At 67.1% G+C, this 229,745-nt stretch carries 195 protein-coding genes, 1 tRNA gene, 2 pseudogenes and 1 riboswitch (2 of these 199 running past the window's edge); of the genes and pseudogenes, 77 read left to right on the top strand and 121 right to left on the bottom strand.

Translation table 11 applies throughout. The annotated features are described in order from the left end of the window. Both CFB81_RS18800 and CFB81_RS18795 read left to right on the top strand, forming a co-directional pair. Positions 1-933, top strand: the 3' portion of a protein-coding gene (locus CFB81_RS18800; RefSeq protein ID WP_069618532.1) for a hemolysin family protein. The gene continues 411 nt to the left of window position 1, outside the view; the window shows 933 of its 1,344 coding nt (coding positions 412-1,344); the start codon falls outside the window, past its left edge; its stop codon occupies positions 931-933. 22 nt (positions 934-955) lie between these two features. Next, positions 956-1,540: a thiamine phosphate synthase gene (locus tag CFB81_RS18795; protein WP_089436151.1), complete on the top strand. Its 585-nt coding sequence runs from the start codon at positions 956-958 to the stop codon at positions 1,538-1,540. Positions 1,541-1,609: 69 nt separating this feature from the next. On the opposite strand, the gene CFB81_RS18790 is transcribed toward CFB81_RS18795, so the two are convergent. Beyond that, the gene (locus tag CFB81_RS18790; protein ID WP_089437059.1) at positions 1,610-3,262 is read right to left on the bottom strand and encodes a DUF3459 domain-containing protein; all 1,653 of its coding nucleotides are present in this window, start codon (positions 3,260-3,262) and stop codon (positions 1,610-1,612) included. Positions 3,263-3,578: 316 nt separating this feature from the next. Between CFB81_RS18790 and CFB81_RS18785 the strand changes: the two genes are divergently transcribed. Next, a complete protein-coding gene (locus CFB81_RS18785; RefSeq protein ID WP_089436150.1) occupies positions 3,579-4,286 on the top strand; it encodes a class I SAM-dependent methyltransferase in 708 nt (235 codons plus the stop codon). A 96-nt stretch (positions 4,287-4,382) separates the two neighbouring features. Further along, positions 4,383-5,051 (top strand): glutathione S-transferase, encoded by a 669-nt coding sequence (locus CFB81_RS18780; RefSeq protein WP_069618534.1) that lies wholly within the window; start codon positions 4,383-4,385, stop codon positions 5,049-5,051. Positions 5,052-5,057: 6 nt separating this feature from the next. Here CFB81_RS18780 and CFB81_RS18775 read toward each other — a convergent pair whose 3' ends face one another. Next, positions 5,058-5,711 carry a DUF1345 domain-containing protein gene (locus CFB81_RS18775; protein ID WP_069618535.1) on the bottom strand — a complete coding sequence of 218 codons (654 nt, stop codon included), beginning with the start codon at positions 5,709-5,711 and terminating at the stop codon, positions 5,058-5,060. Positions 5,712-5,856: 145 nt separating this feature from the next. On the opposite strand from CFB81_RS18775, the gene CFB81_RS18770 reads away from it, so the two are divergent. Next, entirely contained in the window at positions 5,857-6,588 is a 732-nt protein-coding gene (locus tag CFB81_RS18770) for a metallophosphoesterase (RefSeq protein WP_089436149.1), read from the top strand. A gap of 34 nt (positions 6,589-6,622) precedes the next feature. On the opposite strand, the gene CFB81_RS18765 is transcribed toward CFB81_RS18770, so the two are convergent. Then, positions 6,623-7,324, bottom strand: coding sequence for an RES family NAD+ phosphorylase (locus tag CFB81_RS18765; protein WP_069618537.1), 702 nt, complete (start codon positions 7,322-7,324; stop codon positions 6,623-6,625). After that, positions 7,321-7,740 carry an MbcA/ParS/Xre antitoxin family protein gene (locus CFB81_RS18760; protein ID WP_069618538.1) on the bottom strand — a complete coding sequence of 140 codons (420 nt, stop codon included), beginning with the start codon at positions 7,738-7,740 and terminating at the stop codon, positions 7,321-7,323. The genes CFB81_RS18765 and CFB81_RS18760 overlap by 4 nt, the downstream gene beginning before the upstream one ends. Before the next feature lie 234 nt (positions 7,741-7,974). Here CFB81_RS18760 and CFB81_RS18755 point away from each other — a divergent pair, with 234 nt between their 5' ends. Next, the gene (locus tag CFB81_RS18755; RefSeq protein ID WP_069618539.1) at positions 7,975-8,757 is read left to right on the top strand and encodes an ABC transporter substrate-binding protein; all 783 of its coding nucleotides are present in this window, start codon (positions 7,975-7,977) and stop codon (positions 8,755-8,757) included. A gap of 217 nt (positions 8,758-8,974) precedes the next feature. Here CFB81_RS18755 and CFB81_RS18750 read toward each other — a convergent pair whose 3' ends face one another. Further along, a complete protein-coding gene (locus tag CFB81_RS18750; protein WP_084044237.1) occupies positions 8,975-9,223 on the bottom strand; it encodes a hypothetical protein in 249 nt (82 codons plus the stop codon). Positions 9,224-9,820: 597 nt separating this feature from the next. Between CFB81_RS18750 and CFB81_RS18740 the strand changes: the two genes are divergently transcribed. Next, entirely contained in the window at positions 9,821-10,207 is a 387-nt protein-coding gene (locus CFB81_RS18740; RefSeq protein ID WP_089436148.1) for a GtrA family protein, read from the top strand. Positions 10,208-10,235: 28 nt separating this feature from the next. Here the strand turns inward: CFB81_RS18740 and CFB81_RS18735 are convergent, their stop codons facing one another. Next, entirely contained in the window at positions 10,236-11,726 is a 1,491-nt protein-coding gene (locus CFB81_RS18735; RefSeq protein ID WP_069618541.1) for a sigma-54 dependent transcriptional regulator, read from the bottom strand. Positions 11,727-12,169: 443 nt separating this feature from the next. Beyond that, complete coding sequence (locus CFB81_RS18730; RefSeq protein ID WP_089437058.1) at positions 12,170-13,087, bottom strand: metal-dependent hydrolase; 918 nt, start codon at positions 13,085-13,087, stop codon at positions 12,170-12,172. Between the two features lie 593 nt (positions 13,088-13,680). Here CFB81_RS18730 and CFB81_RS18725 point away from each other — a divergent pair. The 3 genes from CFB81_RS18725 to CFB81_RS36180 all read left to right on the top strand — a co-directional run bounded on the left by CFB81_RS18725 (position 13,681) and on the right by CFB81_RS36180 (position 15,080). Then, positions 13,681-14,022 carry an FKBP-type peptidyl-prolyl cis-trans isomerase gene (locus CFB81_RS18725; protein ID WP_006479474.1) on the top strand — a complete coding sequence of 114 codons (342 nt, stop codon included), beginning with the start codon at positions 13,681-13,683 and terminating at the stop codon, positions 14,020-14,022. Positions 14,023-14,048: 26 nt separating this feature from the next. Beyond that, a complete protein-coding gene (locus CFB81_RS18720) occupies positions 14,049-14,822 on the top strand; it encodes an AraC family transcriptional regulator (RefSeq protein ID WP_089436147.1) in 774 nt (257 codons plus the stop codon). A gap of 93 nt (positions 14,823-14,915) precedes the next feature. After that, complete coding sequence (locus tag CFB81_RS36180) at positions 14,916-15,080, top strand: hypothetical protein (protein WP_179235980.1); 165 nt, start codon at positions 14,916-14,918, stop codon at positions 15,078-15,080. A gap of 128 nt (positions 15,081-15,208) precedes the next feature. On the opposite strand, the gene CFB81_RS18715 is transcribed toward CFB81_RS36180, so the two are convergent. After that, positions 15,209-15,679 (bottom strand): helix-turn-helix domain-containing protein, encoded by a 471-nt coding sequence (locus CFB81_RS18715; protein WP_179236006.1) that lies wholly within the window; start codon positions 15,677-15,679, stop codon positions 15,209-15,211. Between the two features lie 153 nt (positions 15,680-15,832). Between CFB81_RS18715 and CFB81_RS18710 the strand changes: the two genes are divergently transcribed. Next, positions 15,833-17,068, top strand: coding sequence for an MFS transporter (locus CFB81_RS18710; RefSeq protein WP_089436145.1), 1,236 nt, complete (start codon positions 15,833-15,835; stop codon positions 17,066-17,068). Between the two features lie 130 nt (positions 17,069-17,198). Here CFB81_RS18710 and CFB81_RS18705 read toward each other — a convergent pair whose 3' ends face one another. From CFB81_RS18705 to CFB81_RS18660, 10 genes are all read right to left on the bottom strand, one after another. After that, positions 17,199-18,365 carry a glycosyltransferase family 4 protein gene (locus CFB81_RS18705; protein ID WP_089436144.1) on the bottom strand — a complete coding sequence of 389 codons (1,167 nt, stop codon included), beginning with the start codon at positions 18,363-18,365 and terminating at the stop codon, positions 17,199-17,201. Beyond that, complete coding sequence (locus tag CFB81_RS18700; RefSeq protein WP_069618546.1) at positions 18,365-19,549, bottom strand: glycosyltransferase family 4 protein; 1,185 nt, start codon at positions 19,547-19,549, stop codon at positions 18,365-18,367. The genes CFB81_RS18705 and CFB81_RS18700 overlap by 1 nt, the downstream gene beginning before the upstream one ends. After that, the gene (locus CFB81_RS18695; RefSeq protein WP_089436143.1) at positions 19,546-21,012 is read right to left on the bottom strand and encodes a glucose-6-phosphate isomerase; all 1,467 of its coding nucleotides are present in this window, start codon (positions 21,010-21,012) and stop codon (positions 19,546-19,548) included. The genes CFB81_RS18700 and CFB81_RS18695 overlap by 4 nt, the downstream gene beginning before the upstream one ends. 10 nt (positions 21,013-21,022) lie before the next feature. Beyond that, entirely contained in the window at positions 21,023-22,168 is a 1,146-nt protein-coding gene (locus CFB81_RS18690; RefSeq protein WP_089436142.1) for a glycosyltransferase family 4 protein, read from the bottom strand. A gap of 43 nt (positions 22,169-22,211) precedes the next feature. After that, a complete protein-coding gene (locus tag CFB81_RS18685) occupies positions 22,212-23,171 on the bottom strand; it encodes a glycosyltransferase family 2 protein (RefSeq protein WP_089436141.1) in 960 nt (319 codons plus the stop codon). 62 nt (positions 23,172-23,233) lie between these two features. Further along, complete coding sequence (locus CFB81_RS18680) at positions 23,234-25,459, bottom strand: polysaccharide biosynthesis tyrosine autokinase (RefSeq protein ID WP_069618550.1); 2,226 nt, start codon at positions 25,457-25,459, stop codon at positions 23,234-23,236. A 50-nt stretch (positions 25,460-25,509) separates the two neighbouring features. Then, positions 25,510-26,688, bottom strand: a complete 1,179-nt coding sequence (locus tag CFB81_RS18675) for a polysaccharide biosynthesis/export family protein (RefSeq protein WP_069618551.1) — start codon at positions 26,686-26,688, stop codon at positions 25,510-25,512. Next, positions 26,682-27,125, bottom strand: a complete 444-nt coding sequence (locus tag CFB81_RS18670; RefSeq protein WP_006482944.1) for a low molecular weight protein-tyrosine-phosphatase — start codon at positions 27,123-27,125, stop codon at positions 26,682-26,684. Before CFB81_RS18670 ends, CFB81_RS18675 begins: the two co-directional genes overlap by 7 nt. Positions 27,126-27,155: 30 nt before the next feature. Beyond that, positions 27,156-28,571, bottom strand: a complete 1,416-nt coding sequence (locus tag CFB81_RS18665) for a UDP-glucose/GDP-mannose dehydrogenase family protein (protein ID WP_089436140.1) — start codon at positions 28,569-28,571, stop codon at positions 27,156-27,158. A 74-nt stretch (positions 28,572-28,645) separates the two neighbouring features. Further along, a complete protein-coding gene (locus CFB81_RS18660) occupies positions 28,646-30,019 on the bottom strand; it encodes an undecaprenyl-phosphate glucose phosphotransferase (RefSeq protein ID WP_089437057.1) in 1,374 nt (457 codons plus the stop codon). A gap of 431 nt (positions 30,020-30,450) precedes the next feature. On the opposite strand from CFB81_RS18660, the gene CFB81_RS18655 reads away from it, so the two are divergent. After that, positions 30,451-32,007: a mannose-1-phosphate guanylyltransferase/mannose-6-phosphate isomerase gene (locus CFB81_RS18655; protein WP_089436139.1), complete on the top strand. Its 1,557-nt coding sequence runs from the start codon at positions 30,451-30,453 to the stop codon at positions 32,005-32,007. A gap of 163 nt (positions 32,008-32,170) precedes the next feature. Here the strand turns inward: CFB81_RS18655 and CFB81_RS18650 are convergent, their stop codons facing one another. Beyond that, positions 32,171-33,112: a transposase gene (locus CFB81_RS18650; protein WP_069618554.1), complete on the bottom strand. Its 942-nt coding sequence runs from the start codon at positions 33,110-33,112 to the stop codon at positions 32,171-32,173. A gap of 727 nt (positions 33,113-33,839) precedes the next feature. After that, positions 33,840-34,421, bottom strand: coding sequence for a DUF3501 family protein (locus CFB81_RS18645; RefSeq protein ID WP_089436138.1), 582 nt, complete (start codon positions 34,419-34,421; stop codon positions 33,840-33,842). 154 nt (positions 34,422-34,575) lie between these two features. Here CFB81_RS18645 and CFB81_RS18640 point away from each other — a divergent pair. Beyond that, positions 34,576-34,779: pseudogene (locus CFB81_RS18640) on the top strand (zinc ribbon domain-containing protein); the annotation flags it as partial. A gap of 46 nt (positions 34,780-34,825) precedes the next feature. Here the strand turns inward: CFB81_RS18640 and CFB81_RS18635 are convergent. From CFB81_RS18635 to CFB81_RS18600, 8 genes are all read right to left on the bottom strand, one after another. Further along, the gene (locus CFB81_RS18635) at positions 34,826-36,163 is read right to left on the bottom strand and encodes a heterodisulfide reductase-related iron-sulfur binding cluster (protein WP_089437056.1); all 1,338 of its coding nucleotides are present in this window, start codon (positions 36,161-36,163) and stop codon (positions 34,826-34,828) included. Between the two features lie 121 nt (positions 36,164-36,284). Next, positions 36,285-36,707 (bottom strand): rubrerythrin family protein, encoded by a 423-nt coding sequence (locus CFB81_RS18630; RefSeq protein WP_006497294.1) that lies wholly within the window; start codon positions 36,705-36,707, stop codon positions 36,285-36,287. Between the two features lie 337 nt (positions 36,708-37,044). After that, the gene (locus tag CFB81_RS18625) at positions 37,045-39,849 is read right to left on the bottom strand and encodes a filamentous hemagglutinin N-terminal domain-containing protein (RefSeq protein WP_089436137.1); all 2,805 of its coding nucleotides are present in this window, start codon (positions 39,847-39,849) and stop codon (positions 37,045-37,047) included. Positions 39,850-39,999: 150 nt separating this feature from the next. Further along, a complete protein-coding gene (locus CFB81_RS18620; RefSeq protein ID WP_089436136.1) occupies positions 40,000-41,700 on the bottom strand; it encodes a ShlB/FhaC/HecB family hemolysin secretion/activation protein in 1,701 nt (566 codons plus the stop codon). 440 nt (positions 41,701-42,140) lie between these two features. Then, positions 42,141-43,409: an RNA polymerase sigma factor gene (locus CFB81_RS18615; RefSeq protein ID WP_089436135.1), complete on the bottom strand. Its 1,269-nt coding sequence runs from the start codon at positions 43,407-43,409 to the stop codon at positions 42,141-42,143. Further along, on the bottom strand, positions 43,406-43,822 hold the full coding sequence (locus CFB81_RS18610) for a VOC family protein (RefSeq protein WP_069618560.1): 417 nt from the start codon (positions 43,820-43,822) through the stop codon (positions 43,406-43,408). Before CFB81_RS18610 ends, CFB81_RS18615 begins: the two co-directional genes overlap by 4 nt. Before the next feature lie 26 nt (positions 43,823-43,848). Further along, entirely contained in the window at positions 43,849-44,268 is a 420-nt protein-coding gene (locus CFB81_RS18605; protein WP_069618561.1) for a YciI family protein, read from the bottom strand. Between the two features lie 125 nt (positions 44,269-44,393). Beyond that, complete coding sequence (locus CFB81_RS18600) at positions 44,394-44,747, bottom strand: YciI family protein (protein ID WP_069618562.1); 354 nt, start codon at positions 44,745-44,747, stop codon at positions 44,394-44,396. A gap of 206 nt (positions 44,748-44,953) precedes the next feature. Between CFB81_RS18600 and CFB81_RS18595 the strand changes: the two genes are divergently transcribed. From CFB81_RS18595 to CFB81_RS18580, 4 genes are all read left to right on the top strand, one after another. After that, positions 44,954-46,825 carry an ExeM/NucH family extracellular endonuclease gene (locus CFB81_RS18595; RefSeq protein ID WP_089436134.1) on the top strand — a complete coding sequence of 624 codons (1,872 nt, stop codon included), beginning with the start codon at positions 44,954-44,956 and terminating at the stop codon, positions 46,823-46,825. Between the two features lie 285 nt (positions 46,826-47,110). After that, entirely contained in the window at positions 47,111-47,497 is a 387-nt protein-coding gene (locus CFB81_RS18590; RefSeq protein ID WP_069618563.1) for a YqjD family protein, read from the top strand. Between the two features lie 64 nt (positions 47,498-47,561). Continuing rightward, positions 47,562-48,146 (top strand): YSC84-related protein, encoded by a 585-nt coding sequence (locus tag CFB81_RS18585; RefSeq protein WP_069618564.1) that lies wholly within the window; start codon positions 47,562-47,564, stop codon positions 48,144-48,146. 232 nt (positions 48,147-48,378) lie between these two features. Beyond that, positions 48,379-49,431 (top strand): AI-2E family transporter, encoded by a 1,053-nt coding sequence (locus CFB81_RS18580; protein WP_050017367.1) that lies wholly within the window; start codon positions 48,379-48,381, stop codon positions 49,429-49,431. A 46-nt stretch (positions 49,432-49,477) separates the two neighbouring features. Here the strand turns inward: CFB81_RS18580 and CFB81_RS18575 are convergent, their stop codons facing one another. Beyond that, a complete protein-coding gene (locus CFB81_RS18575; RefSeq protein ID WP_256976332.1) occupies positions 49,478-49,909 on the bottom strand; it encodes a thioesterase in 432 nt (143 codons plus the stop codon). On the opposite strand from CFB81_RS18575, the gene CFB81_RS36610 reads away from it, so the two are divergent. Continuing rightward, on the top strand, positions 49,869-50,087 hold the full coding sequence (locus tag CFB81_RS36610) for a hypothetical protein (protein WP_256121993.1): 219 nt from the start codon (positions 49,869-49,871) through the stop codon (positions 50,085-50,087). The genes CFB81_RS18575 and CFB81_RS36610 overlap by 41 nt on opposite strands. 112 nt (positions 50,088-50,199) lie before the next feature. Here CFB81_RS36610 and CFB81_RS18570 read toward each other — a convergent pair whose 3' ends face one another. The 5 genes from CFB81_RS18570 to CFB81_RS18550 form a co-directional block, all read right to left on the bottom strand. Then, positions 50,200-51,216, bottom strand: coding sequence for an NADP-dependent oxidoreductase (locus tag CFB81_RS18570; protein ID WP_089437055.1), 1,017 nt, complete (start codon positions 51,214-51,216; stop codon positions 50,200-50,202). A gap of 37 nt (positions 51,217-51,253) precedes the next feature. Then, the gene (locus CFB81_RS18565; RefSeq protein ID WP_069618567.1) at positions 51,254-52,042 is read right to left on the bottom strand and encodes an SDR family oxidoreductase; all 789 of its coding nucleotides are present in this window, start codon (positions 52,040-52,042) and stop codon (positions 51,254-51,256) included. Positions 52,043-52,495: 453 nt separating this feature from the next. Beyond that, a complete protein-coding gene (locus CFB81_RS18560) occupies positions 52,496-53,086 on the bottom strand; it encodes a phosphatase PAP2 family protein (protein WP_089436132.1) in 591 nt (196 codons plus the stop codon). A gap of 80 nt (positions 53,087-53,166) precedes the next feature. Then, positions 53,167-54,483: an Nramp family divalent metal transporter gene (locus tag CFB81_RS18555; protein ID WP_089436131.1), complete on the bottom strand. Its 1,317-nt coding sequence runs from the start codon at positions 54,481-54,483 to the stop codon at positions 53,167-53,169. Further along, positions 54,432-55,496: a helix-turn-helix domain-containing protein gene (locus CFB81_RS18550; RefSeq protein WP_089436130.1), complete on the bottom strand. Its 1,065-nt coding sequence runs from the start codon at positions 55,494-55,496 to the stop codon at positions 54,432-54,434. Before CFB81_RS18550 ends, CFB81_RS18555 begins: the two co-directional genes overlap by 52 nt. A 547-nt stretch (positions 55,497-56,043) precedes the next feature. On the opposite strand from CFB81_RS18550, the gene CFB81_RS18545 reads away from it, so the two are divergent. Next, positions 56,044-56,445: an OsmC family protein gene (locus CFB81_RS18545; RefSeq protein ID WP_069618571.1), complete on the top strand. Its 402-nt coding sequence runs from the start codon at positions 56,044-56,046 to the stop codon at positions 56,443-56,445. A 96-nt stretch (positions 56,446-56,541) separates the two neighbouring features. Here CFB81_RS18545 and CFB81_RS18540 read toward each other — a convergent pair whose 3' ends face one another. Beyond that, positions 56,542-57,423, bottom strand: coding sequence for a Dyp-type peroxidase (locus tag CFB81_RS18540; RefSeq protein WP_069618572.1), 882 nt, complete (start codon positions 57,421-57,423; stop codon positions 56,542-56,544). Positions 57,424-57,911: 488 nt separating this feature from the next. On the opposite strand from CFB81_RS18540, the gene CFB81_RS18530 reads away from it, so the two are divergent. Together CFB81_RS18530 and CFB81_RS18525 are read left to right on the top strand one after the other, a co-directional pair. Continuing rightward, complete coding sequence (locus CFB81_RS18530; protein ID WP_089436129.1) at positions 57,912-59,774, top strand: ABC transporter ATP-binding protein; 1,863 nt, start codon at positions 57,912-57,914, stop codon at positions 59,772-59,774. A gap of 211 nt (positions 59,775-59,985) precedes the next feature. After that, positions 59,986-60,699, top strand: a complete 714-nt coding sequence (locus CFB81_RS18525; protein WP_089436128.1) for a riboflavin synthase subunit alpha — start codon at positions 59,986-59,988, stop codon at positions 60,697-60,699. A 16-nt stretch (positions 60,700-60,715) separates the two neighbouring features. Here CFB81_RS18525 and CFB81_RS18520 read toward each other — a convergent pair whose 3' ends face one another. The 5 genes from CFB81_RS18520 to CFB81_RS18500 all read right to left on the bottom strand — a co-directional run bounded on the left by CFB81_RS18520 (position 60,716) and on the right by CFB81_RS18500 (position 66,912). After that, positions 60,716-61,300 carry a hypothetical protein gene (locus CFB81_RS18520; RefSeq protein ID WP_089436127.1) on the bottom strand — a complete coding sequence of 195 codons (585 nt, stop codon included), beginning with the start codon at positions 61,298-61,300 and terminating at the stop codon, positions 60,716-60,718. A 76-nt stretch (positions 61,301-61,376) separates the two neighbouring features. After that, complete coding sequence (locus CFB81_RS18515; RefSeq protein ID WP_089436126.1) at positions 61,377-62,618, bottom strand: voltage-gated chloride channel family protein; 1,242 nt, start codon at positions 62,616-62,618, stop codon at positions 61,377-61,379. A gap of 79 nt (positions 62,619-62,697) precedes the next feature. Next, a riboswitch (Fluoride riboswitch) is annotated at positions 62,698-62,801 on the bottom strand. Positions 62,802-62,879: 78 nt separating this feature from the next. Beyond that, positions 62,880-63,899, bottom strand: a complete 1,020-nt coding sequence (locus CFB81_RS18510; protein WP_069618576.1) for a chemotaxis response regulator protein-glutamate methylesterase — start codon at positions 63,897-63,899, stop codon at positions 62,880-62,882. Then, a complete protein-coding gene (locus tag CFB81_RS18505; RefSeq protein WP_069618577.1) occupies positions 63,896-66,211 on the bottom strand; it encodes a hybrid sensor histidine kinase/response regulator in 2,316 nt (771 codons plus the stop codon). The genes CFB81_RS18510 and CFB81_RS18505 overlap by 4 nt, the downstream gene beginning before the upstream one ends. Further along, positions 66,208-66,912 carry a chemotaxis protein CheW gene (locus CFB81_RS18500; protein WP_069618578.1) on the bottom strand — a complete coding sequence of 235 codons (705 nt, stop codon included), beginning with the start codon at positions 66,910-66,912 and terminating at the stop codon, positions 66,208-66,210. Before CFB81_RS18500 ends, CFB81_RS18505 begins: the two co-directional genes overlap by 4 nt. Positions 66,913-67,004: 92 nt before the next feature. Between CFB81_RS18500 and CFB81_RS18495 the strand changes: the two genes are divergently transcribed. Next, positions 67,005-68,057 (top strand): RNA-guided endonuclease TnpB family protein, encoded by a 1,053-nt coding sequence (locus CFB81_RS18495; protein ID WP_089436125.1) that lies wholly within the window; start codon positions 67,005-67,007, stop codon positions 68,055-68,057. 64 nt (positions 68,058-68,121) lie between these two features. Here the strand turns inward: CFB81_RS18495 and CFB81_RS18490 are convergent, their stop codons facing one another. The 7 genes from CFB81_RS18490 to CFB81_RS18455 form a co-directional block, all read right to left on the bottom strand. Beyond that, on the bottom strand, positions 68,122-69,534 hold the full coding sequence (locus CFB81_RS18490) for a protein-glutamate O-methyltransferase CheR (RefSeq protein ID WP_069618580.1): 1,413 nt from the start codon (positions 69,532-69,534) through the stop codon (positions 68,122-68,124). Beyond that, positions 69,531-70,043 carry a chemotaxis protein CheW gene (locus tag CFB81_RS18485; RefSeq protein WP_089436124.1) on the bottom strand — a complete coding sequence of 171 codons (513 nt, stop codon included), beginning with the start codon at positions 70,041-70,043 and terminating at the stop codon, positions 69,531-69,533. The genes CFB81_RS18490 and CFB81_RS18485 overlap by 4 nt, the downstream gene beginning before the upstream one ends. Then, on the bottom strand, positions 70,040-71,716 hold the full coding sequence (locus CFB81_RS18480; protein WP_069618582.1) for a methyl-accepting chemotaxis protein: 1,677 nt from the start codon (positions 71,714-71,716) through the stop codon (positions 70,040-70,042). The genes CFB81_RS18485 and CFB81_RS18480 overlap by 4 nt, the downstream gene beginning before the upstream one ends. Before the next feature lie 124 nt (positions 71,717-71,840). Next, positions 71,841-72,974, bottom strand: a complete 1,134-nt coding sequence (locus CFB81_RS18470) for a hybrid sensor histidine kinase/response regulator (RefSeq protein ID WP_089436123.1) — start codon at positions 72,972-72,974, stop codon at positions 71,841-71,843. A 472-nt stretch (positions 72,975-73,446) separates the two neighbouring features. After that, positions 73,447-75,030: a Na+/H+ antiporter gene (locus CFB81_RS18465; RefSeq protein ID WP_069618584.1), complete on the bottom strand. Its 1,584-nt coding sequence runs from the start codon at positions 75,028-75,030 to the stop codon at positions 73,447-73,449. A gap of 232 nt (positions 75,031-75,262) precedes the next feature. Further along, the gene (locus tag CFB81_RS18460) at positions 75,263-76,696 is read right to left on the bottom strand and encodes an aldehyde dehydrogenase family protein (protein ID WP_069618585.1); all 1,434 of its coding nucleotides are present in this window, start codon (positions 76,694-76,696) and stop codon (positions 75,263-75,265) included. A 29-nt stretch (positions 76,697-76,725) separates the two neighbouring features. Beyond that, on the bottom strand, positions 76,726-78,366 hold the full coding sequence (locus CFB81_RS18455; protein ID WP_089436122.1) for an acetolactate synthase large subunit: 1,641 nt from the start codon (positions 78,364-78,366) through the stop codon (positions 76,726-76,728). Positions 78,367-78,743: 377 nt separating this feature from the next. Here CFB81_RS18455 and CFB81_RS18445 point away from each other — a divergent pair, with 377 nt between their 5' ends. After that, positions 78,744-79,082 carry a type II toxin-antitoxin system RelE/ParE family toxin gene (locus CFB81_RS18445; RefSeq protein WP_089436120.1) on the top strand — a complete coding sequence of 113 codons (339 nt, stop codon included), beginning with the start codon at positions 78,744-78,746 and terminating at the stop codon, positions 79,080-79,082. 3 nt (positions 79,083-79,085) lie between these two features. Further along, entirely contained in the window at positions 79,086-79,385 is a 300-nt protein-coding gene (locus CFB81_RS18440; RefSeq protein ID WP_050017389.1) for an addiction module antidote protein, read from the top strand. 48 nt (positions 79,386-79,433) lie between these two features. On the opposite strand, the gene CFB81_RS18435 is transcribed toward CFB81_RS18440, so the two are convergent. The 5 genes from CFB81_RS18435 to andAc all read right to left on the bottom strand — a co-directional run bounded on the left by CFB81_RS18435 (position 79,434) and on the right by andAc (position 84,157). Continuing rightward, the gene (locus tag CFB81_RS18435; RefSeq protein WP_089436119.1) at positions 79,434-80,720 is read right to left on the bottom strand and encodes a DUF445 domain-containing protein; all 1,287 of its coding nucleotides are present in this window, start codon (positions 80,718-80,720) and stop codon (positions 79,434-79,436) included. A 111-nt stretch (positions 80,721-80,831) separates the two neighbouring features. Beyond that, entirely contained in the window at positions 80,832-82,052 is a 1,221-nt protein-coding gene (gene andAa, locus CFB81_RS18430) for an anthranilate 1,2-dioxygenase system ferredoxin--NAD(+) reductase (protein WP_089436118.1), read from the bottom strand. Further along, positions 82,042-82,368, bottom strand: a complete 327-nt coding sequence (andAb, locus tag CFB81_RS18425) for an anthranilate 1,2-dioxygenase ferredoxin subunit AndAb (protein WP_039344765.1) — start codon at positions 82,366-82,368, stop codon at positions 82,042-82,044. Before andAb ends, andAa begins: the two co-directional genes overlap by 11 nt. Before the next feature lie 26 nt (positions 82,369-82,394). Continuing rightward, complete coding sequence (gene andAd / locus CFB81_RS18420) at positions 82,395-82,871, bottom strand: anthranilate 1,2-dioxygenase small subunit AndAd (protein ID WP_006479528.1); 477 nt, start codon at positions 82,869-82,871, stop codon at positions 82,395-82,397. Positions 82,872-82,885: 14 nt separating this feature from the next. Further along, positions 82,886-84,157 (bottom strand): anthranilate 1,2-dioxygenase large subunit AndAc, encoded by a 1,272-nt coding sequence (gene andAc / locus CFB81_RS18415; RefSeq protein ID WP_089436117.1) that lies wholly within the window; start codon positions 84,155-84,157, stop codon positions 82,886-82,888. 213 nt (positions 84,158-84,370) lie between these two features. Between andAc and andR the strand changes: the two genes are divergently transcribed. Next, complete coding sequence (gene andR, locus CFB81_RS18410; RefSeq protein ID WP_069618591.1) at positions 84,371-85,330, top strand: anthranilate 1,2-dioxygenase regulatory protein AndR; 960 nt, start codon at positions 84,371-84,373, stop codon at positions 85,328-85,330. 195 nt (positions 85,331-85,525) lie between these two features. Here the strand turns inward: andR and CFB81_RS18405 are convergent, their stop codons facing one another. The 3 genes from CFB81_RS18405 to CFB81_RS18395 form a co-directional block, all read right to left on the bottom strand. After that, positions 85,526-85,804 carry a hypothetical protein gene (locus tag CFB81_RS18405; RefSeq protein ID WP_069618592.1) on the bottom strand — a complete coding sequence of 93 codons (279 nt, stop codon included), beginning with the start codon at positions 85,802-85,804 and terminating at the stop codon, positions 85,526-85,528. A 127-nt stretch (positions 85,805-85,931) separates the two neighbouring features. Beyond that, positions 85,932-87,611: a methyl-accepting chemotaxis protein gene (locus tag CFB81_RS18400; protein ID WP_089437054.1), complete on the bottom strand. Its 1,680-nt coding sequence runs from the start codon at positions 87,609-87,611 to the stop codon at positions 85,932-85,934. 344 nt (positions 87,612-87,955) lie between these two features. Beyond that, complete coding sequence (locus CFB81_RS18395) at positions 87,956-88,846, bottom strand: LysR family transcriptional regulator (protein WP_089436116.1); 891 nt, start codon at positions 88,844-88,846, stop codon at positions 87,956-87,958. Between the two features lie 91 nt (positions 88,847-88,937). Between CFB81_RS18395 and CFB81_RS18390 the strand changes: the two genes are divergently transcribed. From CFB81_RS18390 to catC, 3 genes are read left to right on the top strand one after another with little or no spacing between them, the layout of a single operon-like run. Further along, on the top strand, positions 88,938-90,071 hold the full coding sequence (locus CFB81_RS18390) for a muconate/chloromuconate family cycloisomerase (protein WP_089436115.1): 1,134 nt from the start codon (positions 88,938-88,940) through the stop codon (positions 90,069-90,071). A gap of 32 nt (positions 90,072-90,103) precedes the next feature. Continuing rightward, positions 90,104-91,006, top strand: coding sequence for a catechol 1,2-dioxygenase (gene catA, locus CFB81_RS18385; RefSeq protein ID WP_089436114.1), 903 nt, complete (start codon positions 90,104-90,106; stop codon positions 91,004-91,006). 43 nt (positions 91,007-91,049) lie between these two features. After that, entirely contained in the window at positions 91,050-91,340 is a 291-nt protein-coding gene (gene catC / locus CFB81_RS18380) for a muconolactone Delta-isomerase (protein ID WP_050017398.1), read from the top strand. 105 nt (positions 91,341-91,445) lie between these two features. On the opposite strand, the gene CFB81_RS18375 is transcribed toward catC, so the two are convergent. Together CFB81_RS18375 and CFB81_RS18370 are read right to left on the bottom strand one after the other, a co-directional pair. Beyond that, a complete protein-coding gene (locus CFB81_RS18375; protein WP_089436113.1) occupies positions 91,446-92,630 on the bottom strand; it encodes a hypothetical protein in 1,185 nt (394 codons plus the stop codon). Positions 92,631-92,782: 152 nt separating this feature from the next. Then, a complete protein-coding gene (locus CFB81_RS18370; RefSeq protein WP_089436112.1) occupies positions 92,783-93,568 on the bottom strand; it encodes an NAD(P)H-dependent oxidoreductase in 786 nt (261 codons plus the stop codon). Between the two features lie 85 nt (positions 93,569-93,653). Between CFB81_RS18370 and CFB81_RS18365 the strand changes: the two genes are divergently transcribed. Together CFB81_RS18365 and CFB81_RS18360 are read left to right on the top strand one after the other, a co-directional pair. Beyond that, positions 93,654-94,547, top strand: coding sequence for a LysR family transcriptional regulator (locus CFB81_RS18365; protein ID WP_069618598.1), 894 nt, complete (start codon positions 93,654-93,656; stop codon positions 94,545-94,547). Positions 94,548-94,712: 165 nt separating this feature from the next. Next, positions 94,713-95,117: a DUF2471 family protein gene (locus CFB81_RS18360; protein WP_089436111.1), complete on the top strand. Its 405-nt coding sequence runs from the start codon at positions 94,713-94,715 to the stop codon at positions 95,115-95,117. 212 nt (positions 95,118-95,329) lie between these two features. On the opposite strand, the gene CFB81_RS18355 is transcribed toward CFB81_RS18360, so the two are convergent. Next, entirely contained in the window at positions 95,330-97,363 is a 2,034-nt protein-coding gene (locus tag CFB81_RS18355) for an NADPH-dependent 2,4-dienoyl-CoA reductase (RefSeq protein WP_089436110.1), read from the bottom strand. Between the two features lie 75 nt (positions 97,364-97,438). Here CFB81_RS18355 and CFB81_RS18350 point away from each other — a divergent pair, with 75 nt between their 5' ends. The 3 genes from CFB81_RS18350 to CFB81_RS18345 all read left to right on the top strand — a co-directional run bounded on the left by CFB81_RS18350 (position 97,439) and on the right by CFB81_RS18345 (position 99,747). Then, positions 97,439-98,521, top strand: coding sequence for an AraC family transcriptional regulator (locus CFB81_RS18350; RefSeq protein WP_089436109.1), 1,083 nt, complete (start codon positions 97,439-97,441; stop codon positions 98,519-98,521). Positions 98,522-98,602: 81 nt separating this feature from the next. Continuing rightward, positions 98,603-99,148: a hypothetical protein gene (locus CFB81_RS36175; protein ID WP_069618602.1), complete on the top strand. Its 546-nt coding sequence runs from the start codon at positions 98,603-98,605 to the stop codon at positions 99,146-99,148. Next, positions 99,145-99,747 carry a hypothetical protein gene (locus CFB81_RS18345; protein WP_179236004.1) on the top strand — a complete coding sequence of 201 codons (603 nt, stop codon included), beginning with the start codon at positions 99,145-99,147 and terminating at the stop codon, positions 99,745-99,747. Before CFB81_RS36175 ends, CFB81_RS18345 begins: the two co-directional genes overlap by 4 nt. Positions 99,748-99,771: 24 nt before the next feature. Here the strand turns inward: CFB81_RS18345 and CFB81_RS18340 are convergent, their stop codons facing one another. The 3 genes from CFB81_RS18340 to CFB81_RS18330 all read right to left on the bottom strand — a co-directional run bounded on the left by CFB81_RS18340 (position 99,772) and on the right by CFB81_RS18330 (position 102,100). Continuing rightward, positions 99,772-100,221, bottom strand: coding sequence for an aconitase X swivel domain-containing protein (locus CFB81_RS18340; protein WP_089436107.1), 450 nt, complete (start codon positions 100,219-100,221; stop codon positions 99,772-99,774). Next, complete coding sequence (locus tag CFB81_RS18335; protein ID WP_089436106.1) at positions 100,214-101,461, bottom strand: aconitase X; 1,248 nt, start codon at positions 101,459-101,461, stop codon at positions 100,214-100,216. Before CFB81_RS18335 ends, CFB81_RS18340 begins: the two co-directional genes overlap by 8 nt. A gap of 210 nt (positions 101,462-101,671) precedes the next feature. After that, the gene (locus CFB81_RS18330; RefSeq protein WP_069618606.1) at positions 101,672-102,100 is read right to left on the bottom strand and encodes a MarR family winged helix-turn-helix transcriptional regulator; all 429 of its coding nucleotides are present in this window, start codon (positions 102,098-102,100) and stop codon (positions 101,672-101,674) included. Positions 102,101-102,189: 89 nt separating this feature from the next. On the opposite strand from CFB81_RS18330, the gene CFB81_RS18325 reads away from it, so the two are divergent. The 7 genes from CFB81_RS18325 (at position 102,190) to CFB81_RS18295 (ending at position 112,429) form a co-directional block, all read left to right on the top strand. Further along, on the top strand, positions 102,190-103,110 hold the full coding sequence (locus CFB81_RS18325; protein WP_089436105.1) for a LysR family transcriptional regulator: 921 nt from the start codon (positions 102,190-102,192) through the stop codon (positions 103,108-103,110). Positions 103,111-103,214: 104 nt separating this feature from the next. Beyond that, the gene (locus tag CFB81_RS18320) at positions 103,215-103,646 is read left to right on the top strand and encodes a MarR family winged helix-turn-helix transcriptional regulator (protein WP_089436104.1); all 432 of its coding nucleotides are present in this window, start codon (positions 103,215-103,217) and stop codon (positions 103,644-103,646) included. Between the two features lie 64 nt (positions 103,647-103,710). Further along, positions 103,711-104,805 carry an HlyD family secretion protein gene (locus CFB81_RS18315; RefSeq protein WP_089436103.1) on the top strand — a complete coding sequence of 365 codons (1,095 nt, stop codon included), beginning with the start codon at positions 103,711-103,713 and terminating at the stop codon, positions 104,803-104,805. Positions 104,806-104,818: 13 nt separating this feature from the next. Then, entirely contained in the window at positions 104,819-106,393 is a 1,575-nt protein-coding gene (locus CFB81_RS18310; protein WP_069618609.1) for a DHA2 family efflux MFS transporter permease subunit, read from the top strand. 18 nt (positions 106,394-106,411) lie between these two features. Continuing rightward, positions 106,412-107,854 (top strand): efflux transporter outer membrane subunit, encoded by a 1,443-nt coding sequence (locus tag CFB81_RS18305; protein WP_089436102.1) that lies wholly within the window; start codon positions 106,412-106,414, stop codon positions 107,852-107,854. Between the two features lie 357 nt (positions 107,855-108,211). Next, complete coding sequence (locus tag CFB81_RS18300) at positions 108,212-109,531, top strand: EAL and HDOD domain-containing protein (protein WP_256976254.1); 1,320 nt, start codon at positions 108,212-108,214, stop codon at positions 109,529-109,531. Positions 109,532-109,915: 384 nt separating this feature from the next. After that, complete coding sequence (locus CFB81_RS18295; protein WP_089436100.1) at positions 109,916-112,429, top strand: EAL domain-containing protein; 2,514 nt, start codon at positions 109,916-109,918, stop codon at positions 112,427-112,429. Between the two features lie 47 nt (positions 112,430-112,476). Here CFB81_RS18295 and CFB81_RS18290 read toward each other — a convergent pair whose 3' ends face one another. Next, positions 112,477-112,887 (bottom strand): TIGR02594 family protein, encoded by a 411-nt coding sequence (locus CFB81_RS18290; RefSeq protein ID WP_089436099.1) that lies wholly within the window; start codon positions 112,885-112,887, stop codon positions 112,477-112,479. 194 nt (positions 112,888-113,081) lie between these two features. On the opposite strand from CFB81_RS18290, the gene CFB81_RS18285 reads away from it, so the two are divergent. The 3 genes from CFB81_RS18285 (at position 113,082) to CFB81_RS18275 (ending at position 116,704) form a co-directional block, all read left to right on the top strand. Further along, a complete protein-coding gene (locus CFB81_RS18285) occupies positions 113,082-113,993 on the top strand; it encodes a LysR substrate-binding domain-containing protein (protein ID WP_089436098.1) in 912 nt (303 codons plus the stop codon). 139 nt (positions 113,994-114,132) lie between these two features. Then, positions 114,133-115,449, top strand: a complete 1,317-nt coding sequence (locus CFB81_RS18280) for an MFS transporter (RefSeq protein ID WP_089436097.1) — start codon at positions 114,133-114,135, stop codon at positions 115,447-115,449. 13 nt (positions 115,450-115,462) lie between these two features. Then, positions 115,463-116,704, top strand: coding sequence for an amidohydrolase family protein (locus CFB81_RS18275; protein WP_089436096.1), 1,242 nt, complete (start codon positions 115,463-115,465; stop codon positions 116,702-116,704). Positions 116,705-116,904: 200 nt separating this feature from the next. Here the strand turns inward: CFB81_RS18275 and CFB81_RS18270 are convergent, their stop codons facing one another. Then, the gene (locus CFB81_RS18270; protein ID WP_089437053.1) at positions 116,905-117,201 is read right to left on the bottom strand and encodes a hypothetical protein; all 297 of its coding nucleotides are present in this window, start codon (positions 117,199-117,201) and stop codon (positions 116,905-116,907) included. A gap of 457 nt (positions 117,202-117,658) precedes the next feature. Between CFB81_RS18270 and CFB81_RS18265 the strand changes: the two genes are divergently transcribed. Next, positions 117,659-119,524, top strand: coding sequence for an ATP-binding protein (locus tag CFB81_RS18265; protein ID WP_089436095.1), 1,866 nt, complete (start codon positions 117,659-117,661; stop codon positions 119,522-119,524). Positions 119,525-119,967: 443 nt separating this feature from the next. On the opposite strand, the gene CFB81_RS35575 is transcribed toward CFB81_RS18265, so the two are convergent. From CFB81_RS35575 to CFB81_RS18240, 6 genes are all read right to left on the bottom strand, one after another. Further along, positions 119,968-120,246, bottom strand: a complete 279-nt coding sequence (locus CFB81_RS35575; RefSeq protein ID WP_143328612.1) for a hypothetical protein — start codon at positions 120,244-120,246, stop codon at positions 119,968-119,970. A gap of 1,133 nt (positions 120,247-121,379) precedes the next feature. After that, positions 121,380-123,242 (bottom strand): methyl-accepting chemotaxis protein, encoded by a 1,863-nt coding sequence (locus CFB81_RS18260; RefSeq protein WP_089436094.1) that lies wholly within the window; start codon positions 123,240-123,242, stop codon positions 121,380-121,382. Between the two features lie 172 nt (positions 123,243-123,414). Continuing rightward, positions 123,415-124,086, bottom strand: coding sequence for an OmpA family protein (locus CFB81_RS18255; protein ID WP_089436093.1), 672 nt, complete (start codon positions 124,084-124,086; stop codon positions 123,415-123,417). Between the two features lie 74 nt (positions 124,087-124,160). After that, entirely contained in the window at positions 124,161-124,925 is a 765-nt protein-coding gene (locus CFB81_RS18250; protein WP_089436092.1) for a flagellar motor protein, read from the bottom strand. A 12-nt stretch (positions 124,926-124,937) separates the two neighbouring features. Then, positions 124,938-126,185, bottom strand: a complete 1,248-nt coding sequence (locus CFB81_RS18245) for a Crp/Fnr family transcriptional regulator (protein ID WP_089436091.1) — start codon at positions 126,183-126,185, stop codon at positions 124,938-124,940. 238 nt (positions 126,186-126,423) lie between these two features. Then, complete coding sequence (locus CFB81_RS18240; protein ID WP_069618621.1) at positions 126,424-127,086, bottom strand: glutathione S-transferase family protein; 663 nt, start codon at positions 127,084-127,086, stop codon at positions 126,424-126,426. Positions 127,087-127,370: 284 nt separating this feature from the next. Here CFB81_RS18240 and CFB81_RS18235 point away from each other — a divergent pair, with 284 nt between their 5' ends. After that, positions 127,371-128,735 carry a polyhydroxyalkanoate depolymerase gene (locus CFB81_RS18235; protein WP_089436090.1) on the top strand — a complete coding sequence of 455 codons (1,365 nt, stop codon included), beginning with the start codon at positions 127,371-127,373 and terminating at the stop codon, positions 128,733-128,735. Between the two features lie 365 nt (positions 128,736-129,100). Here the strand turns inward: CFB81_RS18235 and CFB81_RS18230 are convergent, their stop codons facing one another. From CFB81_RS18230 to CFB81_RS18215, 4 genes are all read right to left on the bottom strand, one after another. Further along, positions 129,101-129,535 carry a cupin domain-containing protein gene (locus CFB81_RS18230; RefSeq protein WP_069618623.1) on the bottom strand — a complete coding sequence of 145 codons (435 nt, stop codon included), beginning with the start codon at positions 129,533-129,535 and terminating at the stop codon, positions 129,101-129,103. A gap of 80 nt (positions 129,536-129,615) precedes the next feature. Next, positions 129,616-130,383: an ABC transporter ATP-binding protein gene (locus CFB81_RS18225; protein ID WP_089436089.1), complete on the bottom strand. Its 768-nt coding sequence runs from the start codon at positions 130,381-130,383 to the stop codon at positions 129,616-129,618. 33 nt (positions 130,384-130,416) lie between these two features. Then, positions 130,417-131,130 (bottom strand): ABC transporter permease, encoded by a 714-nt coding sequence (locus CFB81_RS18220; RefSeq protein ID WP_089436088.1) that lies wholly within the window; start codon positions 131,128-131,130, stop codon positions 130,417-130,419. Beyond that, positions 131,127-131,816, bottom strand: a complete 690-nt coding sequence (locus tag CFB81_RS18215; protein ID WP_089436087.1) for an ABC transporter permease — start codon at positions 131,814-131,816, stop codon at positions 131,127-131,129. Before CFB81_RS18215 ends, CFB81_RS18220 begins: the two co-directional genes overlap by 4 nt. Before the next feature lie 739 nt (positions 131,817-132,555). Between CFB81_RS18215 and CFB81_RS18205 the strand changes: the two genes are divergently transcribed. From CFB81_RS18205 to hutC, 3 genes are all read left to right on the top strand, one after another. After that, positions 132,556-132,870: a hypothetical protein gene (locus tag CFB81_RS18205; RefSeq protein WP_089436086.1), complete on the top strand. Its 315-nt coding sequence runs from the start codon at positions 132,556-132,558 to the stop codon at positions 132,868-132,870. Positions 132,871-133,001: 131 nt separating this feature from the next. After that, positions 133,002-134,129, top strand: a complete 1,128-nt coding sequence (locus CFB81_RS18200) for a porin (RefSeq protein WP_089436085.1) — start codon at positions 133,002-133,004, stop codon at positions 134,127-134,129. A 180-nt stretch (positions 134,130-134,309) separates the two neighbouring features. Beyond that, a complete protein-coding gene (hutC, locus tag CFB81_RS18195) occupies positions 134,310-135,005 on the top strand; it encodes a histidine utilization repressor (RefSeq protein ID WP_069618629.1) in 696 nt (231 codons plus the stop codon). Positions 135,006-135,020: 15 nt separating this feature from the next. Here the strand turns inward: hutC and CFB81_RS18190 are convergent, their stop codons facing one another. Beyond that, entirely contained in the window at positions 135,021-136,262 is a 1,242-nt protein-coding gene (locus CFB81_RS18190) for a glycosyltransferase (RefSeq protein WP_089436084.1), read from the bottom strand. Positions 136,263-136,356: 94 nt separating this feature from the next. Between CFB81_RS18190 and CFB81_RS18185 the strand changes: the two genes are divergently transcribed. Together CFB81_RS18185 and CFB81_RS18180 are read left to right on the top strand one after the other, a co-directional pair. Beyond that, positions 136,357-136,977 carry a TetR/AcrR family transcriptional regulator gene (locus tag CFB81_RS18185; RefSeq protein ID WP_089436083.1) on the top strand — a complete coding sequence of 207 codons (621 nt, stop codon included), beginning with the start codon at positions 136,357-136,359 and terminating at the stop codon, positions 136,975-136,977. Between the two features lie 250 nt (positions 136,978-137,227). Then, positions 137,228-137,581 carry a hypothetical protein gene (locus CFB81_RS18180; protein ID WP_089436082.1) on the top strand — a complete coding sequence of 118 codons (354 nt, stop codon included), beginning with the start codon at positions 137,228-137,230 and terminating at the stop codon, positions 137,579-137,581. 40 nt (positions 137,582-137,621) lie between these two features. Here CFB81_RS18180 and CFB81_RS18175 read toward each other — a convergent pair whose 3' ends face one another. The 5 genes from CFB81_RS18175 to CFB81_RS36170 form a co-directional block, all read right to left on the bottom strand. After that, positions 137,622-138,419 (bottom strand): alpha/beta fold hydrolase, encoded by a 798-nt coding sequence (locus CFB81_RS18175; RefSeq protein WP_089436081.1) that lies wholly within the window; start codon positions 138,417-138,419, stop codon positions 137,622-137,624. Positions 138,420-138,528: 109 nt separating this feature from the next. Further along, complete coding sequence (locus CFB81_RS18170) at positions 138,529-139,446, bottom strand: LysR family transcriptional regulator (RefSeq protein ID WP_069618633.1); 918 nt, start codon at positions 139,444-139,446, stop codon at positions 138,529-138,531. 264 nt (positions 139,447-139,710) lie between these two features. Beyond that, positions 139,711-139,956, bottom strand: coding sequence for a DUF3717 domain-containing protein (locus CFB81_RS18165; RefSeq protein WP_069618634.1), 246 nt, complete (start codon positions 139,954-139,956; stop codon positions 139,711-139,713). A 264-nt stretch (positions 139,957-140,220) separates the two neighbouring features. Further along, complete coding sequence (locus CFB81_RS18160) at positions 140,221-141,756, bottom strand: amino acid permease (protein WP_089436080.1); 1,536 nt, start codon at positions 141,754-141,756, stop codon at positions 140,221-140,223. Positions 141,757-142,159: 403 nt separating this feature from the next. Then, positions 142,160-142,402, bottom strand: a complete 243-nt coding sequence (locus CFB81_RS36170; protein ID WP_176730198.1) for a hypothetical protein — start codon at positions 142,400-142,402, stop codon at positions 142,160-142,162. On the opposite strand from CFB81_RS36170, the gene CFB81_RS18155 reads away from it, so the two are divergent. From CFB81_RS18155 to argG, 3 genes are all read left to right on the top strand, one after another. Continuing rightward, positions 142,341-143,873 carry a diguanylate cyclase gene (locus tag CFB81_RS18155; protein ID WP_069618636.1) on the top strand — a complete coding sequence of 511 codons (1,533 nt, stop codon included), beginning with the start codon at positions 142,341-142,343 and terminating at the stop codon, positions 143,871-143,873. The two genes, CFB81_RS36170 and CFB81_RS18155, sit on opposite strands and share 62 nt — an antisense overlap. A 187-nt stretch (positions 143,874-144,060) precedes the next feature. Next, positions 144,061-145,131 carry an FUSC family protein gene (locus CFB81_RS18150; RefSeq protein WP_089436079.1) on the top strand — a complete coding sequence of 357 codons (1,071 nt, stop codon included), beginning with the start codon at positions 144,061-144,063 and terminating at the stop codon, positions 145,129-145,131. A gap of 319 nt (positions 145,132-145,450) precedes the next feature. Next, entirely contained in the window at positions 145,451-146,788 is a 1,338-nt protein-coding gene (argG, locus tag CFB81_RS18145) for an argininosuccinate synthase (protein WP_050018060.1), read from the top strand. 127 nt (positions 146,789-146,915) lie between these two features. On the opposite strand, the gene CFB81_RS18140 is transcribed toward argG, so the two are convergent. The 8 genes and pseudogenes from CFB81_RS18140 to CFB81_RS18110 all read right to left on the bottom strand — a co-directional run bounded on the left by CFB81_RS18140 (position 146,916) and on the right by CFB81_RS18110 (position 167,694). After that, complete coding sequence (locus CFB81_RS18140) at positions 146,916-147,734, bottom strand: hypothetical protein (protein ID WP_089436078.1); 819 nt, start codon at positions 147,732-147,734, stop codon at positions 146,916-146,918. A 90-nt stretch (positions 147,735-147,824) separates the two neighbouring features. Continuing rightward, a complete protein-coding gene (locus CFB81_RS18135) occupies positions 147,825-148,757 on the bottom strand; it encodes a hypothetical protein (protein ID WP_089436077.1) in 933 nt (310 codons plus the stop codon). A 721-nt stretch (positions 148,758-149,478) separates the two neighbouring features. Then, positions 149,479-150,109 (bottom strand): annotated as a pseudogene (locus CFB81_RS18130) (transposase); the annotation flags it as partial. Between the two features lie 325 nt (positions 150,110-150,434). Further along, positions 150,435-150,818: a hypothetical protein gene (locus tag CFB81_RS35560; protein WP_143328611.1), complete on the bottom strand. Its 384-nt coding sequence runs from the start codon at positions 150,816-150,818 to the stop codon at positions 150,435-150,437. After that, positions 150,815-162,643 (bottom strand): filamentous hemagglutinin N-terminal domain-containing protein, encoded by an 11,829-nt coding sequence (locus CFB81_RS18125; protein ID WP_256976331.1) that lies wholly within the window; start codon positions 162,641-162,643, stop codon positions 150,815-150,817. Before CFB81_RS18125 ends, CFB81_RS35560 begins: the two co-directional genes overlap by 4 nt. Before the next feature lie 154 nt (positions 162,644-162,797). Beyond that, a complete protein-coding gene (locus CFB81_RS18120) occupies positions 162,798-163,718 on the bottom strand; it encodes a peptidyl-prolyl cis-trans isomerase (protein WP_069618676.1) in 921 nt (306 codons plus the stop codon). Between the two features lie 11 nt (positions 163,719-163,729). Next, positions 163,730-165,556: a ShlB/FhaC/HecB family hemolysin secretion/activation protein gene (locus CFB81_RS18115; RefSeq protein ID WP_089436076.1), complete on the bottom strand. Its 1,827-nt coding sequence runs from the start codon at positions 165,554-165,556 to the stop codon at positions 163,730-163,732. Beyond that, positions 165,556-167,694, bottom strand: a complete 2,139-nt coding sequence (locus tag CFB81_RS18110; RefSeq protein WP_256976249.1) for a filamentous hemagglutinin N-terminal domain-containing protein — start codon at positions 167,692-167,694, stop codon at positions 165,556-165,558. The genes CFB81_RS18115 and CFB81_RS18110 overlap by 1 nt, the downstream gene beginning before the upstream one ends. A 245-nt stretch (positions 167,695-167,939) precedes the next feature. On the opposite strand from CFB81_RS18110, the gene CFB81_RS18105 reads away from it, so the two are divergent. Continuing rightward, positions 167,940-168,455: a shikimate kinase gene (locus CFB81_RS18105; RefSeq protein WP_089436075.1), complete on the top strand. Its 516-nt coding sequence runs from the start codon at positions 167,940-167,942 to the stop codon at positions 168,453-168,455. A gap of 78 nt (positions 168,456-168,533) precedes the next feature. On the opposite strand, the gene CFB81_RS18100 is transcribed toward CFB81_RS18105, so the two are convergent. Further along, positions 168,534-169,844 (bottom strand): MFS transporter, encoded by a 1,311-nt coding sequence (locus CFB81_RS18100; RefSeq protein WP_089436074.1) that lies wholly within the window; start codon positions 169,842-169,844, stop codon positions 168,534-168,536. A 169-nt stretch (positions 169,845-170,013) separates the two neighbouring features. After that, complete coding sequence (locus CFB81_RS18095) at positions 170,014-171,096, bottom strand: tartrate dehydrogenase (RefSeq protein WP_089436073.1); 1,083 nt, start codon at positions 171,094-171,096, stop codon at positions 170,014-170,016. Between the two features lie 108 nt (positions 171,097-171,204). Here CFB81_RS18095 and CFB81_RS18090 point away from each other — a divergent pair, with 108 nt between their 5' ends. Further along, a complete protein-coding gene (locus CFB81_RS18090; RefSeq protein WP_089436072.1) occupies positions 171,205-172,125 on the top strand; it encodes a LysR substrate-binding domain-containing protein in 921 nt (306 codons plus the stop codon). Between the two features lie 226 nt (positions 172,126-172,351). Here CFB81_RS18090 and CFB81_RS18085 read toward each other — a convergent pair whose 3' ends face one another. The 3 genes from CFB81_RS18085 to CFB81_RS18075 all read right to left on the bottom strand — a co-directional run bounded on the left by CFB81_RS18085 (position 172,352) and on the right by CFB81_RS18075 (position 174,806). Beyond that, positions 172,352-173,356 (bottom strand): LysR family transcriptional regulator, encoded by a 1,005-nt coding sequence (locus tag CFB81_RS18085; RefSeq protein ID WP_089436071.1) that lies wholly within the window; start codon positions 173,354-173,356, stop codon positions 172,352-172,354. Positions 173,357-173,465: 109 nt separating this feature from the next. Further along, positions 173,466-173,885 (bottom strand): ATP--cob(I)alamin adenosyltransferase, encoded by a 420-nt coding sequence (locus CFB81_RS18080; RefSeq protein ID WP_069617269.1) that lies wholly within the window; start codon positions 173,883-173,885, stop codon positions 173,466-173,468. 120 nt (positions 173,886-174,005) lie between these two features. Next, positions 174,006-174,806, bottom strand: coding sequence for a helix-turn-helix domain-containing protein (locus CFB81_RS18075; RefSeq protein WP_069617268.1), 801 nt, complete (start codon positions 174,804-174,806; stop codon positions 174,006-174,008). A gap of 166 nt (positions 174,807-174,972) precedes the next feature. On the opposite strand from CFB81_RS18075, the gene CFB81_RS18070 reads away from it, so the two are divergent. Further along, the gene (locus tag CFB81_RS18070; RefSeq protein ID WP_069617267.1) at positions 174,973-175,599 is read left to right on the top strand and encodes a LysE family translocator; all 627 of its coding nucleotides are present in this window, start codon (positions 174,973-174,975) and stop codon (positions 175,597-175,599) included. A 13-nt stretch (positions 175,600-175,612) separates the two neighbouring features. After that, positions 175,613-176,365 (top strand): bifunctional 2-polyprenyl-6-hydroxyphenol methylase/3-demethylubiquinol 3-O-methyltransferase UbiG, encoded by a 753-nt coding sequence (locus CFB81_RS18065; protein WP_089436070.1) that lies wholly within the window; start codon positions 175,613-175,615, stop codon positions 176,363-176,365. A gap of 36 nt (positions 176,366-176,401) precedes the next feature. Here the strand turns inward: CFB81_RS18065 and rtcR are convergent, their stop codons facing one another. Further along, positions 176,402-178,018: an RNA repair transcriptional activator RtcR gene (gene rtcR, locus CFB81_RS18060; RefSeq protein ID WP_089436069.1), complete on the bottom strand. Its 1,617-nt coding sequence runs from the start codon at positions 178,016-178,018 to the stop codon at positions 176,402-176,404. 338 nt (positions 178,019-178,356) lie between these two features. Between rtcR and CFB81_RS18055 the strand changes: the two genes are divergently transcribed. The 4 genes from CFB81_RS18055 (at position 178,357) to CFB81_RS18040 (ending at position 182,523) form a co-directional block, all read left to right on the top strand. Beyond that, positions 178,357-178,429: transfer RNA gene (locus CFB81_RS18055), tRNA-Phe, on the top strand. Positions 178,430-178,687: 258 nt separating this feature from the next. Further along, entirely contained in the window at positions 178,688-179,827 is a 1,140-nt protein-coding gene (locus tag CFB81_RS18050; protein ID WP_089436068.1) for a slipin family protein, read from the top strand. 60 nt (positions 179,828-179,887) lie between these two features. Then, on the top strand, positions 179,888-181,111 hold the full coding sequence (locus CFB81_RS18045) for an RtcB family protein (RefSeq protein WP_069617270.1): 1,224 nt from the start codon (positions 179,888-179,890) through the stop codon (positions 181,109-181,111). A gap of 260 nt (positions 181,112-181,371) precedes the next feature. Beyond that, positions 181,372-182,523: a DUF1176 domain-containing protein gene (locus CFB81_RS18040; RefSeq protein ID WP_179236002.1), complete on the top strand. Its 1,152-nt coding sequence runs from the start codon at positions 181,372-181,374 to the stop codon at positions 182,521-182,523. A gap of 9 nt (positions 182,524-182,532) precedes the next feature. Here CFB81_RS18040 and CFB81_RS18035 read toward each other — a convergent pair whose 3' ends face one another. Continuing rightward, the gene (locus CFB81_RS18035) at positions 182,533-183,204 is read right to left on the bottom strand and encodes an O-methyltransferase (RefSeq protein WP_089436066.1); all 672 of its coding nucleotides are present in this window, start codon (positions 183,202-183,204) and stop codon (positions 182,533-182,535) included. 150 nt (positions 183,205-183,354) lie between these two features. Here CFB81_RS18035 and CFB81_RS18030 point away from each other — a divergent pair, with 150 nt between their 5' ends. Beyond that, positions 183,355-184,650: an O-acetylhomoserine aminocarboxypropyltransferase/cysteine synthase family protein gene (locus tag CFB81_RS18030; protein WP_069617262.1), complete on the top strand. Its 1,296-nt coding sequence runs from the start codon at positions 183,355-183,357 to the stop codon at positions 184,648-184,650. A gap of 201 nt (positions 184,651-184,851) precedes the next feature. Here CFB81_RS18030 and CFB81_RS18025 read toward each other — a convergent pair whose 3' ends face one another. Together CFB81_RS18025 and CFB81_RS36605 are read right to left on the bottom strand one after the other, a co-directional pair. Beyond that, entirely contained in the window at positions 184,852-185,355 is a 504-nt protein-coding gene (locus CFB81_RS18025; RefSeq protein WP_089436065.1) for a hypothetical protein, read from the bottom strand. Between the two features lie 405 nt (positions 185,356-185,760). Further along, positions 185,761-186,093: a hypothetical protein gene (locus tag CFB81_RS36605; protein WP_256976242.1), complete on the bottom strand. Its 333-nt coding sequence runs from the start codon at positions 186,091-186,093 to the stop codon at positions 185,761-185,763. 206 nt (positions 186,094-186,299) lie between these two features. Between CFB81_RS36605 and CFB81_RS18015 the strand changes: the two genes are divergently transcribed. Next, positions 186,300-186,587 carry a DUF4148 domain-containing protein gene (locus CFB81_RS18015; RefSeq protein ID WP_089436064.1) on the top strand — a complete coding sequence of 96 codons (288 nt, stop codon included), beginning with the start codon at positions 186,300-186,302 and terminating at the stop codon, positions 186,585-186,587. Positions 186,588-186,666: 79 nt separating this feature from the next. On the opposite strand, the gene CFB81_RS18010 is transcribed toward CFB81_RS18015, so the two are convergent. From CFB81_RS18010 to CFB81_RS17955, 12 genes are all read right to left on the bottom strand, one after another. Next, positions 186,667-188,091, bottom strand: a complete 1,425-nt coding sequence (locus CFB81_RS18010) for a heavy metal sensor histidine kinase (RefSeq protein ID WP_089436063.1) — start codon at positions 188,089-188,091, stop codon at positions 186,667-186,669. Beyond that, positions 188,088-188,771: a heavy metal response regulator transcription factor IrlR gene (irlR, locus tag CFB81_RS18005; RefSeq protein ID WP_006490455.1), complete on the bottom strand. Its 684-nt coding sequence runs from the start codon at positions 188,769-188,771 to the stop codon at positions 188,088-188,090. Before irlR ends, CFB81_RS18010 begins: the two co-directional genes overlap by 4 nt. Then, positions 188,771-191,983, bottom strand: coding sequence for an efflux RND transporter permease subunit (locus CFB81_RS18000; protein WP_089436062.1), 3,213 nt, complete (start codon positions 191,981-191,983; stop codon positions 188,771-188,773). Before CFB81_RS18000 ends, irlR begins: the two co-directional genes overlap by 1 nt. Beyond that, the gene (locus CFB81_RS36160; RefSeq protein WP_179236000.1) at positions 191,976-192,119 is read right to left on the bottom strand and encodes a hypothetical protein; all 144 of its coding nucleotides are present in this window, start codon (positions 192,117-192,119) and stop codon (positions 191,976-191,978) included. The genes CFB81_RS18000 and CFB81_RS36160 overlap by 8 nt, the downstream gene beginning before the upstream one ends. After that, positions 192,112-193,581, bottom strand: coding sequence for an efflux RND transporter periplasmic adaptor subunit (locus CFB81_RS17995; protein WP_089436061.1), 1,470 nt, complete (start codon positions 193,579-193,581; stop codon positions 192,112-192,114). Before CFB81_RS17995 ends, CFB81_RS36160 begins: the two co-directional genes overlap by 8 nt. 25 nt (positions 193,582-193,606) lie before the next feature. Continuing rightward, positions 193,607-194,908: a TolC family protein gene (locus CFB81_RS17990; RefSeq protein ID WP_089436060.1), complete on the bottom strand. Its 1,302-nt coding sequence runs from the start codon at positions 194,906-194,908 to the stop codon at positions 193,607-193,609. 242 nt (positions 194,909-195,150) lie between these two features. Beyond that, complete coding sequence (locus CFB81_RS17985; protein ID WP_089436059.1) at positions 195,151-196,341, bottom strand: phosphotransferase enzyme family protein; 1,191 nt, start codon at positions 196,339-196,341, stop codon at positions 195,151-195,153. A gap of 32 nt (positions 196,342-196,373) precedes the next feature. Beyond that, complete coding sequence (gene pnuC / locus CFB81_RS17980) at positions 196,374-197,006, bottom strand: nicotinamide riboside transporter PnuC (RefSeq protein WP_069617254.1); 633 nt, start codon at positions 197,004-197,006, stop codon at positions 196,374-196,376. A gap of 59 nt (positions 197,007-197,065) precedes the next feature. After that, positions 197,066-199,297 (bottom strand): TonB-dependent siderophore receptor, encoded by a 2,232-nt coding sequence (locus tag CFB81_RS17975; protein ID WP_089436058.1) that lies wholly within the window; start codon positions 199,295-199,297, stop codon positions 197,066-197,068. A gap of 618 nt (positions 199,298-199,915) precedes the next feature. Further along, entirely contained in the window at positions 199,916-200,119 is a 204-nt protein-coding gene (locus CFB81_RS17965) for a DUF2970 domain-containing protein (RefSeq protein WP_050014477.1), read from the bottom strand. 120 nt (positions 200,120-200,239) lie between these two features. Beyond that, entirely contained in the window at positions 200,240-202,303 is a 2,064-nt protein-coding gene (locus CFB81_RS17960; RefSeq protein WP_089436057.1) for a pyridoxamine 5'-phosphate oxidase family protein, read from the bottom strand. A 35-nt stretch (positions 202,304-202,338) separates the two neighbouring features. Then, positions 202,339-202,983 (bottom strand): glutathione S-transferase family protein, encoded by a 645-nt coding sequence (locus CFB81_RS17955; protein ID WP_023475046.1) that lies wholly within the window; start codon positions 202,981-202,983, stop codon positions 202,339-202,341. Positions 202,984-203,109: 126 nt separating this feature from the next. Here CFB81_RS17955 and CFB81_RS17950 point away from each other — a divergent pair, with 126 nt between their 5' ends. After that, complete coding sequence (locus tag CFB81_RS17950; protein ID WP_069617251.1) at positions 203,110-204,051, top strand: LysR family transcriptional regulator; 942 nt, start codon at positions 203,110-203,112, stop codon at positions 204,049-204,051. Positions 204,052-204,082: 31 nt separating this feature from the next. Here the strand turns inward: CFB81_RS17950 and CFB81_RS17945 are convergent, their stop codons facing one another. The 3 genes from CFB81_RS17945 to CFB81_RS17935 form a co-directional block, all read right to left on the bottom strand. Next, positions 204,083-204,412 carry a type II toxin-antitoxin system RelE/ParE family toxin gene (locus CFB81_RS17945; RefSeq protein WP_089436056.1) on the bottom strand — a complete coding sequence of 110 codons (330 nt, stop codon included), beginning with the start codon at positions 204,410-204,412 and terminating at the stop codon, positions 204,083-204,085. Continuing rightward, entirely contained in the window at positions 204,409-204,681 is a 273-nt protein-coding gene (locus tag CFB81_RS17940; RefSeq protein WP_069617249.1) for a type II toxin-antitoxin system Phd/YefM family antitoxin, read from the bottom strand. Before CFB81_RS17940 ends, CFB81_RS17945 begins: the two co-directional genes overlap by 4 nt. A gap of 93 nt (positions 204,682-204,774) precedes the next feature. Beyond that, positions 204,775-205,434, bottom strand: coding sequence for a TetR/AcrR family transcriptional regulator (locus tag CFB81_RS17935; RefSeq protein WP_089436055.1), 660 nt, complete (start codon positions 205,432-205,434; stop codon positions 204,775-204,777). 88 nt (positions 205,435-205,522) lie between these two features. Between CFB81_RS17935 and CFB81_RS17930 the strand changes: the two genes are divergently transcribed. Genes CFB81_RS17930 through CFB81_RS17920 form a run of 3 tightly spaced genes read left to right on the top strand, consistent with a single transcriptional unit; the run spans position 205,523 to position 208,999 of the window. Beyond that, positions 205,523-206,425, top strand: coding sequence for an SDR family oxidoreductase (locus CFB81_RS17930; RefSeq protein ID WP_089436054.1), 903 nt, complete (start codon positions 205,523-205,525; stop codon positions 206,423-206,425). After that, on the top strand, positions 206,422-208,008 hold the full coding sequence (locus CFB81_RS17925) for an NAD(P)/FAD-dependent oxidoreductase (RefSeq protein ID WP_089436053.1): 1,587 nt from the start codon (positions 206,422-206,424) through the stop codon (positions 208,006-208,008). Before CFB81_RS17930 ends, CFB81_RS17925 begins: the two co-directional genes overlap by 4 nt. Positions 208,009-208,015: 7 nt before the next feature. Continuing rightward, positions 208,016-208,999, top strand: a complete 984-nt coding sequence (locus CFB81_RS17920; protein WP_089436052.1) for an alpha/beta fold hydrolase — start codon at positions 208,016-208,018, stop codon at positions 208,997-208,999. 56 nt (positions 209,000-209,055) lie between these two features. On the opposite strand, the gene CFB81_RS17915 is transcribed toward CFB81_RS17920, so the two are convergent. Continuing rightward, complete coding sequence (locus CFB81_RS17915; RefSeq protein WP_089436051.1) at positions 209,056-209,454, bottom strand: carboxymuconolactone decarboxylase family protein; 399 nt, start codon at positions 209,452-209,454, stop codon at positions 209,056-209,058. 362 nt (positions 209,455-209,816) lie between these two features. Between CFB81_RS17915 and CFB81_RS17910 the strand changes: the two genes are divergently transcribed. Then, on the top strand, positions 209,817-211,835 hold the full coding sequence (locus CFB81_RS17910) for a collagen-like triple helix repeat-containing protein (protein WP_089436050.1): 2,019 nt from the start codon (positions 209,817-209,819) through the stop codon (positions 211,833-211,835). Between the two features lie 127 nt (positions 211,836-211,962). After that, positions 211,963-213,246, top strand: a complete 1,284-nt coding sequence (locus tag CFB81_RS17905) for an isoprenylcysteine carboxylmethyltransferase family protein (protein ID WP_089436049.1) — start codon at positions 211,963-211,965, stop codon at positions 213,244-213,246. A gap of 61 nt (positions 213,247-213,307) precedes the next feature. On the opposite strand, the gene cml is transcribed toward CFB81_RS17905, so the two are convergent. Beyond that, a complete protein-coding gene (gene cml / locus CFB81_RS17900; protein ID WP_089436048.1) occupies positions 213,308-214,507 on the bottom strand; it encodes a CmlA/FloR family chloramphenicol efflux MFS transporter in 1,200 nt (399 codons plus the stop codon). A gap of 689 nt (positions 214,508-215,196) precedes the next feature. On the opposite strand from cml, the gene CFB81_RS17895 reads away from it, so the two are divergent. Both CFB81_RS17895 and CFB81_RS17890 read left to right on the top strand, forming a co-directional pair. Continuing rightward, on the top strand, positions 215,197-215,883 hold the full coding sequence (locus CFB81_RS17895) for a histone acetyltransferase (RefSeq protein WP_179235998.1): 687 nt from the start codon (positions 215,197-215,199) through the stop codon (positions 215,881-215,883). A 54-nt stretch (positions 215,884-215,937) separates the two neighbouring features. Next, complete coding sequence (locus CFB81_RS17890; RefSeq protein WP_089436046.1) at positions 215,938-216,510, top strand: NADPH-dependent FMN reductase; 573 nt, start codon at positions 215,938-215,940, stop codon at positions 216,508-216,510. Positions 216,511-216,543: 33 nt separating this feature from the next. Here CFB81_RS17890 and CFB81_RS17885 read toward each other — a convergent pair whose 3' ends face one another. The 5 genes from CFB81_RS17885 to CFB81_RS17865 form a co-directional block, all read right to left on the bottom strand. Further along, positions 216,544-217,170 carry a DUF2894 domain-containing protein gene (locus CFB81_RS17885; RefSeq protein ID WP_089436045.1) on the bottom strand — a complete coding sequence of 209 codons (627 nt, stop codon included), beginning with the start codon at positions 217,168-217,170 and terminating at the stop codon, positions 216,544-216,546. Next, a complete protein-coding gene (locus CFB81_RS17880; RefSeq protein WP_069621492.1) occupies positions 217,167-217,811 on the bottom strand; it encodes an OmpA family protein in 645 nt (214 codons plus the stop codon). The genes CFB81_RS17885 and CFB81_RS17880 overlap by 4 nt, the downstream gene beginning before the upstream one ends. Before the next feature lie 3 nt (positions 217,812-217,814). Continuing rightward, a complete protein-coding gene (locus CFB81_RS17875) occupies positions 217,815-220,622 on the bottom strand; it encodes a DUF802 domain-containing protein (RefSeq protein WP_089436044.1) in 2,808 nt (935 codons plus the stop codon). A 10-nt stretch (positions 220,623-220,632) separates the two neighbouring features. After that, positions 220,633-221,421, bottom strand: a complete 789-nt coding sequence (locus CFB81_RS17870) for a DUF3348 domain-containing protein (protein WP_089436043.1) — start codon at positions 221,419-221,421, stop codon at positions 220,633-220,635. A gap of 418 nt (positions 221,422-221,839) precedes the next feature. Further along, the gene (locus CFB81_RS17865; protein WP_027805824.1) at positions 221,840-222,478 is read right to left on the bottom strand and encodes a LysE family translocator; all 639 of its coding nucleotides are present in this window, start codon (positions 222,476-222,478) and stop codon (positions 221,840-221,842) included. A 114-nt stretch (positions 222,479-222,592) separates the two neighbouring features. On the opposite strand from CFB81_RS17865, the gene CFB81_RS36600 reads away from it, so the two are divergent. The 3 genes from CFB81_RS36600 to CFB81_RS17850 all read left to right on the top strand — a co-directional run bounded on the left by CFB81_RS36600 (position 222,593) and on the right by CFB81_RS17850 (position 224,974). Further along, the gene (locus CFB81_RS36600; protein WP_256976240.1) at positions 222,593-222,787 is read left to right on the top strand and encodes a hypothetical protein; all 195 of its coding nucleotides are present in this window, start codon (positions 222,593-222,595) and stop codon (positions 222,785-222,787) included. Between the two features lie 47 nt (positions 222,788-222,834). Continuing rightward, entirely contained in the window at positions 222,835-223,413 is a 579-nt protein-coding gene (locus CFB81_RS17855) for a hypothetical protein (protein WP_089436042.1), read from the top strand. A gap of 181 nt (positions 223,414-223,594) precedes the next feature. Next, entirely contained in the window at positions 223,595-224,974 is a 1,380-nt protein-coding gene (locus CFB81_RS17850) for an FAD-containing oxidoreductase (protein WP_069618850.1), read from the top strand. Positions 224,975-225,033: 59 nt separating this feature from the next. Here the strand turns inward: CFB81_RS17850 and CFB81_RS17845 are convergent, their stop codons facing one another. Next, positions 225,034-225,927 (bottom strand): SDR family oxidoreductase, encoded by an 894-nt coding sequence (locus CFB81_RS17845; RefSeq protein ID WP_089437050.1) that lies wholly within the window; start codon positions 225,925-225,927, stop codon positions 225,034-225,036. 95 nt (positions 225,928-226,022) lie between these two features. On the opposite strand from CFB81_RS17845, the gene CFB81_RS17840 reads away from it, so the two are divergent. Continuing rightward, positions 226,023-226,880 (top strand): helix-turn-helix transcriptional regulator, encoded by an 858-nt coding sequence (locus CFB81_RS17840; RefSeq protein ID WP_089436041.1) that lies wholly within the window; start codon positions 226,023-226,025, stop codon positions 226,878-226,880. A 166-nt stretch (positions 226,881-227,046) separates the two neighbouring features. Here the strand turns inward: CFB81_RS17840 and CFB81_RS17835 are convergent, their stop codons facing one another. Continuing rightward, positions 227,047-227,430 carry a hypothetical protein gene (locus CFB81_RS17835; RefSeq protein ID WP_089436040.1) on the bottom strand — a complete coding sequence of 128 codons (384 nt, stop codon included), beginning with the start codon at positions 227,428-227,430 and terminating at the stop codon, positions 227,047-227,049. A gap of 235 nt (positions 227,431-227,665) precedes the next feature. On the opposite strand from CFB81_RS17835, the gene CFB81_RS17830 reads away from it, so the two are divergent. Both CFB81_RS17830 and CFB81_RS17825 read left to right on the top strand, forming a co-directional pair. Beyond that, the gene (locus CFB81_RS17830) at positions 227,666-228,187 is read left to right on the top strand and encodes a GNAT family N-acetyltransferase (protein ID WP_069618854.1); all 522 of its coding nucleotides are present in this window, start codon (positions 227,666-227,668) and stop codon (positions 228,185-228,187) included. A gap of 161 nt (positions 228,188-228,348) precedes the next feature. Then, the gene (locus CFB81_RS17825) at positions 228,349-229,296 is read left to right on the top strand and encodes a GlxA family transcriptional regulator (RefSeq protein ID WP_089436039.1); all 948 of its coding nucleotides are present in this window, start codon (positions 228,349-228,351) and stop codon (positions 229,294-229,296) included. A gap of 104 nt (positions 229,297-229,400) precedes the next feature. Here CFB81_RS17825 and CFB81_RS17820 read toward each other — a convergent pair whose 3' ends face one another. Then, positions 229,401-229,745, bottom strand: the 3' portion of a protein-coding gene (locus CFB81_RS17820) for an SgcJ/EcaC family oxidoreductase (protein ID WP_069618856.1). It continues 129 nt past the right edge of the window; the window shows 345 of its 474 coding nt (coding positions 130-474); its start codon lies beyond the right edge, outside the window; it ends in the stop codon at positions 229,401-229,403.

The raw sequence follows: 229,745 nt of genomic DNA, 5'->3' as shown, positions 1-229,745 counted from the left end.
CTGTGGGTCGCGCTGCCGCTCTACGCGTTCTACTGGGCGATGTATCCGGCGATCTGGGTGCTCAACACCAGCGCGAACGCGGTGCTGCGGCTCGCGGGGCTGTCGGCCGACCACGGCGGCGATGCGCACTATTCGACCGACGAGCTGAAGCTGATCCTGCGCAGCCGCCGCAGCGCGGCCGGCAATGCGGCCCAGCCGGCCCGCGGCACATACAGCAACGACGAGTGGAACACGCTCGCGCATTCGCTCGATTTTTCGTCGATGACCGTGTCGGACCTGATGCGGCCGGCCCATGAAATGATCGGCCTGCGGCGCGACCTGCCGCTGCCCGACAACATGGAGATCGTCGCGCGGCACCGCTTCAGCCGCTATCCGCTGTTCGAGGATGCGTCGCGCGAACAGGTAAGCGGGCTGATCCACCTGAAGGACCTGCTGCTCGCGCGTCACGCGGGCGCCGCGCTCGCGGATCTGTCCGACTACGTGCGCCCGGTCCAGTACGTGAAGCCCGACACGCCGGCGCTGGAGCTGTTCCGCCGCTTCCGCAAGGGCGCGCCGCACTTCGCGCTGGTCGGCAACAAGGGCGAGAAACCGATCGGCTTCCTGACGCTCGACAACCTGCTCGGCGCGCTGGTCGGCCAGATCCACGACGAGTTCCGCCAGGGAGACGCCGACTGGAGCCGCCTCGACGACGGCACGCTGATGGGCAAGGGCAGCCTGCCCGTCGTGTCGCTCGAGCAGGCGCTCGGCATCGACATCGACGAAGGCCGCGCGGAATCGGTCGGCGGCCTCGTGATCCAGGCATTGAGCGACCTGCCGACCGAAGGGCAGCGCGTGTCGTTCGACCGCTTCGACGTCGTCGTGAAGAAGATGAACGGGCCGCGCATCGTGCTCGTGCGCGTCTATCCGAAGATCGCGAAAGAGGCCGACGAATGACGGCGGCGGGTTGCATCGCGCGATGAACGCGCCGCTGCCGCGCTGCTGCGTGATCACGCCGGAGCCGGCATCCGCATCGGCGGCCGATCGGGCCGCGTTCCTCGATCGGCTGTCGACCGTGCTCGCGCGCGGTGAAGCGCTCGTGCAACTGCGCGTGAAATCGTTCGACGCGGCCGCGTTCGCGTCGCTGGCCGCCGCGGCGCTCGCGCGCTGCAACGCGGCCGGCGCGCATCTGATGCTGAACGGCCCGATCGATGCAGCCGGCGTGATGCGGCTCGACGGCGCCGGCTGGCATCTCGACGGCCCCGCGTTGCGCGCGGTCGCGCAGCGGCCGCTGCCGGCCGGCCGGTGGGTGTCCGCCGCGTGCCACTCGGAAGACGACCTGCTGATGGCCGCGCGCGCCGGCGCGGATTTCGTCACGCTGTCGCCGGTGCTGCCGACGCTCAGCCACCCCGGCGCGCCGACGCTCGGCTGGGCGCGATTCGACGCGCTGGCCGCGCAGGCCGCGATGCCCGTGTTCGCGCTCGGCGGCATGACGCGCGCGCACCTCGACGACGCGCGCCGTCACGGCGCGTACGGGATCGCGGGCATTCGCGGGTTCTGGTAATTCGGTATGTTCCGGCCGCGCGGCCGTGCGCGACCGATGGCCGCCACGCCGCTTCACGCGTTCATCGGCTCATGCGTTCAGGTTCGCACGCCTGCCGCGCCATGAACCGTCGTCGAGGCGACGCACGTCGTGCGTCAGCGCGTAGCGATTGACGTCGCCCGTCAGCCACGCGACGAGCGAATACGGCGGCAACTCCCCTTCATCGACCCGGTCGCGCGCGCGTGCCGGCGTCTCGAACACCACCCGCCCGACCGGTGCATCGAACGGCAGCGCATCGGGCGACAGGTTCAACGCGATCGTCAACGTCTCGTCGTCGGCGAGCCGCCATGATGCGCACAGCGCGTCGGCATCGCCGTCGCCGTCCGCCTTCAGCGCATGGGCTTCCTGCGGCCGGCAATCGGTCAGCCTGGGCGCGATCAGCTTCGCGCGCACCGCGAGCGCCGACTGTACGAAATGCGCACGGTCGATGTCGCGCGCGGTTTCGTCGAAGACCAGCGGGATCTGCGGCGTGAGCAGCGACAGCGCGAGCGCGGCCAGACCGGCCGCCTGCCCGTGATCGCCCGGGCCGCTGTCGCGCCATGCGCCGTCCGACAGCACGAGCGACGTCAGCGACAGCCCGCTGTCGGCGGCCATCCCGTCCGCCGATGCGGCCGGCTGATACGCCGCGCCAGCCGCGGTCAGCGCGCGGGCGAGCGTGTGAATCGACTGGTGCGTGGAAATGCCTTCATGAGCCGACGTGTCGCGCCCGGTGAGCCGGTGCAGCGCGCGTTCGCCGCAACCGTTCCACTGCGCATCGAAATGGGTATCGGCGAGATGCGCCGGATGCCGCTCGCTGCCGAGCACGAGGTGGATCAGCCGGTCGGCCGGCACGGCGGCGCGCACGCGATCCGCGATCTCGCGCAGCCACGACACGCCGATCCGGTCGGCTTCGCGCAGGCGCAGCCCGTCGCAGCGGTATTCGTCGATCCAGTACAGCGCGTTGTCGCAGAAGAAATCGCAGACTTCCGGATGATCGAGCGCGAGCGGCGCGGCCTGCAGCGGATCGTCGCGCGTATGGAAAAACGGCCCCGCGTAGTGGCGCAGCGCGTCGGTGCCGCTGCCGAAGCGCGCGTAGTCGAGCTCCAGCAGCACCGCGAGACCGTAGCCGTGCGCAGCGTCGATCAGTGCCTTCAGCGCGTCGGGGCCGCCTTCGGCCGCAAGCGGCGCGAACGGCAGGCTGTCGTGCGGCGACGCGAGCAGTTCCAGCGCGGTCACGCCGAGACGCGCCAGCTGCGGCAGGCGACGGCGCACGGCGTCGAAGCCGCCCACCGCGTGCGGGCGGATCGCGTAGAGCGCGATGTCTTCCCACGCGCGCCCGTGCCAGAACGTATTGCGCCACGTGAACGCGCGCGGATCGACGACCTCGCTCGGACCGTCGAGCCCGTCGGGCTGCGAGCGCGAGGCGGGATCGGGAATCGACACGGTATCGTCGAGACGATAGCGGTAACGCGCGCCCGCGCCGCAGTCGACGAAAACCTCGAACCAGTTCGGGCCGGCGCTCGTCATCGGCACGAGCGTCGGGCCGTAGCCGGTATCGAGTTCGAGCTCGACGTGGGCGCTGCCGGGCGCCCACACGCGGAAATGCGTGCGCGGCGTCGTGCACAGCGCGCCGCAGGGCTGCGCGCCAAACGGCAAACAATGGATGTAGTGCTGCGCGTACGGATCGTGCGGACAATCGGACATCATGCGCTCCTCGTGCGTACCGAGCGGCATGGCCGCGCCGATGGCGCAGCGCATCGGGGCCCGGCATGCGAAGGCCAGGCGGGGGGAGAGCACCGAGTATGCGCCGGATTCGCGACGTCGATGCATCGTGGTCAGACATTTTTAAATGCGAATCGACCCTTGGAAAATCGCGCGGGAAACCGGCCGGCACGCGCCCGCGAGTCGGGTAGTCGGCATACCGGAATGATTGCTCGTCTTGTTGCGCCGGCCGCGCGCACATACGCTCTGCGTCCTGTTCGCGGACATGTCGTCCGCCCCAACAACCCGAGGACCTGCCATGTCGCTTCCCGCCAGCGCCGCGAAATTCGATCCGTCACGCGCACACGACTACGCCGAGCAATCGCGCATCGCGCTCGCCGGCTACGATGCGTGCCACGAACTCACCGCATGCATGCTCGCGTCGGCGATCGGTGCGGCCGATGCGCGGATGCTCGTCGCCGGCGCGGGCGGCACGGGACAGGAAATCTGCGTCGCGGCCGCGCTCGAACCGGGCTGGCAGTTCACGGCCGTCGACCCGTCCGCGCCGATGCTCGCGCTCGCCCGCGCGAACGTCGAAGCCGCGGGCTTCGGCGCGCGTACGACATTCGTCGAGGACGGCGTCGACGCGTTGCCCGACGTGCCCGCGTTCGACGGCGCGACGCTGATCGGCGTGCTGCATCACGTGCCGGGCGACGACGCGAAAGCCGCGCTGCTGCACGCGATCGCGCGACGCCTGAAGCCCGGCGCGCCGCTCGTGCTCGCCGGCAACCATCGCCGCTACGCGGACCACCCGCGCCTGCTCGACGCGTGGCAGCAGCGCTGGCGCATGAAGGGCGCCACCCCCGACGCCGTGCGCGCGCAACTGGCGAAGATCCTGCAGGGCGCCGATCCGCCCGCGTCCGAGGAAGCCGTGTTCGCGCTGCTTCGCGACGCGGGCTTCGATGCGCCGCTGCGTTTTTTCGCGAGCCTGTTCTGGGGCGCGTGGATCGCGGTGCGGCGCGCATGACGGTCGATGCGGCCCGCGACGGCGCGCGTCACACGATTCGCGTACGCGGCGCATGGGCTCGGTATGATGGCGTTCCCGCCCCCTTCCGGCCTCGACATGCTGACCGTCCATCACCTGAACAACTCGCGTTCGCAGCGCGTGCTCTGGCTGCTCGAAGAACTGGATGTGCCGTACGAGATCGTGCGCTACGAGCGCGATCCGAAGACGATGCTCGCGCCGGCCGAATTGCGCGCGATCCATCCGCTCGGCAAGTCGCCCGTCGTGACCGACGACGGCCGCACCTTCGCCGAATCGGGCGCGATCATCGAGTACCTGGTCGAACGCTACGGCGACGGGCGCCTCGCGCCGCCGCCCGGCTCGCCCGAGCGGCACGACTACACATACTGGCTGCACTACGCGGAAGGGTCGGCGATGCCGCCGCTGCTGCTCAAGCTCGTCGCGCTGCGGATCGCGCATGCGCCGATGCCGTTCTTCGCACGGCCGATCGCACGCAAGATCGCCACGACGCTGCAGTCGGGATTCGTCGATCCGCAGATCGACCTGCATCTCGGCCATGTCGACGGCACGCTGGCGCGCAGCGGCTGGTTCGTCGGCGACGGCTTCAGCGCGGCCGACATCCAGATGAGCTTTCCACTCGAAGCCGCGACCGCGCGCGGCGGCGGCAGCCGGTATCCCGCGATCGCGCGCTTTCTCGACACGATCCATGCGCGGCCGGCCTACCGGCGCGCGCTGGAGCGCGGCGGCCGGTACGACCTGCTCAAATAACCGGCGTCAGCTCAGCAGCCCCGCCGCGACGTTGATCGACAAGCCGAGCACGGCCATGTTGAAGTAGAACGACAGGATCGATTGCGCGAGCACCGAGCGCCGCGCGGTGCGGTTCGCGAGCGACACGTCGGCCGTCTGCGACGCGACGGCGATCGTGAATGCGAAATACAGGAAATCCCAGTAGTCGGGCTCCGGATGCTGGTCCGGGAAACGCAGCGCGCGATCGCCGCTCGGCGAGCCGTAATAGAGCCGCGCGTAGTGCAGCGTGAAGATCGTCGGGATCAGGAACCACGCGCCGAACAGCGTCGCGCCCGTGATCGCGTAGTGGCTGAGTCCCGCGCGAAAGCCGACGCTCTTGGCGGTCGCGAGTTCGATCGCGATCGCGGCCACGCTCGCGATGGTCGCGAGGCACACGACGGTCAGCACGGTCGTCGCGTTTTCGTCCTCGCGAATCGCGACTTCGCGCACCTTGTAATGATGCGCGGTGACCATGCGCACCCACATCAACGCCAGATACAGCCAGACCGCGCAATCCCAGCCGATCAGCGCACGCGCGGTGGCGCGCAGCGGAAACGGCAGCAGCACCGCGCACAGCACGCCGGCGACGAACGCCGCGACCATGCGCGGCCGGTTGCGTAATACCTGCGGATAAAGCGTCATCGTGTGATTCCGAAAGCAGATGGAAAGGGTTCGGCCGGGTGCGCGGCAGCGCCGCCGCGCCGGCGTGAAACGCGCCCCGATTATCCTCATTCCATCGTCAGATGGCGATGGGTGCGAGCGCCCGAGGAGCGCCTAAGATAAGGGGATGACCGCCACCGCCTTGCTCTGCCGCCATCCCGCGAACACGGCCGGCCGCGACTTCGTCGTCGGCGACCTGCACGGCTGCGTCGACGTGCTGCGCGCGCTGCTGCACGACGTCCGCTTCGATCCGGCCCGCGACCGGCTGTTCTCGGTCGGCGATCTCGTCGACCGCGGCCCGGCCTCCGACACCGCGCTCGACCTGCTCGACCGACCATGGTGCCACGTCGTGCGCGGCAATCACGAGGAAGTGCTGAGCCTCGTCGCGCGCGGCAAGCTGCCGCCCGACGCGTGGCGCGGGATCGGCGGCGACTGGGGCGCCGACCTGCCGCCGGAACGGCTGCGCGCGCATGCGGCGCGCGTCGACGCACTGCCGCTCGTGCGCGTGATCGGCGACGGCGCAACGCGCTTCAACGTGCTGCACGCGGAATTCTTCGGCTCGGACGCGGATCTCGATGCCGGCAGCTATCCGCACGACGTGCGCGAGCGGCTGATCTGGGGCCGCGATCTCGTCCAGGGGCTCGCCGATCCGGCGGTGCAGGCCGGGCTGTCGCTGACCTGCACCGGACACACGCCGGTGCGTGAGCCGCAGCGGATCGGCGCGCAATGGTTCATCGACACGGGTGCGTTCGCGCCGGCCGGGCGGCTGACGCTCGCCGAGCCGCGCACCGGCCGCACCTGGTCGATGACGCAGGCCGAAGCGCGCGAGCGCCACGCGGGCGACTGGCCGCTGCCCTGATGCGCCGGCCGGCGCTTCGTCCCGCACGCGAACGCTAGCCGACCTGATTCAGTTCGAACACCGCATCGACGGCCGAGCCGTTCCAGTTGTATTCGAGATAGGCCGCATGCTGGCAGTCGCGCAGCAGCGTCGTGCGGAACGCGGCGAGACACTCGCCGCGCGGATCGCGCACCGACGGATAGACGATCCCCGCGCCGCCGGCATGGCGCACCGCGCGGCCGAACGCCTGCCCCGCGCCGTAGTCGACCGGATCCAGCAACGCGGGGTCGCGCTGCGGCCACGTGCGCACGTCGACGACGTCGCCGTGCGCGAACACGGTATAGAGCCGCATCTGCTGGCGCATCGGCGGCTCCTTCGTCGCGGCGAGGAACAGCCCGCTGTGATAGCGCGTTTCGGCGATCGCCGTGTCGCGCGAGCGCGTGCAGTAGAACACGCCGTAGCTGCCGTCCGAAAAGCGGCTGCCCAGCGGATTCAGGTGCGTGAACGCGGCCATGATCGGCCCCCAGCCCTGCCCGTAGCGGCGCTCGGCCGGCGGCACGAGATCGAGCGTGCCGACTTCGTTGCGGATGCGGTCGTTGGTCAGCGATTCGAGCGCGTAGAGCGCGTCGAAATCGTCCGCCGATGCAACGCGGTCGAACAGGTTGATGGCCGGAAAACGGGTGGGAATCACGCGATAGGCTGGCGCCCAGTCGACGGTGGTTGTGGGCCACCGGGTGACTTCGATCGGTGTCGTCACGCCCAGCCACCCCGCATTGCGTCGAGATATTGCCGGACGGCCACCAGATCGCCGACGTTGCCGGCCAGCATCCGGTCGAGCGCGCGCTTGCCGCCGAACGGCGCCGCATCGTTGGGCCGCTTGACCCACGCATCGGCCGCGGCCGGTTGCGGCAGCAGGATCTGCAGCGCCTTGTAGATGCCGAGCAGCAGCGATAGCCGCTCGAGCGTATCGCGCGGCAGGCGTGCCGATTCCGGCGCGGCCTTCCACTTGAAGAACGTCGAGCGGCCAGGCGACCCGAGCAGCACGATCTGCTCGTCGATCGTCAGTTCCCAGTCGCGCGCAATGTTGAAAAACGCACGCAGGCCGGCCGCGGACATCTGCGCGACCGAAGCGTGCGGCACGGCGGAATGCGAATCGTACGCGGGCTGTGACATGATCGTTAGTCTCTAAATGAATTTACTAACAAGGTTAGTCCATTATCGTATTTTTGCAAGGGTCGCACCCATCGATCGTCACTCCGATCCGCCAGATCGATATTTTTTGTCCATTCTGGACTCTTATTTTATTTTCTGCGTTAATGGCCGTGCGGACACCGCGTCACGGCGCGGGTCGCGTCCGTGGAGACCCTGTCGCACGGAAACCGGATGCCCCACGCCAAGGAACGCACCATGAAGAGACTGATTGCCGCCGTTTCGATCGCCCTGCTCGCGGTATCCGCAGGCCCCGCCGTCGCGAAGGACTGGACCACGATCCGCTTCGGCACCGACGCCAGCTACGCGCCGTTCGAGTCGAAGGCGCCGGACGGCAAGCTCGTCGGCTTCGACATCGACCTCGGCAACGAGATCTGCGCGCGCCTGAAAGCGAAATGCGTGTGGCTCGAGAACGATTTCGACGGGATGATTCCTGCATTGAAAGCGAAGAAGTTCGACGCGGTGCTGTCGTCGATGTCGATCACGCCGCAGCGCGCGCAGCAGATCGCCTTCACGACGAAGATCTACAACCAGCCGACGCGGCTCGTGGTGAAGAAGGGCTCGTCGCTGCTGCCGACCGCCGAATCGCTGAAGGGCAAATCGATCGGCGTCGAGCAGGGCACGACGCAGGAGACGTATGCGAAGGCGTACTGGGGCAAGCAAGGCGCGAACGTCGTGTCGTACCAGAACCAGGACGGCGTGTATGCCGACCTGATCGCCGGGCGCCTCGACGCGGCGCTCCAGGATGAAGTGCAGGCCGCGATCGGGTTCCTGAAATCGCCGCGCGGCGCGAACTACACGTTCGTCGGGCCCGAGCTCGTCGACGAAAAAGTGCTCGGCATCGGCGCCGGCATCGGCCTGCGTCAGCAGGACACCGACCTGAAGGCGAAGATCGATCGCGCGATCGCCGACATGGTCAAGGACGGCACCTACAAGCGACTCGCGTCGAAGTACTTCGACTTCGACATCTACGGCGGTTGAAAAACGGCGTCGCGCGCGTACGGGTACTGCTCCCGTCGCGCGCGTCCGACCGCCCCTCCCCTTCAACCGGATGGCAACGGCGGCGCGTGGTTCGCCGTTGCATCGAATGCCTGTCTTCCCGCATCGCGCGCAGCACGATGCGTCGACCATCGTTCGGATAACGGATCAATCGTTCGCGGAACAGATAGTCATGCGAACGGACCGCGTGCCGCTCGGGTCAATAGGCGAAGATCGGACGTCGCGGTATCGGCGCCCGCGTGCACATGCCCATGCGGATCGGATTCGCGTGCAGGAAAGTGCCGACCCGGCGCGGATGACCGGCAACCAGCCGGATCCGCCTCGCACCGGGCGCGGAGAGATGGCCTGTCGAGGCATGCCGGTCTGCCGCAAGCGCGACGTTCGAGCGGCGATGTCCCGAATCACTGCGATCGCGGCCCGCGGACCGCGGCGTGTGATGATCGATCATTTTTCTACCCCGTTTGCTGTCTGATGTTTGTTCCGGCAACCGGACGATGCCGATGCCCCGGCGATCGGGCGACGACGTTCCCTGCTCGCCGTGACGCGGCCGCTGCACCGCGCACGGCCGCCGCATCCCCGCGGACTGCATCCTGGCCGGCAGCGGCGGCTGTCGCCGCCCGACCGGACGGATCTCGCGCCGTCGACTCTCGCATGCCCTTCTTCGCAAGGACCGGGCCAGCGCTGCGCGAGCCCGGCCGGACAAGGCGGTGACCGGACCGGCTGGCGGCCGGAACGGGCGTGGAATGCCGGAAGTTACGAAACTGAAACATCGGCGCCGCGGCACGCGCCGGCCGCGCAACGGCGGGGCCTTGCGGAATAAGGCTGAACAATGGAGCGCGGAATTTTTACCGGCGGCGGGCTGGCCGATCGGCCCGGTTCGCCGCGGAAATTCGCGTGGCGGCCAACGCGAAATGTTTCATGCGCTTTACATGCCGGCGGCGGCAACGCGCACCGCAGGTCGCTGCCGGACGCTGGACGCTACGACCGATCGCATGGCTATACTGCGACACCGCTCCACGCGACTTCACGCAAACGCCCGCCCACGATGATCCGTACCTTCCATGCCGCCGAGCGCGCGAGACTGATCCGCTTCGGCGTGTCGGGCCTGGGCTCGACCGCGCTGCATGCGCTGATCGCCGCCGCGATGTTCGCGCTGTTCGACGCAACGCCCGTCGTCGCGAACGCGACCGCGTTCGTCTGTTCGACCGCGTTCTCGTATCTCGCCAACACGCTGTGGAGTTTTGCGTCGACGGTGACATGGGGCAACTTCGTGCGCTTTCTCGCGGTCGCGATGGCCGGCCTCGCCGCGACGATGCTGCTGGCGCGCGGCACCGACGCGCTCGGGCTCGCCCGTGCATGGAGCATCGTCGCGGTCGTGCTGTGCGTGCCGCCCGTCACGTTCGTGCTGCACCGGCTGTGGACCTATCGGTGAGCCGCGCCACACGCATCGCACACGCCGCTCATCCGACCCGCTGATGCTCCGCGTCGCCCGACGGCGCGCCGTCGTGCCCGCCACTGTCGCCGTTTCCGCCGTTGCCGCCGGTGTTGTCGTGATCGTTCAGCCCGTGCTCGATCATCATCCGGTAGAGCGTCACGCGTGAAATGCCGAGTTCGGCGGCGGCCTTGTTGATCCGGTGGTCGTTGCGCAGCAGCGCGTTCTCGATCGCGGTGCGCTCGGCCAGCGAGCGCGCCTGCTCGAGCGTCACCGGTTCGGTTTCCCCGGGCGTGTCGAGCCCGAGATCGTGCGGCGTCAGCAGCCGGCTCTCGGCCATCACGATCGCGCGCCGCACGCGGTTGATCAGCTCCCGCACGTTGCCGGGCCATTCGTAGCGCCGCATCGCGTCGAGCGCGGCCGACGTGAAGCCGCTGATCTTGCGGCCGCTGTCGGCCTTGAATTTCTGCAGCACGTAGTGCGCGAGGATGTCGATGTCCTTGCCGCGTGCGCGCAGCGGCGGCTCGTGGATGCGCAGCACGCACAGCCGGTGATAGAGATCCGCGCGGAAGCGCCCGGCCTCGACCGCGCCGTCGAGATCGACGTGCGTGGCCGAGATGATCCGAACGTCGACCGGGATCGATTCCTGCCCGCCGAGCCGCTCGATCTTGCCTTCCTGCAGGAAGCGCAGCAGGCTCGCCTGGCTTTCGACCGGCATGTCGCCGATCTCGTCGAGAAACAGCGTGCCGCCGTTCGCCGATTCGATCCGGCCCGCGCGCCGCTGGTTCGCGCCGGTGAACGCGCCGCGTTCATAGCCGAACAGCTCCGACTGCAGCAGGTGATGCGGGATCGCGCCGCAATTGATCGCGACGAACGGCCCCTTGCCGCGGCCGGAGCGCTCGTGAATCGCGAGCGCCGTCAGTTCCTTGCCGGTGCCCGATTCGCCCGAGATGAACACGCTCGCATCGGTCTTCGCGACCTTGCGGATCGTGCTGAACAGCTGCTGCATCGCCTCGCAGTTGCCGATCATCCCGTGTTCGCCGATCGACGCCGCATAGGCGGCGCCGTCGACGCGATCGAGCGCGGCCATCCCGCGCGCATGGCCGAGCACGTGCGAAATCCACTCGTACGGCAGCGGCAGCGTCACGTAATCGAAACAATAGCTGCGGATCAGTTCGCGCACGGCGGGGCCGATCGTGATGCCGGCCTGCGCGATGGAAATCCAGCCGATCGCCGGCTGGCTCAGGCACATCTTCAGCGCGGGATAGTCGCGCGACGTGAACCCGGTGAAATCGACCAGACCGGCGGCCACGCTCACGCCGGAGGTCATGTTCTGCGCGGCGCCGGCCGTCTTCGCGACCGCGATCTCCCAGCCGAGCCCGCGCAGTTGTGCGAGCAACGGCTCGTCGGGCGTGCGCATGATCACGAACAGCTTGCGTCCGGCCTCGGGAGCGGTGACGGACATGTCCGTCATCTCGGGCGCCGCCTGCCCGTTTGCGTCGGGTGACCTTGCAACCATCGTTGTTCCCCGCTTGGCGTTGGTATCGCGCGCCGGCTCACCGCCGCGTACGACGGACACGATCGAACCGACATATTGGCCGTATTTCCGTCCGAATAAAATCCCCCTGCGCATGAATCGCGCCGGAGGTAGACGTTGTCATGAACGGTATATCGATACGGCCGGCCTGCGGCTAGATGGGTGTTATCCCGGAGGCGGGCACGGCGCGCGACCGGAACGGACCGCCGCCGCGCGCGCACAGCCGCGCCGGTGCTGGCGCGCGGCGATTGCGTGCGACGCGGCGCACGCCGATCGGCGCGCCGGCGCATGCGCGTGCAACCGGTCGGCCGGGCAGGCGGGCGCCCGCGCAACCGGTTCCGGTTGATTTGCGTCAATCGTCGGAAGCAGTCAGATGATGCACGCACGCAACATGCGCGGCGCCCGCCGTACGGCGGGCGGCCGGGTCAGCGGCCCGATGCGAGCGGCGCCGGCGCGCTCGCGCGGCCGCGGCCGGTCGGCGTGCCGCCGTGCTGGCCATAGCTGGCGGCCAGCGCATCGACCCGCGCGAGATGGTGGCGATTGTCGTGATCCCACGGGTGGAAGCCCGGCCGGAAAAAGCTCAGCCATTCGCCGGCGATGCGCGGGAACAGCCCGCGGCGCGGCCCGTACAGGAACGCGATCACGCGCAGCAGGCCGCGCACGTGATGGCCGGCGCCGCGATCGCGCCACAGCAGCGTCACATGGATCAGGAACACGGTCGGCCAGAACGTCAGCGTCGTCAGCAGATACACGCCGATGCGGACCAGGTAACGGCGCAGCCCCGGCTTCATCGCGGCATTCCACACGTCGAACGACACGGCCTTGTGCTCGGTTTCCTCCAGCGCGTGCCACAGCCACATCTGCCGGTAGCCTTCGACCGAACCGGCCAGGCGCGTCGGGTCGCCCAGCAGCCAGTCGGCGAGCATCGCCGTGTAGTGCTCGGCCGCCACCGTGTGCGCGAGCTGCACCGAATGCGGCAGCTTACGCTTCATGTAGCCGAGCACCGTCCACACGCGCTTGTCGAGCTTGCGCGCGGGCAGCCGGTTCGCCTGCATCAGCTCGTTGTATTCGACGTGCTCGCGCGTGTGCATCGCCTCCTGGCCGATGAAGCCGAGCACCTGCTGCTTCAGCACCGGATCGTCGATCCGGTCGCGGTAATTGCGCACCGAATCCATGAAGAAGCGCTCGCCGGCCGGAAACAGCAGCGACAGCGCGTTGAAGAAATGGGTCACGTGCGCCCCGAGGCCATGCCAGTCCTTCGCGCGTTCGACCGGCAGGTCGAAGCGCAGATCGCGACGCACCGGCATGATCCCGGCTGCGGTGGCGGAAGCGGCTGACTTCATGTTCATCGTTCTCCTGGTGCGGAGCCGCCCGGCGCATCGTCCGACGCGGCCGGCGCAAGCCCGGGCGGCACAACGCGCGCCGCCAAATCATGACATCGACAGATGTAAAGATAGGCCGCACGCGCCGGCGCACGCAAGCCGCGCGGTAGATGCGCGCTTCCAAACAGGGCACGGTCGGAAAGGTGGGAAAAACGGCGCTCGAACGGCGCCTGGGCCCGGTGCGATTCGAACGCGCGGACGCGCGGGCGAGCGAGATGCCAGGCCCGATGCGGCGCGCCGCTATCGGGCCGCAAGCCCCGTGTGGCGGCCATTTCGCCGCCTCTGGCGCCGGTCGTGCAACCCGCGGCAACGCGTGCCGGTCGCATCGATTCATACGCGCAGCACACTGCCGTGGTGCAACCTCGGCGCCGCGACGCGCGAAAAATTCAAACGCGCGTTCCAATGGCGTTTCGGGCGATCCCGCGCGCGGCGCTCCGCCGCGCCTGGCGACACGCTTGCCGACACGCGCACGGCGGCGCGAGATCCGCACGTGCCGGCCCGCTGCGCGCTCGCCTACAATAGCGGTTTTACGTCACGCTCTTTCAGGAGAAATCATGTCCGTCATCACGACCGAATCGGGCCTCAAGTACGAAGACCTGACCGAAGGTACCGGCGCGGAAGCGCAAGCCGGCAAGACCGTCAGCGTCCACTACACGGGCTGGCTGACCGACGGTCAGAAATTCGATTCGAGCAAGGATCGTAACGACCCGTTCGCGTTCGTGCTGGGCGGCGGCATGGTCATCAAGGGGTGGGACGAAGGCGTGCAGGGCATGAAAGTCGGCGGCGTGCGTCGCCTGACGATCCCGCCGCAACTCGGCTACGGCCCGCGCGGCGCAGGCGGCGTGATTCCGCCGAACGCGACGCTCGTGTTCGAAGTCGAACTGCTCGACGTCTGAGCTCGCATCCGGCCGTTTTCTTCCCGATGGAACGCATCGCCTCCCCCGCCATCGCGCTGCGCCGCTACGCCACGTGCGAAGCGTCGGATGTGCACGACTTTCACCAGGTCGTGCTCGGCGTCGATGGCGCGATGGTGATGGCGGTGGGCGGAATCGGCCGACGCATCGACCGGCACGCGGCCTGGCTGATTCCGGCCGGCGCGCGCCACGACTATGCGGGCCTCGGCGACAATCGCCAGCTCGTGATCGACCTGCCCGCCGCGTCGCTCGCGGTACCGCAGCGGCTGTTCGACCATGCGCGCGCCGTGTCGATCGACCCGACGCTCACGTCGCTCGTCGCGCAAGTCGCGGCGGCGGCCGTGCAACACGATGCGCCGGCCGGCGACGCACGGCAGGCCGCCGCGCACCGTTTCCAGTGGCAGGCCGCCGCGCGCCTGTGCGACGCGCTGCTCGACGATGCAGGCATCGCCGCGCCCGCGTCGGGCCTCGATTTCGCGCGCATCGACCGCTGGCTGCGCGCGCGGCTCGCCGAGCCGCTGCGCATCGCCGATCTCGCCGCGCACTGCGGCTACGGGATGCGCCGGTTTCATCAACTGTTCGTCGACGCGTTCGGCGAAACGCCGCATCGCTACCTGCAGCGGCTGCGGCTCGACGCCGCGGTCGTGCTGCTCGCCGACGGCCGGCATTCGCTCGTCGACATCGCGGGCAGCGTCGGCTTCGCCGATCAAAGCACGTTCACGCATGCGTTCACGAAGCGCTTCGGCGTCGCGCCGGGGCGCTGGCGCGGCGAACGGCACTGAACGCATCGGCCTCGCCGAATACGTAACGACGCACGTAGCAGGCAGCACGCGTCGGCATGCGTATCGACGCTTCACGTCCCGCTGAAACATCGCGTGTCCGTCGCCGCCTACGATGGGCGCATGGATGCGACGCCACCGTCCCCTGCTTTCCCGCCTGCGCCCACGCGCGTCGTCGCCACCGTCGGCATCGGGTTCGTCGTCACGCAACTCGACGCGACGATCGTCAATATCGCGCGCGCATTTCGCCGCCGACCTTGAATCAGGTCGTCACGCCAACGACAGGACGTCTTCCTGAAGCGACTCGCGTAGCCGGCCGGGCCAGGCCGGGCCGCGCCCGTGCTTCCGCGCCGAATGCCATCCGACAGTACAACCCTCGCACATGACGCTCACCGCCGTGCCGCGCCGGCCTCGTCGTCGATCTTCCTGACGACTGTATCGGCCGCCTTCAAAGGCCGGCCGTCGTCGTGCCGCAGCGCGAGCTTGCGGATCGCGCGCCCGGTGCCGCGGTCGACCAGCACCGAATGCGGCTCGCCGCGCGCGAACAGGTTGGCCTCGCCCCACTGCCGCAGCATCACGATGACCGGAAACAGCCCCTCGCCCTTTTTGGTCAGCACGTACTCCTGATACGCGGTGCCGTCGGACGCCGGCACGACGTCGAACACGCCGGCGTCCACCAGCCGCTTCAGCCGGTCGGACAGGATGTTGCTCGCGACGCCGAGACTCGCGCGGAAATCGCCGAAGCGGCGCACGCCGTCGAACGCATCGCGCACGATCAGCAACGCCCAGCGATCGCCGACGATATCGGTCGCACGCGCCACCGGGCACGGCGAATCCGCAAGACTTTTCTGCCTGGCCATCTTCCTCTCCGCAATCGCGCCGGCCGCCTTCGCGGGCATGCCGGCCATCCGTGCACGGGCCTTCGGCCCGCCACCCAACAAGTTGCATTTTAAAACCACTTTCCCTACACTCCAAACAAGTTTCAAATTGCAACTACATTGCGTGAGGCAACCATGGAGTCGTCCTGCCGTTCCGGCACCGTTGCATCGAACGCGCGAACCGATGCGGTCCATCCGGCCGATGGCGGCCGCCTGTCGTCGGCGCGTGTCGCGCTGCTCGCCGTCTGCTGCGCGGCGAGCGTCGCGAACGTCTACTACGCGCAGCCGCTGCTCGATTCGATCGCACGGGATTTCGGCGTGTCGCAGGCCGCCGTCGGCGGCGTCATCACCGCGACGCAGCTCGGCTGCGCGCTCGCGCTGCTGTTCGTCGTGCCGCTCGGCGACCTGCTGAACCGCAAGCGCCTGATCGCCGTGCAGCTTCTGCTGCTGGCCGCGGCCTGCATCGGCGTGGCCGCCGCGTCGACACGCGTCGCGCTGGTGGCGGGAATGGCCGCGGTCGGATTGCTCGGCACCGCGATGACCCAAGGGCTGATCGCGTGCTCGGCCGCCCTCGCTGGGGCGGGCGAACGCGGGCGCGTCGTGGGCGCCGCGCAGGGCGGCGTCGTGGTCGGATTGCTCGCCGCGCGCTCGGTCGCGGGAGTCATCACCGACATCGCCGGGTGGCGGGCCGTCTATCTCGTATCGGGTGCGCTCGCGATCGCGATGCTGGTCGCGCTGTCGCGGCTGCTGCCCGACATGCGCGAGCCGCGCGAACGCATCGGTTACGCGGCGCTGCTGCGCTCGATGGTGTCGCTGCTGCGCGAAGAACGCGTGCTGCGCGTGCGCGGCGCGATCGCGCTGCTGATGTTCGCGGCGTTCAGCATCTTCTGGAGCGCGCTCGTGCTGCCGCTGAGCGCGCCGCCGCACGCGATGTCGCACACGCAGATCGGCGCGTTCGGCCTCGTCGGCGCGCTGGGCGCGGCGGCGGCCGCCCGCGCGGGCCGGCTCGCGGATCGCGGGCGCGGCGAAACGACGACCGGCGCCGCACTCGCGCTGCTCGCGTGCGCGTGGCTGCCGCTCGCATTCGGCAATACGTCGATTGCGCTGCTGATCGTCGGCATCGTGCTGCTCGACGTCGGCGGACAGGCCGTGCACGTCGTCAACCAGAGCATGATTCTCGGCGCGCGGCCCGACGCGCAGGCGCGTCTCGTCGGCTGCTACATGCTGTTCTATTCCGTTGGCAGCGGGCTCGGTGCGATCGCGGCGACGATGATGTATGCGCACGCCGGCTGGACGGGCGTCTGCGTGCTCGGTGCAGGGGTGAGCGTGGCCGCGCTCGGCGTATGGGTTGCGACGCTGCGGCGCGCTTGATGCGTGCCGGTCGGGCGGACGGAACGGGAAAAGCCGGCACGCCCCAGGCGGGCGGCCGGCACGCGAACCGGCCACGCACGCGCGCCGGTCGGGCTTTCGATCTGGCGCGCCGGGTGCGCGCCGCGGGCGTTCAGCCGGCCGCCTGAATCGCCTCTTCGTAGACGCCGGCCACGCGTCGCGCGATCACCGCGTTGTCGAAATGATCGCGCGCATAGCGCTTGCACGCGGCCTCGTCGGGCAGCGCGATCGCGCCCGACAGCACACCGCCAAGCCCTTCGGCGATCGCGTCCGCGCCCGTCGACGGCAGCACGAGATCGTTCGACAGCCCCGCGACCGCCTCCGGCAGCCCGCCGACCGGCGTGACCAGCACCGGCGTGCCGGATGCCAGCGATTCGACGGTGATCAGCCCGAAGCCCTCGAGCGCGACCGTCGGCACGACGCTGACCGTCGCCGCGCGGTACAGCGCCGCGAGATGATGGTCGGGCACGAAGCCGAGCAGCTTCACGTTGTCCTGCAGCCCGGCTTCGTCGATGCGCTGCTGCAGTTCCTCGCCGATCTTGCCCTTGCCGGCGATCAGCAGCAGCACGTCCGGGTGACGGCGCTTGACGAGGCCGATCGCGTCGATCAGGTCCTCGAGCCCCATGCGCCGTACGAGCCGGCGCACGGCCAGCACGATCGGCCGGTCCTGCGGCAGTTGCAGCTTGTGCCGCGCCTCGGCCGGCGTGAGCGGCGTGTCGAACTGCGCGGTATCGACGCAGCCGGGAATCACGCGCACGCGGGACGGATCGATCCCGTAGCGGTGCGTCAGGATCTGGCCGAATGCCTGCGACAGCACGATCAGCCGCGACGAGCGCGTATAGACGGCCTGTTCGAGATAGCGCTTCGCGCGCTGCCCGAGCGACGCGGCGCCCTCGACCTGGCTTTCGTCGGCCCACGGCCCCTGGAAGTGCGACACCTGCGGAATCCCGCGCGTCACGTCGAGGCCGGGGAACGTGTACAGCGCGAAGTGCGACGAAATCACGTCCGGCCGCGCGCTGCGGATCTCTTCGCGCAGCGCGCGCCGCGCGGCGAGCATCCGGCGCGCGAGCGGCTGCGATGCCGGCCCGAAGCCCTGGATCGCGCCGCCCGTGTCGTCGGCGACCTTCGGCGAGCCGGCGACGAGCCCGCGCACCTCGACGCCCGCGCCGGGCAGCGCGCCGACGAGCGAGTAGTACATCCGGTCGAGGCCGCCCGCGCGTTCGGGGAACCAGTGCATGCCGATCTGCAACGATTTGATCGGCCGGGAGGATTGGGACATCACGGTTGCTCCTGCGTGATTGCATGCTCGACCCGCTCGAACGCGGACGGCTGCGTGGGTTGGCCGATGCGCCGGTAAAGCGCGACGTACTGGGCGCCCATGTGCGCCCAGCCGAAACGGGTCATCAGTTCGCGGGCCGCGTCGCCCATCGCGCGACAGGTGTCGCGCGACGCCGCGAGCGCGCCGATCGCCTGCGCGAGCGCGGCCGGATCGTCCGGATCCTCCAGCACGATCCCGCATTCGCGCGTGATGATTTCCGCGCCGCCCGCCGTGCGCGCGGTGACGACCGGCAGCCCGGCCGCCATCGCCTCCAGCAGCGACAGGCTCATCGCTTCGTAGCGCGACGGAAAGACGTACGCGTCGACCGAGCGCATCAGCGTCGGCATGTTCTTCACGAGCCCGAGGAAATGCACGCGCGAATCGATGCCGAGCGCACGCGCCTCTTCCGGATACGGGCTGCCGGGCAAGTAGCCGGCCACCGCCAGATGCACGTTCGCGGGCAGCTTCGTCAGCGCCTTCAGCACGGTGCCGAGGTTCTTGCGCGGCGTGCGCAGGTCGCCGACGAACAGCAGCAGGAACGCGTCGTCCGGCAGCTTGAACGCCGCACGGTCGGCCTGCGCGCCCGCGAACGCGCTGCCGTCGACGCCGTTGTAGATCACGCTGATCTTGCGGCTGTCGATGCCGAGCCCGGCGATCTCGTCGGCCACCTTCTGCGACACGGCGGTGATCGCGCGCGAACGCTTGTACGCCCAGCGCTCGAGCACGGTATTCACACGCGTATAGACGTACTGGTAGGCCGACCACAGCCCCTTGGTGGGCCCGAACGGATAGTACGGACTCTTGAACCAGCCGCCGTGCACGAAGTGCGCGGTATTCACGTCGGCCTTGATCCACGAGATGAAGCCGTTCACGTGAAGCACGTCGTATTCGCTACGATGCGCGCGCAGCCACGCCGCGCTTTTCAGCGCGAACACCTGCTGCTTGACGAGATTCGACGGCCAGAAGCCGCCGACCTTCACCGGCACCCAGCGCACGCGCGGATCGGCCAGCAGCTCGGGCGCGACATGCGACGCGACCAGCGTGACCTCGTAGTGTTCGGCCAGCGCCGCGCGCGCGATTTCGTAATTGACGCGGCCCTGCCCGTCGTTATGTCGCACGACGTGCGTGACGATCGCGATTCTCAATGGTCGCCTCCCCGTGAACGCGCGGCGGCCAGCAGGCGTTGCGCCTTCTGCCAGTGCGCCGCGGCAAGTATCGAAAAAATGGCTGTGAACATCAGCAGGCCGCCGGTGCCGATCAGCGAGTTCGTGAACACGAGCATCGCGAAGGTCGACAGGCACAGGCTCAGGCACGCGCCGACGAACTTGTCCTGGCGCAGCTTGAACGCCGCGCGCAGCGTGCGGCCGAACAGCATCACGACGCCGGCGAGATACAGCAGCGTGCCGGGCCAGCCGAGCACGAACGGCACGTTCATCACGCCGCTGTCGAAGCTGCCGTACTTGCCGAGCTCGCCGCTATCGCTCGACAGCTTCGTGGACGCGCCGGTCGCGCCCATCCCTTCGCCGGCGACGTCGGTGAACGCCGTCTGCGCGAAGGTCGCGTAGAACTTGTTGCGGTCGTCGTAGCTGCGGTCGTCCTTCAGGTTCGTGATCGACTGCAGGCGCGCGCCGAGCCGGTCGGCCACCGGCCCCACGGTCAGCAGCGGCACGCACAGCCCGACCAGCACGACGCCGCTGATCAGGATCCGCATCCGCACGCGGTTGCTCGATTGCACGAGCTGGATCGCGAGCGCGATCACCCAGCCGCCCCAGGTCGAGCGCACGAGGCACAGCGCGAACGACACGAAACCGGCTGCCCCCGCGAACCAGCGGATCTTCTGCGGCGCGACCAGCACGAACACCAGCGCGCCCATCATCGCGAACGCGAACGGCCCCGACGAATTCATCGTGCTGAACACGCGCACGCCGTACGGCACCGGCTCGCCCTGCGAGCCCATCTGCGAGCCGACCATCCACAACACGTCCCACTGCGGCATCACGAAGTACTGCACGACGCCGTACACGCCCATCACGAGCATGCCCCACATGAAGGTGGACAGCAGCACGTCGCGATACTCCGGATAGTTGCGCGCGTTCACCATGATGTGAAAGCCGATCAGGATCGGGTACAGCCAGTTCGCGAGGTCGTAGGTCGCGGCCATCACGCCGCTCGACACGATCCCGACCAGGTACGCATACACGAGCCCGAACAGGATCAGCAGCACCGGAATCCCGCGCCGCTGCGCGAGCACGCGGTAATGCCGGATGAGCCCCAGGCCGGCGATCATCGTCACCGCGAGCGGCGCGACCTGGATCAGGCTCGTCGGCGTGAACGCGCCCTTCGACCAGTCGGCCAGACGCCGCACTTCCGGGCTCAGGAACCACACCCACCACATGAAGCCGATATAGCGCGCCGGGCTCTTGAAATACAGCCAGATGCCGACCCCGATGGCCAGCACCGGGAACGCGAGCGTCAGCACCTTGCCCTGGTGGATCGCGATCAGCGCGGCGGTCAACGTCCACAGCCCGGCCTGCCCGGCCCAGTGCCTCCGCTCGGCGAACCAGCTGCGGGCGCGCGACGGCGCGCGTTCGGCGGCAATCGTACTCATCGATGCGCGCTCACTGCGACGAAGGGTGCGAATCGGCGAGCGGCATCGCGACGCCGGCCGCCGCGGGCGTGCGGCGCCGGCGCAGCATGTCGCGCGTGATCCGCACGTGCTGCTCGGCGAACGCCTGCGTGGTCAGGTCGCGCTCGCGCAGGCACGCGGCGGCCGCCCGCGCGCAGTCGAGCGCCGCCGCCGGATCGGCGACGAAGCGGTCGGCGGCCTGGCGCATCGCCTGCGCGTCGAACGCCGGCACATACGCGGCCGTATCGTGCGGGAAGTAGTCGCTCAGGCCGCCCACGTCGGACACGATCATCGGCTTGCCGACGGCCGCCGCCTCGAGCATCACGGTGATGCCCGACGCATGGAAATTCGGCCGCAGCGGCACGACGATCACGTCGGCCCACGCGTATAGCTCGTGCTGCTTCGCGAGCCCCGACGCCGCGCCGATCTTCACGTTCGGCGCGTGCCATTCGCGCGGCACGCGGCGGCGCGTCGCGAGCCGCACGTCGTAGCGTTCGTCGCCGCCGAACGCGGCGAGGAACGTGCGCCAGTCGCGGTCGCGGTCGTTGCCGATCGCGGCGATCCGCAGCGGCCGGTTCGGCTGCCACTGCCGCGGCTCGACCGGCGGGAAATCCTGCGTATTCAGCCCGTAATAGACGAACTCGGCTTCGCGCCCCAGGTAGCGGCGGCACAGGTCGGCGTTGTCGCGGGCGAGCGTGGTCAGCACGTCGGCGCGCGCGAGCAGCTTGCGGTACAGCCAGCGGCGCGGGCCGCCGAAGCTGCCCCACTTGTCGAACAGCCACACGCTCTGCGCGAGCAGCAGCGGGCGCTTGCCCTGCGCGCCGGCGAGCTTGAGGATCAGCGCGGCGGCCAGATACTCCTGCTCGGTGTGCGTCCAGATCACGTCGCTCGCGAGCAGCGCCGCGCGGTTGCGCCACGCATGCACGACGTCGAAGCCGAGCGCCGCCTTCAGCGCGCGGCGCGCGACGCTCACGACGCGGTTCTCGCGGACGTCCTGCGAATAGGTCAGCCGGAATTCGTCGGATTCGGCGTGGTGATAGCCGTACAGGCAGCCGATGTCGTCGCCTTTCCGGTAGGTACGCGGATCGGCGCCGTAGAACAAATGGACGTGAACGTTCGTTGCAGCCTTCGTGGTCATGCGAGCCCTCCGGGCATGGCCGCGCGCGAGGCGCGCGGGCCGTTCAAGACGTCACCGGCGGCATCGCCGCACGATGGGGGGCAAGGTTGGTGCGACGCGCATCGCGCGCGCCGCGGCGCACCGCGCGCCAGTGCGCGAGCACGCGGGCGCGCCGCGCGGTCGGCAGCGCGAGCAGCACGTGCGCGAAGCCCGGATAGACGCGCGTGCCGACCAGCGCCCACCACCACCACGCGATCTCGCGCCGCAGCGGCGGCAGATGCTCGCGCAGCGTCAGTTGCAGGTTGTACGCGCCGTTGCTGATCGCGTTCAGCGACGCCGCATCGCGCCGGTCGTCGTCGAAGCGCTCGGCCGGGAAATGGTCGACGGCGATCGCCGGGTCGTACAGCAGCGTCCAGCCCGCGCGCTGCACTTCCATGCTGAACGCCATGTCGTTGTGCACCTGCGCGCCCGCGCCGCGCAGCCGCGTGTCGAAGCGCAGCCGTTCGATCGCCGCGCGGCGGTAGCTCATGTTCGCGCCTTTCAGCATGTCGACTGCACGCGCGCCGCCGACGCCGAGGTGATGATTGCCGATGATCTTGCCCGACAGCGTGAGCTGACCGACCAGCTCGCGCGATTCGTCGAGCAGGCGGCCCTTCTCGTGCACCCAGTCGCGGCCGCCGACCGCGCCCACGCGCGGGTCGGACAGGAACGCGGCTTCGATGCGCGCGAGCCAGTCGGGATGCGGCGCCGCATCGTCGTCGGTGATCGCGACGATGTCGCCGTTCACCGAGTCGAGCCCCTTGTTCAGCGCGGCGACCTGCCCCGCCACCTCCACCGGCACGATGCGCAGCGGCAGCGCGCCGCCGACCGCCGGATCGGCGAGCCGTTCGTGCGTGGCGTCGTCCTCCGGGCGCGCGACGACGATCACCTCGTCGGGCAGCCGCTGCTGCCGCTGCAGCGCCAGCAGGCAGCGCGCGAGGTCGGCGGGACGCCGATAGGTCGGAACGAGCACGGAAATTTTCATCAAGGATTCTCCAGTCGGCCGGGCAGGCGCCGCTCGCGCCGGCCCGGTGTCGTGAAATGCGATCAAGCGCTCAGGTATTCGTGCACGGCCGCATAGCCGCGGCCGTAGCCGCGCGCCTTCGGCGGCACGCCGTTGAAGATTCCGCCTTCCAGGTCGACCCCCGCGGTGCGCAGACGCTTGATCGCATCGGCGATCTCGCCTTCGGTATGCATGCCCGAGCGCAGCACGAGGAACGTCGAGCCGGCCATGCGGCCGATGATGGTCGCGTCGGTCACCGCCAGCACCGGCGGCGAATCGATCAGCACGACGTCGTAGCGCTTGCCGAGCCCCTCGAGGTATTGCGGCAGGCGCGTCGACATCAGCAGCTCCGACGGGTTCGGCGGACGCGTGCCGGCCGCGATGAACGACAGGCCCTGCACCGGCGTCTCGCGGACCGCTTCCTCGAGCGGCGCCTGGTCGCTCAGCAGCTCGGACAGGCCCGGCTGCACGGTCAGCCCGAAGTAGCGGTCGAGCATCCCGCGACGCATGTCGGCGTCGATCAGCAGCACGCGCTTGCCCGAATGCGCGAGCAGCACCGCGAGGTTGACCGTCAAAAAGCTCTTGCCGATGCCCGGCGTCGGCCCGGTCAGCACGATCACGCGGTTCTTCGCGTCCATCATCGCGAACTGCATCGCGGTGCGCAGGCTGCGCATGCTTTCGACGCTCAGGTCCTTCGGGCGCAGGCTCGCGAGGATCGGCCGCGCACGGCTGCCGCCCTTCTCCGCGGCCGCGTCGAGCTTCACCTGCTCGGCGCTTTGCGGCACCAGCCCGTACAGCGGCAGGTTGAACGTGCGTTCGATGCGGTCCGGATCCTCGATGCCCTGGAACAGGTTGCGACGCAGGAACACGACGCCCGTGCCGAGGATCAGCCCGAGGAACACGGCGGCCGACAGGATCAGCACCTTCTTCGGCTTGACCGGCGCGCCGGGACGCAGCGCCGAATCGATGAGGTGGATGTTGCCGCCCGTGCCGGCCTTCTGCACCGACAGCTCCTGCACGCGGTTCAGCAGCAGCACGTAGATGTCCTCGGCGACCTTCGCATCGCGCTGCAGCTGGACGGCCTTCACCTCGGTCGCCGGCAGGCTGCGGAAGCGGTTGCTGAACTTGTCCTTCTCGCCCTGCAGCTCCGCGAGCTGCTGCTTCGCGGCGATCACCATCGGGTGCGAATCGGTGAAGCGCTGCGCGAGCGACGCGAGCTGCAGGCGCTGCGCGGCGATCTGCTGTTCGTACTGCACGCTGCCCTGGAGGTAGACCTTCGCCTCGTCGCTCGCGTTGATCGAGCCCGACGTGCGCTGGTATTGCGTGAGCGCGGCTTCCGCGCGTTCGAGGTCGGCCTTCAGGCGCGGCTCCTCGCCCTTCAGGAAGTCGAGCATCTTGGTCGCCTCCGCCTGCTTCGCGACCACGTGCTGGTTCAGGTACGACTGCGCGAGCGCGTTCGCGATCGCGGCGGTCTGGTCCGGGTCCTTGCCTTCCAGCGAAATCTGCACGACGCCCGTCTGCTTGCCCTGCTCGCTCACCTGGATGCCGGCCTGGAAGCCGCTGATCGCGTCGAGATCGTTGTAGCGCACGACCGTGAATTGCGTGCCGGGGCGCGCGACGAGCTTCCGCACGAGCAGCGTCACGCCGCCGCCCTGCGCCGATTCGCCGACGCGGCCGGCCAGCAGCCGCGTGCCGTTCTCGTCGACCAGCGAATAGGTGCCGTTCGGACCGGCCGTCAGCGTCAGCTTCTTGCCTTCGAGCGCCGGCACGACGCTGATCGAATCGACGTCGGCGAGTTCGCCGCCCCACGCGTACGACTTCAGGCCGAGCCACGGCCGCGACGGCTCGCCGGGCGTCGCGAGGCGCGCGGCGAGGCTGCCGAGCACCGGCAGCGTCTTCGGCGCGACCGAGAAGTTCAGCTTGAACTGTTCGACGACCGGCGTGACGACGCCGCGGCTCTTGATGATCTCGATTTCCGCATCGGTCGGCGCCTGCTGCGGGCCGCTGTTGATCGACGCGCCCGTCTGCGTCTGCGTGAGCGCCTGCGACGTGTTGTCGTTGCCCTCGACCCGCACGTGCACGTCCGCCTGGTAGACCGGCTTCGCGATGAAGCAGTAGAGGCCGGCGAGCGCGACGACCGTCACCGCGATGCCGAGCAGCAGCCAGATGTCGTCCATGATGACCTGGAGCAACTGGCCGAGAACGACGTCCTCTTCCTCGGTCTTCGCGGTCAGGTCCGCGTAGGAGTGTTTCGCTTGCGTGTTCACCATTCGTTCCCGCTTGAGTGGTGCCGGGGGGCGGACGCCGCCCCGGCGGGCTATCAGCGCGTGATTTGCCGCATGTAGAAGATCGTCTGGATCGTCGGCAGCACCTGCTGCAGCACACGGTTGAACTGCACCGAGCCGGCCGTGCTGACGTAGACGACGTCGAGCGGCTGAAGCGGGAAGCGACTCGACAGCATCAGCGCATCGGGCTGCGTCATGTCGAGACGGAACACTTCAGGCTTCGTCGGGTTGTCGCGCATCCCGCGCATCACGTAGATCTTGCGCGGGTTCGCGTCGGTGTCGAGAATCCCGCCGCCCGCGGTCAGCGCGTCGGCGATGGTCAGCCTGCCCTTGAGCATCGGCACCGTGACCGGCGTCTTGACCTCGCCCATGATGAACACGCGGCTGTCGCTGCGATCCGGCACGTTGACGATGTCGCCCGGCTGCAGCATCACGTTTTGCTTCACCTCGCCGCGATCGAGCACGCCGTTCGCGTCGAGCGTGTACAGCTTGCCGTCGCGCGTCAGGCGCACGCGCTGCAGGTCGGCCTCGGCGGTCGAGCCGCCGGAGCGCGAGATCGCGTCGACGAGCGTGAGCGGCACGTCGCTCACCGCGAGCGGGCCCGGCTGCTTCACCTCGCCCGTCACCTGCACCTTCTGGCTGCGGAACGACAGCACGCGCACGTCGAGCTGCGGATTCTTCACGTAGCGCGCAAGGCTGGACGCCATCTCGTCGCGGATCTGCCCGACCGTCTTGCCCGCCACGCGAATCCGGCCGACGAACGGGAAGAAGATCGTGCCGTCGGCGGCGACCGTCTGGCCGTACGGATCGGCCTGGCCCGGCAGCGCGGTCGTATACGGCTGCTGCAACGCGCCCGCGACCGATTGCGTCGTGTTGCCGCCGCTCGAGAACGACTGGCCCTGCGGCGTCGTCAGCTCCGGGTGGTCCCAAACGGTGACGCCGAGGATGTCCTGCGGGCCGACGCGATACGTGTACTGCGACGGATCGGTATAGCGCCCGGGCGGCAGCGGATGATCGACCTGCGCTTTCTGCAGCTGGTCCATCACCACTTTGGCGTCGATGTAATGAACCGGATAGGTTTCGGCCGCTTCCTGCCGGCCTTCGTCCTTCAAGTTCGACGAGTCGAGGTAGTTGCCGGGCGCGGTTGCACAGGCTGACAGGAAAGTCGTCAGCGCGACGGCAAGCGCCACCGGGCGCATCGGGCGTTTCAGCATAGTTTCTGTAGCCATCCTTGAACCAGACGTTCGATCAGTGAGTAGCTCTCGCGGTAGTCGGCCTCGGGGCCGCCGTGCGGGTCCGCGATCTCGGCCCCCTCCCACTTGCCGAGCAGGTGAACCTTGCCGCGCGCGAACGGATCGACCGCTTCGACGGCCGCGATCTGCCGGCGCTCGCTGACGAGAATCAGGTCGGCGTCGCGCACGATCCGGCGCGACAGCCGCCGCGAGCGATGAGTCGTCGCATCGACGCCCCGCTCGGCCAGCAGTTGCCGCATCACCGGATCGATGCCGTCGCCGTCGTTCGCGTGGACGCCGGCCGAATGGAACGTCGGGCGCGGGCCGCCGCGCGACGCGGCGTGCGACTTGAACAGCATTTCCGCCGCCGGGCTGCGGCAGACGTTCGCGTGGCAGACGATCAGGATGTTCCGGAACATGGCGTCTCGTAACGAGTGACGAAAAACGGGTTACGCGCTGGCGCGCGCGGCGCCCGGCACGCGCGCGGCGACGGCCTGGCGCGAGCCCGGCCGGCCGATCGGGTGGTACTCGATGCCCTGCTCGCTCATCGTCTCCGGCTCGTACAGGTTGCGGCCGTCGAAGATCACGGGCGCCTTCCACAGCCGGCCGAGCGCGACGAAGTCGGGGCTCTTGAACGCCTTCCATTCGGTGACGATCACGAGCGCGTCGGCGTCGCGCGCGGCCTGCGCCTCGTCGTCGACGAAGGAGAGGCGCTCGAGCCAGCTCGGGTGATCGGCGAGATCGAGCGCGATCACGCGGCGCGCTTCCTGCTGCGCGACCGGGTCGTAGGCGGCGACGCGCGCGCCGCGCGACAGCAGTTCGGCGATCAGCTCGCGGCTCGGCGCCTCGCGCATGTCGTCGGTGTTCGGCTTGAACGCGAGGCCCCACAGCGCGAACGTGCGGCCGCTCAGGTCCTCGCCGAAACGCGCGACGATCTTGTCGGCGAGCACGCGCTTTTGCGTCGCGTTGACCGACGACACGGCCTTCAGGATCTGCAGCGACTGGCCGTGCTCGTCGGCCGTGCGGATCAGCGCCTCGACGTCCTTCGGGAAGCACGAGCCGCCGTAGCCGCAGCCGGCGTACAGGAAGTGGTAGCCGATGCGCGGATCGGAGCCGATCCCGCGGCGCACGGCCTCGATGTCCGCGCCGAAGCGGTCGGCGAGGTTCGCCAGTTCGTTCATGAACGAGATGCGCGTCGCGAGCATCGCGTTCGCCGCGTATTTCGTGAACTCGGCCGAGCGCACGTCCATGTACAGCGTGCGCTCGTGATTGCGGTTGAACGGCGCATAGAGCTTCTTCATCAGCTCGCGCGCGCGCTCGCCCGGCACGTCGTCGTCGCAGCCGATCACGATGCGGTCCGGCCGCGTGAAATCGTCGACGGCCGCGCCTTCCTTCAGGAATTCCGGATTCGACACGACCGAGAACATCGGGGCGTCGCCGCCGCGCTTCGCGAGCTCCTCGGCCACGGCCGCGCGCACGCGCTCGGCCGTGCCGACCGGCACCGTCGACTTGTCGACGATCACCTTGAAGCCGGTCATGTATCGGCCGATGTTGCGCGCCGCCGCGAGCACGTACTGCAGGTCGGCCGAGCCGTCCTCGTCGGGCGGCGTGCCGACCGCGATGAACTGCACGTCGCCGTGCGCGACCGCGGCCTCGATGTCGGTCGAGAAGCGCAGGCGGCCGGCCGAGCGGTTGCGCGCGATGACTTCCTTCAGGCCCGGCTCGTGGATCGGCACGCCGCCGTCGTTCAGGATGTCGATCTTTGCCTGGTCGACGTCGAGACAGAACACGTCGTGCCCGATGTCGGCGAGACAGGCGCCGGTGACAAGCCCTACGTAACCGCTGCCGATGATAGTCAGATTCATGATGTGTCGGACCCCTTGACCAATGATTCGAAATTCGGAAAACCGGAATGCCTGCGCGACGCAGCGCGTCGGTGTCAGTACGCGTTGCTGCCGGTGAAGCCTTTCCACAGCGTCAGCACGACGATCTTGATGTCGAGCCAGAACGACCAGTTCTGCATGTAGTACAGGTCGAGCTTCACGCGGCCCATCATCTTCTCGATCTGGTCGGTCTCGCCGCGATAGCCGTTGATCTGCGCCCACCCGGTGATGCCGGGCTTGATCCGGTAGCGGAACATGTAGCCCTTGACCAGATCCTTGTAGATGTCGTCGTGCGCGAGCGCATGCGGGCGCGGGCCCACCACCGACATCTCGCCCTTCAGCACGTTGATGAACTGCGGCAGCTCGTCCAGGCTCGTGCGGCGCAGGAACCGGCCGACCGGCGTCACGCGCGAGTCGTTCTTGGTGGCCTGCGTGACCTGCCCGGCCGCTTCCTGGTGCACCTTCATCGAGCGAAACTTGTAGATCTCGAACTCGTGCCCGTCGATGCCCTTGCGCTTCTGCCGAAAGAACACCGGCCCGCGCGAGGTCAGCTTGATCAGCGCCGCGATCAGCACCATCACCGGCGCGAGCGCGGTGAGCGCCGCCAGCGCGAACAGCCGGTCGAACACGAACTTCGGCAGGATCCGCACGTCGGTGATCGGCGACGCCGCGAGGTTGATCGCCGGCACGCCGAGCACCTCGACCACTTCCTGGTTGAAGAACGACAGCGTGCGCACGTCCGGGATGAAGCGAATGTTCACGAAGTCGTGGCGGAACACCGTCACGATCTGGTGAATCCGGCGCTCCTCCGTGATCGGCAGCGTGAGCCACAGCTCGCTGATCGCGCGGCTGCGCACCAGCCACACGAGCGATTCGAACTGCCGCTCGATGCGCACGTCGTCGAGCGCGACTTCGCCCGGCGCCTCGCTTTCGTCGTACACGCACACCGGGTTGAAGCCGGCTTCCGGCCGCGCCCGCATCTGCGCGATCAGCCGCCGCGCCGCCGGCGTGCCGCCGACGATCGCGACCGCCTTCAGGTTGTAGCCGCCGCGGCGCAACTGGCGCAGCACGACGTGCACGCAGGTCTTCGAACCGGCGAGCAGCGCCATCGTCACGAGCGCCCAGTAACCGAGCCACAGCCGCGACAGGTCGCCCGACTGATGAAAACTGAAACTCATCAGGATGCCCGCGAGCTCGACCGCGAGCCACGCGAACGCCACGCGCATCACCAGCCCGACGAGACGCTTGCCGCGCCACGACTGGTAGATGCCGACGGCCGGAAAGAACACGACGACCAGCAGGCAGTCGAACAGCACCGTCGTGCGCTGCAGGTCGCTGAGCCCGATGCTGCCGTCGTGCAACGCGGCCGCGATCAGCGCGCCCGTCACGACCATCGCGATATCGATGACTCTCGCCAGCACGCTCAACATGTCTGTTTCCTCTTCTTTGAACAGGCGTTTGCCGAACAGCGCCTTGCGCGACCCGTGCCGCACATTCGATTCAAACGTTGCATGACGCTATTGAAGCGACAAGAAAATTCCGCCTCAAGCGCACAAGTATTTCGAAAAATAATCGGAAATTCTTGCCGCGATCTTTTTTAATTAAATCGGCAGGTTTTCCCGAATCGGGCCCGAACGAGGATTTTTTCTGAATCTTTACGCTTTCCGCTCACCCTTTGCAGGCGGGCATGACAGGCGCACGACCGGAATTATTTTTTATTTTTTTATTTGCGGCCGGTGCTACCGCGGAAAATTCTCCCGGATGACGGCGCGGCGGATATCCGGTATTGGGTCCGGTTTTATTGTCGATTTACTTCATGCTACAACGACAGGCACTGACTTCAACCGTGGAGAGTGTCATCATGAATGCTCCGGCAGTGGTCGCCGAAACGCGCCATTCTTCTTCCGCCGCACCCGATGCCGGTATGCCCGCAGCCGGTATGCCCGCCGTCGGCACCCGCCTCGCCGTGCAGCCCGTGATTCTCGCCGGCGGTTCCGGCACGCGCCTGTGGCCGATGTCGCGCGAGCGTTTTCCGAAACAGCTGATCGGCCTGCTCGGCGATCATTCGCTGCTACAGTCCACCGCACTGCGCCTCGACGGCCTGACGGCCGAGCACCCGCTGAACGACGACGTGCTGATCGTGTGCGGCGAGGATCACCGCTTCACCACCGCCGAACAGCTGCGCCTGACGGCCAAGCACGCGACCATCATGCTCGAGCCGCTCGGCCGCGACACCGCGCCCGCGCTGACGCTCGCCGCGTTGCGGCTCGTCGCCGGCGGCAACGACGCCGTGATGACCGTGATGCCCGCCGACCATGCGGTCGCGGACGTGCCGCGCTTTCACGCGGCCGTCGCGGCCGGCGTGCACTGCGCGGCACAAGGCAAGATCGCGACGATGGGCATCGTGCCGACGCACGCGGAAACCGGCTACGGCTACATCCGCGTCGGCGCGCCGCTCGGCGACGCCGGAACGGGCGCCCTCGACGTCCGCCGCCTCGACCGTTTCGTCGAGAAGCCACACCTCGAACTCGCGCAGCAGTACGTCGCGTCGGGCGAATACTGGTGGAACAGCGGGATCTTCATCGTGCGCGCGTCGGTCTGGCTGAAGGCGATCCGGCAACTCGAACCCGAGATCTACGCGGCCTGCGAACAGGCCGTCGCACAGGGCAAGGAAGACGGCGATTTCTTCCGCGTCGATCGCGATGCATTCGCCGCGTCGCCGTCGAACTCGATCGACTACGCGGTGATGGAGCCGCTCGCGAGCCTGCCGCAACTGTGCGAAAGCGTCGTCGTGCCGCTCGACGCGGGCTGGTCGGACGTCGGCTCGTGGGACGCGATCTGGCAGATCTCGCCGAAGGACGACGCCGGCAACGTCGGCCGCGGCCACGTGCTGTTCGAAGGCGCGGACTCGACGTTCGCGCATTCGGAAAGCCGGCTCGTCGCCTGCGTCGGCACGCAGAACCTGGTCGTCGTCGAAACGCCCGACGCCGTGCTCGTCGCGGATAAATCGCGCGTGCAGGACGTGAAGAAGATCGTCGGGCACATCAAGGCGCGACAGGGCACCGAAGCGACCGATCACCGCAAGGTGCATCGTCCGTGGGGCCACTACGACTCGGTCGACACGGGCGAGCGCTTCCAGGTGAAACGCATCGTCGTGAAGCCGGGCGCGCAACTGTCGCTGCAGATGCACCACCACCGCGCCGAACACTGGATCGTCGTGCGCGGCACCGCGCGCATCACGCGCGGCGACGAAACGTTCCTGCTGTCCGAAAACGAATCGACGTACATTCCGCTCGGCGTCTCGCACCGCCTCGAAAACCCGGGCAAGATGCCGCTCGAACTGATCGAAGTGCAATCGGGCGCGTATCTCGGCGAGGACGACATCGTCCGCTTCGACGATACCTACGGCCGGCAGTAACGCGCATGCAACAAAGGGCGCCGCTTCGACGGCGGCGCCCGGGCAAGGGTCTGTTCACGCTAACAACGGGCTTGCGAACGTGCCCTAGGCAGACATGGAGACACGGGACTTCCGCGCGGGCGTCGTGGCACACGACGGCCCGCGCGTGACACGGCAACGGCGATCAGCCCACGCGATACGCGTATTCGCGACGCTCCGCCTGCACGGGATCGTTGCGGCTTTCCGACAACGCGCCCGCGCGACGCTCGGCGATGAAGCGCTTGATGTCCGATTCCGCGCGCGCCAGCGCCGACAAGCCGGCCAGCACTTCGCCCTGCGGCTCGCGCGCCGGGGCGTCGCTCGCACCGTGGCGATCGATCCACTGGCGCGCCCAGTCGAGCGCGTACTGCTCGGCTTCCTCGGCGTCGGTGAAGCGCGGGCCGATCAGGCCCGAGCGTTCGACCCGACGGTCGTCCTGCGAGATCTCGGCCCACGCGCGATACATCAGGTTCTGCACGGGCTGCGCGATGCCGCTGATCGTATAGCCGCGATACTCGTCGACCTGCGGCTCGGCCGCGGCGAAGCTCGCCGCCGACGCGCGCGCATGGCGCAACTCCGTGCCCGGCGCGCCGGGCACGGTAAACGACACGTCGGCGCGGCCGGTCACCTGGTCCTCCGCCATCGCGCTCAGCGACGCACCCTCGTCCCGCCAAACGTTTGCCTGCGCAACCGGCAATTGCCACGACTCGGGGTTCTGCCAGAATACGCCGCGCAGACGGTCGTTGTCGGGCGCGGGCTCCGCGCGGCGAGCCGGCACGACGGCCTCCGGCGGCGGCGGAATATACGCGAACGTGCGCCCGCTGAACTGGGTCAGCACGTCGATCATCTTCAGCAGCGTGCCGTTCGCGAGCCACTCCTCGTAGCGACGACGGCACGTCGGCCCGGACGGATAGCGACCGGGCAGCTTGGACCAGGCTTCCCCGGTCGTCAGGATCCAGAGCACCGCGTTCGCGACGACGCGCGGTTCGGCACGTGGACGCCCACGACGGTTCAGCCTGATGGGTTCATCGGCGATCAGCGCTGAAAGGCGAAACCACTCTTCATCGTTAAGCTCATCGAAGAACATAGTCGATCTCTCCACGCAGCCAGGCCGGGGCTGCGATTGGCGGCGCCGTCACGACACATCGCGTCGCGGGGCGGCCAGGTTGCACATTATGGTTATCCGGCGTTGTGCATACCGGGCGACACCGCACTTTCACGGTGCCGCGATTCCCGGCAATGGCGCACAAATCGCGGTCTCACTCCAATGTGGGAATTTTTGTGCACGAAGCATACCATCCTTAGGGTTTATCTCAATATGACAATGACTTAATGTTACGCACTGAAACAACCTGCCATCGGCGAGCAATCCATTTACGCTTGAATTTTTTTGCGGGATCTTTATGCCGATGGCTGCAAAGGCCCGGCTGACGGGGCTCCGCAGCGTCTGAGGAATGCGCTGCACCGGTGGTTACAGGCTGGTCCGACCCTTGCCGGCAAGCTCTTCCGGAATGGCTTCCGGAAATCGGTAAATCATGGAAAATTTCGTAACGAGCCATTCGCAAATCGGTAAATCATTCAATTTGAGCTAAATCAAATTATCTCGATGCACAATCTTTTTATTGTTTCGCTGCGAGGAATGAAAATACGCTGACGTAGCGCGCCCACTCTGTCCCCGCATGCAAATCCGTCACGCTTGTTACATTTTCGCGGAGACCGGCAAGCGACCGCGCCGCAGGCCGTCGGGCGCTGCTGTTCCGGGTCGGAACGGAAAGCCCGAAGCCGGCGTACGCGGCTCCGCGACGACGGCGGCGCTAGCGCAGATCGCCGACCAGCGACGCGGTCACGTCCGCGTCGATGCGCTGCGCCGGCATCGTGTAGGCCGGGTGATCGCAGCCGATCGACAGCGCCGCCCCGCCCTTGAGCGCCGCGCGCATCGGCGCGTCGAACTCGAAGCGGACGAAGTGCACGGCCGACGTCTTCTCCGCGTTGTCGCGCTCGAGATCCTCGTCGGCGATCGCGTAGACGCTCGCGTGCCCGTCAACCCGCAGGTACACGCGATCCTCGACACCGATCAGCCGCGCGAGCGCCGCGCGCCGTTCGATCTCGTGCTCGTACTCGATCTGCATCGTCGCCTTCAGGTTGGTGCCGTCGGGCACCAGCGGCAGATACGCGTCGAGTTCCCCTTCGATGCCGGCTTCGTCGAAGATCTTCTCGATGTGCAGCATCTCGTGGATCTGGTAGCGGATCGTCGTCTCGTCCTCGAACAGGAACCGCAGGTGGTTGCCGAGCGCCACCGCGCGGCGGCGCTTGTACGCGACGAGCCGCGCGTGTTCGGCCTTGCGGATCTTCGCGTACGCTTCGAGCGTCAGCAGGGAGTCGCGGGTCAGCGTCATCAGTTGCTCCGAGAAACCCCGTCCTTCAGGACGGGGAGGAAAGGGGTGCTGTTGACAGGCAGCTTCTTCCACGGGGTAGGATCACCTGCATGATTCTTGTCTACCGCTACCGCGTGAAGTCGCTCAACGGACTGCTCAACAAGCAGAGCCGTGAGTCGACGAAAGCGGTTCGACCCAGTCCTGTTCGGCGTGCGGGTCGAAAGACAGCACGACGCGGCCGAAAGGTATCGCGGGACTGAGAATAAGAGAGTGGACCTGCAGTGACTGTGGTGTCGAGCATGATCGAGATACCAATGCTGCGTTGAACATTCTCCGATGCGGACGTGCATCGCCAGGTGTGGGAATCCTCTCCCTTTAGGGAGAGGAGAACGTCAAGGATGTCCTCGTGGATGCGCGACCGCGGCTCAGATGCCGTACGCGCGCCGCAGCAGCGTCAGCGGATGCGCGAGCGGCGCCGGCGGCAGCCCGTTCTCGTCGATGCCCTGCACGATGTGATGGCCGGCGAGCGCGCAGTCGGACGACACGACGTCCGGCCGCGGCTCGGCCATCGCCTTGAACACCGGCGCGCCGATCCGCATCGCGTCCGCATGAAATTCCTTCTTCACGCCGAACGTGCCCGCGTGGCCCGAACAACGCTCGACGACGGTCACGCGCGTATCGGGCACGAGCGACAGCGCATCGGCCGTCTTGCGGCCGATGTTCTGCACGCGTGCATGGCACGGCACGTGATACGACACGCTGCCGAGACCGGTCTTGAAATCGGTCTTCAGCAGGCCGTCGCGATGCCGCGCGATCACGTATTCGAACGGATCCCAGAACGCGTCGGCCACCGCGCGCACGGCTGCGTCGGCGGGGAACATCAGCGGCAACTCGCTCTTGTACATCAGCACGCAACTCGGGATCGCGCCGATCAGCGCATAGCCTTCGCGTGCGTAACGTTCGAGCACCGGGATGTTCACCGCCTGCTTCGCGGCGACGCCGTCGAGATTGCCTTGCTCCAGCAGCGGCATCCCGCAGCACGCTTCGCGCGTGACGAGTTCGTACGGGATGTCGTTGTGCGCGAGGATCGCGAGCAGGTCGTGGCCGATCCCCGGCTCGTTGAAATTCACGTAGCACGTCGCGTAGATCGCGACCTTGCCGGGCGTGCGTTCGCCGTCGCGCACGGGCGGGTTCGCCGAGCGCTCGGCTGCGCGCCGGAACGTGCGCGGCGCGAACTCCGGCAGCCACGCGTTGCGATCGACGCCGAGCGCCGCTTCGAGCGCGTGGCGCGCGGGCGGCGTGCGGTTCACCGCGTTGACCGCCTGCGTGACGACCGGAATGCCGGCGAAATGGCCGAGCGCATCGGTATTCGACAGCACCTTGTCGCGCAGCGTCGCTTCGCCGCGCTTGTAGCGCGCGGCCTTGCCGCGCAGCATCAGGTGCGGGAAGTCGACGTTCCATGCATGCGGCGGCACGTACGGGCATTTCGTCATGTAGCAGAGGTCGCACAGATAGCACTGGTCGACGACCTTGCCGAACGCTTCCTTCGGCACTTCGTCGATGTCGCCCGTCGGCGTGTCGTCGACCAGGTCGAACAGCGCCGGAAACGCGCCGCACAGCGACACGCAGCGTCGGCAGCCGGCGCAGATGTCGAATACGCGGGTCATTTCCGCGTCGATCTCGGCCTGGTCGTAGAACGCTTCGGACTGCCAGTCGAGCGGATGCCGGGTCGGAGCTTCGAGACTGCCTTCCTTGTGGGGCATGAGGCGCTCCCGCATGGCGCGCATGTGCGCAAGCGCACCGCCCGCGCGACGCAGGCGGCGATGAACGAACAGCTGCCGCGTGCCGGTCGCGCGGCGATGCCGTGCGGCCTGCGGCGGCCCGTCAGTCGACGAGACTGTCCAGCGCCTTCGTGTAGCGGTTCGCGTGGCTGCGCTCGGCCTTCGCGAGCGTCTCGAACCAGTTCGCGATTTCGTCGAAACCTTCGTCGCGCGCGGTCTTCGCCATGCCCGGATACATGTCGGTGTATTCGTGCGTTTCGCCGGCGATCGCCGATTCGAGATTCAGCCGCGACGAACCGAACGGCAAGCCCGTCGCCGGATCGCCGACGGCTTCCAGGTATTCGAGATGGCCGTGCGCATGGCCGGTTTCGCCTTCGGCGGTCGAGCGGAACAGCGCGGCGACGTCGTTCTGCCCCTCGACATCGGCCTTCGAAGCGAAATACAGATAGCGCCGATTCGCCTGCGATTCGCCCGCGAATGCGGCCTTCAGGTTCTCTTCGGTCTTGCTGCCCTTGAGTTGAGCCATGTGCGCCTCCGTTCGAGTCGGCGCGGCCGCGTGCGACGCCGGGCCGATCAGGTATGTGGGGAACGAAGCACACGCCGGACGCGCACGCTTCGTGCCTTTTAATCTAGGCGCTGGCGTTCGCATCCCCCAATAGGCTTTTTCAATCCGGCCGATAGCGGCCGCCCGCTGCCGGGCGATCGTTCGTGCAAGCGTGCGGGCGACACGACTTCCATCACGGACCGCGGCCGATATCCGGGCCATGACGAAGCGCGCCGTGGCGATGCGAGTGAAGGACCGGGCATCGCCAACGACGCGACGCCCGGCTTGCCCGACTCGGTACGAGCCGTGCGATCGAGGTTTATCGGACCTTGTCGGCCGGCAACGGACGCGCCATGTAGCTGACGACACGCCCAGGCCCCGACATGCGCCCGAAGCCGGTCACGCCGCCGTAGCTGCTGGTGATGCCGGACAACCCGTTGTACAGGCTGCCCATCACGAGGACGGAATCGTCGCCGTGCAGCGTGCCGTCATTGGTCGTATTGCCCATGATCCGCACGTTGCCGGCGTCGATCGTACCGCGGTTGGTCACGTTGCCCATCGCGGACAGCGATTTCTCCGCGTGCAGCGAGCCGGTGTTGACCAGGTTGCTCATCACCTGAATGTTGCGACCGCCGACCGTACCGCTGTTGGTCAGCGATCCCATGAGCTTCAGGGACTCGGCGCTCCCCAGCGTCCCTTCGTTGACGACGTTGCCCATGACCCGAACGTCGCGCCCGTCGACGGCGCTGTCGGCGCCGTTGTTGGCCAGACGGCCAGCGATGTCGAGCGCGCCGTCGCTGTGCAGCGTGCCGGCATTGGTTGCGTTGCCGCTGATCGAGACGCTGCGTCCCTGTACGGAACCGTCGTTGTCGAGATCCCCAGCGACGCTGACAGTGCCGCCGCGAACCGTACCGCTGTTGTCGAGCCCGTTCATCAGCCGCAACGCGCCCGCTTGCAGGTGTCCGGTCGACTCGATCCGCGTCTTGCCGGTAGACGAGATCGAGACGCCACCGGCCGATGCGTCCACCGTACCGGCGATCCTGACGCCGGTTTTCGCCGACGCGCCGACCAGCGCCATCGTGTCCGCCTGCAGGCTGCCCGACGCGGACACGTCGAGCGCCACGTCCGGCGCGTTGCCGCTCGCCGGCCCGGAAAACGTCCGCGGCACCGTCTGCTCGAGCGCCGCCGTCCCTTGATGGGCGATCGCGAACAGCTGCTTCGCGCGTACCGCCGCATCGACCTTCACGCCGCGCGCCACGAGATCGAGCTGATTCGCGCTGCTCGCGTCGAGCCCGTCGCCTTCGATCGTGAGGCGGCCGTCCTCGGTCCGAAATTGCTTGACGCGACCGTACCTGTCGAATTCCGTCGTACCCGCGACAAGCGATACGCGGCTCGCGTTGATGAAGCTCGCGCCGTTCACGCTGATCCCGTTCGGGTTCGCGACGATCACGCGCGCCTTTTGCCCCGCGACTTCCGTCGTGCCTGCGAGCACCGACGCGTTGCCGCCCGTCACCTGGTTCAGGATCACCTGCGCCGACCGGCCGCCGAGCCGCGCGTTACCGTCGATATCGCCGGCCAGTCGCGTGTGCGTGCGCTTCGTGCTGTTGTTCAACACAAGGCCGTTCGGACCGACGTTGTATTCGAGGAACCGGTTCGACGAAATGCCGGCGGCGTCCGGTGCATTGATGTCGACGATCGGCGTGCCGTTCGGCGCGGCGCCAAGCACGGGGCGATCGGCTGCGTTCGGGTCGACGACGAGTTTCGGGTTCGTTTCAACGACTGGCGGTTCCGGGTCGACCGGCGGCTTCGTTTCCGCGACCGGCGGCTCCGGGTCGACCGGCGGCTTCGTTTCCGCGACAGGCGGCTCAGGGTCGACCGGCGGCTTCGTTTCCGCGACCGGCGGCTCCGGATCGACTGGCGGCTTCGTTTCCGCGACCGGCGGCTCCGGATCGACTGGCGGCTTCGTTTCCGCGACCGGCGGCTCCGGATCGACTGGCGGCTTCGTTTCCGCGACCGGCGGCTCCGGATCGACTGGCGGCTTCGTTTCGGCGACCGGCGGCTCCGGATCGACTGGCGGCTTCGTTTCGGCGACCGGCGGCTCCGGCTTGACCGGCGGCTTCGTCGCCTCGTCGTCGTCCGTCCAGTTCCCGCCGATCTGCAGGCCGGACGGCACCGACAGACGCTTCGCGCGCAGCGACCCGCCATTCGAGATCCGGACCTTGCCATCCGACAGCAGCGAGATCGAGCCCGTCACCGCCTCGAGCTTGCCCGAGATATTGATGCCGACGCCCGCCGACGTGCCACGCATGACGATCGAATCCTCGCCATGCACGCTGCCGAGTTTCGACACGTCGATCGCGACACGCGGCAATTCTCCACTCGTCGCAGCATCGAACGACATCGCCTGCGGATTCTCGATGGCGGCCGTCCCTTGCTGGGCGACCGCGACCAGCTTCTTCGCGTGCAGCGCGGCGTTCACCTTCAGGGTGCGCGCCACGAGATCGAGCTGATCCATATTGCGCGCATCGAGCCCGTCGCCGTCGATCGTGATGCGGCCGTTCTCGGTCCGGAATTGCTTGACGTTGCCGATCTCGTCGAATTCCGTCGTGCCCGCGACGAGCGACACGCGGCTCGCGTTGATGAAGCTCGCGCCGTTCACGCTGATCCCGTTCGGGTTCGCGACGATCACGCGCGCCTTCTGCCCCGCGACTTCCGTCGTGCCTGCGAGCACCGACGCGTTGCCGCCCGTCACCTGGTTCAGGATCACCTGCGCCGACCGGCCGCCGAGCCGCGCGTTGCCGTCGATGTCGCCGGCCAGTTGCGTGTGCGTGCGGCCCACGCTGTTGTTCAGCACCAGGCCCGTCGAACCGACGTTGTATTCGGTGAAGCGGTTGGTCGAAATGCCGGCGGCGTCCGGTGCGTTGATGTCGACGATCGGCGTGCCGTTCGGTGCGGTGCCGAGGCCGGGGCGATTGGCCCCGCTCGGATCCACGACGAGCCCGGGCTGCGCGAACGCGGGCTGTGTCGCGAGGATCGGCATTGCAAGCGTGAGCGCCGCGGCAAGCGCGGTGCGCACGGATGGCACGGCCGCACGCCGGCGATGATGGTCGAGTTGATGTTTCATGGTCTTCTCGTTTTTCTGAAGATGAATGACAGGCATGGCTCAGGCCACGCCGGATCGGGCCGGTCCGTCGATCGGCCGATGAACGGGCAAACGTGCTTACATGGCGGTTCCCTCCGTGGCATATGGCGAACGCGGGTGCGCCCGCACCGATCAGAAACGGCTCGTAAGCGACATGAGGAACATGGGTTGCGCGGTTCGCAGCGCGCCCGGCTTGTGAAGCGGCATGCCGAGCGCGACGTCATAGCCGAGCATCCGGTAGCCGCCGCGCACGCCGAGCGCGGCGCCGATCAGCATGCGGCCTCCCCGGCCCGCGCCCTCGTCCGCGCCTTCGCCGACGATCTGGCCGGCATCGAGCGCGGCATAGACCTCGTGCATGCCGAACAACGGCGTCGCCAGCTCGTTGCGCCATAACCAGCCTGAGGCTCCAGCGAGCGTCTGGTTGCCGTCGAACCCACGCACCGTGTAGCGGCCGCCGATCTGCAGGTACTCCGTGGACGGCAGCACGCCGGGCGTGTACTGGAACTGGACGAACCCGCGATAACCGAACGGCCGCGCGCCGATCCGGAACGGAGCATCGGCGCCGAACGCCGCGGTAAACACGCGATAGCGGCCGTCCCACGAGTCCCGACCGTTGATATGGCCGGGGAAAGGACTCAACCCGGCGAGACTTGCGCGCATGCTGATGCTCGCGTCGATGGTCGCGCGCGCGAGCTTCTCGCGATGCGCCGCGCTCACCTCATAGCTGACGATGTCATGGCGCATCACGTCGATACCGATCGGCCCCAACCACGAACGGTCCTCGCGTCGAGCAAGCCGGAAACCGAGCGTGGTCTTGCCGTGACCGGAGCGATACGGCACGTAGCCGATGCCGGCCTCGTAGCGGCGGGTCCGCTGGCCGAACGGCGGCACGACAAGGCCGGGCACATCGTTCAACAGCGCCTGCCGGCTCGTCCACTCGCTGATGCCGAGCGAGAACGACGCATAGCCGATCGGCACGTTCCATGCGGCGCTTTTCGCCTGCGAGCCGATCGCCTTGTTGCCCAGCGATGCGTCCGTGTTGTAGGTGAGGATCAACTGATCGTAGAGCCGCAGCGGCGAATCGATCGCGACGATCGCGCCGAGCTGGTTGCGACCGGTCGCATCGAGCCCGCCGTTGTCGGCCGTCGCGATGAAGCGAAAGCGGCGCGTATCGTCCGGAGGCCGGACGACGATGTCGGTATCGCCAAGCGACGCGCCGGGAACCAGATCGAACGCGGTGGCTGCCTGACCGGGCAGACGACGTATGTTCTCGAGCGCCTGATCGAGATCGCGCACGTTCAGCAACGCGTGCGCGCCGCGCGCAAACGCGATGCGCACCCAGCCGATCCGGCCGCGCTCGTCGCTTATCGCGCCGATGCGGCCGGGAAGCACCTCGATGATCAAGCGTCCCGTCGACAGATCCTGCGACGGAATGCTGACGAGCGACGTGACGTATCCGCGTGCGACGAGACGGCGGCCGATCCGTTCGCGCAGCAGACCCAAGCCTTTTTCACCGATGCAGGCGTGCTCGAACGGGACGGCGTCGCGCAGCCACGGGAATGCGTCGGCGCCGCGCCATTCGATCGTGTGAATGTCGAAACACGGCGTTTCTTCGGGCAATGGCAGCGCGTCGGATTCACGCGGCGGCTTCGCGGACAGCACGTCCGGCCGGTCGAGCATCTGCTGCCGGATCTCGTCGAGCTGTTGGGCCTGATGGCGCTGCGCATTGAGCGGCTGCGCGCCGGACTCGGGGGTCTGGGCAGCCGCGGCAACAGCGAATGCCACCAGGTTCGCGGCGCACAGCGCGCGGCTCGCAATGCGTCGCGGCCGCATGACCAGATCCGGGAAATGACCGATGCGACCGAATCGTATCGGGCCGCGCCCGGTCTCGCATGATGCGCAAGACTGGCGCATGCGGGCGCGTCGCGACTCCGTGGGCTCCATTCGCCCATACTTCTTTTTGTTAACTATCCTTAACACTCGGACCCCGCCCATCGCGCGACATGTCAATCAAGCGCGGATTATGCGAAGCCTTGCATTTAAGTTTCAATTAAAATTATCATCTTGAAATATAATTCGTACACGTATTATTATTTTTTAGCGTCTAATTAGGACATCGCTTAAATCTGCCGACATATCGCGGATCCCGCCGAGAGGCGCCGACTCGTGCGCACCGGCCGGTCATGCCGCATTCGGCGTGTCGTCACCGCACCGCTTCCGGCCGGGCTCGCGAGCATTTCCCGCCGACGCGCCGCGACGGCGCGCGATCCACTTCACGCATCCGTCGCACGCTTGAGCAGCAATTCCCTTTCGCGCGCGTTGCGGGTCAGTTCCGCCGCGCGCCGGAACTCGAGCTTCGCTTCGTCGGTGCGGCCCAGCTTCGCGAGCAGATCGCCGCGCACGCTCGGCAGCCAGTGATAGCGCGCGAGCGCCGGATCGTCGCGCAGCCCGTCGACGAGTTCGAGCGCCGCAGCCGGCCCGAACGCCATTCCCACGGCCACCGCGCGATTCAGTTCGACGACCGGCGACGGCGCGACTTCGGCGAGCGCGTCATACAGCGCGACGATCTGCGCCCAGTCCGTGTCCGCCGCCCGCCGCGCACGCGCATGGCACGCGGCGAGCGCGGCCTGCAGCGCATACGGCCCGCGCACGCCACCGAGCTTCGTCGCCCGTTCCAGTGCCGCGAGGCCGCGCCGGATCAGCAGCGGATCCCAGCGGCTGCGGTCCTGGTCGAGCAGCAGCACGGGCCGGCCCTGCGCATCGACGCGCGCATGCATGCGCGACGCCTGTAGCTCCATCAGCGCGACGAGCCCGAGCACCTCGCTTTCATCCGGCGCGAGCCCGGCCAGCACGCGGCCGAGCCGCAACGCCTCGTCGCATAGCGCCGGACGCATCCAGTCGTCGCCCGCCGTCGCCGCATGGCCTTCGTTGAACACGAGGTAGATCACTTCGAGCACCGACGCGAGCCGCGCGGGCCGCGCATCGGCAGCCGGCACTTCGAACGGCACGTGCGCGGCCGAGAGCGTGCGCTTCGCGCGCACGATCCGCTGCGCGATCGTCGGCTCGGGCGTCAGGAACGCGCGCGCGATCTCGCCCGTCGTCAGCCCGCCGAGCAGCCGCAGCGTCAGCGCGACGCGTGCGTCGGTCGACAGCACCGGGTGGCATGACGTGAAGATCAGCCGCAGCAGGTCGTCGCCGATGTCGTCGTCGCGCGCGTCGGCGAGCGCGTCCGCGATGTCGGGGACGACATGCGCTTCGAGCGCGTCCATCTCGTGGCCGAGCTGGTCGCGCTTCGCCGCATGCAGCGACTCCTGCCGGACCCGGTCGAGCGCACGACGCTTCACGGCCGTCATCAGCCACGCGGCCGGGTTGTCGGGCACGCCGTCGACGGGCCAGTGCTCGAGCGCCGCGACGAGCGTGTCCTGCGCCAGCTCCTCGGCCACGCCGACGTCGCGCACCACGCGCGCGGCGCGCGCGATGATCTTCGGCGCCTCGATTCGCCAGACCGCTTCGATCGCACGATGCGTCGCCTCATGCGTCACGACGCCTGCCCCTGGGCGGACGCCTCCAGCGGCATGGCCATCAGTTCCCACGTGTGGCCGTCCGGATCGGTGAACCCGTGGCCGTACATGTTCGGGTACTCGCGCGGCGCCTGCGGCGCAGCCCCGCCGGCGGCCAGCGCCTTCGCGACGAGCGTGTCGACTTCGGCGCGGCTGTCGCACGACAGGCACGACAGCACCTGGATGTGCGTCGCCGGATCGATGATCGTCTTGTCGGTGAAGGTCTGGAAAAACGGCCGCACGAGCAGCATCGCGAAGATCGTGTCGCTGATCTTGATGCAGGCGGCCTGCTCGTTGGTATAGGCCGGCACGACCTCGAAGCCGAGCGCCTGGTAGAACGTCTTCGCGCGCGGCAGGTCGGCTACCGGCAGGTTGATGAAAACCATCTTGTGCATGACGGGTGCTCCCGGTGAGGTTGGATTCAGGCGTGGCTGCGGCCGACGTGGAGATCGCGGAACCGCTCGACCGCATCGCTCGGCGTGAGGTCGTCGAGCTCGAACAGCGGCCGCACCTCGATCTCGCAATCGAGTTCGGCGCCGAACGGCGCGGGGAACCGGCGGGTCCATTCGAGCGCCTCGTCGCGCGAGCGCACCTGGATCAGCGTGTAGCCGGCGATCAGTTCCTTCGTTTCGGCGAACGGGCCGTCGACCACCGTGCCCTTGCCGCCCGTGTAGCGCACGCGCCAGCCGTGGGCGCTCGGCCTCAGGCCGTTGGCGTCGAGCAGCACGCCGGCCTTCGCCAGTTCCTCGTGATAGACCGTCATCGCCTCGACCAGCCGGTTGTCCGGCAACGCGTCGGATTCGCTGACGGCGTTCGCCCGGATCATGATCATGAATCGCATCGTTCACTCCTTGTCGTCGGTGGAAAGCGGCGCCCGTTCCGCGGCGCCTTACCCGGACGACGGGCGGAAGACGGCCGGATCGACACGCGCCACGACAAATCAGGGTAAATACCGAGTCGCGGCACTCACAGGAAACACGGGCCGACCGCGCGTACCTCGACCGTGCACCATTGCGCGGCCGGGCACTGGCGCGCGATCTCGATCGCTTCCTCGCGCGTGTCGACGTCGACGAGGAAGAAGCCGCCGACCATCTCCTTCGCCTCCGCGAACGGGCCGTCGAGCAGCCGGGTCTCGCCGTCGCGCACCTGCACGCGCGTGCCGCGCTCGGACCGCTCCAGCGACTCGACGCCGCGCAGCACGCCGCGCGCCTTCAACGACTCGGCGAATTCGACCATCCGCGCATAAAGCGCCTGGCCTTCGTCGAGCGTGCGCTCGGCGCGCTGTTCGACCGGTTCGACAATCAACAGCATGTAAGACATGGATTTCTCCTGTGGGAACGGGGTGCGGCGACATGCAGCGGACGAGCGGCACACGACGCCCGGTGCGAAAGCGTAACAGCCGCGGGGCGGCTTGCCGCATCGTTGGCCAACCGGCAATGGCCGAACGGCCATTTCGCCCGCAGCCTGACATTTTGCCTTCAAGATGCGGTCCCGAACTGTCGGATTCTCATCCTGTGGATCGCCCCATGTCACGCCCGCTCCCCCTGCTTGCCGTCGCGCTGTTCGTCGTGGTGTCCGTCGTGCTGTCCGTGGCCTTCTGCGCCCGGCGGACCACCGCCGCGCTGCCGGTCAGCAGCGGCTGCGGCGGCGCAGCCACGGCGATTGCCGAGATCCGCCGCGCCGGCGGTCGGTCGCCGCTCGCCGGGCAAACGACGTCGATCGAGGCGGTCGTCACCGCGGCGTTCGGCGGCGCCGACGGCCTGGGCGGCTTCTTCGTCCAGCAGGCCGACGCACAGCGGCAACGCCGGCCGGGCGTTTCGGAAGGCCTGTTCGTCTACGCACCGGACGCGCGCGCCGAACCCGGCGATCTCGTGCGTCTGACCGGCAAGGTCGACGAGAAATACGGCCGGACGCAGCTCACGCTGTCGGGCCGCGTGGCCGTCTGCGCACGCGGGCAGACGGTCACGCCGGCCGCGCTCACGCTGCCGGTCGCGTCGCCCGCCGTCCTCGCCGCGCACGAAGCCATGCGCGTACGCCTGCCGCAAACGCTGACGGTCAGCGATACCCACGAACTCGGCCGCTACGGCAGCATCGTGCTGAGCAACGGCCGGCTGCGCGTGCCGACCCAGGTCGCGCCGCCGGCCGACGCTGCCGCCCAGGCAACGGCCAACGCATTGAATCGCATCGTGCTCGACGACGGTTCGAACCGCCGCGACCCGGCGACTGCCCGCTATCCGCCGCCCGCGCTGAGCGCCGCCAACACGCTGCGCGCGGGCTACACGGTACGCGGCGTCGAAGGCGTGCTCGAGTTGCGCTACGGCACATGGCGGCTGCAACCGGTGGCCGGCACGGCGCCCGTATTCGATGCCGCCGCGAACCCGCGTACCGCGGCGCCGGCCCGGCATCCCGATGCCGACGTACGCATCGTGTCGTTCAACGTCTTCAACTATTTCAACGGCGACGGCCAGGGTGGCGGATTCGACGCGCCGGCCAACCGCGGCGCGAAAACGGCCGCCGCGTTCGCGCGGCAGGAAGCGAAGATCGTCGCGGCGTTGCGCGCGCTGCGCGCCGACGTGATCGGGCTGATGGAAATCGCGAACAACGGCCACGGCGACGCGAGCGCCATCCGTCGGCTCGCCGCGCAACTCGGCGACGGCTGGCGCGCGGTCGATCCCGGCACCGCGCGGCTGGGCCGCGACGCGATTGCGGTCGCGCTGCTGTACGACAGCCGCACGGTCGAGCCGGTCGGGCGCGCCGCCACCGTCTCGCTCGGCGGCCGGCATCGCCCGCCGCTCGCGCAGACGTTCCGGCGCATCGGCGGCACGCGTGCGCTCACGGTCGCGGTCAATCACCTGAAGTCGAAGAACTGCCCGCATGCGAGCGGCGCCGATCTCGACCAGTCGGACGGCCAGGGCTGCTGGAATGCGGCGCGCACGCGGGCGGCCGCGCGCGTCGCCGACTGGCTCGCCACGTCGCCGACGGGCGTCGCGGCCGCCGGCGTGCTGCTGATCGGCGATCTCAACAGTTATGCGAAGGAAGACCCGGTCCGCACGCTCGAAGCGCGCGGCTACGCGAATCTGGTTGCGCGCTTCGTCGGCGATGCTGCGTACAGCTACGTATTTCGCGGCGAAGCCGGCAATCTCGACCATGCGCTCGCCACGCCGCCGCTCGCCGCGCGCGTGAAAGCCGTGCGGTTCTGGCACATCAATGCGGACGAACCGCTCGCGCTGCAACCCGTGCCCGATTACAAAACGCGCACGCGACGGTCGGCTTATTACGCGCCGGACGCCTACCGCTCGTCGGACCACGATCCCGTCGTCATCGACGTCGCGCTGAACGACACCGGCCCACAGCCGGCATTAGGCACGAATCGTGCGCCTCGATCGAGCGTCGAGTAGTGCATTTGCATCAACGCTCAACCTGCAACGGCACTATTTACCTGATGCCCGTGGGGGCGCCATATTTACCGGACCTTCACTGCGACCCGCTGCTCGACACGCTGTATCGCCCCGACGCGCGAAATTTTTTCAACCGCTGCGCCGCCCCGCGCGACGGGGTTTCCCGGCGATCCGGCTGACGAATTGAAAATTTGTCTCGAAACTCAATCGGATCAAGTGAATCACATTAGTTGCAGCGATTCGTCTTATCTTCAAATTGCCTGGAATCAAAGGAGGATAAACACCATGGCGCTTACCGACTCGATCGAACACAAGCTGGACCGCGGGCTGTCCGATATCCGTCGCACCGGCCGGCGCGTGGGCCGCACGACGCGCGCGGCCGCCCGCGATCTGCATGCCGACGTGACCGACGATCTGCGCGGGCTGGTCGACGAACTGGAAGATCTGCTGAAAAACGATGGCGATGGCGATATCGCCGCGCTGCGCAAGCGCGTGCAATCCCGGCTCGACGAAGCGCGCGGCGCGCTCGACTACGCATCGGGCAGCGCGGCCGCCCGGCTGCGCGAATCGGCCGAACGCGTGTCGCAGGCCGTGCACGACAACCCGTGGCAAACCGCCGGCGTCGTCGCGGGCCTTGCGTTCGTTGCGGGCCTGCTCCTTTCCCGCCGTTGAACGGGGCGGCGTGCACCGCCGCCCGCCTCGCCCGTCATCCATCAGACAACGAAGGAGAAACGCCATGCAGAAATCCCTCGCCATGAAAGCCGCCGCTGCCGTGATGCTCGGCAGCCTCGCCCTTGCCGGCTGCACGACCACGTCCGGCAAACCCGATAGCCCCGCGGCCAGCGCGTCGAAGCGCGAGTCGATCGACGCCAGCGTGAACGCGACGCTGTCGCGCCTGTATTCGACGGTGCCCGGCTCGCGCGACCTGGTCTCGAAAGCGCGCGGCGTCCTCGTGTTCCCGAACGTGCTGCAGGCCGGCTTCATCGTCGGCGCCCAGTCCGGCAACGGCGCGCTGCGCGTCGGCGGCAGCACCGTCGGCTACTACAACACGTCGTCGCTGTCGGTCGGCCTGCAGGCCGGCGCGCAGTCGAAGGCGGTCGTGTTCCTGTTCATGACGCAGGATGCGCTCGACTCGTTCCGCAAGTCGGACGGCTGGTCGGCCGGCGCAGACGCGTCGGTCGCGGTCGTGAAGGTCGGCGCGAACGGCGCGGTCGACTCCAACACGGCTACCGCACCGGTGGAAGTGCTGGTCCTGACCAATGCAGGCCTGATGGGCGACCTGTCGGTGAACGGCACGAAGGTCACCAAGCTCAACATCTGACGATGCGGCACGCGGCCTCCCGCCGCGTTCGCTTCCCGGCAGCGCCGCGGCCCCGGCCGCGGCGTTTTCGCATGTGCATCACGCAGCGGCTATGATGGCGGCACCTTTGCGGGCATACTCCGCATGGGCCGCCCGGCGGCGCGTCGCGCCGCGAACCCGACGTTCGCGAACCGATCGCGCGCGGGGCAACGAGATTCAATCAAACCACGCATCAATCTGCGCGAATGCACCCATGGATAGCGGACACGATCACCAAAAATTCTTCTACTTCCTGCTGTTCGCGGTCACCGTCGGACTCTGCTGGATCCTCGCGCCGTTCTCCGGCGCCGTTTTCTGGGGCACCATTCTCGCGATCCTGTTCCAGCCCGTGCAGCGCTGGCTGGCCGCACGCTTCGGCAAGCGGCGCAATCTGGCCGCGCTCGTCACGATGTCGCTGATCATCCTGATCGTGATCCTGCCGCTTGTGTTCGTCACGGCCACGCTCGTGCAGGAAATCGCGTACGTGTACCAGGAGCTCAAGGATGCCCAGCCGAACTATTCGCAGTATTTCCACGACATCATTCACGCGCTGCCGACGTCGATCCAGAACCTGCTGCAGAAATACGGGCTGACCAACATCCCGGGCATCCAGAAGAAGCTGACCGACGGCGCCGCGCAGATCAGCCAGTTCGCGGCCACCCAGGCGCTCAGCATCGGCCAGAACACGTTCCAGTTCGTCGTGAGCTTCGGCGTGATGCTGTACATGGTGTTCTTCCTGCTGCGCGACGGCGGCGAGATCGGCCGCCGCGTGCGCCGCGCGCTGCCGCTCGACGAAGAGCACAAGAACCTGCTGCTCGCGAAATTCACGACGGTCGTGCGCGCGACCGTGAAGGGCAACATCGCGGTCGCGCTCGTCCAGGGCGCGCTCGGCGGCCTGATCTTCTGGATCCTCGGGATCGAGGGCGTCGTGCTGTGGGGCGCGCTGATGGCGTTCCTGTCGCTGTTGCCCGCGATCGGCGCGAGCCTCGTGTGGGTGCCCGCCGCGCTCTACTTCCTGATGATCGGCGCGGTATGGAAGTGCGTGATCCTCGTCGCGTTCTGCGTCGGCGTGATCGGCCTCGTCGACAACCTGCTGCGCCCGATCCTCGTCGGCAAGGACACGAAGATGCCCGACTGGGTCGTGCTGATCTCGACGCTCGGCGGGATGGCGCTGTTCGGCATCAACGGCTTCGTGATCGGGCCGCTCGTCGCCGCGCTGTTCATGGCGAGCTGGGACATCTACGCGCGCGCCGAACAGGGCGAATGACGCGCGTCCGGCGGCCGGCGATCCGCACGCGGGCGGACATCGCCGGTCAAGGATGACGGATATGGATCACGACGGGCGCCACGGCGCCCGTTGCTTCATCCGCCGCAACCGTCATCACGCCGCCATACGGGCCGACGCGATGAACACGGCCCGGCGCCAGCGGCACGCTGCGATCGTCGCGCGCGTCGTGCCACGTGGCGCGCACCGCCGCGCCGCCATCCGCCGCGAGCGGCGCGCCGTCCGGCCCGACCAGCATCACCAGCGCACCGGGTAGGCGCCGCCCATGCGCATCGAACCGGAGCGTGGCCGCTGCCCCGCCGTGATCCGCGTTCCGCGCGTCGACCTGCACACCCGCCGGGGCATCGAGCGTCACGTCATAGAGATCGACGAGCGCGCCGGTGAATCGCACGACACCGTCCGCCGCGGGCTGTCCGGCCATGTTCGTGTTCGACATTGCGATCGACGTCGCAGTCGACATCGCGAGCGCGACACCGAGCCCGAACATCCTCTTCCGCACGACTCCCGCACTCACTACCGTCGCCGATGCCAACCGCTTCGCGTTGTCGCGCATGTTCCCTCTCCTCTGCCGCGTCACCAGAAAAAACAGGCGGCGTGACGCGTCGGTCACGCCGCCTGTGTACTGGCAATCACTGTAGAGAGAGCGGCCCGGACAATATATGGGACAAGTCCTAAACTGCAGCCGGATTAATCGAACTCAGCGCGATCGATATGCGCCCGCGCCCCGATCCGACAGGCGAGACACGCCCGTCACGCTTCCGGATCGACGCGCAGCACGAGCTTGCCGCGATGGTCGCCGTCGAACAGGCGATTCAGCACGTCGGGCGCGTTTTCGAGACCGTCGGCCACGGTTTCCTCGGCCTTGAGCCGACCGTCGCGCAGCCAGCCGGAAAGCGTCTGCACGGCTTCGCGGCTCTTGCGGTAGTCGAGGATCAGGAAGCCGCGCATCGTCAGCCGCTTCGAGATCAGCACGCCGACGTCGTCGGCCGCGCGGCCGCTGTTGTAGTTCGAGATCACGCCGCACAGCGCGACCCGCCCGCCGATCACCATCCGCGACAGCACCGCGCGCATCACCTCGCCGCCGACATTCTCGAAGTTCACGTGCACGCCGTCCGGCGTCGCTGCCTTCAGTTGCTGGCGGAAATCGTCGGCCTTGTAGTCGACGGCCGCGTCGAAGCCGAGCGTCTCGGTCAGGTAGCGGCACTTGTCCGCGCCGCCCGCGATGCCGACCACCCGTGCGCCGTGGATCTTGCCGATCTGCCCGGCAATCGAGCCGACCGAGCCGGCCGCCGCCGACACGACGAGCGTTTCGCCCGGCTGCACCGGCGCGATGTCGGTCAGCCCGTAGTACGCGGTCAACCCGCTCATCCCGCATGCGCCGAGCAGCGTCGGCAGCGGCAGGCCCGACTGCGCGGGCAGCTTCACGAACTGCGCGGCCTGCTCGGCCGGCACGACCGCGTAGTCCTGCCAGCCGACGAGCCCCTGCACGAGATCGCCTTCCGCGAACCCCGCATGGCGCGACGCGATCACGCGGCCGATCCCGAGCGCGCGCATCACCTCGCCGATCGCGACGGGCGGCAGGTACTGCGGCACGTCGCTCATCCACACGCGGTTGGTCGGGTCCATCGACAGATACAGCACGCGTACGAGCACGTCGCCGTCGGCGAGCGCCGGCACCGGCGTCTCGACGAGCGAAAAATGTTCGCGGCCGACCCGCCCTTCCGGGCGCGTCTTCAGCAGCAGCTGACGGTTCACGGGTGTCGACATGCTGTTCTCCTCCAATCGTTGTGGTTCGGGATGCGCGTCAGACCGCGCACATGCCGCCGTCGATCACGAGTTCGGCGGCGGTCACGAAGCGGCTCTCGTCGGACGCGAGATACACGGCCGCATGCGCGACGTCGTCCGGCTCGCCGAGCCGGCGCAGCGGAATGCCGCGCGCGAGCTTGCGCGTCGCGTCGCGTTCGCCGAGCGACTGGAACAGCGGCTCGACGATCCCCGTACGGATGAACGCCGGGTGAATCGAATTGCAGCGCACGTCGATCTCGCGGCGCGCGCAGTCGATCGCGACCGACTTCGTCAGCGACGCGACCGCCGCCTTCGACGCGTTGTACGCGGTGAAATCCGGTTCGACCTTGAACGCGGCGACCGACGAAATGTTGATGATCGATGCGGGATGGCTCTCGGCCAGATACGACAGCGCATGCTTGCAGCCGAGCACGATGCTCTCGACGTTGATCGCCATCACACGCCGCCATTCATCCAGCTCGATTTGCGCGGGCGAGCCGATCGAGCCGACACCCGCGTTGTTGACGAGCACCGACAGCCCGCCCATCGCATCGGTCGCCTGCGCGAGCAGCGTCTGCCAGCGCGCTTCGTCGCGCACGTCCTGGGTCGCGGCGAACGCGACCGGCGTCGCGCGGCCCGCGTTGAGTTCCTGCGCGAACGCGTCGAGCACCGCCGCTTCGGCGATATCGGTCACGAACACGCGCGCGCCCTGCTCGACCATCCGGCGCGCGATCGCGCGGCCGAGGCCGCCCGCGGCGCCCGTGATGTATGCGCACTTGCCGGCGAGGCGCGGAGAAACGATTGTCATGTGTCTGCTCCTGTCTTGAATCGTCGTCGCGGAACGCTGCCGCGACGGGGTGTGCGTGCTTTCCGGGCCTTCAGGGCCGCTGCCGGCCGACGTGCGCCGGTGGCCGGTGCGCCGACATGACGACGCGCCGCACGGTTTCCGCGAGTATATCGAGACGAACGCGACGCACGCGTGCCCGGCCGGGCAGACTGTCCGCGGTTGAACGACAGCCAGCGTACGCGAATGCAGCCGATCGTTGAAGTGAATGTTCGTTATGCCCGGTCATAGACATCGAACGGGCTGGCGAGCAAGTCGATTTTCGGGATGCCGGGTGTTGCGTTCCGCACAACCGGGGAAAGCAATCGGGGAGATGAACCGGCGTGGCATCGTGCGACCCGCCGGAAAACCCGGGAAAACGCCGGACGAACGCCGGCAACAGGAAGGCGGCGCCACAGCGCCCGCCATCTGCACCGGTCAGACCCGGTCGCCCGACGGCGCACGCATGAACGCGCAAAACTGCGGCGAATGCGTGTCGATCATCTGCTGGAACGGCGCGCGGTGCCCGTACGCGATGCCCGACACCAGCAGCAGGCAGGCCGCCGCGACGCGCGGCGAGAACGCGCGCTGCCGCGCGCCGTCGTAGCCGCGCAGGAACACCAGCGCAACCAGCGCGCCGAGCATCCAGCCGGCGACGACTTCCGGCACGGTATGCGAATGATCGAACACGCGCGCGACGGCCGTGATCGCGCCGACGGCCAGCCCGGCCGCGATGCCCGGCGCCCTGCCCGGCCGGAACGCCTGCCACAGCATCGACAGCGCGACCGTCCACACCGACGTCGACAGCATCGTATGGCCGCTGATCACGCGGAAATCGAATTGCGGAAGCTCGATCCCGCATCCGGCATACAGGATCTTCGTCGCGCCGACGACGCCCATGCCGGCGGCCAGCAGCACGCCCCAGCGGGCGGCGAGGCGCCAGTCGATCAGCACGAGCCATGCCGCGCAGGTCAGCGCGATCGGCAAGGTCAGCGCGGCATCGCCGATATTGCTGATTTCACTCCACATAATGGACTTCGGGGTCGATCCAAAGGCGGCAGTTTACCGCATGCGCGCCGCACGCCTGTGTCAGCCTGTGACAGGCTGTATCAGCCCGCGACACCGGTAATCAACAGCAGGTTCGTGCCGGTGATCACGGCGAACAGCGCCCAGGCGACCACCTGCATCCCGCGGCCGATCGCGTGTTCGCCCATCGTGTGGCGGTCGCTGACCGAGCGGATCAGCGGCCACATCGCGAACGGCAACTGCAGGCTCAGCAGCACCTGGCTCCAGACGAGCAGTTGCCCGACCGAGCCGTCGCCGAGCCACAGCACGCCGATCAGCGCCGGCACGAGCGCGAGCCCGCGCGTGATCAGCCGACGCTGATAGCACGGGATCTTCGTATGCAGGAAACCGTCCATGATGACCTGGCCGGCGATCGTGCCGGTCAGCGTCGAGCTCTGCCCCGATGCGAGCAACGCGATGCCGAACAACAGCGCGGCCGCGCCGCCGGCGATCGGCGTGATCAGCCGGTACGCCTGTTCGATGTCGGTCACGTTGTGCTGGCCCGTCGCATGAAATGCGGCGCCCGCGACGACGAGGATCGCCGCGTTGACGAGCATTGCGACGAACAGCGACACGCAGGTATCGATGCGTACGAGCCCCAGCGTGTCGCGGATCACGCCGCGCGCGCCGCCGACCACATGCCGCGTCTGCACGACCGACGAATGCAGGTACAGGTTGTGCGGCATGATCGTCGCGCCGACGATGCCGAGCGCGAGCACGATCGCGTCCTTGCGGTCGTGGCCCGGGTCGCCCGGCACGAGCCCGCCGACCACCGCGTGCCAGTCGGGTGGCGTGATCGCCACCTGCGCGACGAAGCAGAACGCCATCGTCGCGATCAGCCCGAGCACGATCGCCTCGATCTGCCGGAATCCCTTGCCCTGCAGGCCGAGCACGATCACCGTATCGAGCGCGGTGAGCACGACGCCCCACGCGAGCGGCACGCCGAGCAGCAGCTTGAACGCGAGCGCGCAGCCGAGCACTTCCGCGATGTCGCACGCGATGATCGACACTTCGGCGGTGATCCACTGCACGACGCGGCCGAACCGGCCGTAGCGGTCGTAGCTGGCCTGCGCGAGATCCTTGCCCGCGACGAGGCCGAGCCGCGCCGCGAGCATCTGCAGGAAGATCGCCGCGACGCTCGAGAACGCGACGACCCACAGCAGCGAATAGCCGAACTGCGAGCCCGCCTGGATATCGGTCGCCCAGTTGCCGGGATCCATGTAGCCGATCGCGACCAGCAGGCCGGGGCCGAAGAAACGCTTGAGCTTCTGCCAGCGCGGCGCGGCGGCGTCGATCGTGATGCTGCCCTTTACTTCCGACGGGCAGAAAGGGGCGGTGGCGGTAGAGGGGAGGAAGGGCATGGAAACCGGGAATCGAGGTCGCGACACGACGATTCTACGGGTATCCGTCCCGTTTTCCCGCGCGCGGCCACGCACGCGTCGCATTCCGCCCCGTCGCCGTCGCGGCACGCGGCGGCGACCCCGTCATCCGGATCGGGCGACGCCGCGCCGTGCGCGAGGATTTTTTCCCGCTCGGCGACGCGAAATTCGGTCGGCGATATCAACAGGCGCTGGCGAAACAGCTTCGCGAGCCGCTCGCCGCTGCCGAACCCGGTGCGCCGCGCGACCTTGTCGGCCGGCAGCGTCGTATGGATCAGCATGTGGCACGCCCGTTCGAGTCGCACGTGCTGGACGAACTCGGTCGGCGTCACGCCGATTTCCTTCTTGAAGCGTCGCAGGAAATTGCGCTCGCTCATCGCGGCCGCCTGCGCGGCGTTGGCGATCGAGATGCGGTTCACGCTCTGCGCGCGCAGCCGCTGTGCGGACATCCGGATCGACGGGCTCGCGCTCAGTTCGCGGAACGCCCACATCGACTGAACATAGCGCTGCTCGACCGGCCGCATCATGTTGCTGGCGATCTCCCGCGCGGCGCCGTCGCCGAGGTCGGCGCGGAACATGTCGAGCGCGGCGGCGAACACGTCGGTCTCGCCGGCCCGCGATTCGATCGTCGTGGCGGCGCGGCGTCGCGCCCTGCCCGGCCGCACGTCGATCGACGACGACGGCCGCTGCGTGGCGGCGAGCGCGGGCAGGTCCATCGCGTCGACGATCCAGCGCGCATGCTGGCGAATGTCGGCCAGGCGCCGCTGCAATGCGTCGTCCCAGTTGACGGCCGCGCGGTCGCCATGAAGATGAAAGAACGCGCGCGCGCGGCGGCTGTGTTCGTCGCCGAGCGGATCGGCCGCGATTCTCACGCCGGACGACGACTGCAACAGTCCCCCGCTTTCGGATACGTACTTGAGCTGGTAATCCACACCGTACCCATGCAGGCGATTCGCCAGGTTGAAGGCCTCGCCGAGACGCGCGGCCTGGGCCAACGAAAACCCCGTACTCAAATAGATAATGACCCACCGCTGATCTGCTGCATTCACTGGCCAAGCCCCCGACTTGTTCGACTTCTTCTAATACCGTCGAACTGTCAGGCTTATATTTGGTTTGAATGCGTGCGACAGGACGGCTATCCCGAAATATGAAGCGACGGCATCTTAGCCGAACGGGTAGCGCCTTTGGCGCGAAATGGCCGACGGGGACAGCATGATGGCGGATTACTACAGGCTGCCGCGCGCCGCTGGTATGCCGATACAGAATCGCGTATGCGATGCAGCCGATTATTGCAGCCGTCATGCGTAATGGCGTGCGTGTTCGATTGCGTTACATCGGCAACGCGAACGCTCGCGTATCGGCGCGAACGGCAGCGACGTGCATCGAACGCGGGCGAACGCATCGCCGCGCTCGTGCGCAGCAGCGCCGGCATCGCCGATGCGTAGCGCGCTGCGCACGCCCGCGCGGCCGGGACGGTATGCTGACGGCTGCACGCCGCCACGCGGCGCCCGCTTTCCTTTATTTGCTTCCCGGAGACCTGCCATGTCGCTCATCCACGCCGCCGCCGTCCTCGATGCCGACGCGCCCGACTACGTCGTCCAGCTGCAGGCCGGCACGCACGCGCTGACCGGCGACGAAGCGCCGCGCGAAGGCGGCCAGGATCGCGGGCCGGCGCCGTACGAATTCGTACTGGCCGGGCTCGCGCAATGCACGGCCGCGACGCTGCGCATGTACATGCAGCGCAAGACGTGGCCGGCCGCACGCATCGCCGTGCGCACCGAGTTGCACGCCGATCGCGAAGGCGTGCAGTACGTGCGCCGCGTCGTGACGCTCGACGGCCCGCTCGACGACGCGCAACGCCAGCGTCTCGCGGAAATCTGCGAGAAAACCCCGGTGACGCAGTTCATCAAGCGCGGCACGCGGATCGACACGACGTTGAACTGACGCACGCGGTACGCCGTACGGTTTGCCGCTCGAAAAACGAAACGGGCGGGCCGCGCATCCGGCGCGCCCCGCCCGTTCGTCGATCCTCCCCGGCGCTTACAGTCCGAGCGCGGCAAGGTCCAGCTTGCCGTCCTTCATCGGCGGGCACCAGAAGTACGCGCCCGTCAGCGGCCGCGTGAAGCGGAACAGGCCGTCGACGATCCCGTCTTCCGCGCCGCTCATCCGGCGCATCTGCACGTCGAACGCGCGGAACGAGCAGCCGAACGCGACGAAGTACAGGCCCGCACGGCGCGTGTCCGACCACGGCGACGAACGGCGCAGCATGAATGCCTCGGGTTCGAAGCTTTCCTGTGCGGTGCGCTTCACGTGCGCGAATTCGGGCGCGTCGTCGAGTTCCTCGTTGTCCGAACGGCGACGCCCGATGATGTGGTCCATCTCGCCCGACGGAATGCGCTCCATCTGGTCGAAGTCGTGCACCCACTGCTGCACCGCGACGAAGCTCGAGCCGTCGAGCCCCGCGCCCTGCCCCGTGACGATCGCCGCGGCTACCGCATCGTCGCCTTCCGGGTTCTCGGTGCCGTCCTCGTAGCCGGACAGGTCGCGATCGTTCGAATAGCGGAAGCCGTCGACGGCCTCCTGCAGCACGAACGCCGGCGCGAGCGCGCGTTCGATCGCCCGCGCGCGCAGCACGATCTCGCCGCGGTCGTCCGAGCGCAGCCAGACCCACACGTCGGCCGGCGTCGCGGGCAGCGTGCGGTCGTTCACCGAGAACGCCGGATAGTCGGTCAGGCCCGGCACCGGGTGACCGAGATAGGCGGCCAGCGCGTGTCCGAAACCGACCACCGTGTCGCGTCCGTCGGCGATCTCGCGCAGCGCGGCCAGCGCCGCGGCGACATTGCCGTCGTTCGACATCGTGAAAGTGAGGTATCGGGCTGCCGTATCGATCGGAGCCAGGATGCCTTGCTGAACGTCGCTCATCGTTTCCTCGGGAATGGTTCGGAATGAATCTGTGCGGGCCACGCCGTCGCGCGCCGCGGACGCGGAAGTGTAATCGATGCGCGCGCCGGCTCCGCACCCGCCATCGCGCAACGTACGCGAAAAGGGGCCAAAACCCTGAATACTAACCGTATCGACGCAGCAACGCCGCATTCGTCAGACGTTGCGGCGCGCGCGACTGTCCTGATAAAATCGCTGCACGTCTTTTCGGCGTCCTTTCATTCAACCGTTCACTTCAGGGAGGTGCAGATGTTCCGAATGCCAGCAACCTTCCCGAACGTGGTCTCGCGGCGCAGCTGATCCAGCCCGCCGTCCGCGCCGGCTCCCGAGTTTTCCGCTAACCCGTCAGCCGCGCTTTTCCCGACAGCCCGTTTTCGTTCCGCCCGCGCGTGTTGCGCGGCCCGGCTGTTGCGTTTTCGACGTTCTCCGAACCGGAAAGTCCCGTCGCGCGATGCGCCGGGCAACGATACATGACCAGAAAAACCTCCCATCTGGGCGGCCACGCATTCCAGGCCGTCTTCGGCTTCACCATCCGTTACTGGCGCAAGCAGCCGGCGCGCATCGCCGCGGTCGCGAGCCTCGCGCTGCTCGCCGCGCTCGCCGACGTCCTCACGCCGCTGTTCGCCGGCCGCCTCGTCGACGCGCTGTCGACCGGCCTGACCGACCGCGCCGCCGCGTGGCATTCGGCCCTCGTCGCGTTCGGCACGCTCGCCGCGCTCGGCATCGGCGCGACGGTGCTGCGCCAGGGCGTCTACCTGAACATCATCACGCTCACGCTGAAGATGATGAGCGAGATCGCCGCCGCGTCGTTCCACCGCGTGCAGCGCTTCTCGACCGACTGGCACGCGAACAGCTTCGCGGGCTCGACCGTGCGCAAGATCACGCGCGGGATCTGGGCGCTCGACCTGCTCAACGACACCGTGCTGATCGCGCTGCTGCCGTCGGTCACGATGCTGGTCGGCGCGACCGTGCTGCTCGGCACGCACTGGCCGGTGATGGGGCTCGTCGTCGGCGCGGGTTCGCTGCTGTACATCGCGGTGACGGTCGCGGTGTCGCTCGGCATCGTCGCGCCGGCCGCCCGGCTCGGCAACCTGTGGGATACGCGCATGGGCGGCGCGCTCGCCGACGCCGTCAGCTGCAACGCGGTCGTCAAGGCGTTCGGCGCGGAAACGCGCGAGGAAGCGCGGCTCGCGCGGGTGATCGGCAAGTGGCGGCAGCGCACGCGCCGCACGTGGGTGCGCGGCACGTTCAACGGCGGGCTGCAGGGCGCGATGCTCGTCGCGATGCAGGCCGCGATGATCGGCGTCGCACTGCGGCTGTGGATGAACGACGAGGCGAGCGTCGGCGACATCGCGTTCGCGCTGACGATGTTCTTCATGCTGCAGGGTTACCTGCGCGACGTCGGCATGCACATCCGCAACCTGCAGCGCTCGGTGAACGACATGGAAGAACTCGTCGCGCTCGAACGCCAGCCGCTCGGCATCGACGATCGCCCCGGCGCGCCGGCCATCCGGGTCGGGCAAGGCGAGATCCGCTTCGAGCACGTGACGTTCCGCTACGGCAACCATCCGGTGCCGCTGTACGACGATTTCTCGATGCGGATCGCGCCCGGCGAACGCGTGGGCCTCGTCGGCCATTCGGGGTCGGGCAAGACGACGTTCATCAAGCTGATCCAGCGCCTGTACGACGTGTCGGGCGGCCGCATCACGATCGACGGGCAGGACATCGCGCAGGTGCGGCAGGATTCGCTGCGCAGCCAGATCGCGATCGTCCAGCAGGAGCCCGTGCTGTTCCACCGCACGCTCGCGGAGAACATCGCGTATGCGCGCCCCGACGCGAGCCGCGCCGACATCGAGCGCGCCGCGCGTCTGGCGAGCGCGCACGACTTCATCGCCGCGCTGCCGGACGGCTATGACACGCTCGTCGGCGAACGCGGGATCAAGCTGTCGGGCGGCGAGCGCCAGCGCGTCGCGATCGCGCGCGCGTTCCTCGCCGATGCGCCGATCCTGATCCTCGACGAAGCGACGTCGAGCCTCGACAGCGAAAGCGAGCTGCTGATCCAGCAGGCGATGGAGCGGCTGATGGTCGGCCGCACGACGCTCGTCGTCGCGCACCGGCTGTCGACCGTGCGCGCGCTCGACCGGCTGCTGGTGCTCGATCGCGGCAAGGTGATCGAGGAAGGCAACCACGATGCGCTGATCCGCATCGACGGCGGCATCTATCGCCGGCTGTTCGAGCGGCAGGCGCTGGAGCTCGCGAAGGGGCTCGCCGATTCGCCGCGGCGTATGGCGGATCGCGATGCCGGGCCGCTGGGAGAGCCGGCGAAGGTTTGATGCAGGCGCATCACGACACGGCCCGGCGGCGCGGTCATCGCCGCCGGGCCGTATCGGCCAGCCAGCGGATCCGGATCGAGGCCGTGCCACGCGCACGGCCTTTTTTGTATCTGCGGCACGTGCTCGCCGGCGCCGGCCCGCGCGCCGCGGCATGTCCGGCAGCGGGATCACTTATCATGTCGGCCAGGAAATTTGCGACGAGGGATCGATCATGTTTACAGGCATTGTTCAAGGTGTTGCCGTCATCAACGCCATCAAGGATCACGGCGAGCTGAGAACGTTCAGCATCGAATTCCCCGAACGGTTCACCGACGATATCGAGATCGGCGCGAGCGTGTCGGTCGACGGCGTGTGCCTGACCGTGACGACCATCCACTCGCCGGTGCTGATCGACTTCGACGTGATGCTGCCGAGCCTGCGGATCACGACGCTCGCCGACCTCACGACCGGCGCGCGCGTCAACGTCGAGCGGGCCGCGAAGGACGGCGCGGAAATCGGCGGCCATCCGCTGTCCGGTCATGTCGATTTCACGGGGACCATCGCGCACATCGCGTCGTCCGAGCACAACCGGATGATCCGTATCGGCGTGCCGGCCGAATTCAAGCGCTATGTGTTCGCGAAGGGCTACATCGCGATCAACGGCTGCAGCCTCACCGTGTCGGACGTCAATCGCGACGAAGGCTGGTTCGACGTCTGGCTGATTCCCGAAACGCGCCGCGCGACCACGTTCGATGCGAAGGGTGTCAACGACAAGGTCAACATCGAGATCGAGCGCAGCACGCAGGTCGTCGTGGATACGATCCGGGAATCGGTCAAGGAAACGCTCGGCGAATTGAACGGCGTCGTCACCGCACTGCTCGCGGAAAAAGGCATCGATATCGAGGAACTGCTCGCGCGTCATGTCGCGCGGCTGCCGAAGCAGTAAGCGCGATGCCCGCGTGCTAGGTGATCCGCTGGATCACCGAGTACCGGCTGCTGTCGAAGAACACCTCGACCCACGGCTCCGATTCCTCGAACGTCCAGAGGACGAGTTCGAGGTCGATCAGTTCATTCCAGTCGTCGTCGGGCCATGGCATGTTCCATCCGCCCGCGACGGCCACCATGCCGCCCGTGTAGAGCGGGCATTGCGCCATCCATGCACGCTCGTAGTCGTGCGCGGCCGCGCCCTTGAAGTTGCCGTTGAATCCCCAGTCGCGCTGCCAGCCGTGTGCGTCGAGGTATGCGCCGATCGCGGCGGAACCGAAGCGAAACACCGCGTCGACCGGCGGAAGCGACATCGCGTCGGATCGGCACAGCGGGCGGGCGGAACGGACGGGTTGCATGGAAGTCTCCACACGGCCTGACGTGCCGCTATCGTCGAGATAGACGTTCAGCCAGACGCCGTCGCGTTCGACGGAAATGCACAACTCGCCGGCGTCGACCCCATGCCAGTAGCCGGCGACGGGTTCGCCGCCGTCCGCGAAACGGTACTGACGGCACGGCCTCGCGAGCCGCCCGGCTTCGTTCAGAAAATCGTCCGACGTCATTGGATGCCTCTCTTTTTAGCGTCCCGGGTATCGCATCGCGCCGCCGCGATCGACCGACATCGACCGCGCTCCCGCCTCACTCCGCCTCAACCCGCGCTCCCTTCCCCACCGCCACGCGCTGCGCGCGATAAATCCCCGCGTGCCCCGAGAACAGATACGCGACGACACAGGCGACGATCGCGTACACGCCGATATCCGCGCCGAACAATTCGATCGCCATGATCGTCGACGCGATCGGCGTGTTCGCCGCGCCCGCGAACACCGCGACGAAGCCGAGCCCCGCGAGCACGGGCACCGGCAGCGCCAGCACCTGGCCGAGCGCGTTGCCGAGCGTCGCGCCGATGTAGAACAGCGGCGTCACCTCGCCGCCCTTGAACCCCGACGCGAGCGTGACGACGGTGAACGCGAACTTGCCCGCGAAATCGTAAGGCGGCAGCGGGCCGCGAAACGCGGCCTCGATCGTCGGGATGCCGAGGCCGAGATACTGCGGCGCGTTCAGCACGGTCGCGGCCACCGCGACCAGCAGGCCGCCGAGCACCGGCTGCAGCGGCGCATAGCGGATCACGCGGCGAAACCACGCGGTCAGCGCATGCGTCGCGAACGCGAACAGCCGCCCGACCACGCCGAACGCGACGCCCGCGACGACCGTCACGGCCAGCCCGGTCGCCGAGACGGCCGGCACGAACGGAATCGCATAGGCCGTGTGATGGACGCCCCACGCGCGGCACACGACGTCCGCGACGATCGCCGACGCGACGCAGGTCAGCAGCGCGTCGTAGCGCAGGCGCCCGATCGCGAGCACCTCGAGCCCGAACACAGCGCCCGCGAGCGGCGTGCCGAACACCGACGCGAAGCCGGCCGCGATGCCACCCATCAGCAGCACGCGGCGATGCTCGCGATCGAGACGGAACAGGTGCGTGACGCGATCGGCGAGCGCGCCGCCCATCTGCACGGCCGTGCCCTCGCGGCCGGCCGAGCCGCCGAACAGGTGCGTGACGACGGTCGCGACGAGCACGAGCGGCGCCATCCGCTTCGGCACGAGCGCCTTCGGGTCGTGGATCTCGTCGATCAGCAGGTTGTTGCCGCGCGCGACCGACTGGCCGAAGCGATGGTAGATCCAGCCGGTGGCGAAACCGGCGGCCGGCAGCCCCCACAGCAGCCACGGATGCGCGACGCGCGTACCGGTCGCCCAGTCGAGCGCGATCAGGAACAGTGCGGAGGCCGTGCCGGCGAGCGCGCCGAGCAGCGCGGAAAGCGCGAGCCAGCGGCACACGTAGCGCACGGTGGCGAAAAGATCGGCAGAAGTGGTGAAGAACATGATTTCCAGATTCGACGGAACATCAAAACCTGGGCGGCAGAATACCGGATGGACGGCCTGCGACCTCCTGACGACCCAGGAACACGCAGGCATCATCAGCCGGGCAAACCGGCGGTTGAGGGTCGCACCGCGCGCCACGCGCCGGGAACGACCGCAGGGAGGCATGCCATCTCCGCAGGCCGCAATTGTACGCGACGCCGCGCCACGCAGGCAATGCAGCGCCGGCGCGCCACGCAGCGATCGCCCCTGCCCGACGCGCGGTCAGTCGCGCGGCGCGAGCGCGATCCGCGCGGTCAACTGCGGCGCGATCTGCTCGAGCGGCAGGATCGCCGACGCCGCGCCAACCGCCGCGGCCGCCTTCGGCATCCCGTACACGGCGCTGGTCGCTTCATCCTGCGCGATCGTGTAGCAGCCCTTCGCCCGCATCGCCTTCAGGCCGAGCGCGCCATCGCGCCCCATGCCCGTCAGCAGCACGCCGAGCGCCTCGCCCTGCCAGCCGTCCGCGACGCTGTTGAAGAACACGTCGATCGACGGCCGGTACGGCGTTTCGACCGGATGCCGCGTATAGCCGAGCACGCCGCGCGGCGACAGCATCAGATGGTCGTTGGTCGCCGCGAGCAGCACCGTGCCGGCTTCCGGCATGCTGCCCTGCCGCGCGACGCGCACCGGCAGCCGCGTATAGCCGTCGAGCCATTCGGCCATGCCATGCGCGAAGGCCTGGTCGACGTGCTGGACGATCACGATCGCGGCCGGGAAATCCGCTGGCAGCGCGCGCAGCAGCGCGGTGAGCGCGGTCGGCCCGCCCGCCGACGCACCGATCGCGACGAGCGTCGGTTGTCCGCGCGCGGGCGTCGGCCCCGGCGGCACGAGCGCCGCGCTGCGGCTTTCGAGCAGCCGGCCGATCTGGTCGATCTTCGCGAGCAGCGCCTGAGGCGATGCGTCGGTCGACAGCCCGAGCGCGAGCGTCGGCGTGTCGACCGCGTCGAGCGCGCCGGCGCCCATCGCCTCGTACACCGACGACGTGTTCGCGCTGACGCTCGCCGTCACGATCAGGATCGCGCACGGCGCGCGCGCCATGATCCGGCGCGTCGCGGCGACGCCGTCGACCTTCGGCATCACGAGATCCATCAGCACGACGTCGGGCGGCTGCGCGACGCAGAAATCCACCGCCTCGTCACCGTCGGTCGCCACCCACAGCACGCGATGGTCCGCGCGCAGCGCGATCACGCGGCGCAGCGCCTCCACGGCCAGCGGCAGGTCGTTGACGATGCCGATGTTCATCCTCGTGCGTCCCCAATCAGGTCGTGCACGGCGTCGAGCAGCGCTTCATCGTGGAAGCTGCTCTTCGCGAGGTAGTAGTCGGCGCCGGCGTCGAGCCCGCGGCGGCGATCCTCGTCGCGATCCTTGTACGACACGATCATCACCGGCACGCGCTTGAGCATCGGGTCACCCTTGATCAGCGTGACGAGTTCGATCCCGTCCATGCGCGGCATGTCGACGTCGGTCACGACGAGATCGAACGCATCGCTGCGCACCGCGTTCCATCCTTCCATCCCGTCGACCGCGACCGTCACGTCGTAGCCGCGCTTTTCCAGCAGCTTGCGTTCGAGCTCGCGCACCGTCAGCGAATCGTCGACGACGAGCACGCGGCGGCGCCGGTCGGCCAGCGCGAGCTGCGGATCGCGCGTGAGCCGCGCGAGCTGACCGCCGCGCACGAGCTTGTCGACCGAGCGGATCAGGTCCTCGACGTCGACGATCAGCACCGGGTCGCCGTTCTCGAGCAACGCGCCGGCCGCGATGTTCTGGATCTTGTGCAGGCGGCTGTCGAGCGGCTGCACGACGAGCATCCGTTCGCCGAGAAAGCGATCGACCGCGACGCCGTACAGCTCGGGTTCGGCGCCGACGACCACGACCGCCGTGCTGGCGCGGGCCACGTCGGGTTCGCCCGCGTCGAGCAACTGGTGCGCGGCGACGAGGCCCGCACGCCGGCCGTCGAACGGAAAATGCGGCTGCCCTTCGAGCACGTCGATGTCGTCGTGCGCGAGTTCGAGCGTGCGGCGCACATGCGCGAGCGGGAACGCGTACGGCTCGCCGCCGACCTCGACGAGCAGGCTGCGGATCACCGACAGCGTGAGCGGCAACTGCAGCACGAAGCGCATGCCGGCGCCCGGCTCGTTGAAGATCCGCACCGCGCCGCGCACGCCGCGCACCATCTCCTGCACCGCGTCGAGGCCGACGCCGCGCCCCGATACGTCGGTCACCGCATCGCGCATCGAGAAGCCCGGCAGCAGCAGGAACTCGAGCAGTTCGGGGTCGGACAGCCGCGCGGCCGTCTCGTCGTCGGTCAGGCGCTGGCGTACGACGGCCGCGCGCAGTGCGTCCATGTCGACGCCCGGCCCGTCGTCGATCACGCTGACGAGCAGCGAGCCGGCGCTGTGGCGCGCCTCGAGCGTGACGCTCGCCTCGGCCGGCTTGCCGCGCGCCTGCCGCGCGTCGGGCGAATCGACGCCATGGTCGATCGCGTTGCGCAGCAGGTGGCCGAGCGGCGCGTCGAGCAGGTCGAGGATGTCGCGATCGACCTGCGTGCCTTCGCCGACGATCGAGAAACGCACCTGCTTGCCGAGCGAGCGCGCGAGATCGCGGACGATGCGCGGATACGCGCGCGTCGCGTCGCCGAACGGCCGCATCCGGCATTGCAGCGCCTCGTCGTACAGCTGCTCGGCGATATGCGTGCTGCGCCGCTCGAAGCGGTCGAATTCGTCCATCCGCTCGGCGAGCGAGCGCTGCAGGTCGTTGAGCATGTGCCGCACTTCGTTCATCGACGCCAGCATGCCGGCGTCGAGCTCGTCGGCGAACTGCTCGACCATCAGGTCGAGCGAACGGGCCGCGTCGCGCTGCGCGCGCTTCACGCGCAGCATCGATTCGGCGAACGGCTTGAGCCAGCGCGATTCGACCAGCGATTCGCCGGACAGGCTCAGCAGCCGGTTCAGCGTATCGGCGCGCACGCGGCGCATCGCGCCGGCGCCCGCCACGCGGCCGGCCTGGACCGGATCGGGCACCGGGCTCGACACGGCGAGCGGCGGCACCGCGGCACCCGCACCGACCGGCTCGTTCGCGGCGCCGTCGTGATCGCGATACGGCACGAACGACGGCGGCATCGGCACCGGCGGCGGCACGGCGGCCGGCGCCTGCATCGTCTGCGCGCCGTCGGCGCCCGTCAGCGCCGCCGCGAACACGTCGATCTCGGCCTGCGACACGGGCTGCCCCTGCGGATCGCCGACGCGCACCAGCAAGTCGACGCCGGCCAGCAGCACGTCGACGTGCGTGGCCGTCAGCGCGATCGTGCCGGCCTGCGCGGCGACGAAGCATTCCTCCATCCGCCCGGCGATCTCGACGCCGAGCGGCACGCCGACGATCCGCGCGGCGCCCTTCAGCGAGTGCGCGGCGCGCATGCACGCTTCGAGCGCGACGGAATCGGGCTCGCCCGATTCGAGCGCGAGCAGCCGCTCCGACAGCGCCTGCGTCTGCGTGCGCGTCTCCTCGCGATACAGCTCGAGCAGCGACAGGTGGCTCAGGTCGTCATCGCCGCTCATCGCATGCTCCGTGTCACGGCGTCGAACAGACGATCGTCGTCGAGCAGGCCCACCGACTTGCCGCGCCACGACAGCACGCCGCGCGACAGGCCGGCGCTCGCGCGCCCGACCGTCGCCGGCACCGGTACCCAGTCGGACGCGCCGAAGCGCAGCACGCCCTCGACCTCGTCGACCGGAAACACGACCGGTTCGCCCTGGTGCGCGGCCACCAGCAGCCGCGTGAACCGGCCGTCGCCACCGCCGCGGCCGGCCTTGCCGGCATCGAGGCCGAGCAGCGCGCCGATCGAGATCGCGATGCGCAGCGTGCCGCGGATGTTGACCACGCCGCGCACGGCAGAATGGCGGCGATGCGGCAGCGAATGGATCGGGCGCGTGCCGGCGATCTCGCGCAGCACGCCGATCGGCAGCGCGAGCCATTCGTCGGCCACCCGGAACGCGAGCGCCGCATGGCGCGTATCGCCGTCGTCGTCGCCCGCGCGCGCCGTGCCGAACGCGCTCATCCGGCGCGTGACGTCCGCCATCTCGGCCACGTCGAGCGGACGCTCGAGCAGCTTCGCCGCGTGCGACGCGTAGACCGGGCAGTTCAGGCAGCGCAGGCAGTCGTTCAACCGCTCGCACGAGCGGTCGCCGCGCGTGCCGATCCGGTTCCAGCAATCGTCGACGTCGAGCGTCGCGTCGTCAGTGGCAGCGGCGCGGTTCATCAGAATTTTCTCCGAGAGACCCCGCCATTGATGGCGGGAAGGAAAGGCGTGCTGTTGACAGGCAGCTTCTTCCACGAGTTAGGATCACCGGCATGATCCTTGTCTACCGCTACCGGGTGAAGTCGCTCAACGGACTGCTCAACAAGCAGAGCCGTGCGGTGAACTACGTCTGGAACTTCTGCAACGACACGCAGAAGCACGCGCTCAAGTGGAACAACAAGTGGCCGACCGGTTTCGACCTGAACGTGCTGACGACCGGCAGCAGCAAGGAACTCGGCATCCATTCCGGCACGGTCAATGCAACATGCGAGCAGTACGCGAAGTCGCGCAGTCAGCACCGTCGGCCCTACCTGCGCTATCGCGGCAGGAAATCGCTGGGCTGGGTGCCGCTGAAGGGGCGTGACCTGAAGCGCGAGGGTGACGCGTTCCGCTTTGCCGGCAACACGTTTCGCGTGTTCAACAGCCGACCGCTTCCCGAAGGCAAGATCAGGGATGGAACCAACTTTGCGCAGGATGCGCGTGGCAACTGGTTTCTCAACATCGTGATCGAGATACCCGATGTTCAGGCCCGCCAGATCCGTTCCGGCGTCGGCATCGATCTCGGCCTGAAAGACTTCGCCACACTTTCGACCGGCGAGAAGCTGCCTAACGATCGGTTCGGTCGATGCGCGGCCGAGAAACTCGCGAAAGCGCAACGGGCGCGAAAACACAGGCGGCATATCGCGAAGTTGCACGCCAAAGTGACGAACGCCCGCGCCGATTTCCAACACAAGCTCCCGCTCGATCTGGTGCGGCGCTTCGATTACATCGCGGTCGGCAACGTATCTGCCGTCAAACTTGCCAGAACCAGGATGGCGAAGAGCGTCTACGACGCGTCCTGGTCGTCCTTCCGAAACAAGCTCCGTTACAAAGCGATGGCGCACGGAGTCACGTTCGATGAAGTCGATGAAAGCGGTTCTACCCAGTCCTGTTCGTCGTGCGGGTCGAAAGACAGCACAACGCGGCCGAAAGGTATCGCGGGACTGAGAATAAGAGAATGGACCTGCAGTGACTGTGGTGTCGAGCATGATCGAGATACCAACGCTGCGCTGAACATTCTCCGATGCGGACGTGCATCGCCAGGTGTGGGAATCTTCCGCCTTTAGGCGGAGGAGGACGTCAAGGGTTCCTCTGGTCATCGCGGTGTCGGTCCCATTTCCCGTCGTCGTGTCAGCCGGCCGAACGCCGGGCGCGTTCGAGCAGCCATTGCGCGCCCGCGCGATCGCCGCCGACGTCGAGCAGCGTCGCGAGATGCGTCAGCGCCTCGTGATGCGTAGGGCGCAGGTACAGCGCCTTCCGGTAGAAGTCGCTCGCTTCCGCGGCGCGGCCGCGCGCATCCGCGATCAGTCCGTTCAGGTAGAACGCGTCGGCATGCGGGCCGACGCGCGCCGAGAACTGCGCGAGCACGCGCTCGGCCTCGTCGAACGCGCCCGCGTTCGCCAGGGCCTGCGCATCCTCCAGCGTCGGCGCATCGTCGATCGTCGGCGCGATCCCGTCGTAGGCCGGGGCGGCCGCCACGGCGGTCGCCGCCGCCAGAGAGGCCCGCGCGTCGACTGCGGCAGCCTGCACGGCCGGCGCCGCCGCGAACGGCTGGCGCCCGTCGCCGAGCCAGCCCGGCGGCGCGACGGCCACCACCGGGCGCGGCGCGGCGAGCGGCGCGACCGTGAAGCGCTCCGCGCGCCGGTCCGGCGCCGCGGACAGCGGCACAACCGGCCGGGCCGCGCATGCATCGGCCGCCGCGCCCGCCGGCTCGCGATGAAACGCGAACGCCAGCGGCACGCGCGCCGAGCGCATCCCGTGCCGCATCGCGACGCCCGTCTCCGCCGGCCCGACGAACAGCATGCCGTCGTCGGCAAGACGCGCGTCGAGCGAGCGGATCACGCGATCCTGCGCATCGCGGTCGAAATAGATCAGCACGTTGCGGCAGAACACGAAATCGTAGCGAATGCCGTTATCGGCAACCGGTTCGACGAGGTTCGCGTGACTGAACTGCACGCGCGCGCGCACGCGCTCGTCGAGCAGCCAGCCGTCGCGGGTCGGCGTGAAATACCGCGTACGGAACTCCATCGCGGTCCCGCGGAACGCATTGCGCCCGTAACAGCCGAGCCGCGCCTGTTCGATCGCGCGCGCGCTGAGGTCGATCGCGTCGATCGCGAAGCTCGCCGGCTCGAGCCCCGCATCCAGCAACGCCATCGCCGCCGAATACGGCTCCTCGCCCGTCGAGCACGGCGCGCTCAGCACGCGAATCACGCGACCGGGCATCGCGGCGAGCCGTTCGGCGGCCTGCCGCGCGAGCGTCGCGAAGGCCTCGCGGTCGCGGAAGAACCACGTTTCCGGGACGACGAACAGCTCGATCAGCGCGCGCCGTTCGTCGGCCGACGCGTTGAGTTGCTGCCAGTACGCGTCAAGCGCTTCCGGCGTGACGGGCGGCCGCGCGGCCGACGGCACGCGCTCGCCGTCCGCCCGCAACGCATGCACGCGATCCGTCAGCGCCCGCATCAGGAAATCGTTGCCGAGCGAATCGGCGTCGATGCCGGTCTCGCGCAGCAACCAGTCGCGAAAGCGCGATTCGGACGCGTTCATGCGAACTCCTCCCCGTGGCCCGACAGGCCGTCGAACAGATACAGGCGTGCCACGTCGTCGATCAGGTCGGACACCGACAGTTGCTGCACGACGCCATCGGGCGTGTTCGCGACCCGCCCGAGCCAGCGCGTGCGTGCGGTCGAGACGCCGCTGGCGCGGAATGCCGCGCGGTCGATCCGCATCGTCTGCGTCGCGCGCTCGACGATCAGGCCGATCGTGCGCTCGCCATCGGCGTGACCGGAGCGATGGCGGACCATCACGAGCCGCGTCGAGCGCAGCGCCTGCGCGCGCCGCCCGAGCGCCAGCATCGGCACGTCGATCACCGGCACCGGCTGGCCGCCGCGCATCAGCAGCCCGGCGATCCAGTCGGGCGCGCCGGGAACCGCCTTCATGACGGCGAGCGGCAGCACCTCGTCGATGCCGGCCGCGTCGAGCGCATAGCGCTCGCCGTCGAGCTCGAACATCAGGAACAGCGCGTGCGCGCCGTTCTGCGGATCGGCGCGCGTCACGCGTCGACCTTGAAGCGCGACACGCTGGTGCGCAACTGGTTCGCGACGAGCGTCAGGTCGTCGATCGCCTGCGACGACTGGCGCAGCGACTCGGCCGTCTGCTGCGCGGCTTCCGACAGTTGCGACAGCGCCTGCGTGATCTGCTCGGCGCCGTTCGCCTGCGTCTGCATCCCTTCGTTGACCATCTGGAAGCGCGGCGCGAGCGTCTGCACCTCGGCGATGATCTGCGACAGCTGGCCGCCCACCTGCTGCACGTCGAGCATCCCGCGGCGCACTTCCTCGGAGAACTTGTCCATCCCCATCACGCCCGCCGACACGGCCGACTGGATTTCCTTCACCGTCTGCTCGATGTCGTAGGTCGCGACGGCCGTCTGGTCGGCCAGGCGGCGGATCTCGGTCGCGACGACCGCGAAACCGCGGCCGTACTCGCCGGCCTTCTCGGCCTCGATCGCCGCGTTCAGCGACAGCAGGTTGGTCTGGTCGGCCACCTTGGTGATCGTCGCGACCACCTGGTTGATGTTCAGCGCCTTCTCGTTGAGGATCGCGAGCTTCGCGTTCACCGAGCCGGCCGCGTCCATCACGCTGCGCATCGTCTCGCCCATCCGCGTGAGCCCGCTCTGGCTCACGCCCGCGAGCGTCGCCGACTGCTCGGCCACGCCGGCCACCTCGTTCATCGTACGCAGCAGGTCGCGCGACGTCGCGAAGATCTCGCGCGACGTCGCGCCGATCTCGGTCGTCGTCGCCGCGGTCTCGTTCGCGGTCGCCTGCTGCTCGCGCGACGTCGCCGCGATTTCGGCCACCGACGTCGTCACCTGCAGCGACGACTGCTGCGCGCGCGAAACCAGCTCGGTCAGCTCGTCGGCCATCCGGTTGAAGCCGGTCTCGAGCGTGCCGAATTCGTCGCGGCGGCGCAGATCGAGGCGATGTGTCAGGTTGCCGGTGCGCATCACGTCGTGCACCTCGACGAGCCGCGCCATCGGCACGGTCACCGAGCGGTACAGCATGTAGCCGAGCCCGAGCGCGGACAGCAGCATGAACGCCAGCGCGGTCGCGAGCACGATCTCGGTGTCCTGCACGGATTCGCGGATCAGCTTCGCGGACTGCTCCGCGAACTTGCGGTTCTCCTGCACCAGCACGTTCGCGTTGCGCACGACCTCGGTCCATGCGGGCAGCGCTTTCGCGTACGCGGCGACCGCCTCGCCGTGCGATGCGCGGCTGTTCTGCACTGCTTCGTTCAGCAACGGCACGTAGTGATCGTACGCGCCGCGGAACGCCATGAAGCGCTGCCGGTCGTCGTCGCGAAACGTCGTGTTCTGGTAGTCCACCGACAGCGACTCGATCTCCTTCAGCGCGTCGGCGATCTTCGCGAGATCGCGCTGCGCGGCGTCGGGCTCGGTGTCGACGAAGATCCCGCGCTGCAGCAGCGTGAACGACTCGTTGACCGCGCCGCGCAGCGACGACGCAAGGTAGACGCCGGGCACCGAGTCGCGCTCGATGCTGACGGCTTCGGCGTTGATCGCGCGCAGTCGCTCGTACGACACGCCGGCGGTCACCAGCATCAGCACGAACAGCAGGCCGAAGCTGAGCAGGATGCGATTGCCGAGCGTCAGCCGGGCAGCGCCGATCGTCGGATGCAGGCTTTCATTGGTCGCGCGGGGCGTCAAGGTGGCCATGTTCGTTATGGGCTTTCTAAATTCAGCGTTGAAAAATCCGCGCCCGCCTGGCGCGCCGGCTGGCGCGCCACGAGCGCATCGGGGTCCCGCGGGCGGCGCGGCGCCGGCAGGCCGCGTCGCGACATCATCGCTCCGCTTGCGCCGGCAGCCGAAGTGCGACCATGAAGCCGCGCGCCGTATTGCGCATCAGGATCTGGCCGCGATGCCGCGCCGCCGTCGCGCGGACGAACGCGAGGCCGAGGCCGAAACCGCTGCGCGCCGCGCCGTGCGCGGATTCGAGCTGCACGAACGACTCGGTCGCGGCCGTGCGCTGCTCCGGCGCGATGCCGGCGCCGGCATCCTCGACGCCGATCAGCCAGGCGTCGTCCTCGCCGGTCAGCGTGCAATGTACGTCCATCCCGGCCGGCCCATACTTCAGCCCGTTGTCGATCAGGTTCGCGACCGCGCGCGTCAGCATCATGCGGTCGCCCATCGTCACGCATTCGGTATCGGGCACGCACGCGCTCACCCGGCAGCCGAGCCCGGCAGCCTTCTCCCACAGCTGGTCGACGGCGTCGAGCACGATCTCGTTGAGACTCACGACCTCGTGCGCGCGGCGCTCGGACTGCGCGCGGGTCAGGTGGATGAAGCCGTCGGCGAGCGCGAGCGCGCGCCGTGCATGGCCGGCGATGCGCTCCATGATCGCCGGCATGTCGCCGTGTTCGGCCCGGTAGACGTCGAGCAGCGCGAGGATCGACGTCTGCGGCGAACGCATGTCGTGCGACAGGAAATCGAGCGCCTCGTCGCGCTGCCGCGACATCAGGTACGAATTCGAGTGATAGCGGATGCGTGCGGTCAGCTCCATCGCGTCGGGGAGCTTCACCAGATAGTCGTTCGCGCCGGCGATGAACGCCTCGCGCTTGACGATCGGCTCCTCCTTCGCGGACAGCACGATGATCGGCACGCGCGCGGTGCGGGGGTCCGCGCGCCAGGCACGCACGAGATCGAGGCCATCGATCTCCGGCATCACGAGATCCTGCAGGATGACCGTCGGCTTCACGTCGCGCGCGACCGCCATCGCCCGGTGCGCGTCGGTGCACACGTGCAGGTCGATGTCATGCTCGCTGCGCAGCGCGCGGCGGATCACCTCGCCGACGAACGGCTGGTCGTCGACCAGCAGGACCGATAAGCCCGATTCGAGGCAATCCGAGGCATTATCACTGCTCGATTCTTTCATAAATACAGTTTCAAACGCCGAATCTCCAATCGATTCTTTCATGGGAGTTGTTTATCCGACTTGGACGCTATCTTATATTGGCAGTTGGAAAAACCGCCTGATTCCGCCGATTTGGCCTGTCGGCATTGCCTCGCGGGGCTTTGGACGCCGCTTTCTTCCCCGTCGACGACCACATTACCTCCGCATTCTTTCTCTCAATAAACATAACCGGCTGATTCTAAATGAAATTAGAACACAGCATCTATCTCCTTCCGGTTTAGTTTTGCCAAATATGCAGAAAGATACGGAATCAGATAAATCAGATCATTTCCGGATTCGAGGGACGATAACGTTTGCGAGACCGGCGCCATGAGGTTTGCATGCGCTGCAAGGGTGGCGGCGGGTCGTATCAGGGGCGTGTATTGGGGCCGGATTCGAAGAGCGGCAAACGGCAGCTGGGAGAAGAGGAATCGCGCGACGGACGCGCTCGACCCGCGCGTTTCAGGGCCGGCAGGACGCCGGCCCGTGGGCCCGCTTACCCGCGCGCGTGCTGCGCGGACACTTCCTGCAGGTCGAGGTCGCGTTCGAGTGTGTGCAGCATCTCGTCGTGGATGCGCCCCGACCGATGCAGGCGCAACAGTTCGGCGCGCCCGGCCCGGATCGCGGCCAGCACCACGTCGTAGTGCGCCATGCGCACTTCCGCCGGATACGCGGGCTCGTTCTTCGACCGCTCGGTCAGCTCGGCGCGATACGTGTACTGCTCGAGCAGACGCGGATGGATCACGACGCCGTGCTCGTCGCGTACGAGCGGCTGGATCGCCGCGAGCTGCGCGGCCTCGACGTACGCCCACGTCTGCGGCTCGGTCAGATGGTGCGCGGCGCGCTCGTCGCGCTGCGGCAGGCGCAGCAGCCGGATCAGCGGCCCGATCGTCGTGCCCTGCAGCAGCACGGTCACGAGGATCACCGCGAACGACGCGACCAGGATCACGTCGCGGCCGGGCAGCGCCTCGGGCAGCGACAGTGCGATCGCCAGCGTCACCACGCCGCGCATCCCGGCCCAGCTCATGATCGTCGCGGCCTTCCAGTCGGGCGCGTCGCCGCGCCGCACGAGGCCACGCACCGGCCACTTCAGCGCCTCGACCGCGTAGATCCACACGAAGCGCGACAGGATCACCGCCGCCAGCACCGCGAGCACGGGCGGGACCATCGTGCCGAGCACCTGCTCGAAGCCGCCGAGCCGGTGGATCGCACCGCGCAGCGACAGCCCGATCAGCACGAACACCATAGCCTCGAGCAGGAACACGATGACCTGCCAGAACGCGGTGCCGCGCGTGCGCACGGCCGCCGAGAACACCTCGTGCTGATGCCAGCCGACGATCATGCCGGCCGTGACGGTCGCGATCACGCCCGACACCTCGACCATTTCGCCCGCGATGTACGCGATCCAGCCGGCGATCACCGCGACGGTGATCACGAGATAGTCGTCGTCGAGCAGCTTCAGGAACCACACGACGAGCTTGCCGACCACGAAGCCGACCACCACGCCGCCGAGCCCGAGTTCCGCGAAACGAACGACCGCATGCTCGACGCTGAATGCGCCGGTGAGCGCGGCCGCGACCGCGAAGCGGAACAGCACGAGGCCGGCCGCGTCGTTCAGCAGGCTCTCGCCTTCGAGCAATACCATCAGCCGGCGCGGCAGCGCGACCCGTTCGAGCACGGCCTTCGCGGCGACCGCATCGGGCGGCGACACGATCGCGCCGAGCGCGAAGCATGCGGCCCACGGCAGCGCCGGCACCACCCAGTGCACGGCAAAGCCGACCGCGAATGTCGTGAACACGACCGCGCCGATCGCCAGCATCAGGATGCCGCCCACGTTGCGCTTGAACTCTTCCCACACGGAGAAGTACGCACCGTCCATCAGCAGCGGCGGCAGGAACACCAGCAGCACCAGCTCGGGATCGAGGTTGACCGGCGGCAGGCCAGGGATGAACGCGATGCCGATGCCGCCGATCAGCAGCGCGGCGGCGGGCGGCAGCCTCAACCGCTTGGCGATGCATTCGAGCGCGACGATCGCGAGGAATGACAATAGAACCAGCTTGAATGCCGAGACGGGGGACATGAATCGACCTCGTGAAGAATGAATTCGCGCGTTCCGGCGTCGTACCCCGGTCGGCAGTTTCGCGCGATTACATCACGACGCGACACCCGCAGTCGAGCCCGTTCCGGGCGGCCCGCCGCGCGGGACACGCGCGGCGCCGTGCCGCCGCGCGCGCCGTCATGAAAAAACGGCACGCGGGCCGGCCCGATCGCCCGCCCGCGTGCCGTCGCGGCGCCGCCCGGCCTGCCGCGCGTTACCGGCGCCGCACGACCATCAGCCGCGGCTCGGTCATGTCCTCGATCGCATAGCGGATGCCTTCGCGGCCGAGACCGGAATCCTTCACGCCGCCGTACGGCATGTTGTCGACGCGGAACGACGGCACGTCGTTGATCACGACGCCGCCGACTTCCAGCTCGTCCCATGCGCGGTGCGCATGCGCGAGCGAATCGGTGAACACGCCGGCCTGCAGCCCGAAGTCGCTATCGTTGACGCGCGCGAGCGCGTCGTCGAAGCGGTCGAATTTCTCGAGGATCGCGACCGGGCCGAACGCCTCCTTACGGTACAGGTCCTGCTCGCGCCCGACGTTTTCCAGCAGCGTCGCCTCGAACATCGCGCCGTCGACCTTGCCGCCGGCGACGATCTTCGCGCCTGCCGCGACGGCCGCGTCCATCCAGCCCGACAGCCGGCGCGATTCGGATTCGGAGATCATCGGGCCGACGAACGTCGACGGATCCTTCGGATCACCCATCTTCAGCGAGCGCGTCTTCGCGATCAGCTTCTCGCGCAGCGCGTCGTACAGGTCGGCATGCACGAGGATCCGCTGCACGCCGATGCAGCTCTGGCCTGACTGGTAGTACGCGCCGAACGCGAGCCGCTCGACCACGTAGTCGAGCCGGTCGCGTTGATCCGCATCGACGATCGCCGCCGCGTTGCCGCCCAGTTCCAGCACGACTTTCTTCTTGCCGGCCTTCTCCTTCAGCGCCCAGCCGACGGCCGGCGAACCGGTGAACGACAGCAGCTTGAAGCGCTCGTCGGTCGTAAACAGGTCGGCGCCGTCGCGATGCGCGGGCAGCACCGAGAACGCGCCCTTCGGCAGGTCGGTTTCGGCGAGCACCTCGCCGATGATCAGCGCGCCGATCGGCGTGCGGCTCGCGGGCTTCAGCACGAACGGACAGCCGGCCGCGAGCGCGGGCGCGACTTTGTGCGCGGCGAGGTTCAGCGGGAAGTTGAACGGCGAGATGAACGAGCACGGGCCGATCGGCACGCGCTTCGTGTAGCCCGTATAGCCCTGCGCACGCGCGGAGATCTCGAGGTTGACGATCTCGCCGTCGATGCGCACCGATTCCTCGGACGCGACACGGAACGTATCGATCAGCCGCGTGACCTCGCCCTTCGAATCGTTGATCGGCTTGCCGGCCTCGATGCACAGCGCCTCGGCCAGTTCGTCGAAACGTTCGCGAAAGCGCGCGACACAATGATCGAGCACGGCCTGCCGCTTGTAGGCCGGCATCTCGCGCATCGGCTTCGTGGCGTCGACGGCCGCGGCGATCGCCGCATCGATCGCCTTCGCGTCGGCGAGCGCGACGCGCGTGGCGACCTTGCCGCTGAACTTGTCGGTCACCTCCAGATCGGTGTTCGCGTAGACGGCTTCGTTGGCGAGGTAGTACGGATAGGTTTCCTTCAACATGGAACGACTCCTTCCTGTGAACGGGGAATTCAGAGTTGCGCCGACAGGCGCTTGATCTCGCGATTCAGCACGCGCTCGTTGTCCGAGTAGTCGATCGGCACGTCGATCACGTGCACGCCCGGCGACGAGAAGCACTCGCGCAGCAGCGGCTCGAGATCGTCGGCCGACTCGACGCGGTGCCCGTGCGCGCCGTAGCTTCGCGCGTAAGACACGAAATCGGGGTTTTGCAGCGTCATCGCGAAATCGGGGAAATTCATGTTCTCCTGCTTCCAGCGGATCATCCCGAACGCGTCGTCGCGCAGGATCATCACGACGATGTCGAGCTTCAGCCGCACGGCCGTTTCGAGCTCCTGCGAATTCATCATGAAGCCGCCGTCGCCGCATACGGCGATCACCTTGCGCTGCGGATGCACGATCTTCGTCGCGATCGCCGACGGCAGGCCCGCGCCCATCGATGCGAGCGCGTTGTCGAGCAGCAGCGAGTTCGGCTCGTGCGCACGCCAGTAGCGCGCGAACCAGATCTTGTACATCCCGTTGTCGAGGCAGACGATGCCGTCCACCGGCAACGCGTTGTACAGGTCGTTGACGATCCGCACCGGATACATCGGAAAACGCGGGTCGTGCTGCCCTTTCTGCAGATGCGCGTCGAAATGCTCCTTGATCATCCTGAAGCGCTCGAAATCCCAGTGCGATTGCGGCGTCACCGCTTCCTTCATCTGCCACACCGCGTTCGCGATGTCGCCGACCACCTCGATCTGCGGAAAATAGACGGGATCGACCTGCGCGCCGAGGAAGTTCACGTGGATCACGGTCTTGTCGTCGGTGCGCATGAAGAACGGCGGCTTCTCGATCACGTCGTGGCCGACGTTGATGATGCAATCCGCGTGCTCGATCGCGCGATGCACGAAGTCGCCGTCGGACAGCGTCGCGTTGCCGAGCCACAGCGGGTGCGTCTCGTCGATCACGCCCTTGCCCATCTGCGTCGTGAAGAACGGGATGCCCGTCTTGTCGACGAATTCGAGCAGCATCTTGCAGGTGGTCTTGCGATTGCCGCCCGCGCCGATCATCAACAGCGGATGGCGCGCGGCCTGGATCGCGTCGACCGCGTGCGCGACCGCCTTCTCCTCCGCCACCGGCCGCCGGCTGTAGCTGCGCGGGATCGGCTTGCCGTCGCCCTCCTCGTGCGCGATGTCTTCCGGCAGCTCGAGGTGCGCGGCGCCCGGCCGCTCTTCCTCCGCGCGGCGGAACGCCTCGCGCACCGCCGACGGGATGTTGCCGATCGACACGATCTGCCGCGTGAACTTCGTGAGCGGCTGCATCATGTCGACCACGTCGACGATCTGGAAGTGGCCCTGCTTGCTGGACTTGATCGGCTTCTGCCCGGTGATCATCAGCATCGGCATCCCGCCGAGCTGTGCATATGCGGCGGCCGTCACGAAGTTCGTCGCGCCCGGCCCGAGCGTCGCGAGACACACGCCGGTGCGGCCCGTGAGGCGGCCGTAGGTGGCGGCCATGAACCCGGCCGCCTGCTCGTGCCGGGTCAGCACGAGCTTGATCTTCGATCGCCGCAGCGATTCGAGCAGATCGAGGTTTTCTTCGCCTGGAATGCCGAACACGTACTCGACGCCTTCGGCTTCCAGCGCCTTCACGAACAGATCCGATGCTTTCATGGGGACTCTCGGTTATGCCGCCTGCCCGGCCTACGGACACGCGGCGTTCAGGACGCGCGCCGGCCTACGGCACGCGGACGCCTTACCTACCGGACACAGACCACGGCACTGCTCGCCGCGCAACACGCGATGCTCGAGGCGTGAGGCGTGGCGGCGCCCCCGGGATGCCGGAGGACGAACGGATTCGCCCGCGCGCGGCACGCGCGCACGGGCGGCAAAGACGCTTTTGATTGTAGACGGATTCGCGGCATTCCGGCTTCGGCCGGATGGCCGGCTCCGGCCTCGCGACAGGATCGGCCTGACGGCCAATTCGACCTCGAACGACGCGCGCGGCGCTACCGTAGGCGCGACGATTCTATTCATCGAACATGTGAACCATGGTTGACATCCTGCAATCCGTGCCCTACTGTGCGCCTACGTACAGCATCCGGACCACCGACGTCTTCGACGCCTGGTTTGCCGGCCTGCCCGATCGCCTCGCCAAGCGCCGCATCCAGGCGCGCATCGACCGCCTGTCGATGGGCAATACGGGCGACTGGAAATCCGCCGGCTCCCCCGTCGTCGAAATGCGTATCGACCACGGCCCCGGCTATCGCGTCTACTACGTGAGGCGCGGAACGATATGGGTCATCCTGCTCTGCGGCGGCGATAAATCGACGCAACGGGCCGACATACGCGCCGCGCATGCAATGCTCGCGCACCTCGACATGGAGTGATCGATGGACAAGATCAACACGCGGCCGTGGGATTCGGCCGAACACCTGAAAACCGAAGACGACATGGCCGAGTACTTCGACGCATGCCTGCAGGAGGGCGGCGACGATCCGGCCTTCATCGCGCACGCGCTCGGCGTGATCGCCCGCGCTCGCGGCATGTCGCAGGTCGCGCGCGATGCGGGCCTGTCGCGCGAAGGGCTGTACAAGGCGCTGTCGCACGACGGCAATCCGAGCTTCGGCACGATCCTGAAAGTCATCAAGGCGCTCGGCCTGCAATTGCACGGCGCGAAGGCGGCCGCATAATCCGGCGGCCCACCGCGTCGGGCCACGGGCGCAACGCGCGTGCCCGCGTCAGTGCAGCCACCCGGCCGCCCAGCGCGGCGCGAGCGACACCAGATACAACCCGAGCCCGATCAGCCCGCCGACCAGCGTGCCGTTGATGCGGATGTATTGCAGATCCTTGCCGATGTTCAGCTCGATCTGTCGCGACATCTCGCGCGCATCCCAGTTGCGCACCGTGTCGCGAATGTGACGCATCAGGAAATCGGCGAAATCGGGCGCCATCTCGTGCACGGCCTTCTCGACGTGCTCGTTCAGCGACGCACGCAGCGCCGGGCTCTCGGCGAGCCGTGCGCCGAGCCAGCCACCGAGCGTCGCGGCTTGCCGGTGCAGCGTCGAATCGGGGCGCGCGAGATCGGCCTTCAGCCACGCGCGCAACTGGTCCCACAAATCGCGCACGTAGTCGTTGAACGCATCGCCGTCGCGAATATAGCGCTTGATCTCCTCGCCCTTCTCGATGAACGCGGGGTCGTGCTTCAGCCGCTCGGTCAGCCGCACGACCGTCCGGTCAAAGCGTTGCCGCAGTTCGTGCTCGGGGTCGGCCGCGACGCCTTCGAGCACGCGGCTCACCGCGCTTGCGAGCATCCGCGCGCCGTTTTCGCCGAACCACTGCGTCGGCATGATCTTCTCGACCTTCGGGTATTGCGTCTTCAGCCATTCGACGATGAAGCCCGCGATCACCTCGCGGTTCTCTTCCTTGTCGAGCACGTCGACCACCTGTTCGATCGCGTCGTCGAGCAGCGCCTGGTGGCGGCCGTCCTTCGTCAGCGTGTCGAGGATCGCGCCGGCCGATTGCGACAGGTCGACCCGGTCGATCACCGCGCGGAACGCGTCGTGGACGAACGACTGGATCCGCGCGTCGTCGGTCATGTCGAGCGCGAAGCTCATCAGCTTCGTCACGTAGCCGCCGAGCGCGTCGGTGTTCGCCGGCTCGCCGAGCCACGCGCCGAGCTTCTGCGCGGGATCGTGCTGGCGGATCTGCGCGGCGAGCGCGTCGGGGCCGAGGAATTTCTCGCGCACGAATACCGCGAGGTTGTCGGCGATCTTGTCCTTGTTCTTCGGAATGATCTCGGTGTGGCGCGACACGAACGGGATCGGCACGCGACGGAACAGCGCGACGACCGCGAACCAGTCGGCGAGCGCACCGACCATCGCGGCTTCGGCGACCGCCTTGAAGCCGTCGACCCACGGGCCGCGCGGCAGCAGGATGGTGGTGACGAACACCGCGACGGCCGCCAGCAGCAGCCACAGCGCACGGCGTTTGCTTCGTTTCAGTTCGAGGGCTTTGTCTGGCGTCATGGAGGGCGGGGGGATCGGCGATGCCGTTAATATCCCCGATTTCGCCCCCACCGACAAACCCGTAGCCGGCGCGGGCACGCACGGCGCATGCGCGCCGCCCGCGCCGCGCTGCTACATGAACGTCTTCAGATTGACCGCCGGATCGGCCAGCTTCACCGGATCGGGCACCGCGCCTGCCGCGATCAACCGCCGCGACGCGCCGATGTCGCGCCCGAGGTTCGCCGCGGCCACCGCGACGATCCTGCCGTCGTCGCCGAGTCCGAACACCGTAAACGGCCCGTTCGCCGGGTCGCCGCGCACGACGATCGTGCGTTCGTCGCCGAACAGCCCGAGCATCTGCAGGTTGCAGTCGTACTGATCGGACCACAGCCACGGCAACTCGGCATAGCGCTCGTCGGCGCCGAGCAGGTTCGCGGCCGCGACGGCCGGCTGGTTTTCGGCCACCTGCCACGATTCGATCCGCACATGCCGCCCGAGCAGCGGATTGAAGTGCATCGTCACCTCGCCCGCCGCGAAGATCGCGGCATCGGCCGTGCGGCAGCCCGCGTCGACGCGAATCCCGTTGTCGACGTCGAGCCCGGCCGCCTGCGCGAGCTCGACGTTGGGCACCACGCCGATGCCGACCACGACGATGTCGGCCGGCACGTCGCCGCGATCGGTCTCGACGATCGCGCCGCTGCCCGGCGCGCGGCGGATCGCGCGCGGCAGCGTCGCCGTCCGGAACGCCACGCCGCGCGCATCGTGCAATTGCCGCGCATACGCACCGACCACTTCCGGCAACGCGCGTTGCAGCAAGCGCGCAGCCGGGTCGATCACCGTCACGTCGCAGCCGAGCTGACGCGCCGCCGCCGCGACCTCGAGGCCAATGAAGCCGCCGCCGAGCACCGCCACGCGGCGCCCGGGCGCAAGCTGCGCACGCAATGCACGCGCATCGTCGACCGTGCGGACGTAGTGCACGGCGACACCTTCGTCGATCGCCCCGCCGAACGTGCGCACGCGCGAGCCCGTCGCGAGCACGAGCTTCGCGTACGGCAACGACGCACCGTCGTCGAGCCGCACGCGCCGCGCATCGCGCTCGATCGCGTCGACGCGCGTGCCGAGCCGCAACTCGATGCGCTGCGCGTCGTACCACGCGGCATCGCGGATGAACGCGCGCCGTTCGCCGCCGTCCGTCAGCAGCGCATCCTTCGACAACGCCGGCCGGTCGTACGGCAGCTCGCGCTCCGCGCCGATCATCACGATGCGCGCATCGGCATCGCGCTCGCGCAGCGCCTCGGCCGTGCGCCGCGCCGCGTGGCCGGCGCCGACGATCACGAACGGGTCAGCCGACATTGACTTCCACCTGCCCGTCGACGATCCGGATCGGATAGGTCCGCACCGGCTCGGTGATCGGCGCGCATTTCGGCGCGCCGGTGCGAATGTCGATCAGCCCCTGGTGCAGCGGGCATTCGACGCAGCCGTCCTCCACATAGCCTTCGGACAAGCGTGCGTGACCGTGCGAACACAGGTCGTGCATCGCGAACAGTTCGTCGCCGATCCGGAACACGGCGATCGGCTTCTGGCCGGCGACGCGCGCGGCCGGTTCGTCCTCGGAGAATTCGTCGAAAGCGCCGAGCGGATGCCACTCGGCCAGCGTTGCTTCAGTCATGTCGGTTCCTTGCTTCGTCAGAGCGGTCAGATCGGCGTCGCGAGCAGCGTCTGCACGCGCGACGTGTCGTAGATCACGCGCTTGGTCTTGTAGCGCAGCCCGTCCGGCGTACGCACGACCGTGTCGTAGTACTTGCCGGCCTGGTACACGTTCGATTCGCCGTTACTGCGCGTCTGCACGACCACGTAGTTGCTCTCGGTATCGAACTCGCCGTCGCGTTCGGCGACGATCGTCAGGCCCGACGTCATGTGCCGGTACGTATGCTCTTCGTAGATGTTCGCGTGCCGCAGCGACACCACGCGGTCGCGCAGCATCCGCTGGTTCGTGCAGTGCACGATCCCGACCGGCAGCCCGAGATCGGCGTTCTCCTTCGGCACGATTTCGTACGTGCAATCCTCGGTGAACATCTCCGGCCAGTGCTCGAGCCGGTCGTTGTCGAGGTGCCCGATATAGCGGTTCTGGAGCATGTAAATCTCGAACCACGTCTTCATGTCTTCCGTCATTTTTTGCTCCCGCGTCAATAGCCCATCAGCTTCTGGTAGCCGACCCAGAACTTGCGGATCAGGCTCTCGGTGATCACCGTGTCCTGCTGGTCCGGATTGCCGCGCGACATCTCGATCACCGACGTCGCATCGGCATCGCGCACCGTGCCGCGCTGCACGAGCTCGGTCGCTTCGGTGTCCTCCATCGAGATGTAGCCGGCCGGCCCGACCAGGTTCGCCTGCTTGATGCGCAGCGCGCGCAGCTCGGGCGTGTCGTCCGCGTAGCCGAAGAAGTGGAAGATCAGCTCGAAGTTGTCGGGGCCCTTCGGCAGGATCTGCCGCGCGACCAGCGTATTGTGGATCTGCTGGATCACGAGCTGCGGGAAGATCGGCTGGATATGGTTCGTGCAGTCCTCGTCGTATTCCGACACGAGATCGAGGATCGATTCGTCTTCCAGATGGAAGCCCTCGTCGAACGAGCGAATGTTCTGCTGCTTGTACGCGGCCGACGTGTCGTCGCCCGTCTTCGTGACCGTGATGATGCTGTGCAGCCCGTGGTTCGCGTCCGGAATCGAGCGCGCCTTCATCCCGACGCGGAAGATGTTGAAGGTCGTATGGAACAGGTGCAGCATGCTCGCGTGATACGGGTCCTTCACGTTCTCCATGTACAGCTTCCAGTTCGACTTCGAATACTGGCGCGTGCAGCCGAGATACTCGATCGGCTTGTGGAAGATCCGGTCGATCCACGGGCGCATCTGCTCGCCGAGATACTCGGGCAGCGGCGCGACTTCATCGCTGAAGGTCGCGAACACGAGCCCGCGATAGCTGTCGACGCGCAGCTTGCGCAGCCCGTGCTGCTTCGGATCGAAATCGGCGGGCATCCCGGTCATTCCCTTCTGGCCGCGCCGGAACGGCACGCCGAGCAGGTTGCCCTCGTTGTCGAAGCTCCACTGGTGATACACGCACGTGTGCGAGCTCGCGTTGCCGCGCGACTTGCGGCACACCTGCGCGCCGCGGTGCGCACAGCGGTTCACCCACGCGGACAGCGCGCCGTCCTCGGTGCGCGTGACGACCACCGGCGTGTCGCCGACGAACGTGCTCTTGAAGTCGCCGGCGTTCGGGATTTCGGCTTCGAGCGCGACGAAGTTCCACGTCGGCCCGCGGAAGATGCGTTCCTGCTCGCGATCGTAGACCGCACGCGAGCTGAACACCTTGTACGGCACGCGCGAGCCGTCGTCGTGCGGGAAAGTCACGTCGGATGCGTCGCCGCGCGCGGCGAAAACGACGGGCAATTCTGTCTGCTCCATGTCGGACTCCTTGTCGATCCGTTGCGTTGAATGCATGGAGCCGATTTTTGAAAAGCTAATATTCGGCGTCTATCCGGAAAGTGCGATTGCGGCGGCGCAATATCCACTTTCGGCGGATTTCTGCGCTAGCATGACGGCACACGCGACCCGGCGCGCGATCGCGACCCATTCGTGGGATCGAAGCGCGCATCGTCCATACCAAGGCTGAGGCCCATGTCCCCAACGTCGTTCGAGCCGCTCGCGCTGCGCGCGCACCGGCTGTTCGAATCCCGCGATCTCGACGAGACGCGCGAGCGGATCTCGCGCGTGATGCAGCCGCACGCGCTGCTGCCGAGCGGCCGCGTGCAAGGCGCGTCGCACATGGATTTCGTCAGGCTGGGCGGCCTCGGGATCGGCACGATCGCGTTCGGCGATGCGATGCGCGTGCAGGTCGACGCCGTCGACGGCTATTACCTGCTGATGTTCTGCCTGTCCGGCCAGGCCGAAGTGCGCGCGATGGGGCGGCAACTTGGCGTCGACGGGCAGACCGGCGTGCTGTGCGCGCCCGGAGAGCGCTTCGACGCGGTGCTGTCGGCCGATTGCGAGCAGTTCGTGCTGCGCATCGACGCGACGACCGTCGGCGCGCTGACCGGCGACCCGCGCGCGACGCTCGACCCGGTGCTGCACGTCAGCGACGCCGCGCTCGCCGCGTGGCGCCAGCAACTGATGCTCGTCGCGCGGTCGCCCGAGCTGCTCGAACGCGCGAACGCGAACCCGCGTGTCGCGTCGCAGCTCGAGCATCTGCTGATCGACCTGCTGATCGAAGGCCATCCGCCTTCCGCGCTGCAGGCGTCGCACCGCGACCCGGCGCCGGGCTTCGTGCGGCGCGCACAGGAATTCGTCGATGCGCACTATGCGCAGCCGCTGCAGCTCGCCGATATCGTCCAGGCCGCCAACGTGCCCGAACGGACGCTGCGCGACGCGTTCCTGCAGTTCCGCGGGATGAGCCCGATGCAATACCTGCGTGCGACGCGGCTCGCGCACGCGCGGGAACTGCTGCGCGGCGCGGCATCCGACCGGCGAATCGCCGATATCGCGCTGGACTGCGGGTTTACCCACCTCGGACGGTTCGCGATCGCGTATCGGGAAAGGTTCGGCGAGTCGCCGTCGGAGACGCTCGGCGCGACGCGCTGAACGCACGCCCGGGCGTATCCGGATCGACGCGCCCGCGGCGGCTGCGCGAGCGGTTGCCGGTTACGTGGCGGGCGCGCACGATGACCGGCGGGCCGACGATCACTCCGTTACAGCACGGCGCTGACGGCTGCGATGGCCCGAGCAGCGTGAACGGCATCAGCCGCTTTTTGCCACTCGTGCTTATGCCGGCGCCGTTTACGCCGTATCCGCGGCGCCCGCGGACGGCAATGGCGGACCATCCAGTCGCGACGACGCGCAGGCCAGCGCGCGTTCGACCTGTTCGAACATCGCCCGCGTGGCCGGACTATGCGGGCACGCGCGCAGCAACAATTCCAGCCATTTCAGCCGCCGCGCGAGCATCGGCACGACCATCGTGCGCACGATCAGCCGCTGATCCGCGTCCGACGGATCGAAACGCGCGCACGTGTCGACGAGCGCGTCGAGCGTCAGTACTGCCTGAGTCGGGTTCGTCATGAGTGTGAGAGGCAACTCCACCGCCCGCATCGCCGCGGACGGATCGTATACGTGAACGGCGAACGCGCGCGCCGGCGTATCTGGCGCACCGGCATGCGCGTCGCCACAGGGGCGAGCCGCGTGGCGTTCAAAACGCGCGCCATTCGGCGGCCGCGCCCCCTGCCGCAGCCGCTACCGGCACGCTCGGCGGCCGCGCTGCCGACGGAGACTGCGCCCGCGCCATCGGCGCGACCGCCGGCGCGGCAGGCCCGTCCGGGAAGGCTCCCGCCAGCCTGAACGCCGACATCGCCGCCTGCAAATGGCCGGCCTGCTCTTCGAGAGAATGCGCGGCGGCGGCGGCCTGCTCGACGAGCGCCGCGTTCTGCTGCGTCACGCCTTCCATCTGCCCGATCGCCACGTTGACCTGCTCGATTCCCTGACTCTGTTCTCGCGACGCGGCCGCGATTTCGGCGACGATGTCGGACACCTGCTTGATCGCCTGCTTCACGTGCCCCATCGTCGCGCCCACGTCCGTGGCCTGTTGCGCGCTGTCGCGGATCATCGACACCGACGCGCCGATCAGCTCCTTGATTTCCTTCGCCGCCGCCGCCGAACGCTGCGCGAGGTTGCGCACTTCGCTCGCGACCACCGCGAAGCCGCGCCCCTGCTCGCCCGCGCGCGCCGCCTCCACGGCCGCATTGAGCGCGAGAATGTTGGTCTGGAACGCGATCCCCTCGATGACGCCCGTGATGTCGGACACCCGGCTGGAGCGGTCGCTGATCTGCCCGATCGTCGCGACCATGTGCTGCACGGCGTCGTGGCCGGCGTCCGCGATGCCCGTCGCACGCGTCGCGAGCGTATTCGCCTGCTGCGCGTTGTCGGCGTTCTGCTTCACGGTCTCCGTCAGTTGCGTCATGCTCGACGCGGTCTCCTCGAGCGACGCGGCCTGCTCCTCCGTGCGAGCCGACAGATCCGCATTGCCGCTCGCGATCTGGTGCGACGCGATCGCGACCGACTCCGCGCTGCGCTTGATGCCGCGCACCGTCGTGCCGAGCTGCCGGTCCATCGTCGCCAGCGCGCCGAGCAATTGGCCGAATTCGTCGTGCAAATCGACGTCGATGCGGTTGTCCAGCGTGCCGCCCGCGATTTCATCGGCCACGCGCACGGCTTGGCCGAGCGGCGTCGAAATGTGTCGCAGCAGGTGCACGGACGCCCACCCCGCGATCAGCACGCCGGCGCCGATCAAGCCGATCGCGATCCACAGAATGATCCCGAACGTCGACTCGCTGTCGTCGACGAACGACTTCGCCTGCTCGGCGTTCAGTGCGATGTCGTCTTCGAGCACCTGCCTGAGTTCGCCCGAGGCCGGCAGCAGCCGGTCGATGGCCGCGCTGATCGCATCGGGGTTCGAGCCGCTCATCGCCGCGACGACGTCGTTGACGCCCGCCCTGAAGCGCGGCAGCACACCGTGGATGCGCTCGGCGATCGCGCGCTCCTTGTCGCTCGTGATCGATTCCGCGTAATAACGGTTCCAGAGCGTATCGAGGCGGCTTTGCTCGGCACGAATTTCGTCGACGCCGCTTCGCGTGCGTACCGGGTCGCGCTCCGCCTGGATCCGGCGCATCCGAAGCTGCATCCCGAGCGAGATGGCGCGAATTTCGGTCAATTCGCAGATCGGCAATGTATTGCCCTGATACGCGCGATGCAGATTCGAATTCAGCCGGGACAAACCGAATACGCCGAACACGCCGATCGCGACCATTAATGCGACGCACGACGCAAGGGTGAGAAAAATCCTGAACTTTATGCTTTTTGCAAATCGACTCATTTTCACGCTCCTCCGGCTTTCCAGGTCGATGCGGAATGGCAAGCGCCGTTCCATGACCGGGGTTTACGGAAGGAAAACGAGTCGATTTAGGCATCTCGATCCGAAATAATCAAAATCGAAAACGGCAAGAATCCGGATATCCACCGCACTTTTATCGATCGATATCTCATTAATAAATCCCTATATATTGGAGCTCTCCTTTATCTCATTAATAAACTATCTCATTAATGGAGCTGGCACGATTCGGTCGACGATATGAGGTCGCAGCAACGTGCCGCATTTCCATCCGAGGACGTATCGCAGATAGACCGTTAGTTGCATGGAAAGGCCGAAGCGGCGTCCCGCTACGCCGCCGGCACGATCATCTCGCGCGCGATCGCGCAGAACGCGGCCGTCGCGGCGCTTTCGCCATGCAGCCGGCGGCTCATGATGATCGGCGACGTCGCGCCCGGCTCCGGCAGCCGCCGATAGACGACGCCCTTCACGCGCACGCCCTCCACGCTCTCCGGCACCAGCGACACGCCCACCTGCGCCGCGACGAGCCCGAGCGCCGTCTGCAGCTCGCGCACCTCGTGCACGGCAGCCGGCACGACCGCGCCGTCGCGCAGCGCCGACAACTGCTGGTCGGCGAAGCTCGGCCGCGGCGTGCTCGGGTAGACGATCATCGTCTCGTTCGCGAGATCCGCGAGCGTCAGCGGCCGGGACGGATCGGCGAGCCGATGCCCGACCGGCAGCGCCGCGATCAGCTTTTCCTCGATCAGCGCCTCGCGTACCAGTTGGTCGTCGTCGAAGCGCAGGCGGCCGAACCCCACGTCGATCCGCCCGCCCTTCAGCGCGCCGAGCTGTTCGAGCGTGAACATTTCGATCAGCGACAGCTCGACGTCCGGCTGCGCCTCGCGAAACGCGCGGATCACGTCCGGCAGCGCGCCGTACAGCGTCGACGGCACGAAGCCGATCACGATCCGCTCCGACAGTTGCGCGAGCCGCCGCGTCAACGGCCCCAGTTCGTCGGCCTGGTCGACCAGACGCTTGGCCTGCGCATAGAACACGCGCCCGGCATCGGTCAGTTTCAGCGGCCGCGCGCCGCGCTCGAACAGCGGCAATCCGATCTCCTCCTCGATCGCCTGGAGCTGGCGGCTGAGCGGCGGCTGCGTCATGTGCAGCCGCTCCGCGGCCCGCGTGATGTTCATTTCCTCGGCGACGGCGATGAAGTAACGGAGCTGGCGCAATTCCATTTCATGCCTCAAAGGTATGGAAGTAGTCGGAAAGAGTGTTGGACGGCGCGGGGCGGGCATTCCTACCATGTGCACCAACAGGAGGAATCGCATGATAGCAACTGCCGCCACCATCGCACGCATCGAGACGTTGCTGGTCGACGTGCCGACGATCAGGCCCCACAAATTGTCGGTCGCCACGATGAATTGCCAGACGCTCGTGCTGGTCCGAATTCGATGCACGGACGGTATCGAAGGCGTCGGCGAGGCGACGACCATCGGCGGTCTCGCCTATGGCGAGGAGAGCCCCGAGAGCATCAAGGTCAATATCGACACCTACTTCGCGCCGCTGCTGCAGGGCATGGACGCGACGCGTCCGGGCGCCGCGATGGCGCGGGCGCGCAAGCTGTTCCAGGGCAACCGTTTCGCGAAGTGCGCGATCGAGACCGCGCTGTTCGACGCGCAGGCGCGGCGTCTCGGCGTGCCGCTGTCCGAACTGTTCGGCGGGCGCCGGAGCGATGCGGTCGATGTCGCGTGGACGCTCGCGAGCGGCGATACCCAACGCGACATCGCGGAAGCCGAAGCGATGCTCGACGCCCGCCGCCATCGCGCGTTCAAGCTGAAGATCGGCGCGAACGCGGTCGCCGACGACGTGGCCCACGTGGTCGCGATCAAGCGCGCGCTCGGCGAACGCGGCGACGTGCGGGTCGACGTGAACCAGGCGTGGAGCGAGACCGACGCGATCTGGGCCGGCGCGCGGCTGGCCGACGCCGGCGTGAGCCTCGTCGAGCAGCCGATCGCCGCGACCAACCGGGCGGGGCTGAAACGCCTCACGCAGCTCGCGCAGGTGCCGATCATGGCCGACGAAGCGCTGCACGGCCCCGTCGATGCGTTCGCGCTCGCGCAGGATCGCGCGGCCGACGTGTTCGCGGTGAAGATCGCGCAATCGGGCGGCCTGCAGGGCGCGGCGAGCGTCGCGTCGATCGCGGCGGCGGCCGGCATCGAACTGTACGGCGGCACGATGCTCGAAGGCGCGGCCGGCACGATCGCGTCCGCGCAACTGTTCAGCACGTTCGACTCGCTGAAATGGGGCACCGAACTGTTCGGCCCGCTGCTGCTCACCGAGGAGATCCTCGTCGAGCCGCTGCGCTACCAGGATTTCAAGCTGCATCTGCCGGCAACGCCCGGCCTCGGCATCACCTTCGACTGGGCCCGCATCGAACGGATGCGACGCGACGCCCGCTGATCCCCACACGACACCCGAAACCGGAGACACAGATGAACAAGCAAGCCATCGACGCCCTGCTGAAGACCTTCGACGACGCCGCCGAGAAGCCCGGCAACCCGCGCGTGCGCGCGATCGTCAACCGGATCGTGAAGGACATCTGCTACACGATCGAGGACTTCGACGTGCAGCCGAGCGAGTTCTGGACCGCGCTCAACTTCCTGAACGAAGCCGGCCGCGAATTCGGGCTGATCGCCGCGGGCCTCGGCCTCGAGCGCTTCCTCGACGTACGGATGGACGAAGCCGAGGCGAAGGCCGGCATCCAGGGCGGCACGCCGCGTACGATCGAAGGGCCGCTGTATGTCGCCGGCGCGCCGGAATCGGTCGGCCACGCGCGTCTCGACGACGGCACCGATCCGGGCCAGACGCTGATCATGCGCGGCCGGGTGCTGGGCCAGGCCGGCGCGCCGCTCGCGAACGCGCTGGTCGAGGTGTGGCACGCGAATCATCTGGGCAATTACTCGTACTTCGACGCGTCGCAGCCCGCGTTCAACCTGCGCCGCTCGATCCGCACGGATGCCGAAGGCCGCTACAGCTTCCGCAGCGTGCTGCCGGTCGGCTACAGCGTGCCGCCGGGCAGCAAGACCGAGCAGTTGCTCGACCAGCTCGGCCGCCACGGCCATCGTCCGGCGCATATTCACTTCTTCGTTTCCGCGGACGGTTATCGTAAGCTGACGACGCAGATCAACATCGAAGGCGATCCGCATCTGTGGGACGACTTCGCGTTCGCGACGCGCGACGGGCTGATCCCGCCGGTGCGGCAGGCGGAAGGCGCGGAAGGCAAGCCGTACGGCATCGACGGGCAGTTCGCGCTGATCGACTTCGACTTCTCGCTGCTCAAGGACAAGCAGGACGTGCCGGGCAGCGAAGTCGAACGGGCCCGCGCGCAGGCGTGAGCGCCCTTCCCGTTCGACGAATCGACAACGCAAGGAGTGCAGGATGCTGTTTCATGTGGAAATGACCGTTCGCCTGCCGGCGGACATGGATCCGGTCAAGGCGGCCACGCTGAAGGCGGAAGAGAAGGCGATGTGCCAGCGGCTGATGAACGAAGGAACGTGGCGTCATCTGTGGCGAATCGCCGGGCAGTATGCGAACGTCAGCATCTTCGACGTCGAAAGCGTGCAGCAGCTGCATGACGTGCTGAGCCAGCTGCCGCTGTTTCCGTATATGGAGATGGAGGTGCGGGCGCTGTGCCGGCATCCGTCCTCGGTGCGGGAAGACGATCGCTGAGTCCGCGGTCGAGCACGGACTGGAAAAACGGGCGGCCTGCGATTGCCTCGCAGGCCGCCCGTTTCATTGCGTCATCCGCACCGGCGGATCAGGGTGCCGCGCGCCCTACTTCTGCGCATCCATCTTGTCGGCGACTTCACTGCCATACACCTTCGCGACACGTCGCGCGACGATCGCCTGCATCAGCGTCTTGTCGAAATCGTCGGCGGTTTTCCAACCGCTGCCGTCCTTGATGAACGTGAAATCGCCCTTCAGCTGCAACATCGACGGCGCGCCGATCGCGCCGAGCAGCCGGTCGCGATAATCGATCAGCAGCGGACACGAAACATGGTCGCCATCGATCTGCTTGCAGTCGGCGGCCGGCATGACGCCCAGCACGCTGCTCGTCAGCGTCGTCGGTTCGTCGCCGCCGGGCAGCGGCTTGCCGTAGCTCGGCGAACGCTCCGACACGTTCTTGTCGACTTGCGCGACGCCCGCCATGAAAGCCGCTCTGATGACGTCGCGGCCGAGCGGTGCACCGAGCTTCGGATCGAGGCCCTGCGCACTGTAGCGAGCCGTCACGTATTCAGGCGGGAACATCTGCACGACGAAGGCGCTCTCGTCCTTGTCGTCGTGCTGAACGACATAGCCGAACGTCGTATGCTCGTCGGCGATACTCACGTCCGCCAGGCAACCGCGCGCTCGATTTGCGTCGTCGTAGCCGACTTCACGGGGGTTGCTGACGCGTGGAAACGGCGCACTGTCCTTGTCGAGCATCTGCATCGGATTCTTGCGCATCATGTCCATGCGCGCGCGGAACATCAGCGCACCCAGTGCCTTGGTGGTACTCGACGCGCCGCATGCGGGCGCCGATGCGGGCCACAACAGGTAGGCGCCCACCGCCAGCGCGGCGGCGAGGCCGCCGAAACCGATCAGCATCTGCTTCTTCTTTTGCGCGCGCTGGACTGATGCGACCGTTTCGTTCAGACGCTGTTCGAACCGGAGCGGATCGATCTCCTCCAGCATCGTCATCAGGACGAGTTTCTCGTCGGCGCTCGTGGCGCGGCCGTCCAGCAGCTCATGCGTCGCTTTCGCCTCGGCGTCCGTCGTCGTGTAGCCCTCGACGATCAACCAGTCGAGCATTTTGCGGGCGGAATCGGTTTCGGGAAGCTCGGCCGGTGTGTTCCTCAGACGCTGGGTGACGCGCGCCGCCTGTTCCTCCGTCAGATAGCCGCCGGCTTCGAGTGCGATCAGCAGCGTGGCGCGGTTGTCATCGATCAGTTCTGCCGGGCCCTGTTGTTCGAAAGTCATCGTTGTTGTTCTCCGTCGAGACCGATTCGCTGCGCGGGCTGTGCCGCCCTATTGTCCAGACGAATCGCGTCGATCTCCGGAAACTACTCGATTCGGGCTCCGGTGTCGACATGCCCGCGCGTCGCTTTCTCGCGCGGGCCGGCCATGCATCGTCAATGCCCGTGCGCCAGATGCACGGCAAACCCCGCCTTCCCCGGCGCGATGTCCTCCTTCAACGTCAGCGCCGGGATCTCGTAATCGCCCGCGTTCTGCCGGCGGAACGGAATCGGCGGCGTGGTCCACAAATCGTCGAGACGCCGGCCGAGCGCCGTGCACGTTTCGTCGAAACGCGCGGCGTTCATCTTGCCCGTCCGGTAGATCACGAACGGCGGCAGCACGTCGAACCCCGGGTAATACAGCACGCCGTGCTGGATCGGGAACAGCAAGTCGTCGATCGGCCCGTTGATGCCGCGCGGGCCGTAGTGCGATTCCCACCCGCCCGTGGTGACGACGATCATCGCCCGCTTGCCGGCCAGCGAACCTTCGCCGTAGCGATCGCCCCAGTGCGTATCGGAATGCTCGCCGACGCCATAAGCAAAACCGTACGCGTACACGCGCTCGACCCAGCCCTTCATGATCGCCGGCATCGAAAACCACCACAGCGGAAACTGCAGGATCACCGCGTCGGCCCACTTCAACTTGTCCTGCTCGCGTGCGATGTCTTCGCTCTGCGTACCTTCCGCAAACGCGCGCTTCGAATCGAGCACGGGATCGAAGCGTGCGCCGGGCGCATGATCGACCACATCGTTCGCATCGAACGCCGCCTTCCAGTTCATCGCATACAGGTCGCTCACCTGCACCGCGTGGCCGGCCGCTTCGAGATGCGCGACCGCAAAATCGCGCAGCGCGCCGTTCAGCGAACGCGGTTCAGGATGGGCATACACGATCAGCACATTCATGTCGTCACTCCGTGGATTGAATGACTGCAGGATGCCGCCTTCGAAGGTATATTTGAAATGAATTCCTGATATTCCAGGTATAGCCATGAATAATCTCAGAAGGCTCGATCTGAACCTGCTCGTCACGCTGGACGTCCTGCTCGCGGAGCACAACGTCACGCGCGCGGCCGAGAAGCTGAACATGTCGCAGCCGTCGGTCAGCGTGCAGTTGCAGAAACTGCGCGACGTGTTCGGCGATCCGCTGCTGCTGCCGGGGCCGCGCGGCATGCGGCCGACGGCGCGCGCGGAAGCGCTGCGCGAACCGTTGCGCGATGCGCTCGAAGCGGTCGAGCGCGCGGTGATCCCGGCCACGCCGTTCGATCCCGCGACCGCGACGAACACGTGGCGCGTGGCCGCGACCGACTACGGCGAATCGACGATCGTGCTGCCCGCGCTGCGCACGCTGCGTTCCACCGCGCCCGGCACGCGGCTGGCCGTCCTCGAGCTCATGCCGCCGCGTATCGAGCAGGATGCCGAACGAAACGGCATCGACCTGGCCTTCCACATGACCGAAGCGTCGCCGCCCGGCATGCGGCGCCTGCCGCTGTTCGTCGAGCGTTACGTGCTGATCGGCCGCGCCGGTCACCCGAAGCTGAAGCGGCGCCCCACGCTCGCGCAATTCGGCACGCTCGAGCACGTGATCGTGTCGCCCGACGGCGGCGGCTTCTTCGGCGTAACGGACGAAGTACTCGCGAAGGTCGGCGCCACGCGGCGCGTCGTGCTGTCGGTGCCGCACTTCCTGTTCGTGATGTCGGCCGTCGCGAGCACCGATCTCGTCGCGATGCTGCCCGAACGGCTGGTGCGCGACGTGCCCGCGCTGCGCGTGGTGGACGCGCCGGTCGAGGTGCCCGGCTATGAAATGTCGATGCTGTGGCACGAGCGCGTGCATCGCGATCCGGCGCATCGATGGCTGCGGGAGACGATCGCGGCGGCGGTGTAAGTTGCCCGCCCGATCGCGGCGATTCGTCCGCGCCGAGCGCCGACGCACGAAATCCTTTATTCGGGACTTGAAACCGCCGCGAACACTGTATATATTTACAGTGCTTTTGCACCATTTGACCCGAATTCCGTCATCCACAGACGAACGGACTTTTGTGAGGCGACCATGTTCCAGGCTTCCGCATTCGATCCCGAGCAACCCGGCTTCAATCCCGTCCACTTCGAGCGCGCCGCGCAGCGGGCGGTCGTCGATCTGCAGCGTGTCGTCGGCGGCCCCGCGCAGCGGGCGCTCGGCCTGCGCCGCCGCACGCATCCGGCAGCCGTCCGCACGATGAGCTGGCAGGCGCTGCTGAACGTCGAAGAGCTGGCGTTCTCGAATCCCGGGTTCCTGAACCGCAACGATCCGACCGTCGTCGACGCGTTCATCCGGCTGCGCGACAGCCGGCTGGTCGCCGCGGACGTCGAGGAGCCGGTCGACTGGCAGCGTGACGATGACGACCTGCCGGCCGTCTATCTGATCGTCAAGGCGATGCTCGAGGCGGAACAGGAAGAACGGGCCGAAGCGGCCTGAGCCGCGCCGGTCGATCGCGATCACGGTCTGCCGGGCTCGCGCCGTCACGTTGCATGGTGGCGCGAGCGGCGCTGCGGCTGGTTATGGTTCCGCACCCGCGACTCGGCGCATCAGACGGCGAGCCGCGAACCGTCGCGTAGCCGTTGCGCGTTGCGCAACGACGGATCATCGCCACGCTGCGACGACCCAATGACCATCGCGGCGCCCGCCCGTTACAACCGCGCCGCGAGCCGCGCCCCCTGATCGATCGCCCGCTTCGCATCGAGTTCGGCGGCCAGTTCCGCGCCGCCGATCAGGTGCACCGAGCGCCCGGCCGCCTGCAGCGGCGCGAGCAACGCGCGCTGCGGCTCCTGCCCCGTGCAGAGCACGATCGTATCGGCTTCGATCAGTTCGTGATCGGTGCGTTGCTCACCGTACGACACATGCAGCCCGCGCGCGTCGATCCGCTCGTAGTTCACGCCGCCGATCATCTTCACCTGCTTCATCTTCAGCGTCGCACGGTGAATCCAGCCGGTCGTCTTGCCGAGCCCCTTGCCGAGCGGCGCGGCCTTGCGCTGCAACAGCGTCACTTCCCGCGCCGGCGCCGACACCTGCGCCCGCGTCACGCCGCCGCGCGTCGCGGCCGGGTCGGTCACACCCCACTCGGCCTTCCATGCGTCCAGATCGAGGGCTGGCGATTCGCCGTCCTGCACCAGATATTCGGCGACATCGAAGCCGATCCCGCCTGCGCCGACCACCGCGACCCGCCGGCCGACCGGCTGTTTGCGCGCGAGCACGTCGATATAGCTGAGCACGTTCGGCCCGTCCTGCCCCGGAATCTTCGGGTCGCGCGGCGCGACGCCCGTTGCGAGCACGATCTCGTCGTAGCCGCCCGCGATCAGGTCGCTCGCGTCGACGCGGCGGTTCAGGTGCAGCTTCACGCCGGTCAGTTCCACCTGCCGGCCAAAGTAGCTCAACGCTTCGTGAAACTCCTCCTTCCCCGGAATCCGCTTCGCCATGTTGAACTGGCCGCCGATCTCCGCCGCGCCGTCGAACAGGTCGACCTGATGGCCGCGCTGCGCGAGCACGGTCGAGCACGCGAGCCCGGCCGGCCCCGCGCCGACCACCGCGATTCGCTTCGGCTGCGGCGCGGGCGTGTATTTCAGTTCCGTCTCGTGGCACGCGCGCGGATTCAGCAGACACGATGCGATCTTGTTCTTGAACGCGTGGTCGAGACACGCCTGGTTGCAGCCGATGCAGGTGTTGATCTCGTCGGCGCGACCCTGCGCGGCCTTGACGACGAACTCGGCATCCGCGAGCAGCGGGCGCGCCATCGACACCATGTCCGCGCAGCCGTCCGCGAGAATCTGCTCGGCCACTTCGGGCCGGTTGATCCGGTTGGTCGTCACGAGCGGGATGCCGACCTCGCCCTTCATCTTCTTCGTCACCCACGCGAACGCGCCGCGCGGCACCGACGTCGCGATCGTCGGCACGCGCGCCTCGTGCCAGCCGATCCCCGTGTTGATGATGGTCGCGCCCGCGCGCTCGACCGCCTTCGCAAGCTGCACGGTTTCGCGCCAGTCGCTGCCGTCCGGAATCAGGTCGAGCATCGACAGCCGGTAGATCAGGATGAAGTCGCGGCCGACCGCTTCGCGCGTGCGCTCGACGATCTCGATCGGCAAGCGGATGCGGTTCTCGTACGAGCCGCCCCACTGGTCGGTGCGCTTGTTCGTATGCATCGAGATGAACTGGTTGATCAGGTAGCCCTCAGAGCCCATGATCTCGACGCCGTCGTAACCGGCCTCGCGCGCCAGCTTCGCGCAGCGCACGAACGCGCGGATCTGCCGCTCGACGCCGCGCGCGCTCAGTTCATGCGGTGCGAACGGCGAGATCGGCGACTTGATCTTCGACGGCGCGACCGCGAACGGGTGATAACCGTAGCGCCCCGTATGCAGGATCTGCAGCGCGATCTTGCCGTCCTCCGCATGCACGGCATCCGTGATCTCGCGATGCCGGCGCGCGGCGGCCGACGTCATCAGCGTGCCGCCGAACGGCTTGGTCCAGCCGGCCACGTTCGGCGCGAAGCCGCCCGTCACGATCAGGCCGACCCCGCCGCGCGCGCGCTCGGCGAAATATTCGGCGAGGCGCGGCAGCGTCTTGCGGCTGTCCTCGAGGCCCGTGTGCATCGAGCCCATCAGCACGCGATTCTTCAGCGTCGTGAAGCCGAGATCGAGCGGTGCGAGCAGGTGGGGAAAGGGTGTCGTCATGATGATTCGGCCAATAAGCGATGCCTGCCATCGTAGGCGCGCGCTGCCTTGAACGTGAGGGGGCAAACAGCCATAATGCTTGTCATTTCCGGCCAAATCGACATGACTTCCCCGTCTCGAAAGGATCGCCTCGGGCTGCGCCGGCCAACGATTCCGGTCGCCTATCCGCGTCTGCTGCTGCAGGCGCTGGCCGCGCGCGGCGTCGACCTGGCCGCCGTGCGCGCCGGCACGGGCCTGCGCGACGCGGTGCTGGCCGAGCCGGACGCGCGCGTCGCGCCGTCGCAATGGGGGCGGCTGGTGCTCAACGCGATCGAAATCGGCGGCGATCCGGGCATCGGGCTCGCGTTCGGGCTACTGTTGAAACCGACCGTGCACGGCTTTCTCGGCTACGCGACGCTGACCGCGCGGGACATCCGCGAAGCGCTGTCGGTCACGCAGCGCTACTTCCGGATGCGCAATCGCCAGTACCGGCTGACCTATGCGGAAGACGGGCGCGGCGCGACGCTCGAGTTGCACGGTGTGCAGGCGAACCCCGTGCTGCAGCATCACGTGATGTTCGAGTTCGTGCTGACGGGGCTCGCGCAGAACGTCTCGCAATGGTCCGGGCGTGCGTCGCCGCCGATCAGGCTGCAATTCGCGTGGCCGGAGCCCGCGTATTTCGCGCGCTATCGCGATACGTTGCCGCCGGTGGCATTCAGCTGCGCGGCCAACTCGGTGTGGATCGCGCGCGACGTGCTCGACTGGCCGCTGCCGCTCGCCGACGAAGTCGCGCACCGGCAGGCGCTCGTGCAGGTCGAGCGCGAATATGCGCAGGTGCGGCAGGAGGAAGGCGATCTGGTCGAGCGCGTGCGGGCGGAACTGGCGCGCGCCGCCGGCGATTATCCGGGGCCGGACATGCTCGCCGACGCGCTGCTCGTGTCGACGCGCACGCTGCGGCGCCGGCTGGAAGAAGCCGGATCGAGCTATCGGCAATTGCTCGACGAAGCGCGGTTTCGCGACGCGAGGCAGTTGCTCGCCGCGTCGGATCTCGATCTGAAAACGATCGCCGAACGGCTGCAGTTCACCGACCCGGCGAATTTCACGCGTGCGTTCCGGCGCTGGGCCGGGCAGACGCCGAGCGCGTTTCGGGAAGCGGCTGCGGGTGCTGCACGCGAGTGACGCCCGGATGCCGTCGGCACGAGATGCCTGCCCGCAGTTTCATCGGTATGATCAATGCCACACCGGTGCCCCGTCCTGCCTATGCGCAATCACACTACCCTGATCGAGTCGACGATCGACCGTATCGATACGAATCTCATTCGTATCGAAGCCGACATCAAGAAAGTGCCGCTTTACCGCCTGACGATGCAGGACGCCTGCTACTTCATCGCGGCCTACGATATCGACGCGGAGGCGTTCAAGCAGGTCGATCAACTGAAGCCCGGGATGGCCGTGCGCGCGTGCATCTTCGACGATCGCGGGCGTCGCCGGATCGCATGGATCAGAAGCGATGACGTGGCGATCGCGCCTTACGATGCGTTCAGCCAAAGGAACAGCAATCTGTCGCTGCTCACGTGGGCGTCATGCATCTTCATACTGAGCCTGCTGAGCGGGGCCGCCATATTCAAACAGGGCTGGGCACTCGTCGGCGCCATCAACGTGTTCGTGAGCATCATCAGCATGCTGGGTACTTTGCTCGCGATTGCCGGCCTGTCCGAACTGGCTTTTCAGCCGCAGCGGCGCGAGGCCTACGAGAAGTGGCAATCCGAACCGGCCCGTTTCACCGCGGAACGGAGCAACGCATGACCGATCGCACCATGCAGATCGCATCCGGCTGCGTGACGTCCGTCAGCCAGACGACGATCAGTACGAAGGTCTGGAGCAACAACCTCGGCTGGACCACGCAAAGCATCGAGGAAATCGCGCTGCAACTCGACACGTTCGACGCGCTGCTCACCGTCAGGACGGACAGCACGCGAAGCCTGTTCATCGTCGCCGGCGACCGGCTGACCGTGGCGTACGCGCGAAGCGGGGATCGCGCCCGCCTCTACGGCATCCGGAACGTCACCGACGGCTCCGTGTATCTCGTTCGAACCGCGCAAGTCGCCGGTGCACGCACCGATACGTTCGTTACGATCGGCATGCTGTGCGTCATCCTCTGCGTCACCGGCATCCTGTCCGCGGTGCAACGCAGCACGGACGGCATGCTCGACATATCGATGGCGTTCGGTGCAACCGCGATCGGCTTTTTCGTGCTGAGCGCGATGCTGCGCGCCGTGTTCGGCGTCGTCGTGTGGCCCGAAATCCGGCGGCTCAAGCAGCCCGGCGGCAGGCGCGAGATGAATGCCGCCCGCCGTGCGCTGTCGCTCGCGAGCGCCGAGACGCGAAACATTCGCTTCCTCTGACGCGAACGACGAGCGCTCGGCGTATCAACGACCGATATAAACCCGCGCGCCGCCGTCCCCCTCGCCCGCTTCGATCCGCACGTCGCCCGTGGCAGCGGCGATCGCGTCGTACACATCGTCGCTCACGCACACCACCGGCACCGCAATCGCATACAGCTCGGCGGCCACGATCGCGCCGATCGAGATGATCAGGTCGCGCTCCTTCAGCACGATCCCGACCGGCCCGGTGCCGTTGCGCACCGCTTCCGCGAGCACGCTGCTGCTCGAACTCGATCCCTTCGCGTGCGGCATCACCATCACCTTGCCGGCAAGGCTCGCGCCGGCCTGCGGATGCCCGCGATCGACGATCCTGCCCGCGCCCGAGTCGTAGCCGCCCCAGAAGCTGAGCGGCTTGTCGAGGACGAACGGCCGCGCGCACACGCTGCCCGGCACGAGCGTGTCGCCCGTCAGGAATTTATCCATCGCTTCAGTCATCGAATCGCACCTTGCCTTCGTACGCGGACCGCACGCATTCGCGCATGCTGCCGTACGCGACCGTCACGCCGATGTTCGCGGGCGCATACGACGCCCATTTCCCCGAATTGGTCATCACCAGTCCCGACAACCGCTTCATCACCGGCGTGATGTACGTGCAGGTATCGACGACGATCTGGACGCCGCGCGCGGCGAATTTCTCCGCGAGGCCGGCTTCCTCCAGCTCCCACAGAATGAAGCGGCTCGTGTTCACGTAGAAATCGCAGGCCGGCTTGCCGTCGAACGCGTCGAGCAACGTGTCGAGCGTGCGAAATTCGGCCAGCGAGAAATGCGGCGTGCCGAGCGCGACCGCGACCAGCGCGTCGCCGGCCGCGCCGTGATTCAGCGTGCGGCGAATCTCGTCGAGATCGGCCATCGCGATATCGATCGTGCGTTGCGCGGCGCGCCCGTGCAATGCTGCGTCGAGCGTCGGCGCCTCGGGCGTCACGCCGACCGCATGAAACAGCGCGACGGCCCCGCTCGATGCGGCGGCCGCGCCGAGCGCCTTGAGCTCGTCCTCGGTGGTGTCCGCGGGTAGCCCGACGATCGCCGGCACGACCGCGCCCGCGAGCTTGCCGACCGTCAAACCGAGCGCGGCGAAATAGATGTCGCGCGACGGCAGGCCGGTGAAATCCGGCGCATTGAACACGATCCGCGCGGCGCGGTTCGCATCGACATGCAGCCCCGCATACGGCGCGCGCCCGGTGATCGCGGCGGCCAGGTCGAGAAAATCGCCGTAGCGGCTCGTGCGCGCGCCGAGCACCGAATTCGCGAACACGATCGCATTCGATTCGGCCCATGCGATCTGCTCGCCCAGCGCGGGACGATTCTTCAGTTGATACGGCGCGCACGTGAAGCTCGATTCGCAGCCGAGCAGCACATGCGCGTCCATCAGGCGCTGCGCATCGCGCTGGATCGTGCGATCGCCGTGATACAGCTCGGGATGGATCAGGTCGAGCGACCCGACGTTCAACGTGGTCGGCACCGCGACCTTCGCGCCCGTGTCGACGAAATAGTCGACGAAATCGAGGCTCGTCTGGCCGTGATACAGACAGCCGTCGATATGGGCAGACGTAATGTCGATCAGGTGCGGCGCGGACATCACTTGCGCGGTGCGCGCGACGATCCGCATCGCGCGGGCGACGCCGTGCCCGAAATCCCCGCGCAACATGGCGTCGTCGCGGTCACTCAACTGCAGCATCGGTTGCTCCTCGTGACGCGTGCCGACCGGCGCGGCGGCGCCGGCTCATGGAATCAGTCAGAGGACTCTACAACTGGAAACAAAAACTGTCCAGATTTCATTCAATCCGGACATCAGTGAAACCAATTTTTGCAACCGACCGCTTTTAAGTCTGCCAATGGCTCGAATTCCATACCAGTTGATCGCCCGGCCGCCCCACCCGCCCCTCGCCTAACGTTCCGCCGTCAGGCTGAACAGCTCCGCGCGCAACGCCTTCGCGCGATCGCGGCCGAACTGCGTGTCGAATTCGTCCTGCGCGGCCTGCCACGCGACTGTCGCCTGCGCGAACGTGCGCTCGCCGAGCTTCGTGAGGTGCAGCGCGTGCGCACGCGCATCGTGCTCGGACGCCGCCGTGGCGACGAAACCGTCGCGCTGCAACGGCTTCAGCGCACGCAGCAACGTCGTGCGATCCATCACCAGCGCATCGGCGAGTTCGCTCATCAGCAGGCCGGGCCGGCGTTTGAGGTTCACCATGATCGAGAACTGGGCCGGCGTGACGCCGACCGGGGCCAGATGGCGTTCGTACAGTTGCGTGACGAAGCGCGCCGCCTGACGCAGCGCGAGGCAGTTGCACGCCTCGGAAATCGGAATGTCGTTCATGTTTCCGAATCTATATGTGCATATGCATAAAGTCAATGTACACTCCGCCGTAACATGGCCGGGCCGGCCATCGCGTCAAGGAGACGGACATGGACTACATCGACAAGCTGCGCATCTTCCGGTCGGTGGTGGAGATGCGCAGCTTCACGCGCGCCGCCGACATGCACGGCCTCGCGCGGCCGGTCGTATCGCGCGCGGTCGCGGATCTGGAGGCGCGTTTCGGCAGCCGGCTGCTGCACCGGACCACGCGCCAGGTGTCGCTGACCGAAACGGCCGAGCGCATCTACGAGCGGTGCGCGGCCGTGCTCGACGAACTCGACGCGCTCGAAGTGGAAGCGCAGACGCACACGCGCGAGCCCGAGGGCCTGCTGCGCCTCGTGGCCCATACGACGGCCGCGCTGAACCGGCTCGTGCCGCTGATCGCCGGCTTCAAGCGCGCACACCCGAACGTGCGCCTCGACGTCACGCTGACCGAGCGCCCGGTCGATCTGGTCGGCGAAGGCTACGACATCGGCATCGTCGTGCCGTACATGCTGACGAGCGAGTCGACCGTCGTGCGGCTGGTCGAGCGCATTCCGGTCGTGATCGTCGCGACGCCTGCGTATCTGCAAACGCATGCGCGCCCCGAGACGCCCGCCGACCTCGCGAATCATCCGTTCGTGCCGATCTCGCCGTCGCTGCGCCGGCCGGCGCTGTCGTTCCGTGTCGACGGCAACATGCTCACCGTGCCGTTCCGCTTCGACATCTCGTCGAACAGCCCCGTTTTCAACCGCGAAATGGTGATGCACGACTTCGGCATCGGCGTCGTCCCGAAAACGCTCGTCGAGGCACAACTCGCGTCAGGCGCGCTCGTGCAGTTGCTGGAAGACGCCGATCTCGTCGATGCGTTCGTCGAAATCAAGCTCGCATACGCGAACCGCGCGCTGCTGCCCGCGAAGGTGAAGGCATTTATCGACTACACGGCCGCGTACTGCGACCGAGAAGGCTGGATCGTTCCGGCCGCGGCGTGACCGGCGCGAGCGCGCCTTTCCGACGCCGATTGGTACAGCCACGACACCAATCTGATCCTGTCCCGCTCCTCGCTTCGCCCCGCCCCGCCGCCTAACATGTGCACATGCACAATACCACGCTCACCGATGACGATTGCTTCGCGGTCCGGCAAGCCGCCCGGCGAATCTCGCAGTTCTACGAGCGTTACCTGTCGCGAGCGGGCGTGACGCCGTCGCAATACAGCATCCTCGCGCTGCTGCGCGAGCGACCCGGCCTGACGATGGCGACGCTGTCGAACGTGCTGGTGATCGAACGCACCGCGCTGCTGCGCGCGCTCAAGCCGCTCGTCGGCGCGGCGCTGGTGACGGGGCGGATCGAGCCGCCGTGCCGCGGTCAGACGTTCGCACTGACCGCGCACGGCGAAACGAAGGTGGCCGACGCGCACGTGCACTGGCTCGCCGCACAGGAAGCGTTCGAGCGGTGCTTCGGGTCGACGCAGGCGGCCCGCCTCAGAGACGAATTGTTCCGGATCACGCACAACCTGCCGGAACGCTAACCCTTTTCCCGATCGACACGACGTCGTCGATCGTTTTGATTAGTGCATATACATAGGTGATTCGATGGATACGACCCAAGCCGCTGCCTCGTCACGCGAAGCAGCCACAACCGAGCGGCCCGCGAAGCAACAACGCCGCGTGCCGTGGATGCGCATCGCGGTGGGCGCCGTCGTCGTCGTGGTCGCGGCCGCCGCGCTCGATTGGCTGTTCGTGCTGCGCTTTCAGGAAAGCACCGACGACGCGTATGTCGGCGGCGACGTGACGGTGCTCGCGCCGAAGGTCAACGGCTTCGTCGACAAGATTCTCGTGACCGACAACCAGCGCGTGAAGGCCGGCGACGTGCTCGTGCAGCTCGATGCGCGCGACTACGACGCGAAGCTCGCGCAGGCCAGCGCCGAAGTCGACAGCGCGCGCTCCGCCGTGACCGAACTCGAAGCGAAGCAGCAACTGCAATACGCGGTGATCGGCCAGCACGCGGCGGACAAGAACGCGTCGTCAGCCGAACTGACGCGCGCCGCATCGGATCGCGTGCGCTATCGCGAGCTCGTGAAATCGGATGCCGTATCGAACCAGATCGTCGAGCGCGCGGACGCCGATTATTCGAAGGCCGGCGCGGCCGTCGAACGCAGCGACGCCGCGCTGCTCGCGTCGAAGCGGCAGCTCGACGTGCTCGGCGCGCAGCTCGCCGATGCGCGGGCCCGCGTGAACACCGCACTCGCCGCGCAGCGCGTCGCGGCGCTCAACGTCGAATACACGACGATCCGCTCGCCGGTCGACGGTTACGTCGGCAACCGCACGGGCCGCGTCGGGATGCTCGCGAACGTCGGCGTGCCGCTGCTGACCGTCGTGCCGGCCTCCGGGCTGTGGATCGATGCGAACTTCAAGGAAGACCAGCTTCGCAAGATGCGCGCGGGCGACCGCGTCGACGTCGCGCTCGATGCGTCGAGCACGCGCCTGCATGGCCGCGTCGACAGCCTCGCCCCCGCGACCGGCGCGACCTTCAGCGTGCTGCCGCCCGAGAACGCGACCGGCAACTTCACGAAAATCGTCCAGCGCGTGCCCGTGCGCGTGCATCTCGATCCGCAGCCGGGCATCGAGCACGTGCTGCGCCCGGGGCTGTCCGCGGTCGTGACCGTGCATACCGACCACCAGCACTGAGCGGGAGCCGACGATGACCACCGCGTTTTCCGGCGACCCCGCGTCGCAACCGACCAAACAACGCGTGTTCGCGTTCGCGCTGATGTGCGTCGGCTTCTTCATGGCGACGCTCGACATCCAGATCGTCGCGTCGTCGCTGCGCGACATCGGCGGCGGGCTGTCCGCGAGCCAGGACGAACTGTCGTGGGTGCAGACCGCGTACCTGATCGCCGAGATCATCGTGATCCCGATGTCGGGCTGGCTGTCGAAGGTGATGTCGACGCGCTGGCTGTTCGTCGCGTCGGCCGTCGGCTTCACGATCACCAGCATGCTGTGCGGGCTCGCGTGGGACATCAATTCGATGATCCTGTTTCGCGGGATGCAGGGCGCGCTTGGCGCCGCGATGATCCCGACCGTGTTCACCACCGCGTTCGTGCTGTTCCCCGGCAAGCAGCGGCTGATCGCATCGACGACCATCGGCGCGCTCGCGTCGCTCGCGCCGGCGATCGGCCCCGTGATCGGCGGCTGGATCACCGACCAATGGTCGTGGCACTGGCTGTTCTACCTGAACCTCGTGCCCGGCATCGCGGTGGCCGCGCTCGTGCCGCGCTACGTGCATATCGACGCGCCCGACCTCAGCCTCGTCAAGCGCGGCGACTATCTCGGCATCGTGCTGATGTCGGGCTTCCTCGGCTGCCTCGAATACGTGCTCGAGGAAGGCCCGCGCAAGAACTGGTTCGGCGACGACGCGATCGTGGTCTGCGCGTGGATCTCCGGCATCTGCGGCTTCCTGTTCATCGTGCATGCGCTGACCGCGAAAGATCCGATCGTCGACCTGCGCGCGCTCGCCGTGCGCAACTTCGGGATCGGCAGCCTGCTGTCGTTCGTGACCGGCATCGGGATCTTCGTGACCGTGTTCCTCACGCCGCTGTTTCTCGCGCAGGTCCGTGCGTTCAGCTCGCTGCAGATCGGCATCGCGCTGCTGTCGGTCGGCGCGTTCCAGTTGATCGCGCTGTGCGCGTATGCGTTCGCCGCGCGCTACGTCAGCATGCGGGCGTTGCTCGTGTTCGGGCTGATCTGCTTCGGCCTCGGGTGCTACCTGTACACGCCGATCACGCACGACTGGGGCTGGCAGGAACTGCTGCTGCCGCAGGCGCTGCGCGGCATCGGCCAGCAGTTCAGCGTGCCGCCGATCGTGACGATGGCGCTCGGCTCGCTGCCGCAGTCGCGGCTGAAATCGGCGAGTGGCCTGTTCAATCTGATGCGCAACCTCGGCGGCGCGATCGGTATCGCGGTGAGCGCGACGATGCTCAACGACCGGCTGAATTTTCATTACCTGCGGCTGAACGAGCACGTGAGCGCCGGCGAACCGCAGGTCGCGTCGCTGCTCGACCGCCAGGCCGCGTACTGGGGATCGGTGGCCGGCAATACGCTGAATACCGCGCAGGCCGGGCTCGCGAACCTGCACCGGCTGATCTATCGCGAAGCGCTGACGCTGACCTATGCGGATGCGTACTACGCGCTGTCGCTGTGTTTCGTCGTCGCGCTGCTTGCCGTCGTGTTTTCCAAACCCATCACGTTGAACGCGCCGCCGCCGGACGCGCACTGAGGCCCAGGGATCATCATCATGAAGAAGCTACTCGTCGCGCTGGCCGTCAGCGCATTCGCCGCCGGGTGTGCGGTGCAGCCCGCGCAGCATCCGGCGCTGAACGAATCGGTTCAGACGCTTGCGCCCACCGCATGGGATACCGACGTGCCGCGCGCGGAAGTTGACGCCGCCGCCTGGTGGGCGCAATTCCACGACCCCGTGCTCGACCGGCTGATCGCGACCGTGCTCGACGGCAACCTCGATCTGCAGGCCGCCGCCGAACGCGTGAAGCAGGCGCAGGCGCTGACCGTGCAGAAGCGCGCGGTGTTGCTGCCCGAACTCGACGCGACCGCGCATGCGGCCGACGCGCGGCAGAACACGCCGCCGCCGCTCGGTTATGTGCGGCAGGCCGGCGCGGGGCTCGCGCTGAGCTGGTCGCCCGATGTGTTCGGCGGCGAACGGCTCGATTTGCTGGCCGCTCAAGCGGAGTGGGTCGGGCAGAAGCACGCGGAAGATGCGATGCGGCTCGCGCTCGCGGCCGATACGGCAGCCGCGTATGTCGATCTGCGCTGGGCCCAGCAGGAATTGAAGATCCTGCAGGACAACGCGAAGATCCGGCAGCATGCGCTCGAACTCACGCGCAAGCGGCAGGCGTTCGGGCTGTCGACGGAGCTCGACGTGACGCGCGCGCAGAATCAACTCGATGCGCTCGAAGCGCGGATTCCGCCGACGCAGGCGCAGATTTCGCATCAACTGAATCTGATCGCCGTGTATTCCGGGCGGACGCCGGAATCGGTCGATCGGCTCGTGCTGGCGCGGGCCGGCGAGATTCCCGCGCCGCCGGTCGGCGCGCCGGGGACGTTGCCTTCGCAAGCGTTGTTGCGGCGGCCCGACGTGCTGACTGCCTACGCTCGAGTCGAGCGGCGTGCGGCGCAAGTGGGCGTGGCGAAGGCCGAGCGGTATCCGAAGTTTTCGCTGAACCTCACGGACGGAATTCTGGCGGCTTCGTATCTCGGGTTGCCGACGTTGACCGATAACCTGTTCAGCGCGGCGCTGAGTGCGACGAGCCCGATCTTCAATGCGGGGCGGATTACCGCCGATATCTCGCAGAGCGAAAGCCGGATGCGCGAGTCGGAACTCGGGTTGCGGCAGACGATGCTGCAAGCGCTGCGGGAAGTCGAGGATGCGCGCGCGAATCTCGTCAGCTCCGATGAGGCGACGCGGCGGCTCGATAGTGCATTGGCGGCTTCCGATAAAGCGCTCGGGTTGGCGAATCAGCTTTATAAGGGCGGCGCGACCGACTTCCTGGACGTGCTGTCGGCGCAGGAGGTGTATCTGCGCGATTCGGATTCGCTCAACCAGGTCAAGCGCGAGCATGCGCTGGCGGCGGTGGCGTTGTATCGGTCGCTTGGGGGTGGGTGGAGCCGGAACGATGCGGCCGGCGGGCCGCCGACGGAAACCGAGGCCGTGGCGAAAAACTAGGCGCCGCACATGGCGCCGAAGTCAGCCGCCGGACTCGCACACCACCGCGGCTCCTCCCACACACATCCGGCCCCCAGCCCGGCCAGCGTCGGCCCGGCCCGCCGCGCCACCCACTCCGATCGCGCAAACCGCCGCGACGGACGATTGGGATACCTTCTAGGCGACCACCCGTGTCGCGAGTAAACTGACAGGAGGCGCAAACCGCGCGGGTCGGCGCCGGCCCGGAAGGGCCGCGCGCATCTTCGTGAACGTTGAAGAAGCCGGAGGCGGCGTCGGTCATCGGCGCAACGAACTCCCCGGATGCGACGGATACCCGCCTGGCATCCGCGAGACCTCAACTCAAAGGGAACGTTCAGATTGAATACGAGCGCACCGTCGCCCCACCCCGCCGACGATCAACCGGAGTCGGGCAGCAAAACCGGCACACCGGAATACGTCTACCTCGGGCGGCAACCGATTCTGGACCGCAGCGGAGCGTTGATCGCATTCGAACTATTGTTCCGCTCCGGGACAGCCAATCGCGCCCACATCACGGATGACGCCGCCGCCACCGCGCAGGTGATCGGGCGACTCATCGGCGATATCGGCCTCAACGCCGCACTCGGCGATCGCACCGGCTATGTGAACATCGACCGGACGGTGCTGATGTCCGACATCGTCTGGTTATTGCCGCATGAACGCTTCGTTCTCGAAATCCTCGAAACGGTGACGTTCGACGACGCGCTCTGCAAGCGCTGTAGCGAACTGCGGCGCGCGGGCTACCGGCTCGCGCTGGACGATGTTTCCGAGGTTTCCCCCCGCCTGTTCGAATTTCTCCCTTACGTCGATATCGTCAAGATCGATTTTCTCGAATGTCCGCGCGAGCACCTGGCCGAACTGATCGGCGCCGTCAGGCAGCACGGGAAGATGTCGGTCGCCGAGAAAATCGAAACGCCGGAGGACCATGGCGCCGCCATGCAAGCGGGCTTCGAACTGTTTCAAGGCTACTACTTCGCGAAACCGCAGGTGCTGACATCGCGACGCGTCACGCCATCGCGCGACGCGCTGCTGCGCCTGCTCGTGCTTCTGGGCGGCGAACCGGAGATCGTGGCGCTCGAAGCCGAGCTCAAGCGCATCCCAAACCTCGTCATTCCCCTTCTGATGCTGCTCAATTCGAGCGCGGTGGGGCTCAGCCAGCCCGTTTCATCACTGCGCGAGGCGATCATGCTGGTCGGCACGCGACAGATTACGCGCTGGACCCAGTTGCTCCTGTTTGCCGATGAGCGTCTGGATGCGTTGCGCTCCGATCCGCTGGCACAGCTATGCGGCGCGCGGGCACGATTCATGGAGCTGGCCGCGGCCCGGCTGCGGCCCGATGACGACCGGTTCGCCGCTACCGCGTTCATTGCGGGCGTGTTCTCACTGGTTCATGTGCTGTTCGGCAGCACGATCGAGGACGTCGTCACGACGACGCCGATTCACGCCGATATCCGGCGGGCACTGCTCGAACGGCATGGCGAACTGGGTTGGCTCTTGAACGCCAGCGAGGCAGCGGAATCGGGCGACTTCGACGCCATCCGCGCAGTGTGCAATGCATCGCCGATCTTCACCCCGAACGACCTGACCCTGCTCTGGCTCGCTGCCGCCACGTGGTACGACGATCAGGTGCGAGGACTACCCGCACACCGCCCTCAGTAAGCCTCGCAATAGGCGGCGCGACGACCGCGCCGTCAATCTCGCCTTGCCCGCGGCCGCTCGATTTGCCGCCGCGTGGCCCGAACGTTGTAATCGCACTCAACTCCTGGCCGGATCTGCCGTTAACTCAGGGCGGCGGCCCGTGCGAGGGCGACGCGCCGGCATGCGGTTTCGCCGGACAACGGGGCATCGATCGCGCTCTCGGGGCAAAAGTGCCGCGCTCGTCGCCGCGACACCTCGAACGCGGGGTCGATTCCGCGCGGGCGAGTTCGATGAGTGCGCAACCAGTCGGGGCGAGCAAGATCACGCCTTGCCGGCCGGCGTGGGTGCGTCCGACGGTTGCCGGACCGAAGCGCGCCGGCGAGGATTTTTCGTCTTGGTTAGAGAATGTATCCGAACAGCTACGATGTTCCGATTGCGCGCCTCGTCGCGCGCCAGATTCTGTCCTGCGCGCCCGCCACGCCGGTGCGGGAGGCCGCGCGACGCATGTTCGCCGAACGTTGCAGCTCGATCGTCGTGATGAAGGAAGAACAGGTCGTCGGGATCTGGACCGAGCATGATGCACTGTCGGCCGGCGACAATCCGGGCGAGCTCGATCGGCCGGTCAGCGAGGTGATGAGCCATCCGGTGCTGACGCTCGAGGCCGACACGCCACTGGGCGAAGCCGCGATGAAGTTCAAGCAGTCGGGCGTGCGGCACTTCGTGGTGGTGCGGGATGGCGCCGCGATCGGCGTGCTGACGCAAACCGACGTCGTCGTGAACCAGGGCCCGGAATTTTTCCTGCACCTGAAGCCGATCGAGTCGATCCGCATCCATCCGCCCGTCGTGGTGCCCGAGCAGGCCGGACTGCACGACGTCATCGCGCAGATGCGCGCGCAACGGCTCGATGCGATCCTCGTCGGCTACGACGACGGCGAGCACGGCATCCTGACCGAACGCGACATCGTCCGGCTGCTGGCGGACGGCGGCGCCCAAGGCACGGTCGGCGCCCATGCGAGCAAGCCGCTGCAGATGCTGACCGCCAAGCAAAGCCTGTATGCGGCGCAGCGCTTCATGACCGAACACAACATGCGGCATGTCGGCATCCGGGACGACGATGGCAGACTGACCGGGCTGCTCTGCTTCGCGGATGTGCTGCAGAGCATCGAGCACGAATACGCGAACGAGCTGCGCAGCGCGTTGCGCGAGCGCGACGAAGCGCTGGGGCTCGCGCGCTTCAACCTGCGCATGGCGGATCGGGTGTTCGAATCGGCACTCGAAGGCATCATGGTGACCGACCGGCGCGCGCGGATCGAGCGCGTCAACCAGGCGTTCACGCGCTTGACCGGGTACAGCGAGGATGAAGTGATCGGGCGCAACCCGGGCTTGCTGAGTTCCGGGCGCCAGACGCCCGATTTCTACAAGCAGCTGTGGCATTCGCTCACGACCGATGGCCACTGGCAAGGCGAAATCTGGAATCGCCGCAAGACCGGCGAGCTGTTTCTCGAATACCTGACGATCACCAGCATTCGCGACAGCGCAGGCGAGATCTCTCACTACGCGGCGATCTTTTCCGACATCACGCAGCGGCGCCAGGCGGAGGAACGGCTGGGCTATCTCGCCACGCACGACGTGCTCACCAACCTCGCGAACCGGATGCTGTTCGAGGAGCGGCTCGCGCACGCGATCAGCCATGCGAAGCGGTTCGGTCGCAAGGTCGCGGTGATGTACCTCGATCTCGACCGCTTCAAGCTGATCAACGATACGCTTGGCCACAACGCCGGCGACGAGGTGCTGAAGACGGTCGCCGAGCGCATCGTCGCCAATGTGCGCGCGAACGACACGGTGGCGCGCATGGGCGGCGACGAATTCGCGCTCGTGCTCGAGGAAATCGACGACGTCCGCGACGTGGGACGCGTGGCGCGCAAGCTGCTCGACGAAGTGGGACGGGCGATCGATATCGGCGATCGCGAGATCTTCGTGACGCCCAGCATCGGCATCAGCATCTATCCGGACGACGGCACCGCGGCGGAGGACTTGATCCTGCTCGCGGACCAGGCCATGTACGGCGCGAAGAGCCGCGGCAGGAACGTGTTTCAGTTCTTCGAGAGCAAGATGACGTCGTCGGCGATCGAGCAACTGGAAACGCTCGGCGAACTGCACCGCGCGCTCGAGCAGAATGAATTCCGCCTGTTCTACCAGCCGCAATACGATCTGGCGAGCGGCCGGATCGTCGGCATGGAAGCGCTGCTGCGCTGGCTGCACCCGCACCGCGGCCTGGTGCCGCCGGGCGACTTCATCGGGCTGGCGGAGCGATCCGCGCTGATCGTCCCGATCGGCAGATGGGTTTTGCACGAAGCGTGCCGACAGGCGCGCCGCTGGCTCGACGAGGGCTTCGAGTTCGGGCGTGTGTCGGTGAACGTATCGGCGCGGCAGTGCTTTACCGACCACTTCCTCAGCGACCTGACGACCATTCTCAGCGAAACCGCGTTGCCGGCCGAATACCTGCAGCTCGAGTTGCTCGAAAGCATGGCGATGAACACCCGCGAGGAAATCGGCATCCTGCTGCGCGAACTGGCGACGCGGGGAATCAGCCTGGCGATCGACGATTTCGGCACGGGCTATTCGTCGCTGGTGTATCTGAAGGATCTGCCCGTCGATACGCTGAAGATCGATCGGTCGTTTCTCACGAACTGCGGTTCGGGCAGCACGGACGACGCGATCGTGCGCGCGATCGTGGCGATGGGGCGTGCGCTGGGGCTCGACGTCGTGATGGAGGGCGTCGAGACGGCGAAGCAGCTGGCCTTCCTGCAGGAGATCGGCTGCCACCACGGGCAGGGTTTCCTGTTCGCGCGGCCGCAGCCCGCCGAGCAGTTGGTCGGCGTCTCGTCGCGCCGCGGCGCTGAACTGTTGATGGAGTGAGGCGATCGCGGGGCGCTGTTTGCTGCTTTGCGCGTGCCGCTGCACGGTCACTCGGTGGATGGCCAACGGTAGCCGATCACTTCATGCAGCGGATACGCGAGTTCGCGGACTTCTTCCAGCTGGTTGCCGCCGAACAAGTGGACGTGTTCGGCATCGTGACGCAGGTAGAAACCGACGTGCCCTTTCCAGCTCGTCGGGTCGTCACGCGTCAGGATCGCGATGCAGCCGTAGACCGGGCGCTCCAGCGGTTTGCCCCATTCGAGCCACGAGCGTGCGAGCGCGGAGCCGGTGCCGCGAAATCCGGCGTGCGCCATGCACCAGTTCACGAACGACGAGCACCAGGAAATCTTGTCGTCGTAGCCGACCAGGTTCGTCTGGTTGTTGTATTCGACGATGCGCGGGTTGATGCTGCCCGGCGGGTGGCGGCGGATGCCGAGTTCGGCCAGCGCGACGGGCATCCAGGGTGGGTGGACGGCTTTCACGTTGCTCTCAGGGTTTGATAGGGTCACGTCGTTCTCGGGTACGTGTCGGTGCTGTTTCGCTCAATCTTCGCATGAATGAATACGGCGAATCCACAGCGCCCTTCACGGGTTGCGATTTCCGTCGGATCCACCCGTATCATGGAGGCAGCGCCCTCGACTTCCTGCCCGCCATGCGCATCACGCCCCTGCCGCCTCTTCAGTGCCTCATCGCGTTCGAAGCCGCCGTGCGGCACGCGAGTTTCACGAAAGCCGCGGCCGAACTGCACCTGACCCAAAGCGCGGTCAGCCGCCAGATCCAGCAGCTCGAAGAATTCCTCGGCCGCTCGCTGTTCGTTCGCGAACACCGTTCGCTACGGCTGACGATCGCCGGCGAACAATACGCGGCACAAGTCCATCATTTGCTCACGCAATGCGCCGAAGCCACGCACGACGTGATGAAACCGTACGGCGATCTCGAACTGACGATCGCGTGCTCGTCCGGCGTCGCGGTACTGTGGCTCACGCCGCGGCTGCCGAACTTTCGCGCCACGTATCCGAACATCAAGCTGCGCCTGATCGTGCGCGACAGCCTTGCATCGATGTCGCCCGCGGAATTCGACGTCGGCGTCTACTACGTGCGCCAGCAGGCACCGGCCGAATACACCGCACGCCGGCTGTTCGACGAAGAAGTGTTCCCCGTCTGTGCGCCCAGCTATCTGGCCGGCCGCACGCTCGACGCGGCCGATCTCGCGAACGAAACGCTGCTGCGCCTCGAAGACGGCCAGCGCCAATGGATGTCGTGGTCCGAGTGGTTCGACATGAACGACGTCGACCGGCAGAAGGCGCAGCCGCAGGACATCTCGATCAACTCCTATCCGCAGATCGTGCAGATGACGATTCTCGGTCAGGGCGTGTCGCTCGGCTGGCGCTACATGATCGACGCATGCATCGAAGCCGGGCTGCTCGTGCGTGTGACGGAAGCGTCCGCGAGCCACGGCGGCGGCTATTACGTGATCTCGCCGAACGACCGCGCGCAGAACCAGGCCGCCCGCCTGTTCACGCGCTGGCTGTTCGACCAGGCTGAGCAGCAGACCGGGGCCTGAATGCCCCGGGCGCGACGCATGCGTGCAGCGCATGCAGGCATGCGAATCTTTCGTTTCAGAAAAAAATCCGGCTCTCCTTAGCATGGGATTCATGCGGGACAGCCGTCCCGTCTTCGGACTTCTGACAAAGGAAGAGACCATGCAAGGAACGCTTTCCCCGCGCGCCGCGCCTGCCGTCGATGCGGCGGTGCAACAGCGCCGCCGCGCCATCGTCGCGACCGTGATCGGCAACGGCCTCGAATGGTTCGACTTCACCGTCTACAGTTTCTTCGCGGTGATCATCGCGAAGCTGTTCTTCCCGACCGGCAACGAACTGACGTCCGTGCTGCTCACCGTCGCGACGTTCGGCGTGGGCTTCTTCATGCGGCCGGTGGGCGGCATCGTGCTCGGCGTCTATGCCGATAAGGTCGGGCGCAAGGCCGCGCTGTCGCTCACGATCCTGCTGATGGCGGCCGGCACCGCGCTGATCGGGATCGCACCGACCTACGAACAGGCCGGCATCGCCGCGCCGCTCCTGATCGTCGTCGCGCGGCTGCTGCAAGGCTTCTCGGCCGGCGGCGAGATGGGCGGCGCCACCGCGTTCCTCACCGAATACGCGCCGCCGGAGAAGCGCGCGTATTACTCGAGCTGGATCCAGTCGAGCATCGGCTTCGCGGTGCTGCTCGGTGCGGCGACCGGCACGTTCGTCACGACGTCGCTCGACACGCAGGCGCTGCATAGCTGGGGCTGGCGGCTGCCGTTCCTGCTCGGGATCATCGTCGGGCCGGTCGGCTACTTCATTCGCAGCCATATCGACGAGACGCCCGCGTTCAGCGCCGTCGAATCGCAGGCGAAGGAAAGCTCGCCGCTGAAGGAAGTGCTGCACACGTATCCGCGCGAGACGTTCGCGAGTTTCTCGATGGTCATCCTGTGGACCGTCTGCACCTACGTGCTGCTGTTCTACATGCCGACCTATTCCGTGCGCACGCTGCATCTGCCGCAATCGACCGGCTTCACGGCCGGCATGGTCGGCGGGCTGATGATCATGTGCTGCTCGCCGATCGTCGGGCGACTCGCCGACGTGTGGGGACGACGCGTGTTCCTGTCCGGCGCGGCGCTCGCGATCCTCGTGCTCGCGTGGCCGATGTTCTCGTGGATCAACCATGCGCCCGGGTTCGCGTCGCTGATCGTGTTCCAGGCCGTGTTCGGCGTGCTGATCGCCGCCTATACGGGGCCGATCCTCGCGGCGTTCGCGGAGCTGTTTCCGACCAAGGTGCTGTCGACCGGGTTATCCGTTGCGTACAACTTCGCGGTGACGATCTTCGGCGGGTTCGCGCCGTTCCTGATCACGTGGCTCATCGCCCGCACCGGCAGCAACATGGCGCCCGCGTTCTACGTGATGCTCGCGGCGGCCGTCAGTTTCGTCGGCACGCGCTTCGTGAAGGATGCAAAGCGTGCGGCCGCAACGACTCGATAAGGATATTTCTCCCATGACCATTACCGTGCTTCAAGGCGGCAACGTGCTCGACCTCGAACGAGGCGTGTTGCTCGAACATCATCATGTCGTGATCGAAGGCGAGCGGATCGTCGAAATCACCGATCGGCCGGTGGATTTGCCGAACGCGCAGGTGATCGACGTGCGCGGCAAGACCGTGATGCCGGGGTTCATCGATTGCCATGTGCATGTGCTGGCGTCGAATGCGAACCTGGGCGCGAATGCGACGCAGCCGAATATTCTCGCGGCGATTCGGTCGCTGCCGATTCTCGATGCGATGTTGTCGCGCGGGTTTACCAGTGTGCGGGATGCGGGGGGCGCGGATTGGAGTTTGATGCAGGCCGTTGAGACGGGGTTGATTCCGGGGCCGCGGATTTTTCCGTCGGGGAAGGCGTTGTCGCAGACTGGTGGGCATGGGGATTTCCGGCCTCGGGGGGATTTGCTGGAGCCCTGCTCCTGCTGTTTCAGGACGGGGGCGATTGCGCGGGTGGTCGATGGTGTTGAAGGCGTGCGGCTTGCGGTGCGTGAGGAGATTCAGAAAGGCGCGACGCAGATCAAGATCATGGCGTCAGGTGGGGTCGCTTCGCCGACTGATCCGATTGCCAACACGCAGTATTCGGAGGACGAGATTCGGGCGATTGTTGATGAGGCCGAGGCCGCGAATACTTATGTGATGGCGCATGCGTATACGGGGCGGGCGATTGCACGGGCTGTGAGATGCGGCGTACGGACGATCGAGCACGGGAATCTTGTTGATGAAGCGGCGGCGGCGCTCATGCATGAGCGGGGGGCGTTTGTGGTGCCGACGCTCGTGACTTATGACGCGTTGGCTAAACATGGGGCGGAATTTGGGATGCCGGCGGATTCCATCGCGAAGGTGGCTTCCGTGCAACAGAAAGGACGCGAGTCGCTTGAGATTTATGCGAAGGCCGGGGTGAAGATGGGGTTCGGGTCGGATCTGCTCGGCGAGATGCATGCGTTTCAGTCCGGGGAGTTTCGGATTCGGGCGGAGGTGCTGGGGAATCTGGAAGCGCTCAGGTCGGCGACGACGGTGGCGGCGGAGATTGTGAATATGACCGGGGAGCTTGGGGTCGTTGCGGTTGGGGCGATCGCCGATCTCGTCGTGCTGGATGGGAATCCGCTCGAGGATATTGGCGTCGTGGCCGATGAAGGCGCGAAGGTCGAGTATGTGTTGCAGCGGGGAGCGGTTGTGAAGCGGCGGGCCGGCGGGCGGTGATTTAACGCCATTCGGGTATTTCGGCAGGCGCGATGTGGCCTCACGGGCCTTGCGGTCGTGACAGTTGTTGAAGGTCACTAGAGGTGTGAATCGCGGCGTTCGCGGCAATGGCCGGGGCGGTGTCGCCCCGGCGGTCAGTCGTGTTCATGCAACGCCTGCGTTCCACTCGCTAGAGCCGCATCAAGCGACCCTTGCAGGTGTTAGAGCGGCGACGGTCCCCGGTCAGGATCGTGGTACGGCTGCTCTCGCAGCGCCAACTGGCTGTAGTCCGGCGTGATCGTGATCGATCGGTCGACGTCGCTGACTCTCAGGTACACGCGGTCGCCCGGCTTGAAGCCGAAGAGCTTGAAATTGATATCGATCGCCTTCATCCACGGCAGGTACGGCCAGCCTCGTTTGGGTAGGTCCGGGTAGTTGCGAAGGACCAGCTCAAACGTCTTCTGCATGTTGACGGGTTTGTTCTTTCTACGACGTGGCTTAGTATTGGCGTCAGCCATTTCCGACTCCTGTGTTGAGTTGGTGGTGGTCAGCGGGTCGTATGGGTTGCCGCCCATGCGGCCCGCGCTTCTTTGGTACCTCGGGGTTCCCCTTCTTTCTCCCCTCTTCGCTGGGTCTTGTTGGGCAAGACGGCTTTATTTCGACCATCGGTTCGGAGAGGGCTGCGTTCGGCTTCCGATGGTGAGAAGCAAGGCTTCATGACCAGTGTAGTCGGACTGGCATCTCAGAAATGGGGAAATGAGGGGGATTGGCCGTTAGGTATAAGGATGTGCATGCCAAATGTGCGAAGCCGCCTCGTCTAGCTCAACCATTACGCGGGCCCGCTCTTGATGCAGACCTATTCGAGCGAATCCGATTCGCAATGTGCGCAAAATCGAGGTAATCTCTTAGCAAGGCCCTTCCCGCGCGGGGCACGAGTGACGATAGGACCAAATTCACGACGAATACGAGACCAAAATGAGTGCAATAGCAACCGCCGAAAGAGCAAAAACAGCCATAGACCTCGGAGAAAGCCACTTCCGAGAATTCAAGAGCGCATTAGATGGCCGCCCCGGGGAAAAGAAAAAACGGCCCATCAAGGAAATTGCCACGGATATCGCACAAACCCTCGTTGCGTTCGCAAATGCTGACGGCGGTGAGTTGTTGGTCGGAGTAGAAGATAACGGAGAAATAACGGGCATTCCGACACTCTCAGCCAACGAATGGGAAATTCTAGATAATGCGACCCGAGATAGAATACATAAAGATACACCGCTACCTTCAGTAAAGCGACAAAAGATTTCAATTGATGGCAAAACACTGCTCTACCTCTCAGTCCCAAAGAGCACCGAATATGTCCACGTAACGTCAGACGGGCGCTGCCTCCAACGACGAGACCTTGAGTCAGCTCCAGTTTCTGCCGAAGTTATTCAATTCGACAGACGCGAGAAAGGATCACGAGAATATGACAGGCAATTTGTAGACGGTGTCACCGCCGACGACCTCGATCTCGATTTAGTTCGCATCGTGGCGGATCAGTTAATGAAAGGAATGTCCGTCGAGAAATGTCTTCAATATCTCGAATTAGCAGAGTACGGTAACTCCCAACTTCGTTATCGGCGGGCGGCATTGCTTCTTTTTTCTAAAGATCCCTCCAAGTGGCACCCACGCCTTCAAGTACGAATTCTGAAAGTAGACGGTGACGAAGTAAAAACCGGAGAGGCCTATAATATCGTATCCGACAATATAACCAGAGGAAATGTACTCCGATTAGTCGACTCCGCCTGGGAAGCACTGCGTCCACACCTAGTTCAAACAAAGATTGACAAGCAAGCACGTTTCGAACAAAGATCGATATATCCTGAGCTCGCATGTCGCGAAGCAGTTCTCAACTCGATCGCACATCGCGACTATTCGGATGAAGGCCGAGGAACAGAGATATATATTTTTGACAATACACTAGAAATCCGAAATCCCGGAGCACTTCTTTCAACAATTAGAATCCGAGACATTATGGAGCGAAAGGGGGTCCATCAGTCCCGCAACACGTATATTTCGAGAGTTCTGAGAGAACTTGGGTATATGCGCGAGCTTGGAGAAGGAATGAGGCGCATATATGATTTAATGCACTCAAATGAACTAGCACCCCCGCAACTCGAAAGCACAACAGACGGCTTTAGCATCACACTAACAAATAAAGCCATGTACTCACAAAATGACTTACTTTGGTTGAGTCAATTTGACGGCTTCGATCTCGACAGAAAGCAAAAAGCTATTGTGTTGCTAGGACAGGGTGGGCGCATCTTTTCCGCCGCTAATGTATGGGATGCAGTCGGAATTGTCGACACAGAAGATTATCGAAAACTGGTCGATTCACTTCTCAAAATGGGAATTCTTCAAAACGAAGTTGAGCGCAGCGTTGCGCAAAAACTTGCACGAAGAAAGAAAATTCCATACAAAGAATACCCTCGCTACAAGATTGGCTTACCTCAACACGAGAAAACGGACAACAAGACCAGCGAATCTACGCACCCAACCATTAAATCCGAAAATACAACCAGCGAGCCCATTAATCTCGATTCATGCCGAATATTCATCGGAAATCTTCCGCCTGATACTGGAAATCAAGAATTGTTTGATATTTTTTCAGAAATCGGAGACATTGTAGACCTTCGCGTACCTCGCTACGGAACCCGATCGAAAGGCTTCGCCTTTATTGAATTCTCATCGCCGGATTCAGCAAAAATCGCAATCAATAGAACCGAAAACAATCCCATCTCATACAAAGATAGAAAATTAGTAATCAATGCCGCTCTTCGAAAAACAGGAAAGACAACCAGCTAGCATAGTTTTTAAAACAAAGGCGGTCGCCAGCAGTACTTTTACTGGCATATTGGGATACCATACATCCGGGACCCGTGATTTCGTGGAGCGAGGCATATCATGAGGTGTAAAAGTTTATGGATATTCCGATGAAGAAGAAAGGCAACCTGTAGCGCGTTAGGCAGCAGCCCGCGGGCTGCTGCCTGAACTACCCAAGGAACTGCTGGGCCAGTTGGTCAAGGGGCCGATGACGCCGGCCGAGGTGCAGACCTGATGTTGGCGTTCAACGTATCGCAGCCATCAGAGCTAGGGCTCGGCCAAAGTAGCGATTCAGCATTCAAGTTTCGACTTAAAGTAACGGTTCTAAGTCGATATGTCGACGTTGGAAGCAGATTGATGGCCTCAACAAAGTTGCCCTCGAGACAGCCGCTCTGCCCACGCTCGACTGAAGTTTCGTGCCGTACTCAAACCCACGGCAGAGCCTCCAGGCGCGGTGTTGAACCGATGGCAGCAACGATCTTATCCTTCAGGCGCATGGGTAAGGGTATACCATTCGCAGCGACGGGCGTCGCCAAATACTCGGCGATTTTATCTACCAGCCAGACAGTGAACTGATTAGCCTCCTGCTCCAAAAATCGTCTGACAGATTCTCCCAAGGCATCTTTCGTCGGATCAATAATTGCGGCGCCCGCCGCCTTAAAACCCGCCACCTTGAATTTTACAGAATCGCTATTTTTCACCATACCTTGATTGTGCGACAACGTATGACGGATCTGAAATGTACATCTTAATGCTCGTAGCAACGCAAGGTGTGCCGCACTCGCATTCGCGTTACTTTATTTATAGCGCTTCGCATTAACCAACATTTGCGTCACCTCATCTATCGTATCCAAATCATGGAATAGCTGATGCTCAAATATGAGCGCAGGGATCGATGTCGCACCGGATATATTCCAAAGCACTCTAGCCTCCACTGATGCCTTTATACGACTCGGCGGCACATACCGCCTGATTTCCCGCCCTAGCCGCACCATCGTCGTCTTGTAGAACGTCTCAAATGCGTTAAATACTCCCAACAAAAGTAATTGCTCCGAGTACCAGCGATATTTCCTGTACGTTGCCGGTTTCGGAGCACGCTCACCAAGCTGCTCTCTTGTGGCCGTTAAGTCTTGAGCCGAGTTGCAATCCAGCTTAGATAGTTTCGCTGGTGAGAGAGTGTAGCCAAGAATTGTTCAAGGGGAGTCTGATTAGACGCATTCGCGAGGTGCTTTATATCTTGACTTTCAGTCGTAGCAATCTCATCTCCACCCTCAAATGCGGCAATATTTCGTGCACCAGATGTGCGCGTTATTTTTATTTCCCCGTAAAATTATCGGATTTTTCTCGGTCCATTCAAAACTAGAGGCTGACATCTACGGAGGAATTGTACCTTCGATCGACCTTCATATCTTCGATTTCTAGATTTTTTCCCGCGCGATCCCGCGTTCGATGCAAATGCAAAAAGATAACAACGCCGCAAATCGAATGGCGGCTTGTTTGAAGGGAGCCAACGCTTGAACGTACAAGCGACGGGGCGAGCGATTGCCCTTCATGGCCGAACGTGGACAATGGTCCGACAACCCGGTGCCGAGACAATGCTTCCTATTGAACAATGTCATCCAAGATAAGAATCCGTCGGCGGCCCAACAACTTTCGCCCCTACTTCAGCAATGACGGCGACAAGCACCACCGTCCCCCGCCCCGAATCTTCAATCTGGAAATGCGTTTCATGTCTATAGACGCTGCCAAATCGGACGCCGGCATACGAAAACGACGGCCGTGAACCCACGGCAGCCGCCCCTCAGAAACACCCCAACTCCAAACCCCAAATCAACCCTCACTCATCCACCTTAAAAGCCGAAACCAGCTTGGTCAATTCCGCCGCCTGCTGCTTCAAACTCTCCGCCGCCGCAGCGCTTTCCTCGACCAAAGCCGCATTCTGCTGCGTCATCTGATCGAGCGACTGCACCGCATCCCCAATCTGATCGATCCCGGCACTCTGCTCCAGACTAGCCTCTGCAATCTCGCTCATCATCGCGCTAACGCCCTGAACCTGCGAGACAACATCACTCATCACCTTCCCCGCCTCACTCACGAGCCGCGACCCGGCACCCACCGTCCCCGCGCTATGCTCGATCAGCGATTTGATCTCCTTCGCCGCCTGCGCACTGCGCTGCGCCAGATTCCGCACTTCCGAAGCGACAACAGCAAACCCCCGCCCCTGCTCCCCCGCCCGCGCCGCCTCCACCGCAGCATTCAACGCCAGAATATTCGTCTGAAACGAAATACTGTCGATCATCACGATGATCTCGGAGATCCGTTGCGAAGCGTTACTGATCTGCTCCATCGTCGTCACGACCTCGCCCACCACCTGCCCGCCCCGCGCCGCCGTATCCGCCGCACCATTGATCATCTTCGCCGCGGTAGTCGCCGTTTCGGTATTGTTGCGCACCACAGCCGTGATCTCTTCCATTGACGAAGCCGTCCGCTCCAGGTTGCTCGATTGCCCTTCGGTGCGCTCGCTGAGATCCGCATTCCCCGAAGCAATCTGCGCCGACCCGGTCGCAATCGAAGCCGAAGCCGCCCGAATCCGATGAACCAACGTCGACAACGACGACACGAACCGATTGAACGCATCCGACAACTGCCCGATCTCGTCCTCGCTCTCCACCGCCATGCGACGCGTCAAATCGCCCTGACCGCTGGCAATCTCCGACAGCAGCGTAGCCGCCCGACGAATCGGCGCGGCAATCGCGCGCCCCACCAGCCAGATCACGAACAACGCAACCCCAAGCCCCACCACCGCCGCCACCACCGCCGCGCTGCGAATCGCACGCGTCACCGGCCCGAGCAGTTCGGCCTCCGGCACCTGGACGACCACATACGCATTCAACTCCGGAATGAACGACGTCGCGATGAAACGCGCGCCACCATCACCCTCGTAACTGAGATACGCATACGGCTTGCCCGCAAGCAGCGTCGACGACGCCTCGCCCGGCAGCCCCGGCTCATCCTTCAGAAAATGCTTGCCGTCGATCAGCGACGTATCGCGATGCATCATGATCGCGCCGTCGGGACGCACGAGATACGCAAACCCGCTCTCGCCGATCCGGTAAGCCGAAATACCCTTCGCGAGCGCATCGACGGACAGGCTCATGCTCGCCGCGCCGATCGGCACGCCGTCGAGTTCCACGCGGCTGTTGATGAACATCATGTAGCCGCCGACGGTCACCTCGCGATCCATGTTCACGTCGTACGCCTTGCCCGACGAAAGAAAGCTGGTCAGCCACTGATCCTTGTCGGTCACCTTCCGCTGCAAGCCGGCTTCGTTGTAGTAGTTGCCGCTCTTCACCGACACCCACTGCACGGACGCGGCCTTCTGCTCGTCCTTCACGTTCTTCGCGAGTTGAATCCAGTTGCGTGTGCCGGCATCGGGTTCGCCGTCGGCTTCCCATTGCAGCAGGAACGCATCACGCGCGAGAATGCGCGACGCGGCGATCGGGCCGGCCATCTGGCGCTGCACGTCGGCGCGAATGCCGTTCACGGCGGTCGGCAGCTCTTCGCGGACGACACGCTCCCGCACCGCGTTGCCGATCAGACGAACGCTGAGCCCGCTCGAAATCGCGACGAACACGAGCAGGCAACTCGTCATGCTGAGAATCAGCTTGTTCTGAATGGAAAGCTTGCGCCAGAAATGCATGGGGAACCCTCGATAACCGCTCGGTCTGAGCCAGATTGGGTTATCGGCAGGCGGGCGCAGAATCGCATCGCTAATTTCAGATAGCGATCATTCGAGATTCGTTATGTTGTTAAAGAGCGGGCATATGGGGCCGCCTATATGCACGAGGAACAACACAAATACAAGGCGCTGATCAGTAAGCAACGAAGATCGTGACGCGCCGGTTCCTCGCCCTTGAAGCCGCATCGTCCCCCGCGACGAGCGGCTGCATATCGGCCCGCCCGATCGCGGCCAGCCGATGCGGCGCGACACCGCGCTCGGTCAGGTAGCGCACCACACTCCCCGCGCGCGCCGACGAAAGCTCCCAGTTCGATTCGTATTTCGCGTTCGCGATCGGCACGCTGTCGGTGTGGCCCTCGACGAGGATGTCGCCGGTTGCATGCGCACTCAATGCCTGCGCAATCTGGTTCAGTACAGGAGACGAATCAGGCAACAAGCGTGCATCACCGACGTTGAACAGGATCTTCGCGTCGATACCGATCTCGACGCCATGCGGCGCCTTCACCAGCGAAATGCGCCCATTCGACTTCAACGAATCGAGCAACGCGAGCCATGGCGGCGCAGGATCGGACTTGGCGGCATCGACGGAAGCAGTCGCAGCGCCCCCAGCCTGCCGCGCAAGCGTCTGATACCGCGCATCGAGTGCGTCGTATTTCGCGAGCTGCAGCACATACAGCGCGAGAAACAGCACCATCAGCGTCGTGATGAGATCCGCGTACGAAATCAGCCAGCGCCCGGAGTGCGCGCCTTCGAGTTCGTGATCGTCGCGATCGGCAGCGGATGCGCCGTCAGTTCGAGCCGTCATGCTGTCGTGAATCCGGGTTCGTCATACGAGACAGGTACAGGTGCAGAGACACGCAGGCACAAAGCGCACGACCATCACGCCAGCGTTTCCGCCGCCCGCCCACGCACATCGCCGGTCAACCGCGTCTCGATCGTATGCGGCGATTCCTTGCGCGAGATCGCGAGCAAGCCGTCGAGATACAGCTTGCGGAACCGCATCTCGCTGTCGATCTGCGCGCGCAGCTTGCCGTACAGCGGCAGGAACACGAGGTTCGCAAACGCGAGCCCGTACAGCGTCGCGACGAACGCCATCGCGATGCCCGGCCCAAGCTGCGCCGGCTCCAGAATATGGCTCGTCACCTGCACGAGCCCGAGCACCGAGCCGAGAATGCCGAAGGTCGGCGCATAGCCGCCGGCCTGCTGCCACACGCGCACGGCAGCGAGGCGGCTGCGTTCGTACGCATCGAGTTCGCGCTGCAACGCGTCTTCGAGCACCGCGGTCGACACGCCGTTCGCCAGCAGTTCGAGCCCGCGTCGCGCGAACGGATGAATGCCGCTCACGTCCATCGATTCGAACGCGAGCAGCCCGTCGAGCTTCGCGCGGTCGCCCCATTCGAGCAGATCGGACAGGTTCTTGCGATCGACTTCGCGCGCGCGCACGAACGCGAGCCGCAGTTGCTTCACCGCGTCGAAGAAGCGCGCCCACGTGTTCTGGATCATCACCGCGCCGAGCGTACCGCCGAGCACGATCACGAGCGCCTCGAACTGGAACAGCATCGAGAAATGCCCGCCTTCGAGCGCGAACCCGAACACGATCGCCGCGCCGCCCAGCACCACACCGACCAGGGTCAACAGATCCATACGCCCCCCGTATCACGCGTCCGACGACAGTGTCGCCGCGACGGACGCCGCACCCGCTGCAGGCGCCTTCGCCGCGCGCACGGCCTCCAGCACGCGCTGTTCGATGTCCTCGATCTCGATCGGGTCGAGCTTGAGTTCGCGGCGCATCACCCACGACACCTCGTTGCGCCGCGCCTCGGTCATCACGGAAAACAGCTTGTCGGCCACCGCGCGATCGTCGAGGTTCGCGATCAGTTTCGCGAGGTCGTAGGTATCGAACGCGCTGATCACGTCGAACAGCGTGCGAGGGTCGATCCACACGAGATCCTCGAGCGCGCGCACGTCGCCGCCGCGGCGGCCATTGCGGCGCGAGAAGTACGCAACGCCCTTCTGTTCGACGTAGTTGAGCACCTTCGATTTGCGGAACGCGAACACTTCTTCAGCGATCTCTGCATTCGACAGCTTGTTCAGCAACAGCGTCTTGTCGACGCCGATCAGCGATTCGAGATCGGTCAGCTCGATGAGTTCGAGTTCGCTGTTGATGGACACGTCGAGATCGTGATCGGCCACCTGCTGCGCGCGGTCGATCACGCGTGCGGCGTCGAACGTGACGACCTGGCGCGCATCCGACGAAGCCGCGTAATCGGTTGCGCCACCGCCATCGCCCTGCGCGGCTTCGATCGTGACAAGATTGAGCTTCTCCATGCGTCGCAGCATCGCGAGCACGTGAGGCCGAGAATGGCCGGCAATCGCGCGGCATTTGCGGATCACTTCGGCGAGCGGCACGGAGGTTTCAGCCGCATGCGCCTGCATCGGCCGGCGCGCCCACGTGTCGCCCGATTCACGCGCATCGGCGCCGGCCATCAGCGACAGCACGTGCGCATACGACAGCACGCCCGGCATGAAGTCGGCATGCGTATAGGTCGCGAGCTGGTCGTCCTTGCGCTTCACGCGGCGGATCATCGTTCGCACGATATGACGCAGCAGCGCGGACACGCGCTCGATTTCTTCATCGAGGATGCCGGCCGGCACGACCGTGAGCTGACAGAACGACAGCGCCTTCGCGGTATGCGCACGCGGCTCGGCGGCGAGCAGCGCCGATTCGCCGAAGAACTCGCCACGGCCGAGCGTCGCGACGATCACGCGCTTGTCGTCGCAGCGCGTGGACAGCTCGACCTTGCCGTCGGTAATGAGGAAGATGACGGGCTCGCCCGCGAAGCCCTCCGAGTAAATGATTTCCCCGGGCGCGGCGGTACGCGTCCACGATTGCTGACGATTCACAAGTCGATCCCCCTGCTGCGCTGGTTGTTGCGGACTGCGCGTCGCACGTCTGAAGCATGCGATCGCGAGTCGTCCCCGTGACTTGTTTACGTCATCGGGCGCAACGCCCTTTAGGGCATTCGTGCTCGTTTTGAACCGAAATCAAGGTGAAACGTTTGCGAGTTGCGCAGGTCCATCGATCGTTCGTTTCGTCGCTCGCACCTGTAGTGAAATTGAAAGCGCGCCGTGATCGAACGCGTCAGAACTCCATGTCGAGTTCGTCGATGTCTTCGTGCTCGGCCTTCGCCGCGTCGATCCACTCGGCGACGAACGGATGCGCCAGCACGCGCATGCAGTACTCGGCGATATCCGGTTCGAGCTTCACGTCGTAGGTCAGGAAGCGCGTGACGACCGGCGCGTACATCGCATCGGCGATGCCGATCTCCGCCCCGAACAGCCAGGGGCCGCCGTACTCGGCCAGGCACTCGCGCCAGATGGTCACGATCCGCTCGATGTCGTGCTGCGCGCGCGACCAGATCCGGAAGCCGGGGAAATGCCCGCGCAGGTTCATCGGCAGCGCGGATCGCAATGCGCTGAAGCCGGAATGCATCTCGCCGCAGATCGACCGGCAATGCGCGCGTGCGTGGCGCTCGTCGGGCAGCAGCCGCGCCTGCGGGCGGATCTCGTTCAGGTACTCGGCGATCGCGAGCGTGTCCCACACCGCGTTGCCGTCGTGCGTCAGGCACGGCACGAGGATCGACGGCGACAGCAGCAGCAGCTCGGCGCGCGACGTGGCATCGATCGGCACGCTGATCGTCTCGAACGCGAGGCCGCTCAGCTTCGCGAGCAACCACCCGCGCATCGACCACGACGAGTAATTGCGGCTGCTGATGGTCAGCGTCGTCCGTGCGTTGGATTCCATGTCGCTCCCCTGCTGAATGTCGTTCGTGCCCCTGCACCGTAAACGGACGCGCCGTCGGACCGCGCACCACGCCTGTGCGGTCCGTACGCCGAACTGGCGCAACGTCGCACGGCATCGCGACACGTGTCGCACGCCCGGCCAGCAAGGCAACGCATCGCCTTCGCCCTGCTCATCACGTACCGCGCGCGTCGCCGCGCTCCCGAAGCGCTGCAACGCGCGTGCCAGCCGCATGCTGGCATACGCCTTGCCTCGTTACCTGCAATGCGGCGTCACGAGCGACGGTCATGAATCTGCTTGCCTATCCGTTTTATCAATGGTCTGCGGAATGCCTGCGTCCGGCGCGTGCATGGGCGGCCGCCACGCGCGCGACGATGTCGCTGTGGCCGCCGGCGACATCGACGCCGACGGGCCGCATGGTCGACGCGCTGTGCGAGCTGCTCGAATGCTGCGCGTTCTCGCACCGGCGGCCGCCGTTCGGGATCGCGTCGGTCGTCGTCGACGGCGAAACGGTGCCGATCGTCGAGGAAGCGGCCGCAGCCACCCCGTTCGCGACGCTGCTGCATTTCCGCAAGGCGCGGCCGGTCGCGCGCCAGCCGCGCGTGCTGATCGTCGCGCCGATGTCCGGGCACTTCGCGACGCTGCTGCGCGGCACGGTGCGCACGATGCTGGCCGATCACGACGTGTACATCACCGACTGGCACAACCCGCGCGACATCCCGCTGTCGGCCGGACGTTTCGGTTTCGACGAATACGTCACGCACGTGATCGACTTCATTCGCCACATCGGCCCGGACGCGCACGTGCTCGCGATCTGCCAGCCGACCGTCGCGTCGCTCGCGGCAGTCTCGCTGATGGCGGCCGGCGGCGATCCCGCGCAGCCGGCGAGCCTGACGCTGATGGCCGGCCCGATCGACTGCCGCGTGAATCCGACGAAGGTCAACGAACTCGCGACGAGCCAGCCGATCGAGTGGTTCGCGCACAACCTGATCAGCGTGGTGCCGACGGGCTTCGTCGGCGCGCAGCGGTGCGTGTATCCGGGCTTCGTGCAGGTCGGCGCATTCATGTCGATGAACCCGGACCGGCATGCGGCGTCGTTCGCCGATCTGTACTACGAGCGCGCGAAAGGCGACCCCGCGAAAGCCGATACGTTGCGGCATTTCTACGATGAATATTTCGCGACGGCCGACCTCACCGCGGAGTTCTATCTGGAAACGGTCGAGAAGGTGTTCCAGCAGTACGCGCTCGCGCGCGGCGAATTGACGGTCGGCGGCACGCTCGTCGAACCGGCGGCGATTCATCGTACTGCGCTGTTGACGGTCGAAGGCGAGAAGGACGATATCTGCGCAGTGGGCCAGACGGTCGCCGCGCAGGAACTATGTTCGGGGTTACCGTCGTACCTGAAGACGCATCACGTACAAACGGGTGTGGGGCACTACGGCGTGTTCAACGGCAGCCGGTGGGAAGCGCAGATCTATCCAATCGTGCGCGCGACGATCCACGACAACGAGCCGTACGATCGCACCGCGGATGCGGAAGGCGACACAAGCGGCGCCTATTACGTCACGCTGCGCGCGCTGCTCGATGCGCGCACGGCCGGGATCGATGCGGCGAACGAAGCGCAATCGGATCACGCGACTGAACGCGGGTAGTGACACGGTGAATCGCCCCGCCGGAAAGGCGGGGCGACGTTTGCTGCAGCATCCGGACGACGCGCGATCGAACCACTCACGCGCGCGGCCGGCTCGTTGCGATCAGGCCTTGCCGTGCGACTAACGCCCGGCGTCGACAGGCCGTGCACCGCATCTGCGTGCAATCGATGATCTTTGACATCGCGTCGTCAATCGACGGTCGAAGCTGACGACTGTCTTTCTTTTCTTTCTGGCTCTTGAGCTTCGGGGCCGTTTGGAATTCGAATCAACAGGCGGAAGCGGAAGGTCGGTCGCGGATTTGGACGGACCATAAAAAACCGCCTGAATGCAGGCGGTTCGTCGAAAACGCACACCGAGCCGGCACGCTACGCACCGACCTCGCCCCACGGCGTTGGCTCCGGCACCGCGCACGGCCCGTCGACGTCGATCGATTTGAAGTCGGCAGGCCCGACGATCTCCAGATACTCCATGTCCGGCGAGTAGTCGAACAGGTAGTGGACGATCCCCGGCGCCTGGTGCACGCAGTCTCCGGCCGCCACCAGCGTTTCCTGGTCGCCGTACATGAAGCGCGCCCAGCCCTTCAGCATGATCACGATATGGAACTCGGCCTCATGACGGTGCCAGCCGGTGCCCGCCGCCGGTGCATGATTGGCCCTGACGAGTTGCGCGACGACCTTGCCGTTCGTCGCGGCGGCGATGCCGAGATCGCGATACAGGAAGAAGTCGCGCAGGCCCTCGCCTTGATAGGCGGTGTCCTGCGGCTTCACGTGGGAAAAAGCGGTGGTGGTCGGCGTGCTCATCGCGGTGCTCCTTCATCGAAAGGATCACGCGAGACAAGCATTAAGCGTTCCAGTTTGCGACGGCGCGAAACCGTGCGTACTTACTTCAACCGCCCCGACAGAAACTGCCCGAGCCGCTCGCTTTTCGGATTCACGAGGATCTGCTGCGGATCGCCCTCTTCCTCGATCTTCCCCTGATGCAGGAAGATCACGTGGTTCGACACGTTGCGCGCGAAGCCCATCTCGTGCGTGACGACGACCATCGTCCGTCCTTCCTCGGCCAGCTTCTGCATCACCTTCAGCACTTCGCCCACCAGCTCCGGATCGAGCGCCGACGTCGGCTCGTCGAACAGCATCACCTCCGGCTCCATCGCAAGCGCACGCGCGATCGCGACGCGCTGCTGTTGGCCGCCCGACAGGTGCGACGGGTACATACCCTCGACGCGCGGCGCGAGCCCGACCTTCTCCAGGTACTTGCGCGCTCGCGCGACCGCCTCTTCCTTGCCGACGCCGAGCACCGCCATCGGCGCCTCGATCACGTTCTCGAGCACCGTCATGTGCGCCCACAGGTTGAAGTGCTGGAACACCATCGACAGCTTCGTGCGCATGCGCTGCAGCTGCTTCTGGTCGGCCACGCGCAGCGAGCCGTTGCGGTCGCGCGTGGTCTGGATCGGCTCGGTGCCGATCGTGATCTGCCCGGAGCACGGCTGTTCGAGGAAGTTGATGCAGCGCAGGAACGTGCTCTTGCCGGAGCCGCTCGAGCCGATGATGCTGATCACGTCGCCGGCCTTCGCCTTCATCGACACGCCCTTCAACACCTCGTTGTCGCCGAATTTCTTGTGCAGGTTGTCAACGGTAAGCTTGTACATGCTGGGTCCTTCGTTGCGGATCTTGCGAATGCATTAATGGCTGCGCGGCGCGAGGTACGCGAGCCAGCGCGTCTCGAGCTTGCGGAACGCCCAGATGAGCGCGAACACGACGACCGCGTACAGCACGGCCGCGATGCCGTACGCCTGGAACGACATGTACGTCGCCGAATTGACGTCGCGCGTGACCTTCAGGATGTCGGGGACGGTCGCGGTGAACGCGAGCGTCGTCGCGTGCAGCATCAGGATCACTTCGTTGCTGTAGCTCGGCAGCGAGCGGCGCAGCGCGGACGGCAGGATGATGCGCGTATAGAGCTTGAAGCGCGACATCCCGTAGGCCATGCCGGCCTCGATCTCGCCGGCCGGCGTCGCCTTGATCGCGCCCGCGAAGATCTCGGTCGCATACGCGCATTCGTTCAGCACGAACGCGAGCAGCGTGCAGTTCATCGCGTTGCGGAAGAACGTGTCGAGCAGCACGTGGTCGTGCACGACCTGCAGGCTGTAGATGCCCGTGTAGCACATCAGCAGCTGCACGTAGAGCGGCGTGCCGCGGAACACGTACGTATAGAGCCACACGGGGCCGGAGATCCAGCGGTTCGACGACGCACGCACGATCGCGAGCGGCACGGCGAGCGCGAAGCCGAGCGCGATGGACACGACCAGCAGCCACAGCGTGATCGCGAGGCCGCTGAAGCGGTAGCCGTCGGAATAGAGATAGCTTTGCCAGTACTGGCCGACGAGTTCAATCACAGTGCGAGCCTCCGGACACCGACGGAATAACGTTTCTCGAGGTGGTGCAGCACGACGTTGGACACCGTCGTGATCGCGAGGTAGATCGCGCCCGCCGCGAGCGTGAAAAAGAAGAAATCGAGCGTGCTCTTGCCCGCGTCCTGCGACGCCTTCACGACGTCGGCGAGACCGATGATCGACACGAGTGCGGTGGCTTTCACGAGCACCTGCCAGTTGTTGCCGATGCCCGGCAGCGCGAAGCGCATCATCTGCGGGAACAGGATGCGGTAAAACACGCGCCAGCCGCTCATCCCGTACGCGAAGCCCGCTTCGAGCTGGCCGCGCGGCACCGCGAGGAACGCACCGCGGAACGTCTCGGTGAAATACGCGCCGTAGATGAAGCCGAGCGTCACGACGCCGGCCACGAACGGGTCGATGTCGATCTGGTCCCAGCCGAGCAGGTCGGTCACGTCGTTCAGCAGGATCTGGATCCCGTAGAACAGCAGCAGCATCAGCACGAGGTCGGGCACCGCGCGGATCAGCGTCGTATAGAACGTGCCGACCGACTTGAGCGCGCGGTTGGCCGACAGTTTCGCGGCCGCACCCGCGAGGCCCAGTATCAGCGACGCGGCGAGCGACAGCACCGCGAGCTTCACGGTCTCGACCGTGCCGGCCCACAGAAGCGGGCCAAATCCTTGGAAGATCATATTAGGGATCCAGAACGATGTGGCTGGATTGTCAATAGCCATTAAGCGCGCATCAAACGAGTTCTGCGCACTACCTGATGCCGTCCGCTCATCAAGCCGGACGCGTCGCGCGAGGGACGCGGCGCGCGCCGCGATCGATGCGCGGCGCACGGGCGGTCAGCCGCCGTAGACGTCGAAGCGGATCGTCGGCCCATCCTTGGCATGGGCGCCGACCGCGAGGCAGGCGAGGGCAATACTGAGCGCGAGTTTCTTCATGGCGTTCCTGTCAGAGGCGAAGCGGGACGGGTTCCAGCCGGACTGCGCGCCGTGAACCCTCCAACCGGGAAATCGCTCGTTCAGGCGACGTCCCAAGTTGTACATACAACTTTGCATTTTCAGAGGGGAGGCCAGCAATCCGTGTTTATCTCTAATTGTCGGCAGATTATGATCCGCGGGCCATATTTTCCTTGATTTTCAATTAACTACTGATTACGCGAGGCTGAATAACAGCTTTCTCGCCGCGTATGGAGGTGGCCGGACCGTGCGCGGCAGCTGTCTAGACTTCGTCGGCCGAGTCATCCAACGACAGACCCACCACCGCGCTCGTCATGCCTTCCGCTCTTGGCCGGCACGTTTACGCATCCTTTGCAGGCGCGCGGCGAGTCTATACACCGTCTCGCCACGGCGATTTCTAGAATGGGGGCCATGTCCAGGACGAGATCTCCGCGGTGCGGAGCCCGCTGCGACCGGGGATGAGCACATGAAACCGACCAGAACCGATTCCGCTGCTTCACGCACGCTGCCGCCCGATCGTTCGCGGCGCCGCTCTCCCACGGACGCACTCGTGCTGCTGTCGATCCGCGTCGAATCGGACAACCTCGCGCTCGTGCGGCGCCAACTGCATCAGGCCGTCGGCGCCGCGCTCAACTGCTACACGGCCGCGATCGACAGCCGCACCGGGTGCGCATGCATCGAACTCGAAGTCGCGCGATCGCAGGCGTCGCCCGCGATCCTGTCGATCCTGCGCGTGCTGCCGGCCGCCGAGTTCGGCACGATCCGCCTGTTCCTGCATTAGCCGGCGTCCACCGCCACGCGTGACACGCGTCACGCGCTCCCCTTTCATCGATTCGCACACGCGTGTCCGCACGGGCGCGCGTGACGGATCGCCGTTCCCGTCGCAACGGGCCTTTCCAGGAAACATACGCAATGAAAAAAGCAGTCGTCGGTACCCTCTCGCTCGCCTTCATCGGCGCCGCCGCGCATGCGCAAAGCAGCGTCACGCTCTACGGGATGCTGGATGCCGGTATCGCCTATACGAACAACCAGTCGGGCAAGAGCGCGTGGCAGCAAGGCAGCGGGCTGCTGTCGAATACGGTCTTCGGGCTGAACGGCAACGAGGATCTCGGCGGCGGCCTGCATGCGCTGTTCCGGCTCGAAAGCGGCTTCAACCTGAACAACGGCACGCAGTCCTATCGAAACACGATGTTCGGCCGCCGTGCGTACGTCGGCCTGCAGAGCGACCAGTACGGCACGCTGACGCTCGGCCGCCAGTACGACGCCGTGGTCGACTATCTCGGCCCGCTCGCGATGGCGAACAACGGCGACGGCAACAACCTCGCGTCGCATCCGTTCGACAACGACAACCTCGACGATTCGTTCTACATCGACAACGCGGTGAAATACACGAGCCCCACGCTCGCCGGCTGGCAGTTCGGCGGCCTGTACGGGTTCGGCAACGCGGCCGGCGGCTTCGCGAACAACCGCGCATACAGCGCGGGTGTGTCGTATGCGAACGGGCCGGTCAGCATCGGCGCCGCGTACCTGCAACTGAACCGCGGCGGCCTGACGGCCGGCGGCGCACTGTCGACGAACGACGCGCCGAACTTCCCGGCCGTCCGGCAGCGCGTGATGGGCGCCGGCGGCAGCTACGCGTTCGACCGGCTGACGATCGGCGCGTTGTGGACGCATACGATGTTCGACGAGACGGCCGCGTCGTCGCTGCCCGGCGCGCTGAACGCATTGCGCTTCGACAACTACGAAGTCAACGCACGCTATGCGCTGACGCCGGCCGTCTCGTTCGCGGGCGCCTATACGTTCACCGACGGCCGCTACGACGACGCGACCGGCAGCCACCGGCCGAAGTGGCACCAGGTGACGCTGATGGCCGACTACGCGCTGAGCAAGCGCACCGACGTGTATGCGGAAACCGTGTACCAGCACCAGTTCGGCGTGTCGTCGGGCGCGACGCTCGGGTTCGCGAACGTCACGGGGCTCGCGGCTTCGTCGACCGGCACGCAGGTGGTCGCAACGGTCGGCATCCGGCATCGGTTCTGACCGCGCGCGGCCGTCGAAGGCCGGCCGCTCTGTGCAATCCCGCATGGACGCGCGCCGGCCGAACAGGGATCATTCGGGGAATCCGGGCCGGCGCGCCCGCGAAACCGGTACACTCGGCGCCGGGCGCGCGCCGGATCGGCATTCGGCGGCGGCCCGCTGCCGACTCTGAATCGTGATCCCATGACCACACCGATCTATCAGGAAATCAAGGACTTCATCCTCGCGCGCATTCATGCCGGCGAATGGGCGGAAGGCGACCAGGTGCCGTCGGAGAACGAGCTCGCGCGCGAATTCAACGTCGCGCGGATGACCGTCAACCGCGCGCTGCGCGAGCTGACGGCCGAACAGGTGCTCACGCGCACGCGCGGCTCCGGCACCTATGTCGCGTCGCCGAAATACGAATCGACGCTCGTCGCGATCCGCAGCATCTCCGACGAAGTCGCCGCGCGCGGCCACGGCTATCGCGCGCAGGTACTGCTGGTCGGCGCAGCCGTCGCCGATGCGAAGCTCGCCGACGAGCTGCAGCTCGACACCGGCAGCCCGATCTTCCATTCGCGCGTGCTGCACTTCGAGAACGACACGCCCGTGCAACTCGAGGAACGCTGGGTCAATCCGGCCTGCGCGCCCGAATACGCGTTACAGGACTTCACGACGACGACACCGAACCAGTACCTGACGCGCGTCGCGCCGCTGCAGCGCGTCGAATACCGGATCGAGGCCGCGATGCCCGACGCCGACACGCGCCGCCACCTGACGATGGACGACCGCGAGCCGTGCCTGCTGCTGCATCGGCGCACGTGGTCGCAGGGGCTCGTCGCATCGGTCGCCAATCTGTGGCACCCGGGCAGCCGCTATCGGTTCACCGGGCATTTCTGACGCCGATGCGCGGGCTCACCTCGCGCGCGGTTGCGCCCATCGTTCGATCGCACTGACGGCCCGCTCCAAGCCTGCTTCTTGCGCGAGACGCGCACCGAGTTCCGTCGCACGCGCCTTCGTCTCGCTCCGTTCGGCAAACGCAAGGGCCCGCGCCAGCGCGGCAGCCTCCACGCGCCGGCCCGGCACCGGCGCATCCGCGACACCGAGCCGTTGCAGCCGGTTCGCCCAGAAGAACTGATCGCCCGCGAACGGTACGACCACCGACGGAATGCCGGCCCGCGCGGCCGAATGCGTGGTGCCCGAGCCGCCGTGATGAACCGCCATCGCGACGCGCGGGAACAGCCAGTCGTGCGGCGTATCGCCGATCACGCGAACGTGCGCCGGCAGCAGCGACGCGTCGATGCCGCTCCAGCCCGGATAAAACAGTGCGCGCCGGCCGGCCAGCGCGTGCGTCAGCGCCGCGGCCATCGCCGCGCGATCGAAGCCGGCCATGCTGCCGAAACCGACGTACACGGGCGGCTCGCCCGCGTCGAGAAACGCCGCGAGTTCGGGCGGCGGCGCCCACGCACGTGCATCGATCCGCCACTGGCCACAAGCCTGCGCGTTCGCCGGCCAGTCGGCCGGGCCGGACAGCAGCGCGGGCGACACGCCATACAGCATCGGATGATCGGTCCACACGCGCTTGCGTGGCGGCAACCCGCATACGCTGGCGCGCGCGGCGTTGGTCGACTTCCTGAACGCCTGCCAAAGCAGCGCATTCACGAACCGATGGCTCGAGCGATTCAGCCCGCGCGGCCACTTGCCCGGCGGCAGGAACGGCGACGCGAATTCCGCAGTGGGCGTGATCGGGATCATGCCCGTGCCGATCGCCGGTATGCGGCGATATTCGGCGACCGACAACCCGACGAACGACGCGAGCCCCGACACGAGCAGCGCGTCGCAGCCCGCCGACGCGTCCGCCACTTCACGCATCCACGCGGCCGTGTTCGCATTCGCGATCGCCGCGAGCGCCTTCGACGTATCGGTGAAGCCGCCGCGCCCGCGCACCGCATCGGCCAGCGCGCCTTCCGGCGCGATCGCGCGGCGGATATCGCCGGACAGCGGCGCCGACGGCACGCCGAGCGCGGCGGCCGCCCCGAGCGTCGCCGCGTCGGCGAACAAGCGAACGTCGTGGCCGGCATCGATCAGCGCGCGGCCGAGCGCCGCGAGCGGGCGCGTGTCGCCTTCGGTGCCGTAGGTGGCGATGACGAGTTTCATGCAGGACTCCTCGTGCACGGCGGAAAAGGTTGGATTCAAAAAAGTGCACGTCGTATACTAATGCAATCCGCACACTTTCAGTCAATCCCCTGCCATGACGATTCCGACCGACGATCCGGGCCGCCGCGCGCGCAAACGCATCCAGATGCTCGCGCATCTTGCCGCGACCGGCGCGCGCCTGTTCGATGCGCACGGCTACGATGCCGTCACGATGGAGCAGATCGCCGCGCAGGCCGATGTCGCGAAACGCACGCTGTACAACCACTTTCCGACGAAGGAAGCCGTGCTCGCGCACTGGCTCGAAGGCGAGCTCGCGCGCGATCTCGCGCATCTGCAGCAGGACGTCGCGCGGCGCAAGACCTTTGCATCGCGGATCGGCTGCGTGCTCGACGCGTCGGTCGCGTGGTGCGAACAACATCCGGTGTATCTGCTCGCGTACCTGCGGCACCGCTTCCTGAGTATCGGCGCAGCCGAACCGGAGCGTGCGGGAGAGAACGGCAGCGACATCGCACTGGTGTGGCAGCAACTGATCGCGGCCGGCCAGCAGGCCGGCGAACTGAACGGCACGCTGCGGGCCGATCAGCTCGCGACCTGGTTCCATCACCTGTATCTCGCGGCGATGCTGCGCTGGCTGACCGTGCCGGGGCTGTCGCTGAAACGGGAGTTTCAGTCGATTGCGAAGCTGTTTATCGAAGGCGCCGAAGCGAAACGGTGACGCGTGCACCAGCGCCCGGAAGAGCGTCGCGTAACCGGGCAACGCAGCGCCACGGGCAGCGGGACGCAGCCAACGCGTCGCACGCCGCATACACATTGTTACAACGAACGCACGCTTCGCATGCCAAATTTCCCGTGCAGCAGTATGCTGATGCGGTACGGCTGCGCACTGTGCATCGGGCAACCCCGTCGTTTGCACGCGACACGCGCCGCCGTCGCGACCGCAATCACGCGTTGCAAGGAGGGTTGTGATGGCTACCACGCATCAGCACTTCCACCTCGAACTACGGCACGCCACCGCGCCGACCTACTTCATCAGTTACCTGTTCCCTGCGTTGCTGTTCGTCTACGAACTGCTGCGCGTCGGCCAGTGGATCCGCGATCACGGGATGCAATTCGTCGCGTTCAAGCAGATGGGCTACGAGTATCTGCTGATGCTGCTGTTCGTCGGGCTGCAGATCGTCGTCGAGGCGATCTTCCTGCTCGGCGCCGTGATGCGCAAGGATCACCGCGATTTCGAACACCGGTTGCCGAACGTGATTCTCGGCATCGGTCTCTCGATCGTATTGCTGGCGATCGATCTCGCGATCCAGCTTTCGTTCTGATCGCCGGCGGGCGTCCGCCCGCTGGCGACGGCAAGCGCGCTCAGGCGCGCGCGTCGCGCAGCCCCGTCGCGACGGCTGCCAGCACGTCGTCCGTTCGCTCGCGATGCGGCATGTGTCCGCAGCGAGCGAGCAACAGGAACGACGACGGCCCCGCGACGCGCGCGGCGATCCGCTTCGGATGCACGTCCGAGCCGTATTCGTCGTCTTCGCCGTGAATCGCGAGCGTCGCACACTGCACGCGCGGCAGGTCGTCGTCGAGACTCCAGTCGCGAAACGCCGGCGACAGCCACGTGTCGACCCACGCGCGAAGCACCCATTCGGCCTTGTCGCCGTGATAGCGCGCGAGCCGGTCGAGCTGCCCCGGCTCGTCGAACTGTCGCCCCGCGTCGCGAATGCCGGCCAGCGTGCGATCCTCGACGAACGCCTGCGCGGCGACCGTCACGAGGGCCCGGCAACGCGCCGGATGCGCGGCCGCACAGCCGACCGCCATCCCGCCGCCGACGCTGTGCCCGAACGCGACGAACGCATCGACGCCGAGCTGCTCCAGCACCGCGACGAACGCGTGATCGGCCTCGTCGCGCACGAACGTCGTGCCAAGCGCTCCCGGATGCCGATCCGAACGGCCGAAACCGAGACGGTCGTAGGCGATCACGTCGCGTTGCGTCGCGCGTGCGAGTTGCGCGGGAAAGTCGCGCCACAGATCGACGCAGCCGAGCGAATCGTGCAGCAGCACGATCGGCGCGGCCGCGTGCCGCGCCGGCCCCGCACGCCAGCGTTTCGCAAAGAGACGCCCTTGCGGCGTCCCGACGGTCGTCTCCTCGGTCACGATATCGGTCATGTGTCGGTCGTCTGCTTGAAAGCGGCCGCCCGTCGGCGGCCGCATCGAATCGGGACATGGTGGCCTGCCGGCGCGCGCAGCGTCAAGCAAGCCCCTATCGCCCACGCGCTCATTCGGGCTGCGGCGGCAGGTACTCCATCTGTGCTTCGTCGTACAGCCGGTAGATCAGCGCCTGCATCGCGCGAATGTCCTCCGATTCGTCGAGCATCCGCATGCTCATGATGATCGGCGACACGAGGTTCGGATCGTCGAGCGGCTTGTAGCTGATGTCGTCGCGCTTGAGCCCGTACACGCTGTGCGGCACGACGGACACGCCCTCGCCCATCGCGACGAGGCCGAGCGCGATCTGCAGTTCGCGCGTCTCGTAGATCCTGCGCGGCTGCAGCGCGCGATCGTGGAAGGCCGCGAGCACCTGGTCCGCGTAGCTCGGGCGCGGCGCCTTCGGAAAGATGATCAGCGTGTCGTTCACGAGATCGTGCAGCGACAGCACGGGCTTCGCGCTGTCGAGCACGTGGCCGACCGGCAGCGCGACGATCATCCGCTCCTCGCGCAGCACGACGCGGCGCACGCTCGGATCCTCGTGGCGGATGCGCCCGAACCCGACGTCGATGCGCCCTTCCTTCAGCGCCTTGATCTGGTCCATCGTCGACATCTCGTGCAGGCTCAGCTCGACGGCCGGATATTCGCTGCGAAAGCGCCGGATGATCTTCGGCAGCATCCCGTACAGCGTCGAGCCGACGAAACCGACCGACATGCTGCGCTCGATCTTGCCGACCCGCTTCGTCATCGATTCGAGCTCGGTCGTCTGCGCGAGCAACTGCACCGCGTGCGAATAGAAGAAGCGCCCGGCATCGGTCAGCTTCAGCGGCCGCGCGGTGCGCTCGAACAGCGGCACGCCGAGCGCGTCCTCGAGCTGCTGGATCTGCCGGCTCAGCGGCGGCTGCGCGATATGCAGCCGTTCCGCCGCCCGCGTGAAATTCCGCTCTTCGGCTACCGCGACGAAGTAGCGGAGGTGTCTCAACTCCATGTTCGAATCCTCCCGGGACAGGCAACGGACGCTCATCCGGCGCCGCGCGGACAGCGCCCGCAACGGTCGCCCTCGCCGGCTATCCGTACCGGCCTTCTCGATCGCCTGCTGCCCGCTCCCGTCACGATACCTCAGCCGGCGCCGATCCCGGCTCGAGCAGCGTCGTGCTCGCGGCGACGTCCGGGGCCGCGCAAAGCAAAACGGGAAGCCGCGAGGCTTCCCGTTCGTTCACCGACGCCGCGCCGCGGCATCGTGCCGACCGCATCACACTTCGGTCGCGTACAGCGCGTCGCGCTGCTCGTGGCTCAGCGAGTCGAGCGGCACGTCGGGCAACTGATAGCAGATCATCGTGCCGTACAGCTCGGCCAGGCAGTTGCTGCCGGCGTCGAGCGCGTAGCCGTCCTCGCCGTTCGGCGCCGGCGGGTACACTTCGCGCCACGCGTTGATCGCGGCTTCGATTCGCACGATGGAAACGGGTCCGGCCTTCCGCTCGGCGGGTGATGCGCTCATGAATTCCTCTGGGTTGCGCGCTCCGCGGGCCATGCCGGCCCGGCTGGAGCGATGAAAACGCCGGGCGTGTCGCCGGCCGCCGCGCGCCGCGCGCGCCGGATGCCGATCCGCGCCGCGCCTGTCGCGCCGGCCGGGCCGCGGCCCGGTAGGGTCGGGCAATATAACCGGCTTTGACCCCGCGCAGGCAAAAGCCGGGCAAAAAAAACGGGAAGCGCGCGGCTTCCCGTTTCGTCGTCCGTCACGCGGCTGCGTGCGGCGCCGGCGTCAGCCCACGGTTTCGCTGTTCGCCACCGGCTGCCGCTGCGCGCCGCGATTCGCGGCGATCCACGGCGCGATCTCCATGTCCTCGTAGCGCACGAACCGGCTCTTCTTCAGGAGCCGGAAACCGAGCCACACGACCACGAACAGCGGAATGCCGACATAGGTCGCGGTCACGCCGGCCCAGTCGATCCGGTTCGCGAGGAACGCCTGGTAATCCTGGCCGAGCGCGATCACGAGGCACAGCACGAACGCGAACAGCGGGCCGAACGGGAACCACTTCGACTGATACGGCAACTGGTCGAGCGAATAACCCTGCTTCACGTACCCCTTGCGGAACCGGTAGTGGCTGACCGCGATGCCGAGCCACGCGATGAAGCCCGTCATCCCCGACGTGTTCAGCAGCCACAGGTACACGGTCTTGTCGCCGTACAGCGACGTGAAGAAGCACAGCGCGCCGACGGCGGTGGTCGCGTACAGCGCGTTGCGCGGCACGCCGCCCGGCGACAGCTTCGCGAACACCTTCGGCGCGCGGCCTTCGGTGGCGAGGTTGTAGAGCATCCGCGTGGATGCATACATGCCCGAGTTGCCGGCCGACAGCACGGCCGTGAGGATCACCGCGTTCATCACGCCGGCCGCGAACGCGAGGCCCGCATGGCGGAACACGAGCGTGAACGGGCTCACGCCGATGTCGGTCACGTCCGTCTTCAGCAGGTTCGGGTCGGTATACGGAATCAGCACGCCGATCACGAAAATCGCGAACACGTAGAACAGCAGGATCCGCCAGAACACCTGGCGCACCGCGCGCGGGATCGTCGTGCGCGGATGCTCCGATTCGCCGGCCGCGACGCCGATCAGCTCGGTGCCCTGGAACGAGAAGCCCGCGATCATCGCGACGCCCATCAGCGCCGGCAGGCCGCCCGCGAACGGCGCGTCGCCGATCGTCAGGTTGCCCCAGCCGTTCGCCGGCGCACCCTTGAGAATGCCGAAGATCATCAGCAGGCCAACGCCGATGAACGCGACCACCGTGACGACCTTGATCAGCGCGAACCAGTATTCGGCTTCCCCGAAGCCGCGCACGGTGAGCGCATTGAGCAGGAACATCACGGCGAGGAACGCCGCGCTCCACCACACGCCCGGCACGTCCGGAAACCAGTAATGCATCACGAGCTGCGCGGCGACGAGCTCCACCGCGATCGTCACCGCCCAGTTGTACCAGTAGTTCCAGCCGAGCGCGAAGCCGAAGCCTTCGTCGACGTATTTCGCGCCGTAGGTCGCGAACGAGCCGGACACCGGCATGAACGCGGCCATCTCGCCGAGGCTCGTCATCAGGAAATAGACCATCAGGCCGATCAGCATGTACGCGACCATCGCGCCGCCGGGGCCGGCCTGCGAGATGGATGCGCCGGACGCGACGAACAGGCCCGTGCCGATCGAGCCGCCGATGGCGATCATCGTCAGGTGGCGCGCCTTCAGCGCGCGATGAAGCTTGGGTGGGTTCGCGGGCGAACCGGGTGGGTCGGAATTCGGAATGGCGGACATAAACGAGACGAACGTTGAGCGAGCCGGCATCCGTAGCCGGCGCATGCGGAATCGGAGCGCGGTGCGCGTCCTGCGATGCATTCGATGCGGCCCCGATACGCGTTGCGCGGCGGGCGCCTGCGGCGAAGCGCGGATTCTACCTGATTCGATAGGGGCAGCCGAGGTCGCGCCGCCTGCCGCCACGCCGGGATTTCGCGGAATCAACGGGTTGGCCGCGCCGGCCGTCGCCATTTCCCCGCACCTTGCAAAACCACGACGACGGTCGGGTCATTCGATTTTCGATTCCTCCGAGACCCTGTAATCCTGTCCCGATCCGCCAAATGCCACGGCAATAGGCAAAATCGACTGATGATTACACGATTAATCAGACAAAAAGACCGACACTACTGTCAATTGATTCAAATCAAGTTTCCCGCGTGCAATGCGGTAATGATGCGTCACCGCTGCGAATGACGCCGTTCACATGCATGTTTTGCATGTGCACGCGAATTTCAGGATTTCGCGGGATAATGACGCTTAATTCGAAATAATCCGCGCGCGGAACCGCCAACGACGCGAGTAGCCGCCGCCCGCTGCCCCCGAGGATGAAGTCATTCCCGCTGCCCGCCACGCTGCGCCGCCATACCGCGTCGATCGTGGCACGCATTCTGTCGCCCCGCGGCGTACTCGTGGCGGGCATCGTCCTGCTGATGTTCAGTTGGGGACTTTCCACGTCGCTATTAATCGAGGCGCGGCGCGACGCATATGGCCATGCGGTAGAAAACGCGCGCAACCTGATGCTGCTGATCGAACGCGATATCGCGCGCAATATCGAACTCTACGATTTGTCGCTGCAAAACGTCGTCGACGGCATGGCCGATCCGGAACTGATGACCTTGCCGCCGCGCCAGCGCCACCGGCTGTTGTTCGACCGCGCGGCCACCGGCGCCTATCTCGGCTCGATTTTCGTGATGGACGCGCACGGCAATATCGCGATCGATTCGAGCGCGTCGCCCGCGCGGCAAGGAAATTTCGCCGACCGCGACTATTTCGCCGTGCATCGCGACCGGCTCGCCCCCGGCCTCTACATCAGCCGGCCGTACGCGTCGCGGCTGCGCGGCGGCGCGCTGACGATCGCGCTGAGCCGCCGGATCAACCGGCCCGACGGCACGTTCGGCGGAATCGTCGTCGGCACGCTCAGCATCGACTACTTCCGCGCGCTGCTCGACGGCCTCGCGGTCGGCCGGCACGGCAGCGCGGCGATCGTCGAGGACAACGGCACGCTCGTGTCGCGCCTGCCTTACGACACGCGGGTGGTCGGTCTCGACCTGCACGACTCGCCGTTGTTCATCGACGCGCAGCGCGGCCGCGCCGGCGAGCTGACCGGTGTCGGCGCCATCGACGGCGTGCGGCGCATCTATGTTTACAAGCATCTCGCCGGGCTGCCGCTGATCGTCGACGTCGCGCCCGCCGAGATCGACGTCTACGCGGCGTGGCGCCACCGCGCGATCTGGACCGTCGTGCTGATGAGCCTGTTCACGGCGTTCATCGCGTGGGGCTCGCTCGCGCTGTCGCGCGAGCTGAAGCGCCGGCAGGACGCCGAATCGAAGCTGTACCGGCTCGCGCACACCGATTCGCTGACGGGCCTCGACAATCGCGGCACGTTCGACACGGTGCTCGCGAAGGAGGCGCAGCGCGCGTCGCGCAGCGGCCGCCCGTTGTCCGTGCTGTTCGTCGACGTCGACCACTTCAAGGCGTTCAACGACTACTACGGCCACCCGGCCGGCGACGACGTGCTGCGCCAGGTCGCACAATCGCTGACGCGCAGCCTGCGCCGCGACAGCGATCACGTCGCGCGCTACGGCGGCGAGGAATTCGTCGTCACGCTGCCCGACACCGACGCGCCGGGCGCGGCAACCGTCGCCGAAGGCATCCGGCGCGCGATCGCGGAACTCGACATCGAACACGTGAAGAGCCCGTACGGGTGCGTCACGGCCAGCATCGGCACGGCCACCGCCGCCGACGGCCGGATGAACGCCGCGACGCTGCTGCGGCGTGCCGACGAAGCGCTGTACCGCGCGAAATCCGGCGGCCGCAACCGCGTGCTGGACGCGCAATCGAGCGCGGCCGACGCTTGAAGCACGCTAAGGCGATGCGATCCGGCGGGCCGCGTGATCGGATGCGGCCGCCTGCCGCCCAGCCACGGCCCGGCGGCCCGCCGTGGACAGCCCGCGCGCGTTCGGCTAGCGTTACGTCAGCTGCGCATGCGGCGCGGCGCCGGCCCGCGCACGCCGCCGTGCGCGTTCCCGCCACTCCCGCTCCGTCATGACCGCCCCGCTCCCGACCCGACTGCCGCCGCTCGTGCGCCACGCGCTCCGCCCGCTGCTCGACCCGTACCGCCGCTACCGGCACGCGAAGCTGATCCATGCGGCGCGCGTCGCGCTCGCGATTCTCGTGTCGATCGCGCTGTCCACCGGGCTGAACGTGCCGCATGGCGAATGGTCGACGATCACCGTGCTGATCGTCGTCGGCGGGCTGCAGCATCACGGCAACATCCGCAAGAAGGCGGCCGAACGCGCGCTGGGCACGTCGATCGGCGCGCTGGCGGGCCTCGGGCTGATCCTCCTCTACTCGTTCCTGCATGCGCCGTTCGCGATCTACCTGCTGATGGCCGTCGGGTGCGGCGTCTGCGCGTATCACGCGATCGGCAAGGCCGGCTACATCGCGCTGCTGTCGGCGATCACGATGGTGATCGTCGCCGGACACGGCGACAACGAGATCGTCGACGGCCTGTGGCGCGCGGTGAACGTGCTGGTCGGCATCGCGATCGCGCTGGCGTTCTCGTTCGCGCTGCCGCTCTACGCGACCTATTCATGGCGCTACAAGCTCGCCGACGCGCTGCGCGCGTGCGCGGCCGTGCATGCGCGGCTCGCGGGCGACCGCCACGTGAGCGACGACGCGCACCTGAAGGAAATGGCCGCGCTGAGCGCGCTGCTCGTGCAGTTGCGCTCGCTGATGCCGTCGGTGTCGAAGGAATGCGAGACGTCGATGGCGCAGCTCGAGGCGATCCAGCGCAGCCTGCGCCTGTGCATCGGGTATCTGGAGATCCTGTCGAGCGCGCTGCCGGCCTCCGACGACGTGGCGGCCCGCGAATACGTGCGCGTCGAGATGAAGGGCGTGAACCGGCGCATCCGCGACACGCTGATCGGCGCGAGCCGTGCGCTCAAGTTCGGCACGCCGAGCCGGCTCGCGGCGCGCCGCCGGCCGGCCGAGCCGCCGCACGACGCGCCGCCGCCGCAGTTGTCCGGCTACGTATCGATCACGGCCAAGCTGGCCGGCGAAGTCGACCAGTTGCGCGAGCGGCTGCTCGATACCGCGCGGTCGTGGAATATCTGAGTTCCGGTTTCACGCGCCATGCTTTCATATGCCTTTCTGTGCAACGAGGCGATGCACTGGCGACGGGGAACGCCGGGTTGACCGCCGATCCGGCCCCGGAAACCCGGCCGCGGCCCAGCCCTTCGGTGCACGTTTCGGCTGCGATGCAACACCGTCCAGCCCGGTGTTCTCCAGCCGGTTAACCGCCTGTCAGGCCCGCCGCGACAGGCGCGACGACGGTTCCGCACCAAAATCAGCCCTTGCCCCAACTTCGCGGACAGCCGATACTCGCATATTCCGCGAAATACGATCCCACCGGCTTCAATCCACGGTAATTCCTATGAGCACGATTCTCGAAAGCCTCCCGACCGGCCAGAAGGTCGGTATCGCCTTCTCCGGCGGCCTGGACACCAGCGCCGCGCTGCACTGGATGAAACTGAAGGGCGCCGTCCCGTACGCATACACGGCGAACCTCGGCCAGCCCGACGAAGACGATTACGACGCGATCCCGAAACGCGCGATCGAATACGGCGCAGCCGGCGCCCGCCTGATCGACTGCCGCGCGCAGCTCGTCGCCGAAGGCATCGCGGCGCTGCAGAGCGGCGCGTTCCACATCACGACCGCCGGCGTCACGTACTTCAACACGACGCCGATCGGCCGCGCCGTGACGGGCACGATGCTCGTCGCCGCGATGAAGGAAGACGGCGTCAACATCTGGGGCGACGGCAGCACGTACAAGGGCAACGACATCGAGCGCTTCTACCGCTACGGCCTGCTCGTGAACCCGGATCTGAAGATCTACAAGCCGTGGCTCGACCAGACGTTCATCGACGAACTCGGCGGCCGCGCCGAAATGTCCGAATTCATGAACCAGGCCGGCTTCGCGTACAAGATGTCGGCCGAGAAGGCGTATTCGACCGATTCGAACCTGCTCGGCGCGACGCACGAAGCGAAGGACCTCGAAAGCCTCGAAAGCGGCATCAAGATCGTGAACCCGATCATGGGCGTCGCGTTCTGGCGCGACGACGTGAAGATCGCCGCCGAGGAAGTGACGGTGCGCTTCGAAGCCGGCCAGCCGGTCGCGCTGAACGGCGTCGAGTTCAAGGATCAGGTCGAGCTGCTGCTGGAAGCGAACCGCATCGGCGGCCGCCATGGCCTCGGCATGAGCGACCAGATCGAGAACCGGATCATCGAGGCGAAAAGCCGCGGCATCTACGAAGCCCCGGGCCTCGCGCTGCTGTACATCGCGTACGAGCGTCTCGTCACCGGCATCCACAACGAAGACACGATCGAGCAGTACCGCGAGAACGGTCGCCGCCTCGGCCGCTTGCTGTATCAAGGCCGCTGGTTCGACCCGCAGGCGATCATGCTGCGCGAAACGGCACAACGCTGGGTCGCACGCGCGATCACCGGCGAAGTGAAGATCGAACTGCGCCGCGGCAACGACTACTCGATCCTGAGCACGAAGTCGCCGAACCTCACGTATCAGCCGGAACGCCTGTCGATGGAGAAGGTCGCGTCGACGTTCTCGCCGCGCGACCGGATCGGCCAGCTGACGATGCGCAATCTCGACATCACCGATACGCGCGACAAGCTGCGCGTGTATTCGCAAGTCGGGCTGCTGACGCCGGGTGAAGCGTCGGCGCTGCCGCAGATCAAGGGCGATAGCGACAAGTAAGCCAGTCGCTTTCGCGAGCGGCCGGGCGGCGTGACAACCGCCCGGCTGCATGCAGTCCTTCCCTTCCCGCTTTTTCTTCAAGCACTGCCGGATTCGCAGCGCATATCGCGACGATCCTGCGGGCGCGTCAAAGTTTGTTCGACGCCGTGGCTGTGGCTGTGGCAGTGGACGTCGCAGCGGCTGCAGGCGTCGTCATCGTCGTGGCAGCAGTGGCCGGCGCCGGCGTACGTGCCAGATCCCGACCGATCATGTCCGCGACCGACTTCTCGCACGATTTGATCCCTTCCACCGACTTGTCGAAATTCTTCTCGAGATCGCTGAAGCTGCCGTACGTGTATGCGAAATCGCTGTCGATGTGGACGCTGTTCGCCTTGACGTCGTAGCCGCACGCGAACGTCTTGTAATAGAGGTCCTGCTTCGTCTTCGCGTCGAGAATGCGCGCGCGGATGACGACCCACGGAATGTAGTCGAGCTGCTGGGGCGGCGAGATATAGCCGAACGACGAGAACCACACGTTCATGATCGCATCCGCGTCGGTCTGGATCGCCGAGTAGTCGTCCGACTTGCCGTCATCGGAGAGCTTCACCTTCTGGCCGTCCAGCTTCACGACCTGATAGCCGTTGCCGGTGAGGCGGCCCGCCACGCCTTCCGAGATGTCCGGTGCGAACACGATCTTGCCGGCCGCCACGTGATCCGTGTACGTGCTCGTATGGCTCGCGTTGACGGCCACTTGCGCGAGCGCGCCGATCAGGCCGAACCCGCCCGCCGCGCCGCCGAGATTGAGGACCGAGACACGCTTCGGCTCGGTGACGTCGAGCATCGCGATCGAATGCAGCTTCTGACGCGCCTCGGGTTTCATGTCGGTATTCGGCAACGTGGTGCAGCCGGACAGCAGCGTCACGAGCAGGCCGCAACCTAACAGGGTGGCTTTGGAGAAGTTCTTCATTGGATGAGTGGCTTTCGTTGTTGACGGAACGTATTCATCGGGCCGCCGCACGCGGTGCGTCGACGCGCCGTGTGCGGCTCGGCCGTGCGTTTATTGTTTGATCACCTGACCGTACGCGATGAAGCTGTAGTCAGCCGCGCGCAGTACGTAGAGGATCGAGCGCTTGAAGCCGTTGGTTCCCGTGATCGGCACGAACATGATCGCGGCGCTGCCCGATAGCGGAACGCCGGCCGGCAGCTTGCAGCCCGTCGACGCGGAGGCCGTCACCGTCATGTCGTACATGTTCTGGTTCGAGCCGGGCGTGGAAAGCAGCAGCGTGCCGCTCAGGTTGCAACCGCTCAGCGTGCCGGTCAGCGTACCGCCCGATGCAATCGCGAACGACGCGTTGGTCGTCGCCCACGTGCCCACCACGCTGTCCTGCGTGACGGCAAGTGCGTTCGCGGCGTTGTAGGTCCACGTGAAATTCGACGCCGTACCGTTGCGGGTGATCGTGCCGGACAACGTCTGCTGCGGGCTGTATGCGCCCGAGCCCGAATCGATCTTCGTGACGATGCCGCTCGTTCCTGCAAAGTTGATACCCGGCGCGATCGACCACGTCGAGCCGTTGACGGTCAGGGTCGAGAAATCGTCGGACATCACGAACGATCCGAGCAGATTGAGCGTGCTCAGGTTGTTGTGCGGGTCGATCAGGGCGATCGTCGAGTAGCCGAGGTTGCCGGATGCCGACCAGATCCCGACCGGGCCGGTTGCCGTTGCGGCCGTCGAACCGGTTTGCGGGGTCGTCAGGCTGGGCAGTGCCTCGCCGACCGTCACCGGCTGTGACGATGCGACGGGGGCGCTTGCCGGCGGTGCTGCGAGGGGTGTGGACGCGACGGTCGGTGCGCTGGCTGCGTTGTTGGCGCCGCCGGTGTTGGCGGGCGTGCCGCTGCTTGCGTTCGACGAGCCGTCACCGCCGCCGCAACCGGCGACGACGAATACCGAGATCGCGGCTGCTGCCAGCAGGCAAAGGGAATGCTTGTTCAATTCAATCCTCGATTATTTGATGCGTTTTTTTAGTGGTCTAGATTCGAATCGCATTACTTTTCTGGTGTGGTGCTTGGGCCTCCTCGAGCGATGTGGGGTGCTTGGAGTGATGTGTTGGGGAAGCGCGATGAGGGGGGCGTCGGTTGCCGGATAGTCGGCACGACGGGGACGAGCGTGGAGGGGTGGTCGTGCGGGAGCGCGCACGCAACGGTGAGATCCGCGTGCAGCAGCATGCCGCGGCAAGGCAAAGGCGCAGCGCGCGCCAGCCCCCGGTGCCTGCGCGCCCAATCGAATCGGTGCATCCCATCTTCTATACTGCGCACGGCTTCGCCGGCCGCGCGCCCCCTCGGTTATCTGGTCGTGTGGTTTGGTTCTACGGCTCTAATAATACTTTTTTGAGCTACCGAGGAAGGTAACGGCGGTGGTGGGGATTTCTTTAGGGTGGGTTTATCGAGGGAATTTTCTAGGGACTTTGTCGCTCGAAGCATTCCCGTTCTCGCCCGGGCGCGGGGTCAGGTGATGTGGTTAATCCGCGTGATCCCGGACGAACCGAGCATCCTCACGGATGCGTCGTGAAGGTGGTCGCTCAAAGTCGTTTTCACCCTGCACTGACGTTGAGGCGCGCCAAGCTTCTGCTGGAGACCCGCCCGCCGCGTCATCGGCCGCGCATCCAAGGGGGTGTCAGGATTTCCGTGTTCACGGCGGGTTGAGTAATTACACGGCCCAGAATGTCACGGGTGCCGTCAGGCAGCACGCCCAGCGCCAGGTACACCGCCTTGTTGCGCACGACGGCGTCTTCACGAATCTTGACCCGAAGGGCGTCGAAGAACACGACCGGGTACATCGGCTCAAGCGGTCTACCTGCCAGGCAGTCACTTCGGCCATGACCTCGTCGGTCACGGAACTGATGAAGTCGGGCGAGACCTCGGTACCGTATTGCTCCAGCAGGAAGCCCTGAATCTCGCGCACGGTCATGCCCCGGGCATACATGGCAACGATCTTGCCGTCGAAGCCGGTGAAGCGCCGTTCGTGCTTGGGTATCAGGATGGTTCGAAGCTGCCGTCGCGGTCGCGAGGCAACTTGATACGAATCGGGCCGTCTTCGGTCAGGACCGTCTTGGCGCCCCGCCCGTTGCGCTGATTCGTGGCGTTGGCCGGCTTGGCCGCACCGGCAGGGTAGCCGAGATGATGACTCATCTCGCCGCTTAGCGCTCGCTCGATCAGTGTCTGCTTGAGCGCCAGCGTCGCGGCATTGATGGCTTCGGTGGTCATCGGACCGTTGCCAAACTGCTCAAGCAGTTCGGCCGGAATTGCCGGCAGTTCCACCGCTTGGGCTTTCGGTTTGCGAGGCATACACTCTCCATGAGAGCATGTTATGCCTTAAACACGAAATTCCTGACAGGCCCGGCGCGCGCCGCGACGGCACATGACTACAATGAGACTCGACCTCACATGGCGCTCAAGGATCTAACGCCGGGCGCATTCGCCGGGCAATACAGCCTTCGGCCTACGGCCGAAGGCTCATGAAAGACCGAATACTAACGCTCGGCACTGTCCAAGAAATCCAAGCGGTTCAAATTCTCCAACCTAAGCGTGACCTCGTGTCCGGTCATACAGGGGGCAAGTCCAAGCCTGTCGAAAACTCGCAGACTCAAGCCCCAAAACAAACAACACTTTGTTACTTGGCAGCACGAGGAACCACTCCCGCATGAAAGGCGGCGAGCACTTCTACCACTTGCGAGAACACCTTCTCCGCATCGGGATTAGCATCATGATATCGATCCCAGAAATCTCCTGAAAATGCGCTTGGCTCAATGGCATAGGAGCCACCACCAAAATCGGAGAGGCACCAGCCGGTCGGAATAGCTGAATCGACAATGTCGAAATTGCGAAGCTCCGCCATGACCGGAGCTCCATCCGAGTCACGCTGGACAATAATCATCGCTGGCCGTGCTTCCGGCAGAAAGCGGACGCCGAGAACCACATACGTATTTCCCAATGTAAAACTCGGGTCAGCTTCTTGCCCGCCATGCGCTTGCACCTTGCAATATTTAACCTTCATGGTTTGACAATACCCTTAACTTTGAAATCAGACGTGACGTAATCAACCTTACCCGTCACCGTATTCATGTAGTAGTGAATTTGCATTGACTGCCCGTTAGGCATCTTCGCCGATTGCGTCGTGTACTTCCCCCAGTCGGTGATGGCCGAGCCGTCGCGCGTGAGTTCCTGCACGACGACCGGGTTCTTGATTTTCCCCTCCGCGAGCGGAATCGGATCCGAATTTCGAATCGCCGACTGCGTCAGCAAACCATTCGCGTCAAGAATACCAGCCTCCTCAAACGCCAACTGCGTGCGAAGCTGCACAGAAGCTGTCATGTTCGCCGCGCTTCCAGCAGTAGCCGTGCTGCTTGTGGTTCCGCCCACATTGGAAGCAACCGGATGCGACATTCCTCCATCCCAAGTCTTACCCGGACCCGCATAGGGCTCGTCGCCCACCGTGAGCGGCTCCGAAGCTGTGCCAACGGTAACCGACGACGAAGCACCAAAGCCACGCACTGCTCCAATAATTCTGCCAAGAATACTGCCTGCAAGCAGCCCGACGCCGGCGGACACGACGTTGTGAATCGCGTTGGACGCGATCGTGTTGTTGTCCGTCATCGTCGCGACGGACTGCGCAAGCGCCTTCTGATTGACGTACAACTGCGCCATGTCAGCCTGTGCGGTCTTGCACGACGCACTGCTGCCACCAGCACCGCATGATGCCGCCACGTCCTGCCTGGATTGTTCGTAGGCGTCCTGCGTCGATTTCAGCGCCTCGACATAGCATGATTTCGGTTGTCCGCCGCAGGCATCCAATTGAGCCTTGAGCGGCGCATACTTCCGACTCAGTGCATTGTTCAGCACCTCGTTCTCAGCTGCAAAGGTTGCGCCGGAAGTGTTCTGTCCCGCTGCGCTGGCCAGCGCACCTCCAGCCATCGTGGAGATCCCCGCGGTCAGCGCATTGAGCCCCGGATCGTCAAAGCCCGTTACTTTCTCAACGGTGCCGTCCGCACGCTCCACATAGTTGGTGTTGTCCTGGCCGTTGTACAACGCATCGCGCACGACCGGAGCAACCAAGGCGCTGGCCGCTCCGCCAATCGCTCCACTTGCACACCCCGTTCCTTTCGCCGCCGACAATGCACATCCCAATCCGGCATGGGCCAATACGTATCCAGGGCTCCCTTCTGCGAGCATTGACGTGTTGTCTGTGGAAGCGACACCGATCGCACCTGCGCCGACCATACCGAGATCGCTGATCATGCTGTTCGCAAGCGCACTGCCGAAGCTGCCTCCGGATACGGCCGTATTAATTGCGGCCGACACGACGCCGCGCTCAACAATCTTCTCCAACACCTGGCCGAGTTGCCCCATCGAGACCGCTCCACCGGTTCCGATTGTTCGACCGAGATCCTGCAAACCCTGAAGATTAGCGAGACCCGTCCCAGCCATGACGCCGGCCGTCAATGCGCCGAGCGCTCCCGCCTGGAGGATCCGCCCGAAGTTCAGCCCATCCCCCGAAAACGCTTGACTGGTAATGCTTCCAACCATGCCGCCAAGTGCGCCGATCATTACCGAACCGACCGACAGCTGCGTCATCACAACGCCCGCGGCGGCAGCGGCGGCGCCCGCCGTCACGATCGACGCTGCGATCGCGATGGCCGCAATGGCAAACGTCGGCAGCCCGCCGCCCTCCTGCACGAAGTCCGAATGCAGGTGATCACTGACTGACGTCTGCGTAAAGTTCACGCCGAGTTGCTGCTGCAGGTTTGCGAGTGCCTGCTGCGTACCAGCCTGATCGACCGTGCCGTCTGCATTCAACTTCTGCAGCGCCCCACCAATCTGATCGAGCGTCTGCACGTTCAGATCCATGTTCGCCGCGCTCATGAACCCACCGGGCTGCACCACCGTCCCGGTCGTCTTCAGATACCCGCCATCGACCTTCTGCCAGATCTCGCCGACATCAACCTGATTCGCCTGGTTCGTCAGCGTGTGCGTGTCGACGCTCAGCGTCCCCGACGCGGTGATGCTCCCCGTATTCAGAATGCTGCCGTTACCGTCCTGATTGAACTTCAGCGTGACGTCATGCCCGGAGATGTTGCCGCCCGCCGACAGCGCCTGCGTGTCCTGCGGCAGATACACCTGCGGCATCAGCGCGGTAATCGTCGGGCACGTCGCCGCTCCCGTCGCATGACACGTCGGGTCCGGCACCGTCTGCTCGACGTACCACAGCATCGGCTTGTCGAGCGTGTTGATCTGCTCCTGCGTCAGCGCGGCGCCCAGTTGCAGGTCGTGCGCCTTCGAGTAATCGATCGCGTTCTGGTACAGGTACATCTTTTCCTGCGCCGTCACCGACAGGTTTTTCTCGTTGTCGTACGTCAGCCCGTCGACGAAGCTCGACTTGCCTGTCTGCTTCAGCGCCGCCTGCTGCAACAGCAGGTCCTCTTCCTGCGGGTTGTAATAGAACAGCGTCGACGAAGGCTGCAGCGCCGACGGCAGATTGTTCAGCAAGTCCTGCGGCCCGAGCGAACCGAGCACGGAACCGCCGAGCGACGCGTCGACGTACGACGCAGCGCCCGCGATCGGTGTCGGCAGCTTGCCGGTGCCGACGGCACGAGGCACCGACAGGTTCAGCCCCGGCAAGTCCACCGGGCTCAGCGAAATGACCTGCGACGGCGCATTGACACGCGGCGTGTAGGTGTTCGCGGTCGTGATCCCGTTGATCAGCTTCTGGCCCGTCAACGACACATACGTGCCGATCACGTTGCCCACGTTCTGGATCTGCCCGCCCGACGAGATCGACAGGTTCGGCGCCTGGATCGTCGCCGCGATGTTGCCGACCGGCGTCGGCGGATCGATAGTGCCGCCCGTGCTCGTGTATGCGCTCCCGTACAAGGCCTTGCACTGCTCCGGCGTACCGCACGCCCAGACGTCGTGACGCTTGTCGCTGCTGAACATGCCGGTTTCCTGCACCCAATGCGAGTGCCAGTAGGCGTTCAGCACCTGCGCCTCGTTCACGACGGGACCTGCGACGGCGATCGTCGCGGTGTTGCCGGCCGCGATCAGGCTGCCGATGTTCGTCAGGCTACCCGCATTGATCTGCAGGTTGTTGCCCGCGCTGATCACCGACGAGCTGCCCGACTGCTGGTCGACATAGCCCTCGCAGTAGCTTTCCTTGTAGCCGCCGGCCGTCATGCAGCCCGAGTATTGCTCGTGCTTGCCGTAGTTCTCGTGTACCGGTACGGGTGGCGGCAGATTGTTGGTGATCGCGCCCGATACGTTGAGCTTGATGTCGTTGCCCGCGACGATGTTGCCGGACGTGTTGTTCAGGCTCTGTGCGGGCGTGGTCGAGCTTGCGGTCGTGCCGACACCGCCGATGACGATGTCGTGGCCCGCGAGCAGATTGCCGTATGTATTGTTGATCTGGCCGGCCGCGATCACGAGATCGTGGCCCGCATAGATCGTCGCGTCGTTCTGGCTGTAGCCGAACGTCGTCGTGGTCGGGTTGTTGCCGCGCGGTTGGCCTGCGTTGCCGCAGGCGGAGTTCGGCACGCCGGATGCGCAGCCGACCTGGCTCGCATAGTTCTGCTGGTTGCCACCCTGGTTGGTGAGCGTGCCGGACGTGATAGCGACGTTGTTGCCGGCATACAGCAGACCCTCGTTGGTCAGATTGCCGCCGCCGACCGTCAGGTTGCTGCCCGCCGCGATCATGCCGGTCGGCGTAGTGAAGGTCACCGTGCCGGTAGCCGCAGGCGCAGCTGCTCCCTTGTTGATCTGGAACGTCGTCGGCAGGTAAGGCTGACCCACCTGGCAATAGTTGCCGCCGTCGCAATTGAAAGCGCCGGTCGGATTGCCGGTGCCCTGGACCCCGATCGTTCCGAGCGCCGCAAGCTGCGCCAGAAAGTTCGCGTACTGGGCCTGATCGACATAAGTCGAGTTGTTGACCGTCATGGTCGGCGCAACCGCGCCGTTGCTCAACGACTGGACGTTGAGCGCGATGTTGCCTTGCGCCGCGATCTGCCCGCCCTTATTGGACAAGGTACCGGCAGTCAGCGAGATCGAGCCGCCGGCGGAAATCACGCCCGACGTTCCGGCTTGCTGGGTAGTCGTCGTTTGATAGACCGTCGGCAATGTGAACGTCGCCGATTTGAGTGCACCGGCCCCGGGCCCGGTTCCGACGAACCAGTAGTTTGAAGACTGCGAAACACCGTGGTCATTGGTGCCGGTCTGTACGTTGTATTGATAGAACGTCACCGTGCCGGACGTCGCCACCGGATCGGAAGCCGACATCAAACTGGTGTTCGTGGTCGAGCCCGTCGGCGCCAGCAGGCCACCGAGCGTCGCAGGCAGCGATTTGTACGCAGCCTGGACATAGCCATGGTCTCCATTTTTGACATCTTCGTAGCCAACGACCACCCAGCCCACCGACCCTGACATCAGGAGCGCCGGGTCGTTGACCTGCGTGGTCGTCGTGATGGCCCCCTGCGGAGCAGTCTGATCGTTGATCACCTGCGCCGCAGAGATGCCAATGTTCCGGCCGGCGAATATCGAGCCGCCCGTATTGAGCAGCGAACCGCCGAGATTGAAATTCGCATCCCCCTTCGACTGCGTCGTCGCACCCTGGTTGTCGTAATTCCCCCCGTTCACGGTCAGCACACTGCCGGCTTCAACCGTCCCGCGGTTCGTCGTATCGCCATTCAGCGTCAACGCGTTATCCGCGTGCACCACCGCCCCGGCCGCATTGTTCAGCGTGCCGTTGAACGTCACATCCGCCCCGGTGACCTGCCCGTGATTCTCGAAACTGCCGCCTGCCGTCAGCGTCAACGGCGACGTCCCGGTGATCGTGCCGTTGTTCGTGATCCCGTTCAGCCCCGTCAGCGAAACGCTCTGCCCGCCGTAATTCCACGTGCCGCCGACATTCACGTACCCGGCCGTGATCGACAGGTTGCCGCCCTGGCTGATCGTCCCTTGCGATGGATCGAACGCCATATTGACCGCGCTGATCCCCATGTTCCGTTGCGCGAGCAACTGTCCGCCCGCGTTGTAGAACGCGCCGTTGCCGCCATTGATCGTCAGCGACACGTCGCCGGTCGCACCGGTCGCCGCCTGTGGATTGCCCGCAAAGACGATCCCGCTCTGGTTGTTCAGCGTCCCGGTATTGACGTTGAGCGCGTTCACCGCCATCAGCGAGCCGCCCACGTTCGTCAGCGCGCCGCCGACGGTGACGTTGGTCGTCGTCCCGTTCACCAGCCCGGCGTTCGCGAAGCTCGATGCATTGATCGTCGTCGTGCCGATCGACGCGAGCGACGCACCGGCCGCATTCGTCAGGTTCGGCGCCGACACGTTGAGCGATCCGGCCAGCACGTTCGCGGCGTTATACAAGCCGTTCTGCGAAGCCAGCGTCGCGTTGCCGACGACGTTCACCGCCTTCCCGCCCGCCAGCGTAAGCTGATTCGATGCCTGCGCGGTGAGCGCCCCGCCGACCGTCGCATTGCCGAGCGTCACGTTCGCGCCGTTCACCTGCAGGTTCTGCGATGCGACGAGCGATGCATTGCCGGCATCGACCGTTCCCTGCGCGGAAACGGTCACGTTCTTCGATCCGACGGCCGAACCGCTCAGCGTGACGTTGCCGCCCGACACGCCCAGTTGCCCCGAAACGATGCTGTTGCCGGTCAATGCGACGGTTTGTCCGGCATGCAGCGTCGCGTCCCCGTTCGCCGACACGCCCGCGACCGACACGTTGCCGCCGATGCCGTTGACGTCGACCGTCCCCATCGAACCCACACCGCCCGCGAGCGACACGTTGTTCGCGGCCTGAACCGCGACATTGCCGCCCGACTGCAACAAGCCGCCGAACGACACGCTGCCGCCCGTCGACTTTGCCGACACGTCGCCGACCGCGGTGGTCGCACCGAGCGACATGTCGCCGCCGGACACCGCCGTCAGCTTGCCGGCACCCTGAATCGCGCCGAGCGTGATGCTGTTTCCGGCATTGACGGCGATGTCCTTCCCGTACGTCAGTGCCGCGCCGCCGCCGAGCGCACCGCCCGCGTCGATACTGGCGGCCCCGAGACCGAACAGCGCGCCGCCGAGCGTCATCGCACCGCCCGACGTCAACGCCGTATCGCCGTTCACGAGCCCGCCGGAAAGCAGCGCGAGTCCGCCGCCCGCATTGGCCCGCACATTCCCGGTCGACATGACCGCGCCGCCGACGCCGAGATTGCCCGCCGTCGCGGTCAGCGTCGCGTCGCCGGTCGCATTGATCGCGCCCGCGACACCGAGGTCGCGCCCCGCAGTCACGTTCAGCGCACCACCGCTGGATGCCGCGCCGCCGATGCCCGCATCGCGCGCGGCCGCGATCGTCGTCGCATTGCCCGACGTCACCGCGCCGTTCACCATCACGTCGCCGGCGCCGTTATGGCCCTGCGCCCGCAATCCGATCGCGCCGCCCGCCTGCACCGAGCCGGCCGACAAGTCGTTGCCGGCGGTCATCGCGAGATCGCCGTTGGTCGCGACGTTACCCGTCACCGCGATATTGCCGCCCGCGGTGACGCTCGCCTGGTGCGCGAACGCGATCGCGTCGGCAGTCACCGAGCCACCCGCCGTCAACGTGCCGCTTTGCTGCGCGCCCACACCTGCGAGCGTCATGTCGCGGCCCGCGTTCAGCGAAGCATTGCCACCCGCGACACTCTGCCCGGTCACCGCGATGTCCAGTGCGGCGCCGACATTCAGGTTGCCCTGCGTCGTCAGGCTCGCTGCACTTGCGTTGCCTCCCGCAGCGATCACGGCGAGATCGCCCGCCGAATTCACCGCCGACAGCGCGACACTGCGCGCCGCATTGATCGTCGTCGTGCCGCCGGTGTTGATTGCGCCCGCAACGGAAGCGTCCCGTGCGGCTTGCAGTTGCATCGCGCCGAACGCGGTGGCCGCTCCGCCGAGCGTCACATCGCCGCCGCCGGCACCGCCCTTCGCGGTGACGTCGAGATTGCCGTTGACGGCCTGAACCGTGCCGAGCCCCGCATTGTTGCCGCCCGTCACGTTGACGGCCGCGGCTTGCAGCGCACCCGTCAGCGCGACGTCGTGCGCGGCATCGAGTGTCGCCGACTGGGCGAATGCCGCGGCGCCCGCACCGTTGATGTCGCGGCCCGCGCTCAGTGTGCCGTCGCGTTGACCCGCGAGTGTCCCCGTCAATGCAATATCGCGGCCGGCCTGCACGTTCGTCGACTTCGCCACCGCGATCTGGCCGCCGAGCTGCGTATCGAGCCCGGAAAGGCTGTTGAACGCGCCCGCCGTCGTGGTCGACCCCGTGAGCATGACGCTACCGTTCGCGGCGGTCGTATTCAGGTCGCCGTTCGACTCCACGCCGCCGCTAACCGCCACGTTGCGTTGCGCGGTCAATGCGAGCGCATCGCCGCTGCCGAGGGTGCCGCCGATCGACACGTCCCGCGCCCCCGTCACGTTCGCCGCCCCCTGCGCGGACGCCACACCCGTGACGCCCGCATCGCCTTCGCCGGCATTGCCGTTCGCCGTCAGCGTCAACGTGGTCGACGACGACGCATCGTGCAGCGTCGCGTTGTTCCCGCCCGTCACCGTGATCGCGGCCGCCTGCATGCCGCCGGTCAGCGCGACGTCGTGCTGCGCCGCATAGGTCGCGGTCGCGGCAAACGCCTGCTTGCCGCCGCCGTTGATGTCGTGTGCGGCCGTGACCGTGCCGTTCGCCTGTCCGACCATCGTGCCGTTCAGCGTGGCATCGCGGCCGGCCGTCAGCGTCGCGTCGCCGATCGCGCTGGTGCTCGCGCCGAGCGACAGGTCGAGGCCGGTCGCGATAGCGAGCTTGCCGCCGCTGTTGATGCCGCCGGTCGCGTTGAGGCTGCCTTGCCGCGCAGCGAGCGCCGTATCGCCGACCGACTCGATCGCGCCGCTCACGGTGATGTCCCGCTGCGCGGTCACGCCGACCGTCGAACCGCTCGCGGCCTTGCCGCCGATCGCAACGTCGTTCTGCGCGAACGCCGTGATCGCGCCCGCGGCGGCGACCGAACCGTCGATGCGCAGATCGCCTGCACCCGTTGCGGTATTCGTGCCGTTCGCGCGTAGCGCGATCGTGCCGGTCGACTCGACGTTGTTCACGGCCGCATTGCCGGCCGCCGTCACGCTGACCGACTGCCCCTGGATCAGCCCGCGCTGCGCGACGTCGCGCCCGGCTTCGAGCGTGGCCTGCTGGCGGAACGTCAACGTGCCGGCACCGACGATGTCGCGCGCCGCATTGACGATGCCTTGTCCCTGCCCGGCCAGCGATCCGCTTACGTTGACGTCGCGTCCGGCCGCGAGCGTCGTGTCGCGCGACACGGTCGTGTTGCCGCCGAGGTTGATGTCGCTGCCTGCCTGCGCGTCGAACGCGCCATTGCTCGCGATCGCACCGGTCGACCCGATACTGCCGCCGGTCGCCAGCAGCGACGTGTTGCCGGCCGACTGCAACGAACCACTGATGTCGATATTGCGCGCCGCAGCAAGCGCCACGTCCGCGCCGCCCGTCACCGCGCCGGTCACGCTCAGGTCGTTCGCCGCATTGAGCGCGAGCGCCGACGCAGCCTGCACGTCGTGCAGCGTGGCCGATCCGCCGGCCGTCGTCCGCACGTTGCCGCCGCGCAGCGAACCGGTGAGAGTCGTATCGCCGCCGGACCCGAGGTTCGCCGCGAGCCCGAACGCAACGGCGGCCGCGCCGCCTATCGCGCCGCCGGCGTTCAGCGTGCCGTTGCCCTGCGCGACGACGGAGCCGTTCATCGTCAGGTCGCGTCCCGCGTCCACGGTCAGGTCGCCGAGCGACGACGTCGAGTGCGTGCCCAGATCCACGGACTGCGCGGCGTTCACCGACAGATTGCCGCCCGACTGGATATTGCCGGTGCTCGTCAGCGAGCCGGCCGCATTCGTCAGCGCGACATCGCCGTTCGACTGGACCGTCCCGCCGATCGACGTATTGCGGCCACCACCGATGACCAGGCCGCTTGCCGTGCGCAACGTGCCATTGATGATCACGTCGCGCGCCGCGTCGATCGTCCCGTTCGTCAGCGAGTTCACGTTGCCGCCGATCGAAACGTCGCCCGTGCGCGTCGCGAGCCGAAGCCCCGCGTTGGCCTGCACGTCGTTCAGCGCGATCGAGCCGGCTGCCGTCATCGAGACGGCGCGCCCCTGGAACGCACCGGTCACGCCGATATCGCGCCCCGCGCTCAACGTCGTGTCCTGCACGAAGCCGCTGGTGCCGCCGGCGACGATGTCGCGCGCGGCCGTGAGCGTCGCGACACCCTGCCCGGCCAACGCACCGCCGATCACGAGATCCCGGCCGGCCGTGGCGGACACGTCGCCCGTTACGGTCGTCGCGCCGGTCAGCGAGACATCCTGCGCGCCCTGCACCGTCAGCGCACCCGCGCCGTTCAACGTGCCGGCCGACGCGACGCTGCCGCTGGCCGCCGTCATCGCCAGATCGCCGACGGCCTGCACGGTGCCGCTGCCGCCGACGATCACGTTGCGCTGCGCGGCAAGCGCGACCTGCGCGCCACCGGCCAGCGTGCCGTTCACGACGACGTCGCGCGACGCGCGCACGTCGGCGGCGCCAAGTGCAGCCGCATTGCCGTTGAACGCGACGTCGCCGCCGCCAGCGTTGCCGTTTGCCGTCACACCGAATGCGCCGCCCGCCTGGACCGTCGCGAGATTCGCGCTGTTGCCCGCGTCGACCTGCAGGCCATTGGCGAGCAGCTTGCCGGTCAGCGCGACGTCATGCGCGGCGTTCAACGCGCCGTTCTGGCCGAATGCGATCGAACCGCTTCCGGTGATGTCGTTGCCTGCGCTCAGTAACCCGTTGCGCTGGACGATCACGACACCGGACGTATCGACGTTGCGCCCTGCATCCACGCGCGCGTCGGTCCCGACCATCAGCGAGCCGCCGACCGACGCGTCGCGCGCGATATCGGCGGCGAACGTCGTTCCGCTCGCGAGCGACCCGCTCACGCTCAGGTCGCGCCCCGCCTGCACGCTCACCGCGTTCTGCGCGGTCGCCTGCGATGCGACGACGGTGTCCTGTCCGGACGTCAGCGCAAGATCGCCCCCGCTCTTCACCGTCGCATGCGTGGCGACGCTGCCCTGCGTCGCCGTCAACGCCAGCGCGCCGGAGGTCTGCAGCGCCGCGTTGATCGTCGCATCGCGTTGCGCGGTTACGCGCAGCGTGTCGCTGTTCGTCTGCCCGTTCACGTTGACGTCGCGGGCCGCCTGTACGGTCGTTGCACCGGTCACGACCGACGTGCCGTTCAGGTTCACGTCGCCCGTGCCGTCGGCGCCGCGCGCGGTAACGGACAACGCACCGCCGCCCTGTACGTCGCCGAGCGTGACGTTCGTGCCGCCCGCGACCGTCATGTCGCCGTGCGCCTGTGCATTCGCGACGTTCACGTTGCCGCCTGCCGCCACGGTGAGCTTGCCGCCGGACTGGATCGATCCGGTCGACGTCACGTCGCCGTTCGCGTCGATCGCGTAACCGCCGACCCCGATGTGCGTACCGGTCATCGACACGTTGCCGGCGCTATGAACCGTCGCCTGCTGCTGCGCGGCCGAGCCCGCGACCGAGACGTCGCCGTTCGCCGACAGCAGCAAGTCCCCCGCGTTCGCGGCAAGCTGCGCGTCGGATCGCACACCCATCCCCGCCGCGGTGCTCACCACCTGGATCTGCCCGGCCGTCATCGCGCCGAACGCGGTCGCGTCGATCGCGAGCGAACGATTCGCGCCGCCGTTCGCGGCATTGATCGCCGCGGCGGCGTTGTCCGAGCCGTTCGACGCGGTGCCGTACGTGGTGCCGTAGGTATCGACGGCGGCCGGTGTCACGAACTGACGCCCGGCGATCACGTTGATGCGCGTGCCGGCATAGAGCGGCGCGTTGATGCCGATCGTCTCGCCGATCAGGTCGATCGTGCCCACGGTCCCCTCGATCCCTGCCCCGGGCCCGTTGACGCCGGCATTGCCTTCGATCTGCAGGTGACCGCCGGTCACGTTGTAGCCGAGCGCCTTCGCGTTCGCGAAGTCGGTCGCGCTTCCGCCGACGCCGCTGAGAAATTGCGGCGCGCCGGTCGACAACGTCACGCCGATCGTGTTGGTGAAGCCGGCGCCGCGTGTCGTGATCCCGTTCGGATTCGCGATCACGACGGCCGCGGGTGCGCCGAACACTTCGAGCGGACCGTTCAGCAAGCTCGCGTAGGCATTGCCGGTCGACGTGATCTGGTTGACGATCACGCTCGCCGTGCGGCCGTTCAGGTTCGGGTTGGCCTGCACGTTGCCGCCCGTCAGCGACGTGCCCGACATCAGGCTGTTGTTCAGAATCAGCCCGACCGGATCGATGTTGAATTGCTGATACTGGTTCAGCGAAATGCCGGCCGCGTTCGGCGCGGTGATATTGACGACCGGCACGCCGCCGCCTGCGCCGGTCGACTGCGTGATGGCAGGCTGAAACGAGATCGGCGCCGTGGGATCGGCGATGGGCGCGGCGGCCGCGAGCTGCATCGAGAATCGGACATGCAGCGACGCGAGATCGAGCAGCCGCTGCCATGCGTCGTCGTCGATACGGCGATTGCCCGCGCCGAGCACGCCGGCTGCATCGCGACCCTGCTCGACGGTGACCGTGATCGGTCCGATGAACATCGCCAGCGCGAGCAGCGCGCTCGTCGCACGCTGCCACCAGCGGTACGATCCCGCGACCTGCTCGACCGCGAAGCATCGCGGCGCACTTGCCGCCGACCGCGCACGTGCACCGATTCGCGCCGCACCGGCGGCGGCAAGCTGCTGCAAGGTCTTACGCTTGGACGTGTTCATCTTCTGTTGTTCGCTTCGTTTCATGGTCCCGCGCCGTACGCCACCGGCCTGCCGACCGTGGCGCCGAGCGATGCCGGGTTTCCCCGCCCGGCATCGCATGCGTGTTCGCCGGGCGGCTGCCCGACGCTGCTGCTTGCTACCTACTGCTTGCCGCCTACTGCTGGATCCGCGCGTTGCGGATCAGATCCGCAACGACCTGCGCGGTCGCCTTCTCCATCGCGACCTGCTCGAGTTGTTGCCGCAGCGTGTCTTTCGCCTGGTCGAACGGCGGCACCTGCGTCGGGCGCCTGTCGTCGGCGCGCACGATCCAGTACGCATCGCCGACCTGCACGGGTTCGCGCGTCAGCCCGCCCTGCGGCAGTTTCACGAGCGCTTCGGCGAGCGGCTGCGGCCAGTTCTGCGTGTGGCCTGCTTCGATCGGCGTCTTGAACGAGATCCAGTTCAGCGCGCCACCTTGCGCCGCGGCCGGCCCCTTGCTGAACTGCCGCGCGAGCGCGCCGAAGTCCTCGCCTTTCTTGAGCCGCGAGAGGATCTGCTTGGCGGTGTCCGCGTCGTTGACCGCGATCACGCTCGGCTTGTATTCGTTCTCGCCGAGCGTCGCGACAACCGCGTCGTAGCGCGCCTTGACGTCCGCGTCCGTGACGGGCGCCGGCTTGACCTGATCGCGCAGGTACGCCTGCGTCATCGCGAGCGCCTTCGCCTGCTCGACGGCGGCAACGACCTGCGGCTTCGTGTCGTAGTGCTGCTTGAGCGCCGCCTGTCGAAACAGCTCGCGTGCGATCAGCTGGTTCTTCAGCGCCGCGCGCAGCGCCGGCGTATCGGGCGCCTTCGACGCGCGCACGGCTTCGTCGACCTGCGCTTGCAGGATCGGCACGCCGTTCACGCTCGCGATCGCATCGGCGGGCATCGCGGCGGTTGCATCGGCCGGTTTCTTCGCCGCCTTGGGGACCGCGTACGCGTGCGGGACGATAGCGCCGCAAAGCATCGCCGCGACGAGCGCGACGCCGATCTTGCGAATACGCGTCGACAGGTTGGGTTGCATCGCGATCTCGCGACCGTTCGACAGGCGATTCATGAAGTTCTCCATCAGTCCGTCCAGTTGAGTGTTGCCAGCAACACGCTGGCCTTCTTGCCGAGTGCGGCCGGTTGCGCGAGCGCCTGCCCGACCAGCACTTCGGTCGACAGGGTTCCGCCTTTCAAACGCCATTGCGCGCGCGCGCCGACACCCGTGCCGACGAGCGAGGGCCAGCCGCCTTGCGCGTTCAGGTGCGTCTTGCCGCCGTCCAGAAACACGTATGGTTCGAGGCGCGCGTCGTGCCACGCCGGCACGTTCTGCCAGGCCAGCTCGTTGCGCACGAATGCGCCGCTGTCACCGGCGATCCCGCCTTCGGTAAACCCGCGCACCGAGCCCATGCCGCCCAGAAAGATCTGCTCGTTGCCGAACAGCGCGACGCGGCTGTACTGCGCGCGAAGCGTGCCGCGATACGCCCAGATGGAACCGGCAAAATTGCCGAGCGTGAACTGCAGCGTGCCGGTGGCATCGAGCTTCGTGAACTGGCTGTGCGCATCGTCGATGCCGATGTCCGATGCATCGTGGCTGGCCGCCAGCCAAGGCAAACCCTGCGACACGCCGACATCCCAGGTCGCGGCCGCACCCTGATCGCGCATGACGAAGCGGGACAGCCCGTTCAGCGCGACACGCAACACCGTCAGGTTCTGCGGCGACAACGGAATGCCGTTGAGGTCGCGCTCGGTGCGCAGCTTGTTGAGCGTCACGTCGACGCTCATGCGCCCGCGCGGCGAACGCATCAGCACGTCGTTCCAGCCGAGCATCTGGCTGAACGTGCGCCCCGCGATCAGCGCGACGTCGCCAATCGCCTGCTGGTACTCGGACATCGACGCCGTGTAGCTGAACGTTTGATAGCCGTACGGCACCGCCGCCGACAACACGACCGCATTCGTGTCGGTCGTCCCGACGTAGCTGAACGACAGCGACTCCTGCAGCCCGATCACGTTGTCGGCTTCGACACCGGCGCGATAGCGCGTCTTGCCGGTCTGCGCGCTGCCGTAGTTGTCGATGCCGAAATCGTAATGAAGACGGTCGCCGTAGCGGTTCGAGATCGCGACGATCGAATCGCCCGGCGCTTCGCCGGGGAGAATCCGGATTTCGGCCTGATTGCGCCGCAACCGGTTGATCTGGTCGACGCCCTGCTCCAGATCGGGCAGACGTAGCACATCGCCCGGCGTGCTCGCGAACGCCCATGCGGTGCCGGCTTCGGTCAGCCACCCGCCGCCGCGCACTTCGTACCACTTCTCGTCGAGATCGCGCGGCCTCAGCGGTTTGCCGTTCAGCGTCAACGCGGCCACGCGGCCGGGAACGAGATTGATCTTCAGCGTGCCGGACGCGAGATTCTGCGGCCCGAGGTACGCACGCGTCGTGATGTAGCCGCGCGCAATGAACGCTTCGGTCAGCCGGCGCAGCAGCAGGTTGATCCGGTTGCGCCCGAGTTGCTTGCCGATGAACGGCGCCGCGATACGGTCCAGTTCGCGCTGCCCGAGGATCGCGTCGCCGGTGAATTCGATCCGCTCGATCAGGAACGTCGGCGCGACGTCCGGCAGCGTGTCGACGTCGGCGCCCGGCGGCAGGTCGGGCATCGCCGGCTGCTCGGGCACCGCGATCTGCGCCGGCGGTTGCGCGATCTCGTCGCGGCGCTGCCGGTCGCGCTGCTCCTGCAGCAGACGTTGCGCGGGATCCTGTTCCGCACGCGGCACCGCAAGCCCGGCCGGGAGCGCGCCAAGGCCCGGAAGCGCGCCGGCCGGCAGCGCGCCCGCGAGCTGTGCATGCGCGCACGGCGACATCGCGCCGATCGTCAACGCGAGCGCGGCGGCAATGCGGTGATTCTTGTGCGACATCACAGGCCGAACCACGACACAAGGCCCATGTGGTTGCGGTTGCCGATCGTCACGAGATCGCGATGCGGCGGCCGGATCGTCACGACGCCGCCCGCGGCGAGCACACCTTCGGGCGCGCTGTACGCGCCGCCTTCGATGTCGGCCTCGCCGGTCAGGCGTACCTTGCCGGTTCCGCCGGTAAACACACCGCCGGTGTCGGCCGCATAGATCGCCGCCCAACGATTGCCGAACCACGCTTTCAGGTCGTGGTCGCGGTTGATCACCGTATAGCCCGGCACCCCCTGCGCAAGCGTTTTCGGCGCGTCGAGCGTCAATGCGCCGAGCGCGAGCACGGTTCCGCCCGTGTTCGTGATCTGCGTACCGGCTTTCAGCTGGATGTCGGCGTTGGCCTCGATCACGCCGCCGAACGCCTGCACGTTCGACGATGCGCTCGCGCGGCAGAACACGAAACACGAGCGCCGGTACGCTGCCTGCCCGGTGAAAACAGCTTGCGTGAGGATGTTTTCGCGCGCGGCGATGTCGATCGCGCCGCCATTCGACAGGATCGATCCGCCGATATTCGTCACGTTCGCGGCGCGTATGGTCACGTTGCCCGCATCGGCCGTGATGTACGCGAGTTTCGATGCGTCGGCCAGCGCGCCATAGTCGACGGTGAAACCGTCGCTACGATGCTTGAAGAACAGGAAGCGGCCGCCCTGCTCGGAGAAGCCGACCACCGCACCGTTCTGCACGCCGGTGCTGTGGTCGACGATGTTCTGCAGATCTCCGCCCGCGTCGATCGAAACGTTCCGGTTCGACAGGATCCGTGCATTCCGGTTGACGACCTCGGCGCCCGCGGTCAGCGACACGTCGCCCTGAACGCCGAACAGGATGCCGATCCGCGTCTGCGGCAGCGACTGGTTCAGGATGCGGCCCGCCGCGTTCAGCGTGACCGCGCCCGCGGAATCCGGATCCGCGTCGATCGCGGTCTGCCCTTGCACCAGCGAGCCGACGTTCACGATGTCCGCCGCGCTCTTGAGCACCACGCCGCTTTGCGACGATGCCACGGTGGCGCCCTTCATCGCGTCGTCGGGATTCAGCGCGATGCCCGCGCCGCTCAGCTTGACGCTGCCCGACGCCATCAGGCTGCTGCCCGTCAACGCGATCGCATCGGCTGTCGACACATTCGCGTGACCGCCGCGCGACTTCAGGTCGGTGTCGGTCAGCGTCATGTCGCCCTGCACGGTGACGTCGAGGTCTCGCGCGACGTCGATCTTCGCTCTGGACATCTCGACGTTGCCGTTCGACGTCAGCGTGAAATCCCCGAGCGACGCATTCATCGCGCCGGCGCTGCGCACGCCGGGGCCACGGTCCGTGACGATCAACTGCACGCGCCCGCTCGTCACGCTGCCCGCGGCCGTGATGTCGATCGCGTAGGACGATGCGGTGTCCGGCTGGGTCGTCGCGGTACGCGAGAGCCAGTCGTTGGCGTTGTCGTTCGGCGACAGCCCCGTGTTCAGCTCGACACGGCTGCGTCCGGCCAGCAGGCGCACGCCGGCCGTCGCCGACGAAAACGTGTTGTCGATCGCACCGTCCACGACGATGTTCTTCGCGATCAGATCCAGCCCGATCAGCGCGCCGGCCAGGCCGCCCGGACCGACGACGATCGTGCCGGTCGACGTATCGAGCACGATGTTGCGCTGGATCACGCCGGGGGCGATCTGCAGGTCGTTGAAGCTCACGTTGCCGGTCGACAGCGCGACGTGCCCCGTATTGACGAACGATCCGCCGTTGACTGTGATGCCGTTCGGGTTCGCAAGCACGACGTTCGCGCGCGGCCCCGCCACGGCGATCTCGCCTTCGATCAGGCTGCGGTTCGTGCTCGTCACCTGGTTGACGATCGTGCGCGCATTGATGCCGACGTTGTTCAGCGTCGCACCGGCCGCCGTCACGTTGAACGACGAATACGTGTTGCTCGATACGCCGGCGACCGCCGGCGCAAGATTGACGAGCTGCCGGCCATTCGGCCCGACCGACACGCTCGTGGGCGTGCCGCCGTCCGCGACGATCCCCGCGGCCGCGGCGCAATGCGGCAGCAGTCCCGTTACGGCGAGGCAAAGGCACAGCGCGCGCCAGCCCCCGCTGCCTGCGCGCCCCATTGAATCGGTGCATCCCATTCTGATCCCGCGCACGGCTTCGCCGGCCGTGCGCCCTCGGTTTTTTGGTCGTGTGGTCGTACTGCTTTCGTCATACTTTTTTTGAGATACCGAGAAAGAGTAACGGCGGGGCCACGCCTTTCTTTAGGGCGCTTTATCGAATAATTTTTCTAATCGCTTCGGAGTCGACATTACAAATAGATTTCAAGCCGAGGCACAATGAAGGCGTCCCATCAATCCCGCTCCCCATGTCCTTTACATCGACGAACACGCCGCTCACCGTCATCCACCTGAACGGCCCGATCAATAGCGGCAAGACGACGATCGGCCTCGCACTCTCACGCCTGCTGCCCGACGCGCGCTTCATCGACGGCGACGATCACGACGCGCCTGAAGATGCGCCGTTCGACGTGCAATGGGCCATCGCACTGGAGCGTCTGGTCACGCAGATCGCGCAAGCGCGCGAACGCCACCTCGTGATCGCCTATCCAATCGGCGAAGCGGAATTCGAGCGGCTGCGCGCGGCGTGCGACGCGCGCGATGCGCGATTGTTCGTCGTCACGCTGGCGCCGCCCGAAGCGGTTGCGCGATCGAATCGGGGGGAGCGTGTGTTGACGGACTGGGAGCGGCAACGGATCGCGCAGATGTATCGGGAAGGATATGCGTCGCGCGCGTTCAGCGATTGCGTGATCGATACGTCGAGCGCATCGGCCAACGTGTGCGCGACGGAGATCGCTCGCCGCGTGGCCTTTCCCGCCCATTGACGCGACTGCTTCGGTGGTGCGCCGTCGCCGGCGCACCACATGCACGTCCGGACGCATGCAAGCGAACGCGCGCCGCTCTCAATGATGTTGCCGTACACCCGACACGACTTGCTCCCGTGCCCCCTTCCGGCTCAACATCAGCGTCACCACCGCCGACACCGCGAGCGTCCCCGCGACCACATACAGCCCCGCCGCATACCCGCCCGTCACATGCTTGAGCCAGCCGATCGCGAACGGCCCGACGAACCCACCGAGATTGCCGATCGAGTTGATCATCGCGATCCCCGCCGCCGCGCCGGCTCCCGACAGGAACGCGCTCGGCATCGCCCATAGCGGCGCCTTCGCGGCACTGATCCCGATGTTGACGACCACCAGCGCGAGCACGGTCAGCAACGCAGTGCTCGCCTGTCCCGCGAACACGAAGCCGATGCAGGCCAGCACGCACGGAATCACAACATGCCACGTGCGCTCGCCGGTGCGATCCGAGTGCCGCGCCCACACGATCATCGCGACCACGGCGGCGATGCTCGGAATGCCGGTCAGCAGGCCCGTCTGCAACGCGGTGAAACCGAACTGCTTGACCATCAGCGGCGCCCACAGGCCCAGCGTATAGAGCCCCGCCGACGTGCCGAAGTAGATCAGCGCGAGCGCCAGCACGCGCGGGTCGCGCAGCGCCTGCCACGCGCCGGCCGTATGCCCGGCATGCGTGTGGCGCGCATCCGCTTCCGCTTTCAGCTTCGCGATCAGCCAGTCGCGCTCGTCGGCGCGCAGCCACGCGGCCTGCGACGGCGCATCGGTCAGGCGCTTCAGCACGACGAAGCCGAGCACGACCGCCGGCAGCGCTTCGACGATGTACAGCATCTGCCAGTCGGCAAGCCCGAACATCGGCGGCATCTGCATGATCGCGCCCGACAGCGGCGAACCGATCGCGGTCGAGATCGGTGCGGCCGCCATGAACCACGCGGCGGCCACCGCGCGCTGCTTCGCGGGAAACCACAGGCTCAGGTACAGGATGATGCCGGGGAAGAAACCGGCTTCGGCCATGCCGAGCAGGAAGCGCAGCACGTAGAAGCTCGTCGGCCCGGCCGCGAACGCCGACACCGCCGACACGATCCCCCACGTGATCATCACGCGCGCGATCCAGATGCGCGCGCCGACGCGATGGAGAACCAGGTTGCTTGGCACTTCGAACAGAAAGTAGCCGATGAAGAACAGGCCTCCGCCGAAGCCGAACGCGGTCGGCGACAGGCCGATCGCCTTGTTCATCGTCATCGCCGCGAAGCCGACGTTGACGCGATCGAGAAAGCTGACGAAGTAAAGCAGCATCACGAACGGAATGATGCGCCACATCAGTTTCCGCGCGACGCGGGTTTCCAGATCCGCCTGCATGTGTCTCCTCCTTCGAGGTCGGGCCGTGCGCCGTCGGTCGATGGACCTCGCGCGCCGGCCGGCGCCCGGCTCGCGTCGCATGCGCGAGTCGCGGGCTGAAAATGCGTGAGTGAAGCGAGCGGGCGGCGCCCGGCTGCGCGCACGCGCGGCCGTCACCGCGTCGCCGCCGTCAGGCCGCGACCGCCGCGTTCGCGACGCGCTCGCAGACGGCCGCCGTCACTTGCACGGTCGTCGCGCTGCCGCCGAGGTCGCGCGTATGCAGCGACGGGTCGGTCGTCACGGCCTCGATCGCCTGCATCACGCGCGCGGCGGCGTCCGTCTCGCCGAGATGTTCGAGCAGCATCACGACCGACCAGAACGTGCCGACCGGATTCGCGAGCCCCTTGCCCATGATGTCGAACGCGGAACCGTGGATCGGCTCGAACATCGACGGATAGCGGCGCTCGGGATCGATGTTGCCGGTCGGCGCGATGCCGAGGCTGCCCGCGAGCGCGGCGGCGAGATCGCTGAGGATGTCCGCGTGCAGGTTGGTCGCGACGATCGTGTCAAGCGACGCCGGGCGGTTGACCATGCGCGCGGTCGCCGCGTCGACGAGCTCCTTGTCCCACGTCACGTCGGGAAACTCCTGCGCGACCTGTTTCGCGATCTCGTCCCACATCACCATCGCGTGCCGCTGCGCGTTGCTCTTCGTGATCACGGTCAGCAGCTTGCGCGGCCGCGACTGCGCGAGCCGGAACGCGAAGCGCATGATCCGTTCGACGCCGGCGCGCGTGAGAATCGACACGTCGGTCGCAGCCTCGATCGGATGGCCCTGGTGCACGCGGCCGCCGACGCCCGCGTATTCGCCTTCGGAGTTCTCACGGACGATCACCCAGTTCAGGTCGTCCGGCCCGCAACGCTTCAGCGGCGCGTCGATGCCGGGCAGGATGCGCGTCGGGCGCACGTTCGCGTACTGGTCGAAGCCCTGGCAGATCTTCAGGCGCAGCCCCCACAGCGTCACGTGGTCGGGCACGTCCGGGTCGCCCGCGGAGCCGAACAGGATCGCGTCCTTGCCGCGCAGCGCGTCGAGGCCGTCGGCCGGCATCATCGCGCCGTGCCGGCGGTAGTAATCGGCGCCCCAGTCGAAATCCTCGAAGTCGAACGCAAAGCGGTCGCTGCCGCGGGCCAGCGCTTCCAGCAGCTGCTTGCCGGCAGGCACCACTTCCTTGCCGATGCCGTCGCCGGGAATCGTTGCGATACGGTAGGTCTTCATGGGGACATCCTCGGTTGATCATGAGCGTGAACGCACTTTACCGAACCGGAAGTACGGAAACCGGGGCTATACTCAAAGCATCTTTAACTTCAATTCATGAATCCCGTCATGGCGGATACCGTCCAGCCGGCCGATCTCGGCTTCTTTTCGACGCTGGCCGCGTCGGGCAGCCTGAGCGCGGCCGCGCGCGAACTCGGGCTGACCGCGGCGGCCGTCAGCAAGCGGCTCACGCAGATGGAGCGGCGCGCGGGCGTGACGCTCGTCAATCGCACGACGCGGCGGATGATGCTGACGCCGGAAGGCGACGTGTATCTCGACTACGCGCGGCGGATCCTCGACCAGATGGACGAACTCGGCGAGCTGCTCGGCAGCGCGAAGCAGCGGCCGAAAGGCCTGCTGCGCGTGAACGCGACGCTCGGTTTCGGGCGCAGCCACGTCGGTCCGGCGATCTCGCGCTTCATCGCACGCTATCCGGAGGTGTCGGTGCAGCTGCAGTTGTCGGTGATGCCACCGCCGCTCACCGACGACGCGTTCGACGTGTGCATCCGCTTCGGCGAACCGCCCGACACGCGCGTCGTCGCGCGGCGGCTCGCGCCGAACCGCCGGCTGCTGTGCGCGGCGCCCGCGTATCTCGCGCGCCACGGGACGCCCGGCACGCCGCACGACCTGACGCGGCACAACTGCATCGGCATCCGGCAAGGCGACGAGGGCTACGGCGTGTGGCGCCTGACGAGCGGACGCGGCGCGGCCCGCCACACGGAAGCCGTGCGAATCAACGGCAACCTGACGACGAACGACGGCGAGATCGCGGTGAAGTGGGCGCTCGACGGGCACGGGATCCTGATGCGCGCGGAATGGGATCTGCGCGACTATCTCGCCGACGGCAGGCTGGTCGTCGTGCTGCCCGAGCACGAAACGCCGAGCGCCGACATCTACGCGGTGTATGCGCAGCGTCACCAGATGTCCACGCGGATTCGCGCGTTCGTCGATTTTCTGGCGGAGGAATTCGGGCGGTTTAGGGTGGTGTAAGGCGGGTATTCCGCACCTCATGCGGGTTGGCTGTCGGTGCTGCGGGCATGCGCACGCCTGTGCCTCTCCGTAGGCCGCTGCACTGCTGGCCCTGCGGCATACGATGTAAATATTCCGGCGAATTTCGTGCTAAATCGCCAAAATATTTACACCCTCCGATATGGATCAGATGGCCAGCGCGTTCCGCCTCGCAACCGCTTGACGACTTTCCGCTGGCATACCGCCATCAGGCCACCGCTACCAGCCCGCTGTAGCGATCGCCGGTAGCAACCGCACCCGGCAGCGCCGGCCGCCACCCCACTGCCCCCGCCGCCGCCAGCCCTTCCTGCTCGTGCCCAGCTTGTACGAACCGCTCAGCGATCCAGTCGACGAACGCCCGCACGCCGGGCGACACATGCGGGCGCTTCACATAGACGGCCGACACCGCGAGCGCATCGGGTTGCCAGCGTGGCAGCACTTCCCGCAACCGCCCCGCGTCGATCAGGGGCTGCGCGGCGACGCGCGTCGGCTGGATCAGCCCGAGACCGTGCACGCCGCAGGCGAGATACGCCTGCTCGTCGTCCACACTGACGATACCGTCGAGCTGCACCTTGCGCACCGCGTCGTCCACCACGAACTCGAGCTCGCCCGGACGCTGGCCGGATACGTGCGACCCGGCTACCGCGCGATGCGCATCCAGATCGTCGAGCGTGCGCGGCACGCCGAAGCGGTCGAGATACGCGGGGCTCGCGCACGTCACGCGCTCGAGCGAGCCGAGCCGACGCGCGACGAGCGACGAATCGGGCAGCGCACCGAGCCGGACGCTGCAGTCGATCGCGTCGCCGATGCGATCGCCCGCGCGCCCGGCCATGGCGAGCATCAGCTCGAGATCGGGATGCCGTGCATGAAATGCGCCGAGCGCCGGCAACACGATCGCACCTGCCACCGACGCCGGCAATTCGACGCGCAACGGTCCGCTCGGATGCAGCGCGGCACCGCGGATGCTCGCTTCGAGCTCGTCGACGTCCGCGGTGATGCTGACGCAGCGCCGGTAATACGCGTCGCCTTCGGGCGTCGCCCGCAACGCGCGCGTCGTGCGCACCAGCAGCGGCATGCCGAGCGCCGCCTCGAGTTCCTGCACGGTGCGCGTCGCCGTGGCGCGCGAAATGCCGAGCGCCTGCGCCGCGCGCGTGAAGCTGTTCATTTCGACGATGCGCGTGAAGATGCGCATCGCGCGGATCGGATTGTCCACCCAACACCTCTGCGTGGTTGCGATATGCCGCGGCGCGCGTTCGCGCACCGTGCGTGTCGATGTCGATGCCGATGTCGGCGCAAGCCGCGCGACCCGCGCGGCCGTCGGGTCACGCGTTCGCCGCCGCGACGCCGGGCGCCGGTTCGGCGAGCAGCCGTTGCGCGAGCGCCAGTGCGTCGTCGCGGCTCGCCGCCGCGCTCAGCGGATAGCCCCAAACCTTCTCGAAGGCGCCCGAAAACGCATTGAGCGCCACGCGCCGCGCCGCATTGGGCTCGATCGCGATCATCCCGGGGATCCGTTCGCGCGACAGCGCGCGGTTGGCCTTGCTCCACTTCGCGAGCTGTTTGCGCATCTCGTGATCGTTGTCCGCGCGATCGTCGCCGGACGGCGCATCGTCGGTCAGCAAAACGAAGCGCTCGCGGCGCGCGAGCAACGCGTCGAGTTCGGCAATCAGGTGAGCGGGATCGGTGTGGGTCGAGCCGCTGTAACGCAGCCAGACAAACGGGAATTCAGTCGTGACGATTTGCATGTCGACCTCCAGATGAGAACGATTCTCATCTTATGGATCGAGACCCGATGCGTCATTTCTCATCCCGGCCAACTGCTTTTTCAATCCGGCCAAACGTGCGCGAGCGCGCCGCGTGAACGGTCAGCGTTGCCGATCGGTCAGGAATTGCGTGGGCGACTTGCCGGTCGCCTTGCGGAACATCGTGACGAAACTGCTCGCGCTCTCGTAGCCGAGATCGATCGCGATCTGGTGCACGCGGCGGCCGGTTGTCAGCATCCGCAGCGACAGCGCGACGTGCAGCCGACGGCGCCAGTCGCCGAGGCTCATCCCGAGTTCCTTCGTCGCGAGCCGCGTGAGGCTGCGCTCGCTGATGCCCGCGCGCCGCGCGAGTTCGGGCAGCGGCGACTTGTCGGCCGGATCGTCGAGCAAATGGTCGATCAGCTTGCGCAACCGGCGGTCGGCCGGCATCGGCAGGTACAGATCCTCGACCGGCGCCGCGACGAGTTCGTCGAGCAGCGTCGCCACCAGCCGCCCCTGCGGCCCGTCGACGTCGTACAGGTTCGGGAAGCTGGCCGCCTTCAGCAGCAGTTCGCGCAACAGCGGCGACATGGCCAGCGTGCAGCAGCGCGTGGGCAGCTCGAGCGCCGCGTCGGGTTCGACCAGCACCGCGTAGAAGGTCGCGCCGGCCGAACCACGCGCCGCATGCGGGACGTCGCCCGGAATCCAGACCGTGCATTGCGGCGGCGCAGTCCACACGCCGCCGTCGATCTCGCAATAGACGACGCCGGTCAGCGTGTAAAGCAGTTGCGCCTGGCGATGGCTGTGCCGCTCGAGCCGCCATTCGGGCTCGACGACCGAGCCGCCGAACACGACGAGCGGACGCGGCACGTGATAGACGTCGGCGTCCGCGGCGGGATCGGTGATCGGTGGAAGGTCGCGCATGGAACGACGGGCTGTAAAGAAGGCCGGACGCCGGCGCGTCCTTTCGTGCTTATACCAGAAAGGCGCCGGCGCGGCCGCGCCGTTCGAAAACGGCCGTCTGCGGCCACGCGCCGAACCGAATACAATCCGCAGATCCCCGCCGCTGCGCCAACCTGCCGGAGCCGCCATGTTCGACCTGACCACGCTGACCACCTTCACGGCCGTCGTTCTGGGCCTGTTCCTGATCCCCGGCCCCGCCGTGCTGCTCGTGCTGAGCCGCACCGTGCAGGGCGGCCGCAAGACCGGCATCCTGACCGGCCTCGGCGTCGCCAGCGGCGACTTCGTGCATACGCTGTTCGCGGCCGTCGGCCTGTCCGCGCTGCTGATGACGTCGGCGCTCGCGTTCAACGTCGTGAAACTGATTGGCGCCGCGTACCTGATCTATCTCGGCGTACGCGCGCTGCTGGAGAAATCTGCCGACCCGTCGTTGCCGCAGGTGTCGCCCGTCACGCCGCTCAAGGCGTACCTGCAGGCGATTCCCGCCGAGGTGCTGAATCCGAAAACCGCGCTGTTCTTTCTCGCGTTCATGCCGCAGTTCGTGCACCCGGAGCGCGGCTCGACGTTCGCGCAGTTCGCGGTGCTCGGGCTGATCTTCGTCGTGCTCAGCTCGCTCTACACGACGCTGATCGCATGCTCGATCCGGCCGCTCGGCCGCATCGTGAAGCGGCTCACGTGGCTCACGCGCTGGCAGGGCAAGATCATCGGCTCGATCTTCATCGCGCTCGGGCTGCGCGTGGCCGTGCAGCAGCGCTGATGCGCGTCGCCACATGACGCACGTCGCCGCGGACCTGCTCTACACCGACCCGCGCCTCGTCGCGGTGTACGACCTGTTCAACGCGGGCGATCGGGACTTCGCGTTCTACGCCGCCGTGATCGGCGCCGCCCGGCAACGCATCCTCGATCTCGGCTGCGGCACCGGCACGTTCGCGCGACGGCTCGCGGCGGCCGGGCATGACGTCGTCGCGATCGATCCCGCGCCGGCGATGATCGATTACGCGCGACGCCAGCCGGGCGCCGACGCGGTACGCTGGCTCGCGTGCGCGCTCGACGGCCTGCCGCCCGGCGCGCCGTTCGATACGGTCGTGATGACCGGGCACGCGTTCCAGTGCCTGCTCAGCGACGACGACATCGACGCGACGCTGCGCGGCGTGCGACGCGTGCTGGCCGACGGCGGCCGTTTCCTGTTCGACACCCGCAACCCGCGTACCGAACCGTGGCGAGCATGGACGCCCGCGCAGTCGGCACGCAGCGTCGAGTCGCACGCATGCGGCATCGTCGATCTCCATCACGCGGTGCGTGCGATCGACGGCGCGATCGTGACGTTCGACACGCACTACCGCTTTCGCCGCGACGATACGGTGCTGACGAATACGAGCCGGCTGCGTTTCATCGCTCAATCCGAATTGCAGGCCCGCGTGACGGCGGCCGGTTTCGCGTCGGCCGCCTGGTGCGGCGATTGGGAGCATGCCCCGTTCGACGAGGCGACCAGCGCGGAGATCATCGCGATCTGCCGCGCGTAACGGGCGCAGCGCAGGCATCACGCGCCCCGCTCGTCGTCACACGCCGTCGAGCGCGCGCCGCACCCCGTCCCAATCGAGCCCGAACCGCGCGAGATACTTGCGCAATCGGTCCGCATCGTTCGGCTGCTTCTTGCTCTGCCGCGACACCGCGAACAGCGTGCGCCCGGCTTCCGACAGGCTCGCCGACGTGCGGCACACGTCGAGCACGCGTTCGAGCTGCGCACGGTCGAACAGGTCGAGTGCCGCCGCACGCGCGCCGAACACCGCGTCGACGCATGCATCGGACGTCTCAGCGCCACCCGGCGACGACCACGTGCGCGTCAGCCGTTCGACCTCCTGCTCGGCGAGCGCCTCGGTAATCCGCCCCGCATCGGCCAGCGTCGCCATCCGCGTGACCGACGCCGACAGTTCGCGGAAGTTGCCGGCCCACATCGCGCGCGGTGATGTCGCGAACGCGAGATAGCGCCGCTTCGCCTCAACGTTGAACCGCACCTGCTCACCCTGCTCGCGACCGAAACGGTCGAGCTCGAATTCGAGGTTCGGCTCGATGTCCTCGCGGCGCTCCGCGAGCCCCGGCAGTTCGTAGGTCCACAAGTTGATCCGCGCATAGAGGTCCTCGCGGAACGTCCCGGCCACCACCATCTGCCGCAGGTCGCGGTGCGTGCCCGCGATCAGCTCGAAATCGCTGGTCGCCTCGACGTCCGCGCCCACCGGCAGGAAGCGCTTTTCCTCGATCGCCTTCAGCAGCATCGCTTGTTCGTCGAGCCCGAGTTCGCCGATTTCGTCGAGAAACAGCAGCCCGCCGTCCGCCGCGCGCAGCAGCCCCGCGCGCGCCGACTGCGCGCCCGTGAACGCGCCCTTCACGTGACCGAACAGCGTCGACATCGCCGCGTCGCCGCGCAGCGTCGCGCAGTTGACCTCGATGAACGGCCCCGCGAGCCGATGCCGGCCGCGCTTCAGTTCGTACACGCGCTTCGCGAGAAACGACTTGCCGGCCCCCGTCGGCCCGACCAGCAGCATCGGCGCGCGCGAGCGCACGGCCACGCGCTCCAGTTGCTCGATCAGCGCATTGAAGCGCGCGTTGCGCGTCGCGATGCCGGCCTTCAGGAACGACACCGTTTCGTCGCGCTCGCGCGTGAAGCGCTGCGCGATCCGGTTGTAGCGGGACAGGTCGAGATCGATCACCGAGATCGTGCCCGGCCCGCTCGGCCCCTCGTCGGTCCGCTGCGGCGGCCCCGTCTGCACGAGGCGCGCGGGCAGGTAGCGCGCTTCCGCCAGCAGGAACCAGCAGATCTGCGCGACGTGCGTGCCGGTCGTGATGTGGATCAGGTAATCCTCGTGCTCGAGGTCGAACGGATACGCGCGTGCGAAATCGTGCAGCGTCGCATAGACCTCCTCGAAATCCCACGGATCGCGGATCGTGACCGGCGTGAGCCGCACGTCGGTGTGCGGCGACACGCGCGCGAGATCGTCCCGCACGTGCTGCGCGAGACGCACGTATTCCTGCGGATACAGCAGTTCGAGCCGGTCGATCGGCAGTTCGGGCTGCTCGCACAGCGAAATCGTCGGCCGCCATTTCGGGTAGCGACGCGACGTGCGGTCGCCCTGGTCCAGCACGATGCCGAGAAAACCGATCGCGACGGTTTTACGCATGTTTATCTCATGGGATAAGAGGCGATCCGATTGTATCGGATATGCATGGCGAGATGGAGCAACAAGCGCCGCCATCAGGCGGTGAGAAATAAAGATTTCCCTTTGTTTTCAATCGCCTGGGAAATTTCATGAAGGCCCCTGCCCGCACTGGCACGCTCCTCGCTAAATAGAAGACGCCGGATGTCCCGCTGGCCCACGAGCCAGGGTTCAACAAGCCCTGCTGGTGCGCCGCCGCCGAACCTCGTTCGTCGCGGCAGCGCATGCCGCCATGGACAGACGAAGGCAAAGGGGCGCGCGCCAGGATGCCTCGCCCGGGTTCGAATCCCGGGGCGCCCTATTGTTCGGAAGCTCAGTCAGGTGGAGCAGCCGGCGAAAGCCGGCCGGTGGCGGGTTCGAATCCCGCTCGAACGCTGTCCGCAAGGACGGTCTCGTATGAAAAGCAGTACCCGCCGGTGCGGGCCGACAGGCCCGCCGCGCGTCGGACCGGTTGCGGTTCCGCGCGATCGGCCGGGCGGCCGCACGGCCCGCGCGAGGGCGCACGACGACGCGACGCAGGATGCGTCGTCGTGCACTTCAACGCCGGGCCGGCGCGCCGCCCGCCCGGTTGCGTCGCACCGCGATCCGTCCGATGCGCGTCATCCGGCGGTCATTGAAAAAAAGGACAAAAATATGTGGAAGCGTCATGTCGTAAAAAAGAACGAACGCGCGCTGCTGATGAGCGAAGGCGATTTCGTGAAGGTGCTGGAACCGGGCGTGTTCAAGGCCTTCGATCCGTTCAAGCGCCTGTCGGTGCAGACCGCGCGTCTCGATGCGCCGCTCGCCGACGAAGCGCTGGCCGATTACCTGCGTCACGACGCACAGGACGTGCTCGCGCAGTATTTCGTCGCGATGGATCTCGCCGACGACGAAGCCGGCCTGCGCTATGAAGACGACGTGCTCGTCGAGATTCTGGCGCCGGGCACGCGCCGGCTGTACTGGCGCGGCCTGACCGCGCATCGGCTCGAGCGCATCGATCTCGAGCAGGACAGCATGCTGCCGGCCGCGCTCGTGAAGCGCATCGCGCAACCGTCGCTGCGTGCGCGCGGCGTGGCGGGGCTCACGGGCGTACTGCTCGCGCAGGTGCCGGCGTACCACGTCGGTGTACTGAAGATCGACGGCAAGATCGAGCGGCTGCTGGACGCGGGTACGTCGGCGTTCTGGCGCTTCAACCGCGACGTCGCGGTCGAACTCGTCGATCTGCGCTTGCAGGCGATCGAAGTCAGCGGGCAGGAAATCCTGACGCGCGACAAGGTCGCGCTGCGGCTGAACCTGTCGGCGACGTGGTGCTATGCGGACGTGCTGCACGCGTTCGGCCAGTTGCAGAAACCGGTCGAACACCTGTATCGCGAGCTGCAGTTCGCGCTGCGTTCGGCGGTGGGCACGCGCTCGCTCGACGAGCTGCTGGAGGACAAGCAGTCGCTCGACGACGTCGTGATCGCGCAGGTGCGTGCCCGTCTCGATGATTCGGGCGTGAACGTGCGCAGCGTCGGCGTGAAGGATATCGTGCTGCCGGGCGACATGAAGACGATCCTCGCGCAGGTGGTCGAGGCGGAGAAGTCCGCGCAGGCGAACGTGATTCGCCGCCGCGAGGAAACGGCGGCCACGCGTTCGCTGCTGAACACCGCGAAGGTGATGGAAGAGAACCCGACCGCGCTGCGGCTCAAGGAGCTGGAAACGCTCGAGCGCGTCGCGGAACGGATCGACCGCATCTCGGTGTTCGGCGGTCTCGACCAGGTGCTGAACGGACTCGTCAGCATCAAGGGCGCGTAATGCAGGACCGACGCCGCGCGGATGTGCGGCGTCGACTCCGAAATGAATCAGGTGAAGCAAATGACAGACATGGATTATCAGGTGATGGAACTGGCGAACGGCAAGCCGGTGAAGATGTGGACGCAAGGCGTCGCCGTCGAAGAGGAAGCGCGCGCGCAACTGCGCAACACCGCGCAAATGCCGTTCATCTTCGGCCACGTCGCGGTGATGCCGGACGTGCACCTCGGCAAGGGCTCGACGATCGGCAGCGTGATTCCGACGAAGGGCGCGATCATTCCGGCCGCGGTCGGCGTCGACATCGGTTGCGGGATGATGGCCGCGCGCACGACGCTGACGGCGTCCGACCTGCCGGACTCGCTTGGTGGGCTGCGCAGCGCGATCGAGCGCGCGGTGCCGCACGGCCGCGCGCCGGGCCGCCGCGATCCGGGCGCATGGGGCGATCGCACGCCGGCCGCCGTGACCGACGCGTGGAAGTCGCTGCAACCGGGCTTCCAACGGATCGTCGACAAGTATCCGAAGCTGGAGAAGACGAACCACTACGCGCATCTCGGCACGCTGGGCACCGGCAATCACTTCATCGAAGTGTGCATCGACGAAGCGGACCGTGTGTGGTTCATGCTGCACAGCGGCTCGCGGGGCGTCGGCAATGCGATCGGCAGCCTGTTCATCGAACTCGCGCAGGCCGACATGCGCCAGCACATCGCGAACCTGCCGGATCGCAACCTCGCGTATTTCACCGAAGGCAGCCGGCACTTCGACGATTACGTCGAGGCGGTCGGCTGGGCGCAGGACTACGCGCGGCGCAACCGGCAGGCGATGATGGATGCGGTGATCGGCGCGGCGCGCGGCGTGATCGGCACACCGTTCTCGGTCGACGAGCATGCGGTGAACTGCCACCACAACTACGTGCAGCGCGAACGCCACTTCGGCGAAGACGTGCTCGTCACGCGCAAGGGCGCGGTGTCCGCGCGGAAGGGGCAGCTCGGGATCATCCCGGGCTCGATGGGCGCGAAGAGCTTCATCGTGCGCGGGCTCGGCAATCCGGAAAGCTTCTGCTCGTGCAGCCACGGCGCGGGCCGGACGATGAGCCGTACCGAAGCGAAGCGCCGCTTCACGGCCGACGATCAGGCGAAGGCGACGCAGGGCGTCGAATGCCGGAAGGACGCGGGCGTCGTCGATGAAATCCCGATGGCGTACAAGGACATCGACGCGGTGATGGCGGCCCAGCGCAGCCTCGTCGAAGTGGTGCATACGCTGCGGCAGGTGGTGTGCGTGAAGGGATAGCGCAGCGACGCCCGCCACGCTCTTGCGCGGCGGCCGACAGGCGATGAAAACGAACGGCGCGGTGCCTGCGGGTATCGCGCCGTTTGCGTGCCGGTCGATGACGTGCGTGCCCCCGCACCGTTTCGTCACGTCGATCATCCGTTCGGCAGCGGTATACTGGAGGCCGTTCGCGCCACTGCACTCGACCTGCACCGCTTGCTGACGATGTGCTTGCAGTCCGGCATCTTCCGCCCGCTTTCTCCCAGTCGATCCGAACCGCCATGTCGCACCGTTTTTCGCTCGCCCTCGCCGTCCTCCTCGCCGCTTCCCCGATCGTCACGCAGGCCCGTCCGCTGTCGCGGCCGCCGGTCGAACGCGAGTTCAAGAGCTGGTCGGTCGTCTGCGACAACGGCAATCGCTGTATCGCGGAAAGCCACGCCGACGATATCGACGATGCGCGCACCGGCCTGGTCCTGCGCGTGACGCGCGATGCCGGCCCCGACGCGCAACCGTCGCTCGACCTCTACGCATCGGCGCCGGTCGACTTGCGCACCGCACGCGTCGACGGCCGACCGTTCGATGCAATGCCGGCGCAATGGCATGCGTTCGGCGACAAGACCGACGATGTTGCCCGCCCGTTCCGAATCCGGACCAACGATCCGGCCACGGTGGCCGCGTGGCTCGCCGCGGCGCGCAATGCACAACTGTTGAGTTTCGGCGATCCCGCGTCGGCGCCCACTGCGCGTACGCCGTTGTCGGGATTGAATGCCGCGCTGCTGCTGATCGACGATACGCAGGGCCGCGTCGGTACGGTCACGGCGCTGCTGCGCCCGGGCACCAAGCCCGCATCGTCGGTGCCGGCCGCGCCCGTGTTGCCGCCCGCGGTCACGCCCGCGCCGCCGCCCGCTTCGGCCCTGTCGGCCGCCGAACAGCGTCCGCTCGTCGATGCGGTCTTCGCGAAATTCGGCGCCGACGTGAAGCAATGCGCGGCCGATGTCGAAGACGAAATGTCGGCGAGCGACCGCAGGAAAGCGTCGCGAGCCGTCGCGATCTCGTCCGACGAGGCGCTCGTCGCGATCCCGTGCCAGACCAGCAGCCTGTATAACCATACCGACCTGTGGTATCGCGTGCGGCGAACTGCGCCCTACTCACCGACGGCGATGAATTTCGGCGAGAACGCGAATGCGGGACTCGATTCGGCGTCATTCGCAAACGAGCTGACCGATGCCGGGTACGATATCGCGAGTGCGACGCTGTCGAGCACGGTCCGGTTGCGCAGTGCGGGCGATTGCGGCTCGACCGCGTCGTGGGTGTTCGACGGCCGGCGCTTCGTGCTCGACGGCCTCGCGACGCATAGTACGTGCAATGGCCTGTTCCGGGCCCAATGGCCGCGGCTGTACCGCCGGGCCGATGCGGCCGGCGGCCCACGCTGACGCGTCACCTCACGCGGCGCCGACGATCGAGATCGAGAACCCGTCCCAGCCCTTCTGCCCGACCGTCTGCACGGCCGTCGTCGTGAGCGCTGGCTCGGCCGCGAGGCGCGCGAACCCGCCGCGCACGCCAACCACGTCCGGCTCGCGGTTGTCCAGGTCGGCCACGCGCCCATTGCGCACGACGTTGTCGACGACGATCACCGTGCCGGGCCGCGACAGCTTCAGCGCCGCGTCGAGATAAACGGCATTGTTGTCCTTGTCCGCATCGATGAAGATGAAATCGAATGGTGCCTCCTCCGCGTCGACGAGCCGCGCGAGGCTGTCCTTCGCGCTGCCGACCACTACCGACACGACCTCCGCGAAGCCGGCGCGTGCAATGTTCTCCGTCGCGACTTTCGCGTGTGCCGGATGCAGCTCGAGCGTCACGAGCGAGCCGCCCGGCGGCAACGCGCGCGCCAGCCAGATCGTGCTGTAGCCACCCAGCGTGCCGACTTCGAGAATCCGCCGCGCACCACGGATCGTCGCGAGCAGCTGCAACAGCTTGCCCTGGTTCGGCGCGACGTTGATCGCCGGCAGCCCCGCCGCGTCGCTCGCCGCCAGCGCGGCGTCGAGCACGGCGTCGGACGGCACGAGCGTTGCCGAGAAATACGCATCCACCTGGTTCCACCGATCCTGATCCATCGCGCACCTTTCGTCTGCGGAAAAACGCATTCTATGCGCCGCGTCCCCATAAGCAACCCACGATTCGTTCTAAAGGCAGCCGCACACGTGCTCCTATAATCGCCGGACGGCAGCCCCCCATCGACCTTCACAACAACAAACGGAGCACCCATGACCGATCAGGCCCATTCGAACTGGCGTCTCGAAACCATCGCCGTGCACGGCGGTTATCGTCCCGACCCGACCACGCGTGCGGTCGCCGTCCCGATCTACCAGACCGTTGCGTACGCATTCGACGATACGCAGCACGGCGCCGACCTGTTCGACCTGAAGGTCCAGGGCAACATCTACACGCGGATCATGAATCCGACGACGGACGTGCTCGAGCAGCGGATCGCCGCGCTCGAAGGCGGCATCGGCGCGCTCGCGCTCGCGTCGGGGCAATCCGCCGTCACGTACGCGATCCAGACGATCGCCGAAGCCGGCGACAACATCGTGTCCGCGAGTTCGCTTTACGGCGGCACCTACAACCTGTTCGCGCACACGCTGCCGCAATACGGAATCACCACGCGCTTCGCCGATCCGCGCGACCCCGCGTCGTTCGAGCCGCTGATCGATGCGCGCACGAAGGCGATCTTCGCGGAATCGGTCGGCAACCCGCTCGGCAACGTCACCGACATCGCCGCGCTCGCGGCCGTCGCGCATCGCCACGGCATCCCGCTGATCGTCGACAACACGGTGCCGTCGCCGTACCTGCTGCGCCCGTTCGAGCACGGCGCGGACATCGTCGTGCACTCGCTGACGAAGTATCTCGGCGGACACGGCACGAGCCTCGGCGGCGCCATTGTCGATTCGGGCAAGTTCCCGTGGGCCGACCACGCGGACCGCTTCAAGCGACTGAACGAGCCGGACGTCAGCTATCACGGCGTCGTCTATACCGAAGCGTTCGGTCCGGCCGCGTACATCGGCCGCGCCCGCGTGGTGCCGCTGCGCAACATGGGCGCGGCGATCTCGCCGTTCAATGCGTTCCAGATCCTGCAGGGAATCGAGACGCTCGCGCTGCGTGTCGAACGGATCAGCGACAACGCGCTGAAGATCGCGCAGCATCTCGCGCGCCACGAGCACGTCGAATGGGTGAACTATGCGGGCCTGCCCGATCACCCCGATCATCCGCTCGTCGCCCGCTACCTGTCGGGCCGTGCGCCGGGCATCCTGACGTTCGGCGTGAAAGGCGGCCGCGACGGCGGTGCGAAGTTCCAGGATGCGCTGAAGCTGTTCACGCGGCTCGTGAACATCGGCGATACGAAGTCGCTCGCGACGCATCCGGCATCGACCACGCATCGTCAGTTGTCGCCGGCCGAACTCGCGAAGGCCGGCGTGAAGGAAGAAACGGTGCGGCTGTCGATCGGCATCGAGCATATCGACGACCTGCTCGCCGATCTCGACCAGGCGCTCGCGCAGCTTTGAGCGGAACGGGCGCACCGGCTTGTCGGTGCGCACGCATCGAATCGCTTGACCCTGGAGCGGCTTCAAAGTGTTCAATCGCCGGTTGATGCCCGGGCGACGCCCGGCGCATACGATCGTGCCACGCAGCGTCCGGCTTCATCGTGTTCTTCCTGATCGAAGGATCGCTGAAAGCCGGGTAAGCCGCGCGCGACGGCGCTGCGGCTACCAGGTCGTCGCACCGGTCGGATAGGTGTCGACGACACGCGTGCCGTTCACCGGCGTGACACCCGCGTTGCGCAGCGCGGCCCACAGGTCGATCGCATGTTCGCGCGATTTTCGGCTGCCATCGTCGGTCAGCACGTTCAGCGCGATCACTTCATCGCGCGTCGTCAGTTGCAGTTGTTCCTTCAGCTTGCGCGACTGATGCGACGCGGTGCGGACGTCACCGAGCGCGATCCGTTTCTCCGTGACGGTCGACGCGTCACCGGCATCGGCCGGCACGAACGTCAGCCGGCCGTTGTCGACTTCGCATTGCCCTCGCGCGAACGTCGCAGTCCACGCGCCGGCCGGCACGGCCGCGAACTCGCAGCGCATCCGCTCGTTCGCGCGGCTGCCGACGTCGTGCGCCGGCGCGTGCGATAACGCACGTTCCGGCCAGCCGGCCGCCAGCGCGGCCGTCGACATCAGGCACGCCGCCAGCACGATTCCTTTCGCGATATCGCGCATGACTTTCTCCGTTTCGTCATTCCGTGACAGGAGCCTTCACTTTGATCCCACGGCGGTGCGGATTCGTGATCGGTTCATGACGGTTTCGTCACCGTTCCGACGATTTTTGACGTCCGCTGACTATGCGCTATCGACGCCCCCCATCTTCATGCGGTCGGCGCTTTCGCAGGGCATCGTCAAATCTCGGGTGGCGCCACAGGTTCTGATTTCAGCGCCCCTCATGCGCGGTGCGTGACGAAAATTTCATGTTCCGATCAGGTTCACGATGCGTCGCATCGCTACGATCGGAACGGGAACGGGCCCTGCCCGTTCCCGTCCACGCAGCGGGTCGCTGCCGCACGGCGCGATCACGCATTAGGCCCGGACTCGTCGAGCACCGGGCCTTTTTTTACGCGTGTCCGACGATCACCGCGCGGAATTGCGCTGCGGGTACACGCACGGATGCGTTTTCACATGCAGGTTCGGATTACCGCACCGATGCCCGGCATAGTCGACCTGCTCGCCTGGCATCAGGTCGGCCGGCACGGGCTTTCGCGCGGCGGCAGAAGCAGTGGCCGTGGGGCCGGAACGTGTCGATGCGCAGCCCGCGAACAACAGGACGATCACGACTGCGATCAAGGCGAGACGAATGGCGGGACGATGCAATTTTCGATCCGGGATGAAGGTCTGAACGGCACCGCCCGCGATCGATGCTGCTGTCTGTCGCGACCGGCACGAACGCCGGCGGCGCGTGGCCAACGGCAGACTGCATGTTCCGCGTTCCGCTCATCGCACCCATGACGCGAACATGACGGTTGCGTCATGTCGATCGAGTCCGCCCAGCACACCCCCGCGCCGCGCAATCTGACGCATTTTTCATCTCGCGATCACGATCACGCACGGCTGCTTTCGCATACTGGGTCCATGGTTCGCCACCCGGCGGCCCTGATCAAGGAGAGCACTCGATGAAAACGGCACAACTCGCAGCACTGTTCGTCACCGCCACGCTGTCGCTCGGCATGGCCACGCAGGCCGCGTTCGCCCAAACGCAAACGCAGGGCAAGTCCCGCACGCAGGTCGTCAACGAACTGAAGCAGGCGCAGCACGACGGCATCGTGCCGATCAGCAAGACGCAGTACCCGCCGACCGCCGAGGTCGTCGCGCGCAACAAGGAGCTTCACGTGATTTCGGTGCATGGCGGCGAGAAAAAGCCGCAGGCCGACAACCACGACGACCTCGCCGCGAAACAATGATGCGCGGCCAGACGGCCGCCGGCAGCGCGCCGCGCGCGGTTGCGTTGCGGCGAATGCGCGGGCGTGTCCGCCCGTGCTGTCAGGTGCTGATGGCGGCCGGCCGTTCGGGCTCGGCCGGCCGTCGCGGAAAGCGCAGCCAGAAGGTCGTGCGACGCCCCGGCTCGCTGTCGACGCCGCATTCGCCGCCGTGGTTGTCCATGATCGACCGGACGATCGCGAGGCCGAGCCCCGTGCCCGACGCCGAGTTGTGCCGTGACGGATCGATGCGATAAAAGCGCTCGAAAATCCGCCCGGCATGTTCCGCCGCGATGCCGGGCCCGGTATCCGACACGGCGATCGTCGTCGCGCCGCCGTGCTCGACGCAGTCGATCGTCACGACGCTGCCGCGCGGCGCATAGGTCAGCGCATTCGACAGCAGGTTGCTCAACGCGCGCTGGTACAGCGTCAGATCCGCATCGACCCACGCGTGGCCGTCGACCTTCACCGTCACGCCTTCGTCTTCCGCCAGCGGCTCGTAGTAGCCGGCCACCCGCTCCGCCTCCTGCGCCGCATTCAGCCGCCGCACGCTGATCGACGTGCCCGCCTGTTCCGAGCGCGCGAGAAACAGCATGTCCTCGATCATCCGCGACAGCCGCTGGTATTCGTCGATGCTCGATTCGATCACGCTCCGGTATTCGTCCGCGCCGCGCGGTTGCGACAGCACGACCTGCGCGGCCGCCTGCAGGTTGGTCAGCGGCGTGCGCATGTCGTGCGCGAGATTCGACGAGAACTGGCTCAACCGCGTGAACGATTCGTTCAGCCGCGCGAGCATCCCGTTGAACGCGTGCTCGAGCTCCTTCAGCTCGCCCGACGTATCGAGTTCCGGCAGCGGATGCGCGAGCCGGCTCGTCGACATCTGCTCGGCCCGCGCCGCGAACCGCCGCAGCGGGCTCAGTCCGAGCGCGGCGATGCCGTACGCGATCGCCGCCGCGATCACCACGCCGAACACCTGGATCACGACGATCGTATAAGCATGCGTGCGCAACAGCAGCATGTCGGCGCTGCGGTCGTACTGCACGGCGACGCGCACCACGGGCGCACCCGCGCCGGCGAGCGGCACGGTCGTCAACAGATACTGGTGCCGGGCGCCGGGCGGCGCAACGCCGAACGGCACGCGCCCGACGTTCATCGACAGCAGCGGCGCGTACGGACGGAATCCGGGTGTGCCGACGAGGCGCGCGCCGCCGGCATCGAAGATCGCGAGATCCATGTTCGGATGCCCGTGCAACTGGTCGATCCAGATATCGGTATGGCGCGCGACGTCGGCCGTCGTGCGCGCCTCGGCCAGATGCGCGCCCAATGCAGCGGAAATACCAGCCATCTGCTCGGCTGCCGTCGTTTCGACACGGTTGCTCAGCGCTTCGTACAGTGCGACGCCGCTCGACGCGAGGATCACCGACGTCGACAGGATGATCAACGCGGTCAGCCGGCCGCGCAGCGTCCGCGGCAGCAGGCGCGCGATCATGCGGCCGCGCCGCCGCGCGCTTCGAGCACGTAGCCCATGCCGCGCACCGTATGGATCAGCTTCGGCTCGTACGCGTCGTCGATCTTCGAGCGCAGCCGGCGGATCGCCGAATCGACGACGTTCGTGTCGCTGTTGAAGTTCATGTCCCACACCTGCGACGCGATCGTCGCGCGCGGCAGGATCTCGCCTTCGCGGCGCATCAGCAGCCACAGCAGCGCGAACTCCTTCGCGGTCAGCAGGATCGTGTCGCCCTGCCGCGTGGCCTTGCGGCGCGTCAGGTCAAGTTCGAGATCGGCCACGCGCAGCGTGTTCGAATCGCGCGGCTGGCCGCGCCGCAGGATCGACTTGATGCGCGCGGTCAGCTCGACGAAGTCGAACGGCTTCGCGAGATAGTCGTCCGCGCCGAGTTCGAGCCCCTTCACGCGATCGCCGACGTCGTCGCGCGCGGTGAGGAACAGCACGGGCGTCGACTTGCTGCGCCGCAGGTTCTGCAGCAACGTCCAGCCGTCCTGCCCGGGCAGCATCACGTCGAGCACGAGCAGGTCGTATTCCTCCGTTTCGGCCTGATGCTGGCCCGTGATGCCGTCCTCGACCCAGTCGACGACGTAGCCGGCCTCGGTCAGGCCCTTGCGCAGATACGCGCCCGTCTTCGGTTCATCCTCGACAATCAGAATTCGCATCACGCATTACCCTTGAAAAAACCCAGCCGGCGCAGCACGCCCGCGCCGAAGCCGCCGCGCAACGCCGCGCGCCACGACACCGCATGGCTGACCCGGTACAGCACCGGCAGCACCAGCAGCGTCAGCGCCGTGGACGACAGGATACCGCCGATCACGACCGTCGCAAGCGGGCGCTGCACCTCGGCGCCGGTGCCGGTCGCGAACGCCATCGGCAGGAAGCCGAGCGACGCGACCAGCGCGGTCATCAGCACCGGGCGCAGCCGCGTGAGCGCGCCGTCGTGCACCGCGGCGTCGAGCGGCATCCCTTCGTCGCGCAGGTTGCGGATGAACGAAATCATCACGAGGCCGTTGAGCACGGCCACGCCGGACAGCGCGATGAAGCCGACCGCCGCCGTGATCGACAGCGGAATCCCGCGCAGCCACAGCGACACGACGCCGCCGCTCAGCGCGAACGGAATGCCGGTGAACACGAGCAGCCCGTCCTTCACGTTGTTGAACATCACGAACAGCAGCACGAACACCATGAACAGCGCGAGCGGCACGACGAGCTTCAGGCGCTCGCTCGCGCTTTGCAGCTGCTCGAACTGGCCGCCCCACGACACCCAGTAACCGGCCGGCACGCGCACATCCTGCTGCAACTGCTCGCGCGCGTCGGCGACGAACGAGCCGACGTCGCGGCCGCGCACGTTCGCGCTGACGACCACCCGCCGCTTGCCGTCCTCGCGGCTGATCTGGTTCGGGCCCGGCGCCACGTCGATCGTGGCGAGCTCCGCGAGCGGCACGTACGGCGCCGCCGCGAGCGGCGCGCTGGCACCGGCCGCAGGCGCCGGCAGCGCGATCGGCAGCCGCTTGATCGCCTCGATATCGGTACGCAGTTCGTCGGGCAGCCGCACGACGATGTCGAAGCGACGATCGCCCTGGAACAGCGTGCCGGCCTTCTGCCCGCCGACGGCCGCGGCCACCGAATCCTGCAGGTCGGCGACGCTCACACCGTAGCGCGCGAGCTTGTCGCGATCGAGGTTGACGGTCAGCACCGGCAGGCCCGTGGTCTGCTCGACCTTCACCTCCGACGCGCCCGGCACTTTCTGCAACGCGGCCGCGATCTGCTCGCCGGTCTGGTTCAGCACGGCCATGTCGTCGCCGAAGATTTTCACGGCGACGTCGCTGCGCACGCCGGAGATCAGTTCGTTGAAGCGTAGCTGGATCGGCTGCGAGAACTCGTACGCGTTGCCCGGCAGCTCGGCGAGCGCGTCCTCGATCTCGCGCACGAGCTGCTCGCGCGGTTTCTTCGGATCGGGCCACGTGTCGGCCGGCTTCAGCATGATGTAGCCGTCCGACAGGTTCGGCGGCATCGGGTCAGCCGCGATCTCGGCCGTGCCGGTGCGTGCGAACACGCGCTCGATCTCGGGGAAGCGCGCCTTCAGCGTCTTCTCGATCGACCTCTGCATCTCGACCGACTGCGACAGGCTCGTGCCGGGAATCCGCAGCGCGGACACGGCCAGATCGCCTTCGTTCAGGCTCGGAATGAACTCGCTGCCGAGCCGCGTCGCAAGCCCGAGCGTGACCAGCACGATCGCGCCGGCGCCGAGCATCACGCGCGTCGGGCGCGTCATGAACGCGGCGAGCACCGGTTCGTACGCGCGCCGCGCCCAGCCCATCAGCCGGTTCTCCTTCTCCTCGACCCGCTCGCCGATGAACAACGCGACGGCCGCCGGAATGAACGTGACGGTCAGCACCATCGCCGCCGCGAGCGCCATCACGACGGTCGTCGCCATCGGATGGAACATCTTGCCTTCGACGCCGGTCAGCGCAAAGATCGGCAGGTACACGACCATGATGATCAGTTGCCCGAAGATCAGCGCGCGGCGCGCTTCCTGCGATGCGCCGAACACTTCGGCGAAACGCTCGTCGCGCGTGAGCGGCCGCCCGGCCGCCGACTGCGCATGCGCAAGCCGCCGCACGCAGTTCTCGACGATCACCACCGCGCCGTCGACGATGATTCCGAAGTCGAGCGCGCCAAGGCTCATCAGGTTCGCGCTCACCTTCGCGTTGACCATGCCGGTGAAGGTCATCAGCATCGACAGCGGAATCACGAGCGCGGTGATCAGCGCCGCGCGGATGTTGCCGAGGAACAGGAACAGCACGGCGATCACGAGCACTGCGCCTTCGAGCAGGTTCTTCTTCACCGTCGCGACCGCCTTCTCGACGAGCACCGTGCGGTCGTACACCGGAATCGCCTTCACGCCGGCCGGCAGCGTGCGGTTCACGTCCTCCATCTTCGCGGCGACGGCCTTCGACACCGTCCGGCTGTTCTCGCCCATCAGCATGAACACCGTGCCGAGCACGACTTCCTCGCCGTTCGACGTCGCGGCGCCGGTGCGCAGTTCGCGGCCGATGTCGACCACGCCGACGTCCTTCATCCGCACCGGCACGCCCCCGACGTTGGTCAGCACGATGTTCGCGATGTCGTCGACGGTGCGCGCCTGGCCCGGCACGCGCACGAGATACTGCTCGCCGCGCTTTTCGATGTAGCCGGCGCCGACGTTGTCGTTGTTGCGCTCGAGCGCGCGCACGACGTCGGCGAGCGTCAGCCCGTACGACATCAGCTTCGCCGGATTCGGCGCGACGCGGTATTCCTTCACGTAGCCGCCGATCGAGTTGACCTCGGTCACGCCGCGCACGTTGCGCAGTTGCGGCCGCACGACCCAGTCCTGCAGCTCGCGCAGGTCGGCCGCCGTATAGCGCGTGCCGTCGGGCTTGCGTGCGCCGGCATCGGCCTCGACGGTCCACAGGTAGATCTCGCCGAGGCCGGTCGACGTTGGCCCCATCGCGGGCGCGATGCCGGCCGGCAGCTTGTCCTTCGCCTCCTGGATGCGCTCGTTGACGAGTTGCCGCGCGAAGTAGATGTCGGTGCCGTCCTTGAAGATCACGGTGACCTGCGACAGCCCGTAGCGCGAGATCGAACGCGTCTGTTCCAGCCCCGGCAACCCGGCCATCACGGTCTCGACCGGATAGGTGATGCGCTGCTCGGCCTCGAGCGGCGAGTAGCCGGGCGCGGACGTGTTGATCTGCACCTGCACGTTGGTGATGTCGGGCACCGCGTCGATCGGCAGCCGCTGGTAGCTGAACACGCCCAGCGCGGCCACCGCCGCGATCGCCAGCATCACGAGCCAGCGGTGCGCAATCGCAAAGCGGATCAGGCGCTCAAACATGTCGGGATTCCTTGAAGCGGGGCACGGTCGTCCGCACCGGGCGAGCCGCGCGGCCGGTCACCCGGCCGATTGGAAAGCGGGCCGCATAGCAGGCCGCCAGTCGCGCCACGGCGCGCACGTATTGCTGCTCATTCATGTTCCGCGCTCCCCTTGCCGAGCTCCGCCTTCAGCACGAAGCTGTTCGAGGCCGCGTATTCCTGGCCCGGCTTGAGCCCCTTCAGCACTTCGATCGCGCGTTCGTCGCGCCGCCCCGTTTCGACAGCCTGCGCGACGAAACCCTTCGGCGAGCGCACGAACACCGACGGCGCGCCGTCGACGTCCTGCAGCGCGTCACTCGCGACCGCGAGGGGCACGCGTTGCGCGCCCGCGTCGACCGATACGTTCACGAACATCCCCGGGCGCCACACGCGGTCGGGGTTCGGCAGCACGACGCGCGCCGGCGCGGTGCGCGTCTGCTCGCCGAGCAGCGACCCCACGTACGCGATCGGGCCGCTCGAGCGAGATTCGAACGCGGTCGCCATCACCGTTGCGTCGCGACCGACGCGCACGTCGTTGAGCCGCTGCGCCGGCACCGCCATCTCGGCCCAGACGGTCGACAGGTCGGAGATCACGAACATGCTCGCGTCCGCGGCAATCGCCTCGCCGGCCGTCGCATGTTTCTCGACGATCGTGCCGGCGAACGGCGCGCGCAGTTCATAACGGTTCAGCGCCCCCGCGCCGACCGGCGCGTTCAGCGCGGCGAGCTTCTGCCGCGCGTTCTGCACGGCGATCTCGGCCTCGCGCAACTGCACCTGGGCCTGCTGGTAGTCCTGCTCCGCCGAAATGCGCTCCTGCCACAGCGTGCGTTCGCGCTCGTAGGTCGCGCGCGCGCCCGACAGCCGGCGCTCGGCCGTCAGCAGCTCGCTGCGGCGGTCGGCAAGATCGGTGCTCGCGATCACGGCGAGCACCTGCCCCTTCGCGACGTTCTGCCCGAGCGACACCGCCACCTGCTCGACGATGCCGGCCACGCGCGGCACCACGTGCGCGGTGCGGTCCTCGTTGAACTTGATTTCGCCGGGAAGCTGGAACGGCGTCGCGATCTGCGCGGGGCCGGCTTTCGCGAGCGCGATCCTCGACGTCGCCAGTTGCGCGTCGGTCAGCGCGATCGCGCCGTCGGCGCGCGCGAACGGGAACGACGTGGCGTCGTTGCCCGCCTTCACGTCGATCGTCGCATCGAACACGTGCGGCTTCGCGATCGACTGCGCGGACACGAACTTCTGGCCGGCCGCGTCGAACCGCAACGGTTCCTGCGTGCGGTCATACCGCACCAGCGTGCCGGACACGGTCACGCCCTTGTCCACCGGCTTGCCGTCGACGGACGGATAGACGACAAGCCGCGCGTCGCCGGGCTTTTCCGTCATTACGATCTCGACGGACAGCTTGCCGCGCCTGAGCACGACACCGCCGCGCGCGCCGGCGCCATCGGCCGGCTGCGCGGCTTCGGCGGCCGTCGGCGCCGATGCGCTGCCGCCGCTCCGCGTAACGGCGAGCGCGCCGATCACGATTCCTGCGCCGCCGAGCACGGCCGCCGCGATAACGAAGATTCTGCTGCGTGACATGATGGTCCTTCCGGTAAGAGGGCGCTTATGGCGCGACGGCCGCGAGCGGCGTGCCGACGAGCCGGCCGATGTCGGCGCGGGCCGCATGGGCGTCGGCGAGCGCACGCACGTATTGCGACTGCCCCTGGAACAGCGTGCGCTGCGCATCGAGCACGTCGAGGAAACTGAACTTCCCGAGTTCGTAGCCGCGCGACATCGCATCGAGCGCGAGGCGCGCGGCCGGCAGGATGTCGGACTTCAGCCGCTGCGCTTCCTGCTCGGCCCCCTCGAAATTCGCGTATGCGCGCGTCAGTTCCAGCCGCAGGCGCGTGCGTTCGCGATCGAGGTCGGCGTTCGCGCGCGTAGCCTTGTGCGTTGCCTCGAACAACGCGCCCTTGTTCGTGTCGAACAGCGGAATCGGGATCGACACGCCGACCACGGCCTGGTTGTCGGGCACGCCGCCCGTGGTCACGCGTTTTACGCCCGCGCTGACGGTTACGTCCGGCATGCGCCGCGCGCGTTCGAGCGACACAGCCGCGTTCGAGCGCAGCATCTCGGCTCGCGCGGCCCGCGCGAGCGGAGCATCGTCGAGCTGCGCGGTCAGCGCGGACAGCGGCTCGACCGACGGCACGGTTTCCAGGTCGCCGAGCACCGCAAGCCGGTCGTTGCGCGCCTCGCCCATCACCGCGTTCAGTTTTTCGCGCGCGACGTCGACACGGCCGCGCGCGGTCACGACTTCGATCTGCACGCCGGCCGCCGCCACCTGCGCCTTGGTCGCCTCGACCGGCGACACCTTGCCGGCCTGCGCGCGGCGTCCGGCTAGATCTGCGGAGCGCGCGGCGATCGCGGCCGATTCCTCGGTCACCTGAAGCTGGCGCTGCGCGGCGAGCAGCCCGTAGAACGCGGCGATCACGTCGGCGCGTACGGCCGCGCCCTGGTCGTCGAACGACGCGTTGGCTGCCTCGCGGCCGTAGGACGCGACGTCGAGCCGCGCGCGGCGCTTGCCGCCCAGTTCGATGGTCTGGTTGATCAACGCGGTCGACGTGCGTTCCGCGCGGCTGAAACCTTCCTGCAGGAACGAGATTTCCGGGTTGGGCCGTGCGCCGGCCTGCATCAGCGCGCCGGCCGATGCATCGACGTCCGCGCGCGCGCCGCGCAGTGCCGGATTGTTCCGGGCTGCGACCGCGAGCGCATCGGACAGCGTCAGTGACGATGCCGGAAATGTGTCGGATGGCGGTGCGCCGATCGGCGCGGCGGCGGTAGCCGGAGCCGGCGACAGCGAGGGCTGCGCATGAGCCGTCGCGGCCATCGCGAAGACGATGGCCGCGACGAGGTTGAGCTTGAGCATGTTCGGTTCTGCGGTAACGGTTCGCGACCGATGCTACGGACCGGCCGCAGTGCGAACATGAGGCGAAGATGATATTTCCGTCATGTTGGGCGCAACCGTACGCCGACGTGCGGTGCCCTTGGGGGAACGGCGTCCCTTTCGACAATCAGGAAGATTCGGTGAGCGCGCGGCACGATGGCCGCACGAAAGAATGCAGAAGTTCGGAGATTCGAGACGTGCCGGCCATACGCCCCGCGCGTGAATCAGGTGATGCGCTGCTTCCCCCGCCGCCGCTGCACGAGCCAGTCCAGCAACTGCCGCCCGTCGCGTTCGCCGAACCAGCGCGCGTGCCCGATCAGATAGCCGTCGTACGCAATGTCCACAATCGCCGGCGCATCGATGATGCAGCCGAAATACGCGACTTCCGACAGCGCGAACTCCGTATGCACGATCGGCAGCAGCGCGACGAGCGCCGCGTATGCGTCGTCGCTCAGCGGTTCGAGGGATTCGTAACCATCGAGCAGCGCGTCGATCTGGTCGTATTCCACGCGCCGTGCATCGGCTGGCGCCATCCAGTCGACCGTATTGCGCTCGATCGCCAGCGCGACATCCATCACCGCGCAAGTGCGGTCCGACAAGCCGAAATCGAGCACGGTACGTACCTGCGCGCCGGGCCCCGCATCGGTCCACAGCAGGTTCGACGCATGCCAGTCGCCGTGCGTCCACAGCGGCGTCAACGTGGGCAGCAGCGGCACGAGACGCGCGTGAAACGGGCCGATCGCGTCGGCCACATCACCGCGCCAGTCACGCGAGCCCAGCGCGCGCACGAGCAGCGGCTGCGCATCGACCCAGCGTTCGAGCGCACCCGCCAGATCGGCGGACGACAGCACGCGAAAACTCGACAGCAGCGTGCGCACGGGCCGCGCGGGCGCATCGTAGCCGGCCGACGCGCGATGCAGTTCGGCCAGCGCGCGGCCGGCCGCATACGCATGAGAAGCATGCGTGAACGGCTGCCACGACATCACGCCGCGATACGGATCGACGCCCGGCGCGAGCACGTGCACCTCGTACGTCCACTCGCCGGAAGCAAACGCGGTCGCACCGTGACGATCGGCCAGCACGTCCACCACCGGCATCCCGCGTTCGCGCAGATGCGCGATGAAACGATGCTCTTCCTCGAGCCCCGCGACATCGCGCAGGCTTGCGTGATGTCGCTTGACGAACAACCCGCGGCCGTCCGCCATCCGCACGAGCACGGCGGCCGCGAACTGCCGCGGGCTGTGCCACGTCAGCCGCACCGGCTCGCCCACGCCGTCGATCCGCGCGAGCACGGCCGCCACTTCGTCGTGCGTGATCAGCGGCCAGTCGCGTTCGGCCTGCTCGCCGTCCACGCCGAATTGCGGCGGCGCGACGTCGCGCGACAGGGGGCCGTCCGGCTCGAGGGGGAATGACATGAACGGCGTTGCTCCGTAGTTGAATGCGTGAATCAGCGTGTGCCGCCGCCCGAAGCGAGCGGGCCGCCCGATGCCGCCCGCAACGCGGCGGCCGTCCGGCTCCAGTCGCGCCAGCCGACGACGGCCAGCCCGATGAACAGCGCATAGAGTCCGGCCGTCAGATACAGTTCCTTGAACACGAACATCCCGACGTACACCACATTCACGACGATCCACAGCCCCCACGACGCGATGTAGCGCCGTGCGGTCCAGTATTGCGCGACGAGGCTGAACGCGGTCAGCGACGCATCGACGAACGGCAGCGCCGCATCGGTCCAGCGCGCCATCATCCCGCCGAGCAGCGCGCTGCCGATGACCGCCGCGATCAGGTCGGGCAGCATCGTGAGTGGCCGCACGCCGGTGACAGGCGCGACATCGCCGGCCGGCGCCGCGTCGCCGCCTGCCTCGCTCGCGCGCTGCGCGAGCCAGCGCTGCCAGCCGTACACCTGCAGCACCGCGAACGCGCCCTGCAGCAGCATGTCCGAGTACAGCTTCGCGTCGAAGAAGATCCAGCCGTACAGCGCGACCGACGCGAGGCCGACCGGCCAGCACAGCATGCGCCGCTTCGCGGTCAGCCAGATCGCGAGCGCGCTGACGATCACGCCGGCGATTTCGAGTGGGGACATCGTCTGTGCTCTCCTGGTGGGCTGCCGGGGCCGCGCGTCACGCGGCCGCTTCCGGTCGGTCAGAAATCATAGGTCAACGATACGCGCGCGGTGCGCGGCGCACCGGGGAACAGGTACGCATCGCCCTGCTGCTCGCCTGCGTCGCGCCAGTAGAACTTGTTGAACAGATTGTCCACCGACACGCGCAACACCGTACGATGGCCGCCGATCTTCGTCGTATAGCGCGCGCCGAGATTGAATACGAACCACGACGGCACGCGCGCGGTGCCTTCCTCGTTCGCGTTGCGTGTGGCGCTGTACTCGACGCCGCCGAGCACGTTCAGGCCTGCGACGCCCGGCACCGCGTAGTCCGCGTACAGCGACGCGCGCAACGCGGGCACGTTGATGACCTGATGTCCTTCGTAGGCGGGCGAGCCCGAATCGACCGCGCGGGCGCGAATCGCCGCGACGCTGGCCGTGAGGCCCAGCCGCTCGGTCACGCGCCCGGCCGCGCCGAGTTCGATCCCCTGGTGCCGCTGCGTGCCGCGCTGCACGAACGTGTAGGACGTGCCCGACGCGTCCGGGTCGGCGAACTGGAACGGCTTGCTGATCGAGAACACGGCGGCCGTCAAGCTCAGCCGGTCGAGCCAGTCGTATTTCGCGCCGACCTCGATCTGGTGCGATTCGACGGGCGGCAGGAACGCATACGCGTTGGTCGCGCGCACGGGCGCCTGGTCGCCGAGCGACAGCGCCTTGCTGTACGACGCATACAGCGACAGCACGTTCACCGGCTTGTAGACGAGCGCGACCTGCGGCAGGAACACCGAGCGGTCGGTATGCGTCGTCTCGCCGTCGAGGCTGCTCCAGCTACGCTGGCGCAGCAACACTTCCTTGCCGCCCGCGAGCACCTGCCAGTGTTCGCCGATGCTGATGCGGTCGAGCCCGAACACGCCGTACTGCCATGCGTCGAGGCGCGGATACGACGGCCCCGGCGCATTGGGTGACGGCGGGAAGGTCAGGTCCGGCCCGTAGATATTCTCGCTGCCCACGTAGTCGTACACGGCGTCGGCCATGTGCACGACGCGGCGCTGCACGCTCACGCCGAGCGTCAGTTCGTGCCGTAGCGGCCCCGTCGCGAACTTGCCGGTCGTGACCGCGCGCAGATCGTCGTTGCGCCGGTATTCGCCGGGGCTGCGGAAGTCGTACACGTCGTAGTCGCCGTTCGCGCCGAAGAAGAACGGCGACGTCGCGCCGGCCGCGCAGCTTGCCGCGTACGAGCAGCCGTACGCGAACGCGCTGTTGTCGTCGATCATCGTGCGGCTGCGACCGGCAGCGATGTACGCCTTCCAGTCGTCGTTGAACTGGTAGTCGAAACGCGCGTTCAGGTTCAACGCATCGGTCGTCACCGGCTTCGCCCACGGCTGCGTGCCGAGCGCCTTCGACGTGGTCTTCACCGACGGCACGACCGTGCCGCCCAGCAACTGGTAGCCGGGCGCGGAACGCTGGATCCACTGCTGGAATTCCGCGTTCAGCTGCAGGCTCGCGCGGGGGCTGATGTCCCAGTCGGCGGCGATCGAGCCGAACGTGCGCCGTCCGTTCGTGCCGTCGATATACGAGTGCATGTTCTCCTTCGCCGCGTTGATCCGGAAACCGAACTGATTGTCCGGGCCGAAGCGGCGGCCGAGATCGACGGCCGCCGACGTCGAGCCGCGGCTGTCGACGCCGCCCGTGACGCTCGCGACGTTCGCGGAGCGCTTGGTCACGAAGTTGATCACGCCGCCCGGCGCGACGACGCCGCTATCGATGCCCGCGAGCCCCTTCAGGATCTCGACGCGTTCCTTGTTTTCTAGCGGCACGTTCTGCTCGCCGGATACCGTCAGCCCGTCGATCCGGATCGCGCTCGCGAGATCGACCGGAAAGCCGCGAATCGCGAAGCCCTCGAAATAGCCGACCGGCGCATAGTCGTTGACGACCGACGCATCGTTGCGCACGACGTCGCTCAGCCGCTTCGCCTGCTGATCGTCGATCAGCGCGCGCGTGATGACGTTCACCGACGCCGGCGTGTCGCGCAGCGGCGCGTCGTCGAGCCCCGCGACCGACGCTTCGCGCGCGCGCAACGCGTGGCCGCGCTCGCCGCTCACCGTGATCGTGGGCAGCGTCGCGTTGCCGGCCGCGTCGGCGCCCGGTGCGGCCGTGTCGCCCTGAGCCGCGGCAGCGTGCGCCGCGAAAAGCGTGACGCCGAGACCGACACCGAGCCCGACCTTCGCGCGCCGCCGCCGTGCGCGTGCCGCTGTTGTTCTATTCACCGTCATTGTTCTGGATGGAAAACTCGCCATTCGACCTGTCGAAACCCGAAACCCGAAAACCCGTTAGGAAGCTGCGAAGCGTGCGTCCGCGAACGCCGCCGCGCCCGTCGCCGGACGCGTTCCGTCGACACGATATTCATCGGACGAACCAGACCCTGCGGCGTGCAAGCGGGCCGGCCGGTCGGAACAACGCAGGATGGGACATCGGATTCGGATGACGCGCCGGAAGCCGATGCAGCGGCCGACGGATTCGTCGGGTGCCTGTCGGGCGGCGGCTGCGTCACGCGGTCGTGTCATGCGGGGGACGCTTCGAACGCCCCGGTTCGGGCGGCGGGCAGTCGCGCCGGCCGTTCATCGGAACGGCGGCCTGTCCGTCGCGCGCGACATCGCGGCGTGGCGCGCATTTTACCCCGGGCGGGGCGAAGGACCGCCGAATCGGGCGGAACGGGAAACGGGGAAGGCGGGAACGGGGGCAGGCGGTTCGGGCGGCGCGACAACGGTGGCGATGCGGTCGCGATTCCCGCGGCGTGTGCCGACGCTGAAACCGGCGTCATCGTGCGCCGGTCGGGCAACCGCAAACCGGAGCGGGAATGGCGGCCCGCTACCGGTTCACCGGCTGTTCGCTCAGAAGCCCTGCATCGTCACGGTCGGATCGACGACCAGATGCACGACGCCGTAAATGACCGCGCCGACCAGCAGCGCAAGCAGAAGCGCCACGAACGGCAGCAGCGTGAAGTTGGCGTTCGCGAGATCGTTCGCGTGCGCCTTGCTGTTGCGTACGCCGAAAAAACTCCACAGGACCAGGCGGACCATGCCGAGCAGTTTCATGATGGGCTCCTTTATCGAATCGGTTGACGCTATCGTCGATCCGGACGGCATCCGAAAAAAGAAGCAGTTGCGCGTGCTTTTCGCGCAGCAGGCCATCTGCGGCCGCAGGCCGCAGGTGCGTCAGCGGTCGAGCACGAGTGGCGCCGTGGCCCCTTGCGCGGGCCGCGCGACACACAGCAGCGCGCAGCCGGGTTCGACCGGCGCATCGGGCGTTTGCTCGTAGTCGACCGCGCCGGACAGCACGCGCGTCGCGCACGTGCCGCACGACCCGGAGCGGCATTCGGACGGCACGGCCACGCGCTGCCCTTCCGCGAATTCGAGCAGCGTGCCGTCGGCGGGCGTCCACGCGGCTTCGCGCGCCGTGCGCCGGAACACGACGGGCACGCTTTCCGTCGCGGGCGGGGCAGTTGCCCGGGCCGCACTGCGCGAGACACTCGACGGCCCGAACGCCTCGAACCGGATGCGCTCGTCCGGCACGTTCAGCGCGCGCAGCCCGTCGTACAGGTCGCGCATGAATGCTGACGGCCCGCACAAATAGAAATCGTAATCGTCGAATGAAAGGATCCGCTTCAATTGCCCGATGTTGATGCGGCCGGCCCGCGCAATTGAGCCTTCGTGAGGATGACTGTCGAACCAGTGAAGCGACACGCGTGCATCGGTGGCCGCGATGCGCACCAGTTCCGCGGCGAATGGCCGGTCGGCCGCTTCGCGTGCGCCGTGCACGAACACGACGCGACGCGACGGCGTGTCGTCGGCCAGTGCCCGGCGCAGCATCGCGACCATCGGCGTGATGCCGATGCCGGCCGACACCAGCACGGCCGGGCGCGGGCTTGCGAGATCGAACGTGAAGCGGCCGCGCGGCATCTGCGCGTCGAGCGTCATGCCGGCCTGCGCGTGATCGTGCAGCCACGCCGATACGCGTCCTTCGCGCTTCACGGTGATCCGGTAGTGTGCGCCGCCCGGCGCGTCGGACAGCGTGTAGCTGCGCATCGTCGGCGCGTCGCTGCCCGGCAGCGCGATGCGCAACGTCAGGTGCTGACCGGCTTCGTAGGCCGGCAATGCGCCGCCGTCCGCCGGTTCGAAATGAAACGACCGGACCGCGCGCGCTTCGTCGACGATCTTCGCGATCCGCAGCGACCGCCATGCGGGCGTCGATGCCGGCGCGGCCGCGGACGGCGCAGATCCGGCCGTTGTCGCCGCGCCACCCGACGACGCCGCCATCGCCGCGAACTGCGGCGCGCGCTCGACCGCCGACCACCGGAACGGCAGCACCGCCCGCATGCGCCGCACTTCCCGCACGTGGAAACGCACGACGCGCTGCGCGCCGTCGAACGACGCGACGACCGGGCCGTCCCACACGATCTCCGCGTGCCCGGCGACATACAGCACATCGCCGCTGTCGAAATCGACGAACAGCAGCCCCGCGCGCGGATCGTGCTGCAGGTTGCCCAGCGTATTGAAGAACCGGTTGCCGCTGAAATCGGGCGTCGTCAGCGTGCGCGCATCGTCGACGCGCACGAAGCCCGGCATCCCGCCGCGATGCGACACGTCCGCGCCGCGCGCCGCGCCCGCGTCCGCTGACGTGTTCGCACTCGCGACGAAGAACGTATCGGCCTGCTCGAGCAGCGCGCGGTCGGCGTCGCTCAGTGCATCCGATACGTCCGGCGCGACGGACGCCCCGACGTCCCGCGCGATGAAAGTCGGCTTGCGGCCCTGGATGTACTTCGCACAATTGCCGAAGCTCTGCTCGACCGCGATCGTCAGCGCATCGCCGTCGGCCGCGCGCACGACGCCGTTCACGCGATTGCGCCGTCGCGTATCGAATTCGATGCCGAGCCCGCCGAGCGGTGCGCCCGCCTGCCACGCGCCGGCCAGCGGATCGCCCGGCAGCGCGCGCGCCGCGATGCGCAGCGTGCGTGCATCCGGCGACGTGACGAAACCCGGCGCACCGACCCGCAGCGTCGCCCACGGCTGCCCGCTTGCATCGACGCCGCCGAGCACGAAGAACGGCAGTTGCGCGAAAAACGTCCGGTGCTGATCCGGCATGAAGCGCCGGATTCCGCGCCGGCCGGCCGCGCCCGCCGCGTCCGTCACGCCTGCGCGCTGCTGCACGGCAAGCTCGCCCGCGTGAAACGGCGCGGTATCGAGTTCCCAGCCCGGTACGACGGCGGTCGGCGCATTCATCGCGTTCTCCTGAACAGGCGCGGCGGCAGTGAGCGTCAAGCGGCAAGCAGGCCCGCGCGCGTCGTCGGCATCGCGACGAAGCCCGGCAGCGCCTCGATACGGGCCAGCCAAGCACGCACGTGCGGATACGGTTCGAGCGACACGCCGCCTTCCGGCGCGTGCGCGATGTACGTGTACGCGGCGATGTCCGCGATCGTCGGCTGCGCGCCGGCCGCGAACGGCTTGCCGGCCAGCTCGCGATCGATCACGTCGAGCACCTTCGCGGCCGTGCGCTTGGCCGCTTCCGGGTCGAGCTGCGCACCGAACACGGTCACGAGCCGCGCGGCCGCGGGGCCCGATGCGATCGGGCCGGCCGCGTACGACAGCCAGCGCTGCACGACGGCCGCGCCGACGGGATCGTCGGGCAGCCAGTGCGCGTCGCCGTAGCGCTTCGCGAGATACACGAGGATCGCGTTCGAATCGGCGATCACGGTACCGCCGTCGTCGATCACCGGCACCTGCCCGAGCGGATTCAACGCGAGGAACGCCGGTTCGCGCTGCGCGCCGGCCGCGAGATCGACGTCGATGGTCTTCGACGGCAACCCGAGCAGCGACAGGAACAACCGGACACGGTGCGCGTGCCCGGACAGCAGGAACGAATAGACGCGGATCGGCGAGGCGGGCTTGCTGGCGGCAGACATGGAAACACTCCGGAATCTCGCGCCGCCGGGGATCGGCGACGAACGACTCCAGCGTAGCGCTCGCCGTTCGTCACCGGAAGACGGATAATCGCGGAAACATTCTCCGCTTTCATAGGACAATCGACGATGGCCGATCTGCGCGACGTGAACCTGAACCGGCTGGCGATCTTCGTCGCGGTGGTCGACGCCGGCTCGCTGACGGCCGCGGCCGAGCGGCTCGGCCTCGCGAAGACGGTCGTCAGCACGCACATGCAGCGCCTCGAATCCGAGGTCGGCGCGAACCTGCTGGTGCGCACGACGCGGCGGCTAAGTGTGACCGATGCCGGCCGCGTGTTCTACGACGCGTGCCGCGATATCGTGCGCGCCACCGAAGCCGCGCTCGACGCGGTGTCGTCCGACGCCGGGCCGCTGCGCGGCACGCTGCGCGTGAGCGTGCCGATCGACTATGGCGCGCTGGTGGTCGCGCCGGCCGTCGTCGCGCTGCGCGACCGGCATCCGGCGCTCGCCGTCGAACTCGTCGCGAACGACCGCGTCGTCGATCTCGTCGCGGACAACCTCGACGTCGCGATCCGCATCGGCCGTCTCGCCGATTCCAACTATCGCGCGGTGCAGCTCGGCACCTACGAGAAATGGCTGGTCGCGAGCCCGGCGTTCGTCGCGCGGCACGGGCTGCCGCGCGATCCCGATGCGCTCGCCGCGCTGCCGTTCGTGATGCTGTCGTCGCTGCCGCGCCCGCATACGCTCGAACTCGATAACGTGCGCGGCGGCCGAGCGTCGGTGCGCTGCGTCGCGCCGGTGGTGTCGAACACCGCGACCGCGTGCCGCGCGATCGTGCTCGCGGGCGGCGGCTTCGGGCTGCTGACGGATTTCTCGACCGCGGACGACGTCGCGGCCGGCCGGCTCGTGCGGCTGCTGCCGGGCTGGCATACGGCGCCGGCCGGGATCCATGCGGTGTATCCGTCGACGCGGCTGCCGTCGCCGAAGGTGCGGGCGTTTGTCGAGGCGATGAAGGCGAGGCTTGGGGAAACGCCGATCGCGCCCACGAAGAGACGCTCACGCTCGAAATAGCAAAAAAACGGAGAAAGGCAGAGGTCCGCCTTCAATACGCCTGCATGAGCCGTCTCATGAGCAACGACTTCAAATCCCTACGCGTATCGCACACGATATGCACATGGATCGTGTCGCCGCGCACGTCGTAAATGATGCGATTCATTCCGGCAACGACTTCGCGATACTGACTGAGGTTGATATGCGCGAGCTCGTCGGGAATCCGGCCCTGAGCAGGAAAGGCACGAAGCGACGCGATGGCATCCTTGATCTGGCCATAGCTCGCCTGCCAGGTTTCCGAACCGAAATTCGACAGGAGATAACGCTTCAACGTCTTCAGATCTTCTTCCGCCGAACGAAGAACGACAACGCGTAACGTCATTGATCATCATCCTTGTCGAGGTCGGCGAAAACATCCTCGACAGGACGAAAGTGACCTTGGTCGATCTCGCGGTTGCCCAGCGCAAGCAATTTCAGCAGCGCGAGTGTCTCTTCATGCTCCTCATACGACTTGACGTCCATGACGACGAGCTTCGCCTCGCCGTTCTGGGTGATGAGCATCGGCTCGCGGCTCTCCGAGATGTCCTTGACGATCTCGGCCGCGTGACTCTTGAGATAGCTGATCGGTTTGACTTGAGTGGAGAATTTCATGGAATGCGTCCTTTGGCCGGGCACCGGATGAGACCGATTATAGTCTGAATTCGGTCTTGCTCAGGCGAGGATAGTCGACCGATCACCGCGTCCTTACCCACCCGCTTCCCCCAACGTCCCCAACAACACCTTCCTGCAACTGGCGATCATCTGCGCCTCCGGATCGCGATATTCGGTCAGCAGCCACGCCGCGCCGACGTTCGTCATCGCGCCCACCAGCGCGAGCCCGATCAGCCGCTGCTCGGTGCGCTCGGCCGGTGTGACGGCCTCGCCCGGCGCGCCGATCGCCATGATCAGCTTGCCGAAGTCGATCAGCATGCGCTGATACGTCATGTCGGTATCCGCGCTCACGCCCATCACCTCGAGCAGCAGCACGCGCGCCGCGCACGGGTCGCGCAGAAACGCGAAGAACGCGGCGAGTCCCGCGTCGACGCGCTCGCGCAAATCGCCGCCGCGCGCGGCGACCGCCTGCGCGACCGCGTCATGCAATTGCTGCGCGTGATGCAGGTAGGTGCAACGCAACAAATCCTCGGTGCTGTCGAATGCCGCATAAAAATAGCGGTCGTTCAGCTTCGCTTCCTGGCAGATCGACCGCACGGTCGCCTTGCGAAAACCCACCGTGCCGAACACGCGCGTCGCCGCGCGGATCAGTGCGTCGCGCCGCTCGGCGGCCCGCACCTCCGGCGCCACGCCGCCATACGACCGCCCCTTTTTTTCCGTTTCGAGTGCTTTCTCCATTCCGCTATTTGACATCAGGACACCCGAAAACTAAAGTGGTGACGAACAACACCACAATAGATGCGCCGCCGGTACAGCGCAAGCGGAACGGGAGGAACGACGGATGAAGGGATTTTCCGGCAAGGTCGCCGCGGTCACGGGCGCCGGTTCGGGCATGGGCCGCAGCCTCGCGGTCGAACTGGCGCGGCGCGGCTGCGAGGTCGCGCTCGCCGACGTCGACGATGTCGGGCTCGCCGGCACGGCGGCCATCTGCGCGCGGCACGGCGTGCGTGTGAGCACACGGCGGCTCGACGTCGCCGACCGCGACGCGGTGTTCGCGTGGGCCGATTTCGTTCGGGCCGAGCACGGCAAGGCCAACCTGATCTTCAACAATGCGGGTGTGTCGCTGGCCGCCAGCGCCGAAACCGCACGTCTTGCCGATCTCGAATGGATCGTCGGCATCAATTTCTGGGGCGTCGTGCACGGCACGCAGGCGTTCCTGCCGCATCTGCGCGCGTCGGGCGACGGCCACGTCGTCAACACGTCGAGCCTGTTCGGGCTCGTCGCGATGCCGACGCAAAGCGCGTACAACGCGACCAAGTTCGCGGTGCGCGGCTTCACCGAGGCGCTGCGGATGGAGCTCGAACTCGACGGCGCGCCGGTGAGCGCGACCTGTGTGCATCCGGGCGGCGTCGCGACGAACATCGTCGACGCGGGCCGCGTCGACACCAGCATCCACGCGCTGACGGGCCAGGACGAAGCGACCCATCGCCGCCAGGCGAACCGCCTGATCAACGCGACGACGCCCGACGAAGCCGCGCGGCAGATCCTCGCGGGTGTCGAGCGCAATGCGCGCCGCGTGCTGGTCGGTGCCGACGCGCGCCGGCTCGACCGGATCGCGCGGCTGCTCGGCGCCGGTTACCAGCGGCTGATGCTGCGCCACGTGCGCCGCGCCCGCGCACGCAACCTCGAACGCGCGCACGCTCCGGCCGCGCGCCCGACCACGCCGACCCAGGACCCCGCATGATCTCGACGACGACCGACCGGCACGACGCGCCGCCCGCCGCCGACGCCCGCCACGACGGTGACGATCACCGCGACCTCGACGTGCTGATCGTCGGCGCCGGCCTGTCCGGCATCGGCGCCGCGTATCACCTGAAGCAGCGCTGCCCGCATGCGAGCGTGGCGATCGTCGAGGCGCGCGACGCGATCGGCGGCACCTGGGACCTGTTCCGCTATCCGGGCGTTCGTTCGGATTCCGACATGTTCACGCTCGGCTACAGCTTCCGTCCATGGCACAGCGACAAGGCGATCTCCGACGGGCAGACGATCCTCGACTACATCCGCGACACCGCGCGCACCTACGGCATCGACAAGATGATCCGCTACGGCCGGAAGGTCGTCGCGGCCGACTGGGATTCGAACCGCGCGCGCTGGACGGTCCGCGTCGAGCGCACGCGGGACGGCGCGACCGACACGCTCGTCTACACCTGTCGCTTCCTGTTCATGTGCAGCGGCTACTACGATTACGACGCCGGCTACCTGCCCGACTGGCCAGGCATGGACACGTTCAGGGGCAAGCTCGTGCATCCGCAGCACTGGCCGAAGGACCTGTCGTACGCGAACCGGCGCGTGGTCGTGATCGGCAGCGGCGCGACGGCCGTCACGCTGGTGCCGTCGATGGCGGCCGACGCACAGCACGTGACGATGCTGCAGCGCTCGCCGACCTACATCGTGTCGCTGCCCGCGCGCGACAAGATCGCGAACGCGCTGCGCCGCGTGCTGCCGTCGCGGCTCGCGCACCGGCTCGTGCGCGTGAAGAACGTGCTGCTGACGATGTACCTGTACAACGTGTCGCGCCGCAAGCCCGACCGGACGAAGCAATTCATCATCCGCGCGGCCAGCAGGCAGCTCGGCCCCGACTTCGACGTCGCGAAGCACCTGACGCCGCGCTACATGCCGTGGGACCAGCGCGTGTGCCTCGTGCCGAACGGCGACCTGTTCAAGGCCATCCGCGCGGGCCGCGCATCGATCGTCACCGACGAAATCGAGCGCTTCACGCCGACCGGACTCGCGCTGAAGAGCGGCCAGCAGCTCGACGCGGATGTGATCGTCACCGCGACCGGGCTGAAGGTGAAGATGCTCGGCGGCGCGCGCGTGACGGTCGACGGCCGCGCGGTCGATTTGCCGGAAACGGTGTCGTACAAGGGAATGATGTACAGCGACGTGCCGAACCTCGCGTCGTCGTTCGGCTACACGAATGCATCGTGGACGCTGAAGGCCGAGCTGATCGCGCGCTACGTGTGCCGGCTGCTCAACCACATGCGCGCGAACGGGTACGACACATGCGTGCCGCGGCTTGGCACGGGCGATCTGGGCGACGTGCCGGCCGTCAACCTGAGCTCGGGCTACATCCAGCGCGCGGCCGGCATCCTGCCGAAGCAGGGGCACCGCAAGCCGTGGAAATTTCACCAGAACTACGTGCTCGATCTCGCGTCGCTGAAGTTCAGCGCGCTCGCCGATTCCGCGATGCATTTCGAGCGCCGCGCCCGAACCGGCCCGGCCGCCGCCGCCGCGCCGGCAGCCGAACCCGCACTCGACACCCGCTGAGGCCGACATGACTCCTACGCTCCACCTGATCCAGAACGTGCTGCTCGGCGTCGTCGCGGTGCTCGCCGCGCTCGCGCTGTTTTCCGGCTACGTGGCCCGTCGCGTGACGCGCGCGTTCCCCCCCGAAGGCCGCTTCGTCGACATCGACGGCGATCGTATCCACTACGTCGAATACGGCAACGGCCCGCCGATCGTGTTCGTCCACGGGCTCGCGGGGCAATGGCGCAATTTCGCGTACCTGCCGCTCACGCGGCTCGCACAACAGCATCGCGTGATCCTGATCGACCGCCCGGGCGCCGGCCGCTCGCTGCGCGGCGCGGCCTCGCAGGCGAACGTGTTCGCGCAGGCCCGCACGGTGGCCGCATTCATCGACGCGCTGCAGCTCGACAAGCCGGTACTGGTCGGCCACTCGCTCGGCGGCGCGATCGCGCTCGCGGTCGGCCTCAACCATGCGGACCGCGTGAGCCGGCTCGCGCTGATCGCGCCGCTGTCGCACGAGCAGACCGAGCCGCCCGCGCCGTTCAAGCCGTTGATGCTGCCGTCGCCGCTCGTGCGCCGTTTCGTGTCGTGGACCTTCGCGATCCCGCTGACGATCCTGACGGGCCGCAAGGCCGTGCGCCAGGTGTTCGCGCCGGAGGACGTGCCGCGCGACTTCCCGGTCAAGGGCGGCGGCCTGCTCGGGATGCGCCCGCACGTGTTCTACGCGACGGCGACGGACCTGTTGTCGGCGCCCGTCGACCTGCCTGCGATGGCGCGCCGCTACGCGGAGCTCGCGCTGCCGGTCGACGTGCTGTACGGCCAAGCCGATCCGATCCTGAACTGGCGCGAGCACGGCGACGCGCTCGCGAAGAAATCGGCGCGCGTGCGGCTGAAGGTCGTCGACGGCGGGCACATGCTGCCGGTCACGATGCCCGAGGCGACGGCCGACTGGCTGCTCGAAGTCGCCGCCGCGCCGGCCGACGTTGCGGCACAGCCCGTGCGCATCGCGTAGATCGCGGCGACGAAGCGCGGCCTGTTCCGTGGCGGGCAGCCGACGCCGCGACGGAATCAGGCTTCGTCGTCGGGCATCGACAGCCCCCGCTCCGTGAGCACCTCGCGCGCGCTGCGAAACGCCTCGACCGCGGCCGGCGCCCCGGCGTACAGCGCGCTGTGCAGCAATACCTCGCGGATCTCGACGAGGCTCGCGCCGTTGTTGAGCGCGCCGCGGATGTGCCCCTTCAGCTCCGTGCCGCGGCCGAGCGCCGCCAGCATCGCGCACGTGCACAGGCTGCGCGTCTTCAGGTCGATCCCGCCCCGCTGCCACGTGCTGCCCCACGCATGCTCGTTCAGCCAGTTCTGCAGCGGGCGCGAGAATCCGTCGAGGTCGCTCATCGCGCGCTCGACGAACGCCTCGCCCATCACGTCGATCCGCCGCGCCTTGCCGTATTCCCTGTCCTGTTCGCTCATGTCGGTGTCCTCGTGGTTGGCGTCGTGGCCGCTGCTGCGCCGCCGGCGGCCGGGGGGTTCGCGTCATGTTCGGCGGGACGGCGCGTTTCGTCAAAGGTGCGGGCCTCGGTTCGCGGCCGCGCGCGTCACGTGCGGTCGAACGCTACGTAACATCCCGTCGCGCGTTACGGCGCCTTACGGGAACATCGCAGCCGCGACGTTCGCGCGCCGCGCGTGCCTGTCGCGCGAAACCGCCATTCCTCCGTTTAAATCGCATCGATATACCCGATTCCCGCAACAAATCACGACACCGTTTTGCGAAACATGCCGTGGCGCGGAATTTGCAGTGAAGGCTTGGACACACTTCCAATGTCGAGGCCAACATGCACATTCTCTTCAAGAAGACGACGGTAACGATGGCCGTCTCGTCACTGCTCGCGCTGTACGGCTGCGGCTCGGTCGATGGACCGACGACGCCGACCATCAAGCCGAGCACGTCCGGGACAAGCGGCACGTCGGGGACTTCCGGAACATCGGGCGGCGGTTCGTCGGGGACGTCGGGCGGAGGTAGTTCGGGGTCGTCGGGGACTTCTGGCACTTCCGGCACCTCGGGTACGTCGGGCACCTCCGGTACGTCAGGCACTTCCGGCACGTCGGGCACCTCCGGTACGTCAGGCACTTCCGGTACTTCGGGTACTTCGGGTACTTCGGGTACTTCGGGTACTTCGGGTACTTCCGGTACGTCGGGTACTTCCGGCACGTCAGGCACTTCCGGCACGTCGGGCACCTCCGGTACGTCGGGCACCTCCGGTACGTCGGGTACTTCCGGCACGTCAGGCACTTCCGGCACGTCGGGCACCTCCGGTACGTCGGGCACCTCCGGTACGTCGGGCACCTCCGGTACGTCGGGTACTTCCGGCACGTCGGGCACCTCAGGTACGTCAGGCACTTCCGGCACGTCGGGCACCTCCGGTACGTCAGGCACCTCAGGTACGTCAGGCACCTCAGGTACGTCGGGCACTTCCGGTACTTCCGGTACTTCGGGCACATCAGGCACTTCCGGTACGTCAGGTACGTCAGGCACCTCCGGCACCAGCGTCACCCCCCTCGGCAATGTCCTTCAGCAATCCGGCAACCTCGTGACGGCGCTCGGCACGACGGTCGTGAACGGCGGCGCCCAGATCGGCGGCGTGCAGATTCCCGGCACGAACGCGACGACGGTCAACAGCGTCGGCAACGCGGTCAGCAGCCTCGGCAACGGCGTGCAATCGCTCGGCAACGGCGTCGCGGCCGGCCTCGGTTCGATCGGCGTGTCGCCGAACCCGCTCGGGCCGACGCTCACGTCGACCACCGGCCTGCTGACCGGCGCCGGCGGCGCGGTCAACAACCTCGGCAATGCCGTGACGAGCCTCGGCACCGGTCCGCTGTCGCCGCTCGCGCCGGCGACGACCCTCGTCGGCAGTCTCGTCAACACGGTCGGCACCGCGGTCAACTCGACCGCATCGGCGCTGAACACGGCGCTGAACAGCGCGCCGGTCCAGCAACTCGAGACGCAGCTCGGCAGCGTGATCAACCCGATCACGAACACGCTGACCGGCGGCGTCACAACGCCGGGCGTCACGCAGACGCTCGGCAACGCGACCCTGCTCGGCGCCCCGCTCAACGGCTTGCTGAGCACGCTCGGCAGCGGCCTCGGCCTCGTCGGTTCGCAGGTCGGCGGCGCAACCGGCAACCCGGTCGGCACGAGCGCCGGCAGCAGCGTGTCCCAGCTCGGCAACACGGTGGCATCGGCCGGCGGCCTGCTGTCCAGCGGCAGCTCCAGCAGCGGCACCAATCCGCTCGCCCCGATCACGGGCGTGCTCGGTTCGCTGACGGGCGCACTCGGTGGCGGCAGCTCGAGCGGCTCAGGCGGCACGAGCGGTACCAGCGGCGGCCCGCTGGCGCCGATCACCGGCCTGCTCGGCACGGTAACGGGTGCGCTCGGCAGCATCGGCTCAAGCGGCACCGGCGGCACCAGCGGGACGAGCGGCGCAGGCGTCGGCGGCCTGCTCGCGCCGGTCACCAACCTCGTCAACTCGCTGACGCCGCTCGGCGCGAGCCTCACCGGCACCGTCACGACGCCGGGCGGCAACGTGTCCGGCGCGCTCGGCGGCGTGCTGACGAGCGGCCCGGTCGGCACGCTCACCGGTGCGCTGGGCACGCCGGCCGGCTCGGCCGGCGCCGTCGGCACGGTCAGCCCTGGCGGCGCAACGGGCACCGTGACGACGCCGGGCGGCAGCGGCTCCGTGGTGACCGGCCTGACCGGCGGCACGAGCGGCGGCGCCGCGAGCGGCACCGGCAACCTGCTGTCGCCGGTGACGAACCTGCTCGGCGGTCTGCTGGGCGGCGTCACCAAGAAGTAAGCCTTAACGCATCACGTATCAGAACGACAGGCCAATGGCCGGGCGCGCATCCATAAACAGCCCGGCCGACGGCCGGCGTCACCCGCCAAGCGGGGGCGCCGGCCCTCATCCCTACGAGGATCCGATCATGAATTCCACGCTCGACGGCATCGTCGCCGCCCCGGACCGCCCACCCCGTTCCGCCACGCCGTTGCGCGCCGGCCTGCTCGGCATCGCGGCCGGACTCTTCGCGCTATGGGTCACGCGCGACCACCCGGCCCTCGACGCGGCCACGCGCGCCGTCATCGCGAGCCTCGCGATCATCGGCACGATCGCACTGCACGAACTCTTCATCTCGCGCGTCTACCTGCGCCCGAGCGCGGGGCTGTCGCGGCAGGCCGTCCGACCGCTCGGCATCGCGCGCGTGGCCACGCGACTCGGCGCGCTGACGTCGATCTATGCGGGCATCGGCGCGATCTACTGGCTGCTGCCCGAATACCACGGCGCGTTCTACCTGCCGTTCTGGTCGCTGCTGCGCGCGCTCGCGCCGTACGTGATCGTCGCCGCGCCGTTCTACTTCGCGTGGATGGATCGCCACCAGCGCGAGACCGACGACGCGTACCTGCTGTGGGGCCGCTTCCTGTTTCGCCGCGAGCGGCCCGCGAGCTGGAAGCCGGTGCGCGAGATGCTGGCCGGCTGGGGCGTGAAGGCGTTCTTCCTGCCGCTGATGACCGTCTACCTGTCGAAGGACGCCGATCACCTGAGCGCGTCGCTCGCGAACGCGATGCATGCGCCGATGACGATCGCGACCTTCGTGTTCATGTACGACCTGTCGTTCACGATGGACCTGATGTTCGGCACCGTCGGCTATCTGTGCACGTTCCGCATCCTCGACAGCCACGTGCGCACCGTCGAGCCGACGACGCTCGGCTGGGTCGCCGCGCTGATCTGCTACCAGCCGTTCTGGTCGCTGATCTCGAACAACTACATCCGCTACGAAGGCTCGCTGTTCTGGGACAACTGGCTGCTGTCGGCGCCGACGCTGCGCGCGATCTGGGGCACGGCGATCATCCTGCTGCTGCTGACCTACGCGCTGTGCACGATCTCGTTCGGGCTGCGGTTCTCGAACCTTACCAACCGCGGAATCATCACGTCGGGCCCGTACCGCTTCACGAAGCATCCGGCGTACATCACGAAGAACCTGTCGTACTGGATGGTGTCGGTGCCGTTCGTCGAACCGCTCGGCTGGCAGATCGGGCTCATGCACTGCGCGGGGCTCGTCGCGGTCAACCTGATCTACTACACGCGTGCGAAGACGGAAGAGCGTCATCTGATGCGCGATCCCGACTATCGCGCGTATGCGGAGTGGATCGCGCAGCACGGGTTGTTCGCGCGAATCCGGCACGCGTTCGGCGGGCGGCAGGCGGTGTGACGCGCCGCTTCCCGGCCGGGCCGCCGATGCATCGACCCGGCCGGCACGCACACACACGGGTTCATCCGCGCGTGCGCTTCGACACGGCGAGCGAGACGACGCATGCCGTCGGCATGACGAAACAAAACGCCGCCAGCGGCCACGGCGTATCGCCGGGCAGCGCCAGCGTCACGAACGTGCCGGCACCGCCGACGATCAGGCTCTGCACGCAGTAATACAACGCGACCGCCGTCCCCGCCGCGTCGTCGAAATCCCGAAGCGCACCGTTCGCCGTCACCGACGACATCAGCACGATGCCGATCGCGACGATCCACATCGGCATCACGAACGCGACGAACGACGGCGCCATCAGGGCCGTGCACGCCGCTAGCGCGATTGCGCCGGCCATCATGACGCCCGCGCCGCGCACAAAACAGCCCGGAATCCCCCAGCTCGACACACACCCTCGCGCAAAGCGCGCGGCAACGATCATCACGATCGCCACGGTGGCGAACGCCGCGCTGAATTCGGTGCGGGAATAGCCGGCCTGCCCGACCAGCACACGCGGCGCAATCGAAAAGAACACGAAAAATGCGCCCATGGCCGTGCCGAAACCGAACGAATAGACGAGGAAAGACGGACTGCGCAGGATCGATACGACGGGGTACCGCGGCGTGCCGCCGGCTCGTCGCCGCGTTTCGTGCCAACGCGACGACGCGCGGCCGAGCGCCAGACATCCGGCGCCGCCGAGCATCACGAAAATCGCGCGCCAGCCGAAACCGTGCGCAATGCCCGCGCCGAGCATCGGTCCGAGCGCCGGGACGAACGCGAGGATCGCGCCGAACTGGCTGTAGAGGGTGCTGCCTTCCGGACGGTCGGCATAGACGTCGCGCACCGTTGCAAAGGTCGCCACGAGCGCGGCGGATGCCCCCAGCGCCTGCAGCAGGCGCAACGCGACGAATACGCCGCCGCTTCCCGCCATCGCGAGCGCCAGCGAACTCGCCGAGAACAGTAACGCACCGCCCAGGAGCACGGGGCGACGTCCGAACCGGTCCGACAGCGGGCCGAACACCAGCTGGCCGAGGCCGAGGACGACCATGTAGACGCTCAGCGTCAGCTGCACGATGGCGGGCGACGTGTGCAGCGCCGTCGGCATCTCCGGCACCACCGGCAGATACACGTCCATCGCCAGCGACGCGAGGAGATCGAAAGGGGCCATCAGCAGCAAGGCCGACGGCAGCGAATAAGCCCACGCGGGCGTGGTTCGGGTTTGATCAGGCATGACGAAGCATCCGCTCGGAAAAAGGGAAATCCGGCGGCAATCTGCCTGCTGAGTCATCGACGAGAGGAGATCGCCGCAACAACCGGGTGAAGCACGTTGTTGCGGCTCAGCGATCCGTGGACGGGCCCGCTCCCATGGTCAGACCCTTGTGGGGTTCGTTCGCGGTGAAGTGTATGCGATTTCGACGCATGAACAAGGGCTGCTGTCGGAAACCGCTGCGCGATCAACTGCGGCCTTCGCGGCGAATCGTGGCGTGCCCACAGCCCCCATGCGGCCAATTGCCGCGAAACACCGCGATTCCTCGCGTTTCATCGCTTTTCTCCGTCAGTCCGATTGCCCGCCCGTTGCCCGTCGCGTATGGTGCTGACCGTCCGCGCGCGCCCGTCGCCCGGACGCCCGACCGTCGTCCCGCACGACGGCCGTGCGGGCCGTGCCCGCCGCTCACCGTCTCCGCGACGCCGCCCGTCGGCGCCGCGCATTCAAGAGGAAAGAGGCGTGATCCACAAAGTCCTGATCCTGTTCGCACTCTGCATCGCGGGCCTCGCCGCGATCGCCGCCGGTTTTCAGCACATCCCCAGCTGATTCGCGGCCCCGGCTCGCTTCGCCGAGCCCGGGGGCCGCTTCCATTTCCGTTCCCCCCGTTGCCATGAAACCCTTTCTCGATGCGCCCGGGACGGGCGCCTTTTGCCATGCGTATCGACGTACAGCATTCCCAACACGACATCGACGACGAACTCGACACCTTGTATGAACGCCTGCACCAGCCGGGCCATCGCCTGAACGGGCTGCCGGCCGTCGCGCTCGGCCGTTCGGGCCTGATCGTCCGTCACCGTGAAGCCGACGGCGAATATTTTCTTTACGTCGAGGATCCGGTGGCCCGCCAGCTCGCCGGCTATACGGTGTTCAACCGGCTTCCCGACATCCCGCGCCGCGCGGATCGCTACCTGCGCGCGCCGCATACGCGGCTGCGCGGCTCGGCGCAACGCAAGGGGCTCGCGACGACGCTGTATCGATGGGGGCTTGACGCGGGCCTGTGCCTGATCAGCGGCGCGCGCCAGTCGGTCGGCGCCGCGCAGTTGTGGACGGCGCTCGCGCAGGATTACGCGCATGGCTTCGTCGACGTCGAAGGCCGCGCGCTGCATTATCTCGGCGAAGCCGTCGCCGACGACGTACACGGTGCGCTGCATACGCGGCGGCTGTTGCTCGGGAATGGATGGACGCTCGGTGAACTGGCGCAAGCAACCGGGATGACCGGCGTCGATGCCGCCGAGGATGCGAACGGGAACGTGCGGCGCGGGGAACACGAACGACATCCCGTGCGGAGCGTCGGCCACGCGCGGCCCGTCGCTCACATGGCTCACGCCCCGATGCGATAATTCGCCGGAGCCGCGCGCCGCCGCCGCGCGAGCCACCCACCCACACGTTCCGCGATGGCCAACGAAACCCGAACCGCCTCCGAGCGCCGCATCGACATCGTCGCGCTTTGCGGCAGCCTGCGCGCGCAGTCGTACAACGCCGCATTGCTCGACGCAGCCGCACTCGTCGCACCGCACGACATGCATATCGCGCGCTTCCATCGTCTCGGCGAATTCCCGTTGTTCAATCCCGATGCCGAATACCCGACGCCCGTCGCGGTGCGCGATCTGATCGACCGCCTGAACGCGGCCGACGGCATCGTCATCGCGAGCCCCGAATACGCGCATGGCGTCACGGGCGTGATGAAGAACGCATTGGACTGGGTCGTGGGATGCGAGGCCGTCGTGTACAAGCCGGTCGCGGTGCTGAACGCAGCGCCCCGCGCGACGCATGCGGACGCGGCGCTACGGGAAACGCTGTCGGTGATGTCGGCGCGGATCGTCGAAGATGCATCGATCGCACTGCCGATCCTCGGCAGCCAACTCGACGCGGCGGGCATCGCCGCCCATCCGCCGTTCGCGTCGGCGCTCGTCGAAGCATTGCACGCGCTGCGCACGGTAATCGACGCCCCGGCTGCCGACCGATAGGCGATCCACCCGCTGAACGCGTGCGCCGTGGCGTTATCGCGCCTTGGCGCGCGTCGTCTTTTTCGCCGGTTTGGCCGCCTTCGCGCGCGGCGCTTCCTTCTCGGGCTGCGTGCCGCCGCCCGCGAGATCCTCGAGCCATGCGAGCGCATCGACGTACGACAGGAACTGCTGCAGGTATTCCGGCGACAGCTCGCGCATCGTCGCGAGCGAGCGGTGCACGAGGCTGTTCGAATTGAGCGGCCCCGCGTTGCGCGGCACCTGGTCGAGCGACTGGCGATACTGCTGTTCGGTGCGGACCTTCGACCACATCGCGCGGAAGTAGTCGACCAGTTCGGGATCGATCCCGCGCCGGTCGGCCTGCGCATCGCGGCCGAGCCCTGCGACGAGCGCGGCAAGCGCGCCACGCGCGGGCGCACCTGCCGCGGCCTCCACCGTCTCGCGCGTAGCTTCGGCTTCACCGGCGCGCGCGACGATCTCCGCAAACCCTTCGATCAGCGTTGCAAGCCGCGCATCGACCAACGCACGCGCGTCGCCATCGAGTACGGCCGCGCGCTTCTCGAGCGCGTCGATCCGGTGAAAGCGCACCGGATCGAGCCGGTCGGCGCCCTGCTCGCGCCAGGCGTCGAGCGTCGCGCGCACCTGCGTCGCGTCGCCCGTCACTTTGCCTTTCCTCCGTTCGACGCCGACTTGCGCGGCACCGGCGCGATCTCCACGCGGCGGTTCTTCGCGCGGCCTTCGTCGTCCGCATTCGAGCTGACCGGCTGCTCGGAGCCGAACGCGGCCGCGAACACCGACGACGCCGGCACGCCGGCATCGATCATCGCGCGCGTCACCGTCAGCGCGCGCTTGGCCGACAGTTCCCAGTTGTCCGCGAACAGGCGGTTGCCGGCGTGCACCTGCTGGTCGTCCGCGAAGCCGCTGATCATCAGGATCTCGTCGCGCGTCTTCAGGTATGTGGCGAGCGGGCCGGCCAGCGTCTTCAGCAGGTCGCGGCCCGCGGGCTGCAACTGGTCGGAGTTCAGCGCGAACAGCACGTTGCCGCTGATGCCGATGCGCCCGTTCACGAGCGTCACGCGGCCGGCCGCGAGCGGCCCGGCGAGCGCCTGTTCGAGCGACTTGCGCTGCTGCGCCTCGAGCTGGCGCGCGCGCACCGCTTCCTCGAGCTTCGACGTGAGCTGGAGCTGCATGCCGATCACGCCGACGAGGATCAGCACGAACGCGCCGAGCAGCACCGACATCAGGTCGGCGAACGCGGGCCACACCGGCGCCGATTGCGCGCCGCCGTCGATTTCGTCGTGCATGCGTTACGCTCCGACGGGTGCTCGCCGGCCGGCGAGCTGCTGCAGGTCTTCGACGATCTGCTTCTGCGACATCACGCTCAGGTCGATCACCTCGCGCGCCTGCGCGACGTAGTACTCGAGCTGTTCGTCGCTGCGCGCGAGCGATTTCTCGAGCGCGGCCTCGATGCGCTGCAGATGCGTCAGCAGCTTGTCGTTCGATTCGCCGAACACCTGCACGGCCATCCCGAACGCATCGCCGAGGCTCGCCACTTCGACGGCGCCGGCCGTGACCTGCGCGGCCACCGAATCGAGCTTGCGCGTTTCGGCGTCGACGGTGTCGTTGAAGCGCGCGCCGACGCGATCGAGCAGGTCGGCCGACGTGCTGACGAGCGCGTCGATTGCGGTGCGTTGTTCGGTCGACGCATGGTTGACCGCGCCGAGCAGCGTCTCCAGCGTCGCGAGCAGGCGGCTGCGTTCCTCCAGCATCGCGGTGTCGCGCACCATGCTGTCGGACAGGCGCTGGCGCAACTCGGCGACGACGTCGGCCGCGGCCTTCGGCGCTTCCGACGCGGCCTGCACGAGGCGCGAGATTTCGTTGATCGTGTCGCTTGCGTGCACCTGCGCCTGCGCGGTGATGTCGTTCGCGGTGCGGGTCAGCGTGTCGCAGATGTCCTGCTGGCGCGCGGCGGCTTGCGCGCTCGTCTGCGCCCATTCGTCGCGCAGCGCGGCGGCCATCGCCGCGAGCGAATCGTTCCACGCAGCGAGGCGTTCTTCGTCACGTGCCGCCAGTTGCGATTGCAGGCCGGTGTGCGAATCGCGAATCGTCGACAGCAGGTCGTTCGAGCGTTGTTCGAACGTCAACGCCTGTGCGGCGAGATCGCGCGTCGTTTGCGCGAGTGCGTCGCAAATTTCCTGCTGACGGCCCGCGCTGTGCACACCCGCGCGCTGCCATTCTTCGCCGAGCTTCGCGGCCATTGCGGCCAGCGAGTCGTTCCACGCAGCGAGGCGTTCTTCGTCACGTTCCGCCAGCTGCGATTGCAGACCGGTGTGCGAATCGCGAATCGTCGACAGCAGGTCGTTCGAGCGTTGTTCGAACGTCGATGCCTGTGCAGCAAGGTCACGCGTCGTTTGCGCCAGCGCGTCGCAGATTTCCTGCTGACGGCCCGCACTATGCACGCCCGCACGCTGCCATTCGTCGCCGAGCTTCGCAGCCATCGCGGCGAGCGAATCGTTCCATGCCGACAGACGTTCTTCGTCACGTGCCGCCAGCTGCGATTGCAGGCCGGTGTGTGAATCGCGAATCGTCGACAGCAGGTCGTTCGAGCGTTGTTCGAACGTCGACGCCTGTGCAGCAAGGTCACGCGTCGTTTGCGCCAGCGCGTCGCAGATTTCCTGCTGACGGCCCGCACTATGCGCGCCCGCACGCTGCCATTCGTCGCCCAGCTTCGCGGCCATCGCGGCCAACGAATCGTTCCACGCCGACAGACGCTCTTCGTCGCGTGCGGCGAGTTGCGATTGCAGACCGGCATGCGACTCCTGCATCGCGGCGAGCGTCGCGGCCGAATGGCGTTCGAACGTCGCGGCGGCCTCACCCAGCGCGCGCGCATGCTGGCCGGCCAGCGTCTCGCCAACCTGCTCCTGGCGCGCCAGCGCGTCGCGCCATGCGTCCGACAGGCGGCCTTCCGTCGATTCGAGACGCGCCGCGACGCCGTCGAGCAGAGCCGACGAACGCTGCGCGAACGTGTCGGTGAACTGGCCGAGCGTCGTCTGCAACTGCTGCGCGACGGCGTTGCCCGCCTGACGTTGTTCGTCGATCGCGCGGTTCCAGACAGCCGTCACGTTGCCGGTGGTCTTCTCGAAGCCGTCCGTCAGCCCGTCGAGCTGACGCTGCACCGCGCCCGTCACGGTATCGCGCAGCGCGGCCATCTCCTGCGCGAGCCCCGCCATCGTCGCGGCGACGACCGGCTGCAACGCGGCGCCGGCCACGCGCGCGCTTTCGGCGGCGCTTTCCTTCAGCGCATCGCCGACGTTCGACGCCAGGCCCGCATACGCCCGCTCGGTCCGGTCGAAAAACGCCTGCTGGCTTTCGAGCTGACGATCGTGCAACGCGACGCTGCGCGCCTCGAGCGTCGTCATCATCGTCTGCAACCGGTCGACCAGCGCCGGCATCACGTCGGCCTGCCGCTGCAGCAGCCGGAACGATTCGTCGCGCTGGTGCGCGGACGAATGCACGCGCAGCGTCGTCGCGATCTTCGCGTCGAGCTGCTGGGCCGCGTCGATCCGCTCGCGGCGCACGAGCGCGGACAACAGCCCGAGCATCGCGGACGTCGCGACGCCGGCGATCGACGTGCCGAACGCGAACCCGAGCCCCTTCACCGGCGCGATCAGCGACGCGCGGATCGCATCGAGATCGGTCGCGCTTTCGAGCGCGGCGCCCGTGCCCTTCAGCGTGACGACCATCCCGAGCAGCGTGCCGAGCATGCCGAGCAGCACCAGCAGGCCGACGAGGTAAGGCGTGAGCGCCGGGCCCGGCAGCGCGACGCGCGCGCCTTCGACGCGGGCGCGCACCGCGCCGCGCAGGCCCGGATGCAGCGTGTCGAGCCACGTGTCGAGCTTCGCGGGCGGCTCGGTCAGGCCGGCGACCGCGCGCGACAGCGTGGCGGTCGCCTGCCGGTAGCGCAGCAGCTCCCATGCGCCGGCGACGTAGCACGCGCCGATCAGCAGCGTGACGGCCGCCGCCAGCGGGTTCGACGCGACATAGCCGGCACCGATCCAGCCCACAGCGAGCAGACCGGCGACGAAGACAACGAGATCAAGGCGAATTCTGGACATAGCGTGTTGATTAGCAGGTGCGAAGGGCCGCGAGCAGCCCGTCTACCGTTTGAAACCGGACTTCGAGTTCGGCAAGCAGGATGCTTTGCATCTCGTCGCGAAACGTATCGAGCCATGCGCCGGGCACGATCGCCGCGACGGTCGGGGTATCGGCCACCGGGCCTTCATCGGCCGGAGCCGATGCGTCGGCGGCGTCGGGCGCAGCAGCGACCGCAGCTTCGGCCTCGGCCAGCGCCTGCCGCTCCGCGTCGCGCAGCCGCGCGAAGCGCGTGCCGAGCAGCGCGGGCACGGCCGACAGCAGGCTGCGCTCGCGCGCACCGAGCACGCGCTCCATGATCGTGTCGAGCGTCGCGAGCCGCGCCATCCCGGACGAGCGCGCGGCGAGCGCGACGCGCAGGCGGCCGCGCAACTGGCCGATCGCCGTTTCCATGTCCTGCTGGAGGGTCAGATAACGTTGGCGAAAATCCGCGAAATCGGCCGTGTCGGCGGCCGGCGCCGGCAGATCGCCGGGCCGGCGCCGCGCCCGCTGCCGGTTGGTGGCCGTGATCGCCTGCGCGAGGTCGTGGCGCACCCGCGCGCAGTCGCGCTCGGCGTCGTAGCCGCGCACGCCGGCCGCGACGCCCGGCGGGCTCGCATTCAGCGCGGACGACAGCGTGATCGCGTCGGTCCAGCCGAGCCACTGGCTCAGCCGGTCGGACAGCGTCTGCCGGGATTCCGCGACGTCGGCATCGGCCAGGCGCGCGAGCAGCCGGACGAGCGTCGGACCGCTCAACGCCGGGCGCGGAGATGCTTGCACCATGCTGCAAACCGTCAAAAAAGGCAGCAGTTTACACGTCGTCGGGCGCTGGACCGCCAGAATCGGGGAAGCGGCGCGGTCCGGCGTGCCGCGCGACAGACGGGAACGCCCGTCACGCAAGGCTCGGCGGGCGGTGGGAGGGGCGGGAAACACGGTCGGCGGCGGCCGGCGAGCGGCCGCGCCATCGGGAAGTCATGCGTCGTGTGTGTGCAGTGCCGACCCGGCATGACCGACGAAGGGGCCGAGCCGCCGCGACGGGTGCGGGCATTCCGCAAGACGCGCCCGACCATGGCCGAACGATGAACCGGTAATCATGGAATTCGGGACGCCGGCGCGCGCTCGGGCGAGCGGCCGGGGCGGTTTTCGCCGCTAACCGGCGACGGCCATGGCCGGCCGCCGCCACATGCCGATAAAGAAGCGCTCAGATCCCCGCTTTCGGCGCATTCAGGATCAGCCGCAGCCCGAGCAGCGTGATCGCGCCGGCCGCGATGCGGTCGACCCATTTCTTCGCGCGCAGGTAGAGTTCGCGCGGCCGGCGCGTCGAAAAGCACAGTGCGACGAGCGTGTACCAGCCGAATTCGACCGCGAACACGAGCGGCGGCAGCACGAGGTAGCACCACAGCGGCGGATGCTGCGGGAGCAGCGCCGCAAAAATGCTGCCGTACCAGATCGCCGTCTTCGGGTTGCTGAGCTGGGTCGTGAGGCCGGTCCAGAACGACTTGCGCGCGCTGCCGCCCGCCATCGCCTGCGGATCGTCCATCGCGATCGGCCGGTCGGCGCCGCGCCAGATCTTCGACGCCATGTAGATCAGGTACACGCCGCCCGCGACCTTGAGGCCCACATACAGCCATTCGACGGCCTGCAGCAGCGTGTAGAGCCCGGCCAGCGCGACGCCGCCGAACACGATGCCGCCGATCCCCATGCCGAGCGCGGTGGCGAGCCCGTCGCGGCGCGACAGCCCGATCGAATTGCGGGCCACCAGCACGAAGCTCGGCCCCGGAATCATCGCGCCGAGAAACAGCGCAGCCAGGATGGCAAGTACGGCAGCCGATGCGGTCATCGAAGTCTCCTTGATCAGCGACGCCGCTGCGCCGGCGCCTGCGTGTCGTTTCCGACGGTCGGAGCGCCGATTCTGGCACGCTTCGCGCATGGCCGAAAGCGGCCGTGCGCTGCTATGCTGGCCCTCTTTCCCGTCATTCCGCGCCGCCCCATGATCGAAATCCGCGCCGCCCGCCATCCCGACGCTGCCGCCGCCGTCGCAGCGATCTTTCGCGAGTATGTCGCGGGCCCGACCGTCAGCGTCGAATTCCAGGACTATGCGCTCCGAAATCCGGCGTCTGGCACCGAATTTCCCGGGCGCGATCTGTAACGCCGCGCGGCTGATCCCCATTCATCTTTTCGACCGGACCGCCCGCCATGCGCGCTCTTCGCCTTTCCATCCTGCTGCTCCCGCTGCTCGCGGCCCTCTCGTTCGGCGCCCACGCCGACACCCTGCCGAAGTCGATCGCCGCGCAATTGCCACCCGGCTACCAGCCGCTGCTCGCGCAAGCCGGCCCCGATCTCGACAACGGACGGCACAGCTTTCTCGTCGTCGTGCATCGTGCGGTCGACACGCGCGACCAGCCGTCGCCGCGCCCGCTGCTGATCTATGAAGAACAGGCCGACCACGCCTACCGGCTCGCCACGCGCAACGACCAGGTCGTACTGCGCGCGAACGAAGGCGGCCAGTGCGATCCGTTCGATCCTGAAGACGCGGCCGACAACGGCTTGTCGGTGAAGGGCCGCTATTTCACCGTGCAGAACTTCGTCGCGTGCGGGCAGCACTGGACCGACTACATCACGTTCCGCTACGACCCGCGCACGCGCGGCTGGCTCTTTTCGAACCGGATCGTCACCGAATCGTTTCCGCTCGACGACAAGCCCGACCACGTCACCGTCACGCGGGCCGACGCGCACCGGCCGGTGTCGTTCGGGCAGTGGAAACGCAACGACTAGCCGCCCGGTACGCATCCACGCCCGCGGCGGTGCCGGTTTTCAACGCGACGCGCGGTCCGCCCGCCGCTCGCGGCGTCCGGCCAACAGGTCTACCATAGGCGCTCGTCGCCCGCGCGACCGCCGGCACGGCATGCGGCTTGCGCCTGCCCCTTTCCTCGTTGCCCCCGCACAGGAGGACGTCATGACGCAACACTTCGACGCGATCGTCATCGGCACCGGCCAGGCCGGGCCACCGCTCGCCGCGCGGCTCGCCGGCGCCGGCATGAAAGTCGCGATCGTCGAGCGCGGCCGCTTCGGCGGCACCTGCGTGAACACCGGCTGCATCCCGACCAAGACGCTGATCGCGAGCGCGTACGCCGCGCAGCTTGCACGACGCGCCGGCGAATACGGCGTGTCGGTCGGCGGCCCCGTCACCGTCGACATGAAAGCGGTGAAGGCGCGCAAGGACCAGATCTCGGGCCGCTCGAACCACGGTGTCGAGCAATGGGTGCGCGGCCTCGACAACACGACCGTCTTTCAGGGTCATGCCCGCTTCGAACGCGCGAACGCGGTGCGCGTGGGCGATGACGTGCTCGAAGCCGAACGCATCTTCATCAACGTCGGCGGACGCGCGCAGGTGCCCGCGATGCCCGGCCTCGACTCGGTGCCGTACCTGACCAACTCGACGATGATGGACGTCGACTTCCTGCCCGACCATCTCGTGATCGTCGGCGGCAGCTACGTGGGGCTCGAATTCGGCCAGATGTACCGCCGCTTCGGCTCGAAGGTCACGATCGTCGAGAAGGGCACACGCCTGATTCGCCGCGAGGACGAAGACGTGTCGCAGGCCGTGCGCGAGATCCTCGAAAAGGAAGGGATCGACGTGCAGCTCGACGCGAACTGCCTGAGCGCGCGCCGCGACGGCGACGGCATCGTCGTCGGCCTCGACTGCGCGGGCGGCGGCCGCGAAGTCGCGGGCTCGCACCTGCTGCTCGCGGTCGGGCGCGTGCCGAACACCGACGATCTGGGGCTCGACCGCGCGGGTATCGACACCGACGCGCGCGGCTACATCACCGTCGATGAACAGTTGCGCACCAACGTGCCCGGCGTCTGGGCGCTCGGCGACTGCAACGGGCGCGGCGCGTTCACGCACACCGCGTACAACGACTACGAGATCGTCGCGGCGAACCTGCTCGACGACGATCCGCGCAAGGTGTCCGACCGCATCACGGCCTATGCGATGTACATCGATCCGCCGCTCGGCCGCGTCGGCATGACGCTCGCGGAAGCGAAGCAGACGGGCCGCCGGCTGCTGGTCGGCACGCGCCCGATGACGCGCGTCGGGCGGGCGGTCGAGAAAGGCGAGAGCCAGGGCTTCATGAAGGTGATCGTCGACGCGGACAACCACGCGATCCTCGGCGCGTCGATCCTCGGCGTGACCGGCGACGAAGTGGTGCACGGGATCCTCGACGTGATGGCCGCCGGCGCGCCGTACACGACGATCAGCCGCGCGATGCATATCCACCCGACCGTGTCGGAGCTGCTGCCGACGCTGCTGCAGGACCTGCATCCGGTCGAGTGACGCACGGCAGGCGGGCGGCCGCGACGTGGAGAGGTGTTCGCCACGGCGCGCGCCGCCCGTCAGCTTTCGAAATACCGCGGCCGGTCGATATCGGCCAGCAGCCGCGGCTGCGTCGGCGCCCAGCCGAGCGATGCCCGCGTGCGCTCGCTGGTTGCGGGCGCATCCATCCCCGCAAATATCGCGAACCAGCCGAAGTGCTCGCCGGCCTCCGCCGCCGACTTCGCGACGACCGGCACGTTCAGCCGCCGGCCGATCACCTCGGCGATCTCGCGGAACGGCACGCCCGTATCGTCGACTGCGTGATAGCGCGCGCCGGCCGCGCCGCGTTCGATCGCGAGCCGGTACACGCGCGCCGCGTCGAGCCGGTGCACGGCCGGCCAGCGGTTCGCGCCGTCGCCGACGAACGCCGATGCGCCCTTCTCCCTCGCGAACGCAATCAGGCGCGGCACGAAGCCGTGATCGCCGTCGCCGTGCACGGACGGCGGCAGGCGCACGACCGACGCATGCACGCCGCGCGCCTCGAGCGCGACCGCGGTCGCTTCCGATGCGCGCGGATAGTGCGCCGACACCGGCACGTGCGGATCGTCCTCCGTCGCCGCGCGACCGGGCGCGACGAGCGCAAGGCCGGACGTGACGACGAGCGGCCGCGCCGAGCCGGCGAGTACCGCGCCGATCGTCTCGATCGCGCGGCGGTCGAGTTCGCAGTTCTGCGCGAAGCGCGAGAAATCGTGATTGAATCCCGTGTGGATCACCGCGTCGGCAGCGTCTGCGCCGCGCGTCAGGCTGTCGAGATCCTCCAGCGACCCGCGATGGACGTCGGCCCCGACCGCGGCGACCGCCGCCGCGGCCGCATCGGACCGCGCGAGCCCGAGCACCGAGTGCCCGGCGGCCACGAGTTCGGCGACGACGGCCGAGCCGACGAATCCCGACGCTCCCGTAACAAAGACACGCATGTTCAGCACCTCCGGATGAAATGGAGGCTTACTATCTGTCGATGGCCGCTCGCGGTGAAGTCGTGACGGTTTACTAGTAAACGAACTAACAGGATATGGCTGACGCTCCCGACAATCTGCTCGGCGCGTACCTGCGGGACCGCCGCGAGAAACTCGACCCGGCCGCGCTCGGGCTGCCGGCCACGCGCCGCCGCACGCCTGGCCTGCGGCGCGAGGAAGTCGCGCAGCGCGCGCACGTGAGCGCCGCGTGGTACACGTGGCTCGAACAGGGCCGCGGCGGCGCACCGTCGGCCGACGTGCTCGACCGGCTCGCCCGCGCGCTGATGCTCAACGACGCCGAACGCGAGCACCTGTTCCTGCTCGGCGTCGGCCATCCGCCCGAAGTGCGTTATCACGCGCCGGCCAGCGTGACGCCGCGCCTGCAGCACGTGCTCGATTCGCTCGACGCGAGCCCCGCGATCATCCGCACCGCGACGTGGGACGTCGCCGCGTGGAACGACGCGGCGGCCGCGACGCTCACCGACTATGCGACGCTGCCGCCGGCCGCGCGCAACATCCTGCGGCTGATCTTCGTCGACGCGGGCGTGCGCCATGCACAGCCGAACTGGGAGCGCGTCGCGCGGTTCGCGGTCGGCGCGTTTCGTGCGGACGTCGCGCGCAGCGGCGCGACCCGGAGCGTGCAGGCGTTCGTCGACGAAATGCGCGCGACCAGCGCCGAATTCGACACGATGTGGCGCGACCACGATATCCGTACGCACGACGAAGGCACGAAGGAGATTCGCCATCCGCAAGCCGGCCGGATCGCGCTTGAATACTCGGCATTCTCGGTCGCCGGCAGCCCGGACCTGAGCCTCGTGATCTTCACGCCGGTCACGCCGGCCGACCGCGCGCGGATCCGGGAACTCGTCGCGGCCCGCGAACAGGCCCGCGCGGCGCAGGCGCCGGCTGTGTAACCGCGCACGGCTTTCTCGCGCGCCTGATTCAGAGCGGCACGTATCAGCGGATCAGGCAGGAATCCTTCCGATTCGATATCGCCCCCTGACGAACGTGCGCGAAAAACGCAAAGGGGCGTCGCGCACGAATGCGCGACGCCCCTCGTTCGCTCGCGGAAAGTGCCGACTATGCCGCGCGCTGCAGCAAATCCGTGGCGAAAGACTTCGCATGCGCGACGGCTTCCTGCGCGTCGCCGAATACGCCGAGCTGATCCCAGTGCTCTTCGGCCGCGTAGGTGCCTTTCACGGCGAGCGCCCGCTGGACGCTCAACTGCGCCGCGTATCGGCCGTCATCCAGCGGTCGGGCCGTCGCGACGACCTTGTGCGGCGGGCTGGCCCGCTCCGGCTGAACCAGCTCGACAGGGCCGCTGACCGTGCCGACATTCATCAACTCGTTTCGGGTGTTGCAGTCCGGGCAGTAGAAGCACCAGCCCGCACCCTCCTGATGGTGCCTGACCTGCCCGCGAGCCAGCACGGCACGACATTCGACGTTTTCGCAGATGAACGGCATCGCAGTCTCCGGAGTTGTTTGACGGAAATCCTAGCATGTCCGACGGCAGTCAACCATCGGCATCCGCATGATTGCCGCACCGGAGGTTTCGGTTGGTTACGTGCGCGGCAGGGTAAGCGTCTCCGCGTTTCGCTGCGCTGCAAAATCGGCGCTTTCCCGCCGGATCGCGCCGACGCGTCTGCTCGACATCGCCCGCGATAAACTGTCGGCCCGACACCGAACCGAGAAAAGCTCAATGTTGATCCGCGTTGCAACCCTGGCCGATGCCGTCCCGCTTGCCGAATTGAAGCGCGATACGTTTCGCGAAACCTTTCTGCAGGACGGATTCGGCATCGACTACCCACCGGACGATCTGGCCGAGTACGAAGCCCGCACCTACTCGGTGGCAGCGATCACGAAGCAGCTCGGCGACCCGCAGTGCCGCACGTGGGTCGCGGAAGGCGACGGCGGCACGCTGGTCGGGTATGCGCACGCGGGGCCGTGCAAGCTGCCGCACCCGGAAGTGGCTGACGGCTCGGGCGAGATCCATCAGATCTACCTGCGACGCGGCACGCAGGGAACCGGCGCCGGACGCGCGTTGTTCGACACCGCGCTCGCGTATCTCGCCGCGACGCGCCCCGGCCCGGTATGGCTGGGCGTGTGGTCGGGCAACGCGAAAGCCATCGCGTTCTACGAGAAGGCGGGTTTCAAACGTGTCGGTACGTACGATTTCAAGGTCGGCGAATCGACCGATCTGGAGTTCATCTACCGTCGCTGATCGTCGCTTCCTGTCGACACCGCATCGGTGCGACACCCACGAATACAGTTGATCGACGACGGCGTAAACGACGTTTTTCCCTCGTTTCGAGTCAAACGACACAATTCGACGGTCCCCCGGTAAAATCCGCCATTCCGGGGTTATCGATCAATCGCTTCGTCATGCATCGAATTGGATTCTTCGTTTGCCGCGGCTACGATGCGCTCGATCTCGGGGGACCATTGTCGGCCTTCAATCAAGTCGCCACGGCCGCCGGCCACACACCCTACGATCTTCACGTCGTCTCGCCATCCGGCGGCCCGATTCCCGGCAATACCGGCCTTTCGATCGACACGAAGCCGATCGGAAGGCGTGCGTTCGACACCGTCGTGTTCGTCGGCGGCAATATCGCGCCGATGCAGACATCGGACAATATCGCCGCCGCGAGCAAACTGGCCGCCAAGGCGTCGCGCGTCGCAAGCGTGTGTACGGGTGCATTTCTGCTTGCTGAAACCGGCGCGCTCGACGGTTTGAGAGCGGCAACGCACTGGCGCTACGCCGCGCAGTTGCAGTCGCGCTTCCCTCGCACGCGGGTCGACGGCGACAGTATCTATGTCGTCGATGGCCGCGTCTGGACGTCGGCGGGCATCGCGTCCGGCATCGATCTCGCGCTCGGCATGATCGAACGAGACATGAGCACGGAGATTGCGCGCGAGGTCTCGCGGCTGCTGGTGGTTCCGTATCGGCGGCCCGGCGGGCAGTCGCAGTTCTCCGCGATGTCGCAGATGGAGCCGGAATCGGATCGCATCCGCATCGCGCTGAATTTCGCGCGGGAACATCTGGCCGAGACGTTGCCGGTCGAGCGGCTCGCCGATGCGGCAAGCCTGAGTGTGCGGCAGTTCGGGCGCGCCTTTCGCCGGGAAACCGGTGAAACGCCCGCGAGGGCCGTCGAGCGCCTGCGCGTCGAAGCCGCGAGGCTGCGCCTGCAGGGCGGCAGCGAACCGATCGAGCAGATTGCGCTGGCGGTCGGCTTCACCGATCCGGAACGGATGCGCCGCGCCTTCATCAAGCTGCTCGGGCATCCGCCGCAAGCGATTCGACGCGAGAGCAGATCGAACGCAGCGCGCTGACCGACCGCCGGCCGATCAGCGCGCTGCCGGGTCGACGTCTCGCCAACGGGTGATTGGCGCGCGGCTACGCCACGCGCCATTTCGCCGGACGTCGATAATCGTCGTCAATCCTTGACGCTCGGGTAAGCGTTCCACATGTCGCGATGCAGCTTCCACGTGCCGCCCTGCTTCAGGAAGACGAGCGTCTGCTTCGCGCGGACCTTGAGCTTGCCGTCACCGTCGCGAACTTCCGCATCCGATACCTCCGTCACGACCCGGTCATCACCGTAGAACTCGTAGTTGCCGAACGATACGGTGCCGGGCTTCGATCCCGCATATCCGTTCGTGAAGTAGTCGGTGATCGCGCGGCGGCCGATGACCTTGTCGCCTCCCGGCGGCAGGAGCGCGCCGTCGTCGGTATAGAGGCGACCTATCGCGTCGTAGTCGCCTCGCGCGAACGCATCCGCCCA

It is taken from the genome of Burkholderia sp. AU28863, from assembly GCF_002223195.1.
Taxonomy (GTDB): domain Bacteria; phylum Pseudomonadota; class Gammaproteobacteria; order Burkholderiales; family Burkholderiaceae; genus Burkholderia; species Burkholderia sola.
Note: the sequence above shows the minus strand (reverse complement) of the source record. Positions and strands in the feature narration are given on the sequence as shown.

Excerpts from the sequence above, each read along its gene's own strand:
- CFB81_RS18670 (WP_006482944.1), bottom strand. The coding sequence starts at position 27,125 with ATGTTCCGGAACATCCTGATCGTCTGCCACGCGAACGTCTGCCGCAGC.
- CFB81_RS17895 (WP_179235998.1), top strand. The coding sequence starts at position 215,197 with ATGCGTATCGACGTACAGCATTCCCAACACGACATCGACGACGAACTC.
- CFB81_RS18515 (WP_089436126.1), bottom strand. The coding sequence starts at position 62,618 with ATGTTCTTCACCACTTCTGCCGATCTTTTCGCCACCGTGCGCTACGTG.
- CFB81_RS18360 (WP_089436111.1), top strand. The coding sequence starts at position 94,713 with ATGTTCCAGGCTTCCGCATTCGATCCCGAGCAACCCGGCTTCAATCCC.
- CFB81_RS18370 (WP_089436112.1), bottom strand. The coding sequence starts at position 93,568 with ATGAATGTGCTGATCGTGTATGCCCATCCTGAACCGCGTTCGCTGAAC.
- catC (WP_050017398.1), top strand. The coding sequence starts at position 91,050 with ATGCTGTTTCATGTGGAAATGACCGTTCGCCTGCCGGCGGACATGGAT.
- andAa (WP_089436118.1), bottom strand. The coding sequence starts at position 82,052 with ATGTCGGCTGACCCGTTCGTGATCGTCGGCGCCGGCCACGCGGCGCGG.
- CFB81_RS18180 (WP_089436082.1), top strand. The coding sequence starts at position 137,228 with ATGGCTACCACGCATCAGCACTTCCACCTCGAACTACGGCACGCCACC.
- CFB81_RS18490 (WP_069618580.1), bottom strand. The coding sequence starts at position 69,534 with ATGAACGCGTCCGAATCGCGCTTTCGCGACTGGTTGCTGCGCGAGACC.
- CFB81_RS18585 (WP_069618564.1), top strand. The coding sequence starts at position 47,562 with ATGCAGAAATCCCTCGCCATGAAAGCCGCCGCTGCCGTGATGCTCGGC.
- CFB81_RS17925 (WP_089436053.1), top strand. The coding sequence starts at position 206,422 with ATGATCTCGACGACGACCGACCGGCACGACGCGCCGCCCGCCGCCGAC.
- CFB81_RS18025 (WP_089436065.1), bottom strand. The coding sequence starts at position 185,355 with ATGCGCGATATCGCGAAAGGAATCGTGCTGGCGGCGTGCCTGATGTCG.
- CFB81_RS17865 (WP_027805824.1), bottom strand. The coding sequence starts at position 222,478 with ATGACCGCATCGGCTGCCGTACTTGCCATCCTGGCTGCGCTGTTTCTC.
- CFB81_RS18095 (WP_089436073.1), bottom strand. The coding sequence starts at position 171,096 with ATGAAGACCTACCGTATCGCAACGATTCCCGGCGACGGCATCGGCAAG.
- CFB81_RS18065 (WP_089436070.1), top strand. The coding sequence starts at position 175,613 with ATGACGCACGTCGCCGCGGACCTGCTCTACACCGACCCGCGCCTCGTC.
- hutC (WP_069618629.1), top strand. The coding sequence starts at position 134,310 with ATGACCACACCGATCTATCAGGAAATCAAGGACTTCATCCTCGCGCGC.
- CFB81_RS18165 (WP_069618634.1), bottom strand. The coding sequence starts at position 139,956 with ATGAGCGCATCACCCGCCGAGCGGAAGGCCGGACCCGTTTCCATCGTG.
- CFB81_RS18325 (WP_089436105.1), top strand. The coding sequence starts at position 102,190 with ATGGACTACATCGACAAGCTGCGCATCTTCCGGTCGGTGGTGGAGATG.
- CFB81_RS17845 (WP_089437050.1), bottom strand. The coding sequence starts at position 225,927 with ATGCGTGTCTTTGTTACGGGAGCGTCGGGATTCGTCGGCTCGGCCGTC.
- CFB81_RS18540 (WP_069618572.1), bottom strand. The coding sequence starts at position 57,423 with ATGAGCGACGTTCAGCAAGGCATCCTGGCTCCGATCGATACGGCAGCC.
- CFB81_RS17955 (WP_023475046.1), bottom strand. The coding sequence starts at position 202,983 with ATGTCTGCCGCCAGCAAGCCCGCCTCGCCGATCCGCGTCTATTCGTTC.
- CFB81_RS18470 (WP_089436123.1), bottom strand. The coding sequence starts at position 72,974 with ATGAAAGAATCGATTGGAGATTCGGCGTTTGAAACTGTATTTATGAAA.
- CFB81_RS18010 (WP_089436063.1), bottom strand. The coding sequence starts at position 188,091 with ATGATCGCGCGCCTGCTGCCGCGGACGCTGCGCGGCCGGCTGACCGCG.
- CFB81_RS18705 (WP_089436144.1), bottom strand. The coding sequence starts at position 18,365 with ATGTCCCAATCCTCCCGGCCGATCAAATCGTTGCAGATCGGCATGCAC.
- CFB81_RS18015 (WP_089436064.1), top strand. The coding sequence starts at position 186,300 with ATGAAAACGGCACAACTCGCAGCACTGTTCGTCACCGCCACGCTGTCG.
- CFB81_RS18440 (WP_050017389.1), top strand. The coding sequence starts at position 79,086 with ATGGACAAGATCAACACGCGGCCGTGGGATTCGGCCGAACACCTGAAA.
- CFB81_RS18635 (WP_089437056.1), bottom strand. The coding sequence starts at position 36,163 with ATGCCCCACAAGGAAGGCAGTCTCGAAGCTCCGACCCGGCATCCGCTC.
- CFB81_RS18580 (WP_050017367.1), top strand. The coding sequence starts at position 48,379 with ATGGATAGCGGACACGATCACCAAAAATTCTTCTACTTCCTGCTGTTC.
- CFB81_RS18795 (WP_089436151.1), top strand. The coding sequence starts at position 956 with ATGAACGCGCCGCTGCCGCGCTGCTGCGTGATCACGCCGGAGCCGGCA.
- CFB81_RS18140 (WP_089436078.1), bottom strand. The coding sequence starts at position 147,734 with ATGAAGAACTTCTCCAAAGCCACCCTGTTAGGTTGCGGCCTGCTCGTG.
- CFB81_RS18105 (WP_089436075.1), top strand. The coding sequence starts at position 167,940 with ATGTCCTTTACATCGACGAACACGCCGCTCACCGTCATCCACCTGAAC.
- catA (WP_089436114.1), top strand. The coding sequence starts at position 90,104 with ATGAACAAGCAAGCCATCGACGCCCTGCTGAAGACCTTCGACGACGCC.
- CFB81_RS35560 (WP_143328611.1), bottom strand. The coding sequence starts at position 150,818 with ATGAAGGTTAAATATTGCAAGGTGCAAGCGCATGGCGGGCAAGAAGCT.
- CFB81_RS18230 (WP_069618623.1), bottom strand. The coding sequence starts at position 129,535 with ATGAGCACGCCGACCACCACCGCTTTTTCCCACGTGAAGCCGCAGGAC.
- CFB81_RS17870 (WP_089436043.1), bottom strand. The coding sequence starts at position 221,421 with ATGGTGCAAGCATCTCCGCGCCCGGCGTTGAGCGGTCCGACGCTCGTC.
- CFB81_RS18480 (WP_069618582.1), bottom strand. The coding sequence starts at position 71,716 with ATGGCCACCTTGACGCCCCGCGCGACCAATGAAAGCCTGCATCCGACG.
- CFB81_RS18350 (WP_089436109.1), top strand. The coding sequence starts at position 97,439 with ATGCTTGTCATTTCCGGCCAAATCGACATGACTTCCCCGTCTCGAAAG.
- CFB81_RS18305 (WP_089436102.1), top strand. The coding sequence starts at position 106,412 with ATGAAGAAGCTACTCGTCGCGCTGGCCGTCAGCGCATTCGCCGCCGGG.
- CFB81_RS18235 (WP_089436090.1), top strand. The coding sequence starts at position 127,371 with ATGAATCTGCTTGCCTATCCGTTTTATCAATGGTCTGCGGAATGCCTG.
- CFB81_RS18665 (WP_089436140.1), bottom strand. The coding sequence starts at position 28,571 with ATGAATCTGACTATCATCGGCAGCGGTTACGTAGGGCTTGTCACCGGC.
- CFB81_RS18685 (WP_089436141.1), bottom strand. The coding sequence starts at position 23,171 with ATGAAAATTTCCGTGCTCGTTCCGACCTATCGGCGTCCCGCCGACCTC.
- CFB81_RS18260 (WP_089436094.1), bottom strand. The coding sequence starts at position 123,242 with ATGCATTTCTGGCGCAAGCTTTCCATTCAGAACAAGCTGATTCTCAGC.
- CFB81_RS18750 (WP_084044237.1), bottom strand. The coding sequence starts at position 9,223 with ATGATCGATCATCACACGCCGCGGTCCGCGGGCCGCGATCGCAGTGAT.
- CFB81_RS18175 (WP_089436081.1), bottom strand. The coding sequence starts at position 138,419 with ATGACCGATATCGTGACCGAGGAGACGACCGTCGGGACGCCGCAAGGG.
- CFB81_RS18435 (WP_089436119.1), bottom strand. The coding sequence starts at position 80,720 with ATGACGCCAGACAAAGCCCTCGAACTGAAACGAAGCAAACGCCGTGCG.
- CFB81_RS18045 (WP_069617270.1), top strand. The coding sequence starts at position 179,888 with ATGACAGACATGGATTATCAGGTGATGGAACTGGCGAACGGCAAGCCG.
- CFB81_RS17920 (WP_089436052.1), top strand. The coding sequence starts at position 208,016 with ATGACTCCTACGCTCCACCTGATCCAGAACGTGCTGCTCGGCGTCGTC.
- CFB81_RS18090 (WP_089436072.1), top strand. The coding sequence starts at position 171,205 with ATGGCGGATACCGTCCAGCCGGCCGATCTCGGCTTCTTTTCGACGCTG.
- CFB81_RS18100 (WP_089436074.1), bottom strand. The coding sequence starts at position 169,844 with ATGCAGGCGGATCTGGAAACCCGCGTCGCGCGGAAACTGATGTGGCGC.
- CFB81_RS18390 (WP_089436115.1), top strand. The coding sequence starts at position 88,938 with ATGATAGCAACTGCCGCCACCATCGCACGCATCGAGACGTTGCTGGTC.
- CFB81_RS18080 (WP_069617269.1), bottom strand. The coding sequence starts at position 173,885 with ATGCAAATCGTCACGACTGAATTCCCGTTTGTCTGGCTGCGTTACAGC.
- CFB81_RS18565 (WP_069618567.1), bottom strand. The coding sequence starts at position 52,042 with ATGACAATCGTTTCTCCGCGCCTCGCCGGCAAGTGCGCATACATCACG.
- CFB81_RS18460 (WP_069618585.1), bottom strand. The coding sequence starts at position 76,696 with ATGTTGAAGGAAACCTATCCGTACTACCTCGCCAACGAAGCCGTCTAC.
- CFB81_RS18310 (WP_069618609.1), top strand. The coding sequence starts at position 104,819 with ATGACCACCGCGTTTTCCGGCGACCCCGCGTCGCAACCGACCAAACAA.
- CFB81_RS18115 (WP_089436076.1), bottom strand. The coding sequence starts at position 165,556 with ATGTCGCACAAGAATCACCGCATTGCCGCCGCGCTCGCGTTGACGATC.
- CFB81_RS17905 (WP_089436049.1), top strand. The coding sequence starts at position 211,963 with ATGAATTCCACGCTCGACGGCATCGTCGCCGCCCCGGACCGCCCACCC.
- CFB81_RS18240 (WP_069618621.1), bottom strand. The coding sequence starts at position 127,086 with ATGGAATCCAACGCACGGACGACGCTGACCATCAGCAGCCGCAATTAC.
- CFB81_RS18555 (WP_089436131.1), bottom strand. The coding sequence starts at position 54,483 with ATGCCCTTCCTCCCCTCTACCGCCACCGCCCCTTTCTGCCCGTCGGAA.
- CFB81_RS18715 (WP_179236006.1), bottom strand. The coding sequence starts at position 15,679 with ATGGCCAGGCAGAAAAGTCTTGCGGATTCGCCGTGCCCGGTGGCGCGT.
- CFB81_RS18030 (WP_069617262.1), top strand. The coding sequence starts at position 183,355 with ATGACCGATCAGGCCCATTCGAACTGGCGTCTCGAAACCATCGCCGTG.
- CFB81_RS17975 (WP_089436058.1), bottom strand. The coding sequence starts at position 199,297 with ATGACGGTGAATAGAACAACAGCGGCACGCGCACGGCGGCGGCGCGCG.
- CFB81_RS17830 (WP_069618854.1), top strand. The coding sequence starts at position 227,666 with ATGTTGATCCGCGTTGCAACCCTGGCCGATGCCGTCCCGCTTGCCGAA.
- irlR (WP_006490455.1), bottom strand. The coding sequence starts at position 188,771 with ATGCGAATTCTGATTGTCGAGGATGAACCGAAGACGGGCGCGTATCTG.
- andAb (WP_039344765.1), bottom strand. The coding sequence starts at position 82,368 with ATGACTGAAGCAACGCTGGCCGAGTGGCATCCGCTCGGCGCTTTCGAC.
- CFB81_RS18495 (WP_089436125.1), top strand. The coding sequence starts at position 67,005 with ATGATCCTTGTCTACCGCTACCGGGTGAAGTCGCTCAACGGACTGCTC.
- andAd (WP_006479528.1), bottom strand. The coding sequence starts at position 82,871 with ATGACGGAAGACATGAAGACGTGGTTCGAGATTTACATGCTCCAGAAC.
- cml (WP_089436048.1), bottom strand. The coding sequence starts at position 214,507 with ATGCCTGATCAAACCCGAACCACGCCCGCGTGGGCTTATTCGCTGCCG.
- CFB81_RS18710 (WP_089436145.1), top strand. The coding sequence starts at position 15,833 with ATGGAGTCGTCCTGCCGTTCCGGCACCGTTGCATCGAACGCGCGAACC.
- CFB81_RS18695 (WP_089436143.1), bottom strand. The coding sequence starts at position 21,012 with ATGAGTACGATTGCCGCCGAACGCGCGCCGTCGCGCGCCCGCAGCTGG.
- CFB81_RS17935 (WP_089436055.1), bottom strand. The coding sequence starts at position 205,434 with ATGTCAAATAGCGGAATGGAGAAAGCACTCGAAACGGAAAAAAAGGGG.
- CFB81_RS18285 (WP_089436098.1), top strand. The coding sequence starts at position 113,082 with ATGCGCATCACGCCCCTGCCGCCTCTTCAGTGCCTCATCGCGTTCGAA.
- CFB81_RS17855 (WP_089436042.1), top strand. The coding sequence starts at position 222,835 with ATGCGCGCTCTTCGCCTTTCCATCCTGCTGCTCCCGCTGCTCGCGGCC.
- CFB81_RS17990 (WP_089436060.1), bottom strand. The coding sequence starts at position 194,908 with ATGCTCAAGCTCAACCTCGTCGCGGCCATCGTCTTCGCGATGGCCGCG.
- CFB81_RS18405 (WP_069618592.1), bottom strand. The coding sequence starts at position 85,804 with ATGACGAACCCGACTCAGGCAGTACTGACGCTCGACGCGCTCGTCGAC.
- CFB81_RS18630 (WP_006497294.1), bottom strand. The coding sequence starts at position 36,707 with ATGGCTCAACTCAAGGGCAGCAAGACCGAAGAGAACCTGAAGGCCGCA.
- CFB81_RS18720 (WP_089436147.1), top strand. The coding sequence starts at position 14,049 with ATGGAACGCATCGCCTCCCCCGCCATCGCGCTGCGCCGCTACGCCACG.
- CFB81_RS18785 (WP_089436150.1), top strand. The coding sequence starts at position 3,579 with ATGTCGCTTCCCGCCAGCGCCGCGAAATTCGATCCGTCACGCGCACAC.
- CFB81_RS18155 (WP_069618636.1), top strand. The coding sequence starts at position 142,341 with ATGAAGTCATTCCCGCTGCCCGCCACGCTGCGCCGCCATACCGCGTCG.
- CFB81_RS18275 (WP_089436096.1), top strand. The coding sequence starts at position 115,463 with ATGACCATTACCGTGCTTCAAGGCGGCAACGTGCTCGACCTCGAACGA.
- CFB81_RS18250 (WP_089436092.1), bottom strand. The coding sequence starts at position 124,925 with ATGGATCTGTTGACCCTGGTCGGTGTGGTGCTGGGCGGCGCGGCGATC.
- CFB81_RS17930 (WP_089436054.1), top strand. The coding sequence starts at position 205,523 with ATGAAGGGATTTTCCGGCAAGGTCGCCGCGGTCACGGGCGCCGGTTCG.
- CFB81_RS17965 (WP_050014477.1), bottom strand. The coding sequence starts at position 200,119 with ATGAAACTGCTCGGCATGGTCCGCCTGGTCCTGTGGAGTTTTTTCGGC.
- CFB81_RS18295 (WP_089436100.1), top strand. The coding sequence starts at position 109,916 with ATGTATCCGAACAGCTACGATGTTCCGATTGCGCGCCTCGTCGCGCGC.
- CFB81_RS18625 (WP_089436137.1), bottom strand. The coding sequence starts at position 39,849 with ATGAAACATCAACTCGACCATCATCGCCGGCGTGCGGCCGTGCCATCC.
- CFB81_RS18775 (WP_069618535.1), bottom strand. The coding sequence starts at position 5,711 with ATGACGCTTTATCCGCAGGTATTACGCAACCGGCCGCGCATGGTCGCG.
- CFB81_RS17825 (WP_089436039.1), top strand. The coding sequence starts at position 228,349 with ATGCATCGAATTGGATTCTTCGTTTGCCGCGGCTACGATGCGCTCGAT.
- CFB81_RS18200 (WP_089436085.1), top strand. The coding sequence starts at position 133,002 with ATGAAAAAAGCAGTCGTCGGTACCCTCTCGCTCGCCTTCATCGGCGCC.
- CFB81_RS18150 (WP_089436079.1), top strand. The coding sequence starts at position 144,061 with ATGACCGCCCCGCTCCCGACCCGACTGCCGCCGCTCGTGCGCCACGCG.
- CFB81_RS18365 (WP_069618598.1), top strand. The coding sequence starts at position 93,654 with ATGAATAATCTCAGAAGGCTCGATCTGAACCTGCTCGTCACGCTGGAC.
- CFB81_RS18355 (WP_089436110.1), bottom strand. The coding sequence starts at position 97,363 with ATGACGACACCCTTTCCCCACCTGCTCGCACCGCTCGATCTCGGCTTC.
- CFB81_RS18215 (WP_089436087.1), bottom strand. The coding sequence starts at position 131,816 with ATGATCTTCCAAGGATTTGGCCCGCTTCTGTGGGCCGGCACGGTCGAG.
- CFB81_RS18185 (WP_089436083.1), top strand. The coding sequence starts at position 136,357 with ATGACGATTCCGACCGACGATCCGGGCCGCCGCGCGCGCAAACGCATC.
- CFB81_RS17840 (WP_089436041.1), top strand. The coding sequence starts at position 226,023 with ATGGCTGACGCTCCCGACAATCTGCTCGGCGCGTACCTGCGGGACCGC.
- CFB81_RS18570 (WP_089437055.1), bottom strand. The coding sequence starts at position 51,216 with ATGTCGACACCCGTGAACCGTCAGCTGCTGCTGAAGACGCGCCCGGAA.
- CFB81_RS18445 (WP_089436120.1), top strand. The coding sequence starts at position 78,744 with ATGGTTGACATCCTGCAATCCGTGCCCTACTGTGCGCCTACGTACAGC.
- CFB81_RS18225 (WP_089436089.1), bottom strand. The coding sequence starts at position 130,383 with ATGTACAAGCTTACCGTTGACAACCTGCACAAGAAATTCGGCGACAAC.
- CFB81_RS17945 (WP_089436056.1), bottom strand. The coding sequence starts at position 204,412 with ATGACGTTACGCGTTGTCGTTCTTCGTTCGGCGGAAGAAGATCTGAAG.
- CFB81_RS18330 (WP_069618606.1), bottom strand. The coding sequence starts at position 102,100 with ATGAACGACATTCCGATTTCCGAGGCGTGCAACTGCCTCGCGCTGCGT.
- CFB81_RS18000 (WP_089436062.1), bottom strand. The coding sequence starts at position 191,983 with ATGTTTGAGCGCCTGATCCGCTTTGCGATTGCGCACCGCTGGCTCGTG.
- CFB81_RS18335 (WP_089436106.1), bottom strand. The coding sequence starts at position 101,461 with ATGCTGCAGTTGAGTGACCGCGACGACGCCATGTTGCGCGGGGATTTC.
- CFB81_RS18770 (WP_089436149.1), top strand. The coding sequence starts at position 5,857 with ATGACCGCCACCGCCTTGCTCTGCCGCCATCCCGCGAACACGGCCGGC.
- CFB81_RS18595 (WP_089436134.1), top strand. The coding sequence starts at position 44,954 with ATGTCACGCCCGCTCCCCCTGCTTGCCGTCGCGCTGTTCGTCGTGGTG.
- CFB81_RS18205 (WP_089436086.1), top strand. The coding sequence starts at position 132,556 with ATGAAACCGACCAGAACCGATTCCGCTGCTTCACGCACGCTGCCGCCC.
- CFB81_RS17875 (WP_089436044.1), bottom strand. The coding sequence starts at position 220,622 with ATGTCCAGAATTCGCCTTGATCTCGTTGTCTTCGTCGCCGGTCTGCTC.
- CFB81_RS18620 (WP_089436136.1), bottom strand. The coding sequence starts at position 41,700 with ATGCGGCCGCGACGCATTGCGAGCCGCGCGCTGTGCGCCGCGAACCTG.
- CFB81_RS18530 (WP_089436129.1), top strand. The coding sequence starts at position 57,912 with ATGACCAGAAAAACCTCCCATCTGGGCGGCCACGCATTCCAGGCCGTC.
- CFB81_RS36160 (WP_179236000.1), bottom strand. The coding sequence starts at position 192,119 with ATGAATGAGCAGCAATACGTGCGCGCCGTGGCGCGACTGGCGGCCTGC.
- CFB81_RS18050 (WP_089436068.1), top strand. The coding sequence starts at position 178,688 with ATGTGGAAGCGTCATGTCGTAAAAAAGAACGAACGCGCGCTGCTGATG.
- CFB81_RS18500 (WP_069618578.1), bottom strand. The coding sequence starts at position 66,912 with ATGAACCGCGCCGCTGCCACTGACGACGCGACGCTCGACGTCGACGAT.
- CFB81_RS18520 (WP_089436127.1), bottom strand. The coding sequence starts at position 61,300 with ATGACGTCGGACGATTTTCTGAACGAAGCCGGGCGGCTCGCGAGGCCG.
- argG (WP_050018060.1), top strand. The coding sequence starts at position 145,451 with ATGAGCACGATTCTCGAAAGCCTCCCGACCGGCCAGAAGGTCGGTATC.
- CFB81_RS36610 (WP_256121993.1), top strand. The coding sequence starts at position 49,869 with ATGTTCGTGTTCGACATTGCGATCGACGTCGCAGTCGACATCGCGAGC.
- CFB81_RS17850 (WP_069618850.1), top strand. The coding sequence starts at position 223,595 with ATGACGCAACACTTCGACGCGATCGTCATCGGCACCGGCCAGGCCGGG.
- CFB81_RS18035 (WP_089436066.1), bottom strand. The coding sequence starts at position 183,204 with ATGGATCAGGATCGGTGGAACCAGGTGGATGCGTATTTCTCGGCAACG.
- CFB81_RS18465 (WP_069618584.1), bottom strand. The coding sequence starts at position 75,030 with ATGTCCCCCGTCTCGGCATTCAAGCTGGTTCTATTGTCATTCCTCGCG.
- CFB81_RS18290 (WP_089436099.1), bottom strand. The coding sequence starts at position 112,887 with ATGCCCGTCGCGCTGGCCGAACTCGGCATCCGCCGCCACCCGCCGGGC.
- CFB81_RS18525 (WP_089436128.1), top strand. The coding sequence starts at position 59,986 with ATGTTTACAGGCATTGTTCAAGGTGTTGCCGTCATCAACGCCATCAAG.
- CFB81_RS18075 (WP_069617268.1), bottom strand. The coding sequence starts at position 174,806 with ATGCGCGACCTTCCACCGATCACCGATCCCGCCGCGGACGCCGACGTC.
- CFB81_RS36170 (WP_176730198.1), bottom strand. The coding sequence starts at position 142,402 with ATGCGTGCCACGATCGACGCGGTATGGCGGCGCAGCGTGGCGGGCAGC.
- rtcR (WP_089436069.1), bottom strand. The coding sequence starts at position 178,018 with ATGCGTAAAACCGTCGCGATCGGTTTTCTCGGCATCGTGCTGGACCAG.
- CFB81_RS18510 (WP_069618576.1), bottom strand. The coding sequence starts at position 63,899 with ATGAACATCGGCATCGTCAACGACCTGCCGCTGGCCGTGGAGGCGCTG.
- CFB81_RS18605 (WP_069618561.1), bottom strand. The coding sequence starts at position 44,268 with ATGCGATTCATGATCATGATCCGGGCGAACGCCGTCAGCGAATCCGAC.
- CFB81_RS18255 (WP_089436093.1), bottom strand. The coding sequence starts at position 124,086 with ATGACGGCTCGAACTGACGGCGCATCCGCTGCCGATCGCGACGATCAC.
- CFB81_RS18160 (WP_089436080.1), bottom strand. The coding sequence starts at position 141,756 with ATGTCCGCCATTCCGAATTCCGACCCACCCGGTTCGCCCGCGAACCCA.
- CFB81_RS18265 (WP_089436095.1), top strand. The coding sequence starts at position 117,659 with ATGAGTGCAATAGCAACCGCCGAAAGAGCAAAAACAGCCATAGACCTC.
- CFB81_RS17910 (WP_089436050.1), top strand. The coding sequence starts at position 209,817 with ATGCACATTCTCTTCAAGAAGACGACGGTAACGATGGCCGTCTCGTCA.
- CFB81_RS18655 (WP_089436139.1), top strand. The coding sequence starts at position 30,451 with ATGAATGCTCCGGCAGTGGTCGCCGAAACGCGCCATTCTTCTTCCGCC.
- CFB81_RS18645 (WP_089436138.1), bottom strand. The coding sequence starts at position 34,421 with ATGACGCTGACCCGCGACTCCCTGCTGACGCTCGAAGCGTACGCGAAG.
- CFB81_RS36600 (WP_256976240.1), top strand. The coding sequence starts at position 222,593 with ATGCTGGCCCTCTTTCCCGTCATTCCGCGCCGCCCCATGATCGAAATC.
- CFB81_RS18780 (WP_069618534.1), top strand. The coding sequence starts at position 4,383 with ATGCTGACCGTCCATCACCTGAACAACTCGCGTTCGCAGCGCGTGCTC.
- CFB81_RS18120 (WP_069618676.1), bottom strand. The coding sequence starts at position 163,718 with ATGAATCGCCTGTCGAACGGTCGCGAGATCGCGATGCAACCCAACCTG.
- CFB81_RS18675 (WP_069618551.1), bottom strand. The coding sequence starts at position 26,688 with ATGCTGAAACGCCCGATGCGCCCGGTGGCGCTTGCCGTCGCGCTGACG.
- CFB81_RS18190 (WP_089436084.1), bottom strand. The coding sequence starts at position 136,262 with ATGAAACTCGTCATCGCCACCTACGGCACCGAAGGCGACACGCGCCCG.
- CFB81_RS35575 (WP_143328612.1), bottom strand. The coding sequence starts at position 120,246 with ATGGTGAAAAATAGCGATTCTGTAAAATTCAAGGTGGCGGGTTTTAAG.
- CFB81_RS17950 (WP_069617251.1), top strand. The coding sequence starts at position 203,110 with ATGGCCGATCTGCGCGACGTGAACCTGAACCGGCTGGCGATCTTCGTC.
- CFB81_RS18575 (WP_256976332.1), bottom strand. The coding sequence starts at position 49,909 with ATGTCGACTGCGACGTCGATCGCAATGTCGAACACGAACATGGCCGGA.
- CFB81_RS18455 (WP_089436122.1), bottom strand. The coding sequence starts at position 78,366 with ATGAAAGCATCGGATCTGTTCGTGAAGGCGCTGGAAGCCGAAGGCGTC.
- CFB81_RS18320 (WP_089436104.1), top strand. The coding sequence starts at position 103,215 with ATGCACAATACCACGCTCACCGATGACGATTGCTTCGCGGTCCGGCAA.
- CFB81_RS18650 (WP_069618554.1), bottom strand. The coding sequence starts at position 33,112 with ATGTTCTTCGATGAGCTTAACGATGAAGAGTGGTTTCGCCTTTCAGCG.
- CFB81_RS18400 (WP_089437054.1), bottom strand. The coding sequence starts at position 87,611 with ATGAGTCGATTTGCAAAAAGCATAAAGTTCAGGATTTTTCTCACCCTT.
- CFB81_RS18040 (WP_179236002.1), top strand. The coding sequence starts at position 181,372 with ATGTCGCACCGTTTTTCGCTCGCCCTCGCCGTCCTCCTCGCCGCTTCC.
- CFB81_RS18610 (WP_069618560.1), bottom strand. The coding sequence starts at position 43,822 with ATGCACAAGATGGTTTTCATCAACCTGCCGGTAGCCGACCTGCCGCGC.
- CFB81_RS18340 (WP_089436107.1), bottom strand. The coding sequence starts at position 100,221 with ATGACTGAAGCGATGGATAAATTCCTGACGGGCGACACGCTCGTGCCG.
- CFB81_RS17940 (WP_069617249.1), bottom strand. The coding sequence starts at position 204,681 with ATGAAATTCTCCACTCAAGTCAAACCGATCAGCTATCTCAAGAGTCAC.
- CFB81_RS18545 (WP_069618571.1), top strand. The coding sequence starts at position 56,044 with ATGTCGCTCATCCACGCCGCCGCCGTCCTCGATGCCGACGCGCCCGAC.
- CFB81_RS18375 (WP_089436113.1), bottom strand. The coding sequence starts at position 92,630 with ATGACTTTCGAACAACAGGGCCCGGCAGAACTGATCGATGACAACCGC.
- CFB81_RS18560 (WP_089436132.1), bottom strand. The coding sequence starts at position 53,086 with ATGTGGAGTGAAATCAGCAATATCGGCGATGCCGCGCTGACCTTGCCG.
- CFB81_RS18070 (WP_069617267.1), top strand. The coding sequence starts at position 174,973 with ATGTTCGACCTGACCACGCTGACCACCTTCACGGCCGTCGTTCTGGGC.
- CFB81_RS36175 (WP_069618602.1), top strand. The coding sequence starts at position 98,603 with ATGCGCAATCACACTACCCTGATCGAGTCGACGATCGACCGTATCGAT.
- CFB81_RS18760 (WP_069618538.1), bottom strand. The coding sequence starts at position 7,740 with ATGTCACAGCCCGCGTACGATTCGCATTCCGCCGTGCCGCACGCTTCG.
- CFB81_RS18110 (WP_256976249.1), bottom strand. The coding sequence starts at position 167,694 with ATGGGGCGCGCAGGCAGCGGGGGCTGGCGCGCGCTGTGCCTTTGCCTC.
- CFB81_RS17890 (WP_089436046.1), top strand. The coding sequence starts at position 215,938 with ATGGCCAACGAAACCCGAACCGCCTCCGAGCGCCGCATCGACATCGTC.
- CFB81_RS18170 (WP_069618633.1), bottom strand. The coding sequence starts at position 139,446 with ATGGAGTTGAGACACCTCCGCTACTTCGTCGCGGTAGCCGAAGAGCGG.
- CFB81_RS18725 (WP_006479474.1), top strand. The coding sequence starts at position 13,681 with ATGTCCGTCATCACGACCGAATCGGGCCTCAAGTACGAAGACCTGACC.
- CFB81_RS18790 (WP_089437059.1), bottom strand. The coding sequence starts at position 3,262 with ATGTCCGATTGTCCGCACGATCCGTACGCGCAGCACTACATCCATTGT.
- CFB81_RS18660 (WP_089437057.1), bottom strand. The coding sequence starts at position 30,019 with ATGTTGAGCGTGCTGGCGAGAGTCATCGATATCGCGATGGTCGTGACG.
- CFB81_RS18270 (WP_089437053.1), bottom strand. The coding sequence starts at position 117,201 with ATGGCTGACGCCAATACTAAGCCACGTCGTAGAAAGAACAAACCCGTC.
- CFB81_RS18395 (WP_089436116.1), bottom strand. The coding sequence starts at position 88,846 with ATGGAATTGCGCCAGCTCCGTTACTTCATCGCCGTCGCCGAGGAAATG.
- andAc (WP_089436117.1), bottom strand. The coding sequence starts at position 84,157 with ATGGAGCAGACAGAATTGCCCGTCGTTTTCGCCGCGCGCGGCGACGCA.
- CFB81_RS18505 (WP_069618577.1), bottom strand. The coding sequence starts at position 66,211 with ATGAGCGGCGATGACGACCTGAGCCACCTGTCGCTGCTCGAGCTGTAT.
- CFB81_RS17960 (WP_089436057.1), bottom strand. The coding sequence starts at position 202,303 with ATGAATGCGCCGACCGCCGTCGTACCGGGCTGGGAACTCGATACCGCG.
- CFB81_RS17995 (WP_089436061.1), bottom strand. The coding sequence starts at position 193,581 with ATGTCACGCAGCAGAATCTTCGTTATCGCGGCGGCCGTGCTCGGCGGC.
- CFB81_RS17915 (WP_089436051.1), bottom strand. The coding sequence starts at position 209,454 with ATGAGCGAACAGGACAGGGAATACGGCAAGGCGCGGCGGATCGACGTG.
- CFB81_RS18735 (WP_069618541.1), bottom strand. The coding sequence starts at position 11,726 with ATGGTTGCAAGGTCACCCGACGCAAACGGGCAGGCGGCGCCCGAGATG.
- pnuC (WP_069617254.1), bottom strand. The coding sequence starts at position 197,006 with ATGTCCCCACTCGAAATCGCCGGCGTGATCGTCAGCGCGCTCGCGATC.
- CFB81_RS18345 (WP_179236004.1), top strand. The coding sequence starts at position 99,145 with ATGACCGATCGCACCATGCAGATCGCATCCGGCTGCGTGACGTCCGTC.
- CFB81_RS18730 (WP_089437058.1), bottom strand. The coding sequence starts at position 13,087 with ATGAAGTCAGCCGCTTCCGCCACCGCAGCCGGGATCATGCCGGTGCGT.
- CFB81_RS17985 (WP_089436059.1), bottom strand. The coding sequence starts at position 196,341 with ATGTCATTCCCCCTCGAGCCGGACGGCCCCCTGTCGCGCGACGTCGCG.
- CFB81_RS18315 (WP_089436103.1), top strand. The coding sequence starts at position 103,711 with ATGGATACGACCCAAGCCGCTGCCTCGTCACGCGAAGCAGCCACAACC.
- andR (WP_069618591.1), top strand. The coding sequence starts at position 84,371 with ATGTCCCCAACGTCGTTCGAGCCGCTCGCGCTGCGCGCGCACCGGCTG.
- CFB81_RS18690 (WP_089436142.1), bottom strand. The coding sequence starts at position 22,168 with ATGACCACGAAGGCTGCAACGAACGTTCACGTCCATTTGTTCTACGGC.
- CFB81_RS17835 (WP_089436040.1), bottom strand. The coding sequence starts at position 227,430 with ATGCCGTTCATCTGCGAAAACGTCGAATGTCGTGCCGTGCTGGCTCGC.
- CFB81_RS18280 (WP_089436097.1), top strand. The coding sequence starts at position 114,133 with ATGCAAGGAACGCTTTCCCCGCGCGCCGCGCCTGCCGTCGATGCGGCG.
- CFB81_RS18740 (WP_089436148.1), top strand. The coding sequence starts at position 9,821 with ATGATCCGTACCTTCCATGCCGCCGAGCGCGCGAGACTGATCCGCTTC.
- CFB81_RS18590 (WP_069618563.1), top strand. The coding sequence starts at position 47,111 with ATGGCGCTTACCGACTCGATCGAACACAAGCTGGACCGCGGGCTGTCC.
- CFB81_RS17880 (WP_069621492.1), bottom strand. The coding sequence starts at position 217,811 with ATGCACGACGAAATCGACGGCGGCGCGCAATCGGCGCCGGTGTGGCCC.
- CFB81_RS18125 (WP_256976331.1), bottom strand. The coding sequence starts at position 162,643 with ATGAACACGTCCAAGCGTAAGACCTTGCAGCAGCTTGCCGCCGCCGGT.
- CFB81_RS18680 (WP_069618550.1), bottom strand. The coding sequence starts at position 25,459 with ATGGTGAACACGCAAGCGAAACACTCCTACGCGGACCTGACCGCGAAG.
- CFB81_RS18600 (WP_069618562.1), bottom strand. The coding sequence starts at position 44,747 with ATGTCTTACATGCTGTTGATTGTCGAACCGGTCGAACAGCGCGCCGAG.
- CFB81_RS18755 (WP_069618539.1), top strand. The coding sequence starts at position 7,975 with ATGAAGAGACTGATTGCCGCCGTTTCGATCGCCCTGCTCGCGGTATCC.